The sequence below is a fragment of the Rathayibacter sp. VKM Ac-2857 genome (genome assembly GCF_013205025.1).
Lineage (GTDB): Bacteria > Actinomycetota > Actinomycetes > Actinomycetales > Microbacteriaceae > Rathayibacter.
The window spans coordinates 299,629-522,423 of sequence record NZ_JABMLE010000004.1 but is presented as its reverse complement, the minus strand read 5'-3'; the positions used below and the strand labels follow the sequence as shown (position 1 = coordinate 522,423).

Below are 222,795 nucleotides of genomic sequence, written 5' to 3'. Positions count from 1 at the left end.
CCTTCCACGTCGCCCCCGAGGACGCGCTCGACCACGTCTGGGGCTACACGATCGTCAACGACGTGAGCACCCGCGACCTGATCTTCCGCAAGGACATGCCCGAGATCGGCACCGACTGGTTCCGCGCGAAGAACTCGCCCGGCTTCAACCCGACCGGCCCGTTCGCGGTGCCCGCGTCGGAGTTCGGCGACGGCCTGTTCGAGCTGCGCCTCGACGTCAACGGCGAGACGATGCAGGACGCCGACACCGGCGACCTCCTCTTCGACATCCCCCGCCTGATCTCCGCCGCCTCCCAGACGATCCCGCTGCTGCCCGGCGACCTGCTGCTCACCGGCAGCCCGGCCGGCAACGGCCAGGCCCGCGGGATCTTCCTGAAGGCCGGCGACCGCCTCGAGGGCTCGATCACGGGCCTCGGCACCCAGCGCTTCACCTGCGTGGCGGAGCAGCGATGACGGCGCCGCAGACCGCGCAGACGCCGCCCACCCGCGACCCCGCCGCCCTCGACCGCGGCGACCCCGCCGCCGAGGTCGCCCGCTCCGCCGAGGCGCACCGCAACTGGGGCCGCTGGGGCGAGGACGACCGGATCGGCACCGCCAACCTGATCACCGACGAGCGCCGCCTCGCCGCGGCCCGCCTGGTCACCCGCGGCGCCGCGTTCAGCCTCGCCCAGCGCTTCGACTCCGAGGGCCCGCAGAACGGCTGGCGCCGGCGCACCAACCCGGTGCACACCATGCTCGACACGGGCCTGGACGCCGAGTTCGGCGACCAGGGCTTCCCGCACGGCATCGGCGGTGCGGACGACGTGGTCGCCATGCCGCTGCAGGCGTCCACCCAGTGGGACGGCCTCGGCCACATCTTCGACCGCGGCAAGGCCTGGAACGGCCGCGCGGCCGGGAAGGTCGTCACCAGCGAGGGCGACCGGATGACCGGGATCGAGCACGTCAGCGCGCTCCTCAACGGCCGCGGCGTGCTGCTCGACGTCGGCAGCGCTATCGGCGAGGGCGGCGAGCTGCCCGACGGCTACGGCATCACGATCGAGGACCTCGAGCGCACCATCGCGGCGCAGGGTCCGAGCTCGGCCGTCGGCGAGGGCGACCTGCTGCTCGTCCGCACCGGCCGCCTGGCCCGCGCCCGGCGCGAGGGCTGGAACGGCTACGCGGGCGGCCCGAGCGCCGGCCTCTCCTTCACCACCGCCGGCTGGCTGCGCGAGCGCGACGTCGCCGCGGTCGCCACCGACACCTGGGGCTTCGAGGTCCGGCCGAACGAGTTCGACGAGGCCTTCCAGCCGCTGCACCAGGTCGCCATCCCGAACATGGGCCTCACCATCGGCGAGATGTGGGACCTCGACGCGCTCGCGGCCGACTGCCGCGCGGACGGCGTCTGGGAGTTCCTCCTCGTCGCCGCCCCCATCCCGTTCACGGGCGCCGTCGGGGCACCGGTCAATCCGATCGCCCTGAAGTAACCCCCTCTTCTCCCGGCGCCCGTCGCCGCCACCTCCCCGCATCACCCTCACTGAAGGAGCCGGCCATGCCCGCACTCTCCTCCGTCGGCATCGTCGGGGCCGGCTTCGCCGGTCTCGCCGCCGCGATCCTCCTGCGCGAGGGAGGGGTCGCCGTCGACCTCCTCGACTCGCGCGACGGCCTCTCCGACATCGGCTCGGGCATCACCATCCAGGGCAACGCCTGCCGCACCCTCGCCCGCCTGGGCGTCTGGGACGAGGTGCTCCAGCGCTCCTACCCCGCCGACGTGCTCGGTCTGCGCGCCCCCGACCCGCAGGCGACCGTCGTCGCGATGATCCCGGACGCGAAGACCGGCGGCCCCGACTTCCCCGCGACGATCGGCATGTACCGGCCGGAGCTGGCCCGCATCCTGCTCGCCCGTGCGGAGGAGCTCGGTGCCCGGGTCCGCTGGTCGACCCGGGTGGACGCGCTCGACGACCACGGCGACGCCGTCTCGCTGCACTCCACCGTCGGGGGCGAGCGCGTCACCGACCGCTACGACCTCGTGATCGGCGCCGACGGCCTGCACTCCGCGGTCCGCTCGATGATCGGCATCGAGACCACACCGCAGCGCAACGGCATGGGTATCTGGCGCGCCTTCGTGCCGCGCCCCGCCGAGGTCACCCACACGGACCTCGTCTACGGCGGCCCCTGCTACATCGCCGGCTACTGCCCGACCAGCGAGGACCGGATGTACGCGTACCTCGTCGAGGACGCGCAGGAGCGGCAGCTGCTCTCGCCCGAGGAGCAGGTCGTCACGATGAAGCAGCTCGCGCAGGCCTACCACGGCCCCTGGGACGAGGTGCGGGACAGCATCGACGACGACTCCCGGGTCAACTACACCTGGTTCACCAGCCACCTGATCGACGGCCCGTGGAACCGCGGCCGCGTGATCGTCATCGGCGACGCCGCGCACAGCTGCCCGCCCACCGTCGCCCAGGGCGCCGCGATGGCGCTCGAGGACGCGCTCGTGCTCTCGGAGCTGCTGCTCGGCGCCGACACGATCGACGAGGCGGTCTTCGCCGCGTTCACGGACCGTCGCCTCGACCGCGCCCGCCAGGTCGTCGAGGCCTCGGTGCAGCTCTGCGACTGGCTGTTCGCGCACGACCGCGGAGCCGACGTCCCCGGGCTGATGCGCCGCGTCGCCGCCGTCGTGGGGCAGCCGGCATGAGCGTCGTCGACGTCCACGCCCACGTCCTGCTGCCCGGGCTGCAGGGCGCCGTCTCCGCGCGCGACCCCGAGGGCATCGCCGCCGCGCAGGCCCTCGACGCGCGCCGTCAGGGTCCGGAGTCGCTGGCCGTCTCCGGCGGGATGATCCGCTCGCGGTTCGAGCGCCTCACCGTGCTCGAGCGCCGCCTCGCCGACATGGACGAGGCCGGCGTCGACGTGCAGATCGTCTCGCCGTCGCCCTCGCACTACTACCCCTGGGCCGGCGCGGAGCTGGCCGCCTGGTCGGCGCGCGAGGCGAACCGCCTGGTCGCCGAGCTGGTCGCCCAAGCGCCCACGCGGCTCCGAGGCCTCGGCCTGGTCGCCGCGCAGCACCCCGAGCTCTGCGTCGAGCTGCTGGACGACGCCCTCGCGCAGGGCCTCGCCGGCGTCGAGATCTCGTCGACCGCGAACGGCGTGGAGCTGTCGGACCCGCGGCTCGACCCGTTCTGGGCTCGCGCGGCCGAGACCGGCGCCGTGCTGTTCCTGCACCCCTTCGGCTGCACCCTCGACGAGCGGATCGACCAGCACTACCTCTCCAACATCGTCGGCCAGCCCGCCGAGAACGCGATCGCGCTGTCGCACCTGATCTTCGGCGGAGTCCTCGACCGCTTCCCGGAGCTGCGGATCGTCGCCGCGCACGCCGGCGGCTACCTGCCCACCTCGATCGGCCGCAGCGACCACGGCTGGCGTGTGCGCCCGGAGGCCCGCTCGTGCGAGCACCCGCCGTCGAGCTATCTGCGGCGGCTGTGGTTCGACTCGCTGACCCACTCGGCGTCGCAGCTGCGCGCCCTCGTCGAGGTCGCCGGGGCGGACCGGGTGCTGCTCGGCTCGGACTACCCGTTCGACATGGGGGTCGAGGATCCGGTCGGGGCGGTGCGCGAGGCGCTGGACTCCGCTGCACTGGAGGCCGTGCTGGGCGAGAACGCGGCCGCGCTCTTCGGCGTCGAGGCGGTGGCGCCGTGAGGCTCGCGCGCTGGGTCGTGGCCGACGGAACACCGGCGGAGGGGCTCGTGGTCGAGGACCGCGTCGTCCCGTTCGTCGACGGACTGACCGTGCTGGAGGTGCTGCGCGCCGGACTGCCGGAGGCGCTGCGCCGCGGTGACGCGCTGGTGTCCGGGGCGGGGGAGGAGCTGTCGGCCGTGCGCCTGCGCACCCCGCTCGACCCGCCGAGCATCCGCGACTTCGTGGCCTTCGAGGAGCACGTCGAGGGCGTCGTCCGCAGCGTGGACTCCTCGGAGGGCGTGGTGCCCGAGTGGTACGAGGCGCCGACCTTCTACTTCACCAACCCGCACACCGTCCTCGCGACCGGCGAGGAGCTCGTGCCTCCCGCGTCGGAGCGCCTCGACTTCGAGCTCGAGGTCGCCGCCGTGATCGGCGGGACGGGGCCTTCCCGCTCGCTCGACGCGGCCGCGGCCCACGAGCGGATCTTCGGCTACGCCGTCTTCAACGACTGGTCCGCGCGCGACATCCAGTCGCGCGAGATGAAGGTGCGGCTGGGGCCGTGCAAGGGGAAGGACTTCGGGAGCACGCTCGGCCCGTGGATCACGACCGCGGACGAGGTGGCGGAGCGGCACGACTCCGACGGGTTCCTGGACCTCGTGATGACCGTCTCCGTCAACGGAGTCGAGATCGGCCGGGACACGCTCGCGGACATGGGCTGGCCCTTCGCGGAGCTGGTGGCGTACGCGTCCCGCGACTCGCGGCTGGTAGCGGGGGACGTGCTCGGGTCGGGCACGGCCGGCACCGGTTGCTTGGCGGAGCTGTGGGGGCGGGCCGGAGGCCTGACGCCTCCGCCGCTGACGGCGGGCGACGAGGTCACGATGACGGTCGACGGCCTGGGCACGATCTCGACCGTGGTCGGGACTCCGCGGCCAGTGCCGCCGCTCGTGCGCGCCCGGCCCCGCCCTGGCTCCCCGGCCGCGAGAGCCCGCCAGAGCTGACCCGCGCCTCCGCTCCTCGGCGCCCATCTATTGAACACTCTTCATTACCGACCGGGCGCCATAAGCAGACGGATTCTCAATTATCGAGCATCGATTCTTCGCCGTTCGAGCTTGGGTGGAGCAGTAGGCCGCGCGATGAATGCCGTCTCGGTGTCGAAAGGCCCTCGGACGGCTCGGGCCGGCGAAGCCTTCGGTCGGAGTTCGGCTCGAAAGGAAGTGCGACGGCTATCCTCGGGCTATAGGAGTAGGGGCTGAACGCTTGAAAGTCTCGTTCCGAGAACTCGAAATTTGGCCGCCTCGGACTGATCTTCGAAAAGATACCGAGGCCGACGACGCTGGCTCTCTAGCACACCTAAGTTCGTTCGCCTCGGGTAGTGCCGCCAGCGACAGGTCTTATATTACTTAATCTTCTTCGCTTTCGCCATCGAGATGCGCTTTGAAGTGAACCCCCGACTCCCCGGAATGAGCTGGTGAGTAATTTGAGCTATCGATGACGAATTCTGTGGGCCATTTGTAACCACGGCGTTTTGACCGGCTGGGTTTATCCTCTCGTCGAAAAAGTGACGCGATGACTCTCGCGACGCCCGTTGCCAGAACCATCGTTGACAGTACCGCCCATGGAGCCCAAAATCCAAGCGTCTGGAGGTGAACAAACGCCATTTTCGGTAAGCCAGTAACATTCACATCCGTCGACGCGGATTGGATGAGACTTCCGATCGGCTGAATGGCTAAGACAAACGCCAGAACGGTAGCCGCCAGAGTAACCCACCACGCGCGGGTAGCTGCTCGTTCAGCACTAAGGACGCCGTATGCAGAGGCCGAAAGATCCAGTGCTACTTCGATGGTGCGCCGGATATCAGATGCGCCAAGGTCCTCGAGTACATGCCGAGCAATGTCGCGCGCTTCTCCGAACCGAAGATCCCTTTGTCGAAGTTCAGAAAAGAGTTCGATCGCGTCCCTGTTGCGCAGGCGAAGCTCGCTTGCTCGCAGAGGCCCGTTCGTCACCTTCTGCTCCAGTGAATGGAGACGCATGTAAAGCAGTAAGGCATGCTCGAAAACTAATACGGTGTCCAATTCGGAGATACTTTTTGGAGCTTCACCCTCCCACTTCATATACACGGCAGAACCCATGTTGGCGAAGAGGGAGTGATCGCGGCCGAGGGACAAGTCGACGGGTAGCGGCATCTCAGGGGATATCTGGCGGTCAATCGATCCGCGCATTGAAAGGCGCAAGAGATCGTCCCGGTGCTTGACTTTCCATGCTTCGGGTTTGCAACACGGGCTGGATTGAATGATGGATACTGGATAATTCACAAAATGGACAGCGTTGCCTCGGACGCAAGCGAGAATTGCCGACAGGTGAATCTCAAGCAATTCTGTAACCGATGCTCGGGAGGTGTGAACGATCTCTCCGAGAGGTTCATTCGCATCGAGCTCCCCCGCCGAGAAGTCGGCCCGCTCCATCCATTCCGTATGCCGCAGAAGCGGCTTCGCCATCTTGGATTGCGTGAAAAGCTTCTCGCCCCCCCCACGACATGGCTAAAGCTTGGCGAACGTTCAGTCCGCCTGTTGCGCTGATAGTTAGGTCGATCTGTGCCATCCCGGAACGATGTAATAACAGCCTAGGTTCAAAAACGACGTGATGAATTTCATCTGAATCAGGCAATTGAAAATCATGATAACTTTCACGTAGCATGAGTCGAACATAGGTATCGCCGTCGATGCTGGACCGGCTGAAGAGATCAGAATCGCGCTGACGAATCGCAACGGACACTACCTGCCGATCGAGATAAGCCTCTTCTGCTTCTGCGAGTAAGGCGGAAATTCTTTGATCCGCTTCTACGTCCGCTTCGTCATCGAGATCCTCTGATCTCTTGTCAGCTAACGATTCTAAATTCCCCTCTGAAGATTCACGTCCCGCAGTGTCCTTATAATGATTTTTATCGCCGAACGTGATTTTGATACTCGGAACTATATGGCGAACAAAAAAGACTGGGTGACTAATAGCAAGTCGAGCGAGGCTTAGCCAATTTTGGTTGGCTTTGAAGCGGTTGAATGCTGGAATCAAGCGAGCTTGATACCAGTTCGCCCTTAGCTGCAGGATTCCAAGTTTCGGAGATGAAGTGGAAAGCAAGAGGATCGCGACAATCGAATTGCTGGCAGTGGCTTTTTTCTGCAGGGCTTTCATCCGGCGAACTCGGCGTAATTGCCAAGCATTTTTACGAAGCCGGTCCGATACTCGGATAGCGGACTCTGATGGCCACGCTGCAGAGATGGCAATATCTGCATTTAATAGCGCACGGGACCAACGCGTCAAATCGACACTTCCAGCCATGCTTGCCGTAAGTACGAAGTGCGTGGAAATCGAATTGAATAGTAACTGATGGTCCACTCGCGTAGCGGCTCGAGCAATGGTCCTGAACATGTGCTTCACTTCACGTCACCTATTCGTTCGTATCGAACTTGCACATTCAGAGTTAATTCTCCAGGAGGCACGTCTGCGGAGACTCCGTTGCTTCGATGCGTGCACTTGAAGCTCGGGAGGGGCTACGTCACCTGACAATGAAGGATTTCTCCCCGTCGACGCTCCGCCCGTGCCGCCGGAACTGCTGCCGCATCCACTGGTGCCCCGGGTCGTCGTTGTGCATCGGGTGCCACCACAGCGCTCCCGACAGTCGCAGCGCGTCGAACGGGAGCGGCAGCACCCGCAAATCGCCGGCCGCCAGCATCCGGTCCGCCAGCCGCTTCTGCACGATGCCGATGCGGTCGGTCCCCACGATGAAGTACGGCAGCGCCAGAAATCCCTCGACCACCACGTCCACGCGCGGCTCGATCCCGATCGTCTCCAGCTGCCGGGACGCCGCCGTGAACGCGCTCCGCGTCTTGTAGGTGAACACCCACGGCAGCCGGTGCAGGTCCTCCAGGGTCAGCGCCTCGCCGACGGTGTCGTTGCCCGCCCAGACCACGGCCAGCCAGTCGTCCTCGTAGAGGTCCATCGAGGGCAGGTCGCTCGCGAAGCCGCGGGGGAGGAGCATCCCGTCGACGTTGCGGAGGGTGTTCATCGGGTCCTCGACGATCGCCGGGTTGTGCAGGGCGAAGCGGAAGCGGACGTGCGGGGCGCTCTCGCGGACGGCGAGGGAGACCCGGCTGCCGACGATGGCGAACGCGTAATCGGAGCCGTAGAGGCTGAACTCGCGCGAGGAGGTCGCGGGGTCGAAGAGGGCCGCGGTCGAGAAGACCGAGCGGGTGGCCTCGAGGGCCGAGCTGGTCTGGTCGATCAGGCGGATCGCGAGCGGGGTCAGCCGGTAGGTGTTGCCGACGCGGGTGAGGATCTCATCGTCGAAGTGGATCCGCAGCCGCGCGAGCGAGGCGCTCACCGCCGGCTGGCTGAGGCCCAGGCTCTGAGCGGCGCGGGTGACGCTGCGCTCGGAGAGCAGCGCGTCGAGCACGACCAGCAGGTTCATGTCGGGGCGCGGACTCATCCGGCCGGTGCTCACGCTCGCACGTCCGTCGCCAATGATCGGGTGCTCACGGTTCCTCCTCGGCGGCGCATCGATGCGCCGCCCACCACGGTAGCGCGGCGTCCGTGCGGGGCGTCGCGCCGATCCCGAGGACGCGACGAGGTGAGCGACACGACAGCGGAGGCGGACGTGCGCATCCACCGGGCGGAAGCGCGGCATCACCGATCGCGTCTTCGCAGGCGCCCTCCGCGTGACGAGGATGAGGGGAGCCCAGCTCGACCGGAGGATCGCCGATGATCACCACCCACCCCCGCCGCGCCGTCGTGGTCGGTTACGCCCGCACCCCGTTCGCCCGCTACCTCGGCCGCTTCGCCGCACTGCCGGCGACCGCCCTCGGGGCGCACGCCGTCTCGGCCGCGCTCGAGCGCTCCGGCGTCGCGCCCGAGGACGTCGAGATCGTGCTGATGGGCCAGGTGCTGCAGGCCGGCGCCGGGCAGAACCCGGCGCGGCAGACCGCCCGGGGCGCGGGGATCCCGCTGCACGTGCCGGCGATGACGCTCAACGCCGTCTGCCTCTCCGGGGCGGAGGCGGTGGCCGATGCCGCGCGCCGGATCGTGCTCGGCGAGGTCGACGTCGCGGTCGCCGGCGGGCAGGAGTCGATGTCGCTCGCCCCGCACGTCTGGCCGGGCTCGCGGCAGGGCCGCCGCTTCGGCGAGGTGACGATGCTCGACACGATGGAGCACGACGGCCTGAGCGACGCGTTCGAGCACCGCTCGATGGGCGCCTCGACGGAGGAGGAGAACGGCCGGCTCGGTCTCGGCCGCGCCGAGCAGGACGCGTTCGCCGCCGCCTCGCACGCCAGGGCCGCTGCCGCTGCGGACCTGCTGGCCGAGGAGATCGCGCCGGTCACGACCCGGGGGCGCGACGCCTCCGTGGTCGTGGCCGACGACGGGGTCCGTCCCGAGACCACCGCGGAGCGCCTCGCGGCCCTCCGCCCTGCCTTCGCCGCCGACGGCACGATCACGGCCGGCAACTCCTCGCAGATCACCGACGGCGCCGCCGCGCTCGTGCTGATGGAGGAGGGGGAGGCGCAGCGCCGCGGACTCCGCCCGATCGCCCGGATCGAGGCGGCCGCGATGGTCGCCGGGCCGGGGCTGACCCTGCACTCGCAGCCCTCGGCCGCGATCCTCCGGGCGCTGGAGCGGACGCCGTGGGGCGCCGCGGACCTCGCCGCGGTCGAGATCAACGAGGCGTTCGCGGCGGTCGCCGTGCAGTCGACCGCCGACCTCGGCGTCGACCCGGCGATCGTGAATCCGCACGGGGGAGCGATCGCGCTCGGCCACCCGATCGGGGCGTCCGGGGCACGGATCGTCGGCCACCTCGCCCGGCGGCTCGCAGCACTAGGCCCGGGCTCGGTCGGCGCCGCGGGCATCTGCGGCGGCGGCGGGCAGGGCTCGGCGCTCGTCCTCTCCGCGGTGGGCTGAGCCGTGACCGCGCCGATCTCGGTCGCGGCCCGGCTGCTCTCTATCCTCGACGTCTTCGCGCAGCCCGATGCGCGCGCCTCGCTCGGCCTGTCCGAGATCGCCCAGCGCGCGGAGCTGCCGGTGTCGACCACGCACCGGATGCTCGCCGAGCTGGTCGAGTGGGGCGGGCTGGTCCGCCGCGACGACGGCCGATACACCCTCGGCCTGCGGCTCTGGGAGCTGGGGACGCGGGTGCCGGCGACCCGCTCGCTGCGGGCGATCGCGCTGCCGTTCCTCGAGGACCTCTACGAGGCGACGCACCAGCACGTGCACCTCGCGGTGCTCGACGGGGCGGAGGCGCTCTACATCGAGAAGCTGTCGGCGCACCGGGCCGTGCCGGTGGTGTCGAGCGTCGGGGCACGGCTGCCGCTGTACTGCACCGGCGTCGGGTTGGTGCTGCTCGCGCACGCGCCCGCCGACGATCTGGACGCGTACGTCGCGCGCGATCTGCCGCGCTTCCTGCCGCGGACGGTCACCTCGGCGGAGGTTCTGCGGCGACGGTTGGCGGAGATCCGGCTGAGCGGCATCGCGCACTCGTCGGAGGAGATGACGGCGGGAACGAGCTCGATCGCGGCGCCGGTGCGCGACCGGGCCTCGCGGGTGGTCGCCGCGCTGTCGATCGTCACGGGCTCGGAGCCGCGGCAGGGCGACCTGCTCGAGCGCGAGGTGCGCGCCGCGGCAGCGGGCGTGAGCCGGGCGCTGGGGTACCGCCGCTCGGTGGTCGCGTGAGCGGCCCTCCTCCCCAGGCGGACGATCGCCGGTCCTTTCCACTGGATGGAAGTCGGGCCCCCCGAGGCCGGGTCCGTCCGGAGCATGGTGGTGTCCCTGTCACCGTCGCGAGGAACCCCGTGCCCACTCACTCCACACGTGTCGCCGTCATCGGCGCCGGGCCCGCGGGCCTGCTGCTCAGCTGGGCGCTCCGCCGCGCCGGCATCGACTCGGTCGTCCTCGAGAACCGCTCGCGCGACTACGTGCTGTCGCGGATCCGCGCCGGCGTGCTCGAGCAGAGCTCGGTCGACGTGCTCACCGGCCTCGGCCTGGGGGAGCGGATCGCGAGCGACGGGATGCGCCACCGCGGCATCTACCTGCAGGGCCCTGATGCGCAGGGCGTCAGCCGTCGCCACCACGTCGACTTCGAGGAGCTGATCGGCCGCACGGTCACCGTCTACGGGCAGCAGGAGGTCGTCAAGGACCTGATCGCCGCGCACGAGGCCGAAAGGACCGTCATCCGCTACCGCGTCTCCGACGTCGCGCTGCACGACCTCGACGGCGAGCACCCGGTGGTGACCTACTCCTTCGACGGGGAGGAGCAGCGCCTCGAGGCCGACTACGTCGTCGGCGCCGACGGCTTCCACGGCATCAGTCGGCCGAGCATCCCCGAGCGGGCCGACCTCGCCCGGAGCTACCCCTACGCCTGGCTGGGCGTCCTCGCCGACGTCGCACCGTCGACCGACGAGCTGATCTACGCGCTGCACGCCGACGGCTTCGCCATGCACTCGATGCGCAGCGGCTCGGTCTCGCGGCTCTACCTCCAGGTCGACCCCGACGACGACATCTCCGCCTGGCCCGACGAGCGGATCTGGGCGGCGCTGCAGACGCGCCTGGGCGTCGAGGGCTGGACGCTGCAGGAGGGGCCGATCACCGAGAAGTCGATCACGCCGATGCGCAGCTTCGTCTCGTCACGGCTCGCGCACGGCCGGCTGTTCCTCGTCGGCGACGCGGGGCACATCGTCCCGCCGACCGGCGCCAAGGGCCTCAACTCGGCGATCGCCGACGTGGTGCTGCTGGTCCGAGGGCTGATCGCGGCGGTCGGCGGCGACTCAGCGCTGCTCGACGGCTACGAGGCCGCCGCGCTCGCGCGGCAGTGGCGAGTCCAGCAATTCTCGGTCTGGATGACCGAGCTGCTACACCGCCCGCCCGTCACCGCGAGCGGCGAGTTCGACTTCCACGCGCAGCTGGGCCGGCTCGACTACGTCGTCGACTCCGTGCACGCCCGCCGCTCGCTCGCCGAGCAGTACACGGGGCTCCCGCTGTGACCGCGCCGCTCGGCCAGGCCGAGATCTCCGCCGAGATCGCCGAGGTGCAGGAGGACGCGCGCCGCCGCGTCCGCGAGGGCGGGGCGCCCGAGCTGCACCCGCGCCGCGACTACCCGCCGTACCGCAGCACGACGCTGCGGCACCCGACCCACGAGCTGGTGCGCGCCGACCCCGAGGAGATCGAGCTGACCTCGCCCGCGTTCGGCCACACCGACGTCGACGAGTACGAGAGCGACCTGACGATCCAGCACACCGGCGAGCCGCTGGGGGAGCGGATCACCGTCTCGGGCCGTGTGCTCGACGGCGAGGGCCGCCCGGTGGCCGGCCAACTGGTCGAGCTGTGGCAGGCGAACGCGTCCGGCCGCTACGTGCACAAGCGCGACCAGCACCCGGCTCCGCTCGACCCGAACTTCACCGGGGTCGGCCGGCTGATCACCGGCGCCGACGGCGGTTACCGCTTCACGACGATCAAGCCGGGCGCCTACCCGTGGCGCAACCACCGCAACGCCTGGCGCCCTGCGCACATCCACTTCTCCTTCTTCGGCACCGCGTTCACCCAGCGGCTGATCACGCAGATGTACTTCCCCGGAGACCCGCTGTTCCCCCTCGACCCGATCCTGCAGTCGATCGCCGACCCGGCCGCGCGCGAGCGGCTCGTCGGCGCCTACGACCACGACAGCAGCACGCCGGAGTTCTCGCTCGGCTACCGCTGGGACGTCGTGCTCACCGGCTCGCGGGCGACCCCGCTCGAGGCGGAGGACGACCATGCCTGAGCCGCGCGCGTTCGTGCAGACGCCTTCGCAGACCGTCGGGCCGTTCTTCGGCTACGCCCTGCCCTACGCGGGCGGGCCGGAGCTGGTCGCCGCCTTGCACCCGGACGCGATCCGCTTCAGAGGCACCATCACCGACGGCGCGGGGGAGCCCGTGCCCGACGCGGTCGTCGAGATCTGGCAGCGGGACGCAGACGGGAGCATCCCCCGCGTCCGGGGCAGCCTGCTCCGCGACGGCATCGCCTTCACCGGCTTCGGGCGCACCGCGACCTCGCGCGCCGGCGATTACGCGTTCACCACGGTGCGGCCTGGGGCTCCGGAGGGGACCGTGCCGTTCATCGTCGTCACCGTCTTCGCCCGCGGGGTCACCCACCACCTGAGCACCCGCGCCTACTTCGCGGGCAGTGACGCCGCCGATCCGCTGCTGCGCGCGGTCGACCCGGCCCGGCGGAGCACGCTGCTCGTCGTCGAGGAGGGTGCCGCGACCGGAATCCCGGTCGTGCGCTTCGACATCCGACTGCAGGGCGACGGCGAGACCGTCTTCCTCGACCTGACCGGCGGACTCGATGGCTGAGCGGACCGGAGCCGCGCGGCGGAGCCTCGTCGATCCGCTCGCCTCGCCCGTGATCCGCGCGCTGACCGGCGACGAGGCCCTGCTCGGCGCGATGATCGACGCCGAGCTCGCCCTCGTCGCCGCGCTGGCCGCCGAGGGCGTCGTGAGCACAGACCTCTCCGCCCACTCCGAGGAGATCCGCGCCGCCGTCCTCGACCAGCTCGACGCGATCGCGGACGAAGCCCGCGCGGGCGGCAACCCGGTCATCCCGCTCGTTCCCCGCCTGCGCCGCGCCGCCGAGGACGCCGTGCCCGGTTCCGGCGACGCCGTCCACCTCGGAGCGACCAGCCAGGACGTCGTCGACACGGCGGTCGTGGTCCGCGCCGCCGCCGTCCTCGACCGCCTCGACGCCGAGCTCGTCCGGCTCGGCTCCGCCCTCGCGGCTCTCGCCGACGCGCACCGCGGCACCGCGATGGTCGGCCGCACCCTCGGGCAGCACGCGGCGCCCACGGTCTTCGGGGCTGTCGCCGCCGAGCGACTGGGCGCCGTCACCTCGGCGCTCACCGCGGTCCGGCGCGTCCGGGCGTCCCTGCCCGCCCAGCTCGGCGGCGCGGTCGGCACCCTCGCGACGCTCGTCACCGTCGTCGGCGAGCGGACCGGCACGGACGACGCCGTCGAGCGCACGCTGCGGGTCGTCGCCGGCTACTCCGCCCGGCTCGGGCTCCGCACGCCCGCCGCCGCCTGGCACACCGACCGCACGCCGGTGGTCGAGCTCGCCTCCGCCCTCGGTCTCGCCGCCGGGGCGGCCGGTGCCGTCGCCCTCGACGTCACCGTGCTCGCGCGCACCGAGACCGCCGAGCTGGCCGAGCATCTCAACGACGGCGAGGGCGGCTCGTCGGCGATGCCGCACAAGCGCAACCCGATCGGCGCGGTGCTCGTCGTCGCCGCTGCCCGCCAGGTCCCGGGGCTCGTCGGCACGCTCTTCTCGTCCCTCGCCGCGGAGGACCAGCGCCCGAGCGGCGCCTGGCACGCCGAGTGGCGGCCACTGCAGCAGCTGCAGGAGGTGGCGCTCGGGGCCGTCACGGGCGCCGCGGATCTCGCCGCCTCGCTCGAGGTGCGCGCCGACACGATGCGCGAGCAGCTCGTCTCGGGCGACGGCTCCGTCTTCAGCGAGGACGTCGCGGCGCTGCTCGGCGAGAGCATCGACCGCGCCGAGGCGTTCGCGCTGCTCGGGCGGGCCTCCCGTGAGAGCGCGGCGACCGGCCGCCCCCTCCGCGTGGTCGTCTCCGGCCTGCTCGGCCCGCTCGGCGACGACGCCCTGCAGGAGCGCGTCGCCCGCGCCTTCGAGCCCTCTCCCTCGCCCGGAGTGACGGGGCCGTGGATCGACGCGGCGATCGCCCGCTTCGCCGCGGTCCGCGACTCCGGGCCCACGACCGCTACCGCCACCGCCCGGGAGGACGCCCGATGACCATCCCCGTGCTCGCCGGCCTCACCACCGCGACGACCTCCGCCCGCGCCGACGCGCCGCTGCTCGTGCTCGGTCCCTCACTCGGCACCACGACCCGGCTCTGGGAGGCCTGCCTCCCCGAGCTCGCGCGCGAGTTCCGCGTGCTGCGCTTCGACATGCCCGGCCACGGCCGGAGCCCCGCGACGACCGACCCCTTCTCGATCGCGGAGCTCGCGCAGGCGGTGCTCGTCCTGGTCGATGCAGCCGGCGGCGGCGCCTTCCACTACGCCGGCATCTCGCTCGGCGGGGCGATCGGCCTCCAGCTCGCGGTCGATGCTCCCGAGCGCGTCGCCTCGCTCGCCGTCGTCTGCTCCGCGCCGCGGATCGGCTCGCCCGAGGGCTGGGCCGAGCGGGCCGCCCGCGCGCGGAGCACCGGCACCGCCTCGCTGGTGACGCTGAGCGCCGAGCGCTGGTTCGCCCCCGACTTCCTCCGCCGCGACCCGGACGCCGCCGGTGCCGCGCTCGGCGAGCTGGTCGACGTCGACGACGAGTCCTACGCGCTCTGCTGCGAGGCGCTCGGCGCTCCGGGCGAGCGCGCGGTCGCGAGCGACGTGCTCCTGGTGGCGGGCGAGCTCGACCTGGCGATGCCCGCCGAGAGCGTGCGCGAGCAGGCCGCGGCGATGCCTCGCGCCCGCGTCGTGGTGCTCGAGGGCGTCGGCCACCTGCCGGGCTTCGAGGCACCCGGGCGACTGGCGGCGCTCGTCGCCCGCAACGCCTCGGCCGGCGCGACGACTCGGCGGGCCGTCCTCGGTGACGCGCACGTGGACGCGGCCGCGACGCGCGTCACTCCCGAGACCGCGGACTTCCAGGAGTTCCTCACCCGCTACGCCTGGGGCGAGGTCTGGACCCGCCCCGGACTCGGCCGGCGCGAGCGCAGCATGATCACGCTGGCCGCGCTGGTGAGCCTGCGCGCCGAGGACGAGATCCCGATGCACCTGCGCGGCGCCCTGCGCAACGGCGTCACCCGCGCCGAGATCGCCGAGGTGCTGCTGCACACCGCGCTCTACGCCGGGCTGCCGGCCGCCAACTCCGCGTTCGCACGACTGCGCGAGGTGCTCGCCGACCTCGACACCGCCGATCCCGCTGCCGATGGCGCCGCGGACCAGGCGCCGGACCCGACCCCCACGACCACGCACGACGACGAAGCAGAGGACGGACGATGACGCTGGACAAGAGCCGAGCGAGCGCGGCGGAGGCCGTGGCCGACATCCCGGACGGCGCCTCGATCGCGGTGGGCGGCTTCGGCCTGGTCGGCGTGCCGATCGTGCTGATCCGCGCGCTGCTCGCCCAGGGCACCCGGGGCCTCACGGTGGTCTCGAACAACTGCGGCGTCGACGGCTGGGGGCTCGGCGAGCTCCTCGCCGCGGGCCGGATCGACCGGGTCACCGCCTCCTACATCGGCGAGAACAAGGACTTCGCGCGCCGCTACCTCGGCGGCGAGCTCGAGGTCGAGCTGACCCCGCAAGGCACGCTCGCCGAGAGGCTGCGCGCGGGCGGCAGCGGCATCCCCGCCTTCTACACCGCGAGCGGCGTCGGCACGATGGTCGCCGAGGGCGGGCTGCCCTGGCGCTACGGCGCCGACGGCAGCGTCGTCGTCCGCAGCGCCCCGAAGGAGGTGCGCGTCTTCGAGTCGCTGGGCGAGCAGACCCAGTACGTGCTCGAGGAGGCGATCGTCACCGACTTCGCGCTCGTCCGCGCAGCCCGCGGCGACCGGCACGGCAACCTCGTCTTCGCGCGGTCCGCGCGCAACTTCAACCCGCCGGCCGCCATGGCGGGCCGGCTCACGATCGCGGAGGTCGACGAGCTGGTCGAGCCGGGCGAGCTCGACCCCGACGAGATCCACCTGCCCGGCATCTACGTCGACCGGATCGTCCAGCTCTCCGCCGAGGAGGCCGCCGACCTGCCGATCGAGAAGCGCACCGTACGCCGCCGCATCGCGCAAGAGGAGACCCGCGCATGACCCCGCTCACCCGCGACGAGATGGCCGCCCGTGCGGCACTCGAGCTCACCGACGGCGCCTACGTCAACCTCGGCATCGGTCTGCCGACCCTGATCCCCAACCACATTCCCGACGGAGTGTCGGTGATCCTGCACTCCGAGAACGGCGTGCTCGGGGTCGGCCCCTACCCCTGGGAGGGGGAGGAGGACCCGACCCTGATCAACGCGGGCAAGGAGACGATCACCGTGAACGCCGGCGCGAGCTACTTCGACTCGGCGCAGAGCTTCGCGATGATCCGCAGCGGCCGCGTCGACGTCGCGGTGCTCGGCGCCATGCAGGTCTCGGTCCACGGCGACATCGCCAACTGGGCGGTGCCCGGCCGGATGGTCAAGGGCATGGGCGGCGCGATGGACCTCGTTCACGGCGCCGAGCGCGTCATCGTGCTGATGGAGCACGTGACGAAGACCGGCGAGCACAAGATCGTGCCCGAGTGCCTCCTCCCGCTCACCGGCCGGCGGGTGGTCGACCGCATCATCACCGACCTGGCTGTCATCGACGTCACCGAGGAGGGCCTCGTCCTGCGCGAGACCGCGCCCGGTGTCTCGGTGGCCGAGGTGCAGGCGGCGACCGGCGTCCCCCTGATCGTCGCCGTCGCGGAGCCGGTCCGATGACGCAGCTGCGCGAGGTCGTCGTCTGCGAGCCGCTGCGCACCCCCATCGGGCGCTTCGGCGGTGGACTGCGAAGCGTCGCGCCGGCCGAGCTCGCCGCCACCGTGCTGCGGGCGCTCGTCGAGCGCGCCGGACTCGACGGAGCAGACGTCGACGACGTGATCCTCGGCCAGGGCTACCCCACGGCCGAGGCCCCGCCGATCGGCCGCGTCGCCGCCCTCGACGCGGGCCTCCCGGTCACCGTCGGCGGCGCGCAGGTCGACCGCCGCTGCGGCTCCGGACTCCAGGCCGTCCTCGACGCGGCGATGCAGATCCAGACCGGCGTCAGCGATCTCTGCCTCGCCGGCGGCGTCGACTCGATGAGCCAGGCACCGCTCTACACGGTCGACGGGCGCTGGGGCGTCCCGGGCACCGGCGGCCTCCTGCTGCGCGACGCCCTCGGCCGCGGCCGCGAGACCGCCGGCGGCCGCGCGCACCCCGTCCCCGGCGGGATGCTCGAAACAGCCGAGAACCTGCGCCGCGAGTACGGGATCGCGCGCGAAGAACAGGACGCCCTCGCGCTGCGCTCGCACCGCCGCGCCGTCGCCGCGACCGAGGCCGGACTGTTCCGCGAGGAGATCGTCCCGGTGTCCGTCCCCGGGCGCCGCGGCGCCGTCACCGTGATCGACCAGGACGAGGGGCCGCGCGCCGACACGACGCTCGAGGCCCTCGCCCGGCTCACCCCCGTGCGACGCGACCTCGACGACGCGGCGACCGTCACCGCCGGCAACGCCTCCGGCCAGAACGACGCGGCCGCCGCCTGCATCGTGACGACCCCCGAGCGCGCCGCCGAGCTCGGCCTGCGCCCGCTCGTCCGGCTCGTCTCCTGGGCCCGCGCCGGCGTCCAGCCCGCCCGGATGGGCATCGCCCCCGTCGCCGCGACCGCACGGGCCCTCGAGCGCGCCGGTCTCACCCTCGCCGACATGGACCTGATCGAGCTGAACGAGGCCTTCGCCGCGCAGGTCCTCGCGGTCAGCCGGGAGTGGCGCTTCACCGAGGACGACTGGGAGCGGACCAACCCGCTCGGCTCCGGCATCTCGCTCGGCCACCCGGTCGGCGCCACCGGCGCCCGGATGCTTGCGACCGGCTCCCGCCACCTCGCCCGCACCGGCGGCCGCCACCTCCTCGAGACGATGTGCATCGGCGGCGGCCAGGGCCTCGCCGCGATCTGGGCCGCCTGTGAATAGCCGGCTCGGCGAGCGGCACTTCTCTCCTCCGGCCTATCTGCGACCAGGAGACCCGAGCGCCGTGACTGCCGCTCCGCCCCGCTCGCCCGCAGCCCTCACGACCGGCAGCATCCGCGCGCGCACGGCCGAGGAGATCCGAGTCGCCTTCGAGGCGGACGGGGCCTTCAGCACGCCTATCGGCGAGCTGGAGGTGTCGATCGAGGACTGGCGCTGGATCGCGCGCTCGGTCGCTCGCCGCCTCGGGCGGTCGGTCACGACGACGCGCACCCCCACGCACGTGTCCGCCGGCCTCGAGACGCATCGCGGCGCCTCGAAGTCCCGAGCGAGGGACGGCGATCCGCCCGGTCGCATCTCCTGACGCGGTCGAGCCGTGATCGACGCTACGACTGCGGCCGCGGTATGCGCGGGGGTGGTGTCCAGAAGTCGACCGCGTCCGGGGAGGGGCGCTCGGTGACACGGACGGCGTCGCCGAACTCGAGGACGCTGTCGGGGGCCTCCTGGAACGAGGGCCAGCGCTCCCCGCCAGGGGTGTTCGGCTCCTCGCCGGCGACGAAGGCGAGCCAGCGCCCGGACATCTCGCTCTCGAGCCGGCGGTCGACCTCCGTGTAGTCGGCGTCGCCGTCCGCGCCGAGGTTCCCGTACGCGTACATGACCTCGGCTCCGTGGTACGCGCCGAAGCGCTCCAGGCCGCGGTCGGGCGGAGTCCGGGTGAAGGAGTAGACGTGGACGGGCGCCGTCCCCGAGGCGGCGGCCGCGAGCGCCCACCGGCGCATCGGCGCGGTCATCGACTCGTCGGTGCCGGCGCGCAGGCGCGACTCCGTGACCTGGTCCGCGTCGTCACCCGGGTACAGCTCGAGGAAGCGGTCCGCATCCTGGCCGTAGTCCTCCCGCGCCTCCCGGGCCCAGGCCTCCGGGTCCGAGTCGACGCCGCTGATCAGGTCGAGTGACGTCTCGTCGGAGTTGCTGCCGAGGAGGAGGGGGACGTCGTTCTGCCGCCCAGCCGCGTAGACGGCGCTCGGGGTGTCGGGGAGGACCACGCCGTCGACGGTCGGCCACCAGTGCGTCGAGAGGCTCTTCGCCGCTTCGGCGATGCGCGCGGCCGGCATCGCCCGCATCTCCGCCAGGCTCGCCCCGCCGAGCGCCTCGCTCAAACCGAGCGCCGCCTCGCGCGCGACGGCGGAACTGTCGTAGAGGTCGCCGTCGTCGCGGTCGCCGACCGTCCCCAGGCAGCCGCCGCTCTCGCCGATGATCCCGTGCAGGAGTCCGGTCGCCAGCGGCGAGGCGCCGAGGAGGCAGGCGCTGCCTGAGCCGGCCGACTGACCGGCGACGGTCACCCGGTCCGGGTCTCCGCCGAACGCGGCGATGTCGTCCCGCAGCCACTGCAGCGCGGCGACCTGGTCGAGCAGGCCCTGATTGCCCGGGGTGCTGCCGCCGAGGGCGTCCTCGGCGAGGAAGCCGAAGACCCCGAGCCGGTAGTTGAGGGTGACGACCACGGTGTCGCCGCGAGAGGCCAGCGCCGTGCCGTCGTAGGCGGGCAGGGCGCCGGAGCCGGCGACGAACCCTCCGCCGTGCAGGTAGACGAGCACCGGGAGAGGCTCGGCGGCCGCGCCGGACGGCCGCCAGATGTTCAGGTGCAGGCTGTCCTCATCGGTGTCGTAGCCGCCGAGCAGCGTCTCCTCCAGCGGCAGGTCGAGAACACGGGTGGCGGCCCGGGAGACGAAGGACGGCTCGGGCTGAACGGCGGAGGGTCCGAAGTCGTCGGCGACGAGGACGGTCGACCGCTGCGGGGCGGGGCTCGGCGCTGCCCAGCGCAGTGCCCCGACCGGCGGGGCGGCGTAGGGGATGCCCGCGAACGCGTCGACGCCGGCCGAGGCGTTCCGCACTCCGACGACATCGCCCTGCCGGGTGGCCACCGGGTCGGTGTGCGGACCGTCGAGGGTCCGGGTCGCTGCGGGCGGCCCCGCCGCGAGCGCCGCCGCTCCGACGACCGCCGCGGCCGCGATCCAGGCCGCTCCTCGAACGAACCAGCGCCGGCGACGCCAGGTCCTCGCGGCGAACGCCACCAGTGCCACGGCTCCGCCGACGACGAGCCAGCCCCACCACGGCACCTGGTTCAGCCAGGCGAGCACCGCCCCGACGAGCCCGACCGCCACCAGGGGCAGCCACGGAGTCCTTCGTCGACCCCGACCGGTTTCTTCGGTAGTCGGTCCCGCTTCTGCTTTCAATACGTTTCGCATCGAATACAGAACGTACTGAAGAAGTGCGCGTCGAGCAAGGCCCCGCCTAGGCTGACGCTGTGAACAACGGCGAGCCCACCCCAGTCCGGCGTCGGAGCGAGACGCGACGACGCCTCCTCACGGCGGCCGCCACCCTCTTCGAGAGCAGCGGCACCATCAGCCAGCGCGTCGAGGACATCTGCGCCCAGGCCGGCTTCACCCGCGGCGCCTTCTACTCCAACTTCGGCGGCGTCGACCAGCTCTACCTCGCCCTGCACGAGGAGCAGGCCGCGCGGGTGTGGCGGCGGCTCCACCTCGCCCTCGAGGCCCAGGTTCAGGAGGACGGCCGCGCGGAGACGCTCGACGACGCCGTGCGCGCCCTCCTCGACGCGCTGCCCACCAGCCGCGAGTGGTTTTCCCTGCGATCGGTGCTGCTGGCACGGGCCGCCGCCGACCCGGCCTTCGCCGCGCTGATGCTGATCGACGACGGCCGCGCCTCCCTCGAGCTGGGGGAGCGCTTCGTCGCCCTCGCCGCCGTGCACGGCCGCATCCCGATCGTCGAGCCGTACGTACTGGCCAAGGCCGTCGTCGCGGCGCACGTCGGCACCGTGAGCCAGTGGCCGGTGGACGCCGACGCGGCGCTCACCCAGCGCGTGACGATCGCAGCGGTACTCCGCGGGCTGACCGTCGAGGCCGCGCATCCGGTGGGCTCGATCGGGACAGCCCCTCACGGGGACACGATCGAGAGCGAGGGCGGGAGCCGATGAGCGACGAGACAGCGGACGAGAGAAGGACGGACGACGAGGGGCGGACGCCCGACGAGGCGCTCCTCCAGGGCGACGGCGGACTCGAGCGGCTGTGGACGGGCGCCGTCTGGAGCGAGGGTCCGCTCTGGATCCCGGCCGAAGGGGGCCTGCGCTGGAGCGACATCCCGAACGACCGCATCCTGCAGTGGGACAGCGCCACGGGGGAGACCTCGGTGCACCGCGAGGGCGTCGAGTTCACCAACGGCCGGCTGCTGGACGAGGACGGGAGCGTCGTGCAGTGCTCGCACGGGCTGCGCCGGCTGGAGCGAGAGCGGCCGGACGGCACCGTCGAGGAGCTCGTCTCGAGCTGGAACGGCGGAAGGCTGAACTCGCCCAACGACGTCGCGGTCGCTCCCGACGGCTCCTACTGGTTCACCGATCCGGACTACGGCATCCGGCAGCCGGCCGAGGGGCACCCCGGCGAGCGCGAGTACGGTGCGCGCTGGGTGTTCCGCTGGAGCGAAGAGGACGGCCTCGCGCCGGTCGTCACCGACATCGTGCAGCCGAACGGCATCGCCTTCTCGCCCGACGGCGCGACGGTCTACGTGACCGACACGGCGATGAGCCTCGAGGACGGCCCGGGCCACTGGATCCGCGCCTACGACGTCGTCGACGGCGGCGTCGGCACCCGCAACGGGCGGCTCTTCGCGGAGACCGAGCAGGGCTTCCCCGACGGGATCGCCGTCGACGAGCGCGGCCGGGTGTGGTCCTCCGCCGGCGACGGTGTGCACGTCTTCGCCCCGGACGGCGCCGAGCTGCTCTTCGTGCCCGTGCCGGAGGTCGTGGCGAACGTCTGCTTCGGCGGAACGGACGGCACCGACCTCTTCATCGTCGCCACCACCAGCCTGTACCGGCTGCGGACGCGCACGCGGGCGCCGCAGACCACCACCGCGTAGCGAATCCGTCCGCCATTCGACAGGATCTGCTGTTCTCCGCGGGTCGGAACCGCAGATCCTGGCGAATGGAGGAGCGCGTCGATCGGGGGCCGGCAAGCGGGGCGGGTCGCACGGGGCTTCGTCCTCGAGCGGGATCCCTCAGGATCACGGCACTCGCAGCTCGTGCAGCGGATCCCTGCTCGCCGCCCTCTGAGCGGGGAGAAGCGCGGCGAAGACGGAGACCACGATCGCCAGAGCGCCCGTGGCGACCAGGAAGTCGATGCCGGGAAGCGGGTCGCCGCCGGCCACTAGGAACACGGCGGATCCCACCGTGCCCAGAAGAGCGCCGATCGTCGCGACGAGAAGGACCTGACAGACGACGAGCAGGACGATCAGGCCTCTCGTGGCGCCGAGAGCCCTACGACGTCCGAAGTCCTTCCGCCTCATCTGGACGAGACCGTACTGCGTCGCACCGACCAGGACCGCGCCCGCGCCGGCGATGAGAACCACGAGATCTCGCCCGAAACCCCCGAGAGTGCCCTCGAGAACGGCCCGCAGGTCCGCGTACCGAGCGCTCGTCGTCACGGTGACGACCTGCGGGTTCGCCGGAGCCAGAAGGGAGCCGATCGATCGCGTCAGCGGGCGGATCGTCTCGGATTCCGACGCGATGACGATCAGATAGCCGACACTCCTGGTCGAGGACGGCGGCATCGGGACCAGGACGGACGGGCCGAGGAAGGACAGGTACTCGGACGGGGCGAAGGTCCCGACGACGTCGACCCCGGCTCCACTGCCCGAAGAGACCGAGCCGGTCTGCTCGGCGAAGCCCAGAGTGGCGAGAGCCTCCTCGGACGCCCACGCCGAGCCGCTGGGGAACCGCCCCACCTCGATTCCCAGCTCTGCGAAGTCGGACGACCACACCGATCGAAGCGCCACCTTCCTCCCCTCCGCGATCCGGGAGTTGCCGACGTCACTGGCATCCGAGAACGCTGCGGCCCACTGCACGCCGGAGAGTCGGGAGATCCTCTCCAGTGCGTCCGAGGACAGGCCCGCCTCTGCCTCCCCTCGGACCAGGATGGAACGCGTCCCCACCGAATCCACTGTCGCGATGACGCTCTGCTCCGTACCCACGGTCCGCCCGGTCGTCAGAACGATCCCGGCGCACATCGCCACCACCATCACCAGAGTGAGGAGAGAGGCCACCGGTTGCGCGATCGAGGAGGCGAGGGCTTCCCGGAGCACGGGCAGGACGAATCTCCGCCTCACAGGCTGATCCTCCGGTCGCAGGAGGCGACGACCGTCTCGTCGTGAGTGACCACGATCACGCACGAACCCGATCGGGCGCGCTCTCGCAGTGCGTCGACGACCACCGCCGCGGAGTCGGGATCGAGATTCCCCGTCGGCTCGTCCGCGAGGATGATCGTCGGATCGTTGATGAGCGCCCGGCACAGTGCTATCCGCTGCGCCTGGCCGCCGGAGACCTGGTGGGGTCTCGCCGAGGCGCGCAGGGCGACGCCGAAGCGCTCCATCAGGCCGTGCGCCGTGAGTTCCACCGCCTTGTTCCTGCGCCCTTGATAGAGAGAAGTCTCGACGATGTTGTCGAGGACCGTTCTCGTGGGATCCAGAGCGGCGTCTTGGAAAACGAACCCGATGTTCTCCGCGCGGTACTCCGCCCTCGATCGATCACTCAGGCCACTGACGTCGATGCCATCGATCCGGATCCGTCCCGATTCCGGAGTCGCCATCAGGCCCAGGACGTAGAGCAGGGTCGACTTTCCCCTTCCCGATGGGCCGGTGATCGCGACCATCTCGGAGGGCATCACGACAGCGCTGAAGTCGGACAGGACTCGGGGGCCGCGTCGATAGCTGAAGTCGATGCTCTCAGCGGTGATCATCGGGGTGCAGCGTCGTCGCCGTAGACGCGCACTTCCGTGCCTTCCACGAGGCCGGTCACGACCGAGATGCCCTTGGCTGCAGCGACGACGTCCACACGATGTCTCTCGCCGGCCGAGTCCGTCACTTCGAGATCCCCGTTCACGTCGGTCCGGATGCTCGCGGTCGGGACGGTCAGACCCGACGTCTCGGGTGTCGTCGTGAGGACGACGGGGAGTAGGGTGTCCTGAGTCACGTCGAGATCCGCGCACTCCTCGCCGCAGATGATCTCGCCGTCCACGCCGGCGAGCGCTATCGACACCCCGACCTCGGGCTTCACCTCCTGGACCGTCGTGACCGCCCGCCAGGGTCCGTCCGGTCCGGTGATCTCCGCCGCGACTCCCACGCCGATCTGAGCGGCCTGGGCCGCTGTCGCCGTGACGGAGAACGTCGGCGTCCTCGGCAGCGTCCTCGCGACGACCTCGCCGCCCGAGACCACGGCTCCTCGAGTGATGAGGGTCTCGTCGACGACCAGCCGGGTCGGCACTTCGGGCACGAAGACCAGATCGCCCCGTCGGACGACGCCGTCCACCGGGAATCCTGCAGCCTTCTGCCACTCCTTGATCGCCGCCGCGGTGCGCGGTCCGGGCGCACCGTCCGCAGCACCGCGGTAATACCCGAGGTCGCCCAGCAGCTCCTGCAGCTGCTCCACGTCCTCGCCCTCGCTCGTCCCGTCGATGTCCCGGAACGCGGGAATCACGCCGCGCGCGAGAACCACGGGCCGAAGGTCCACGGAGTAGAGCTCCTCGCCCTGATCGGCGACCTCACCGGGAACGTGACTGACCGTCGTCACCGTGCCGTGTGCCGAATTGGTTCCCGCGGGCGACTGGCTCCAGTGGGCGGTCGCCACCAGGTCCACCGACGCGCTGACAGCACCCGCGCGAGCGACGGCGGTCGTGTAGTCGGTCACCGGCACGACCTCCTCTGCCGGCGTGAAGATCACCGCTCCGGCCCAGAGGCCCGCCGCCCCGGCCATCACCACCAGGCAGCAGGCGAGTGCGGCGACGGGAGAGAGAAGACGTCTCCGAGGCGATCGATCGGCTTTCACCAGCACACTCCTTTTCTTACAGAGATCGGTCGGAGGGCGGCTGTCACCTCCGACCGGTCGCGCCTGATCAGCCGTCGCTGATCGAGGCAGAGATCTCGATCATTGGTAGCAGCTCGCGCCCGAGCTGTTCAGGCTGGCCGTGCCGTTGGTTCCCACACTCCAGCTCGAAACGCCGCGGAACGCCGACTGGGAGAATGTTCTGTGGGAACCCGGCAATTTGGCGGGTGAACTGAAATCCTTGCCGTAGGTCCGACCATTGGTCGACTCGTACCCGTGGAGAATCCCCCCGTCCCCGTCGCTCGACGTCGAGTAGACCGCCGAGATGCCGACTGTGCGAGTGCCACCGCACGAATAGGACGCAGCGTTGGCCGGCGCCGGGACTATCAGCGCCAAAGCAATTCCCCCCACCAGAGCCACTGCTGCTGCTGCTGGACGTGATTTTCTCATCATGTTCTCCATTCTGTTTCTGCCACGAAATCCGTGACGTGGGTGAAGGCGGTCGCAGTAATCAGGCATGTGGAGCAGTGAAGCGCTCGTCACTCGCCGAAGTAGCCCGGAGGCGTCTCCGGGCAGTCCTTGTTCACGGCGAGCCACTGCGTATCCCCGGTGGGTTCGAAACTGAGGTAGGGGTTCCACGCCTCTCGCGAATCGATGGTGTCGCGGAAGGTCTCGTAGGTGGGCGCCTCCGGCACGTCGATGCCGTGACTCTCCAGGCACTCGGAGAGGTCGTGCGCGTAGTAGTGGTAAAGGAACTCGTACTGCGCCTCGCTCGTTGCCGTGTCGAATCTCGGATCCATCGGATACTGCGATTCGCACACGAACAGGCTGATGTCGTGAGTCCGCGTCTGCGCCGTGGGGAAGGAACCGTAGTTGAGGCTGCCGTCGGAATCGGCCTTGGTCTCCGGGAAGCCGGCTGAGACCATGCAGGCGGCGATCGCTGACGTCGACTCCTCGGGGTTCACGGTGCGGATCACGTCGACCTCGGGTCGGACCGCGTCTGGATACTTGACTGCCAGCAGATCCCAGTCTTGATCCTGCTTCTCGGCCAGTGCGCGCTCCACCTCAGCAGCCGGGAGCGGAGCGACAGTGGGCTTCGGCGGCGCGGCGTCTCCCGCTGAGCACCCGGAGAGCGAAGCGGCGATGGTGACGATCGAAACGACGGCAAGAGCCCTCGGCGCCGATGACCTCAGCGAGTTCTCAGTACGGATCCTCATGTGTCTACCTCCACCGAGAGACCATACTGGTCTGGTCGGCTTCGCTGCCTGACTGGCGCGAGACGCAGCCGACCTCGTCGCGGTTCGAACTCGATCGCGTCAGGAGACCGTTAGGTTTCCGGATCCGCCGCCGGGAATGCGGTAGAGATGCCCCTGGGCTCGTGGCGACGCGGAGCGCCGACGGCGACGACGCCGCAGCTCCCTCATCGTCCCGAGACCCCTTCCCATCCGGAAACCCTTGATGATCGGACCATCATGTCGACGACGACGACGAAGATCCCCAGCAGCCTCCGCCGCTCCATCTCCAACACGTTGAAGGGCTCCGCGGGCAATCTCGTCGAGTGGTACGACGTCTACGTCTACTCCGTCTTCGCCTTCTACTTCGAATCGCAGTTCTTCGCTCCGGGCGAGAAGAACTCGACGCTCTACATCTGGGCCATCTTCGCGGTCACCTTCCTCATGCGGCCGATCGGCTCCTGGTTCTTCGGCCGCTTCGCGGACCGGCACGGGCGCCGACTCGCGCTGACGATCTCGGTCTCCCTGATGGCCGCCTGCTCCCTCCTCGTCGCCTTCGCGCCGACGGCCGAGTCGATCGGCGGGGGAGCGGTGGTGATCCTGGTCCTCGCACGACTGCTGCAGGGCTTCGCCACCGGCGGGGAGTACGGGACGAGCGCCACCTACATGTCCGAGGCGGCCCTTCCCGGCCGGCGCGGCTTCCTCTCGTCGTTCCACTACGTCACCCTCGTCGGCGGGCACGTCCTCGCTCAGCTGACGCTGCTCGTGATGGTCGCCACCCTGCCCGACGAGGCGATCTCCGCCTGGGGCTGGCGGGTGGCCTTCGGCATCGGAGGCGTCGCGGCGGTCGTCGTGTTCTGGCTCCGGCGCACCATGGACGAGTCGCTGGAGACCACGCAGATCGACGCGGTCAAAGCGGGGCGGTCCCGTCAGAACGGCTCGATGCGCGAGCTGCTCGTCCACCAGTGGCGGCCGCTGCTCCTGTGCTTCGCGGTGACGATGGGCGGCACGGTCGCCTTCTACACGTACTCGGTGACCGGGCCGAACATCATCAAGAGCGCGTTCGCCGGCGACGACGTGATCACGGGCACCGTCATCAACCTGATCGCCCTGACGACGCTAATGCTCCTGCAGCCGCTCGGCGGCTGGCTCTCGGACATCGTCGGCCGCAAGACCCTCCTGGTGTTCTTCGGAATCGGGGGAGTGGCCTACACCTGGTTCCTCCTCACCGCACTTCCGGAGCAGACCGACCCGTTCGCCGCCTTCGCGATCCTCGTGGTCGGCTTCGTGATCCTCACCGGCTACACGTCCATCAACGCCGTCGTGAAGGCGCAGCTGTTCCCGACGCACATCCGGGCACTCGGGCTCGGATTCGGCTACGCGCTCGCGAACTCGGTCTTCGGCGGCACCGCGCCCCTGCTCTACGCCGGCGCTCTCGGCGCCGACCAGGTGCCGGCCTTCATCGGCTACGTCACCGCCGTGATCCTCGTCTCTCTGGCGGTGTACGTGGTCCTCCTCCGGAACACCGGGCCGAACTGGCTCGACGACGAGGCCGGGATGCGCCTGCGGGAGGACGCCCGCCGAGCCTCCCGCTAGCTCGGGGTCGCACTCCGAGGGATGCGACGCCGCACACGGTGCACCGCTCAGTGGTCGACGACGGAGCCCGTCCCGCGGGCCGGCTCAGCCCAGCTGATGCACGTGGATGTCGCTGCTCGACGTCACGCCGTTGAACTCGAGATACAGCTGCCCCTCGACGACCGACACGGTCAGCGTGTTGCGGCGCTCCAGTACCGCGACCGCGGCGTCCAGGAACCCCTGGTCGAAGCTCTGCACGGTGATCTGCTCGAGCTGATGGACTCGCTTGCCCGACCACGCCGCGATCACCTTCTCCGGGTTGCGATGCGTGTAGACCGTCGTGCGGTCGGCCAGCCTGCTCCCGAAGTGCAGTCGCTCGGCATCCGGCGCGCCCACCTCGATCCACGTGGTCAACCTGCCGGTGAGATCACGGACCAGCACCGCCGGCTCGGTCGCCGTCGACGAGATCCCCTCGCTGAAGGTGATCCCCTCCACGTATTCGAGGCAGTACGCGAGCACGCGCGTCATCATGTACACGTCGGTCTCGGAAGGGTGCCGAGCGGCCCGCAGCGTGATGTCTTCGTAGACGCCGCGGTCCACATCAGCCAGCTGTATCGCGAAGTTGTACATCACTGCGCCGGCTGCCATGTGTGCGAGCTTATGTCCTCTCGCTGATTGAGCAGCGCGAAGCTTCTCCGGCGCCGGTGGGGGCATCAGATTCGCGCACCTCCACGCAAGAACGGCCCGGCAGGAGGCATTCACTCCGTCGAGAGCGTCTCACTCGCTGACTCGTAGCAGGGGAGCCCGTTCGCGCATCTTCCGCACAGCAGACTGACATGATCACGATCATTAGGAGCGGCGATGGGCGCGCCCGGGGGAGCGCGCAAGCCCTGTACCGCCCCCGACGGGCTTGCGTACCGTCGTTGACGACCCGCATCACTCCTCGAGGCACCGGACCGGTGCAGAACAGGTGACAGCACATGACTCGCGAGCAGAACATCGCCGCCCAGCAGGCCTTCGGTGAGGCGGTCAACGCCGGCGACTTCGCCGCGTTCGACGCACTCGTCGCGCCCGACTCGGTCGATCACGACCCGGCGCCCGGCCAGGCACCCGGTCCGGAGGGATACGCCGCGTTCTTCGGCGACCTGCGGACCGCGTTCCCCGACATGGCGCTCGAAGTCGAGAAGCTCGTCGCGGACGACGACAGCGTCGCGTTCGCCTACACGCTGACCGGCACGCAGACCGGTGTGTTCCAGGGCCACGCGCCGACGGGCAAGTCCGTGAAGATCCGCGGCATGCAGATCAGCACCTTCGTCGACGGCAAGCTCGCCGAGCGCTGGGGAAGCAGCGACGAGCTCGGCATCCTCACGCAGCTCGGCCTCGCACCCGGCGCCTAGCAGGCGGGACTCCGGCGGGTTCCGAGGCTCGTGTGCAACCCACACCTCGGAGCCCGTCGTGAGGGGTCCTTGCAAACAAACTGACATAATGTGCATTATCGGATGTTGCGCTGAGCGCTCGGAGGCCCCGCAACTCCGGACCACGTGCGCCCGCGGACCAGAGCACTCCGGCCCTCAAGCGAGATATGCCACGGCCTTGCACCGGCACGACGCGACGACCCACCAGCAATCCTTCGCGGCGCTCTCACCGCGTGGTCTAAAATCGCACACATGGCTGACGACACGAGAGAGATCGGACGCCGGATCGCGCAGGCACGTGAGCGCGCACGGCTGACGCAGAGCGACCTGGGCCTTCGCGCTTCCCTGGAGCGGAGTGCGATCGCGAAGATCGAGGGCGGTCGACGCGGGGTCGGCGCGATGGAGCTGATGCGCATCGCAGAGGCGCTCGGCCAGCGCTTCGAGTGGCTTCTCTCCGACGGGCCGTCGGCTGTCATGGAGCATCGAACCCGCCTCGATCCGAGCCTGGACCTCGCAGGCATCGACACCTCTCTGGAAGCGCTGGCGCGCCACGTGAGTTTCGTCGCCGACATCGTCCCGACGTTGGTGGAGAAGACAGTCGACCAGGCCGAGATGCCGACGAACGGCGCTGAGGCCGAGTCGCTCGCGGCACTGGCTCGGGCCGCCTGCGGCCTCCCCCACGGTTCTGCAGTCCGCAGCATCGGAGACGTCGTCGGGCGCGTCGGTGTGATGGCCTTCAGCACCGCTCTCGGTCCCGAGACGGCGGATGCCGCCTCGACGACTCTCGATCGTGGAGCGGTCGCCCTCGTGAACTCGACCAACGCCGTCGGTCGTCGGCGTCTCGCCCTTGCTCACGAGCTGGGCCACGTCCTCGTCCGTGACGGCTACGCAGTGGACTGGCGCGTCGCCGATCACAGCGATTCAGACCACACGGAAGTCTTGCTCGACAGGTTCGCACGCGCCTTCCTCGCTCCACCGACAGCCTTCGCAGAGTTCTGGCAGGAGTCGCGTCTCATCCACGGCGTCCGCACCAGTGCGGTCCTGATCGGCAATCGATTCCAGATCGATATGGCGACGATCGCACGCCGACTGAACGAGCTGGATCTCGCGTCCGCCGCAGAGATGGCCGAGGTGCGAGGCACTCGCACCAACAGGGCGGACATCGTCGAGCACGGCCTCTTCGCACCGATCGATCTCGAGGGAACCACCGTTCCCTCCGCCTATGCCAGGGCGGTCCTGACCCTGTACAGAGCGGAAGAGCTCTCTGCCGAACGCGCTCTGGGGCTGCTTGCCGGCACGTTCGAGCACGACGACCTCCCGCTTCTTCCCGAGAGGCACGAGAACGAGATCTGGTCCCTCCTGCGATGAGCGGTCGTTCCGATCAGACGTTCGTCTTCGACGAAGGTCCCCTCAGCCACTTCACGCAGGCGGGCTGGCTCGGGCTGCTCGAGCTGTACGTCGGTGAAGGAAGAGCGTGGCTGCCGGACACCGTTCACGCAGAGCTGAGCCGCGGAGTCGATTCGCACCCTCATCTGCGTCAAGTCCTCGATGCGCCGTGGCTGTCTCTCAGGACGGTAGGTGATCCCGAGAACATGACGTTCGGTTTCTACTACGGGCGCCTGGTCGACGTGCCTCCCACCAATGTCGGCGAATGCGGCGTGCTAGCGCTCGCCGAGGCTCACGCGGCGGTCGCCGTCATCGACGACGGTACGGCGCGGAAGCTCGCACAGATCCGCGGTGTAACGGTGAAGACCAGCATCTCGATCCTCTGCGATCTGATCAACGAGGGACATCTGGCCCTCAGCTCCGCGGAACACGTCGCCGACCGACTCCTGCGCACCGAATATCGATTGCCCTTCAAGGAAGGGAACTTCCGGCAGTTCGTCACAGAGAGAGGTCTCGTCGATCCGTACGGATAGCGACGCGAGTGCGATGGTCGCTCCCCTGCTCCGCGGGGCGCCGGTCGAGCCGAGTGACGCCTCGGAGCTGGTGAACTCCTGATCGTTCTGCGCGACGCACTCGCGCCACCCCGTCGCTGAGCCCAGCTGCATGCCCTCGGCCAACGGCTCGACGGCAGCGTCCGTCCAGTGCAGCCGGCCCGGCGCTGCGCTCCCCCGCGGTCCTCCATTGGACGAGATCTGTCGCTATGACGCTCGGAGAACAGCAGATTCTGTCCAACGGCCACGCCTGGCGGCCTGTTCGATCGCGCACGTCGGGTCAGCGCCGTCGACCGCCGCTCGGAGAGCGATCTCGACAGACGTAGGAACATTCGGGGCCGACCTCCGCAGAGCGATCCACTGCCGTTATCGTGAGGCGACTCTCCGCCCTTCCTGGGCCGGGGAGCACTTCGGATTCGGTCCGGGCAGGGCTCGCGATCGACCTGACCATGGAGGTTCAATCATGCCGTTTGTGACCACGGACGACGGAGTGGAGATCTACTACAAGGACTGGGGGAACGCCGACGCGCAGCCCATCGTCTTCCATCACGGCTGGCCGCTCTCCTCGGACGACTGGGACGCGCAGATGCTGTTCTTCCACGCCCACGGCTACCGGGTGATCGCGAGCGACCGCCGCGGCCACGGGCGGTCGACCCAGGTCGGCACCGGGCACGACATGGACCACTACGCGAGTGACGTGAACGCGGTGGTCGAGCACCTCGATCTGCGCAACGCGATCCACATCGGCCACTCCACCGGCGGCGGCCAGGTCGCGCGCTACGTCGCCCGGTACGGCGAGCCTCAGGGTCGCGTCGCGAAGGCGGTCCTCGTCTCGTCCGTGCCTCCGCTGATGGTGCAGACCGAGTCGAACCCCGACGGGACGCCGAAGTCCGTCTTCGACGGCTTCCGGGATGCGCTCGCGGCCAACCGGGCCGAGTTCTTCCAGGCCGTCGCCTCCGGCCCGTTCTACGGCTTCAACCGACCAGGCGCGACCGTCTCGCAGCCCGTGATCGACAACTGGTGGCGTCAGGGCATGACCGGCAGCGCGCTCGCGCACTACGACGGCATCGCGGCGTTCTCCGAGACCGACCAGACCGAGGACCTGAAGGCGATCACCGTCCCGGTCCTCGTCACGCAGGGCGACGACGACCAGGTCGTCCCCTACAAGGACGCCGCGCTGAAGCAGCACGAACTGCTGCAGAACTCCACCCTCAAGATCTACGAGGGCTACCCCCACGGCATGCTGACCGTCCACGCGGACGTCCTCAACCCCGACCTGCTGGCGTTCATCCAGGAGTAGCTCCGACGCGTCAGATCACCCCGTCACCTCGACGGGAAGAGGCACCCCGGGAGGTCCGGGGTGCCTCTGCGCGTTCAGCGCCGGCCGACGTGGCCCGCTCGCCGCCCCGCCGGCGTCAGCGCAGCGGAGTGACCCGCGTCCGCCGCTCCCCCACCCAGGTCATCCGACTCGATCTCGCGGAGCCGTCCTGCTCGGAGAGTCCTCCGACCCGGGCGGAGACGTCCTCGTCCGTGATGGACTGATCCCATGACTGATTCCCTGCACGAGACGCGTTCCGAGTACGCCGCGAAGGTCGGCGTCTGATGGCCGAGGAGCGCGCGATCCTCGCGGGCGGCTGCTTCTGGGGGCTCCAGGAGCTCCTCCGCGACATGCCCGGTGTCTTCAGCACCCGGGCCGGCTACGCCGGCGGCAGCACCCCGAACGCCACCTACCGCCACCACGGCGACCACGCGGAGGCCGTCGAGATCGAGTTCGATCCCGAGCAGACCTCCTACCGCGATCTGCTGGAGTTCTTCTTCCAGGTGCACGACCCCACGACGAAGAACCGCCAGGGCAACGACATCGGCACCGCCTACCGCTCCGTGATCCTCTACCTCTCCCCCGAGCAGGAGAAGGTCGCGCGCGAGACGATCGCCGAGATCGACGCGTCGGGTCGCTGGCCCGGACCGGTCGTCACCGAGGTCGAGCCCGCCGGCGAGTTCTGGGACGCCGAGGAGGAGCACCAGGACTACCTGCGCAAGCACCCCGGCGGCTACACCTGCCACTGGGTCCGTCCGCGGTGGTCGCTCGACGCCTGATCCGCCGATCCGGGCGGGGCGTCACGCTCCGCCCGGTCCACACGCCGACGGAGAACTCCCCCGGCGCGCGCACGGCGCGACTCGGCTCGGCGCCGAGCGGCGCGGCTCAGCGCTCGGTGAGGAGTTCCTGCCAGTCGCGGGGCACACGGTCCGCCGGCCCGGGAGTCGTCTGACCCGCCGGGTGGCTCTGCGGATCCGCGAGGCGCGGACCGTCGGTGTAGTCGTCAGTGCTGAAGTCCCAGAACCAGTCCTCGCCGGGCTCGAAGCTCTGCATCACCGTGTGGCCCGTCGCCCGCCAGTGCTTGGTCCCGTGCCGGTTCAGCGAGTCGTCGCAGCAGCCGACGTGACCGCAGCGCGCGCAGCGGCGCAGATGCAGCCACCACGAGCCCGACTGCTCGCACTCGACGCAGCCGGGGCCGCTCGGAGGGACGGAGGGATCGATCATCGGCGAGGTCATGGGTCCAGAGTGCCGCGAGACGCGGGGCCGGCACCAGGTCCGATGACCCGATCACCGCAGGCTCGTGCGGCCGTGGAGAGCCGCGCGTCATCTCGAGCGGAGGGGCGCCTCCCGGCACAGGGCGCGGAACACACCGACGTCCTCGGGGTAGGTGGGTCTCCTGCGGCAGATCACCTCGTGCGTGGGGAACTCCCCCTGCTGATCGAGGAGCCGCGCAGTGGGCGCATCGAGCCGCTTGACGAGGCCCGCCGGGCTCGGGCCGGCCGTCGGAACGACGTCGTGGAGCGTTCGGGACGCCATGGCGGGGCGGGTGGCGACCAGACGCCGTGTCCCTATCAGGTCGCCGCGGTGATCAGGGCGGCTTGCGGACATGGCCGCTTCTGGGCACTGTCGGGTCGAGGCGCACTGCACGTCACCGAAGGGGACCCATGGACGACGAGACCCTGCTGGGCATCCTGCTGCGCGGACGGCCGGCCACGGTCGACGACGCCGTGCTCGCGACGCACCTCGAGCCCGCGCAGGTCGCCGCCGCCGTGCAGAGGCTCCGCGACCGCGGACTGATCGGCGGCGCGGGCGAGACGCTGGCCTACCCGCCGCCCGCCGACTGGGCGAACGAGGCCGTCTCTGTGCACACCCGCCGGGTGCGCGTCGCGGCCGAGGACGCCATGTCCGGCATCGAGAAGATCCTCGAGAACCTGCCCGCGGTGCTCCGCGCCTGGTCGACGGGAGAGGCGGCCGCGGACCTCGTGCCCACGGTCCTGCGTCACGGTCCGTACGCCGCGGAGGACCTGCTGTGGGAGCTCGCCGGCGGACCCTCGAGCTCGCTCGTCGCCGTGTTCGCCAGCATCGACCGGCTGATGACGGCGCCGCCCGAGCGCGCCCTGCGCTTCGGCGACGCGCTCAAGGCGCGCGACGCCGTGCGCATCATCGTCCCCTCCTCCGCCGCCGCCGACCCGCGCGTGCTCGAGCGCATGGCCCTCTACGGCCCGACCGGGCTGGAGTACCGCTCGCTCGACCGGCCGCCGGGCTGGTTCTGGGTCGACGGCGACCACCTCGCGCTGCCCTTCGTCTGGGGCGAGGCGACTCCGACGAGCGTGCTCGGCGTGCGGCACGCGGGGCTCGCGAACATCGTCCGCGCCTACTTCGACGAACTCTGGCAGCGAGCTGACCCGCTGGGCACCGACGAGCAGTCGTGGCTGCCGATCCTGCGCCTGATGCAGCAGGGCAACACCCTCGACAGCGCCTCGAACCGCCTCGGCATCAACCCCCGCACCGGCCGGCGCCGCATCTCCGCGGCGATGGAGCACTACGGCGTGGACACGCTCTTCGCGCTCGGAGCCGCGTGGGGCGCGGGGCGCGCGGGCAACGCGGGCCGAGACGAGGGCTGAGACGCCCTCGACGCCGCCCCGACCACTCGAGCAGGCTCCGGAACACGGTGACGGCCACCCGGAGTCCTTCCCCGAACGGCCTCACCACGTCCCTTGACATCGTCGCCGGGCGGTCAGCATCATTCACTGACGCTCGGCGGCGGCGGGCCACCGGCACCCTGGAAGAAAAGACGCTCCCATGCCCACCACGATCTTCGTCAATCTGGCCGTCAGCGACATCGCGCGGTCCCGCGCGTTCTACGAGGCGCTCGGGTACTCCATCAACGAGGGCTTCAGCGACGAGAACGCCGTCAGCGTGGTGATCAGCGACACGATCACCGCGATGCTGCTCACGCGCGAGTTCTTCGCCGAGTTCACCAGCAAGTCGATCATCGACGCCACCACCTCGACCGAGGTGCAGCTCGCCCTCAGCGCCGAGAGCAAGGCGGAGGTCGACGCCGTGCACGAGAAGGCCCTCGCCGCGGGAGCGACGGACGCCGGCACCCAGGACCACGGCTTCATGTACTCGAAGAGCTTCGACGACCCGGACGGACACCACTGGGACTTCGTGTGGATGGACCCGGCCGCGGCGGCCGGTGGCGCACCGGAGCTGAGCCTCGAGGACATGCGGGAGAACACGACGCACAGCTGACCCGCACCTCACCCGGGACGGCGGCTCACCTGTCGATCCGCGGCGAGAACGCACCCGGGGCAGCCGGCTTCCCCCGCCCGACCAGGGTTCATGAACGCCATCGGCGCCCTCCTCGCCGCCGTGATTCTCACGGTCGAGAAGCGGTGAGCCGGTCGGCGCGCGTCGCGCTGATGCCGCCTCCGAGGTGATGCTGCCGGGCCGCGCCGTCCGTGGCGCTGCAGGCAGCCGAGGCTCGCTCGGGCGCCCGCCGGGGACGGGTCGTCCCGGGCGCACGGACGCGACCGCCCGTCGGATCTGCGTCGCGAGAGGGAGGCTCGAGCAGTCCGCCGCACCTACCGTGGAGGCATGGCTTCGAACGAGAATCCCCCCGCACCGGTCGCGGTCTGGTACTTCATCGGGGCGACGTTCGTCGCCGCCCTGCCGATGATCATGTTCCCGGACATGCCCTGGCCGGTCCGCCTCGGCAGCATCGTGCTCGCCCTGGCCCTGATCGCGGGCGGTGGACGGCAGCTCCGACGCGAGAAGCGCGCTGCCGACCGCCGAGTCGACCAGCCGCCGCAGCACTAGAACTGACAGCTGTCGGCCTCGCCGTGCGCAGACAAGCGCATCGGCCGGCGCGGTACACCTCGATCTGCACTGCGCGCGCGATCGCCGTCCTCGCGCGTGCTCCTGTCGCGTCTCGCTCGATCTCTCGACGCCGCGTCAGTGCGGGGGGCGCAGCGACTCCGGCGAGCTCAGAGCCGTGTCGGCGGTGCAGCCGAGCTCGCCCGGCTGGAGCAGCACCGGTGCCACCACGACGCGGGAGACGGCGCCCGCCTCGCGCTTGACGAGGACGCAGTCCTCGGCATGCCCCATCGACACTCCGACGTCCGTCCCCCGCAGCACCACCGTCGGCTGCGCGGCCACCTCCCGAGGCCCCGTCGGAGTCGTCAGACGCTCGCTGATCGCGGCGGCGATGTCCTCGATCGCGCCCGGGTCCTCGGGCAGCGCGGTCAACACCTCGACCGCGGCCGCCTCCGCGTTCGAGGCCGGCACGACGACCTCGCGCGTGTCGGGCGGCGCAGCGACGCTCGGGGTCGACGCGTCGCACTCGACGTCCTGCACACCGGCCGTGGTGCCGAAGACCGTGACGCCGTCGACGCTGTGCCGGCCGTAGAAGTCGAACTCGATGCGGAAGCAGTAGGGCTCACCGTCCACGCCGACCGTGCGCGACGTGAGGGCGCCGAACGCATCACCGAGTTCGGGCGCGTCCAAGGACTCGATCCCGACCAGGTCGGCGCCCTCGGCGGCGGCCTCCCTCGCGACCTCGTCGATGTCGTCGGGCCGGTCGGTGCCGATCCGATCCGCCAGCGCGGCGGCACTCTCGCGTGCGGTCGTCCGGGCGATCTCCGCGGTCGCGTCCCCGGGGCCGTAGAGCGTCGGGGCGCAGCCCGCGAGCAGTGCAGCGACCGTGAGGCCCGCGAGGAACGACACGGTGCGAGAGCTGCGCGTCACGGTCGATCCTCCCTGGTGGCGAGCGGTACCGGCGAGCATAGACGGGACCGGAGTGGGGATGCCACGGAGCGATACTACGAGCGGGTCCGAGCCAGAGGCGGCGATGGCGCGTCTCACCTCTCCGGACGGAACGGTGTCCCGCGGGCCCGACCTCACCGGCCCCTAGCCTGGGCGGATGGACGGCACGGTCGATCTCCTCACACGACGATTGAGGCTCCGGCGACTCGTCCGAGAGGACGAGGCGGCGGTGATGGCGTACCGGGGTGACGCCCGCGCGTCCCGGTTCCTCGGTCACGGTCCGCTCGCGGAGGGGCGGTACGCCTCCTGGTTCGAGGAGCGGGACGCCGAGTGGGAGCTGCGCGAGCCGGGTCACCGCCGCTTCTACGGCATCGAGGTCCGGGCGACGGCGGCGCTCGTCGGTGACGTCGTCCTCGTACGATCGGCGGACGGGCAGCAGGGCGAGATCGGCATGTTCCTCCACCCGGACACGGCCGGCCTGGGCTACTCGCTCGAAGCAGGCGACGCTCTCCTCGATGTCGGATTCGGGTCGCTCGGCCTGCACCGCATCATCGGACGCGCCGCAGCCGACAATCGCGGCTCCGTGCACGCGATGGAGCGGTTGGGACTGCGGCGCGAGGCCCTCTTCCTGCAGAGCGAGAGACGCGGCGAGATCTGGATCGACTCAGCGGTCTACGCGATCCTCGCGGACGAGTGGAGACGCAGAAGACACGCAATTGAATCGACCGGTTGATGGTTCTTCCACGGGTGCAGGGCGCGCCCTCTCCTTGCCGCGAGGAGACGGAAGCGCGGACCCTGAGAACGTCCGACTTCGGCGAGCGACAGGCGAGTCGTTCGCCGGCCGGTCCAGCTTCGACTGGGGACAGATGGTCTTCGCCCCGGAGGGGTGACGGCCAGGTGCGCTCGCCATTGACGCGAGCGTCTTTCGAGCCGTCGGCCATCAGAGGCGAGCTCCGAGGCTCCCCATCTCTCGCTGGGAGTGAACCTTCGATGCGGTGGTCAGAGACGTTCTCTTTCGGAGCGACCGCCCTCCCCTTGCGAGATATTCGGAGAGTGCTCAGGAGAATCGTCGGCACGGAATCCGGAAACCGCTCATTCCGCAGCTGCTCCAATGATTCGAGCGTCACCAGGATCCGAGGGAAGATGTTCGATCGTTATGCGCCTCGTCGGCGACAGAGAGAAATGCGGGCGGGACAATCCTTATGGTTGCTCCTATGAGAAGAACCGTGTTCCCCGTTCTGGCAGTGATGGCGCTCGTCCTTTCCGGCTGCACGGCAGCCGAGTCGCCGTCAGCGCAGCCGGCCTCGTCGAGTGCCGGGTCGTCGACTCCGACGCCGACCACCGCCCCCTCGACGCAGTCGCCCTCAGCGGAGCCGACAGCGACGCCGGTCTCGGAGGAGATCGCCACGCCGGCAGCGGAAGAGACGCAGGCCGAGGCGACCTGCCTCACGGTGCTGACGGATGCCGAGTACGCCTCGTTCGAAGAGGACGGACTGACTCTCACTCCCGACGTCTTCGTCCTCGACGACACCATGCAGTCGCTGATCGACGCCGATGGACTCCCGTGCTACTGGACTCGCTCCGGAGGCGACGTCCGCGTCTGGTACGCGCAGGCCGACCGCACCGGCGATGAATGGGAAGTGCAGAAGCAGGGCCTTCTGAACGAGGGATGGACGACTCTCGACGGCCCCGTAGAAGGCACCGTCCAAGCTCCCACGGACAACGACGACGACTACATTCCCGCAATGGCCTATCGCGACGGAACCGCCTATTACGTCAGCTATGCCGATCTGCTCGGATCGGTGAAAGCACTTCAGTAAGGATCTCTGCGGGAGCGAGAAGTCGGAGGCACGCACGCCGCTGCCGTTCCGTGCTGCGTCAGCGAGCTGCGGGCTCCGTCGCCGTCGACAGCGCGCCGGTCTCGGTCTCGTGAAGCGACCCGTCGCGGCGGCTCAGTGCGCTCGAGTCGCGAGCGCGACCGGGAGGGTCAGCTCGCCCCGCTCGACCAGGCTCTCGAGGGCCTCGAGGACGGCGGCCTCCGGCTCGTACCGCGGTGCGTAGCCGAGGAGGGTCGTCGCCTTCTCGATGGAGAAGTACTGGCTGCGGTGCAGGTGGCCCCAGCTCGCGTCGGCGAGGTCGTCGCCCGCGCTCCGGCGGAACTCCTCCCAGCCGATGCTCTCCAGCGTCGCCTCCTGCCCGAACCAGCCCGCGGCGATCTCCGCGAACCCGCGGACCGTCAGCGCCGAGGGGGCGACGATGTGGAAGTCCGCCCCCGCTGCCGCCTCCGGCCGAGCGACCGCCAGCTCGAACGCCTGAGCGACGTCGTCGGCGTGCACATGGTGCAGGGACTCCGCGCCCGAGCCCGGGATGCGCAGCTTCCCGCCGGTGGCCAGGGTCTCCCAGACGGCGGGGTCGAGGTTGCCCAGCGGCCCGATCGGCGCCCAGCCCGGCCCGCTGATGTGACCCGGGTGCAGCGACGTGATGCGGAGGCCGCCCGCGGCGGTCTCGGCCTGGAGGAGGAGGGCGATCGCCTCCTTCTGCCGGCCGTACTCGTCGATCGCGGGTGTCCCCTCGCCCTCCCGGATCGGGAGCTTCAGGGTGGGGCCGTAGCGCCAGACCGATCCGCAGCTGATCAGGTGGCCGACGTGACCGCGGAGGCCCTCCACGAGCGCCCGTGCCGAGTCGAGGGTGAAGCAAACGAGATCGATCACGACGTCCGGAGCCAGGTCGCGGACCCGGGCGGCGAAGACGCCGTCCTCGTCCTCCTGCTGCCGATCGGCGACGACGTTCCGCACCTGCTCCCACTCGGGGCCGGCGGTGTAGGGGGTGCTGGTGCCGCGGGTGATGTTCGTGACCTGGTGACCGGCGCGGACGAGCCTCGGGACGAGGAAGGAGCCGATGTGGCCGCTCCCGCCGATGACGACGACGTGCATGGTGGCTCCTCGGGGTGGGACGGGCAGTGCGCTCCACTCCATCACACTCGCTGCCGGCAGCGGCAGCGGCTAGACAGCGTCGGAGTCCGCTCCCCCGGAGGCGGCCGCGTCGAAGGCGCGCCGATTGCCGAGGATGGTGCGCTGGTGCTCGCTCACCCAGTCCCCGACGGTGAGCGCCACGGTCTTCAGCGACTCGCCGAGAGCGGTGAGCTCGTACTCCACCCGGGGCGGGACCTCGGCGTGGACGGTCCGGGCGACGAGGCCGTCCCGCTCGAGCGCGCGCAGGGTCACGGTGAGCATGCGGCGCGAGATGCCGGGGATGATCTGCGAGAGCTCGGTGAACCTCCGCCGCTCGTCCCCGAGGACCCCGATCACCAGCAGCGTCCACTTGTCGCCGATGCGGGAGAGGAGCGACCGGAAGAGGTCCGGGTCGTCGCTCGTGCAGAGCTCGGCCATCGTCGGCATCGACGCGCTGAGCCGCTCGTGCAGCGCGACATCGGTCTCGTGCCGGGGCATCGGTCCTCCTTCGGTTACCGCCGGGTAACGGGAGCTCGTTTGCGGTAACGGAGACCCGACCAGCAGAGTTACCGATCGTAACCATAGCCCGGCCGCAGCGGTCGGGCCCGATCGAAGGAGCGCCATGACCCTGTTCCGCCTGGATGCCAGCATCCGCACCGAAGGCTCCACGAGCCGCGCCCTGGGCGACCTCGTCGAGGCCGAGTGGAGCGCCGCCCACCCCGACTCCGCCGTCGTCCGACGGCACATCGGCGTCGAGCCGATGCCGGCCACCGCCTGGTCCGACGCAGTGGCGGCGTCGATGACACCCGAGGCCGAGCGCACGCCCGGCCAGCGGTCCGCCGTCGCGCTGGCCGCCGAGCTGACCGACGAGCTCGCCGGTGCCGACGCACTGCTGTTCGCGGTGCCGCTGTACAACTTCGGCGTCTCGCAGCACTTCAAGTCCTACGTCGATCTCGTGGTGACGGACCCGAGGATGGCGCCCGGTGCGGAGCCGGTGACCAGCGGCACCCCCGCCGTGCTGGTGACGGTGCAGGGCGGCAACTACGCCGCCGGCACCCCGCGAGAGGGCTGGGACCACGCGACCGCCTGGATGCGGCGCATCCTCGAGGACGTCTGGCAGCTCGACCTCGAGGTCGTCACCCGCGAGTTCACGCTCGTCGGCGTGAATCCGGCGCTCGACCAGTTCACCGAGATCGCCGACGACCTGCGGCGGCTCGCGGAGAGCCGCGCGACCGAGCGCGGGCGCGCGCTCGCCGGGCTGCGGCGCGCGGCCTGAGCGGGGAGGGGCGGGGGCGCGCTGCTCTTCTGGCTCGGTGCACACCGGCAGCGGCGGTGAGCCCCCGTCGCGACGACTCCCACCGATGCTCTCCCGTGTGCACTGCGGTGCGCCGGCCATCGATACCCCTGGGGATCGATGCGGGTCGCGCGATGAGACGGCTCGGGTCGTACTCTCTCCTCCATGACGGACTACGCCCGACCCGCTGTCGAGGACCGCGTCTTCACCGATGAGGACGGCCGGCCGATCCCGTACGGCAATCGCTGGGGAGGAGGATCACCTCCGGACGAGAGCTATTCCGTCACCAGCAACACCGAGCGCTTCGAGCCCCTCCACAAGGTCGCGGACGCCCTGATCGAGGACCTCGCTCGCACCTACGAGGTCACGATCGAGGACGATCCGGCCCTGGCCTCCAGGGACGAAGCCGAGATCTCCTGGGCCGCCCGCGCCGTGCGCGTCACCCCTCGGTCGGTCGACGCCGCACCGCTGACCATCGTCTACACCGTCTTCCCCGGCGTCCTCCTCCACGCCGGAGCACTGCATCGGTTCAACTATCCGGTCTGCGGATGCGACGCCTGCGACGACGACTGGACCAACCTCGCCGACGACCTCGAGCGCACCGTCCTCGACGTCGTCGCCGGCCGTTACCAGGAGAGCATCACCGCCTACGACCACGGCGTCACCCTCGGCTACCGCATCGGAGGCGGCGGTGAGCTCGGCATGTCGAGCGGCTACACCAACGACGAGGGCGTGCATCAGGTGACCAGCCACGACGGGCTGCAGCTGTCCGCGCCCTGGAGCCGAGCGTGGGAGGCCTGGCCGGAGCGCAGACGCTGACGCCTCCCCCTCGAGCACCACCATGTGGTCCATCCCCTGCCGTCCGGCCTGACGACCAGGCCTCCCTGGGAGGTGAAGTCGTGGCGCTCGATGAGTGAGGGCACGTGAGCCTGATCGCCTGATCCGCTGAGGAGAACGAGCCGCTCCCCACCTCGACCTCCGTCCAGGCGCTCGACACCTCCCGGGGGGGGAGATGATCTCCATTCCGAGCGGGTGACGGTCGGCTGCTCCGTCGTGGATCGGATCACGCTGATCCGTCCTTCCTGCGCTCCGTCCGCAGCGTCAGCTGCTCGGGAGTGCTTCACTCAGCAGAACGGAGCGTGTCGCTCCGACGCCAGGAGTTCTCATGTCCCGTTCTCGCATCATCGCGCTGCTGCTGCTCGCTGCGACGACCGCGTCCACGCTGGTCTCGTGCACCACCGGCCGCCAGGAGCGCGGCCCCAGCCCCCACCCCGACTCCTGCCGCGTCCCTGGTCGTGGAGCTGGAGCCCGGTGACTACCGGAGCACCTCCCTCACCAGCACCACCTTCGACGACTTCACGGCACCGATGGACAGCATCGACCTCGAGATCACCATGGAGGACGGCTACGGGTTCGTCATCGACAACGGCTGCGCTGTGCAGACAGGTTCGTTCCTCCTCGAGAACGGCGTCCTGACCGTCACCCGGCTCCTCACCACACTCATCGGGTGCACCGCTCCCGACGGCGACGCCGGGTCCTTCGTCGACGAGCTCCTCAGCGAGCCCGTCACCGTCACGCACTCGGACAACGACCTGATGTGGACGAACTCCTTCGGCGAGATCGTCTTCAGCGAAGTGCCCTGATCCGACCCGGCGCATCGTGATGCCCGGACGTCGATTCCCGACGGGAAGCAGAGCAGCGATCACGGGCGGGCGGGCATGATGACCTCGTGGGACGCATGCGGTTCACCAGCCTGGGCTGGGACGACGACGAGGCTGCATCGATCGGTCCGGAGCAGGGTCGGTACGCCCGCGACGACGGTGCGCGGTTCACTGCTGTCACTCTGACGTGTCTGTCCGTCATCCCGGCGGCCCTTCTCACCGCGGCGTTCTTCCTCGTGCGGCTCCCGCCTCTGGACCGCGATGATCACCCCGATTGGACGGCGCCCAGCGCTGCGGTTCTGGCGCCGTGGCTGCTGCTCTTCGTGCTCCCTCCGCTGGTCACAGGAATGTTCAGCCGACTCGTCGGCGGGCGCACCTCGTTCTACGGGTTCCGGCACTACGCCACCATCTGCTTCCTCGTGATGGTGCCGTTCATCGCCCTGTCGGCACTCTCCCTCCTCGGATGAGCGCCGTCCGTCGCTCCCGCTTCCTGTTCGACGACAGCGAAGGAGAACGCTCTGTCTGAAGACGCCGGGATCCTCATTCCCGCCTCTTCCGACGTCGCCTGGATCGTCTTGTCAGCGTCTCTGTGCTCGTGGTCTCGATCGTGACTCTGGTCAGAACGAAGACCCTCACGAATGCTGCTCGGGTCGGCTGGACCGTCGTCGTCGTGCTCCTGCCGGTCCTTGGTCCGGCGGCATGGCTGGCCACCCTGTCGGTGAGTCGGCGAACGGGTTCTGCTGAGTAGCGAGTTCCCACCGACGTCCGGTCGGCCATCCCGGGATGCTGTGGCCGAATGAGGAGGACCGAACTGCCGGCGGGTCGGGCCCGCTGGAGCGCTGCCGTTCCCGGGTGTCGACTACCGGCGTCGAAACGCTCGGTACAGCGCGCCGATGACGATCAGGATGCCGATCCCGATGAGGACCCAGGTACGTGGGTCCTCGTCGACGCCGGCGCACACCCCTGGCGAGTTCGCGTACTCCGCGCAGCTCCCCGAACGGTCTCCGGCGAGCAGGACCACGGCCACCAGGGCGACGACAGCGGTCGCGAGCCACCACCATCGAATGCGACGCCGTACCACCGCAGATGCCTGTCCCCTCACCGAACCGGACTGAGTTCCATCGATGTCAGATGCGCAACGACGGTAGGCGCGATCGTCATGGAGTCGGTCGGAGTCGCGGGTGCGACGCTCGGAACGTCGAGAGCGTCTCGACCCCGGTTCCGTCCGGGCTCAGAAGCGTGGTGGCGCGATTCGACCAGTCGACGAAGACGATCTTCTGGCCGTCAGGGGTCCAGCTCGGCTGCACCGACCGTTGGGTGTCGGACCCGTCGAAGAGCAGCGGAGTGAGGCCGGATCCGTCGGCTCGGACCGTGTACAGCTGCACCGGTTCGTCGTTCGTGTCGACGTCGTGGGAGGCGAAGACGATGGTGTCGTCGACCGGGTTCCAGTCCGGGTACGTCGCGACGAGGGAGAAGTCGGTGATCGGGGCGGGAGTGCCTCCGCTCGCGGGGAGGACGGCGATCGCTGCCCCGGTCTCCGTGCCGTCGTCGGTGAACTGCTCGAGCTGCAGCACGATCCGGTCGCCGTCGGGTGCCCATCGAGGTTGATCGACGAGGGTCAGGCGCTCGGTCTCGGTGATGGTCCGGACGTCGCTCGAGTCCACGTCGACGACGTCGATGGCCGATGTGCTGAACGGCCCGCCGTTGAGAGGTCGGCCCGAGTACCGAGTGAAGGCGATCCGATCGCCGTTCGGCGACCACGCGGGGTAGTCGAGCGCGAAGCAGTCGTCTCCGCAGGCGGCTACCGTGCGCTGCTCGGAGCCGTCCACCCTCGACACCCAGATCTCGCCCGCGTAGACGAACGCCAGGCTCTCTCCGTCCGGCGACCAGTCGGGATGCTTCGCCTCACCCTCGTTCTCCGTCGGCAGCGCGTGCCGGCCGCTGCCGTCCGGCCTGACCAGGCAGATGACGGAGGGCTCGCTCGGTGTGAGACCGCAGGGCGTGCCGTACTGATAGACGATCCATTCCTCGCCCGCTCGGACGGCGGTCGCCTCATCGACGGGGGCGGACGGAGCGGGGCTCGACGTGCCAGCAGTCGGAGCGCAGGCAGTGAGGACCAATGCCACCATCAGCACTGCTGACGCTCGTACCGCGCGAGTCCCGGACATCCACGTCCTCTCTCGCGTCAGACAGTAGACCTCGCTCGGGGAAGGTACAACGGGTCCTCCTCGATGCGCCGTTCGAGATCCACGCGTCCGTCACGCATCGATTCGGCGCTTATAGCCTGTGGACATGCGGCCACGGAGGAGACGAATCCCCGGCTGGGCGCTCGTGCTCCTGTCGATCCCCCTCGGTCTCGCGTCGATCGCCCTCGGATGGACCTTCGACGGGCTCGATCCCTTCAGCGTTCAATGCTCGCGAGGACAGTTCCCCGAGGCGGGCGACCTGTCCGACGAGTCCGTCCGCATCACCGGAGATCCGACGCTCCTGCCCGTGGGGGTGGACTGCACGTACGACGCCGACGACGACGGCATCGGCCCGCAGACGATCCATCACGACGACTTGCCTGCGACGGTCGGCCTCCTCGTTAGCGTCCTCGCCTTCGGGGGCGGCGGGGTCCTCGTCCTCATCCGCGACTAGCGACTACCGGCGCCTCCCCGAGAATCCTTCTCGGGACTGCTCGGACGGCGAGACAACTCGGGTCGAGCTCTCTCCCTCTCGCGTCGTCAGCCGACTTCGACGCGGCTGACGAGGAGCCGGCGCAACCGGGACAGGCGGTTCCGGACCGATCCGACCTGCACGTCGAGCTGTGCGGCCGCGTCGGCGTAGGTCATGTCCTCGACCAGGCAGAGGCGGAAGATCTGCTGGTCGATCTCCGGCAGGCGCGAGACGGCGCGAGTGACGTCCTCGAGTACGAGACGGGCTTCGACGAGGCGCTCGGCGGAGAACGCGGTTCCCACATAGGCGTCGGGCTGCTCCCGGGCGACCTGGCGGATCGCGGCCCGCAGCACGTTGTTGCACTCCAGCCGCGTCGCGACGAGAAGCCACGGCAGCGCCGACGTGCCGACGAAGTGCGTGCTCGCCCGCTTCTTCCAGAGCGCGAAGAAGACGCTCTGCAGCACGTCCTCCGCGTCCTCCTCGCTGCGCAGGCGCGCGACGGCGTAGCGGTACACGGCCAGCGCGTGCCGGCGGTACAGCACCCCGAACGCGTCGCGGGAGCCTCCCGCCAGCTCGTCCAGAAGGACGACGTCGTCCTCGGCGGCGCTTCCGTCGCTCATCGGGACTCGAGAGCGTCGAGACCCAGGCGGGCGCACCATTCGACGTCGGGCTCGTCCCGCGCCGTCGGGAACACGGCGGCGAGGCCGTCGGGACGGACGCAGACGGCGCTGACCGACTCGTCCGAGCCGCACATCGAGGTCACAGTGGAGACCCGCTCCGCGATGTCCTCGGGAAGCCCTTCGACGACGCCCACCATGGCGAGGTCCCGCTGGTTCAGGTCGGCCGTCCGGTAGCAGGCCGCACCGTCGCGGACCGCGCCCGGCGTGGCCGCCTCGAAGGTGCTGATCCCCGCTCCCACGCCCGCGGCGACGACTCCGATCCCCGCGAGCACACCCAGGGTGCGCCGGTAGCGGGCGACCTTCGTCGCTCTGGTGATCTGCGCGTCGAGGCGTCCCGCGACGCGCGCGAGCACCTCGTCGTCCTGAGTGGATGCCGTCATCAGTCCCCCTGTCCGAACACTCTCACTCGGTAACGTCCGCAGCGCCGCTTTCGTCTCAACGAATCTCGGACCACTCTCTGAGGACCGGGACTCGCCCCGGCGGAGAACGGATCACCGCTCCTCTGAACCAACACCTTGAGGGGCGGACCAGCTCGCTCGGCGGAGACCGATCCGCGCGGTGAGCCGTCAAGGCGTGTTCTGCGCCCCACGCACAGTCAGGAACCACGCCGTGTCGCGGTCGGCGTCGGATGTGGCCACGCCGAAGAAGTCGATCGGATCGGTGCCGAGGAAGGCAGGGTCGATGTCGAATGGGCCTTCGCCGCAGTTCACGGATCGAACAGTGGTTGTACCCGTCACGACCGTGCCCGTCGTGGAGTCGGAGTCGAGCTGCAGCTCGACCGTGCCGTCCCCGAAGCATTCGAAGGTGATTGCCCCGGGCAGCGCTGGTTGACCGAAGGCGGTCTCCAGCCGGTCGCCTTCCTGGCCCGCGATCGAATCGGATGACAACACAGCAAGGAACGGACCTCCCGCGTCGATCTCAGCCTGACGATCCGAGCGCCATTGAGTGAGCTGCGCGAGATCAACCGGCCCTGGAGCACATGCGGTCATGGTGCCCATGACGGCCAGCAGGAGCGTTATTGCAACAGAGCGACGACCCATCTGCTCACCATAGGTCCGGCCGAGGGTGGCGGAAGGTGTCGCACCGAACGATCTCCGTTCGGAGAATGCAGGTCGCAACTCAGTCGAGTGACGGTGCAATGACTGCTCGGGTCCGGGTCTGCAGATGAGCGACGGGTCTGACCCACTGAACCATCTCCGAGTCGGACGTGTCTGGCGCGATGTCCAATCGCTCTGGGCCGGTACGGTGACCGCATGGACGACGACAATGAACGTCAAAGCCTGGTGACGAGTACCGAGATCGTCAACGCCTACATCAGAGCTGTCGAGAACCCCGAGAAGCTGTTCCGGGTGTGCGCGAACGTCTCGGGAGGTCGCGACGACGAGAGGGCGGCCGTCGCCGCAGCGTTCGAGGTCAGCGACGTGATGGCCGATGCGATCCTCGACATGCAGGTGAGGCGCTTCACGCCGAGGGCGGTCGAGCAGATGCGGAACGAGCTGGCTCGTTACGCCCGCCGACTCGCGGAACTCGACCGACCGTAGGTCGGTCGCCACAGGGCGCCTGGCCCACGGTGCGCGACTGGGCCGAGCACCATCCCCTTGAGGGACGGGCTGCGCCGATGTTCAAGCACCTCGAAGCATCGACCGAACGGCCTCGAGCGTGAGCCCTGTCGCGACGGCGATCTCGTGCTCGTTCGCACCGAGACGGATGGCGGAGCGCGCAGCGATCACGACCCTCCCCCACACACCCGAATCCGAAGACTGAGTGTGGAGAACTGCAGCCTGCTCCGATACACGGGTCACAGCCGCCTTCGTTTCGCTGAGCAGAAGCCTCGACGGCCCGTTCAGATCGATCCGCCACTCATAAGCGGGCAACTCAGTCGACTCATCCATGTCCCGAAGCTACTCAACGCCGAAAGGGAGCACCTGTCACTTCCAACTGTCCATTGCTCCGTCTCCTTGGAAGAGACGCCCGCAGACATGCTGGTCGAGTAGCCCCGTAGGCGCGTATCGAGACCCGCCCACCCCAAGGACGTCGGTCTCTTCCCCGCCCTGCGCTGGCGCCGGAGGCGCCCCCTCCGCTCAATAGGAGATGCCGTGCAGATCCCCTCGTCCTGCGTGGGGTAGGTACCCTCGACCCCGTGGGTGAGCAGCAAGACGGACCAGCGTCGAGGGCTGACACAGCGGTGCGTCGCGGCTCTCTGACGAGTGTCGGGATCTTCGTCGCGGGGCTCCTCCTCTGCTGCGCAGCCAGTGTCTGGTCAGCAATCGAGTACAACGTTCACGAGGCGGCTGGGGCGCTGGACGTCACACCATCCGCGGCGGTGGTGCAGACCTCGAACGTCGCGGTCGCCCTGATCGGAGTGGGCTTGATCGCGGCATTGGCGGGCGTGTCGACTCTCATAGTTCGCAGCCGCCGCGGTTGAACACCGATCGCGGTACCGCCGCCGCCCGGCGGGTGATCCCTCTACGGAACGGTCGGGGGAACAGACTCTAGGACTGGTCGACGCGCTCCAGTCGCGATTCGATGACCACCACGTCGTTGCCGTAGCGGAGGTCAGCCGAGCACCCGACGTACTGCCTCTCGCGCGTTCGTATGGAGTGCGGTGCATGATGTTCCGGTGAGCGTTGACCAGTCTCTTCGGCCGGATCACGCGATCCCGCTCATTTTCGCCGTGCTCTTCTCCGTTTTCGCCGCCGCTCTCGGGCTGATGTCATCGCTTTACATGTGGGATCCAGGAGAGGCGTGCGAGGTCCGCGGAAGCTACTCCAGCTCCAAGAGCTTCCTGTGGAATCCGCTGTGCGCGGACGGTTCGGCTGTCCAACCGCTGTGGATGACGGTGGCTGGCGCTGCCGCATTGATCGGCGCCGGCGTCTGCGTCGTCCTCGCGATCGCTTTTCGAGTGCTCAACCACGAGCGGGAAGTTCCGCCGCCCGTCGTCTCGCACTGGGAGTGAGCAGTCAAAGGTAGATTCGCCGGATGACGACGACTCGGACCTCCCGCTCGACTCTCGCCCTGCTGCTCACCGTTCCGGTGCTCGCACTCCTCAGTTGCGCCGGTTCGACAGCAGGGGCTTCGGCATCGACATCGGCCGCCGCACCTGCGTCCACCGCGACCGCCACTCCGACGTCGACCGCCTCCGCTACGCCGACGGGGACCCCGGATGCGGCGGCTGGTCCGGTGTGGCCGGAGGACCGGTGCCAGGACACGCAGCTCACGGCCGCGGTGGAGGACCGACCCGAGCTCTCCGGGGCGGGCCAGGAAGGGTTCGCGATCGTGCTCACCAACGCGTCCGATCAGGCGTGCTCGTACTTCGGGTGGCCGGGCGTTCTGATGCTCGGCGCCGACGGGACGCAGCTGGCCAGCGCCGGCACGTCAGGAGCGGAAGCGTTCCCGGGGGCTCTCGCTCCGGGTGAGTCGGCTCAGGCGGAGGGCCAGCTCTCAGCAGTCGGAGCGTACGACTGCACGCCGACGACCGCCACGACCGTCCGGGTGCTCGTCACCTCGGACGGCGCCGGACCGGGAATCGACACTCCGTCCGAATTCCAGGTCTGCGGCGGCGACGGTCGGAGCGACTTCACGACCGGCCCACTCACGCCTGCGTCCTGAATCTTCGCTGACCGATCCCCATCCGGTACGGGCTCGCTTCTGCCTGGTTTCGTCAGCCGTCTCGCTACCAGTGCGTACCGGCTACGAAGTGCGCGGCGCCATCACTTCGGCGCCGATACTCGAGTCCTCGTCGACGATGTCCACATCGACGGCTTCCGTGGCGTCCAGCCCTTCCGGAGTGTCGAACACGAACGTCCAGTACTGGAAGTCCTCGACGCATCCCCCGAACGCGACCTTCTCGGTACGGATCAGAAGATGGTCCGAGGCGAGGACCTCCAGCGCCGACGGAACGTGCAGGCAATTCGAACTGCCGCCGATGCTGACCTCGAGGCCGTCACCGTCGTCGAGCCACCGCGCCCGGCTGATCTCGTAACCCTTGACGCCACCGCGGTAGAAGGAGCGATAGACAGCTCCGTCCGGCGCGGGGGCGGTGGCGAAATAGGGCGACGGCGGAGTCAGCGGTTGAGGCGCCTCCGCCTGCGTGCATCCGAGCATCAGCACCGAGATCCAGGACAACACCGCCAAATGGACCATCGCTCGCACCCGCATGCCCACAAGCCTAGGTCGAGCGCTGCGACGAACAACGTGAACCTTCGCGCGAGAAGATGTCTTACTCATTGATCCTCTTACGGGACACGTCGGTGCAGCGGAATGGGCTTCGTCGGAGACGGCGCACTGACCCAAAGGCTGATCGAAGAGCCGGCCCGGACACTGCTCAGAATCCCCATGGTTCACCGTAGAACCACCTGCGCGATCCCGCACGAATTCGTAGAGGTGAAGAAGACCGATCAGCGATCGGCTATCGGAACAGTTCCTGCCTCCGAGACGAGAGAAGGGTCGACGTCTTCGGTGCTGGTCTCACAACAGATCTGCTCAGGAGCGTGAGGTGTCAGTACCATGCGGACGTGCCTGCTGCCTCAGCAGCCCACGCCGTCACTCCAGGGAGCTCCATGCGTTCGCAGCTTGGCCGCCACATCAGCCTCGTCGCGGGCACTATCGCTCTCATGCTCCCTCTGGGCCTGGGCACCGTCTCACCGGTGGCGGCCGGCACTCCACCTGGAGGCGTCGAGATCGCGTCGAACGGCGTCGCTCAGCTGGACTCGGCGATGTTCTCGGAGCCGAGCGCCGCCAGTCCGCTTCCCGAGGGGGCACGGGTCACGGCGGCGAGCACCGCGGCCGATGCGGCGATCAGCGGATCGATCGTCTTCGAGGATGCGAGCGAAGGCGACCTCGGCCCCAACGGTCTGCCGAGCGGCGACTTCTTCGTGGATGTGTGGAATTCGGATCGACGGCGTATCGACGAGGTCCGTCTGACTTCCTCGCGCTTCACTCTCACCGGCCTGGAGCGGGGGGCGGAGTACTTCCTGCACTTCCGCCCCTATGGAGGGCAGGAGTGGGGAGCGGTCTGGTTCGGAGGAAGCGCTGTTGCTGTGGGCGCGCAACCGGTCGCGGCGCCGGCGAGCAACGTGACTCTGACGACGACTCCTCCCGGGGCGATCCGCGGCAGCGTGTCGGGGCTCGCGACGAACTGGTCCGTCCAGGGCGTGTACCGAGACCCGTACACGAAGCGCTTGTTCGGCATCGGCACGGTGGAGGTCGTCCCGAACGCAGAGGGTGAAGGCTCGTACGTCCTGACCGGTCTACCGAGGGGCACTTACACGGTCCTCGCGAGCGCGTGGAGCGGAGGCTACGACGACCGGTTCTGGAAGGACGCTCGCAGGGCGCACGATGCCACCTTCTTCCCCGTCGCGGACCGGTACGTCGAGGGCATCGACCTGGCGATCCCGGCGGACGAGCCGTGGAGCTGGCACACGGATCGGCTGAGCGGTTCCGACCGGTACGCGACCTCCGTCGCGATCAGCAGGTCCGCCTTCTCACCCGGGGTCCCGGTGCTCTACATCGCAAGTGGTGCGAACTGGCCCGACGCCCTCAGCGCCGGGCCTGCGGCCGCCGCCCGAGGGGGAGCCCTTCTCCTCACGGACCCGAACAGTCTCACGCCCGTCGTCGCCGACGAGATCCGCCGCCTCGCGCCACGCCGCATCGTGGTGGTCGGCAGCGACCTCACGATCACTCCGTCGACCTACGAGACCATCGCCCGGCTCGCTCCGGTCACCGAGAGGATCGGCGGACGCGACCGCTACGAGACGTCCCGCATGCTCGTGGCCGGCGTGTTCGACAGGGATCGTCGCGAGCAGGACGCGATGGAGGTCTACATCGCGACCGGCCGGAACTTCCCCGACGCCCTCTCGGCATCGTCCGTCGCCGCCCAGAGCAGTTCCCCCGTGCTCCTCCTCGACGGCGAGTCTTCGACCGTCGACGACGCGACTCGCGGCGCCCTGAGCCGGACGGGATCCGACACCTTCACGCTGGTGGGAGGCCCGACGACCATCAGCCCCGCCATCGAGGCATCGCTTCGATCCGACTTCTTCTCCACCCGGATCGACCGCGTCGCCGGTCGGGACCGCTATGACACGAGCGCGCGCCTCTTCTTCCAGAAGACGGTTCAGGACACCGTCTACCTCGCCTCCGGAACCAACTTCCCCGATGCGCTCGCGGGCGTGGCTGCAGGCGCGATCCGGGGATCGGCCGTCCTCCTCGTCGAGAAAGACTGCGTCCACCAGGAGGCGTTGGACGCCATGAAGCGGACGTCGAAGAACTACGCCACTCTGCTCGGTAGTCCGCTCACGCTGACGGAAGACGTTGCGACTCTGCAGGCCTGCCCCTCCTGAGAGCGAGCGCGAGACAGGTCGGGAGGCGGCTCGGTAGACGATCCCCTACGAGACGGCCGGACAGCGCACCGAGCAGCTCGGCTCAGTCAGGTCCGGGCTTCGGTCCGTCTCGGTTTCAGCCGGGCAGGAGCGTCGGTCGCGGGCGTCCATTCGGCGGTGAAGGTGCCGGAGTAGCCGAAGAGGAAGCCGAAGACGTCGTTGCGCACCTCGAGGTCGACGTGGAACGAGTCGTCCTCGTCGGACCAGTACTCGTGCAGCGTCGCTCGGCCGCTGAACAGCATCGGAAACCGGAACGCGATCGGCCCCTCGTAGAAGCGTTGCTCGTGAGAGGTCAGGATCAGCCCGCCCCGGTCATCGACCTCGAGGTCCAAGTCCACGGCCAGGTGCTGGTGGGACCCGAGGTAGTCGACCACCCGGCGCCCGACGAGCACCATCGTCGCGTCGAAGCGGGCCGTCCGCCGGGGCGTGATCGCGTAGGTGCGGACGAAGGTGACCGTCTCGCGGCCGAGCGCGTCCCGGTACGGGTAGTTCTCGATCGTGAACGCCACATCCTCCCCGGTGTCGGGGATCAGGATGTTCCGGAGCCGTCCGATCTGCAGGAACGGGACCGTCCACCAGGGGCCGCGACGGATGGAGGTCATCACTCCCCTGCCGATGCAGGCCTCCCTCGAATCGAGGCCGACGCCGAAGCGGCGGCGCATCATCGGATGCAGACGCTGGAAGTCGGCGCCCAGTGCCTCCACGGTTCGCTCACCAGCGAAGTCGGGATCGGAACGCATCTGCCGCTCGAGGTCGTCGAGCACCTCCGCTCGGGTGCGCGGTCTTGCCTTCTGATCGCTGTCCCAGTGTCCCGATAGCCGCCCCGTCACCGGGCTTCTCATCGGGCGGGTCTGACGGGACACTGCCACCCGTGCCTATGCGCGGTGCATCTCACTCGCCGAACTGATGCGGTGAACGACCCCCTTACGGCACCGGCGCGTCGCCTCCCTTAAAGTCACTATCGTGACGTTTTGACAGCATGGTGACGTATATTTGTCGTATGCACCCCCCGCAGCTCGCCGAGCACGCTCCTCCCTTCCAGGATCTGGTGCTCAGCGTCCTCCACCTCAGCAACGTCCTCTCCGCATCCGGGGATCGCCTCGTCGCGGATCTCGGGTTGACCTCGGCGCGCTGGCAGATCCTCGGCGCCCTCGCCGCGGGTGCACCACGGCCGGTCGCCTGGCTCGCCCGCGACCTCGACGTCTCCCGGCAGAACGTCCAACGGATCGTGAACGACCTCGAACGCGACGGCTTCGTCGCCTTCCAGCCCAACCCACACCACCGACGCGCGCAGCTCGTCACCCTGACGCCGGAGGGTGACGCCGTGCTCGCCGCTGCCGCCGCCCGCGCCGCGCCCTGGGCGGGGAACGCCGCCGCGGGGCTCGATCTGGCCGACGTCGACACCGCCCGGCGCGTGCTCCACGCGATCGGCACCGCGGTCCAGGCCCACGACACCCACTCCCACCCGAAGGACACAGAGTGAACGACCGACCGGACCTCCCGCCCCTGCTGAAGTACGGCAACGCGGCGGTGAAGCTTTTGAACCGACTCGGCGTGCCGGCCGGGCCGCCGAGGATCCTCACCGTTCGCGGACGCGTCAGTGGACAACCCCGTTCCACTCCCGTCTCGATCGTCACCCTCGAGGGCGCCCGATACGTCGTCGCGGGGCGGCGGATGGAGTGGGTGAAGAACGTCCGCGCGGCGGGCGAGGGCGAGATCCAGCGCGGTCGGCGACGCGAGAGAGTGACTTTCACCGAGCTCCCCGAGGAGCAGCGCGGCCCCGTCCTCCGCGCCTACTGGCACCAGCACAGCCAGGGACGAAAAGTCGCCGCCCGCATCTTCGAAGCCGGCGAGAACGCCGGCCCCGACGACTTTGTAGCGGCCGCCCCGCGCTGCGCCGTGTTCCAGCTCGCGACCATCACCCTCGATCGCTGACCCGAAAACCGCCTCACCACTCTGTACCGGACGATCGGCGACGTCGAGAGCATTCTGATCCTGGGTGTCGGTGATCCTGGCATCCGAAAGCTCGCAGCCGCTCGAGTGTCGCCCTCCAGCACGGAGCAGTGACGCCGCAGCGCCGCGAACGGGAGGCATCGCCAGGCACCGTCGACCGGCTCCCTCAGCCGACGGGACACGAAAATGCGCCGGATGCCTGATCCCTCGCGATCATCCTGGTGCCCTTCGCCATCAGCTGGTTCTTCGTGACCTCCTGACCGATCGTCTCCGTGGTGCTGCGACGCCGCCCTGAAGCCCTGCGAGGGGCCCGACTCCTCGAGGACTTCCCGAAGGCGTTATTGTCGTCTTCCTGTTCATTTCTCTTTGCCTCTCCGGCGAATTGAAACCAATTGAGTCAAAGGCCGCAGTGGCGGGCTTTCTGGACGAAAACAAGGCGATTGAGCCCGCGTCCGGAGAGATCGGTACCGAGGCGACGGAGCGAGAGAGGTTGAAACCGCGGAGAGGTGAGAGAAACGGGTCATCCGGCCGTTCGGCGGCTCCCACTGGCGGTGCTCCGTCACTGTTGCGCGAGTGCAGCTCGCGGCCCGGAGCATGATGCCGGGGACCCTTCTACGGGTTCCAGTCGACTCGGAGCGCTCCGGGCCCCGCTGAGCGGACCAGGGATAGGCGTACGCGACTTGTACCGCAGCGCGTCGGGCGGTGGGGATCGATGACGAAAGAGCGTCGCCCTCTCATCGGCTATCGCGATAGGACAGGATCATCGTCGAGTTCGAACCGCCGTCGGATCGTGTAGAGCATGTTGTTGACGAGCCGGTCGATTTCCGGGTCGTCTCGGCTCCAGATCCTGCCTTGTTCGTAGGTGTGGGCGATGTCCTGGATGCCGGCGCGATCCCACCATCCGCTTTCGAGGGTGTCGAGGAGGGCGCGTTGGGCGTGCTCGCGCTCGGTGCTGAGACGGTGGAGCATCCAGCGGGCTTCGTCGGGGTCGCTCTTCGCCTGCCAGAGGGCGTCGATGTGCATCTGGGTGGTGCGGTCGGCGATGTGCCGGGCGGCGTGGAGGGCGAGGGTGATCGGTGCGAGGTCGTTGTCGCTCACGGAGTGCTCTCTTCTCGAGAAGACGAGGTATCGCAGGGGGTGAGGACTCTGGTGCGGTCCTCTTCGAGGTTCGAGTGACGGGGGGCGTGTTCGCCCCCCGCCACGCAGATCGGTGACTACTGCGCGAGCTCGACGGTGAAGGTGACGTCGTCGGGGAGGCTTCGGAACACGGAGAGGTCCGAGGTGATCTCGCCCATGTAGGTGAGGGTTGGGACCGAGCTGGTCTCCTCGTAGATGATCGTGAAGCTGTCGGCCGGGTTGTAGTAGACGATGTCGCCGGGCTGGACGTCGGTGTAGTAGGGGCCGGTCTCGGTCAGGGGCGCGTCGAGTTCGGTGATGTACTCGATGCCGGCGTTGCGGAACCAGGACAGCTCCTGCGGGAGCATCGCGATGAGGTCCTGCGAGACCTGGCTGTCGTTCAGCGTCGCGGTGACGACCTGGTCACCGGAGGTGAGCGTGATGGCGGTCTCCCCCGCGGGAACAGCCGCGGGGGTCTCGGTCGGCGTCGCCGTCTCGGTGGCGGTCTGCGTCGGAGTCGACGTGGACGTGGCGGTCGGGGAGGCGGACTCGGCCGGATCTTCAGTGGAGCCGCTGGAGCAGGCGGCGAGGGTGGCGGTGAGCAGGGCGGCGCTGATGATGGCTGTGAGTTTTCTCATATGCACAGTCCACCCGGGTCATGGAATCGGAGCCAGACCCGCCCGTGAGGTGCCCTGACGGTACCCGTCAAGCGGTCTCGGCATCGGTCGTGCAGCTCGAGATGTCCTGCGGGCACGCCGAGAGCCCCGATCGCACAGTCGCGGTCGAGGCTCTCGAACGATCGGTGGCTACGCGTCGAAGTCCAGCGAGGAGGACAGCGCGCGGTGAGCGTCCGCCTGCGCGAGCAGGTCGTGGGCTTTCTGCTCGACGCCGGCGACGGCGTCTGCGCCGGCGATCCAGCGCAGGGGCGGTTCGTCGAGGGCGACGATCTCGACAAGGGCGCGGCCGAGCTTGGCGGGGTCGCCGCCCTGCTGCCCGTTCATGCTCTTCCACGCGGCGATCGTCTGCTCGGTGCGCTCGGCGTAGTCCGGGATCGAGAGCTCCGGCCAGAGCGAAGAGCCCTCGGTCAGCAGCTCGGTGCGGAAGAAGCCGGGCTCGACGATGGTCGTCGTGATGCCGAACGGTGCGACGTCGAAGCGCAGCGATTCCATCCAGCCCTCGACCGCGAACTTCGAGGCGGCGTACGCGGCGCAGAACTCCTGGCCGATGATGCCCGCGGCGGAGGAGAAGGTGACGACCTTGCCGGCGCGCTGCTTCCGCATGACCGGGAGGATCGCGCGGGTGACGTTCAGCGGGCCGAAGAAGTTGGTCTCCATCTGCTGGCGCATCTGGGCGTCGCTGATCTCCTCGAAGAACCCGGCGTAGAAGTTGCCGGCGTTGTTGACGAGGACGTCGATCCGGCCGAAGCGCTCGACCGCGGCATCGGCGGCGGTCTGCGCGGCGGCGGGGTCGGTGATGTCCAGGGACAGGGGCAGGAGGTTCTCGTGCTCGCCGAGCGCGGAGGTGACCTTCGCCGCGTCACGGGCGGTCGCGACGACGAAGTGGCCGGCGTCGAGCGCGGCCTTCGCGAGGTCGACGCCCATCCCGCGGGCGGCTCCGGTGATGAACCAGACAGAGGTGCTCATGTGGTCAGTGCCTTTCAACGAGGGTGCGCCTGCCGGTCTCGGCGACGCGTACCTCCAGTCTTCGCTCGTCCCGCGTGGGGTGGGAGGCCCCGTCTCGAGGGTTAATAGGAGGGCCCCTCTGGCGAGACGAGCAGCGCGTAGCGTCGAGCGCATGGACAGCCACGCCGACATCCGCGAGTTCCTCACCACCCGCCGCGCGAAGCTCTCCCCCGAAGCGGCCGGCCTGCCCGATTTCGGCGGCCGTCGACGTGTTCCCGGGCTGCGCCGCGAGGAGGTCGCGCTGCTCGCGGGGATGAGCTCCGAGTACTACAAGCGTCTCGAGCGCGGCAATGCCGCCGGTGTGTCCGAAGCGGTCCTCGAGGGGATCAGCCGGGCGCTGCAGCTCGACGAGGCCGAGCGCGAGCATCTCCTCGACCTGGTGCGATCCGCGAACGCGGAGGCGCACCCCCGGCCCAAGCGCCCGGTGCCGCGGACCACTCGTGTCCGCGCGTCCGTGCAGCAGATGGTCGATGCGATGTCGACCGTGCCTGTGTACGTCCAGAACGGCCGACTCGACTGCGTGATGACGAACCGGCTTGGCCGGGCGCTGTTCTCGGAGATGTTCGTCGATCAGCCGCTGCCGATGAACGCCGCGCGCTTCGCGTTCCTCGACCCGCGCGCTCCCGCCTTCTACCGCGACTGGGCGGCGACCTCCCGCCAGACGGTGGCTTTGCTGCGTCGCGAAGCCGGGCGCAGTCCCTCGGACAAGAATCTGTCCGACCTGATCGGCGAGCTGTCCACTCGCAGCGACCGCTTCCGCACTCTCTGGTCCTCTCACGACGTTCGGGAGCACCGCACCGGCGTGAAGAGCATTCATCATCCGGTCGTCGGCGATCTCGATCTGTCGTTCGAGTCGATGGACCTCGCGTCGGAGCCCGGCCTGCAGATGCTCGTGTTCTCCGCCGCCCCCGGCACCCGCGCCCACGACGGGCTCGGTCTGCTCGCGAGCTGGGCGAGCGACTCCGTCGAGTCGGGCTCCACCGCGACCTCAGCGGCGCTCTGACGCGCCGCATCGACGCTGAGGTCCATGACCTCGCCGGCCGGGACTTGCTCACGCTCGAGGACATTGCCCAGGTGGTGGCCTGCTGGACGCCGTCACCACCCCCGTACTCTCCGGAGCGGCTCGCAGCCGTCGGGGGCTGGGCTCCGTTCCTCGCGTATCTGCGTGAGGGATGGCCGGACCTGTTCGCAGCCGCGCGCGACTGAGGACGCCAGAACGTCCCACTCAGAAGGGCCCGTGCGGGTCGGGTGCTCCTGACGGGAACCTGCCGATCGTCGTCACGACGTGACGGCGGCGCCGGTGGTGATCAGGCGGTCTCGGGGAAGTAGCCGCCGGCGGCGCCACGCTCGGCGCTGGCTAGCAGACCCTCGGCTCGCTCTTTCGGCATCGTGATGACGGGGGCGGCGAGCAGCCAGGCGAGGAGCTCGTCGAACGGGAGCTTCCCGGTGGGCCAGGCGGGCATGTACGGGTCGCAGTAGATCGGGGTGCCGGGTTCGCTGCGCCAGCTGCCGGCGAGTCCGCCGTAGTCGAGTGCGTCGTAGCCGAGGGTGTCGAGCACCGCGGCGGCGCGCGCCTTGGCGGCGGCGTCCTCGCCCGCGATCGGGAGCGTGTTGCGCTCGGGGTCGCCGGCAGGTCGTGCGCCGTTGCCGAGGCTGGCGAAGGTGATGTTGTTGAACGCCTTCACCACGAACGACTCCGACAGGTGGGCCTGGACGAGTTCGCTGGCGGTCGACTCGTTGCTGTCGAGGACGGCGATCTGCCCGTCGCGCTGGGGGTAGTAGTTCGTCGTGTCGAGGACGAGCTTGCCGGCGAGGGCTTCGACGGGGAGGTCGATGTGGGCGATGAGGGGGATCGCGGTGATGACGACGTCGGCCGTCTCCGCGACCTCGGTCACGGTCGCCGCGCGGGCGCGGGGGCCGAGCTGCTCGATGAGCTCGGTCAGCGATTCGGGGCCGCGGGAGTTGGCGAGGAGGACGTCCTGTCCGGCTGCGAGGGCGAGACGCGCGAGCGTGCTGCCGATCGCTCCTGAACCGATGATGCCGAGGGGTGCAGTCATGAGAGGTGCCTTTCAGTAGTGCTGATCAGGAGGGCTGAGGGGTGGGGGTCAGGCGTCGTGCGCGAGCGACTCGGAGAGTGCGCGGTGCGCGTCGATCTGCTGCTGGACGGCGGCCTGCTTCTGCTCGATCGCGGCCGCGGCGTCGCCGCCGGCGATGAAGCGAGCGGGCAGCTCGTCGGAGTCGGAGAGGGTGACGAGCGCGCGGGCGAGCTTGGCCGGGTCGCCGGGCTGCGTCCCGTTCATTCCGGCGAAGACGGCGAGGGTCTGCTCGGTCCACTCGGCGTAGTCGTCGATCGCGATCTCGGGGTGGATGGTCGAGGAGCCTTCGACGAGCAGCTCGGTGCGGAAGAAGCCCGGCTCGACGGCCATCGCGGAGATGCCGAAGTGCGCGACCTCGGGCTGCAGGGACTCCATCCAGCCTTCGAGGGCGAACTTCGACGCGGCGTAGGCCGAGGTGAACTCGCCGCCGACGAAGCCGGCAGTGGAGGTGATCGTGATGATCTGCCCGGAGCGCTGCGCTCGCAGGTGGGGCAGCACCGTCCGGGTGACGGTGAGGGCGCCGAAGAAGTTCGTCTCGAACTGCGCGCGCATCTGCGCGTCGCTGAGGGTCTCGAAGTAGCCGGCGTAGAAGTTGCCCGCGTTGTTCACGAGCACGTCGATGCGGCCGAATCGGCCGAGCGCGGTGGCGACGGCGCTCTCGGCGGCGGCGGGGTCGGTGATGTCGAGGGAGACGGCGAGGAGGTTCTCGTGGTCGCCGATCGCGGAGCGGACGCGGTCGGCGTCACGACCCGTCGCGACGACCTGGTGTCCGGCGGCGAGGGCGGCCCGGGCGATGTCGACGCCCATCCCGCGGCCTGCGCCGGTGATGAACCACACGTTCGTGTCTGCCATGGTCTGATGTCCTTCTGTCAGGGGAGACCGGATCCGGAGGAGATCCGGTTCGTCGTGCAGAGGTCAGTCAACGGCGCGGACGCCCGGGCAGACAGACCCGCTCGAGACGGTTAACAGGAGGACCCCCCTGGGTAGCAGCCGCTGTCGTACCGTCGGAGGATGGAGACGGCAGCCGAGATCCGCGAGTTCCTCACGACGAGGCGGGCGCGGTTGACTCCCGCCGAGGCGGGACTGCCGGACTACGGCGGCCGTCGGCGCGTGCCGGGGCTGCGCCGCGAAGAAGTCGCCCTGCTCGCGGGGATGAGCGTCGAGTACTACGTGCGCTTCGAACGCGGGAACGCGATCGGACTCTCCCCCGACATCCTCACCGGGATCTCTCGCGCGCTCCGGCTCGACGCTGCCGAGCACGCCCACCTGCTCGCCCTCGTGCGCGCCGCGACCGAGGGCGCACACCCGGGACGGCGAACGTCCGTCCCTCGCGCCCGCGAGGTCGGCGTCGGAGTGCGGCGGCTCCTGGACGCCATGACAGGGGTCCCCGCCCTCGTGCAGAACGGGCGGATGGACGTGCTGGCGATCAACTCCCTCGGTCGTGCCTTGTTCTCGGAGATGTACGGACAGGCCGCCGGGCCGGTGAACTTCGCGCACTTCCTGTTCTTGGAGGAGCGCTCGCGCGTCTTCTACCGCGACTGGGACGAGTCGGCCGAGCAGCTCGTCTCCCTGCTCCGCGCGGAGTCGGGACGATCCCCGCGCGACCGGGCACTCGCCGCTCTCCTGGATGAGCTCGCGGCCGGTAGTGACGTGTTCCGCGCTCTGTGGGCGGCACACGATGTGAAGGAGCATCGGACGGGATCGAAGAGGTTCCACCACCCGGCCGTCGGCGATCTCGATCTTTCGTTCGAGGCCCTGCAGCTCTCGGAGGATCCGGGTCTGCTGTTCCTGGGGTGGACCGCGGAGCCGGGGACCTCTTCCGATGACGCGCTTCGCCTGCTCGCCAGTGCCGCGACGTCGACCGCGCCGAGCCTCTCGGCCTGAGCCGTCGCTACGCGTCGCGCTGCTGCAGCTCCTCGTGCTGTGCGCGCTCAATGGTGGGCTTGAGGGTCCAGGCGATCGCGGTCGACGCCGCCACGAAGACGAGGGCGACGATCGGGACGGCGCGGATGCCGATGGTCTCGATGGTGAGTCCGCCGACGCTCGCGCCGACGGCGAAGCCCACCTGCGTCAGCAGCACCCCGATGCTCGTCGCGGTCTCGGGAGCTCGAGCGCCGGTGAGCAGCAGACCCTGCTGGTAAACCACGACCACAGCCGCGACTCCGCTGCCCCAGAGGAGGACGCCGACGAGGACCACGCCGATCACGTCGCCTCCGAGCAGGAGCACCACGAGTCCGAGCGCGACGGTCAGCGGGGCCACGAGCAGCGCTCTCCAGAACGAGCGGCTCGAGATCCGTCCGATGAGCAGTGTTCCGAGGATGCCTCCGACGCCGCTCATGGATAAGGCGATGCTCGTGATGATGCGTGGCGCACCGAGATCCTCGAGGTAGACGTCGATGTAGGTGAGCACGACGAAGTGAGCGAGCATGACGAGCGCCCAACCGACCGCGACGCGCAGCACCCCCGGCAGGCGCGCGGTGCGAACCAGCCCGAGGGTTTCCTCGGTGTGCTCGCGGACTCGGGGGATGACGAACCACATCAGCGCGCCCGCGATCGCGACGAGCGCTGCCGCGCCGAGGAACGCCGGTCGCCACCCCGTCGAGGCGCCGATGAGGGAGGTGAGCGGTGCGCCGAACGCTATGCCGAGGCTTGTCGCGGTGAAGGCGACCGTGATCGCCTTTCCGGCGTTGCCCGGCCCGGCGATGCGGATGACGACCGCCGGGAACAGGGTGCAGATCAGGGCGTAGGACGCGCCTCCGACGAAGCGGCCGGCGTCCGCGAGGACGAGGTTCGGCGCGAGGGCGACCGCCGCCGTGCTGAGAGTCAGCGCGATCATCACGATCATCAGGACGGGGCGTCGCCCGAAGCGCAGAGCGAGAGCGGTGAGGGGGAGAACGAGCAGCGCGTTGCCCAGTGCGTAGAACGTCGTGAGTGTTCCGGCTGCGGCGACACTCACGCCGAGATCATCGGCGATGGCATTGAGCAGGCCCGCCGGCCCGAGCTCGATGGCCACGGCGAGGAACCAGGCGAAACCGAGGACGAGGATCCGGAACCACGGGAAGGGGTGTGGGCTCCTGCTCGTCGAGGTATCGGCCCGCGTGGACTGCTGCTCGCCGGTCACCGGGGTGAGATTCGGACGGTCGCGGCCTTCGTGCCGTCGGCCTGCATGATCGGTACCGCGGAGCTGCCCGGGTACTTCGCCTCGTAGGCGGCATCGATCGCGTCGTCCGGGGCGTCCTCGGCAGCCTCGAAAGCGACCGGGTAGAAGGTGCCGCTCACGCGGATCCGGCCGGCTCCCTGCGTGATCGCGGCCTGGTACCAGCGCGACTCGCGGCCGTTGGCGGCGCGGACGTAGACCTCGCCGTCGACGATCAGCGCCCACGTCTGGGTCGGGGTGCCGTAGGTGGTGCCGTCGGCGCGATACGGCGAGACGTAGAGGTCCTGGTTCGACTGGATCGCGCGAAGGATCTCGGGGGCGAAGGTGGTCATGACGATTCCTTTCATCAGTGGTGCGGGCAGGTGAGAAGCCGCCGCGCAGGCGACAGCGTCGGCTAGCCCTCGACGGTGCCGGGAGTGGGCAGGTCAGCCGGGATCGAGGCGGCGGGTGCCGTCCAGCTCGCCAGCAGTCGCAGGCTCTCCGCGGAGCGGGACCCCGGGGCTGCTGAGTAGGCGACGAGCAGCACGCCGCGGTCGATCGTGAACTCGAGCACTTCGTAGTCGAGATCGAGATCACCGACGACGGGATGATGCAGCGCTTTCGGACCGGTGCTGTGATCACGGACGTCCGGCGCGCCCCAGAGTCTGCGGAAGGACTCGCTCTGCGTGGACAACTCGCCGATCAGGTCGGACAGGTTCCGGTCGTGAGGCGTCCGCGCCGCTTCTGCTCGAAGGAGCGCGGCGCTCTGCTCCGCGACGGCGCACCAGTTGCGGAAGAACGAGGGAGAGCGTTCGTCGACGAAGACGAAGCGCGCGAGATTCACCGGCCGTTGCCGTTGCTCGAACACGGGCGAGAACAGTGCCGCGCCGAGCGCGTTCGCGCCGATGATGTCGAGGCGACCGTTCTGCAGGATCGCGGGGACACCCTCCATCGCATCGAGGAACTGCTGCACAAGGGGCCTGACCTGCTGCGGGCGTCGCACGGCCCGGCGACGTCGAGGGTGGGCGCCGGCGTTGGCGGCGCGGACCAGATCGAACAGGTGTGCGCGCTCGGCGGCGTCGAGGTGCAGGGCGCGGGAGACGCCGTCGAGGATCTCTTCCGAGACCCCCGTGGCCGTGCCCCGTTCGAGGCGGACGTAGTACTCGAGACTGATTCCCGCGAGGAGGGCGACCTCTTCGCGACGAAGTCCGCTGACGCGTCGGCGACCTCCGAAATCGGGCAGGCCGGCTCGCTCCGGTGTGATCCGGTTGCGGCGAGAGGTCAGGAACTCCCTGATCTCCATTCGACTGTCCATGCTGTCGACCGTACGGCCGGCCCCGAGATCCAGAGGGGCCCCGGTATTAACCCTGTTGACAAGGACTCTCACCCCTCGCGGAAGGCGCGGAGAGTGGACGTAGTCGATGTACGCCTCCCCGAGCGCACCCCTCGCTCTCGTCGAAGACACACTGTCGTCGACCACTGAAAGGAAGGACTTCTCATGACCTCCAAGCTCACCGGAACCGTCGCCGTCATCACCGGCGCCTCCAGCGGAATCGGTCACGCCACCGCTCGTGCACTGGCTGTCGAGGGCGCTTCGGTCGCCCTCGTCGCGCGCCGCAAGGACCGCCTCGACGAGCTCGTCGCCGAGATCGAGCAGGCCGGAGGCACAGCACTCGCGGTGCCGACCGACATCACCGACCGCGCACAGGCCGAAGCGGCGATCACGACGGTCATCGAGCGCTTCGGACGCCTCGACATCCTCGTCAACAACGCCGGACTCATGCTCCTCGGCCCCGTCGCGGACACCGACGTCGAGGAGTGGGAGCGGATGATCGCGATCAACCAGAACGGCCTGCTCTACATGACCAAGGCAGCCCTCCCCCACCTCCTCCGGTCGGCCGAGGACGACCTGCGCGGCGTCGCCGACATCGTCAACATCTCCTCCATCGCCGGCCGCCAGGCGTGGGCGAACTTCGCCGCGTACGCGATGACCAAGTTCGGTGTGAACGGGTTCACGGAGGCGCTGAGCCAGGAGGTCACGAAGAAGAACGTCCGCGTCGGCGTCCTCCAGCCCGGCGCGGTCGCCACCGAGCTCGTCTCCCAGAACAACCAGAAGATCCAGGACCAGCTCGCCGCCTCCGACGCCGAGGCGATCCCCGAGCGCCTCCAGCCCGAGGACATCGCCGAGAGCATCCTCTACATGGTGACCCGCCACCGCCGGTCCTCCATCGCCGAGTTGTGGGCCATGCCCACCTCGCAGGCCTGACCCCAACCCCGACAGAGAGACACTGATGAAGAACGCACACCTCGGAGACCTGACCGTCTCCCGCATCGGCCTCGGCGCGATGACCATGGCCGGCACGTACACCGCCGAGGGCACCCTCGACGAGAACGAGTCGATCAACACGATCCACCGCGCCCTCGACCTCGGCGTCACCCACATCGACACCGCCGAGGTGTACGGCCCGTTCCTCAGCGAGGAGATCGTCGGACGTGCGATCCGCGGGCGCCGCGACCAGGTGCAGATCGCCACCAAGTACGGCCTCGTCAAGCACGACGGCGGCAAGACCAGCGCAGGCGTCATGGACAGCAGCCCCGCCACCGTGCGCGCGGCCGTCGAGGGCTCCCTCCGTCGCCTGGGCACCGACTACATCGACCTCTACTACCAGCACCGCGTCGACCCGAACACTCCCATCGAGGACACCATCGGCCTCGTCTCCGAACTCGTCGCCGAGGGCAAGGTCCGCCACCTCGGACTCTCCGAGGCGTCCGCGGCGACCATCCGCCGTGCGCACGCCGTGCACCCGATCGCCGCACTGCAGACCGAGTACTCCCTCTGGACCCGCGACGTCGAGGACGAGATCCTCCCCCTCCTCCGCGAGCTCGGCATCGGCTTCGTGCCGTACTCGCCGCTGGGCCACGGCCTGCTCACCGGGCAGATCCGCTCGGTCGACGACTTCCCGGACGACGACTGGCGCAAGACCAACCCGCGCTTCGTCGGCGAGAACTTCGCCCGCAACCTCGCGATCGTCGACGAGGTCCGCGCGATCGGAGCCGAGATCGGAGCTACCCCCGCCCAGACCGCCCTCGCCTGGATCCTCACCCGCGGCGAAGACATCGCCCCGATTCCCGGCACCCGCCGCGTGTCCCGTGTCGAAGAGAACACCGCGGCCGACGCGATCGAGCTGACCGCCGACCAGATCGAACGCCTCAACACCCTCACGCCCGCCGCCGGTGCCCGCCACGACGACGCGAACATGCAGTCCATCGACCGCTGAACGCCACGGAGGGAAGAACGTCGCGACGCTGAGCACGCCCGCGGCCACTCGACTGCATGGTTCGCCCCGATCGGCCTCGAGCAGGTGGAGCCGAGATCGGGCTTCGTCATCAAAGCGAAGACCGAGCATCGGCTTCCGCTGGCCGAGATGCGAAGACGCTCGCGCGTGGCCAGAGCAGTCGCTTCCGACGCACCGAAACCTCCCGGGCAGCAGAGTACGGCCGCGTCAGCGGTTTCCACGTTGTGCGCTCCGTCGCCGCTGCGCGGGCGGCGCTCGTGCCGCCGGAACGGGGAAGGTCGGGAAGTACCAAGACATTGGTATAAGCCGGTCAAGCTTGGTCATCGTGTATGTGCGACGGAGTGGTGAAATAACGTCACGACCTCGACTCTTCGGCCGTACTGCTCAAGATTCAGCCATGTGCCCCGCGATGGGGATGCATCACCAGGAACGCGGGCCAGGTGTTAAATGAAGTGCTGAAGGGGCCCGCTCCGCTGTAGTGGCTCCGGGCACGACGCGAGGGACAGGTGGGTTAGAATAGTGCTCTAAAAATATCTTGTCCACTTCACCTTCCAAAAAATTTGCATTGAAGGATTGGCGTCACTCTTGCGAAAGTGTGTGGTTTGCGGGTCGTCAGATAAACTAACAAATGAGCATGTTTTTCCGCAATGGCTGCAGGAAACGCCAACAGGGCAGGCATGGGTCGGCGTGCCTATCCCAAACGAACCGCATCAAGTAGGGCGGCTGGACAGCGAATCCGGCCAGCTGGAATATATTAATCGAGGCAAGAGGCAATCTCCTTTCGATATGCAAGTAAAAGCAGTATGCGCCAACTGCAACAACGGCTGGATGAGCCGTCTGGAAACAGAGTTTCAACCTGTTTTAAGACGAATGTTGAAGCCGGTTCCTTCGTTGAACTCGGTGGAGGCGAGTATCGCTGAGGCGTGGGCAATAAAGTCGGCAGGCATGTTCCAAATGAATGACCCCGGATCGAGAACGATGCCCAACGGACTGCTACATCCGCTCAAAAATCGCATGATCCCTCGAGAATTCTTCCGCGTCTTATTCTTTCGGACCGAAGAACCCTCTATGCAGGTGCGAGCAAGGCATGCTGGCATAAGTTTCGATATCACACCATCGGACGGGCGAGCACCTTTTTACCTCGCGGCGGACGTGACAGCGCTCGGCGTTCAAGGAGTAGGATTTCTTGTCTGCTTTTCAACACATGGAGTTGAGGTGCTAGATCAAGGTATCAGGCCTGAGAAATTGGTCAGTTTGAGTACGAACAAAAAGCGCACATCACTTCCGCAAAGGCTACTAGATGACGAGACCATCGTGGCGGAGGAGACGAGGTCGATGATACGACTCTTTGCGGCCCTCAACGAGACGACCGGCAACACGTTGCATCTTCCTGCAACTCGTGGCAACTGGATAGTGGGAGACGGGCGAAAGTGGTGAGCAAAAAAGATCCCGGCATTGTCGCCGCCGCCGTAAAGCTGGCGCCTTAAAGACGCGTCCAGCCCGCGGTAGGAGAGTGAAAGGCATGTCGAAGCTTCGGATGAAGCTCGCGCGTGCTGGGCTGAACTCATGGTGTTCTTCGCGTGCATCACCGGCCATCGATGCGGAAGAGACTCGGTCCGCGCGCTCCGGACGCGATGCTCGCTGTGACGGCTGTCGGCGTGCACCTGGTTCCCGGCTTACTCTTCGTCCGCGCCTTCTACATCGGACTGTTCGGAATCGACCTCGGAGCAGGAGTCGCCTACCCGAGTAGTCACGACGTTCCTTGCGCCGCGTGGAAGCAGACTTCACCGGGGACATCATCGGAGTGCCCGTGGCCGTTCTGGCCGTCCTCCGGCGGCGACACCCGCCGCTCACACGCGCCGTGCCTGCGGTGGAGGCGCTGATCGCTGGCGCCGTGTTCTCGTTCTTCTCCTTCCTCGTCCTTGTCTACTTCGCCCATGTCGCGGGTGAGACCGTGTTCTAGGCTGGCCGAACGATCGTTCGCGAAGCGTGGGGCCTGCTCGTCGACGCACTCCGGAAGGAGGCGCCGATCACTCTTGCCGCGCTGCGGCCAATCGCGCGACCAGAGCAGATTGTGCTCGCGGAGCAGCGGACTGGACTCACCTGGCCGGACTCGTACCGGGAGTGGTTCGCCTGCGTGAACGGCTCGATGGTGACGCCTGAGACATGGGGCGAGGCCGGGTTCTTCCTCGTCGGTCGTTCCGCGCAGGAGCGCGACGACGATCCAGAAGACCCTGCCGGCGCTGTGGTGGACGATCACCTGGACCGCCGGGCGAAGGCGTCGACACTGCCGCTTCGCAGCGCCTCGCGATACTCTGCGAGGCGGAGTATGGTGCGGACATGGATGAGATCCAAGAGCCGCGGTTGTGGATCATGACGGTCCTCGCGCGCGGCAGGACCCACGGCTACGGGATCATCGCCGCGGCGCAGGAGCTGTCCGGCGGCGCGATGGTCCTGAAGATCCCGACCCTCTACTCGGCTCTCGACCGGCTCGAACGGCAGGGACTCATCGCCGTCGACGGCGAGGAGGAGGTCGGCGGCCGCCGACGCCGGTACTTCCGTTTGACCGACGCCGGCGAGGCCCGCCTCGCGGCCGACGCCGAACGGCTGGCGCAGATGGAGCGCGCCGCCTCGAGCGCCGTCCGTCGACTCGGACGGAGCGCCACGGCATGAGCTCCTCCTCCGCGGCCTATCGCCGAGCCCTGCGCTGGTACCCGGCGGCGTGGCGCGAGAGGAACAGCGAGAGTGCGATCAGTGCGTATCTCGACCGCGACGACGCGATCGGGACGTCCGGCCCCACCCGCTCCGATTGGGTGAATCTCGCGCGTGCCGGGATCATCGAGACCTTCGTCGCCACCGTCCGACGTCCGAGGCTCGGCACCACCGTCATCGGGGCCTTCTTCCTGCTCGCCGCCTGGTCGTTGGCGGCCGTCGCCCTCGACGTCGGCAGGCGCGCCCTCCTCGTGCTGATCACCGGGGTCGTGAACTTCCATACATCCATGTACCCCAATCCAGTGCTGGCTACGGTCGGGCTCGGTGCGCTCGCCTGGATGTCTGCGGCCGTCGTCGCCCTTCGCCGTCACCGGGCGCTCGCAGCTGGAGCGATCCTGCTCTGCGGGCTGACCTCGACGGCAGCGTTCTGGCTCCTCTGGTGGTCCGGACCCCTCACACCGCTCCAACTCCAGTCGGCTCCGCGCCACCTGAGCTTGCTCAGCATCGTGGCGCTCGCAGCACCGATCCTCGCCATCGCTGCCGCCGCTCGCGCCGGCCTCGTTCAGCGCAGAGCTCGGTGGTTCGTCGGTGCCGGCGGTGCGGGGCATGTCGTCGGTGTGTGGGGTATCGCCGTCACAGACCCTCCGTCGACCATCGTCAGCGCCGTCATCGCGGTCGCCTTCATGCTGCTGGCGCCTGCGTCCTTCGCCATCACAGGCGCGAGCTTCGTGTTCCTGAGCACGACCGATCGATCCCGACCGTTGAGTCCCGGTCGGGCCGATCAGCTCTCGAGCCCTTCCCAGATCCCGGTGAGCAGCCCGCAGTTCCCGTGGGGAGGGTCGCGATGACGGCCGACAGCTCATCCGGCATGACGGGAGGCTCCGCCGACGCCTACCGGCGATCGCTCCGCTGGTTCCCCTCAGCGTGGCGCGAGAAGAACGGCGAGAGCGTGGTCGGCACCTTCCTCGACCGGGACGACGCGACCGGTGTGCCAGGTCCGACTCCGCGCGATCGGACGGGGCTCGCCTGGGCCGGCATCCGCGAGAGCCTCCTGGCCCCTGGTCGTCCCGGCCGTCGCGCCGGCAGCTCGATCGGCGTCCTGTTCCTCCTCGCCGCCTGGTCCTACGGGTCGGTCGTCCTCGAGGTCGGCGGGCGGACCCTGACGCTCGCGACCGGCGGCAACGTCGACACCATGGGCCGTAGCTACGGATTCCCCGTCCTCGTCGCCGCGGTGCTCATCGCTCTCGCCTGGCTGTGCACGGCGATCACGGCCTCCCGGCGCGGCCGTCCGCTCCTCGCCACCGGCATCGGGCTCGGCGGTCTCGCCGCCGCGTGGACGACCTTCCACCTGGCGTGGTCGAGCCTCGTTCCGCCGCTCGACCTCGGGCCACCCCTCCTCGCGCTGGGCGTGCTCAGCGTCACGGCACTGGCGGCAGCACTCCTCGCCGCCGTCTCGACTGTGCGCGCCGGGCTCCTCGAGAAGCCCGCGTCGTGGATCATCGGCGTCGGTGCGGCGCTCCACGTCGTGGGCGCCTCGCTCCTCACGGCGCTCGAGCAGCCGTTCACCGCTCCCGAGGTCCTTCTCGTCATCGTCAGCGCACTTCTGGCGCCGGCGTACCTCGCCCTCACGGGGTTCGGCTTCGTGTTCCTGAGCACGAGCACCACTCGCCGGCGGCGAGCATCACGTCAGAGCTCCGGGACGACCCCGCTACGGAGCACGATCGGCACAGCCGCGGACTTGAACGATCGGTGACCCGTCCCATTCGGGACGCCGTGCAGAAGCATCATCGTCCTCGGCAGAGCGGGTAGCAGTCGACCCCTGTCGTCGCGATGCGGCCGGCGTCCGGACAGTTGTTTCACGGCGCTAGGGAACGTACTCCTGGGACCAGTAATCGGCCCGCACCTTCAAGACTGGTCCCTCGACCGCCGAACTCACCGTGATGGTGCGTGGATCCCAGAGGGTTCCCGCGATGCGCGCCTGCGGCGTCGTTCCGATCTCGCCCGACAACTGCTCGGGAGTCATCCCGTCGGGCGGGCGCACCGACAGCAGCCGCCAGCATCCGCCGGACGCGCACTCGACGGTCTCGCCGACGAGCTCGCTCCCGTCGGGAAGGTCGATCGTCGAGGCCGCCGGCACATCCCCTTCGGTCGCGAACACGGCCAGGGCCCCGTAGTAGAGGAGGGCACACAGGACTGCCGCACCCGCGATCGTCACTCCTGCGATCAGAGAGGGGCGTCCGTGCTTTCGGGACTCATCCATCGATCGGGACCCTAGCAAGACGCGGTCGCTCTTCCCCGATCTACGACCGACCACGAAGAAAGACGGCACTCGTCATCGCTCGATCCGAGTGCCCGAATGCACGACCAGAAGAACGGCGATGACGTCGCTTACCCTGAGCCCGTGGGGACATCGCCGAAAGGGCTCAGGGCGGTCGCGTTCCGCCTCGCCTCCGACGGCATCCCGCATGCAGAGGACGAGCATGCCACCGTCAGCGGAAAGATCGCCAGGCGGCCGATTACTCGCAGCACGGGAGCGTGATGGTCATCGCCTCGGCCGCGGTACTCATGCCCCTCTACATCGGGGTGGGATGGATCCTGTACCGGCGCAGCGTTGAGCACGACGGTCGCGGACGCCTGGTCTGGGTGGTCGCGAGCATCGTCGGGATCGTCGTCACTGCGGCATTCGCTGTATACCGCTTCGCAGAACCCCTGATCGACCGCGATCCGCTCGGCGGTCCCCCGTCCTTCGCGTTCCTCGACGGCCTGATTCTCGGAGCGAGCGCAGTCCTGTCCATCCTGGTCTTCGTGGTCCTGCTCTTCTTCTCGGGACGGTCACCCACCCCGGAGGCCACCGACCGCCTCCACGAGGAAGGACCGGCGACCGACCCTCTGCGCGGATTGGGTGACGACTGGTGACCTCGAAGAGCCGACCGATGCGAATGCCGGATCGACGCCTCGCCGACCAGGAGCACCCGTGTTCCTAGCGTGCCTCGCCGGCGCTCCCGTTCTGATCGGAATCGTCTGGCTCGTCAGTCGCTCAGAAGGCGGATCCAGAGACACCGTTCGGCGAGACACGTGCGCCGGCGCCCTCGTCGTCAGCGCGCTGTTCATCGTCGGCGCCGTCGTCCTCTGGTTCGTGCCGGTGGAGACGGGCAATGATGCTCAGGCATCGTTCGGCGCTTCCGCCTTCACCCTCGTCGCACTGCTCCTCAGTGGAATCCTCGGCCTCTTCCTCACCCTCGTCCTCTGGCTCGCGATGCCGGGAGAAGTAGGCCCAGATCGCAAGTGACCCCCTCTTGGCGGCGGCTTGCAGCGTTCTTGACGCCTCTATGCTCCCTGCATGCCGGATCAAGCGAAGAAAGGCCACTCGTCGAGGTCGCGACAGCGACCCCCCTCGGATCTCTTCTCCGTTCCGATCCTTCTCCACACGATCGGACTCTCCGGGCTCTTCGTCCTCCCCCTCCTCTTCCTCCTCCTCGCTGCGGCGTCGAGCTTTCGACTTCAGGGAGGCGGCCCGCCGGACACCGCGATGGACTACGGCTTCTACCAGGTGGCCTTCTCCCTGCAGTTGGTCAGCGCAGGGCTGATCCTGGTTCTCGGTGCCGTGCGGCTCTCGAGGGGGACCTCGGCAACAGTCGACGCGATCTGGGCAGGAGTGGCGCTGCTCATCGGCCTCCTCGCGGCCTGCGGATGGGCGCTGCTGGTGTCCTAGGAGGAGCAGCCCTAACCGAGATCGTCGAGCCGGTGACGACGATCAGTAGCGCCGGTAGTGCGAACTCAGGGGTCCGCCAAAGGAAGACATCCGGTCCACCGAACGCCGGAATCGACGCTTGACCAGCCCCTCTCGCAGATCTGTCGACCGAGAACCCCGGGACCGGCGGCTGACAGCGCGCGACCGCCCTCCTCGAGGACGCCGGTGGCCTAGCTGCTGCCGTCCGCCACGAGCTGCTTCTCCGCCAGCAGTGCCCGAAGCGACGCCCGTGCGCGCTGATACCGACCCCGAGCTGTGCTGGCGCTGAACCCGAGGATCTTGCCGGCCTCGATGACGGTGAAGCCGTCCCAGAGCACGAGCTTGACGAGTTCCGATTGGTCCGGTGCGAGAGCGTCGAGCGCCAGTCGCACGTCGAGGTTCTCGGCGGTCGGGTCTTCTGATGGCATCGCGTGCAGCGTGGAGGCGAGTTTGCCGGCCAGCTCGGAGCGGCGTGCGTTGCCGCGCTGCACGTTGGCGAGGGTGCGGCGGGCGACCCCGAACAGCCACATGCGCGCCTGCTCCGGGTCGGTCGGGAGGGAGTCCACCTTCCGCCAGGCGACGAGATAGGTGTCACTGAGGAGATCCGCGGCGTCCGCGACGGGCGAGACCCGACGCTCGAAGTAGCTGAGAAGGTCGGCGGCGTTGGCGAGGTACACGGCCTCGAAGACGGCGCTTCTTCGGGCCCTCACGGCGCCTGCTCCTCTCCGATGTCGCAACCACCGGCTGATTCGATGGAGACACCTGTGCCGTAGCCGGCGTCTCTGAACTGCTCGATGATGCGATCCGCGATCAGCCGGGTCACCGCGATCCCCGGGTCCGCGGTGAAGCCGCCGGCATCGGCGTCGGCCTGCTCCTGCTCGATCGCGACTCGTCTGGCTTCGGCGTCGACGCTCGCGATCGTCGGATCCCAGTCGTGACTGCTGAGGAAGACGCGCGCCTCGCGGGCTTCGCGCTCGACGTCGGCGGCCGGGCCGGCCGAGTAGTCGGGCTCCACCTGGATCGCGACCTGGCACAGCACGTTCCCCTGCCCGTCGCCGAGGTCGAAGGACCGCTGCACGGCGGCATCGGGAACGAAGCCGGCCCAGTCCAGGATCACCGGTCCCGCTACCGCGCCCGCGACCCCCAGACCGAGGCCCGCGAGGCTCAGCGTGCCCACCAGCCACAGATGACGACGGCGGCGAGGCGGGCGCCGGCCGCCCTGATGCGCCTCCTCGATGATGACGCGAGCGAGGCGCTCGGCGTCGCCTCGCGTCGCAGGGAACGACTGACGAGTAGGTGGCGCTGCGTGACGGATCAGGTCATCGAGAGGGTCGGTCACGGGTGCTCCGTTTCGGGTGCTCATACCAATACATGTCCGGCACGAGCCCGAACGTCATGCGAGCCGCGAGCAACATCAGCAGTCGTCCGCAGCCGCGTCCCCTTGCGGAGCGGATCGTCGTGCGACAGTGAGGTGCGCTGAGGGAAGAATGATCCCGTCTAAGCCAATGACCACCGCGACGCGCGAAGCCGGAATGCAGCTCATGGTGGCGTCGACGAAAGCCGCGACCGATGACCGCTCTGCCCAGCGTTGTGTCGACATCGACGTTCGCAGGCTCCGCCGGAGTCCTCCGTCGTATGCAGGATCGACGCCTGAGGACTGAAGGCAGAGCCGGTCCCGGAGTCGTCTCCCCCGCGGACCTTTCCCCCGCCGGAACGCTGACATCCGCGCTACGACGCTTCTCCGCCGTGATGGCCGGCGCCGATGTCGGGGACCGTCAGCGGAGCGGAAGCGAGCTCGATGGCTTGCTCGCGGGTGAGGTGCTGCGGGAAGTTCACGTGAGCGAACCGGCCGGTGGGATCGTCCGACGAGGACGGCATCGCGACGCTGCTTCCTCGGAGGAAGGTCACGACGGCGTCGCGGGTCGGGTCGGTCGTGATGCGGCCGAGCCTGTCGCGCAGCTCGAGAAGGACCTTCTGCCCGGGCGCCGACACCTCGAGAACGACCCGCTTCGACCCGCCACCGGTGTCCACCCTCCTCGCCGCAGTGAACGACGCGAAGGGCGTGACGCGAGAGCCCACGCGAACAGTTCTCGCCGAGAGATCGGCGAACGGTGCCGGCCGGAGGATCGCGTGCACCACCAGCGGCAGCACGCCCAGCAGCACGAACGATCCGGCGAGGATCGCCACGCGAGCGGCGAGGGGAAGGGCGTCCGGGTCCAGTGCCTCCGAGACGACGCCGACGCCGATCAGCACGGGGACAGCGATTCCGAGAAGCACCCGCTCCGTCGGCGCTCCTGCGCGACTGAACCAGGTCCATTGGGTGAGTCGCACCTCGGACGTCGAGCGCCCGCCTCTCGCCCCTGCCGCCATCGGTCGCCCCTTCCTTCTCGTTCAGCCTGCCGTACGGCCCGTGAGCCCGGCCACCAGAAGGTGGATGTCCTGCCTCGGCCGCCCCGCGAGCTGCGTGCTGATGCTCCGGCCGATGATCACATCGGCTGTGGACGGGGACCGCGGCCCGAGAGCAGGCGCTCCGGACCGCCGACGCCAGGACATCGCGCCTCTCCGGTCGCCAGTCACACCGGTGCACTGTCGATGTAGCTGGAGTGCCGTTATAGTGAGAAACGAAGCAAGCGGGCAGCCGAATCGGTCCCGATCCATGCCACGCCCCACCACCTCCCGCCTCCGTCCAAGGGACCCCTCCGTGACCACAGCCACTGCCCCTCGCACCGTCACCTGGCAGCCGTTCTGGAGCAGAGCGGCGGGCGCCGGCATCACGCTCGGCGGCGCCCTCCTCCTGCTCGCGATCCTCTCGGTCGTGATCGGCGCGTCGACACGCGGCAGCAGCGACCTCGACGCCGTCACCGCGCTCCTCCTCCTGTCGACCGTCGGGCAGATCGCGACCGGGATCGTCTATCTGCGCCACCGCGGCCGGTCGAGGAGATGAGGCCGTGCGGCCCACGGACCGAGCATCGGTCCGATCCGCTCGAGACGGGTCCACCTCCCCGCCGACCGCTCGACCGCCGGGCTCCGTAAGCTCATCGCGATGAGTGGCGGCGACGAGCAGAAGGCGACCCCCCGGTCCTACGACGCCCGCCGGCGCCGCGAGCGCGGAGACACCGATCGCGCGCAGACCCGGGCGCGGATCCTCGACGCCGCCGCGGGTCTGTTCCTCACGCAGGGCTACGCGGGGACGACGATCTCGCAGCTGGCCCGCGACGCGGGAACGTCGGTCCAGACCATCTACCTCGCTATCGGAGGCAAGGCCGACGTCCTCCGGGCGCTCACGGCGGCGATGACCACCGGGCAGGACTCCGAGGCGGGCGTCACCGAGCAGGCGTGGGTCGCGGCGGTCGCGACCGAGACCGACCCCGAGGTGCAGCTGCGGCAGCTCGCGCACCACTCCGTCGCCCTCGCGCAGCGCGCCGCACCGCTGTGGAACGTGATGGCCGCCGCCGCGCAGGACGATCCCGCCCTCGGTGAGGACCTCGCCCGGCAGAGCGCCGGCCGCCTCGCCGACCAGCAGGCGTTCGCGCGCCTCGTGCGCGGTCCGCTGCGGGACGGCATGAGCGCGGAGGAGGCGGGCGACATCCTCTACGCCCTCGCCAGCCCGCAGCTGTGGAACCTGCTCGCCCTCGAGCGCGGCTGGAGCTCGGAGCGGCTCGAGCAGTTCCTCGGCAACGCCCTGACCCGCCTGCTCCTCCCGCCGGACCACCCCGGACCCCCCGAGCAGCAGCAGTCCCCCGAGCAGCACCAGCAGTCCCCCGAGCAGCACCAGCACTCCCCCGAGCACCACCCCGAACCGACCTGATCGAGGACCCGACGTGGCCACCATCCTGCTCTGCAGCACCCCCCTCTACGGCCACGTCGCACCGCTGATCGCCCTGGGCAGACGTCTCGCCGACGAGGGCCACCACGTGATCGTGCTGACCGGCTCCTCCTTCGAGGAGCGCGTGCACGACGCCGGCCTGCACCACGAGCCGCTGACGGGGCGCGCCGACTTCGACGAGCGCGACGAGGCGAGCTTCCTGCCCGATCTGCACCGGCACCGGGGCCTCGCGCTCTCGCGGTACCAGGTCGAGCAGACGTTCGTCGTCACGATCCCGGAGCAGCACCGCGCCGTCCGCGCGATCCTCGACCGCGAGTGGGTCGACCTCGTCCTCACCGACTCCTTCTTCGCCGGCATCCTGCCCCTGCTCGAGACGGACCCGGCGTCGCGACCCCCGATCCTCGGCGTCGGCATCGGCCCCCTCGTGCAGGTCAGCCGCGACGTCGCTCCGTTCAACACGGCGCTTCCCCCGTCCTCCACCGCGGTCGGGCGACTGCGGAACCGCGCCCTGAATTTCCTCGTGGCCCGCCTGCTCTTCGCGAAGACCCAGCGGCTCGGGACGCGGCTGGTCGAGGAGGCGGCGGGCGTGCCGCTGCGCACCTTCGTGCTCGACTTCACCGCGGCGTTCGACCGCTTCGTGCAGCTCGGGCCCGCGGAGTTCGAGTACCCGCGGACGGACCTCAGCCCGAACGTGGTCTTCGCCGGACCGATCCCGCAGGCTCCGGGGGCGACCGCTTTGCCCGAGTGGTGGGCGGACCTAGACGGCAGCCGCCCGGTCGTGCACGTCACCCAGGGGACCCTCGACAACCACGACCTCGCGAAGGTCGTCCGCCCCACCCTCGAGGCGCTCGCGCACGAGGACGTGCTCGTCGTGGTGAGCACCGGCCGCGCTCCGCTCTCCTCCCTCGGCCCGCTGCCGACGAACGCCCGCGCCGCCGAGTTCCTGCCGTACGAGCAGCTGCTGCCCCTGACCTCGGTGATGGTCACCAACGGCGGCTTCGGCGGCACCCTCCTGGCGCTCAGCCACGGCGTGCCCCTCGTGGTCGCCGGCGCCGCGGAGGACAAGCCCGAGGTCGCCGCGCGCGTCGCGCACTTCGGCGTCGGCGTCGACCTGAAGTCCGGGCGGCCCACCGCCGCGGCCCTGCACACCGCGATCACGACCGTCCTGCGCGAGCCCTTGTACCGCGAGCGGGCGGTCGGGATGGCGGCGTCGATCTCCCGGTACTCCGCGCTGGACACGATCGTCGGCGAGGTGCGGCGCCTCCTGCCGCAGCGCCGGAGCGACTGAGGCCGGGCTCACCGCGGCCGCCCGGCGCCGCGGGCGTGCTGTCCGCAACCGGACATGTCCGCAAGAGGCTCTTGCCCAGCGCGGGCCCGGCCGGAACAGTGAGGTCTCGTGACCACGTCTGCCCTCCGCGATCCGCACTCCTCCGGCCTCGCTCGGCGCACCCTGGTCGGGGCCGCCTGGTCGACGCCCGTCGTCGCGGTCGCGCTGGGCGCGCCGATGGCCGCGGCGAGTACCGCGGGGACCACCGCGACGCTGGCCTGGGACGGCCCGAGAGGCGTGCAGAACGAGTCGTCCCTGCTGGTGCTCACCCTGCCGCCCGCGCCCCGGGGCACGCCGGTCGTCCGCGGGACGGGCACCCTCACCCTCACCGTCCTCGAGCCGTACGCGTTCGCACCCGCGCGGTCGGTCATCGCGCCCACCGGCTGGACGGTGATCGAGAACGGTCGGACGATCAGCATCATCGCCCCCGAGGGAGTGACGGCGGGCACCAAGGGCTTCAACGTCGAGTTCGGCGAGCTGTCCGGCAACTGGACGACCACGGCCACCTGGACCGAGAGCGACGCCACCGGCTCCGTCTCGTCGACCATCGAGGTCGGACCGCGCGGGTTCCCGGCGATGGAGTGGACCACGAACCCGGCGGTCTACGGCGGGACGTCGACGCTCCGGCTGCTGGTGCCCGCCGACTGCTACGCGATCGACTACCAGGGGATCCTGCTCATCCAGGCGCCGCTCTTCGACGCGTCGACGATCGCCCTGCCCGGGGGCTGGACCGTCCTCGACGAGAGCGACCCCGCGAACGCCTACCTCGGTGGTCCGACCGTCGCCGGCGCGACCGACTTCGGCTTCACCTTCGGCCCGGGCTCGACCACGACCACCCCGATCGTGCAGTGGATCTCGCCGACGGCACCGCGGACGACGCCGATCCAGCCCCGACCGCCGCTCCGGCTCACGACCGCCTGACCCGCGGCGGCCGGCGTGCGGCTGCCGGCGGGTCTCGATACGCGCCTGCGGGGCTACTCGACCAGCATGCACGGGGCGCAGCCGCATGCCGCACGCAGCTCAGTCATGCTGATCGAGTAGCCCGCGCAGCGGGCGTATCGAGATCCACCACCGTCAGGACGCTGAGTCTGCACACCCGTCCTGCTGGTCACGGTGGGTCTCGATACGCCCCTGCGGGGCTACTCGACCAGCATGTCTGCGGACGTTTCTTCCCAGTAGATCCACCATCACCGACACGTCAGACGACGGTGGGTCTCGATGCGCCCCTGCGGGGCTACTCGACCGGCATGACGCGGCGCCGCCGCGTCCTTTTCCTGACCACCGAGACGCGAAACGGCTTCGCCGCTCGATACGCGCCTGCGGCGCTCTGCGACCAGAATGCAGGGGGGCGCCGGCTAGGCCGGGTTCGCCTTCAGCAGCCGGGTGACCGCGATCATCGCGCCGCCCACCACCGCGGGGATCCCGCCGCCGGGGTGCACCGACGCTCCCACCCGCCACAGCCAGGGCCGCAGGCGGTCGTGGTAGGCGGGCTGATGGAAGGGACCGCTCTGCCAGGAGGGCCGCGCCGCCCCGTAGAGCGCGCCGTGCGGTTCGCCGCCCTCGCCGTAGTACTGCGGATCGAGTACCGTCTGCTCCTCGAGCAGGTCGGTCAGGAGTCCGTCGAGCCCCATCGCCCGCGAGACGCGCTCGACCTCGCGCCGCACGAAGGGGTGCTCGGCGGTGTACCGGCCGCCGTCGGCGGGCGCGGTGAGCAGGACGCCGAGGGTGCTGTGCGGATTCGGGTACACCTCGCCCGCGCGGTACTGGTTGACGAACACCATGGTGTCCGCCGGCTCGTCGCCCGCCTCGAGGCTGCGGTGCAGCGCGGCGGGCCGGGTCGGCAGCACCACGCTGTGGGTCGCGACGCTCGCCGGCAGCTCCTCCCGCAGCACGCCGTACAGCGCGATCGCCGAGCAGGAGAGGGTCCGGGGGTGCAGGCGGGGCAGCGCCGGGATCCGCGACGGACCCGTCAGCGCCTCCAGCCGGTCGGCGTCCAGGGCGCTGACGACGAGGTCGGCCGGGTACCGCCCGGCGTCCGTGGTGACCGATCCGCGCTCGATGCGGACGGCCGCCTCCCCGGTGCGCACCTCGACGCCGGCCGCCTCGGCCAGCCGACCCAGCGCGAGCACGATCTCGTACACGCCGCCGCGGGGCACCCAGGCCCCGGTCTCGGCCATGATCGCGGGCATGCTCGCGTAGAGGGCGGGGGTGCGCGCGGGCGAGACCCCCGCGTTCAGGGTGTGGATCGCGATGATCTCGCGCAGCCCCTCCGGCAGCCACGTCAGACCGTCGAGGTAGGCGCGCGTAGTGAGCCGCGAGCCGTAGACGGCCAGCAGCCGGCGCAGCGCCGGGAGCGCGGCCCGGTCGAGCGGGTCGGCGAGCAGCAGCTCGGTGACGTCGTCGGCGAGGGGCGCGTGCAGCTCGGAGAAGCGGCGCCAGGCGGGGTACCAGGGGTGCTCCGGCGCGACCGGCAGCGAGGTCTCCTCCCCGTCGAAGTAGTAGCGGCCCACCTCGGGCATGCGGACCAGGTCGAGCCGGCCGGCGTCGCTCGGGCGGCCGGGGGCGCGCTCGCCGTCGCCGAGTCGCCGCAGCAGCTCGTCCCACACCGCGGGGAACGTCACCAGGGACGGCCCGGTGTCGATGCGGTCCTCGCCCAGCTGCAGACGGCGGCTCTTGCCACCGAGCTCGGCGGAGGCCTCGAGCAGGGTGACCCGGTGGCCGGCGCGCGCGAGCAGCGCGGCGGCGGTGAGCCCGCCGATCCCGCCGCCGACGACGACGATGCGGCTCATGCTCTGCCTCCCAGCACGATCGAGACCAGCAGCAGGACCCCGGTGAAGGAGCCCGCGATGTACGGGAAGGCGACCGACAGCCGGTAGAGCCGGTGGCCGGTCTCCGGCGTCGGGTCGCGCAGGAGGCGCACGACGAGGACACCGGCGATCAGGAGGTTGACGGCGGCGACCGGCACGCTCACCACCGCGAACAGCACCGTGGACACGAGCCACCAGGCTCCGCTCCACAGGGCCGTCCCGCGCGCGCCGAGCCGCACCGCGGTGGTGGTGATGCCCGCGTCGCGGTCCTCCACGATGTCCTGCACCGCGTCGAAGGCGTGCTTGGCCACGCTCCAGGCCATCAGCCCGAGGGCGGCCGGCCAGACCGGCGTCACCTCGACGGCGGCGGGCACGATGACCAGCGGCAGCGCGTAGGCCGCGTTGCTCAGCGAGTCGAGGAACGGCCGCGCCTTGAAGCGCAGCGGCGGCGCGGAGTAGAAGACGAAGACGCCCGCGTAGAGCAGGATCGCGGCGTTCGCGAGCGGCGGCAGCGCGAGGAGGAAGTAGACGAGGAACGGCAGGTTGGTCGCAGCGACGGCCCAGGCGATCAGCCGCACCTCGGACTGCCGGATCCGGGCGCCCTCGATCGAGCCCTTGCGGGGATTGGCCGCGTCCGTGTCCTGGTCGTAGACGTCGTTGACGCCGTAGATCAGCAGATTGAACGGCAGCGTGAGCCACAGGATGATCGGCAGCGCCCGCAGGTCGAACAGCGCGCCGGTGAGCCACACGGCGACGAGCCCGGAGCCGATGGTGTTGATCCAGAGCACCGGTCGCGAGATGTGCACGAGGCGGCGCACGACCGCGCCCATCGCGAACGGCACGGTGCTCGCCGTCCGCTCACTGCCATCGGTCACCTGCCCGAGGCTATCCGGCCGCTCGATTCACGGTGATGACTTGCGGTCCACACTGGGGGGATGCGTATCATCCTCGTCACCGCCGGCTCCCGCGGCGATGTGGAGCCGTTCGCCGCCCTCGCGCGGCACGCCGTCGACCGGGGTCACGAGGTCCGGCTGGCCCTGCCGGACGACGCGGACGCCCCCGAGGGCGTGGACGTCGTGACCCTCGGTCTGGACGCTCGGCGGGTGCTCTCCCCCGCCGGTCGCACCCCGTGGGCTCTCGCGCGGCACCTGCGCGCGGAGGTGCGGCCCGCGATGCGGCGGATGCTCGCCGCCGCGGTGCGGGAGACGGTCGACTTCGAGCCCGACGTGCTGGTCCACCACCCGCTGATCCTCAGTGCGCCGATGGCGGCGGACGCGCTCGGCGTGCCCCGCGTGCTGGTCGAGTTCGCGCCGGTGGCCACCCCGAGCGCGCGCTTCCCCGCCGCCGGCGGTCCGACGGCCACCCGCGACCTCGGCGCGTACAACCGGCACACCTACGCCGTGCCGCGCAGCGCCGCACGGCTCTTCGACGCCGACGTGGCCCGGGCCGCCACCGAGCTGCCGGGCGGCCGTCGTCCGGCCCGGCGATCGCCGTCGCGCGCGACGCTGATGGCCGTCAGCCCCGCGCTGCTGCCGCGCCCCGATGACTGGCCGGAGCGGGTGCATCAGACGGGGGCGTGGTTCTCGGAGCAGGCGGCCTCCTCCGACCCCGCCGTCGCCGAGTTCCTGGCCGGCGGACCCTTCCTCGTCGCGTCGTTCGGCTCGATGGCGACCGGAGACGCCTCGGCTCGCGGCGACGCGATCGTCACGGCCGCCCGCTCCCTCGGCCTGCGGGTGCTGCTCGTCACCGGGTGGGGCGGTCTCGCGCTGCCGACCGAGTGCCGCGGCCCCGACGTGCTGGCGGTGCGGTCGGCGCCGTTCGACGCGGTCCTGCCGGGCGCCGCGCTCGCGGTGCACCACGGCGGGGCCGGCACCTCGCACGCCGTCGCCCGAGCCGGCGTGCCCGCCGTCGTCGTGCCCGTCACCGCCGACCAGCCGTTCTGGGCCGCCCAGCTGCACCGGCAGGGGCTGGCCGCGGCCCCGGTCCCGCTGCGCCGCCTCTCGGCGGGCACCCTCCTGCCCGCGATGAGCGACGCCCTGTCCCGTTGGGAGCGGGCGGCCGAGGTGGGCCGTCTCCTGCGGCGGGAGCACGGCGTGCAGCGGGCGGTCGAGGTGCTCGAAGCCCTCTGAGACGAGGCGGCCCGGTCGAGGACCTTCCGGAGGATCGGCTCGTGGACGGCGACAAGACCGAGGGCGATTCTCGGTGACCTGAGTGAAGACGACGGCGCGGGTCCGCCCGGAAGACTGGACGCGTGGATCAGGACAGCGTCAGCATCTCCTCCGAGCTCGCCCAGGTGTCGTCGCACTGGACACCCCGGGTCGTCGGGCGGGTCAACGATCAGTACGTGAAGGTGGCCAGGCTCCTCGGCGAGCTCGTCTGGCACTCTCACGACGAGGAGGACGAGATGTTCCTCGTCGTCTCGGGCCGGCTGCGCATCCGACTCGAGGACCGGCCCGACGTGCATCTCGCTCCCGGGGAGTTCTTCGTCGTCCCGCGGGGCGTGCGGCATAATCCCGTGGCCGAGGAGGAGGTCGAGATCGTGCTGATCGAGACCGTCACCACCGCTCACACCGGCGATGTCGTCGTCGCCGGCACCGTGCCGATCGCTGCGCAGCTCGACCGATCCTCCGAGCCCGGGGCCTGACCGCCCACTCGACGCGCGACGAGGTCGTGCGGTGGAGAGTCCGCCCGGTCGCGCGGGCACCGCTTCGAGCCGCGACCCGGAGGGCGCGCCCGTCCTCCGAGGGATGTGCGACCTGAGGGGGAGGCTCGCGCCGAGCCCCGCGGCTACCGTGGAGGGATGGCTTCGAACGAGAATCCCGCCGCGCCGGTCGCGGTCTGGTACTTCGTGGGGGCGACGTTCGTCGCCGCCCTGCCGATGATCCTGCTCCCGGACCTGCCCTGGCCGCTGCGCCTCGGCAGCATCGCGCTCGCCCTCGCCCTGATCGCGGGCGGCGGCGCACAGCTCCGCCGGGAGAAGCGCAGCCCCGGCCGCCGCCCCGACCAGCCGCCCGAGGCGTAGCGACGCGTGCGCGATCCGGCTCCCTCGGAGCGCTCGCCGGCTCCGGGGTCGCGGGACGTGGTCACCACGGGTCCTCCGAAGCGGTGAGGGGGCTGTCGGGGAAGGCGTGCCGATGCTTCACGATGTCGTCGGAGACGTCCATGACGGAGCGGTCGTGGGCGAACGCGTGAGCGCGAAGAAGCATCAGCGCGTTCTCCGGAGTGGTGCGGTAGCGGGCGAGGAGCATGCCCGTCGCCTGCTGCACGATCCGCCGGGAGCGGGGGTCACCGCTCTCCTCCTCCCTGGCGTCGTGGAGAACAGCGGCGAGCACGCGCAGCGAGGTCATGGCGGAGGCGGCCGTGATGTCCCTCACGAGCGTGTCGGCAAGAGGCCCGGAGGTGCGGGAGTAGACGTCGACGGCGCCGACGGGAAGGCCCGCGAAGACGAGCGGGAACGCGAACACCGCGCGGATGTCGATGCCGCGGACCGCGTCCGCGAACGACGGCCATCTGGTCTCGATGGTGGTGTCGGGGACGAAGACGGAGGCGTCGGAGGTGATGGCGTCCCAGCAGGGTCCTTCTCCGAGATCCAGCTGGATCTCGTCCAGTCGCATCGCCGTGGAGTCGCTCGCCGCGACGGTCTCGGCGTCGAAGGCGCTCCCGAGGGTGGAGATCGCGACACCGTCGATGGGGAAGCCGCGCAGGTACGGCTCGCAGAGGGCGACTCGGTCCCTGTCGCCCACCCTCACCAGGGGCCGCGGGCGAAGCTCTCGCAACCGCTCCGCGACGTGGCGGGCGAAACCCGGGTGCACGGCGCCCGGCGGATCGAGAGCGGCGAGCAGAGCATCGATGACCGGTTCTGCGGGGTCGCGCACGTTCGGGACCTTTCAGCCAGCGACCCGCGATCGCTTCCCTGCCCGCTGACGTCCTGAACGGCCCGGGGTTCACCGCGCGGGGTCCGGGCGCGACGAACGACTGGTCCCTGACGGTAGGGGACCAGCCTCTCGGGGTCGAGAGCGTTGACTTCCTCGTCCCGGACCCTCTCGACTCCCCTGCCGGACGAGCCCTTAGCACCGTGCTGTCCGCCCGCGAAAGGCGGAGCGTACGGGCCGGCGCGCGTTCGAGGAACCAGCCGAGGCCCCTTCGTCGCGGACAGGTCCGGGCGCCCTAGGGTCGTGGCATGGCTGATTCTGAGCGCGAGGTGCTTCTCGCTGAGGTGTTCGTCGCTCTCGCCGAGTCGCTCGAGCCCGACCACGACGTCATCGACACCATGGACGTCCTCGTGCAGGCCGCGACGCAGTTCACGTCCACGCTCGACGCCGGCATCGTCCTCGCCGACGCCGACGGCACGCTGCACGTGCTCGCGTCCACCAGCGAACGAGCGGCCGACGTCGAGGAGGAGCAGCTCGGCGTCCGCGAAGGGCCGTGCCTGGAGTCCTTCCGCACCGGCGAGACCGTCGACCTCCCGGACCTCGCGGACACCGATCGGTGGCCGGCGTTCACCCGCATCGCCCTCAGCCGCGGCTTCCGCTCCGCGCACGCCACACCGCTGCGCCTCGGCACCCGGACACTCGGAGCGCTCAACGTGTTCTCCGAGGAGCCCGGACCCCTCGGCTCCCGCGACATCGCTCTCCTCCAGGCGTTCACCGACGTCGCGGCCCTCGCTCTCGTGCACAGTGAGAACCTCCAGCAGCAGAACGATCTCGCCGCTCAGCTTCAGCACGCCCTCGACTCGCGCGTGCTCATCGAGCAGGCCAAGGGCGTCATCGCCGAGCGGCACAGCATCAGCATCGACCGCGCCTTCGCCCTCATCCGCACTCACGCCCGCGCGAACAGCGCCCGGCTGCACGACGTCGCCCACCGCATCCTCACCACCACGGCCGACCTCTGACGTCGGGCGTCGGCTCGGGCCGGCGCTCTTCGAAGTGCGCGCCCGAGCGACGCATTGCAGGACCGCGATGTCCGTGCCCCCGACCCGGCAGCCAGGAAACGACCGGGGCGGGGCGGATGATGGTCGGGTGAACCGCACCGATCGTCTCTACGGGCTCGTCGAGGAGCTGCGAGCGGTCTCGCCCCGGCCGCGGAGCGCACGCCGCCTCGCCGAGCGGTTCGAGGTGTCCGTGCGGACCATCGAGCGGGACCTGTCCGCGCTGCAGCAGTCCGGACTGCCGATCTGGGCGGAGCCGGGCCGGACGGGCGGCTACGTCATCGACGCGTCCGCGACCCTCGGCCCGGCGGGATTCACACTCGACGAGGCCCTCGCCGTGCTGATCGGCCTCAGCGCGCTGGAGCGCAGTCCCTTCCGGCACGCAGCCCGGACCGCCGCCCGGAAGACGCTCGCGGTCCTGCCGGACGGGGAGGCCGCCCGCGTCGGCGCGGTCGCCTCGCGGGTGCACTTCCTGGAGAGCGAGGAGGAAGCGGTCGTTCCGGCGGAGTTCGCGACGGCCCTGCGAGCGGATCGGGTCGTCCGGCTCCGCTACCGGGACAGCAGCGGTGCGGAGTCCGTGCGCGACGTCGAACCGCTGGGCTCGATCGGGAAGGAGGAGCACTGGTACCTGATCGCCTGGTGCCGGCTGCGCGAGGGGGTCCGCGCGTTCCGCGGCGACCGCATGCTGTCGGTCGAGGTGACCGACGAGCGGACCCCGCAGCGCACCCTCCGAGCCGAGGACCTCGCGCTCCAGTACGGACGGCTGCGGTCCGTCATCGACGGCTGATCCGGCGCGCGGATCTCCCGGAGACGCCGACGATCTCCGGAAACACCGACAGGACGGTGTCGCGAAGACCGACGAGCCTGGTGGGACGACCTCACCCTCACCGGCCTCACCCTCACCCCTGAAGGAGCTCCATGTCGTTCACCTCCCTCCGCATCGTCACCGACGACCTCGAAGGCCTCGTCGCCTTCTACGAGAAGGTCATCGGCCGACCAGCCGAGCGCCCGGCGCCGGTCTTCGCGCAGTTCACCGGAGCGGGCGCGACCCTCGCCATCGCCCACACCGCGACGGTCGGGATGCTCCACGGCGTCGTCACCCCTGCGTCGAACCACTCCGTCCTGCTCGAGTTCGAGGTGGCCGACGTCGATCGCGCCTTCGCCGAGCTCGAACCCGGGAGCGAGGACGTGGTGCTCGCACCGACCACCATGCCGTGGGGCAACCGCTCCGCCCTCGTCCGCGACCCGGACGGCAACGTCGTCAATCTGTTCAGCAGGCCCGCCCTCCCCGGACCTCCTCCGCCGCCCTCTTCCGGACATGACCGCTAGAGGACGTTGCGGACCGGATCGGGCAGCTGTCACGGTTCGGGAGCGACCGATGACGGTCGGCCCCACCCGAACCGAAAGCCGCCCATGCGCATCGGGGAAGAGGCCATACGGTGGTGGGTCTCGATACGCCCCTGCGGGGCTACTCGACCAGCATGACGCGGCGCAGCCGCGCCCTTTCCCTCAGCACCGAGACGTGAAGCGGCTTCGACGCTCCTACGAAAGATCAGCTAGTCCGTAGGGGGAAGAGCATGCTGATCGAGTAGCCCGCGCAGCGGGCGTATCGAGATCCACCACCGTCAGAACGCGAGTCTGAAGACCCGCCCTGCTGATGATGGCGGGTCTCGATACGCCCCTGCGGGGCTACTCGACCAGCAGGGGCGGGGCACCTCCGCGGCGGCGGCGACCAGCAGGGGCGGGCATCGCCGCGGCCGGGCCGAACGTCGCGGCCCCCGGGCGGGGCCGCCGGCTCCGAGCCGCTCACCCCAGCAGGTCGAGGCCGCCCTCGGTCACGACGGCCCGGACCTCGGTCAGGTAGCGCCGGGCCTGCTCGGTGAGGGGGATGGCGGAGTGCCCGATCCAGCCGATCTCGATGCGCTCGTCGACGTCGAGCGGGACGGCGACGATGGCCGGGTCGAGGTCGTCGCTGATGATCCCGGTCGAGATGGTGTAGCCGTCGAGGCCGATCATGAGGTTGAAGATCGTCGCCCGGTCGGACACCCGGATCTCCCGGTCGCTCGACAGCGTGGAGAGGATCTCCTCGGCGAAGTAGAAGGAGTTGTCCGCCCCCTGGTCGAAGGTGAGGCGCGGCAGATCGGCGAGATCGGCGAGGGTCACCCGCTCGCGCGCGGCCAGCGGATTCCTCCGCGAGACGAAGATGTGCGGCAGGGCGAGGAAGAGGGGATGGAAGGCGAGCCCCGCGTCCCGGAGGATCTTGTCGATGACGTCCCGGTTGAAGTCGTTCCGGTACAGGATCCCCAGCTCGCTGCGGAGCGTGCGGACGTCCTCGATGATGTCCCGGGTGCGGGTCTCGCGCAGCGAGAACTCGTACTTCTCCCCCTCCGTGCCCCTGACCATCCGCACGAAGGCGTCCACGGCGAACGAGTAGTGCTGCGTGGACACCCCGAGCAGGCGGCGCGACGGCGGACGCCCCAGGTAGCGCTGCTCGAGGAGCGCCACCTGCTCGATGACCTGCCTCGCGTAGCCGAGGAACTCGGTCCCTTCGGTGGTGAGGGTGACCCCGCGCGCGACGCGGACGAGGAGGGCGCGTCCCACCCGGGTCTCGAGGTCCTTCATCGCCGCGGACATGGTCGGCTGGGCGACGTAGAGCAGGTCGGCGGCCGCGGAGATCGACCCCTCGGAGGCGACCTCGACGAAGTAGTGCAGCTGCTGGAGCGAGATCCCGCCCGTTCGTCGTGCCATAGGTCGGGACTATACCTCGGCATAGTCGCGCCGGATTCCTCGATGCCTCCCGGTGACGGGCACTCTGGTCCCGCACGCTTCCACCGGGCCGATACGGTCTGCTGATCATCGGATTGAGCGCTCATGGCGAACGACGTCACCTTCAGGATCACCACGACCTGCTTCGACGAGCACTACACGCCGTCGTCCAGCTCGCGGGCCACCACGAACTTCGCCAACCTCGCCCGCGGTGAGCACCGCCGGCAGAACCTCCGCAACGCCCTGACGATGATCGACCGCCGGTTCAACGACATCGCCCACTGGGACAATCCCGGCCGGGACCGCTACGCCGTCGAGCTCGAGATCGTCTCCGTCGAGGTGCGGTTCCCCGCCGAGGAGGCGGTCCGCGACTTCCCGCTTCTCGAGGTCCTCGACGTCCGGATCGCCGACAGGCTGACCGGCGTGCGCCACCACGGGATCGTCGGCAACAACTTCTCGTCCTACGTCCGCGACTTCGACTTCAGCGTGCGGCTGCCGGCCGCGAACAAGGGGGCGACGGAGTTCACCGTTCCCGAGGACTTCGGCGATCTGCACGGCGCCCTGTTCCAGAGCTTCCTCGACTCCGACGCATACCGGGAGCGCTTCTCGGCGCCGCCCGTCATCTGCATCAGCGTGTCGACGAGCAGGACCTACCACCGGACCTCGAACCACCACCCGATCCTCGGCGTCGAGTACCGGCAGGACGAGCGGTCGTTGACCGACGAGTACTTCGGCCGGATGGGGCTGCAGGTCCGGTACTTCCTGGCACCCGGCTCCGTCGCGCCGCTCGCGTACTACTTCCGCGGCGACCTCCTCAACGACCACTCGAACCTCCAGCTGGCCGGCACGATCAGCACGATGGAGACGTTCCAGAAGATCTACCGCCCGGAGATCTACAACACGAACTCCGCGGCGGCGGACGTCTTCCGGCCGAGCCTCCAGCAGCAGGACTACTCGCGGACGCAGATCGACTACGACCGCGCCGAGCGCGATCGACTCGCCGTCGAGCAGGGCGCGTACACGGCGGAGCACTTCATCGAGCCGCACCGGGAGCTGCTGGACGCCTGGGCGTCGAAGCACCGGACCCCCGCCCGCTGATCAGAGAAGGATCGCCACCCGTGAACACTCTCCTAGCCACCTCCATCGCCGGCAGCCTGCCCAAGCCCTCCTGGCTCGCCGAGCCGGAGACCCTGTGGTCGCCCTGGAAGCTCGCGGGCGACGAGCTGGTCGAGGGCAAGCAGGACGCCCTGCGCATCGCCGCCCACGAGCAGCACCGCCGCGGCATCGACATCATCAGCGACGGCGAGCAGACCCGGCAGCACTTCGTCACGACCTTCATCGAGCACCTCGCCGGAGTGGACCACGTGAACCGCGAGACGGTGCGGATCCGGGACCGCTACGACGCGAGCGTGCCGACCGTCGTCGGCGCCGTGAGCCGCGAGCGACCCGTGTTCGTCGACGACGCGACGTTCCTCCGCCGGCACACGTCGCAGCCGATCAAGTGGGCCCTCCCCGGTCCGATGACCATGATCGACACCCTCGCCGACCGCTACTACGGCAGCCGGGAGGAGCTGGCCTGGGAGTTCGCGGCGATCCTCAATCAGGAGGCGCGGGAGCTCGAGGCCGCCGGGGTGGACATCATCCAGTTCGACGAGCCGGCCTTCAACGTCTTCCACGACGACGTCCGGGACTGGGGGGTCGCGGTCCTGGAGCGGGCGGCGGAGGGGCTGCGCGCCCAGACGGCCGTGCACATCTGCTACGGCTACGGGATCAAGGCCAACACCGACTGGAAGCAGACCCTCGGGCCGGAGTGGCGCCAGTACGAGACGTCGTTCCCGCTCCTCCAGCGCTCCACGATCGACATCGTGTCCCTGGAGTGCCACCACTCCCGCGTCCCGATGGAGCTCATCGAGCTCCTCCGCGGCAAGAAGGTCATGCTCGGCGCGATCGACGTCGCGAGCGAGACCGTCGAGACCCCGGAGGAGGTCGCCGACACCCTCCGCAAGGCACTGCAGTTCGTCGACGCGGCGGACCTCCTGCCGAGCTCGAACTGCGGCCTGGCTCCCCTCCCTCGCGGGGTCGCGCTCGGGAAGCTGAGCGCGCTGACCGCCGGTGCGGCGATCGTCCGCGCGGAGCTCGCCGGCTCGGCACTGTGACCTGACGGCCGTCGCCTCGAAGGCGGGCAGCGACCCGGGCGGTGACTCAGCGGGCGATCTTCTCCTCGAGGACGGCGCACTCCGCCGCGTTGGTGCACAGCGAGAGCGCCCGAGTCCACTCGGCGCGCGCGTCGGCGGCGCGGCCGAGCCGGGCGAGCAGCTCTCCGCGGACCGCGGGGAGGAGGTGACTGCCGGCGAGCCCGCCGCCCGCCTCGAGGTCGTCGACGAGGGCGAGCGCGTCCTGGGGTCCGGTCGACATCGCGACGGCGACCGCCCGGTTGAGCTCGATGATCGGCGAGGGCGTCAGCCGACCGAGCGCCTCGTAGAGCAGCACGATCCTCCGCCAGTCGGTCTCCGCGACCGACGGGGCGACCGCGTGGCACTCCGCGATCGACGCCTGGAGACCGAAGGCACCGAGGCCGCGCGGCGAGACGGCCTGCGCGAGAGCGGCGCGCCCGCGCCGGATCGCGCTGCGGTCCCAGAGCCGACGGTCCTGGTCCTCGAGCAGGATCGCGCGCCCGTCCGCCCCGAGCCGGGCGGGGAACCGGGCGGCGGTGAGCTCGAGCAGGGCGAGGAGCGCGAGCACCTCGGGCTCGGGTGCGAGGGCGACCAGTCCCCGCGCGAGGCGCCTGGCCTCGTCGGCGAGGTCGGTGCGCATCCAGTCGTCCCCGGCGGTGGCGGACGAGCCCTCCGTGAAGATCAGGTAGACCACCTGCAGCACCGAGCCCAGGCGGGCGGGGCGCTCCTCCGCGTCGGGGACGGCGAACGGGATCCGGGCGGCGGAGAGGGTCTTCTTCGCCCTCGTGATCCGGGCCTGGATCGTCGCCACCGGAACGAGGAACGCCTGCGCGATCTCGGTCGTCGTGAGCCCGCCGACCAGCCGCAGCGTCAGCGCGATCCGGGCCTCCTTCGCCAGCAGCGGATGGCAGGCCGTGAACATCAGCGCGAGCACGTCGTCCTCGATGGCGTCGGGGTCGAAGAGCGCATCCGGACCCGGTCCCGCCTCGTCGAGGTCGCGGGCGAGCAGCGCGTACCGCGCGTCGCGCGCCCCGCGCCGGCGGAACGCGTCGATCGCGCGGCGCCGGCCCGTGGTCAGCAGCCAGCCCACCGGCTCCGCCGGCACGCCGCCGACCGCCCAGGAGACGAGCGCTTCCGCGACCGCCTCCTGGGCGAGATCCTCGGCGAGATCGACGTCGCCGGTGTAGCGGGCGAGGGCGCCGACGATACGGGCGGACTCCATCCGCCAGACCGTCTCGACGGCCGCCCTCGCGTCAGAGCTGGCCGGTCTGCTCACGCCAGGCGCGCTCCCGCTGCACGTACTCGTTGTCCTGCGGGAACTCGTCGATCGAGGGGATCCGGCGGATCTCCGCCTTGCCGCCGCCGGTCATCGGCGCGCGCTTGGCCCACTCGACCGCCTCCTGGATCGAGGCGACGTCGAGGACGTAGTAGCCGTTGAACAGCTCCTTCGTCTCCCCGTAGGGCCCGTCCGTGACGACCGGGGTCTCGCCGCTGAAGTCGACGACGACCCCCTGGCTCGGGTCGTCCAGCCCCTCCGCCGCCAGCAGCACGCCGGTCCGGATCAGCTCGTCGTTGAAGCGGCCCATCGACTCCAGCATCTGGCTGAAATCGGTGTTCATCATCGCGGCCAGCGACTCGTCGGTCGCGCGCCAGATCAGCATGTACTTCGGCATCAGGGGATTCCCGTCTCTCAGTGATGGAAGGAGCGTCGTGCGACCTTCTCACCCCGAGGTCGAACGGCGCGATCCCGGATCGACACCCGCCGCGAAGAAAGTTCGACCGGATCGGAGTGGACCGCCGCCCGGACGGCGCTCGCCCGGTCCTGACGGAGCCGTTTCCGGCTGGCCGGCGACACCACGACGACCGAGCACTACCAGGAGCTCACCACCTCCCTCACCCTCACCCCGTCGGCCGGCGCCGCCTCCGCACTCACCCGGGTCGTCGGGTGCGCGCTGATCGCCGCGCGGAGCCGGTCGGAGACCAGGAGGTCTCCCCCGGTGCCGCAGGCGAGGACGTCGACGTCCCAGCGGGCGAGGACGCGGTCGAGGGTCGGCTCGCCGCCGGCGAGGACCGCGGTGGCGAGGACGTCCGCGGTGAGGATGTCGGCCGCGAGGACGGTGACCTGGCGGAAGCGGACTCCGTCCGGGTCGTGCGGGCGCCGCCAGACGTGCTCCCCGCGCTCGGCGGTCCCCGACGTCGCGACGGCGCGCCGATCGCCGGTCAGCGGGACGGCGCACAGCAGTGACCGGCGGTCATCGGGATCGACGATCCCGATCCGGACGGGGTCGGCGTGGGCGGCGGAGGCGGCGTCAACGGCGGCGGCGCGGGATCCGAGGACGTCGCCCCCGACGGTCAGGAGCCACGGCGAGCCGTCGCCGCGCTCCAGCAGCCTCCCGGCCGCCGCGATCGCACGGGCCTTGACCGTGCCGGCGAGGTCGAGCACGCCGTCCGGGCGGTGCGGGGTGAAGGCGCCGTCGGTGGCGGTGCGCCACTCGAGAGCCTCGGCGTAGGCGTCGCGCATCTCCGCGCTCGCATCGGCGAGGCGGAGCCGGCCGTCGGCGATCCTGCTCGCCTCCGACTCCGGCCGGTACAGGCTGAACCGCTCGTCCGCGGACCGGAAGACCGCTTGTATCGCCGCCAGCGGCGCATCGGCCTCGGCCCGGAGGCTCGCGACCGTGCCCATCGTGGGGAAGGTCGAGATCACAGGCCGGCCTGATCGATCGCGGACTGCAGCGAGTCGAGGTAGGCGTCGCTGGTGTAGGTCGCGCCGCTGACCGAGGCGACGTCGGCGCTCTGAGCGGCGAGGACCTCACTGCGCAGGATCGGCGCGGCCCGGTTCGAGATCGAGACCGAGCGGTTCTCCTTGTCCGTCAGCTGCAGCGCGGTGACGTCGGCGATCGCGCCGCCGGCGACGGTGATCGCGACCTGCACGTCGCCGTAGCGGGTCGAGACAGCGGTTCCTGTGTAGGTGCCGTCCGTTCCGCCGGCGCTGTCGGTTCCGCCGGTGCTGTCGGTTCCGCCGATGTCGGCGGGCGCCGGGGTCGCCGACGGGGCGAAGCTCGGCGTCGGGACCTCGAACGTGCCCGAGGCGCTCGAGCCGGACGAGGAGGTCGGAATCGGAGTCGGAGTCGCGACAGCGGGCGCTGCGGCCTCCGGCGCCGGCCCGGCGGGAGTGCTCCCCGCGGCGCCGAGGTCCCAGCCCACGAGGAGGACGGCCGTGGACGCGACGATGCTCGCGAGAGCGGCGCGTGTCCTCACCAGCTGAACCTCTCGACGTGGATCCGGTGCTCGGGGAGGCCCGCGCTGCGGGCGTCGCGGAGGACGAGCTCGCTCCAGGCGTCCGGTCCGCAGACGTAGAGGTCGGAGTCGAGCAGCCGCGGGAACACCGAGGTCAGCGTGACGCCACGCGAAAGCGCCTCGGCGGACAGCCAGGTGTCGATGCCGGACGGGCGATGCCCCCGCATCCAGTAGAGCGTTCCGCCCCCGCGGCGCACGAGCTCGCCCGTCTCGTCCCAGAGGTGGTCCTGGCTGTCGTCGGCCCCGCGCAGGAGGACGGTCGCCTCGCCCGGCTGCAGGGCACTGTGCTCGAGGAGTGCGCGCGCGGGGGTGATGCCGATGCCCGCGGCGACGACGGCGAGGAGTGGAGCGGTGCGCGCAGTGTCGGCGAAGATCCCGTACGGCCCCTCGATCGACACGGCCGTGCCCGGTCGCAGTCGAGCGAGACGGGCGGTGCCCGCGCCCAGCACGCGGACGGTGATCCGGGCGGTGAGGTCGGTCGGGACCGCGGAGAAGGACACGGGGTGGGCGTGCCACCAGGTGCCGGCGCTCCAGAACCGCCAGATCGCGTACTGGCCGCCGACCGCGCCGAGGGCGCGCATCCGTCGCCCGGTCAGGTGCAGCGAGAACACCCCGGGTGCGATCGTCTCGACCGCCTCGACCCGGATGCGGTGGCGGAGGGTGCGCACGACGGGCACCGCGAACCGGAACCAGGCGACGGAGCCGAACGCCGCGACGTAGAGGGCGATCCAGTAGGTGCGCTGCGCGGACCCCTCGGCGAGGACCTGACCGGCGGAGAGCTGATGCGGCACCGCGACGAGCACGGCCGCGTAGCTGAGGAGGTGGATCGCGTGCCACGCCTCGTAGGCGAACCGGCGGCGCACCGCGACGAGCGAGGTGACCACGACGAGCAGCAGCAGCGCGGTCGCGAGCAGGGCGAGCAGCATGTCGCTGCCGGAGTAGAGGGCGAGGCTCTCCTGCACGAGGTCGAGGCCGTCCGTCATCGCGTAGCCGACCGTGAGCAGCACGCCGTGACCGAGGATCAGCAGCAGCGCGGGCTTGCCGAGCCGCCGGTGCAGTGCCATCGCGACGTCCTGACCGAAGGTGCGATCGATCCACGGGATGCGCGCGGCGAGCACCAGCATCAGCAGGAGCAGATCGGTCCCGACCAGCCCGGCGACGATCCCCGCCGCCGACACCGCGGTCGCGAGGTCGATCACGGCCTCGAGACCACCGGAGGCGAGGAACAGCGCGATCGCGACGGCGACCGAGACGACGCACGCGGTCACCAGCGCATCGGCCGAGCGCATACGCCGTCGGAGGGCCCCGCGGCGGCGCTCACCCGAAGAGACGTCCGCCCCCGAGCCCTCCGCCGTGGCGGGAACCGGCCGGACTGTTCGCTGCACCGTGCTCATCGCATCGACCTTCCCTGAGCGTCACCCACCGCGGGGGTCTCCCGCCGGGAGATCAGGATCCGCGACGACGCTATGCACTCCCGATGAACCCGCCATGCCCCGCATCGGAGTGAGCGTCAGGCGGGGCCGTGGCTTCGCACGAGTACGCCAATGGGCCTCGACACGGCGCAGGCCGAGGGGGTGATGCGGAGGGTGGTCTCGGTGGCGAGGTCGCTGGTGATGGCCTGCACCGGGCCGCCGTTGCCGTACTTCGCGCGGTAGGCGCGGTCGATCTCGGCGTCGTGGTCGTGGTCGTGGTCGATCGTGAAGTCGACGTCCTTCGCGACGCCGCCCGCCTCGACCCGGCCCGTCCACGTCGACTGGACGCCGCGGAACCAGCCGCCGTCGGCTCCGTAGACGGAACGGACATAGATCGCGTCGCCGACACGGACCGCCCAGATGATCACGAGGCGGCGCAGGGTGCCGTCCTTCCGACGTCCGGCGATGCGCAGCTCGCTCGCGAGGCCGATGCGCTCGAGCTCGTCGTGAGTCCAGGTCATGGTGAGCTCCTCTTCTTCGGCAGTCTCGTCGGCGGTAGTGGGGACGGTGGCGCCGAGCTGTTGCCGGCGCCACCGTCCGGTGCGCTCAGCCCAGGCGGCCGGCGCGCATCGCGGCGATGACGCCGCCGTCGATCAGCAGGTCGGAGCCGGTGATGAAGGCTCCCTGCGGTCCCATGATGAGCGCGGCCACGTCGGCGACGTCGGTGGGCGTGCCCATCCGGCCCGCCGCGGACGTGCTGATCATCGCGGCGTAGCCTGCGGCGTTGGGGCCGGACATCTCGTCCTGGGCGAGCGGGGTGGAGATGATGCCGGGGCTCATGCAGTTCACGCGGGCGCCGCGGTCACCCCAGGTGACGGCCGAGCCCTGCACGCGCAACGCGTTCGCGCGCTTGGCGAGCGTGTACGCCGCGCCGGAGTTCCCGACCTTCTCGGGGGCGAGGAAGTCGAGCTCGAGCAGCTCCGCGGTGGGGGTGTAGGCGAGGGCGTGCTCGATCTCCTTCGAGTAGCCGTCGCCCATGTGCCCGGCCATGCTCGCGATGACCAGGCCCGAGCCGCCCGGCGCGATGACGCGGCCGAACTCCTCGAGGACGTACGCGGTGCCGAGCAGGTCGACGTGCAGCACGCGCTCGGTGCTGGCCTGCACCGGCGAGACGCCGGCGGCGACGACGACCCGCGTCGCGTCTCCCAGGGCGGCGGCGTCGTCGGCGAGCTGCGCGACCGAGTCCTTGTCCGAGATGTCGATGCGGTGCGTGGAGAGGTCGTAGCCCTCGCCGCGCAGGGTCTCCGCGACGCCGGCCATGGTCTGCTCGTTGAAGTCGGCGAGGATCACGTGACGGCCGACGCCGACGCGACGCCCGATGGCGACGCCGATGCTGCCGGAGCCGATGATGACGGCGATCTCCTGAGTCATGGTGCTTCTTCTTCCTGTCGTGGGTGGACTCCTGTCGTCCGCACCTCGAGTGAAGCGCCGGCGCGCGGAGCCAGGCAGTGACGGCTCTTACCGGTAACGCCCGTACCTGTCACGACGGCGCGGTCGCGCCTACCGTCGAAGTCGTGACGAACGACGATGTGCACGACTTCCTCCGCTCCCGCCGCGCGAGCATCACTCCCGAGATGGTCGGCCTCTCCCCCGGCGGCGGCACCCGCCGCGTGCCGGGACTGCGCCGCGAGGAGGTCGCACTGCTCGCCGGGATCAGCGTCGACTACTACAACCGCTTCGAGCGCGGCAATCTCGCCGGCGCCTCCGAGAGCGTCCTCGACTCCCTCGCCCGCGCCCTGCGCCTGGACGACGCCGAACGCGCCCACCTCTTCGACCTCGCCCGAGCCGCGACGGTCGGCCCGCGCCTGGGCCGGCGCCGCAGCGCGCCGAAGCTGCGCGCGAGCGTCCAGCAGCTGCTCGACGGCATGACGACGATCCCCGCCTTCGTGCAGAACGGCCGGCTGGACGTCCTCGGGATGAACGACCTGGCCCGCGCGCTCTATCACCGCGACGAGGACCCGGATGTGAAGCCGCAGAACTTCGCCCGCTACCTCTTCCTCGACCCCGCCTCGATCGACGAGCTCGCCGACTGGCGCGGCATGGCCGAGGACGTCGTCGCGATCCTGCGCCAGGAGGCCGGCCGCGACCCGCACAGCACCGAACTGTCGAACCTCATCGGCGAGCTCTCCACCCGCAGCAGCGACTTCCGCACGATGTGGGCCTCGCACCGCGTCCACTTCCACCGCACCGGCACCAAGCAGTTCCACCACCGCGACGTCGGCGACCTCGAGCTCTCCTTCGAGGCGATGCAGCTCCCGGGCGACGACGGCCTCACCCTCATCGCCTACTCCGCCGAGCCCGGCACCCGCTCGCACGACGCGCTCGCACTGCTCGCGTCGCTGCGCGCCACGGCCCGTCGGCAGAAGAGCACTGCCGCGGCCCAGGAGCAGGACGGCGGCTGACGACTCGATGCCCCACTGGGCATTCGAGTGGGCCCCTTCAGTACCGGAAGAGAGGGTCGCAGAAGTGGTCCGGCGGCGCGGTCGGGGCTGCGGGCGCTCAGCGAGCGGTCGGCTCCCAGCGGACGACGTCGAGTTCCTGGAAGTCGACGACCTCGGTCGCCCAGCGGTCCCGGACGAACGCGACGTGGTCGGGGTGCTCGTTGTACGCGGCGTAGGCCGCGCGGTCGGCGAAGACCATCGAGAAGTGCCAGGTCAGGTCGCTCTTCGGGCTGACCTGCCTGGCGACGGTGAAGTCCTGCACGCCGGGGATCGCGGCGAGGATCCGGCGGGCGTCGACGAGGAAGAGCTCCTCCTCGGGCGAGCCCGCGACGTGGACGAGCGAGAACGCGACGGTGTGCTGCAGCGCGGCGCCGATCCCGCCCTCCCCCGACGCCTGCGGGCGGGCCGTCTCGGCTGGATCCGCGATCGGCGCGTCGTGCTGACTCACGAGGGAGCTCCGCTCGTCTCGAGGGGGTAGTCGACGAAGGCGAACGCGGAGCCGTCGGGGGTCCAGCTGGGCACGTTGATGGTGCCCTGTCCGCCGAAGAGCTCCACGATGGTGGTGGGCTCGGTCCAGGCGCCGACTGTCACGAGGCGCAGCTGCACGGGCAGGTTCCCGGGGTGGCCGGTCGTGCCGGGCGGGAAGCTGAGGTATGCGACGACCTCGCCGGTCGGGTCGATGTGCGGGAACCAGTTCACCCGCTCGTCGAAGGTGAGCTGCTCGAGGCCGGTGCCGTCCTCGCGGATGCGGGCGAGCTGAGCGTGGCCGGGCTCGGTGCTGAACTGCTCCGTGTTGAAGAGGATCCACTCCCCGTCCGGCGTCCACTCGCTGCCGTCGGCGGGGCCGGGGTGGTCGGTCACCGCCCGGTCGTCGCCGCCGGTGCTCGCCATCGTGTGGATCTTCGCGGACGCCCACCAGTTCTCGCCCTCGGGCTCGAGGCGCACGTAGGCGAGCCGCTCACCGTCGGGGCGGACTCCGTGCAGGAAGTGCAGCGCGCCGTCCTCCTCGGTGAGCCGCGTGGGCCGGCCGCCCGCGAGCGGCACCGACCAGACGTGCCAGTCGTTCGCGGAGGCGAAGACGACGTCGCCGGCGGGAGCGAGAACGTGGTCGTTGTTGACCGGCGGCAGCCCCGGGGCGTCGATCGCCACCGGCGCCGCGGAGCCGTCGGCCGGCAGGAGCCAGAGCCGGCCCTGCGCGTTGACGAGGAGGCGGTCGTCGCGGGTCCAGTTCGGCGCCTCGAACTGCAGCTCGGTCGACTCGGCGACCGTGCGGGTCGTGCCGGTGGCGCGGTCCCAGATCCGGATGCGGGAACGCTGGCCGGGCAGCAGCTGCGGCAGCGGGGGGCTCTCGATCACGATTGCTCCTCGGCGTTCTGCTTCAAGGCGACCTGCTCCTCGGCGATCTGCGCGCGCAGGCCCTCGACGATCAGGTCGTGGTCCTCCTCCGAGGAGAGCCCCGAGGCGGTGGCGACGGCGACGACACCGACGCCGCGCACCCGGATCGGGACCGCGCCGGCGGTGACGGCGTAGCGGTGGTCGAGCCAGCCGATGCTCGCCGGGTCGAAGCCGGCGAAGCGCGCCTCGACGAGCGCGCCCGAGGCCTCCATCCGCAGGACGAGGGCGGCCTTGCGCTGGATCCAGACCTCCTGGTCCGGGGTGGTGCCGGGCAGCATCGCCCGGAAGAGCGTCAGGCCGGGGCGCTGGATGTCGATGCCGACCCGCAGCCCGCGCTCGATGGCGAGAGCGGCGAGGCGCGTGCCCAGCCGGTAGGCGGTGGCGCTGTCGAAGCGGTCGAAGACCAGCTCCCGGTCCTGCTCCTCCAGCTCGGCGAGGCGCGCGGCGGCGCCGTCCGCGCTCACGCGGCGACCTCGTCACGGACGGCGCCGACCGCTCCGAGCTGCACCGGGTGAGCGTGCAGGGCGTGCGCGAACGTCCCGGCGTTCCGGCCGGGGCCGACGATCCCCCGGCGCAGCGCGGGCTCGCCCGGCGCGGGCAGGTACAGGTCGGGAGTGGGGAGAGGGGTGGGCAGCACTGCGCCTCCTGGATCGTCGACGGTCCGCTCCGGATCCGTCGCATCGAAGCACCCAGTCTTCCACGGGTCGAATCCGAGCCGACGACGGCAGCGGCCCGCGCAGTGCCGTCAGCCGGCGTTCATCGTCTGAGCACTCGGGTCATCCTCGCCACGGACGAGACGACGATCGAGGACCAACGGCCCTACTCCCGTGCCCAGTGCGCGCGCAGTGTGGAGACAACGGCTTGCGCCGCCCCCCTCGGAGAGTCACCCCGTGCGCGCTCGTCGTCCGAGAATGCCCGTTCGCCGACACTCACTGCGTCGCCGACCATGAAGGAGACCGCTGTGACCACCCTCGTCGCCTGGGCCGGCACGACCGCCGCCCTCACCGCCCTCGACTGGGCCGTCGCCCGCGAGTACCTTCTCGACCGCCACGTCGTCCTCTGCCACGTCGCGGCCCCCGACGACGAGCGGCCGATCTCGAGAGCCGCACTCGACGACCTCGCCGCAACGCTGCAGCAGGACCGCACGGGCATCCGCTTCACCGCGGAGCTGCTGCACGGCGACCTCGTCGAACAGCTCGAACGCCGATGCCTCCTCGACGGGACCCTCCTCGTCCTCGGAACCGACACCCGCAACGAGCACCCCCGGCGATTCGAGCATTCCCTCGGGATGAGGCTCACGCAGCGCGGCGCGATCGCAGCCGTCATCGTTCCCATCGACGCGAAACACGGCGCCGCCCACGTCGCGGTCGGCGTCAACGGATCCTCGGCGTCACTCGCCGCGCTCGACTTCGCCGCCGCAGAGGCCGATCGCTGCTCGGAGACCCTTCTGGTGGTCCGCAGCTGGCAGCTCCCGCGCATCGACGAGGACTCGGCCGACAACCCCGCGACCCGGACCGACTTCATCCCCGAGAACCGGCGCCTCAGGACCCTCGACGCTCTCGCTCCGGCCCGCGAACGGTTCCCCCACCTCCGAGTGGAGCTGCGCTTCACGCACGGAGGCACCGTGCAGAGCCTCCTCGCGTCAGCGAGCGACGCCGGCCTCCTCGTCCTCGGCACGGACGCCCCCGCTCTCCGCCGAGCCGGAGAGCGCATCAGCCACGCGCTGGTCCTGTCGACTCACACAGCTCTCGCGGTGATCCCCCCGCACCCCATCCGGCCGCTGCTCCCGACCGCCACCGCGAGCTGGAGTGTCACCGCGTGACACTCTCCTCCGCCACCGTGTCCACCGCAGACCTCGGCGACGCCGGGACGGACGGCGACCACCTGCCCTGAACCGTTCTCTCGGACGGCGAGCACGGCCCGTGAGGACGGTCGAGCGGCTGGTCACCGGGCGTGCGCCGTCGCCAGTTCCCCCCAGTGCGTCGTCGCGCGCAGCGAGAGCGCGCCGCGCTTCATCGTCCACACCGGCCCCTTGCGGATCCCCGCGAGCCCGAGGCCGACCGCGGAGCGGCCGTGGCGCTTCGTGACGGCGTCGATGGTCGGCCTCACGTAGCAAGCGTGACAACGCCCTCCTGTACAGCGCCGGACGATCATCCAGGGGCGCGGCGTCGACCACGTGTTCGAATCCGCTGAGCGTGAGCCGATCCCACCGACACTCCCCTTTCGGCCCGGTCGCCGTCGACGGACCGGCGCAATCGGAGATCGACCGGATGCGCAGACCGCGTTCGCTGAGGAACCGCGTTCGGGAAGTCGATCGACGACTCGCCCAAAGGGTCGGACGAGCTCGAGGACGGCGCGGAGGCGACGACGATCGTTCTGACTCATCCCTTCGTAGTCGAGCTCCGAGGCGTCGGAGATGCAGGCGAGGAGGACCGCTGCGCGCGAGGGCAGGTGGTCCGCGACCATGAGCCCTCCGACGAGTGCGAGGTTCTCAGCGATGCCGGAGCCGGCGACCTCGACGACGGTCTGCCAGGCGGGGAGGAGGTCGTCGTCCGACGCTGGTGCACACGCGCGGCGAGTTCACCCACTCCGCGCAGCTACCCGAACGATCCCCAGCGAGAAGGACCACCGCTACCAAGGCACCGAATGCGACCGCGAGCCACCACCATCGAACGCGACGCCGTACCGATGAACCCATGACGAGACGGTACGACGACGGTGCCTCGTCGCGGGGTGATCAGGCCTCGACGGCCCATCTGCGTGGACACGTGCCGACCCCTCAACGGACGTCCGCTCGACCATGCTCACACGGACGCTGCTTCGGCAGCATGGGAGGCGGCCTTCCCGGCGCTCGTACTGTGGTCTACTGGGCACGCTTTCTAGGGGGATGGAACGATGGACGACGCTTCTGCTCGATCACGCTGGGTGCGCTTCTGGGATCAGGGCCGCTGGTGGAAGGCACTGCTGCTCACCGTCGGATACCTCGCGCTCTACCAGGCGGCCTCCCTGCTCCTGCTGCCCCTGGTCCCCCTCATCGGCGACGAGAACTCGGGCAGCTACGTCGTCGTGCTCATCGTCGCCCCGATCCTGATCGGCGGCCTCCTCCTGGTCGGCTTCGGCGCGAGCACGCGATGGCTGCGGAGTACCTTCTCCCGGCAGGAGATCCGCGGGCGCGGCTGGATGTGGATCGCGGTCGTCGTCGTGCTGCTGTTCAACGTGCTGCGCTTCGCGAGCATCGACTACGGCGCCGCGGGATTCGACTGGGTGGCCGCGTGGCTCCTCGCCGGGCTGGTCATCGGCTTCGCCGAGGAGGTGCTGACCCGCGGCTACGTCGTTCGCATCATGCGCTCCTCCGGCCGATCCGAGATCGCCGTCGGCCTCGTGTCGGCCGCGCTGTTCGCCGTCCTGCACGCGTCCAACTTCTTCCTCGGCCAGGCGCTCGTAGCGACGGCGCTGCAGATCCTCTACACCTTCTTCTTCGGCTTCTGCATGTACCTCGCGCTCCGCGTGACCCGCACGATCCTCGCGCCGATCCTGCTGCACGCGAGCACCGACCCCAGCATCTTCATGCAGGCCACCCACCCGGCGGCCGGGCCCCTCGGATCCGTCGCCCAGCTCGGCAACATCGTCGTCATCCTGGCCGGCGCCGTCCTGCTCGTGGTCTTCGTCCTCACCGAGCGACGGGAAGGCGTGTCGCTCCCCGGGGGTCCTCGGCCCGGTCCGCCAGCCAGGCGATGAGGCGGCGGAGGATCTCGCGATGCTCGGGCGACTCGAAGGAGCGGACGTCGTGACCCAGGGCGTCGTAGGCCGCGCGTCCGCGATCCTCGGAGGCCGCGCGCAGCCAGATCAGGGGGTGCGCGAGGCCGTCGTGCTCGTGGACGGCCACGACCTCGATGTCCTCCGCTGTGCGGAGGCGGGCGTACCTCTCGTCGTGCAGCACGAAGTCCCCCATCCCCGTCGTGAGGGGATGCCCGAGCAGACGGACACGGCTCTCGCCCTGATCGGGGTGGAACGATACGCCCCGCTCCCACCGTCCGCCGAGGGCCAGCTCCCACTCCGGCGCGTCGACGAGGCTCGTCGAGGAGGCGTGCACAGCGAGCACGGGGGCACCTGACGTGAGCAGGCGCCGGAAGCCGGCCCGCGCCGTCGCGGCGGGCGACGGGGACCCGTCCCGGGGCAGCCCGATGTTCACCACGACGAGGTCCGGAGCGTCCTCGAACCGCTCCAGCGCGTCGTCGACGTCCGGCGCGACGGTGACCGTGAAGCCCGACTCGCGCAGGATCCCGCCGATGCACTCGGTCGTCTCGGCGAAGGGATGCCAAGGATCCGCGTAGCGGCCGGCACCGGAGAGGACGAGGGCGGAGAGGAATCGCGACACGCTCGGGAGCCTAGACGGGGGTGCGGGACGGCGTGCGTCTGTGTTTGCATGTGTGCGTTCGTCCGATACCGCACACAGGAGGTCGCCCATGGTCGCCGCCGCACGCCGAGACGCCGTCCTCCGCGAGCTGGAGCTCCGGGGATCGGTCTCCAGCGCCGCGCTCGCCCTCCGGTTCCGGACGTCGCAGATGACGGTGCGGCGCGACCTCGGAGCGCTCGAGGCCGACGGGCTGCTCGTGCGGGTGCACGGCGGAGCAGTGTCGCCGGCGGTGGCGGCGCAACAGCAGAACCGGACCGATCCGACGGCCGTCCGCGCGGCGGAGCGACCGGTCGCGACGATCGGGATGATCGTGCCGACGAGCACCTACTACTTCCCCGAGGTGATCCGGGGCGCCGGCCAGGCGGCGCGGGAGCTCAACTGCCGCCTCGTCGTCGGGGCGACCAGCTACTCCGAGGCGGAGGAGCTGCGCCAGGCACGGCGGCTCATCGATCGCGGCGTCGACGCTCTCCTGATCACTCCACGGGACGCGCTGCGCGAAGGATCGGAGCTCCTCGATCTGCTCGAGAGCGCGGGCCTCCCGGTCGTGATCATCGAGCGCTCCATCGAGGAGTCGATCGCCGCGCGCCTGGAGTGCGTCCGCTCCGATCACAGCTACGGCACCGAGATCGCGGTCCGGCACCTCCTCGAGCAGGGGCACCACCGCATCGCTCTCGCGGCGCGGCCCGTCGCGACCGCCGCGGGGCTGACCGTCGGCTACGAGCGCGCGATGCGCTCCACGGGCGGCGGCAGGAAGGGCGACCGCCTCCTGCGCGAGCTCTCGCATCCGCCGGTCGGCCAGAGCGTCTCGATCCCCGAGCTCACCGCGTTCCTCGACGACTGCCTCGACGCCGGCGTCACCGCGGCGATCGTGCTCGGCGACGCCGACTCGATGGCCTTCACGGACCTCGTCCTGGAGCGCGGACTGCGGGTGCCGCAGGACTTCGGCGTCATCGCCTACGACGACGAGATCTCCGCGCTGGCCGCGGTCCCCCTGACCGCGGTCGCTCCTCCGAAGCACGAGCTCGGCCACACCGCGCTGCGCCTCTGCGTCGACCGCCTGCGCCTCGGCGACCAGCGCGCGCGCACGGTGGTGCGGATGATCCTGCTGCCGGCCCTCGTCGTCCGGGAGTCGACGGTCCGCGACGCGGCTTCTGTGCGTTGATGTGCGTTTGACGCTGCGCTCCTTGTCGCGTCGCGGCCGGGGATCGATGATCGATCCACACCGACCGCTGTTGTCCGAAGGAGCACACCATGCGCACCCGCCGCCTCCCCCTCGCCGCCGCCGCCCTGGCGACGACGATCGCCCTCGCCGGTTGCTCGTCCGGGGGCTCGAGCGCCGCCGACACCCCGCAGGGGCCGCCCGCCGGCGACATCACCTTCTGGTCGTCCCTCAGCGGGATGGCCGACGTCGTCGACGCCTTCAACGCGACCCAGGACGACATCACGGTCGCGTTCGAGGAGATCCCGAACGGCGCGAACGGCGGCTACACCAAGCTCGCCGCCGCGATCACCTCCGGCACCGGCCCGGACGTCGTCGGCATCGAGTACGACCGCCTGCCGAGCTTCGTCGCGGCCGGCCAGGTCCTGCCCCTGGACGACGTGATCGGCGAGGACGTCCGCACCGCCTACGACGACCAGGTCGAGAACCTCGTGACGTTCGGCGACGACTCCTACGCCCTCCCCTACGACGCACCGCCGCTGACCATGTGGTATCGGCAGGACGTCCTGGACGCGGCCGGAGTAGGAGTCCCGGCGACCTGGGCGGAGTTCGAGGACGCGGCCCGCGCGGTGAAGGCCTGGAACCCCGACGCCTACCTCGCCAGCTACTTCACCAACGAGCCTCCGCTCGCTCCGCTCGCCTGGCAGGCGGGCGCGGAGTGGTTCACCGCCGAGGACGACCACTGGAACGTCGCGATCGACGACGCGGTCTCCGAGAAGGTCGCCGGCTTCTGGCAGCGCCTCATCGACGAGGACCTCGTGAAGAAGCAGCTCGGGTTCAGCGACGAGTGGACGGCCGATCTCGGTGACGGGACGGTGAACGGCTGGATCGGCGGCTCGTGGAGCGCGTCCGGCCTGAAGACCCGCACCGAGGGCGCCGGCCAGGCGGGGAAGTGGATCGCCGCCGCACCGCCCTCGTGGGGGGACGAGCCCAGCGGAGCACTGAGCGGCGGGACGGGGTTCGCGATCGCCGAGGGCACCGACGACTCTCCCGCCGCCGCGGTGTTCCTCGAGTGGCTGACCACGACCACCGCAGCGGTGGAGGCGCGCGGCGCCGTGGGCACCGCCTATCTCGCCTATCCCGGGCTGAACGACGCCGCGGCGTCCGTCGCGCCGGTCGACTACTACGCGAACGACATCTACGCGGTGTTCGACGAGGCCTCGGCGGATCTCGCTCCGTGGGCGTGGGGGCCGAGCTACGACCTCACCAGCACCGCGCTGAAGGACTCGGTGACCGCCGAGCCCTCGCTCTCCGAGGCGCTGCAGAGCACGCAGACGGCCACGGTCGACGGACTCGAGCGCCTCGGCCTCGAGGTCTCCCAGTGATCTCCGCTCGGGCGAGCGCCTCCTCGAGGGGGTTCCGGTCGTGACGCTCCTGCGCCGGCCGTCGGCCCTCCGCCCGCGCCGGAGCGGCGTCTCGGGCACCGGGGGCCGGACGGCCTCGATCTTCCTCCTGCCCTTCTTCGCCCTCTTCGTCGTCACGATGATCGCCCCGGTCGTCTACGCGATCGGGATGAGCCTGTTCGCGCAGTCCCGCTCCGGCCTCGGCTTCGGCGGCTCGACCACCGAGTTCGTCGGGATCGGCAACTACGTCGCCGTCCTCTCGGACCAGAGCTTCCTCGAGGGCTTCGGCCGCCTCGCGCTGTACTGCGTGCTGTACGTCCCGGCGCTCCTCGTGGTCGCCCTCTCCCTCGCGCTGCTGCTCGACGCCGGGGTCACCCTCGCCCGACGCACCTTCCAGCTCCTGCTGTTCCTCCCGCACGCCGTCCCGGGGGTCATCGCCGCCCTGATCTGGGCCTACCTCTACACCCCGGGAGTGAGCCCGATCGTGAAGGCGCTCGCCTCCGGCGGGATCGGGATCGACTTCCTCTCCGTGCACCTCGTGCTGCCCTCGATGGTCAACATCGCGATCTGGGAGTGGGCGGGCTACAACGTGATCATCCTGTTCACAGCCCTGCAGGCGGTTCCCGGCGAGGTCCTCGAGGCCGCGAAGGTCGACGGGGCGGGCGGGATCCGCACCGCGCTCTCGATCAAGGCCCCCCTGATCGCCCCCGCGCTCGGCGTCGCCCTGCTCTTCACGGTGATCGGCTCTCTGCAGCTGTTCACCGAGCCGCGGATCCTCTCCTCGGCCACCACCGCGGTCACCAGCACCTGGGTGCCGAACATGTGGGCCTACGACGCCGCGTTCACCCGCAACAACCTGCCCGAGGCGGCCGCCGCCTCGATCGTCCTCGCCGCACTCGCCGGCGTCCTCTCGTGGGCCGTGACCCGCTTCACCTCGAAGGAGCGCAGCCAGTGACCGCCGTCATCGACACCGTGCACGACCGCCCGGCCCCCGCCTCCCCGACTCCTCCCGCCCCGCGCCGCCGCGGCCGTCGCGGGCCCTCCCGCGCCGCGTCGCTCACCGTCAACGGGCTGCTCGTCGTCGGAGCCGCCTACATGATCGTCCCGCTGCTCTGGCTGGTGTTCGCCGTCACCAAGGACGCCTCCGGCCTGTACTCCGGCGACGCTCTCTCGGTCGGCGGCGAGTTCCTCGCCAACATGACCCGGGTCCTCACTCAGGACGGCGGGATCTTCGTCCGCTGGCTCGGCAACAGCATCCTCTACGCCGGCGTGGGCGCCGTGGTGGGCGGCTTCGTCGCCCTGATGGCCGGCTACGCGTTCGACAAGTTCCGCTTCCGCGGCTCCCGCCCGCTCTACGCGGCCGTGCTCGTCGGCGTCCTCATCCCCAACACGGCGACCGTGATCCCGCTCTACCTCCTCGCCGCGTCGATCGGCGCGACGGACACGATCTGGGCCGTGCTGATCCCCGCCTTCTGCAACCCCTTCAGCGTCTACCTCGCCCGGGTCTTCAGCGCCGGCTACCTGCCGGGCGAGGTCCTCGAGGCCGGTCGCGTCGACGGCGCCGGACCGGTCAGGAGCTTCCTGCAGATCGGCCTCCCGATGCTGCTGCCGGGCTTCGTCACCATCGCGCTCTTCCAGTTCGTCGGCATCTGGAACAACTTCATGCTGCCGCTGATCATGCTGCAGGACCGCAGCCTGTTCCCCTCCAGCGTCGGCATCGCCCTGTGGCAGAGCCAGGTGCAGCAGAACCCCGAGTTCTCGACTCTCGTGATCGCCGGCTCCTTCCTCTCGATCGTGCCGCTGGTGCTCGCGTTCGTCCTCCTGCAGCGCTTCTGGCGGGCGGGCCTGAGCGCCGGGAGCGTCAAGTGAGCGGCCGCAAGCGCGTCGCGTTCGCGATGTCGGACTCGGCCCTGGGCCGGATCTTCCCGGCCGAGCGCTTCGCCGCCGTGGCCGCAGTCGCCGACGTCGCCGGGCACGTCAGCGAGTTCGCGTCCGCGTCGTCGCGCCGGATCCTCGGCGACGTCGACGTCCTGATCACCGGCTGGGGCTCCCCCCGGCTCGACACCGACGTCCTCGACGCGATCCCGAATCTGGAGGCGGTCCTGCACTCGGCCGGAACCGTGAAGCCCTACCTCGCCGAGGAGGTCCTGCTCCGCGGGGTGCAGGTGAGCACCGCGGCCGCGGCGAACGCGGTGCCCGTCGCGGAGTACACCGTGGCGATGATCGTCCTCGCCGCCAAGCGGGTCCTGCCGCTGGCCACCCGCTACCGGGAGCAGCGGCGCGAGATCGAGGTCGAGCGGGACTTCCCCGGCCTCGGCGCCTTCGACAAGCGGGTCGGCATCATCGGCGCCTCCACCATCGGCCGGCTCGTCATCCGGCTGCTGCGCTCGTACCGCTTCGAGGTCGTCGTCCACGACCCCTACCTCGACGGCGAGGGCGCCGCGGCGCTCGGCGTCGAGCTCGTCGACCTGGACGATCTGCTCGCCTCGAGCGACGTCGTCTCGGTCCATGCGCCGTCCCTCCCCTCCACCTGGAACCTCGTCGACGCCCGCGGCATCGACCGGATGCGCACCGACGCGACCCTGATCAACACCGCGCGTGGCGAGATCGTCGACCAGGCCGCGCTCACCCGCCGCGTCCTCGCCGGGGAGCTCTACGCGATCCTCGACGTCACCTCGCCCTGGATCCTCGACCCCGCCCACCCGCTCTACACCTCGGAGCGAGCCCTGCTCACGCCGCACATCGCCGGGTCCTACGGCACCGAGCTCGGCCGCCTCGCCGAGTCGGTGCTGGAGGAGCTCGTCCGCCTCACCGACGGTCGCGCGCTCGCGCACCGCCTCTCCCCCGCCCGGTTCGCCGTCACGGCCTGAACCGGCGATCCTCCGCGGGCCTCCGGGCCCGGCCTCCAGCGACCCTTCCGACCTCAGGAGTCACCGCCATGACCGACCACTTCCTCTCTCGTCGCACCGTCCTCGGCGCCGTCGGCGGGGCTGTCGCCCTGACCGCCCTCGCCGGCCCCGCCGACGCCGACACCCGCGACTCCGGCCGAGCGCCGCGGATCGTCCCGCTCGGCCCGGGCATCGAGCAGTACGCGCTGATGAGCAGCGTGCTCCTCGACGGCGTCGCCTACATCGGCTCCCGCAACCTCGCGACCACCGGGGTCATCGCCGTCGACGTCGCCGCCGGAGTCGTCACCGCCTCCACCACCGTCGGCAACGGCTACAGCATCCAGGCGCTCGCCCTCGATCCGGTCCGGCGACTGCTCTACATCGGGATCCTGCAGAAGTCGGCCGGGACTGCGCCGAACCTCTTCCGCTGGGACCTGGCGACCCCCGCCGTCGCGGCGACCCCGATCGGGAGGATCGGCGACCGCGACGTGCGCGACCTGGCCGTCTCGCCCGACGGCGTCCTCTTCGCGGTCGGCGGCGGAGGGACGACGGCGCCCGCGCTCTGGCAGTACGACCCCGCGACCGCCACCGTCACGAGCCTCGGCGTCCCCGACCCGGCGGTCACCCTCGCCCGGGCCGTGGCCGCCACCGACGCCGCCGTCTACTTCGGCGCCGGCAGCACGCTCGGCGGCGGGGCGGGCACCAGCCGCGCTGCGCTCTACGCCTTCGACCGCGCGACCGCGGCCTTCGCGAACATCACCCCGGCCGAGATGACCGCCGATCCGAGCATCCGCGAGCTCGCCGTCGACGGCGACCGGCTCCTCGTCTCCACCGCCGGCGCCGCCCGGCCGAGCACCCTCGCCTCGCTGTCGCTCGCGGACCCCGGCTCGTACACGTCCGCGCTGTCGATCGGCAAGACCGCGAAGAGCTTCGCGCGGATCGACGACACCGTCTACGCCGCCAACGAGACCGGCATCGTCGCTTGGGACACCGCGGGAAGCACCGTCGAGCAGCTCGACCTGGCCGGCCTGGACCTGGGCGAGATCTGGGGCCTCGACCCGCTCGACGGCGACCTCGTCGCCACCTCCGGCTACGCCTTCCTCGCGCGGATCTCGCTGCCCGGCACCGACCACCGGCTGATCGACCTCGGCGAGGCCGGCGCCCCGGTCGGACCGCAGACCTGCATGGGCATCGCGGTCGGAGCCGGCTTCGCCTACGTCGGCGGCAACGGCGGCATCGCCCGCCACGACCTCGCCACCGGGGCCGTCCTGAACCTGCGGGCTCCCGGGGAGGCGAAGGACGCGGAGGTCATCGACGGAGTCCTGCACACCGGCCAGTACAGCGGCCAGGGGATCTGGGCCTACGACCCCGCCTCCCCGGACCCGATCCGCCAGGTCGCGCGCTTCCCCGAGGCGCAGAACCGTCCCCTCGACACCGAGTACGACGAGGCCAGCGGGCTCCTGCTCGTCGCGGCGCAGGCCGACACCGAGGGCGGCGGCTCGATCTGGACCTACGACCCGGTGACCGGTGCCTCGACGATCGCCGTGAACCCGATCGACTCCGCGCAGCTGATCCGCGCCGTCACCGCCGTCGACGGAGTCGCCTACCTCGGCGGGGACAACGCGCAGAAGACCGGGCCCCGCGGGACCGTCGTCGCGTGGGACCCCGTGAACCGCATCGAGCTGTGGCGCCTCGAGACCGGACAGGCGACCGGCATCGCCGCGCTCAGCCACCACGGCCGGTACCTGTTCGCGATCACCATCAAGGGGATCGTCCTCGTCATCGACCGCGTCAGCCGCAGCATCGTGCACACCTCGGACCAGCGCGCCATCTGCCCCGGCTTCGCCGCGATGACCACCGCCCGAGGCCGCGTCTACGTCGTCAGCGACACCACCCTGTTCCGCATCGACCCGCGCACCTTCGCCGTCACGGTCGTCGTCCCGGCGATCAACGGCGGCTGGTACAGCGGTCCGCACCTCGCCGCCGATGCCGACGGCGCGCTCTACACGCTCCGCGGCCGGGACCTCGTCCGCGTCGACGACTGCGTCCGCGGCCGATGACGGACCGCGAGGCCGCGCTCGTCGGCATCGATGTCGGCGGCACCAAGACCCACCTCGCCGTCGAGTCGGGCGCCGGGCGGCGCGAGGACCTGGTCGTGCCCTCCGCGCAGTGGCGCTCGGGACCGGTGTTCTCCGATCCCGCGAACCTCCTCCGGCTCGCCGACCTGGTCCAGGGGCTCGCCCCGGTGGGACCGCGGACTCAGGTCGTGGCCGGTCTGAACGGAGTCGACACCCCGGCTCAGGTGCGCCGCGCGCAGGAGGCGCTCGTCGGCCGGCTCGGCACCTCCCACGTCGAGGTCGTCAACGACGCCGAGCTGCTCGGGCCCGCGCTCGGCCGGCAGCCGTCGCTGCAGCTGATCGTCGGGACCGGCGCCGTCGTGCTCGGCCGCGACAGATCCGGGCAGCCTCTCCGCGCGTTCGGCTTCGGCTGGATGCTCAACGACTTCGGCAGCGCACCCGCCCTGGTCCGCGAGGCGGTCCGCGAGCTGCTGCTGCACGAGGACCTCGGGCGGGGCGGCGACGTGCTGGGTCCGCTGCTTCTCGCGAGCTACGGCGTCGAGGACCTCGAGCACCTGGCGCTCGAGGTCTCCGCCCGGGCCGGCCTCACCGAGTGGGGACGGCTCGCCCCGCTCGTCTTCCAGGCGGCGGAGCAGGGATCCGTCGTCGCCCCGGAGGTGATCGACCACGCCGCGCAGCGGCTCGCCGAGGGTGTCCGCGCCCTCCGACGCCGAGGCGCCGTCGGCGCCGTCGTGGTGGCCGCGGGCGGCGTCATCGTCCACCAGCCCCGCCTGCAGGAGGCCATCAGGTCCCGCCTCGACCCGGATCTCCGCCTGATCGTCCTCGACCGCCCGCCCGTCGAGGGCGCCCTCGCCCTCGCCCGCCTCCGCGCGGCGTCGTTCCAGCCCGCCTCCCACTGATCGGAACCCGCATGGAGATCGTCGTCCTTCCCTCCGCCGACGAGGTCGCCCGCGTCGCGGCATCCACGATCGCCGCGCTCGTCCGCGCCGATCCCGAGACCGTGCTCGGCCTCGCCACCGGCTCGAGCCCGACGGGGGTGTACGCCGAGCTGCGCCGCCTCGCCGAGGCGGGAGAGGTCTCCTTCTCCCGGGTCCACGGCTTCGCGCTCGACGAGTACGTCGGCCTCCCGCTCGCGCACCCGGAGTCCTACGCGAGCGTCCTCGCCCGCGACGTCGTCGAGCCGCTCGGCCTCGATCCTCGGCGGGTGCACGTGCCCGACGGCCGCGCCGACGACCTCGACGCGGCCGCCGACCGGTACGAGCGGCGGATCCTCGACGCCGGCGGGATCGACCTGCAGATCCTCGGCATCGGCGCGAACGGGCACATCGGCTTCAACGAGCCGACCTCGTCGCTCGCCTCGCGCACGCGTCTGAAGACGCTCGCACCCCGCACGCGCGACGACAACGCCCGCTTCTTCGACGCCCCGGAGCTCGTGCCGACGCAGTGCCTGACCCAGGGCATCGGGACGATCCTCGACGCCGGACAACTGCTCCTCGTCGCCCAGGGCGTCTCGAAGGCCGACGCGATCGCCGCCGCGGTGGAGGGGCCGCTGAGCTCCTTCGTCCCCGCGTCCGCGCTGCAGCTCCATCCGCACGCCACCGTGATCCTCGACGAGGCGGCGGCCTCCGGGCTGCAGCTCCTGGACTACTACCGCTCCACCACCGCCGACCCGCCGACGCGGCAGCGGGACCGGTGACGCGGCAGCAGGACCGGTGAGCGGTGCACAGGGGTCGAGCGGCTGGTCACCGCGCATGCGCCGTCGCCAGCTCCCCCCAGTGCGTCGTCGCGCGCAGCGACAGCGCGCCGCGCTTCATCGTCCAGACCGGCCCCTTGCGGATCCCCGCGAGCCCGAGACCGACCGCGGCTCGCCCGTGGCGCTTCGTCACGGCGTCGATGGTCGCGCCGAGGCCCTTGGTGTCGAAGGCGGTGTCGAACAGATCGAGGAGGACGTGGGAGTCCCGCGCGGACAGGTTCGTGAGGATCACGCCGGCCCGCACGTACCGCGCCCCCTCGCGCAGCCGCGGCCGCAGCGTGCCGATCGCGGCCTTCACGATCGCCACCGGGTCGTCGGTGGGCACCGGGAAGCCCGCGAGCCCGCCCGCGGACTCGTACGGCGCGTCCGCGAACGGCGACGTCGACGCGAAGACGCTCATCGTCTTCGTCACCGACCCCTGCGCGCGCAGGCGGTGCGCGGCACGCTGCGCGTAGACGGAGAGCACCTGCTCCATGTCCGCGATCGTCGTCACCGGAGTGGCGAACGAGCGCGAGAAGATCAGCTGGTCGCGCACCGTCCGGGCCGCCTCGAGCGGGATGCAGTCGACACCGCGCAGCTCGTAGACGGAGCGCTGCAGCACGACGGAGAACTTCTTCCGGATCAGCGCCGGGTCGGCGTCGCGCAGATCGCGGATCGTGTGGATGGACAGCTCCGCGAGGCGCTTCCCGGTGCGGCCGGCGACGCCCCACAGCTCGGTGACGTGCTGGGACGCCATCAGCGCGTCGAGCTGCGCGGGCGTGTACCAGTCGGTGTCGCAGACGCCGCCGAGGCGCGGGTGCTTCTTCGCGCCGCCCTTGTTGACGAACTTCGCGAGCGTCTTGCTCGGCCCGAAGCCGACGCACACGGGCAGGCCGACGTTCTTCGCGACGGCGGCGCGCATCGCCCGGCCGATCCTCGCCCGCTCCGCCACGTCGCCGTCGACGCCGAGGAAGCTCTCGTCGATCGAGTACACCTCCTGCCACGCCGAGTAGCGGCCCAGCAGCTCCATCACCCGCGCGGACAGCTCGCCGTACAGCTCGTAGTTGCTGGATCGGGCGATCACCTCCGGCAGCCGGCCCGAGCGGATGAGCGGCTCGACCTTGAACCACGGCGTCCCGTTCTCGATGCCGAGCTTCTTGACCTCGTCCGAGCGGGCGACCACGCAGCCGTCGTTGTTCGAGAGGACGACGACCGGCCGCCCCTGCAGCTTCGGGTCGAACAGCCGCTCGCAGGAGACGTAGAAGCTATTCACGTCGACCAGGCCGATCCGCCGCTCAGAGCGCACGGTGCAGCCGGTGCAGGCAGACGGTGACGACGCCCCAGATCTGGAGGTCGCTCAGCTCGGCGACGAGGATCGGCGGGTAATCCGGGTTCTCCGCGCGCAGCACCACTCCCCCGGGATTCAGCTCGAGCCGCTTGACGGTCAGCTCGCCGTCGAGGATCGCGATGACGACGCTCCCATGCGTCGGCGTGAGCGACCGGTCGACAACGAGCTCGTCGCCGTCGCTGATGCCGGCGCCGCTCATGCTCTCCCCGGAGACGCGGACGATGAACGTCGACGTCCGGTCCCGGATCAGGTGGTCGTTGAGGTCGAGGGAGCCGTCGAAGTAGTCCTGCGCCGGCGAGGGGAAGCCCGCGGCGACCGCGTCGCCCGCGACGAGGAAGGTGACGGAGACGGCCTCCTCGACCGGAGTCGCGATGCGATCCACGACGGTCACGCTCATGGTCTTCCCCTCACCGAATCGAACACACGTTCGAATCGGATCGAGTGTAAGCCGATGCCACCGACACTCCGCCCTCGCGATGTCCATCGGAGACCGGTGGGTTTCCTCACCCGCGAGGCGAGGAGACGGCGGAGAAGAGCGCCGTCCTCCCGCCTCGCCCCGCGGCGAGCGCCGTCAGCCCGCCGTCGTGACCGGCGGCACCTCCGACGAGATCCGCAGCCCCGTCCCGCCGTGCGACTCGGCGATGAGGCGGCGCACCCACTCCGCATTGATCGGCGGCGTCGCGCCGGTCAGGAACGTGAAGCGCAGCGGGATGGTCGGATGCATCCACAGGGTGGTGCGGCCGTTGCCGACCACGAGGGTGTCCTTCCAGGAGAAGAAGAAGCCCTCGTTGCGGCCGAGCTCGGCGCCGATCACGATCTTCAGGTGGGCGAGGCGGCGATCGTCGAAGTCGACCTCGAAGGACGAGTTGTACACGAGCCTGCCCATGCGGGTCTTGCCGTCGGGTGCACCTGACGCGGTGCCGAGACCCACCGGGAAGACGTCGGGGCGGTCGGGGCGAAGGCTACGCGCGTTCGGGCCGCAGGAGGGCGATCCCGTGGGGGCCGATCACGGTCCGCTCTGCGCCCGCGATCGCCGGACCGCCGGGACGATGCCTCTGGTGCCGGCGGCTGCGGGGGCCTACGCTCACCCCGACCACGATCCGACCTGCGCCTGGACCCGCGCATCTCGTCACCGGCACTGCGCCGGCCGGCTCCGATCGTTCCCCTCGGTTCCCTTCTCGAAGAAGCGATCATGGACCGGACAGGCACCACCCTCGCTCTGGCAGCGCTGATCAGCGCGATCGCCGTCCCCGGCGCCATCCATCCCGGCCTCGCCCGGCTAGTCCGCGAGCAGGCGACGCGTGCGCTCCGCCCGGCCCTGCACCGCCGCATCCCCTCCGCAGGCTCCCCGCTCGCGGCGTTCACGGGGATCGGCGCGGAGCCCGACGCGGTCCCCGAGGCGCACCTGTGACGACGCGCACCGCCCCCTCGAGAACGCGCGCCTCCGGTCGCCGATCCGCCGCGGCCGGCCGTGACCGCCTGGGCCGACGCCGCCCTGTCGACGTGGCGGCGCCCCGCCCCCGCACCCCGGACGCCCGTCCGCGAGGGCCTCGACCAGTGGAACGAGGAGGGCGGGTACGACCCCGCCTGAGCACGCCCGACCTCGCTGCCGCGTGCATCCGGCACCCGCGTGCCGCGCCCCGTCAATGCCTCGACGCCGATGACGGGGGCGTCTACCGTTCTCAGTGCTGCCGCGCCCGTCCCTGCGCGGTCGAGCCGGCACGACTCCTCTCGTGGATCCCGGCGCGGAGACGCGGTCGTGGGGCGCCGCCTGGAAGGTCACGTCCGTGAGCAGTCCCACCGAACCGGTCGTCGCCGAGGTCCTCGCCGCGATCGACCCACCGGGCGCCATCCATCCGAGCCTGGCGCACTCCGTCGCCGAGCAGCTGCGGCGCTTCCGCGGGTCGTCCGCGGCTGGGGTGAGCGCAGTGGACGGCCCTGCACTCTGCGAACCGTACCTGCGCGGCTCCCCCATCGACGGCGTCGCGATCTCGACCATCGGCAGCCCCTTCGGCGGCGAGACCGTCGCGGCCAGCGACGAGACCGCCGCCCGGCTCGACGAGATCCAGCTCGACCTCGGCGAGGGCCCGTGCTGGGCGGCGATGACCGCCGACGCTCCGGTCTCCGTCCCGGACACGGGAGCCGAATCGCGCTGGCCGCTGTTCGCCGATGCGGTCAGGAGCACCGGCGTCCGCGCGGTGTTCGCCTTCCCCCTCGTCTTCGCCGGCCTCTCCCTCGGCGCGGTCGACGTCTACTCCCGCACGCCCGGACCCCTCAGCGCCGGCCTGATGGCCGACCTCGCCGCCGCCTCCGTCGCGACGTCGCTGCGCCTGCTCGCCGCCGTCCTGCGCGACAACGACGACGACGACAGCGCGAACCCCGGCTCCCGTCGGATCGTCCACCAGGCCACCGGGATGGTCGTCGCCCGCTACAGCATCACTCCTGAGGACGCGCTCCTGCTCCTGCGTGCCCACGCCTTCGCCCACGACCGGTCGGTGATGGCGGTCGCCGCCGACATCGTGCAGCAGCGGACGGCCTTCCCCGACATCCTGAACCGCCGCGACGTCCTCGCCCGCAGCCCCCGCACTCCCCGGGAGGACCCGCGATGACCGCCTCCCGCGAGCGCAGCATCATCACGACGTTCGTCACCCTGTCGAACACGCTCGTCGAGGACTACGACGTCATCGACTTCACGCAGACCCTCGTCGACGCGAGCGCCACCGTCTTCGACGCCGTGTCCGCCGGCCTCGTCCTCGCCGACGCGAGCGGCACCCTCGACGTCCTGGCCTCCACCGAGGAGGACGCGCACCTCCTCGATCTGCTGCAGCTGAGCGCCGCCGGGCCCTGCGTCGACAGCTGCACCAGCGGCGAACCCGTGATCGTGCCCGACATCGCCGAGGTCGGCGACCACTGGTCCGAGTTCCGGAGCAGAGCGGCGGAGCTCGACCTCCGAGCCGCGCACTGCGTGCCGATGCGCGCGCAGGGGGTCACCCTCGGCTCCCTCAACCTGTTCCGCGCCCGGGCGGGGACCCTCGACCCCGACGACATCGCCGTCGTCCAGGGCTTCGCCGACATCGCCACCGTCGGGCTCCTGCACCAGCGCGCTCGCGAGCAGGACGCCCCCACGCAGTCGCAGCTGCAGCGCGCCCTGAGCAGTCGCGTCGTCGTCGAGCAGGCCAAGGGCGTCCTCGCCTACACCCACGACATCTCGATCCCGCAGGCGTTCGAGCTGCTCCGGAGCCGCTCGCGCTCGACCTCGACGACGATCACGGCCCTGGCGCGGCAGATCCTCGACGAGCATCACTAGGGACCCCGGCATGGACGAGGACGCGCGGCAGAGGGTGGGCGCGCCGCCGACCCTCGCGGAGGTCGCCGCGACCCTCCCCGGTCCCGTCTACACGTTCGCCTCGCCGCACCATCTCGAGCCGTTCACCGCCTCGTCCAGCCTCGCCAGCGGGCGGGCGGTCGCCGTCAGCGTCTCCTACACGTTCTACCGGTACCCGGCCCGCCGTGAGGACCCGCGGAACTTCGTCGCCCTCACCCCGGCGCAGCGGGCCGCGATCGCCCGCGCCGAGACGTCGACCCTCCCCGAGTGGCTGCGCGATCAGATCCGCCGGATGCGCTACCCGACGCTGTTCGAGGCCGTCCGGACGTCGATGCCGATCCCCGCCGAGCGCGCGCACCCGCTCGAGGCGCGCCTCGAGGCCCACCTCGTCGACGCGCTGCGCACGCTCTTCCCCGGGCAGCTGGTCTCCGAGCGCCTGCGGGTCGTCCGCGGCGAGCCCCTGGCCGGCTACGAGATCCGCCGCGGAGTGCCCCTGCTGGTGGACGGCGAGACGCACCGCAGCCACCGGGTCGAGATCGCCCCGCACTTCCTCGCGATCGGTGCCCGCCTCGACGACCGCTACGTCACCGCGGTGATCCCCTGGGAGCTGCGGACCATGATCACCCCGTCCCTCGAGACGCTCTGACCCCGGGCGACGGCACCCGCATCCGTATCGAGCGGGGAAGCCGCTTCGCGTCTCAGTGGTGAGCGAAAGGACGCGGCTGCGCCGCGACATGCTGGTCGAGTAGCCCCGCAGGGGTGCATCGAGACCCACCGTCCCCAGCATGGCGGTCGTGCAGACCCTTGTCCTGACACTGGTGGATCCACTTGGAGGAGTCGCCCGCACACATGCTGATCGAGTAGCCCCGCAGGGGCGTATCGAGCGCGGAAGCCGCTTCGCGTCTCGGTGGCGAGGAAATGGACGTCGCTGCGCCGCAACATGTTGGTCGAGTAGCCCTGCAGGGGCGTATCGAGACCCACCACCCCCAGCACGGCAGGTCTGCAGACTCGACTTCTGACGCCGACGGATCTCGATACGCCCGCTCCGCGGGCTACTCGACCAGCATGACTCGTCCACAAGTGGCAGCGAACATGCTGGTCGAGTAGCCCCGCAGGGGCGTATCGAGACCCACCACCCCCAGCACGGCGGGCCTGCAGACTCCCGTTCCGACGCAGGCGGATCTCGATCCGCCCCGGACCCCCACCGCTACTCCAGGACGAACGTGAAGAACGCGCCCTCGTCGTCGTGGTCGATGCGAGCCGTCCCCGCCCACTCCGCGAAGTCGCCGGTCCCCGAGCCCGGGACGAGGTAGCCGAAGCTCGAGCCGCCGCCCGGATGCTGCAGCCCGCCGTGGTGGACGGTGAACGCGCCGGAGCGCCCGTCCTCGAGGCGTCCCGTGATGCGCTCGGCTGCCAGGTAGCCGCGCCCGGTCTCCTCCCCGCCCGAGGAGAGGAACTCGGCCACGCTCTCGCCGAGGATCCCCGCCGTGTAGGTCTTCCGCATCACGACCGCACCGACCCAGTCCCCGTCGCCGTCGAGGCCGGCCAGCGGTGCCGGGTCCCAGCCGCTCATCGAGAAGCGGGCCGTCAGCGTCGTCGGTCGCGACGCGAAGTCGTCGGTGTCATCGGTCATGCTGACGAGTTTAGGAACCTCGCCGTCCCGACGCACCGGACGACTGGTCAGCGGTCACTGTAAGGTCATCGCATGCTGACCAATGCTTCGCGCCTCGACGTCATGAACCGGCTGGGCCGGGCGATGGCCGACCCCACCCGCTCGCGCATCCTGCTCTCCCTGATCGAGGAGCCCGGCTATCCGGGCGAGCTGGCCCAGTCGCTCGGCCTGACGCGCTCGAACGTGTCCAACCACCTGAGCTGCCTGCGCGGCTGCGGCATCGTCGCGGGCGTTCCGGAGGGGCGCAGCACCCGGTACGAGCTCGCCGACCCGCACCTCGCGAAAGCACTGACCGCGATGGTCGACGTGGTGCTCGCGGTGGATGACGGCGCGGAGTGCACGGACGAGGACTGCGACGTGCCGCTGTGCTGCGGGGTGTCCGCGTGAGCGCGGAGTGCTGCGGCCCCGACGAGCCGACGACCCCTCGCCGGACTCTGGCGCTGCGACCGCGGGGCACCGGGGACGCCTGCTGCGCGGCCGAGGACGCACCGGTCCCGGTGAGCCTCGGCACGCGCCCCGCGCCGACCGAGCACGAGCCGCACACCCACGACGGTCCCTCCGGCTCGAACCACGACGCTCACGACGACGACGAGCACGACCACGAGTCCGGCGAGGAGTCGATCGCGTGGTGGCGGGACCTCGGCGTCCTGATCCCCCTCGCCGCCGGTGTGCTGCTGCTCGCCGGCTCCGTCCTGGAGTGGACGGGCCTGGAGCTCGCCGGAACGATCGTGCTCGGCGCGAGCCTCGTCGCCGGTGCATCGACGTTCATGCCCGGCGCGGTGCGGCGGCTGTTGCGCGGCAAGCTCGGTGTCGGCCTGCTGATGACGATCGCCGCCGTCGGTGCCGTCCTGCTCGGGCACGTCGGCGAGGCGGCGGCGCTGGCGTTCCTCTTCTCCATCGCGGAGGCGCTCGAGGACCGCGCGATGGACCGGGCCCGCGGCGGCCTGCGCGCCCTGCTCGACCTGATCCCGGACACCGCGATCGTCTCCCGCCTGCACGGCGACGTGACCGTCCCGGCCCGCGAGCTGCGCGAGCTCGACGTGCTCGTGGTGCGCCCCGGCGACCGGATCGCGACGGACGGCGTCGTCGTCTCCGGCCGCAGCAGCCTCGACACCTCCGCGATCACGGGCGAGTCGATCCCCGTCGAGGTCGGCCCGGGCGACGCCGTCTCCGCCGGAGCGATCAACGGCGGCGGAGCCCTGCAGGTCGAGGCGACCGCCGCGGGCACCGACAACTCCCTGACGACGATCGTGCGCCTGGTCGAGCAGGCCCACGCCCGCAAGGGCGAGCGGGCCCGCCTCGCCGACCGCCTCGCGAAGCCCCTCGTCCCGATCGTGCTGCTGCTCGCCGCGGGCATCGCCCTGTTCGGCGTCCTCCTCGGCGACACCACCACCTGGACGGAGCGCGCCCTCGTCGTCCTCGTCGCCGCATCTCCCTGCGCGTTGGCGATCGCCGTGCCGGTGACCGTCGTCTCCGCGATCGGAGCCGGCAGCCGGTTCGGCCTGATCATCACCTCCGGCGAGGCGTTCGAGCGCCTCGGCACCGTGCAGGTCGTCGCGTTCGACAAGACCGGCACCCTCACCACGGGCCGCCCGAGCGTCACGGAGGTCGCGACCGCCTCCGACGTGTCCCGCGAGGAGGTCCTGGCCGTCGCCGCCGCCCTCGAAGCACGCAGCACGCACCCGCTCGCCGCCGCGATCCTCGCCACCGGCTCGACGTCGGCCCCGGTGGAGGACGTCACCGAGCATCCCGGTGACGGCATCACCGGCACCCTCGCCGGAGTCGCGGTGCGCATCGGCAGCCCGCGCTGGGTGACCGCCGGAGCGCTGACGGCGCAGCTGGAGGCGATGGAGAGCGCCGGGATGACGGCCGTCGTCGTGGAGCGCGGCGGCGCGGTCCTCGGCGTGATCGGCCTCCGCGACGAGCTCAAGCCCGAGGCGGCCGCGACGATCGCGGAGCTCGAGCGCCACCGCATCGGCACCCTCATGCTCACCGGCGACAACGCCCGGACAGCGCGCGCCCTCGCGGCTCAGGCCGAGATCTCCGACGTGCGCGCCGAGCAGCGGCCCGCCGACAAGGCCGCCGCGATCGAGCAGCTCCGCCGGCACCGCCGGGTCGCGATGATCGGCGACGGCATCAACGACGCCCCCGCGCTCGCGAGCGCGGACGTCGGCATCGCGATGGGAGCGACCGGCTCGGCCGCCGCGATCGAGTCCGCGGACGTCGCCTTCACCGGCACCGACCTGCGCCTGATCCCCGCCGCGCTCCTGCACGCCCGGCGCGGCCGCCGCATCATGACCGCGAACCTGGTCCTCGCGCTCGCCGTGATCGTCGTCCTCTTCCCCCTCGCACTCCTCGGCGTCCTCGGCCTCGCCTGCGTCGTCCTCGTCCACGAGCTCGCCGAGGTCGTGATCATCGCCAACGGCCTCCGCGCCGCCCGCCGCGCGGCCCCCGCCCTCCCACCCGCCTGACCCCCTCCCGCCGAGGTCCTGCGGCGCCCGAGCGGTCCATGCCGATCGAGCAGCCCGCGCAGCAGGCGCAGCGCTGCATGCTGATCGAGTAGCCCGCGCAGCGGGCGTATCGAGATCCACCAGCGTCAGAAGCCGAGTCTGCAATCCCACTCTGCGGATGACGGCGGGTCTCGATACGCCCCTGCGGGGCTACTCGACCAGCATGCAAGCGCCCTCAGACGAGGTCCTCCCGCGCCCGAGCAGTCCATGCCGATCGAGCAGCCCACGCAGCAGGCGCAGCGATTCACGTCGATCGAGCAGCCCGCGCAGCAGGCGCAGCGATTCATGCTGATCGAATAGCCCGCGCAGCGGGCGTATCGAGATCCACCACCGAATGGACGCGGCACGCACGCCCCCCCACGAACGGACCCGAACCGGCCCCCAGCACCTCACCACACCCCGTCCCGCGTCCACTCGCGGGCCCCCCGCCCACGAGTGGACGCTAACCGAGCGCAGCTCCCCGGACAGAGCCCGCGCAGGGTCCGATCGCTCCACCGACGAACGGCCCCTCGGTGCGCCGGGTGCAGCACGAGCCTCGTCCAGCCGTCCACGCGCTCGTCGAACTGGTCGAAGCCGCGCACCGCGTCGTCCCGCGGCAGCTCGTGCGAGACGATGGCGCCCGGAGTGGCGCGGCCGTGGATGATCAGGTCGCGCCGTACTTCTCGGCTCCACTCGAGGTCCGCTCTCCCGGAGGGGGCAAGGGCCGTCGGCTTCCTCAGCGTCTCCCTGCGCCTGCCGCCGACGCGGCGTTCGGCGCCCTGCGCGGAGGCGCGCGCGACCGGCCAGGACATCCGGGTCGTCGCGCAGGAGGTCGTCACCTTCCGCCGGACGATCACGGCACCGCGGGAGTAGCGCACGGGTGCTCCTCGTCCGGACCGCGAGCGGTCGCCTCCACGACGTCTGGTCCCGCGCTCACCCGCGAGCCTCGCCGCCCGCGGCGTCCTACTCGCCCCTCCCGCCCAGCGCAGCATCCCCGAGAGCCGTCCCCGCCGGCTCCGCCTCCGCGTCGTCGTCGAGGACCACCGGGACGGGAGCACCGAGCAGCCGCCGCGTCCAGTCGGCCAGGGCGGCCGTCGCCGACCGGGAGAGGGCCGCGCCGGGCGCCATGCTCGTGAAGCCGTGGAAGGCACCCGGCCAGACGTGCAGCTCCGCATCGACCCCCGCCGCCCAGAGAGCGCTCGCGTAAGCGACGGTCTCGTCGCGGAAGACCTCGGCGCTGCCGCAGTCGAGGTAGGTGCGAGGCAGTCCCGACACGTCCGACGCGCGTGCCGGAGCGGCATACGCGGAGACGTCCTCGGTCGCCCGGCGAGCTCCGAGGTAGGCGTCCCAGGCGAAGCGGACCAGGGTCCGGTCCATCACGCCGGCACCGTCGATCTGCCGTGTCGAAACGGTGTCGTCGCGATCGTCGAGCATCGGCGACACCAGGATCTGCGCCAGCAGCGCCGGACCACCCCGGTCACGGGCGAGCAGCGCCGTGCCCGCCGCGAGCCCGCCTCCCGCGCTCTGTCCCGCGATGACGAGGCGCTCCGGATCGATGCCGAGCTCGTCGGCGTGCGCGGCGACCCAGACCAGGCCGGCGTAGCAGTCCTCGACCGGGTAGGGATCGGGGTGCTCGGGCGCGAGGCGGTAGTCGACGCTGACGAGGACGACGTCGTGGTCGAGGAGCCAGTCGTCGTAGGAATCGAGGTTCCCGAGGTGGTGGCCGAACATCATCCCGCCGCCGTGCACCGCGTAGACCCCCGCGGTCCTGCCGGTCCTGCCGGTCCGGCCGATCCGCTGAACGACGGCGAGCCGGATCGGATCGCCGCGGTGCCCGGGCACGGTGAGACTGCGCCGCTCGTAGCCGCGGGTGCGCAGCCGCTCGTCGAGGGCCTCCTCTGTCGTGTCGAGCTGCCGCATCCTCGGGAGCGCCTCGCGCGTGAGAGTGAAGGCGCCGCGCGCCTCGAGCGCGGCCAGGACACCGGCGAGCTCGGGGTCGAACGGCGGTCGGGCGGCGGGAACGGGCTCGGGGCGGGCGATGGCGTCAGACATGAGTGGACTCCTGGGCAGTGAGGTGTTGAGCAGCAGCGGAGGGGAGGACGGTCGCGCGGGAGCGCACGAGGCCGACGACGACGAGGAGCGCCGCCGCGCCGGTGACGACCAGTCCGGCGAGCGAGAGCGCGCCGCCGATCGACTCGGCCTGCGCCGCGGTCGTGGCGGTCACCGTGATGCTGCCCGCGACGAGGGCCGCGAGGACGGTCCCCGTGGCGGCGAGGCCGACCGCGGTGGCGAGCTCGCTCGCCGTGTCCACGAGGGCAGCGCCGATCGAGGTGCTGGAGGAGGGCAGTCCCGAGAGCACGCTGGTGCCGGCGACGGCGCCCACCACCCGCAGTCCCGCGGCGACGAGCACGAGGGCGAGGAGGACGAAGGGATAGCCGAAGCGGCCGAGGGCGCTGAAGACGGCGAGTCCGCCGACGACCGCGGCGGCACTGGCCCCCGCGGCGCGGCCGACGCCGACGCGCCGGACGAACGGGCCGACGAAGCGCCCTCCGGCCAGCAGCACCAGCACCTGCGGCAGGGTCCCGACCGCGGCGAGGGCCGGCGGCCAGCCCCACGCGGACTGCAGCTGCAGCGTGACCAGGTACGAGAGCGCTGCCGTCGCGAGTCCGGCGGCCGCCTTGTAGGCCAGCCCGCTCGCCACCAGCGGCCGGGCGAGCACCGCGAGATCGAGCAGTGGATGGCGGGCCGCGCGCTCCCGCCACACGAACCCTGCCGCGGCGAGAACGGTCAGAACCGCGGCGCTCCACGCCGTCCCGCCGGCGGCCGCGACGACGAAGAGCGTCGGCGTGACGAGCACCCCGACCACCGCCGCGGTGCCCAGGACGGCCCCGAGCACGTCCACCGGATTCCGGTGCAGGTCCTCGGGCCGATCCACGGCGATCCCGGCGCGGATGCCGACGAACGCGACGACCGCGATCGGAGCGTTCGCGACGAGGAGCACCTGCCACGGCGCCACCGCCAGGACGAAGCCGCCGATCGTCGGTCCGACGGCGAGACCGACGAGCCCCGCGGTCGAGACGACCGTCAGCGCCCGCACCCGCAGCTCGTCGGAGGAGAAGAGCCGGAACGCCAGCGCCATCGACCCCGGCGTGGTCATCGCGGCGGCGACGCCCATCAGCGCCCGGACGGCGATGAGCTGCTCCACCGAGCCGACGAGGAGAGTGAGCGCGCTCGCGCACGCCAGCAGCGTCAGGCCGACGAGCATCGTGCGGCGGCGGCCGTACCGGTCGGCGACCGCGCCGAAGAGCAGCATCAGGCCGCCGAACGCGGCCGAGTACGCACCGGACACCCACTGCAGCGCCGCCGTGGACGACGCGAGCTCGCGCCCGATGGTGGGCAGAGCGACGTTCAGGACCGAGTTGTCGAGCATCTCGAACAGGAACACCGCGGACAGTCCGGCGAGCGGGAGCCAGGCCTCACGCAGACTGCGCGGTGAGCCGGGGGCTCCGACGGGGGCGAGGGATCGTAGGGACACGGGGACACTCCTTCGAAGAAGAAGTGACGACTCCCGATGAGACGTGTACGCGGTTCGCCCAGCCGGAGCCGAGCGGTTTTTGCCCTCTGCGAGCGACAGTAGCGCAGTCGCAGCCTGCGCCGCCAGCGCGGACCTCGACCGGCACGAGCGGAGGATCGGCGGGCTGCGCGCGTGCACCGCACCCGGGGGGCCGGCGGACGGGGTCGCCTCTATGCTCGCAGGAGGAGGTGTCGATGATGATGCACCCGGTAGGAACACGAGTCTCCCCCGGCCCGGACGAGGCGCAGCTCCTCCCTCGCGGCGCCGCCGCCCGAGGCGCGCCCGACAGCGGTCGTCCGCTCACGACGTTCGCCGTCCGTCACCGCCGAGGACTCGACGTCGCCTTCCTCCTCGACAGCACGGACGGCGACTTCCAGATCGGCCTGGGCGCCGCCTCGGAGGACTTCCGGAGCGTCCTCACCCTCGGCGTGGACCAGGAGCACGGCCGTGCGCACGCGGTGTCGGAGTGGATCATCGACGGGAGGACCGTCCCCGTCCCGATCAGGATCCTGCACCGGTCCTCGACCGTGATCCTCGTCGAGGCCGCGCACCTCCCCCTCGAGCGTCGCCCCGCCTCGCTGAAGTGCTGGTCGTTCCTCCGCCGACAGGGCGTCGACCATCACGCGGAGGTCATCGACCGCGTCTCCCCGGCGCTGTCCGGACTGCCCCCGGTCGGCTTCGTGACCGACCCGAGGTCGTCCCCGGCCCGCTGACCGCGGCGCAGCGAACCCCGACACGCACGCGAGCTCCGGCACCGCCCGGCTCGGAGAGCAGCGGACGGACGGCACGAGGCCGTGTCCGACTCCTACCCCTCCTCAGGGGCTGTCGCTGCGATCGGGGCGCGGCCTCCGCGCCCGCCGTCAGGCGAAGTCGGCCGTGTCGCCGACGAGGCGCGTGTTCTCCGCGGGGATCGGCTCGACCGCGGCCAGGGCGACCTCGGCCGCGAACTCGCCCACGTTGTAGAGCTTGCCCGCCGACTCGCGACGCGAGCTGATCGCGCCCGGGTTCGAGCGCTCGAGCAGCGTCGCGGTGATGGTGCCCTCGATCATGTCGCCCGAGACGACGACGAACTCGACACCGCGCTCGGTCAGTGCCGGGATGCGCTCGCGCAGCGCGTCCTCGCCCGCACGCTTGGACAGCGCGACCGGCTCGTACTCCGGCATCGTCGGCGTGGTGCGGATGAAGTGCGCCTGGTGGCTGGTGACGAAGACGATGCGCGAGCCCTCGCCCAGCAGCGGCAGCGCCGCCTCCAGCGTGGCGACCTGCGAGTCGCGGTTGAGGACCATCGCGTAGTCCTCGCCCATGTTGCTCTCCATGCCGCCGGAGGCGTTCAGCACGAGCACGTCGAGCCCGCCGAGCTTCTCCTCGATCTCGGCGAAGAGGGCGGCACGCGAGGACGCGTCGGTGAGGTCGGCGCCCACGGCGAAGGCGGAGCCGCCCGCGGCGGTGATCTGGTCGACGAGCTTCGTCGCGCGCGGCGCCTTCGAGCGGTAGTTCACGACGACGCTCGCGCCGGCCTCGGCGAAGTAGCGGACGGTGTCGGCGCCGATGCCGCGGGAGGAGCCGGTGACGAGGACGCGCTTGCCGTCGAGCGAGCCGGGGGCGAGGGGGTTGGACACGGGGAGATCCTCCAGGACGCCGGCGGTGGAGCCGGATCGGGCACGAATGACGGGCCCACGGCCCGACGCAGGAGCCTACCAAGCCGCCGCCGCCGGCGTCGCTCACTCGCTGCGCGCCGGTCCCGCGCCTCCTCCCAGCCCCCTCGCGGGGGCCCTTGCTACCCTGAGGTCTCGTGCTCGTAAGGGGAAGGAGCACCGCATGGACGCAGTGACTCAGTACGCCTGGATCCTCTGGATCGCCCTCATCCTGATCTTCGTGATCGTCGAGATGATCACTCTCGAGTTCACCTTCCTGATGCTCGCGGTCGGCAGCATCGGCGGCCTCGCGACCGGCCTGGCCGGCGCCCCGTTCTGGGTGCAAGTCCCGGTCGCCGCGGTCCTCGCCGTGCTGCTGCTCTTCCTGGTCAGGCCCCCGCTGCTGCGGCTGCTCAAGCGCGGCGGCGACCCGACGCCGACCGGAGCCGACGCGCTGCTCGGCCTCGCCGGCAGCGTCGTGATCACGGGACCCGGCCCCGGCCAGGTGAAGCTCGTCAACGGCGAGACGTGGACGGCCAAGCTGTCCCCGCTCGTCGAAACCCGCCCGCTCGGTCTCGGCGAACGCGTCGTCGTCACCGCCATCGAGGGCGCGACGGCCGTCGTCGTCCCCGCCGAAAGGAGTTCGTCGTGAACACCGCAGCAATCGTGACGACGGTGATCATCGTGGTCATCGTCCTCTTCGCCCTGGTGGTGCTGTTCAAGGCCATCCGCATCGTCCCGCAGGCCACGGCCGGCGTGGTGGAGCGGCTGGGCAAGTACCACCGCACCCTCCTCCCGGGCCTCAACCTGGTGATCCCCTTCATCGACCGGGTCCGTCCGTCCGTCGACCTGCGCGAGCAGGTCGTCTCCTTCCCGCCGCAGCCCGTGATCACCGAGGACAACCTGGTCGTCTCGATCGACACGGTCGTCTACTTCCAGGTGACCGACGCGCGCGCCGCCACCTACGAGATCGCCAACTACCTCGGCGCGGTCGAGCAGCTCACCACCACCACGCTCCGCAACGTGGTCGGCGGGCTGAACCTCGAGGAGGCGCTGACCTCCCGCGACAACATCAACGGCCAGCTGCGCATCGTCCTCGACGAGGCCACCGGCAAGTGGGGCATCCGCGTCGGACGCGTCGAGCTCAAGGCGATCGACCCGCCGATCTCCATCCAGGACTCGATGGAGAAGCAGATGCGCGCCGAGCGAGACCGCCGCGCCGTCATCCTCACCGCCGAGGGCACGAAGCAGTCGCAGATCCTGAACGCGGAGGGTCACCGCCAGGCGGCGATCCTGGCCGCCGAGGGTGACGCGAAGGCCGCGGTCCTCCGGGCCGAGGGTGAGGCGAAGGCGATCACCACCGTCTTCTCCGCCATCCACGAGGGCCGCCCCGACAACGAGCTGCTCGCCTACGAGTACCTGCAGATGCTGCCGAAAATCGCCGAGGGCAGCGCGAACAAGCTCTGGATCGTGCCGAGCGAGCTCACCGAGGCGCTCAAGGGCATGGGCCAGGCGTTCGGCAAGAACTCGCCGACCCGCCCGGAGCGCGAGCAGGACGGCTCGGGCATGACTCCCCCGGCCCCGTCCTTCTGACGCTCCTCGGCCGGGGCTCCTCCGCCATGACGACTCCGCGGCCGCCGTTCCTCTCGGGACGGCGGCCGTTCGTCATCGCCCACCGCGGCTTCGCACCGGGCGCCGAGGGCAACACCCTCGAGTCGTTCGAGCGCGCCCTCGCCGCCGGAGCCGACCTCCTCGAGACGGACGTCCGGGCCTCGCTCGACGGTGTCGCGGTCCTCGTGCACGACGAGGAAGTCGTCGACGTCGCGGGCGTCCGCAACCGCATCGACCGGACGCGCTGGGAGGAGCTCGCCGAGTGCGTGCTGCCGTCCGGCGAGCGGCTCCTCTCCCTCGTCGAGGCCCTGCGGCGGCTGCCGGACGCGCGCTTCAACATCGACATCAAGGCGAAGGCAGCCGTCGTCCCCACGGTCGACGCGGTCCGTGCCGCCGGAGCGCGGGACCGCGTGCTGATCACCTCCTTCTCGGAGTCGCGCCGTCGCGCCGCCGTGCGCCACCTCCCCGGCGTGGCGACGTCGGCCTCGGCACCCCGGTTCGTGGCGGCCCTCGTCGGCGCCCATCTGAAGCAGCCGGCACTCGTCCGCCGAGCCCTCCGCGGCATCGACGCGCTGCAGGTCCCCGAGCGCGCAGCCGGTCTGCCGGTCACCGCGCCGCGGATCCTCGCCCGACTGCGGGTCACCGGAGTCGAGATCCACCTCTGGACGATCAATGATCCCGAGCGGATGCGGGCCCTGCTCGACCTCGGCGTCGACGGCCTCGTCACCGACCGGACCGACCTCGCCCGCCTCGCCGTGGACGACCCGGCAGGCCGCGCCGACGGCCCCTCGGAACGCGCCGGAAAAGGCCCGTTCACCTGACGATCCTCTGGCAAACGGGAGCCTCTCCGGACCACCCCCAGGTCCGCGGTCGACACTGGTCGGAGCACAGCGAGAGGAGACCACACAATGGCAGATCGAAGCTTGCGCGGGATGAGGCTCGGCTCACAGAGCCTGCAGAGCGAAGAAGGCGTCGTCTTCTCACCGCGATCGACGTTCACGTATCACTGCTCGGATTGCGGCCACGACACCGACATGGTGTTCTCGGCCGACGCCGAAGCGCCCGAGACCTGGGAGTGCCGCAACTGCGGCCACGAGGCCGTGCTGCTGGTGGATTCGAAGCCCGTCGTCGTCGACCGGGGCGAGCAGAAGGCACCGCGCACCCACTGGGACATGCTGCTGGAGCGCCGCACGCGTGCGGAGCTCGAGGAGCTGCTCGAGGAGCGCCTCGCCTACCTCCGCGCCCGTCGCGGAGAGCACAAGATCGGCGCGTAGCGCCCCAGGGTCCTGCTCGGCCGGCGTCCTCGCCGGCCGGCGGACCCTTCTTCGTACCCGGACGGAGTTCGCGCGTTAGCGCCGGCGACGCGGCTCGCGCGTCCGGAGCACGAACGAGACCAGCCCGATAAGGCTCGCGGCGAGGAAGTACCAGCCGAGGTTCCGCGCCCACACCAGCGCCGGAGTCGTCGTCGAGGCGAGCGGGACGTCGTCCACCATCGCCCCAGGCTCGAACCACTCCAGCGAGTCGATCGTCGAGCCGTCGGGCGCGATGATCGCGCTCGTGCCGACCGTCGAGATGTTGACCACGCTGCGGCCCGTCTCGATCGCCCGCAGCCGCGCGATCGCCAGTTGCTGGACGCTCTCGTCGGTCCGCCCGAAGTCGGCGTTGTTGGTCTGCGCGAGCACCAGCTGCGCCCCGCCGTCGACCATCGCGTTCGTCAGCGAGTCGTCCGAGATGTCGAAGCAGATCGCGATGCCCGCGAGGATCCCGTTGATGTCGAAGACGTTCGAGCGCGTCCCGATCGAGTAGTCGCGGCTGACCAGGTCCACCAGGTCGGGCGCGAACATCCGCCAGAACGCGCGGTCCGGCATGTACTCGGCGAACGGCACCGGGTGCACCTTGTCGTAGACCTGGGTCGCTCCCTCCCCCGCCTTCCAGAGCAGCGAGCTGTTGTAGAAGACGTCGTCGGAGGGGTTCGTGATCGTCCCGACGATGAAGGGCGCGTCCATCGTGCTGCTGAGGTAGTCGAGCACGGCCGCCGATTGCGCGTTGCGAGTTGGATCGATGTCGACGCCGTTCTCCGGCCAGACCACCATGTCGACGTCCTCGTCGATGATCGGCAGGGTCGCGGAGGTGTGGTCCTCGAGGATCTGCCCGCGGTAGCTCTGCGAGAACAGGCCTGCGTCGGAGTCGCCCTGCACCGCCGCGATGCGCGTCGTCCCCTCGGTCGGCGCGGGCCAGGCCGGGAAGACGAGTGCGACGATCGAGAAGCCGGCGACGACGGCCGCGCGGCCCGAGGCGGGCACCGACGTCGTCCGCACCGCCTGCGCCAGCGTCGCCGCGAGGAACGCGACCACGAAGCTCAGGCCCGAGAAGCCCACCCAGGCGGCGAGGTCGGCGAGCGACCCCGTCGACTGCGACAGCGCGAGCCGCCCCCAGGCGAACCCGCCGTAGGGCCATTGGATGGTGATCGTCTCGCGGCCCACCCAGAGTGCGGCGACCAGCGCGGGCAGCCCGATCATCCGGCCGAGCGGCCCCGTCCAGACCCGCTGACCCCGGGTCAGCAGCATCGCCGTCAGCCCGGAGGAGAGCGCGAAGAAGATCGCCTGCAGCCCGGCCAGCGCTGCCCACGGCACGAGGCCGAGGTAGAGCGTCAGCCACTCGATGTGCACGCCCCAGAAGACCGCACCGCCGACCAGGCCGACGAGCGCGCCGCTCCAGAAGCCGCGGCCGGCCAGCGCGAACAGGATCGCGGCGGTGCCGAGGATCGCGAGCGGCCAGACGTCGGAGTCGGGGAAGCCGCGGTCGAGGACCGCCCCGCCGAGGGCCGCGAGCGGGATCGCCAGCCACAGCGGTGCCGTGCGCCCGGTGGGCGCCGAGATCACTGACCTCATGCGACCGTCGAGTAGGCGACGATGCCGTGCCGGACGAGCTCGAGGGCCGCGCGGGCGGCGCGCCCGACCTTGCCCTCCGCCACCAGCGAGAGCTGGTCGAGCAGGTCGATGGTCTGCTTCGCCCAGCGGACGAAGTCGCCGGCGGCCATGTCGGACTCGCGGAGGACCGCGTCGAGCGGCATCCCGCGCGCCCACATGTTCATCGGCAGCGCGAGGCTGGTCGAGATCGGGTTGCTGCCCGGGAGCCGGTGGTCGCGCTCGACGTCGTCGAGCTTCGCCCAGAGCAGCTGCGTCTTCTCGAGGGCCTCGGGGAAGTGGCCGCGCGGCAGGAACTTCTCACCGAGCGTTCCCTCCTCGCGCCGGGGCTCGTAGATCAGGCAGCAGGCCATCGCGGCGAGACCGGCCGGGTCGAGCTCGGTCCAGGCCTGCTTGCGCAGGCACTCGGCCACCAGCAGGTCGCGTTCCCCGTAGATGCGCTTGAGGGTGCGGCCGTTCGGAGTGAGGGACAGCTCGCCGGCCTCGTCGCGCCGGAAGTAGCCGAGCTCCATCAGCACGTCGGTGATGCGGTCGAAGATGCGAGCGACCGCGCCGGTCCGCGAGCGGATCTGGCGCTCGATCTCGTCGGTCTCCTTGCGGAGCTTCCACCACCGCTCGGCCCAGCGGGCGTGCGTCTCGCGGTCGGAGCAGGCGTGGCAGGGGTGCGCCTTCATCCGCCGGCGCAGGTCGCTCAGCTGGCCCTGGCGCTTCTCCCGCTCGCTGTGGGAGGCCGACTCGCCGCGGACGGCGCCGCGGCGCTCCAGCTCGCCGATCTCGCGGCGGATCGCGGCGTACTGCCCGAAGTCGCCGAGGTGGCACTGCATCGCGGTGACGTAGCCCTCGAGCGAGGTCTCCTGCTGCCGGACCCGGCGGGCCAGGTCGACGACGGAGCGGTCGGCCTGGAACTGCGCGAAGGACGACTCGAGGATCTCGCGGGTGCGGGCCCGGCCGAACTGGTCGATCAGGTTCGCCGCCATGTTGTAGCTGGGGCGGAAGCTCGAGTTGAGAGGGTAGGTGCGGCGCGAGGCGAGCGAGGCGACGGCCTGCGGGTTCATCCCGCCGCGCCACTGGATCACCGAGTGGCCCTCGACGTCGATGCCGCGGCGGCCGGCGCGACCGGTCAGCTGGGTGTACTCGCCCGGGGTGATCGGCACGCGGGCCTCGCCGTTGAACTTCTCGAGCTTCTCGAGCACGACGGTGCGCGCGGGCATGTTGATGCCGAGCGCGAGCGTCTCGGTGGCGAAGACCACGCGCACCAGGCGGCGGAGGAAGAGCTCCTCGACGACCTCCTTGAACGCGGGCAGCATCCCGGCGTGGTGGGCGGCGACGCCGCGCTGCAGCCCGTCGAGCCACTCCCAGTATCCGAGGACGGCGAGGTCCTCATCGCGGATGGTCCGGCAGCGCTCCTCGACGATCGCGCGGATCTCGTCGCGCTCGTGCCGCTCGGTGAGCCGGACGCCGGAGCGGAGCACCTGGCGGACGGCCTGGTCGCAGCCGTTGCGGCTGAAGACGAAGAAGATGGCGGGCAGCAGGTTCTTGCCCCGCAGGATCTCGACCACCTCGGAGCGCGGGACGAGGTCCTCGGTCCGCGTCTCGTGGAAGCGACCGCCGCCGCCCCCGCGTCCGCGCCCGGAGCCACGACCGCCGCGCTCGACTCGGGTGCCGCCCTGCGCGAGGCGGGCGAGCTCGGGGTTGACCCGGTTGGTCGCGGCGCGTCCGGACGAGTCGAAGAGGTCGAGCAGCTTGCCGCCGACGAGGACGTGCTGGTCCAGCGGCACCGGCCGCTCCTCCGACACGATGACCTCGGTCTCGCCGCGGACGGTCTGCAGCCAGTCGCCGAACTCCTCGGCGTTGGAGACCGTCGCGCTGAGCGACACCAGCCGGACCGACTGCGGGAGGTGGATGATGACCTCCTCCCAGACCGCACCGCGGAAGCGGTCGGCGAGGTAGTGCACCTCGTCCATCACGACGTAGGCGAGGTCGCGGAGCAGATCGGAGTCCGCGTAGAGCATGTTCCGCAGCACCTCGGTCGTCATCACGACGATCCGGGCGCGGGCGTTGACGTTCGAGTCGCCGGTGAGCAGGCCGACCTCGGACGCTCCGTAGTCCTCGACGAACTCCTGGAACTTCTGGTTGCTGAGCGCCTTCATCGGCGTCGTGTAGAAGACCTTGGCGTTCGGGTCCTGCATCGCCAGGTGGATCGCGAACTCGGCGACGGCGGTCTTGCCGGCACCGGTCGGCGCGGCGACGAGGACGCTGCGGCCGTCGTCGAGCGCGCTGCACGCCTCGTACTGGAACGGATCGAGGTCGAACGCGAGGGTCGAGCGGAACGCCTCGACCCTCGCGTGGCCCTGTCGTGTGCGGAACGCCGCGAAGCGCTCGGCCGGTGTGGCCCCGGTCACGCCGGCAGGTCGGAGGGACTGCCGTCGAAGACGACCTGACGCTTGGCGGCGCGGCGGTCGTGCAGGAGCGCGATCCCGCACGCGGCGAAGAACAGGATCGTGATCGGGATCGCGAGCATGAACATCGAGATCGGGTCGGCGGCGGGCGTCGCGATCGCGGTGAAGAGGACGATGACCATGATCGCGATGCGCCACGACTTGATCATCAGCGAGCCCGGGAGGATGCCGACGAAGTTCAGCAGCACCAGGAACACCGGCAGCACGAACGCGACGCCGACGACCAGGACGAGCTTGAGCACGAAGTCGTAGTAGACCTTCGCGTCGAGGAAGCTCGCCGCGTCACCGCCGGTGAAGCTCGTGAGCAGCTCCACGATGTGCGGGAAGACGAACCAGCCGGAGAGGCAGCCCGCGAGGAACAGCGGGATGGCCGTCAGGATGAAGCCGACGCCGTAGCGGACCTCCTTGCCCGTCAGCCCGGGCACGAGGAACGCCCAGATCTGATAGAGCCAGATCGGGCTCGCGATCACGATGCCGATGGTCATCGCGATCTGCAGGCGGAGGTCGAAGGCTCCCGTGATGGTCGGGAAGTTGAGGACGGCCTCTTTGTTCTGGCTCGTCGCGACGACGCTGATCGGCGCCTTGAGGGCCTCGAAGACCCAGTCCGAGAGGAACCAGCCGGCGACGCAGGCGACGGCGATCGCGATCGCCGCGATGAAGAGCCGGTTGCGAAGCTCGATCAGGTGAGACCCGAGGGACATGCGTCCCTCGGGGTTCTTCCCCGATCGCTTCGTCCGTGGCTTCTTCGCTGCCACGGACGTCATTACTTGAGCGGGGACTCGGGCGGCAGCGTGGTGCCGGTGCCGGTGGTCGTGCCCGTCGAGCTCGCCGTGCCGGTCGAGTTCGTCGTGCCGGTGGCCGTGGTCGAGCCCGTCGCGTCGTTGCGCTCGGTCCCGTCCTCGTCCTTCATGGTCTTGACCTCGCTCTTGAAGATGCGCATCGACTGCCCGACGCTGCGCGCGAGCTGGGGAAGCTTGGGCGCACCGAAGAGGAGGAGGATGACGGCGAGGATGATGACGAGGTGCCACCCCTGGAGTCCAGCGAACATTGCAGTCTCACTTCACTTGTCGGTTGCGGTGTACCAGGAGCTTACCCCGTTCGATCCGGAGAGACCGGCGATCCTCGGTCCTCTCCCGGCGGGCGTCCCGACGGGACTCGTGGCCGCGGCGGACCTCGTCGCGATCGGCGAAGAGCGAGGACGGCGGCCGGGTGGACGCCTCGGCAGCCTCGGGCACCTGCAGCGCGTCGAGCTTCGTCGTGATCTCCTCCAGCTGGCCGAGCAGCAGCCGGCCCTTCCGCCAGTAGGAGAGCCCGAACAGCACGAGCACCGCGAGGGCGGCGATCGCGAGGGCGAGCCAGATCAGGATCCAGGACCACCAGGTCACGGGGTCTCCTCTCCGTTGGCCGTCAGAGCGGCTCGGGTCCACTCGGCGACGGCGGTGCGCGCCGCCTCCGGAGCGACGACGGTCACGAGTCCGGGCAGTGAGGCGACCAGGCGGGTGAGCCCGGCCAGGTGCGCCACGCGGATCCGGACGAGGACTCCCGCGCCCTCGTCTCCGGCGGGAACCGACGGGAACTCGGCGTCCGCGGCGTAGTCGCCCAGCAGCGGCACCGAGCCCGGCGCGACCCGCAGGTCGATCAGGAGGTCCGTGGCGGACGCCTCGAAGAGCCGGTCGGGCAGCGTGACCTCGTTCCGCCGGCGGACGATCGGCGTGCCGGTGTCGATGAGGGCGCGCATCCGGTCGACCCGGAAGGTGCGGACGCCCTCGCGCAGGTGGTCCCAGCCGCGCAGGTACCAGTCGCGGTCGACCGACTCCAGCAGGAACGGGTCGACGAGCCGCGACTCCGTCTCGCCGCGCGCGCTGCGGTAGTCGAAGGCGAGCTGCGTGCCGCTCGCGAGCGAGGTGCGGATCGTGGCGAGCGAGGCGTCGGCGCCGATGCCCCGGGCGACCGCGACGGCGGTCGGGGCCGAGGAGGCGCCGCGGGCGAGCTTGCCCATCAGCGAGGCGATGCGGTCGTTGCCCTGGTTCTCGGGCAGGGCGGCGAGGTACTGCATCCCGGCGATCAGTGCGGCGGCCTCGCGCGCCGAGAAGCGCGGCGAGTCGTCGATGGCGACCTGCTGGGTGAGGACGATCTGGTCGTTCTCCTCGAAGTCGTCCCAGCTGATGTCGAAGAGGTCGTTCGACTGGTACTGCGCGGTCTCGCCGGGGATGCCGGAGACCGCGATCAGGCGGACGGCCCGGCGGACCTCGTCCTCGGCGATCTCGAAGTGCGCGGCGACCTCGGCGACGCTCACGCGGCCTCGGTCCAGGAGGTACGGGACGAGCGAGAGCAGGACGGCCAGGCGGTCGCGGGCCTGGAGGGAGCGGGGCCTAGCCACGGGCGGCTCCCCCGTGCTCGCCGGCGGAGTGGTCGCCGGCGGAGTGGTCGCCGGCGGAGTGGTCGCCGGCGGAGTGGTCGCTGAGGGAGTGGTCGCTGAGGGAGCGGCGGAGGCGGTCGACGACCTTGCGGCGCAGCGTCTCCGGCTCGAGGACGACGACCTCGGGACCGTAGCCGGCGAGCTCGTCCGCGAGGACGTCGGCGTCGGTGAAGTGCAGGCGCAGCAGGTCCGCGCCCTCCCCTGCCGCCTCGGCCCGGACGCCGAGGCGGAGGGCGGCGTCGGAGTCGGGAGCGACCTGCAGCAGGGCGGTGCTGCGGGCGAGGATCTCGTCGAGCTGCGCCAGGGCCGTGGCGGCGTGATCGCCGGGCTCGGCGGGGGCGGTGCGGCCGGTGGTCGCGACGGGGCCGACGATGCGGGAGAGCAGGAAGGTGCGGGTGCCCTCGGCGGTCTCGTCCCAGCCGTGCAGGTGCCAGCGGCCCTGGTGGTTGACGAGCGCGCGCGGGCGCACGGTGCGCGTCCGCGGCTCGTCGCCGCCGGGCTTGAGGTAGGGGAAGCGGACGACCTGGCCGCGGTCGAGCGCGGCGTTGAGCGGCTCGAAGGAGGCCTCTCGCACCCGGATCGAGGGGCTGATGCCGATCACCGGGTCGACAGAGTCGACGCCGAGCGAGCGCAGCTTCATCAGGGCCCGCCGCGACTCGGCCGAGAGGGTGCCCTCTCGCCAGACCGCGCCGGCGAGCCGGAGCAGGGCCATCTCCTCCTGGTCGAAGGAGAGGTCGGCGGGGAGGTCGTAGCTGCGCTTCGCGATCCGGTAGCGGACCGTCTGGGTGTTGCCCGGGTCGCCGGGAGAGTCGACCGTCTCGATCGGGATGCCCAGCTCGCGCAGATCGTCCTTGTCGCGCTCGAACTGGCGCTCGAGCGAGGCGCGGTCGCCACGGTCGGACCGCTGCCGGTAGCCCTGCACCGTCGAGAGCACGTCGGCCTTCGTCAGCCCGTTCTCGGCGGCCACGAGGGCCAGCACCAGGTTGAACAGACGCTCCTCGGCCGGGATGCGGCTCGAGGTCGAAGCGTCGGCGGGCACGCCCTCCAGTCTAGGGCCGGGCCCCGCCGCCCCCGACGTGCCCCGAGTCGCCCCACGGACCGGCGCGGCGGCCACGGCACGATCATGCTGGTCGAGTAGCCCCGCAGGGGCGTATCGAGACCCCACAGCCCTCAGCCCTGACAGCGCCGGATCTCGATACGCCCGCTCCGCGGCCTACTCGATCAGCAAAGGAGAGGCACACCCCGACCATGCTGGTCGAGTAGCCCCGCAGGGGCGTATCGAGACCCCGCCCCGTCAGAAGGCCGCGCCTGCAGACCCGGCTCGGGGCAGAAGGTGATCTCGAGGCGCGCCCACAACGGGCTGCTCGATCAGCGAGGACGGAGCAGCGGACTCAGTCGATCGCGAGGACGTCGGCCACGAAGACGAGCGTGGAGTCGGCGGCGATCTGGCCACCCTGCGGCGGGGTGTCGCCGTAGCCGTCCTCGGGCGGGATGATCGCGATGACCTGGGAGCCGACCGGCTGGCCGATCAGGGCCTTGGCGAAGCCGGGGATGACGCCGCCCTGGCCCTCCGTCGCGACGAAGGTCGCCGGGGCGCCCTTCTGCCAGCTGGAGTCGAAGATCTTGCCGTCGGCCCAGAGCCAGCCGGTGTACTGGACGACGACGGTGTCGCCGTCCTCCACGACCGCGCCGTCGCCCTTCTTGAGCTGGGCGATCTCGAGCTTGGTGGGCGCGTCGCCCGAGGGCTTAGCGAGGCCGGGCACGCCGTCCGGGTCCAGCGTCACGGCCGGGAAGCCGTTCGGGACGGGCTGCGCCTCGCCGTTCGCGCGGGCGAGCGAGGCCTTCTCGATGTCGGCGACGAGCACTAGGGTGTCGTCGGGCGAGATGCCGAGCTGGGCGGAGGAGTCGCCGAAGCCGTCCTCCGGAGCGATCGCGATCGCGACGCGCGAGCCGACCTGGCTGCAGAGCAGACCCTGGTTGAGGCCGACGAGTCCTGCGCCGCCCACGGTGAAGGTGGCGGTGCTCGCTCCGTCGTAGGGCGAGGCCTCGAGGACCGAGCCGTCGGCGCCGTTCACCAGCGTGTAGTCGATCGTGACGAGCTGGCCCTTCTCGAGCGGGTCGCCCGAGCCCTCGATCAGCGTGCTGACCTGGGTGCCGTCCGCGTTCAGCGGCGAGGGCACCGTGACGTCGGGCTGCTCGCCGAAGTCGCCGGTCGCCTGGACGGCCGACGACGACGCGCCGGACGAGTAGGGGGCGTCGCAGTCGGCCGTCGACGAGGACGCGGTGCATCCCGTCAGAGCGGCGACGATGCCGATGCCGGCGATGAGCGCGGTGGTCCTGCGCACGGGTCCTCGTTTCACGAAGTGGGAGTGGTGGGGCCCGAGTGCGAGACGGTCGGGACGGCGGCTCGGCCCGGGGACCGGAAAGCCGGGATCAGCTTAGACGATGCCCTCGTCGTCGCCCGAGCCCTGCGCAGGAGCGACGTCGCCGTCACCGTCGGCCTCGCCGAAGCCCCGCGCCCGCGAGAGCTCGGCGCTGGTGGCCGACTCCCGTACCCGCTTGCGCAGGCTCTTCGGGCTGACGGCCCGCTCTCCCAGCGCACCGGGCGTCCAGGCCTCGACGTCCTCGTCGCTGAAGTCGGTCTTCGACGGGCGGCGCTTGAGCTCGGGCAGGACGGCACCCGGCGCGAGGCGGCGGGCGGTGATCAGGAAGCCGGTGTGGCCGATCATCCGGTGGTCCGGGCGCACGGCCAGACCCTCGACGTGCCAGCCGCGCACCATGGTCTCGTTCGAGGCCGGGTTGGTGAAGAGGCCCGAGGCGCGGATCGCCTCCGCGACGCGCGACAGCTGGGTGACGGTGGCGACGTAGCAGAGCAGCACCCCGCCGGGGGTGAGCGCGTCGGCGGCGACGTCGAGGCACTCCCACGGCGCGAGCATGTCGAGGACGACGCGGTCGGCCTCGCCCGGGGCGACGGCGCCGGGCAGCTCCTCGACGAGGTCGCCGACGGTGACGCTCCAGTTGTCGGGGGTGTAGCCGAGGAAGGTCTCGATGTTGGCGCGGGCCACGTCCGCGAACTCCTCGCGGCGCTCGAAGGAGGAGAGCCGGCCGCCCGGGCCGATCGCGCGCAGCAGCCAGAGCGAGAGCGCTCCGGAGCCGACGCCCGCCTCGACGACGCGGGCGCCGGGGAAGACGTCCGCGAGCGCGAGGATCTGCGCCGCGTCCTTCGGGTAGACGATCGCGGCTCCGCGCGGCATCGACATCACGAAGTCGGCGAGCAGCGGGCGGAGGGCGAGGTGCTCGACGCCGACGGTGTTGACGACGACGGAGCCGTCGGGCAGTCCGATGATCGTGTCGTGCTCGATCCCGCCGCGGTGGGTGTGGAAGACCTTGCCCGGGATCAGCGTGATGGTGTTCATCCGCCCCTTCGGCCCGGTCAGCTGCACGCGGTCGCCCGCGCGGAAGGGTCCGGAATGCTGCAGTGCCTCACCGGTCATCGGCGGGCCTCCGTCTCGGTCGTGAGCGCGCGGCTGCGGTGCTCGGAGGACACCAGCGCGAGGTCCGCGACGGTACGGCCCGCGAGGGTGGGCCAGAGGGAATAGGGGGCGTCGGGGTCGAGCTCGAGCTGATGCGGCACCCCGATCGCGGCGGCGCCCGAGGCGACCGCGGAGGCGAGGCCGGCGTGGGAGTCCTCGATGGCGACGCAGGCGAGCACCTCGACGCCGAGGGTGCGCGCGGCGAGGAGGTACGCCTCCGGGTGCGGCTTGCTCTGCTCGACCATGTCGCCGCTGACGACGGTCTCGAAGGCGGGGAACGGGAGGCGCTCGACGACGGCGTGCGCCATCCGGCCGATCGACATGGTGACGAGGGCCTGCGGCACACCGGCGTCGCGGACGGCGGAGAGCAGCTCGAGCGCGCCGGGGCGCCACGGGATGCTCTCGGCGAGCTGCGCGACGACCTCGTCGGTCATCCGGTCGATGATCGCCTCGACGGGCAGATCGACGCCCTTGCCCTGCAGGATGCGCGCGGAGGCGGGGAGGCCGGAGCCGACCAGGCTCATGGCGTCCTCGTGGGTCCAGACGCCGCCGAAGGAGGCGACCAGCGCGTGCTCCGACGCCATCCAGTAGGGCTCCGTGTCGACGAGCGTGCCGTCCATGTCCCAGAGGACCGCGGCGGGAGCGCCCTCCGGGAGCGGGGGCTGCGGCCGGGACACGGGGAGGGAGGTGTCGGAAGTCACGAGCGACCATCGTACCGGCAGCCCCGATCGGGCCGACCGTACGCGGACAGCGGAAAGACGCGGGCCGGACGGAGGGGTCCGGAGGCGGGTCCTATCCTGGACGAACGGGTTCAGCGCAGGCAGCGCTCCCCGGTCATCGAGCCGAACACGGAGACCTCGCCTATGAACGTGATCAAGGGGAACGTCCTGGTCGTGGCCTTCGAGGGCTGGAACGACGCGGGCGACGCGGCCAGCGGCGCGGTGCGCCTGGTGAAGGACGCCGGCGAGTTCGTGCCCCTCTTCTCGGTCGACGCCGAGCAGTACTACGACTTCCAGTACACCCGCCCGATGCTCTCGATCGGCGAGGACGGGCGCCGCAGCCTCTCCTGGCCCGGCACCCAGATCTTCGGCCCGGCGGACACCTCCGTGGACGCGGAGAGCGCCCTCTACGTGATGATCGGCACCGAGCCCTCGCGCAGCTGGAAGAGCTTCGCCTCGGAGGTCGTCGACGCCATGCTCGCGATCGACATCTCGGCGGTCGTCTTCCTCGGCGCGATGCTCGCCGACGTGCCGCACACCCGGCCGATCTCGCTCTTCGCCTCGAGCGAGAACGCGGAGATGCGCGCCGAGTTCGAGCTGGAGCGCTCCACCTACGAGGGTCCCGTCGGCATCCTCAGCGTCATCGGCGAAGCGGCGCAGAAGGTCGGGATCCCCGCGGTCTCGCTCTGGGCCTCCGTGCCGCACTACGTCCACAACGCGCCGTCGCCCAAGGCGATGCTCGCGCTGCTCGAGAAGCTCGAGGAGGTCGTCGGACTGGCGATCCCCCGCGGCGACCTGGTCGAGGAGGCCGGCGAGTGGGAGCGCGGCATCGACGCCCTCGCCCTCGACGACGAGGAGATGGCGGCCTACATCGCCCAGCTCGAGCAGGCGCGCGACACCGTCGACTCCCCCGAGGCCAGCGGCGAGGCCATCGCCCAGGAGTTCGAGCGCTACCTCCGCCGCCGCGGCGACGGCCGCTCCGGCGAGGAGCCCTGGCGCCCGTAGCGATGCGGCCCGGGTCTCGATGCGCCGCGTACCGCGGCCATGCTGATCGAGTAGCCCGCGCAGCGGGCGTATCGAGATCCACCGTCCGCCGGAGGCCGGGTCTCGATACGCCGCCTGCGGCGGCTACTCGACCAGCATGGACGGCAGTCCGGCCCGCGAAGCGGTCCTCCGCATGCTGACCGAGCGGTCCGCACAGCGGTCCTTTGCATGCTGACCGAGTAGCCCAGGCAGCGTGCCCGCTTCATGCTGATCGAGTAGCCCGCGCAGCGTGGCCGCTTCATGCTGATCGAGTAGCCCGCGCAGCGGGCGTATCGAGATCCGCCGTCGTCCACAGGCGGAGTGCAGGCTTCAGCCCAGGCGGATGCCGAGCAGCGCGTCGATCGCGTCGCGGAGGAGCGCGGGGTCGTCGACGCCGGCGGCCGTCGCGGAGTCCAGCACACCGAGGGCGCCCGGAGTGTCCAGGTCGACCGCGAGCACGGCGCGCACACGCTCGAGCACGTCGGCCGCCGACGCCGGCCCGCTCGCGGCGAGCGAGGCCTCCCACCGCGCGAGGCGGGCCTCGGCGGCCGGCAGGTCCTCGGGCAGCCACTCCCAGTCGGAGCGGTAGTGGTGCGCCAGCAGCGCCAGGCGGATCGCGCGCGGGTCCGTCCCCTGCGCCCGCAGCCGCGAGACGAGGACGAGGTTGCCGAGCGACTTGCTCATCTTCTCGCCCTGGTAGGCGACCATGCCGGCGTGCGCGTAGGCGCGCGCGAGCGCGCGGCCCGACAGCGAGGCGGCGTGCGCGGCGCTGAACTCGTGGTGCGGGAAGACGAGGTCGCTCCCCCCGCCCTGCAAGGTGAACTCCGGCCCGAGGCGGTCGAGCGCGATCACCGAGCACTCGATGTGCCAGCCCGGGCGGCCCCGGCCAACGGCCGCGTCCCAGGCGGGCTCGCCGGCGCGCTCGGCGCGCCAGAGCAGCGGATCGAGCGGGTCGCGCTTGCCGGCGCGGTCGGGGTCTCCCCCGCGCTGCGCGAAGAGGTCGGCCATCGTCGCGGCGTCGAGGTTGCTCTCGCTGCCGAGGCGCCAGACGTCGCTCTCGCCGCCCGCGATGTCGTAGTAGAGGTCCGCAGCACCCTCAGCCGCAGCCTCGGGGGCGTCGACGCGGTACGCGATGCCGGCGCTCTCGAGGCGGGCGACCGCCTCCGCGATCGGCTCGATCGTCTCGGTGACGCCGTCGTAGTGGTCGGGCGGCAGGATCCGCAGCGCCGCCATGTCGCCGCGGAACAGCTCGACCTGCTCCTCGGCGAGGTCGCGCCAGTCGACCCCGTCGCGAGCGGCGCGCTCGAGGAGCGGGTCGTCGACGTCGGTCACGTTCTGCGCGTAGAGCACCGCGTACCCCGCGTCGCGCCAGAGCCGCTGCACGGTGTCGAAGGCGAGATACGTCGACGCGTGGCCGAGGTGCGTCGCGTCGTAGGGCGTGATGCCGCAGACGTAGAGGCGGGCGGTGCCGTCCTCCGCGACGAGTTCGACGGGCGCTCCCGTCGCGGTGTCGTGCACGGCGGGCACGGGTCCGCGGCCGGGCAGGGCCGGGACGACCGGGGCGATCCAGGTGCGCATCTAGGCGGCGAGGAGGCCCGTGCTCAGCGCGACCATGAGGACGACGCCGAGGACGATGCGGTAGATCACGAACGGCAGGAAGCTGCGGCGCGAGATGTAGCTCATGAAGAAGGCGATCACGACGAAGCCGACCACGAAGGCCACGATCGTCGCGATCAGCGTCTCCAGCCCGCCGACCTGGATCTGGTTGGGCAGGATCTCCGGGTCGCTGATGCTCTTGTACAGCTGGTACAGCCCGCTGCCGAAGACGGCAGGGATCGCCAGGAGGAACGAGTACCGCGCGGCCGCCTTGCGCTCGTAGCCCATGAAGAGACCGGCCGTGATGGTGCCGCCGGAGCGCGAGACACCGGGGACGAGGGCGAGCGCCTGCGCGCCACCGAAGATGAGGCCGTCGCGGACGTTCAGGTCGCGCAGGCGGCGCTTCTTCGCGCCCACGGCGTCGGCGATGCCGAGCAGGATGCCGAAGACGATCAGCGTGGTGGCGACGACCCAGAGCGAGCGGAGAGTGGTCTCGATCTGATCCTGGAAGAGCAGGCCGAGCACGATGATCGGGAGGCTGCCGACGATGATCAGCCAGCCCATCCGGGCGTTCGCGTCGGTGCGCGGGACCTTGCCGACCAGCGACCGGCACCAGTTCGACACGATCTTCACGATGTCGCGCCAGAAGTAGATGATGACCGCGGTCTCGGTGCCCAGCTGCGTGATGGCGGTGAACGCCGCGCCGGTGTCCTTGCCGTCCAGTCCGGGGAGCAGCTCGCTCACGATCCGGAGGTGGGCGCTGGAGGAGATGGGGAGGAATTCCGTCAGACCCTGGACGAGTCCGAGGATCAGCGCTTCGAGCAGGCCCATGCGTCACTTTCGAGGAGGGCTGGGGCGTCGTCGGCCAGCAGGCGGTCGGTGGTGGTCGTCGATCTGACCATCAGGATCGCAGGAGGAGATCGGTCAGGACCTTCCTGCCAAACACTAGTGCGTCGAGCGGAACCCGCTCATCGACCCCGTGGAACAGCGCCGGGAAGTCGAGCGAGCCCGGCAGCTGCAACGGCGCGAAGCCGTAGCCGGTGATGCCGATCGTCGAGAGAGCCTTGTTGTCGGTGCCCCCGGACAGGAGGTACGGCAGCACCTCCGCCTCGGGGTCGAAGCGGCGGAGGGAGGCCGCCATGCTCTCCACGAGCGGTCCGGCGAAGGGCACCTCGAGTCCGATGTCGCGGTGCTGCACGAGGATCTCGACGTGCTCGCCCGCGAGGACCTTCAGGCGCTCGAGGACCGCGTCCTCCTCGCCGGGGAGCACGCGGACGTCGATGGTCGCCTCCGCGGTGTCCGGGATGACGTTGGCCTTGTAGCCGGCGGAGAGCATCGACGGGTTCGCGGTGGTGCGAAGCGTCGCCGCGATGAAGCGCGAGGCGGTGCCGGTCGCGAGCGCGAGCTCCTCCGGGGTGCTGCGCTGCGGGTCGTGGCCGAGGATGCGGGCGACCTCGCCGAGCAGCTCGCGGGTGGTGTCGGTGAGGCGGGTGGGCCACTCCTCGCTGCCGATGCGGGCGATGGCCTGGGCGAGGCGGGTGACGGCGTTCTCGCCGTTGATCTGCGAGCCGTGCCCGGCCGTACCGCGCGCGCGCAGCGTCAGCCAGAGCAGGGCCTTCTCGCCGGTCTGCACGAGGTAGGCGCGCTTGCCGCCGAGCTCGATCGAGTAGCCGCCGACCTCGCTGATCGCCTCGGTCGCGCCGGCGAACAGCTCGGGCCGGGTCTTGACGAGGTGGCCGGAGCCGCGGACGCCGCCCGCCTCCTCGTCGGCGAAGAAGGCGATGACGAGGTCGCGCGAGGGCTTCCTATTGCTGCCGAGGATGTCGCCGAGGGAGGCGAGGATCATCGCGTCCATGTTCTTCATGTCGACCGCGCCGCGGCCCCAGAGCATGCCGTCCTTGATGACGCCGCCGAAGGGATCGACGCTCCAGTTGTCCGCGATCGCCGGGACCACGTCGAGGTGCCCGTGCACGACGAGGGCGCCGCGCTCGCGATCCTCCCCCGCCACCCGGGCGACGACGCTGGTGCGGCCGGGATCGGAGTCGATCAGCTCGGGCTCGAGGCCGAGGTCGCGCAGGCGGGCGGCGACGTACTCGGCGGCCTCGCGCTCGGGCTCGGCCTTGCCGTCGCCGTAGTTGCTGGTGTCGAACCGGATGAGGTCCCGCGCGATGATCGCGGTCTCGTCGAGATCCGACTCGGAGGGGGCGGCGGCGCTGTCGGAGGACGTCATGCCCCCACGCTAGCGGGCGGGCCCACGGCACCCCGCTCCGACGGTGTCATCCGAGGCGCTCGAACCGTGCTAATGTCTTCTTCGGCCGCGGAAACGCAGGCCGGAAACAATACTCGTCCGGGTGGCGGAAATGGCAGACGCGCTAGCTTGAGGTGCTAGTGCCCGTATAGGGCGTGGGGGTTCAAGTCCCCCCTCGGACACAGGCAGAACCCCTCGATCTCACGGAGATCGGGGGGTTCTTCTCGTTGGTGCCGGCGGTTCGTGCAGCCGTGACCGCGAGCGATGCGGTCAGAGGTCGAGAAGACCTTGAGCCGTGCTCCAGACGGTGTCGCTCGTCGCATCGTCCAGGTCGGTGTCGACGAGCCTCTCCAGCAGGAGTTCCGGGTCGATGAGACCGTGCCGGACCAGGGCGGAGACGAAGGACCGGTCCTTGTCCCGGTTCGCGACAAGCTTCGCCACGCACAGGTCGTGCGGGTCGAGGCACCAGCCGATCCGCCCGCGGGTGTTGTCGTTCTGCACTCGAAGGAGACGGCCCTCCCAGCCGCGAGGCAGGACCGCCGTCCTCCGGCCGACGCCGTCCAAGTGGAACCCGTGCGTGGCGTCGAACGAGGACAGCTCGCCGGCGACTCCGCTGAGTCTCGTCGCCAGCGTTTCACTGTCGGTGTCGTTCAGCGGGAGGACGTCGAGCTCGTTCGATGCCGTCGCCTCGACGGGCAGCTCCGACTCGCTCCAGGTGCCCAGCACCGACTGGGAGCCGATGATGATCACCTCGTCGGCCTGGATGATCTCCGTCGCTGCACGGATCCCGTGCTCCAGCTCGGCCCGGTTCACGCGCTCGCCTCGAGCAGCGCCGGTCGCTCCTCGTCGGGGATCAGCCCGGCGAGCGGTGACACGGAGCGCAGGTCGTGAGCGTGCTCCGTCTCCACGAGCAGGGCCTCGATCTGCGTGGAGAGAGGACTGCGGAGCAGCTCTGCCCACTCGTCCAGCCACTGGTGCGCCTCCCCGCGGACCTTGCCTCGCAATTGCTCGAGCCGCGCTTCCGCCCGAGGACGGAAGTCCGGAGAGCGGTCGAGGAGTTCCAGCGCGGCGCGGTGGAGCTGGACGGAGCGAATGGCCTCGCGACGCAGTGACCGATCACGGTCCCGACGATCCGCCTCGACCCCGGCCATGACCGCCGCGTGGGAGGGGAGGGCGCGCCTCAGGAGACGACGCGCGGCGAGCGCCGTCGTCCGGTCGGTCCGTCGCGCGAGCGCGGCGATGCTCAGCCCGATCGGCACCGGTCCCTCGCTGACGAACGGCCACCGCTCATCGGGGACGTGATGCAGGATCACGGAAGTCGATGACGGGCCCGCTGCGGCGACCTCTTCTCGGAGCTGAGCCTTCAGCCGGGTGGAGACGAGCAGCTCGAGGCGGCTGACGTCGCGCGGGCCCGCTCGGGGGTCCGATGCTCCGACGGGGAGCAGCTCCCGCTGCTCCCCCCGCAGCTGGTCGACGAGTTCCGTGGGAAGCTCCAGGGACTCCGGCGGCAGAAGCTCGGCGGTCCACGAGCGCGTCACCGCCACAGGATCCTCCGCGCTCTCGAGCCGCTGGATCATCCGGGTGATGCGACTCCGCTCGGACCTCGTCAGGGCCGGGTCCACAGCACCCGAGAGCGCGGCGACGAATCCCCACGCCATCCGGTCGCCGAGCGGGCGAGAGACGCGCGGCGAGGGGACGTCCTGATCACCCCTGATGACATGCACGCCTCCGACCTTCTCCGCCCGAATGCGCCCCTCAGCGATGAGCTGACGGATGCGCGCCGCACTGACGCCGCGCTCTCGCGCGACATCGGTGACGGACTTCAACTCCTGCTCGGTCATGAAAGGAAGTCTATCGAAGACGCAAGGGAAGTGCACCGATAAATTTGAGCGAACAGACCAGCGCTGAGATGAGCACCGAGAGTCCGCTCCCTTGACGGTCGACCGCGTCGCTCCTAGGCTCTCGCCGGGTGAGAAACCGAATGAAACAGTTTCCTGAATCGGAAGCACGGGTCTTACTTCTCGTCCGGCGTCGTGTCGGATGACCTCGATCGAACGGACGCGCCATGACGACCACCTCCTTCACCGCCGGCTGGATCGTCCGGGCGCCGCGCGGGCCGTTCGCCGCCGTGCAGGGCGGGGTCGACGACTCCGTCGCGGTGACGCTGCCGCACGACGCGCTGCGCGACGCCGAGCGCTCGCCGGACGCGGTGTCGAAGGGTGGCGCGGCCTACTACCCGGGCGGTGCCTACAGCTACGTCACGACGTTCGAGGTGCCGGCGGAGTGGGCGGGCAAGGTCGTACGGCTGGAAGTGCAGGGCGCGTACCGGCACGCGATGGTGTTCCTCAACGACGAGTTCGCCGGGAACCGCGCCGACGGCTTCGCGCGCTTCTTCGTGGAGCTGACCCCGTTCCTCCGCTTCGGTGAGACGAACACGCTGCGGATCGAGGTCCGCTCGGGCCAGGACTCGCGCTGGTACGCCGGCGCCGGCCTGCACCGGCCGGTGCTGCTGCACGTCGACGAGCCCGTGCACATCGAGCCGGACGGCGTGCGGATCACGACCGTGCGCATCGAGGGCGACCAGGCGGTCGTCGAGGTCGCGACGAGCATCGTCAACCGCGGGCTCGTGACGTCGTCGCTCACGGTGTCCACCGAGCTGACCGGGGCGACCGGCGATGTGGTCGAGAGCGCGACGGCGCCCGTGACCGTCGCCCCCGGCCGGACCGCCCTCGTGCGCCAGCGCCTCTACGTGCAGGACCCGGCCCTCTGGAGCGTCGACTCCCCCGCCCTGCACACCGCCCGCACGAGCATCGGCGTCGGCGACGACGTCGTCACCGTGCACGGCATCCGCACCGTCACCGTCGACCCGCGCAAGGGACTGCGGATCAACGGCGAGACCGTGCTGCTGCGCGGCGCCTGCATCCACAGCGACAACGGCGTCCTCGGTGCCGCCTCGATCGCCCGGGCGGAGGAGCGCCGGATCCAGCTGCTCAAGGAGGCCGGCTTCAACGCGATCCGCATGGCGCACAACCCCGCCTCGCCGTCGATGCTCGACGCCTGCGACCGCCTCGGCATGCTCGTGATGGACGAGGCCTTCGACATGTGGGTCCGCGGCAAGACGCACCACGACTACTCCCTCGACTTCGCGCAGTGGTGGCGGGCCGACCTGGAGTCGCTGGTCGCGAAGGACTACAACCACCCCAGCGTGATCCTCTACTCGATCGGCAACGAGATCGTCGAGGTCGGCACCCCGCACGGGGCGGTGCTGGCTCGCGATCTCGCCGAGTACGTGCGCTCGCTCGACCCGACCCGCCCTGTCACCAACGGCGTGAACCCGACGCTGGCGGTGCTCGACGAGCTCGACAGCATCCTCGCCTCGGAGCAGGGGCTGAACGAGCTGATGGGCGAGGCCGGCGCCGGGATGATGGCGGCGATCGGCTCCTCCGACGCCGTCACCCGCCGCACAGCGGAGTCGAGCGCCGCGGTCGACGTGCTCGGACTGAACTACGCCGACGGGCGCTACGCGAGCGACGCGGAGCTTTTCCCGCAGCGCGTGATCGTCGGGTCGGAGACGTTCCCGACGCAGATCGGCGAGCTGTGGCCGAAGGTGCTCGCGAACCCGAACGTGATCGGCGACTTCACCTGGACCGGCTGGGACTACCTCGGCGAGGTCGGCATCGGCGCCACCTCCTACGCGGAGGACCCGGCGGCGAACGGCGCGCTGGAGCGCGAGTACCCGTACCTGACGGCGTGGTGCGGCGATCTGGACATCACCGGGTGGCGGCGGCCCGCGTCGTACTACCGTGAGATCGTCTTCGGGCTGCGCTCGGAGCCGGCGATCGCGGTCGTGCGGCCGGAGCGGCACGGGCAGACGGTGACGATGCAGTCGCCCTGGGCGTGGAGCGACTCGGTCGGCTCCTGGACCTGGCCCGGCTTCGAGGGCTCCCCCGTCACCGTCGAGGTGGCGGCGGACGCGGACGAGGTGGCGCTGCTGCTCGACGGCGTCGAGGTGGGGCGCGCGGCCGTCGGTGCGGTGCGGCCGATGCTGGCGTCGATCGAGACGGTGTACCGGCCGGGCACGCTGACCGCGGTGGCCTACCGGTCCGGGAGGGAGACGGGGCGCAGTTCGCTCGTGTCGGCGTCGGGACCGGCGGTGCTGACCGCGACGGCGGACCGGGTGGAGCTGCGGGCGGATGACACCGACCTCGCGTACATCGCGATCGAGCTGCGCGACGCTGCGGGCGTCCTGGTCACGGGTGCGGACCGCGTCGTCTCGGTCGCCGTCGAGGGCGCGGGCGTGCTCGCGGGCTTCGGAAGCGGAGCACCCGCCACCACCGAGCGCTTCGACGCCGCATCGCGGACGACGTTCGACGGCCGCGCGCTCGCCGTGGTCCGTCCGACCGGCGCGGGGCCCATCACGGTGCTCGTCTCCTCTGACGGACTGGACGACGTCCGGATCGAGCTCTCGGCGAGCTGACGATCGACAGCGCAGCCTCTCCCCTTCCGCGGGCGGCGCATCTCTTGCTGATCGAGTAGCCCGCGCAGCGGGCGTATCGAGATCCACCGTCTGCAAAGCGCGGGTCTCGATACGCCCCTGCGGGGCTACTCGACCAGCATGTCTGCGGGCACGTCTTGGACGTTGATCCATCAGCGGCCGACGAGGAGCCTGCACACCGACCTGCTGACGACGTCGGGTCTCGATACGCCCCTGCGGGGCTACTGGACCAGCATCTCTGCGGGCATGTCTTGGAAGTTGATCCGCGAGCGGCGAACGAGGAGCCTGCAGACCGACCTGCTGACGACGTCGGGTCTCGATACGCCCCTCCGGGGTTACTCGACCAGCATGCCGGGCGGTTGTCGAGCAATGCGTAAGCTTCCCTCACGCTGCGGCGAATCCATGCTGATCGAGTAGCCCGCACAGCGGGCATATCGAGATCCACCACCTACGGAGGGCGGGTCTGCAGACTTGCCTTCTGGACGACCGCGGGTCTCGATACGCCGCCTCCAGCGGCTACTCGACCAGCATGGGTGAGCAGCCGAACTGGGAGCGCGTCAGTCGCACCGGCCGCGGCGGCGAGCCCATGCTGATCGAGTAGCCCGCGCAGCGGGCGTATCGAGATCCACCCTCACCGGAAGCGGAGTCTGCAGACCCACCGGGCTGACGACGGTGGGTCTCGATACGCCCCTTCGGGGCTACTCGACCAGCATGTCTGCGGGCGTCTCTTCCAAGTAGATCCACCCGCACCAGAAGCGAAGTCTGCAGACCCGCCGTGCTGACGACGTCGGGTCTCGATACGCCTCTCCCGGGCTACTCGACCAGCATGGGTGAGCAGCCCGACGGGGACGGTGTCAGGCGGCGACGACTCCGGCCGGCGACCAGCCGAGCGCCGGGGCGATCGACTCGGCGACGGTCTGCAGGAGGCGCGCGTTGTAGTCGACGCCCAGCTGGTTGGGGACGGTGAGCAGGAGGGTGTCCGCCTCCTGGACGGCGACGTCGGCGGCGAGCTCCTCGGCGAGGCGGTCGGGCTCGCCGGTGTAGCTGCGGCCGAAGCGGGCGCGGACGCCCTCGAGGGAGGCGACCTGATCGCGCTCGCCGCGGCCGCCGAAGTAGAGGCGGTCGAGGTCGGTCGTGATCGGGAGGACGCTGCGCGACACGGAGACGCGCGGGGTCCGCTCCCAGCCGGCCTCCGCCCAGGCGGCGCGGTACTCGCGGATCTGCCGCGCCTGCAGCTCGTCGAAGGGGATGCCCTCCTCCTCGAGCAGGAGCGTGGAGGACTGCAGGTTCATGCCCTGCTCGGCCGCCCAGCGGGCCGTGGCGAAGCTGCCCGCACCCCACCAGATGCGGTCCTCGAGGCCCGGCGAGCGCGGCTCGATCGCCAGCGGACTCGACATCCCGGTGCGCGCGGGGTCTGTCTCGGCGACGGCGGCGCCCGAGAGCGCCTCGCGGAAGAGCTGCACCTTGCGCCGGGCGAGGTCGGCGTCGGTCGTGCCCTCGGAGGGCACGTAGCCGAACGCCTCGGAGCCCCGCAGCGCGGTCTCCGGCGATCCCCGGCTCACGCCGAGCTCCAGCCGGCCACCGGAGATGAGGTCGGTCGCGGCCGCCTCCTCCGCCATGTAGAGCGGGTTCTCGTAGCGCATGTCGATGACGCCGGTGCCGATCTCGATCCGGCGGGTGCGTGCGGCGATCGCCGCCAGGAGCGGGAACGGTGAGGCCAGCTGCGGCGCGAAGTGGTGCACGCGAACGTACGCGCCGTCGATGCCGATCTCCTCGGCCACCTCCGCGAGCTCGATGGTCTGCAGGAGCACGTCGCGCGCAGTGTGCGTCAGGGACCCCTCGACGGACTGGTAGTGGCCGAAGGAGAGGAAGCCGATGCGCGAGACCATGCCTGCTCCAGCGTCGGACGCGCCCCGGCTATTCCCGGCGTCGGCGGACCCGGGGTGCGTCCTTCCGGCTCAGCTCGCCTCGAAGTCGGCGGAGACCGAGGCCGAGACCTCGATGTCCTCGGGCTTGAGCGCGAGCTCCTCCTGACCCTTGAACGCCATCGCCCGGCTCATCACGGCCGAGCCTCCCTCGATCCGGGTGTGCGGGCGCAGTCCGGGCTCGAAGAGGGTGAGCACGCGGGGCTCGCCCAGGCCGAGGGCGGAGGCGTAGGCGGCGGCGCGCTCGCGGGCGTCTCGGACGGCGGACACCCGCACCTCGCGCTCGGCGCTCGCGCGCCGGGCGGCGGTGACGTCCCAGTCGACCCCGGCGACGGTGATGCCGGGGGCCTCCGAGACGGAGGAGACCCAGCGCCCGAGGGCGTCGAAGTCGCGGTACTTCACCCGGACGCTCGCGGCGGCGACGTGGAAGGGCTCGGTGACGTCGGAGTCCTTGAGGTACCGCTGGATCGTCGAGACCGAGACCTGGTCGGCCGACCACCAGGTCGCCGCGCCCGAGGCCTGCTCGGCGCGGGCCTCCTCGCGCACGCGAGCGTGCAGGGCCGTCACCTCGGCGAGCGCCTGGGAGCGCGAGCGCGACTCGCGGCGGATCTCGAGGCGGACGGTGCCGCGTTCTGCGGGGTGGAAGTGCTGGGCGATCCCGGCGACGGTGATGGTGACCATGGCCTCATGGTGCCCCATCGGGCTGCGTCGGAGGTGCGGGACCAGGGGCCGGAGGTGCAGGCCCAGGGGTCAGAGGTGCAGACCCAGAGCGCCGCGGAGGCGGTCGGCGAGCGCGAGCTCGATCGCGAGGTTGCTGAGGAGCTGGTCGCGGTGGGCGCCTCGGGCGGGCAGGACGGCGACGCCGGTGCGCGGGTCGGTGGAGCCGCGCAGGGCGCGCTCGCAGTCGGCGATCGTCTTCTCGATCAGCTCGAGCCGGCGGGCCAGGCGGTCCGACTGGTAGTGCTCGCTCGAGATGGGTCCGTCGAAGGGGTGGCGGGTGGTGGGGGTCGTGAGGGTCGCGGTGGCGATTGCTGCTGCACTCATGCTGATCCGATCCGTCGGGGCGCGTGGTGGGCGCCGTTCGTGTGGGACACAGAACAGCACGGGAGGGCGCCGCCGGCGAGATCGGTGACGCGATGCGCACAGTGCTGGCACGAATCGTGCAGATACCTGGCACGATTCGTTTTTCGTGGCGCGATTCGTCCTACGGACCGACCACCGCCTCGAGCATCGTCAGTCGCGGAAGACGACCAGCTGCTCGTTGCCGACGATCGCGAGGGTCCGGACCAGCCGGGTGTAGCGCTCGACGAGCTCCTCGACCGCGGCACCCTGGCCGACCAGCGCGGCGATGCTCTCGGCGGGGAAGAGCGAGACGATCTCCATCGCGACCGCCCTGCCGTGCTCGAAGGAGAGGGCGCGCGCGTACTCCAGGGCGCGGGTCAGCTGCGGGCGGTCGCCCTCGGAGGCGACGGCCGGGTCGGCGTCCGCGGCGTGTGCGAGGACGGCGACGAACACCCGCGCGATCTCGTCGACCCGCAGTGCGCGGACCAGCGTGAGGAGGCGCGAGGACACCCGCGACACCCCGCGCGCCAGCAGCTCGCCGCTGAGGGCGCGGACCTCGATCACGTCGCCGCCGACGAAGTCTCCGGAGACCCGCTTGATGCCGGACGCGAACAGGCTCGAGCCGGAGGCGATGCTGCGCTCGGCCTCGAGGTTGATCTCGACCCGGCCGCGGGAGGTCGCGACGCCGGAGATCCAGCGCTGCTCGACCGCGGGGTGCGTGTGCACGGCGCGGACGAGCGTGCCGGGGCCGGGGCCGTCGATGGCGCCGAGGATGACCTCGGGCGTGCGGGCGCCGGCGATGCGCGTCGAGACCCCGTTGTGCGCGGCGAGCTCGGCCGCCTTGAGCTTGGAGCGGATGCCGCCGCGGCCCGTCCCGCCCTTCTGCACGCTGATGCCGCGCAGCTCGGTGATCCCGAGCTCGTCGAGGTGCACGCCCTCCGCGATGCTGCCGGCGAAGACGCCCGAGACGTCGGTGAGCAGCAGCAGCAGATCCGCGCCGAGAAGCATCGCGAGGCCGCCGGCGACGCCGTCGTTGTCGGAGCCGGCGGAGTCGATGGTGTCGTTGCCGTTGACGATCGGCACGACGCCCGCGTCGAGCGCGTGCCGGATCGCCTCCGCGACGTGCGCCATCTGCCGCGGCGAGGCGAGATCGGACTCGCCGATCAGGATCTGGGCGACGAGCGAGCCGGAGAGCTCGGCCACCGAGCGGTAGAAGCCCATCAGCACGGTCTGGCCGACGGCGGCAGCGAGGCGCGGGCTGATCGGCGCGTCCTGCGAGCGGGCGAAGAGCGCCCGGCCGGAGGAGACGGCGCCGGAGGAGACCAGGACGACGTCCCAGCCGAGGGCGCGGGCGCCGAACGCGCTCTCGAGGGCGCTGGCGAGGAGCACCGGGTCCGGTCCGGACTGCTTGGTCACCGAGCTCGAGCCCATCTTGACCACGAGCGTCCGCCGCCGCACCGGGAGGGAGGAGGGGTTCTCGGCGGCGGCTTCGGGCAGGGCGTCGGACATGGCTCCCATGGTAGAGGCGCGCTCGCGGCACCCCCGCCGGATTTCCCTAGTGCTGGTCGGTTTTTGGCGTATCCTTCTCGCGGAGCCGACGAGGGCTCCCCTTCGGAAGGACGCCCCCATGACATCGACGTCATCCCCCGCCGGCGAACCGCTCGACGAGCAGGTCGACCGCCGCTACCTCGACCCCCTGCGCCCCGTGGCCGAGCGGGTCGAGATCCTCCTCGGCCAGATGACGCTCGAGGAGAAGGCCGGGCTGTTCTTCCAGACCATGGTCGTGATGGGCGAGGGCGGAGCGCTCGCCGAGGACGGCGCGTTCGGGCTGCCCTCGACCGCGACGATAGTGCTCGAGAAGCGGATGTCGCACTTCAACCTGCTCGGCGGCGGGACGGCCACGGCGCGCGAGCTCGCCGAGTGGCACAACCGCGTCCAGGAGCTGGCCTCCTCGAGCCGGCTCGGGATCCCCGTGACCCTTTCCACCGATCCGCGCCACTCCTTCACCGACAACCCCGGCACCGGGACGCAGGCGGAGGCGTTCTCGCAGTGGCCGGAGCCGCTGGGCCTCGCCGCGATCGGCGACGAGGACCTGGTCGAGCGCTTCGGCGACATCGCGCGCCAGGAGTACCTCGCGGTCGGCCTGCGCGTCGCGCTGCACCCGCAGATCGACCTGGCGACCGAGTCGCGCTGGGCACGTCAGGTCGGCACCTTCGGCGAGGACGCCGAGCTCACCGGGCGGCTCGGCGCCGCCTACATCCGCGGCTTCCAGGGCGACGTGCTCGGGGCGCAGTCGGTCGCGACGATGACCAAGCACTTCCCCGGCGGCGGACCGCAGAAGGACGGCGAGGACCCGCACTTCCCCTACGGCCGCGAGCAGGTCTACCCCGGCGGCAACGCCGAGTACCACCTGCAGCCCTTCGTGAAGGCCTTCGAGGCGGGCACCAGCCAGATCATGCCGTACTACGGGATGCCGGTCGGGACCGAGCACGAGGAGGTCGGCTTCGGCTTCAACCGCTCGGTGATCACGGGGCTGCTGCGCGAGCGGTTCGGCTTCGACGGCATCGTCTGCACCGACTGGGGGCTGCTCTCGGACTCCGACATCATGGGCGACCACCACGTGGCGCGCGCCTGGGGTGTGGAGCACCTGTCGGTGCCGGAGCGGATGGCGAAGGCCCTCGACGCCGGCGTCGACCAGTTCGGCGGCGAGTCGATCCCGGAGACGCTGGTCGCCCTGGTCGAGGAGGGGACGGTCGCCGAGGAGCGGCTCGACGTGTCCGTGCGGCGGCTGCTGCGGGAGAAGTTCGTGCTCGGGCTGTTCGACGCGCGCGCGGTCGATCCGGGTGCCGCCGAGGCGGTCGTCGGCTCGGCGGAGTTCCGCGCGGCGGGCGATGCCGCCCAGCGCGCGGCGATCACGGTCCTCGCGCAGGACGGCGTCCTGCCGGCGCGGCAGGGGCTGCGGCTGTACGTCGAGGGGATCGATCCGGCGGTCGCCGCGGAGTACGGCGACGTCGTCGACGCTCCGGAGGAAGCGGAGCTCGCGGTGATCCGGCTGCAGGCGCCCTTCGAGCGGCGGGCGACGGCGTTCGAGAACCACTTCCACGCCGGCTCGCTCGACTTCCCGGACGAGGTCGTGGAGCACGTCCTGGCCATGGCGGCACAGGTGCCGACGATCGTCGACGTGTTCCTCGATCGGCCGGCGATCCTCACTCCGCTTGTCGAGTCCGCGGCGGCGCTGCTGGGCGACTTCGGGGCGTCGGGGGCCGCGGTGCTCGACGTGGTGTTCGGAGTGTCGGAGGCTCGTGGAACACTGCCGATGGACCTTCCGCGCTCGATGGCCGCCGCGGCGGCCCGCCGGCCGGACGTGCCGTTCGACACCGCGGATCCGCTGTTCCGCTTCGGTCACGGGCTGCGCGTGACGGGGTCCGCGGAGGGGTAGCGCAGCGGGCCCCGGACTCCTCCACAGGGGCCGATCCGGGGCCTTCTCCACCGGTCCGGCACCCGGCGCGGCGGATGTCGGTGGCGATTGACATACTCGAACACATGTTCGAACATGGGTTGATGAGCCCCCCTTCACAGCACCCCTCCCCGGGGGTCGCCGACACCGCGGAACCGCTGCTGCGGCAGCTCGCGTCGGTGAAGGAGCTGCAGTCGCGGATCCGCGACATGCAGGCGACGACGCTGGAGTCGAAGAGCCTGGCGACGCTGCCGGCCTTCGCCTCCGTGCTGCCGGGCGGGGCGCTCAAGCAGGGCGCCGCCTACTCGGTCGAGGGCTCGATGAGCCTGGCCATGGGGCTGCTGGCGGGCCCGTCGTCCGAGGGCTCCTGGTGCGGGGTCGTCGGCGTCCCCGAGTTCGGTGCCGAGGCGGCGGCCGGGCTGGGGATCGACCTGGAGCGGCTCGTGCTCGTGCCCTCCCCCGCCGAGCACTGGCTCACGGTCACCGCGGCCCTGGTCGACGTCCTCACCGTCGTGCTGACCCGCCCGCCGGCCTCCGTCTCCGCGGCCGACGTCTCCCGGCTGGGGGCACGGCTGCGTCAGCGCGGCGCGGCGCTCGTCGTCCTCGGCGAGTGGCCGCAGGCGGAGGCGCGGCTCAGCATCCGCAGCAGCCGCTGGGAGGGGCTCGGCGCCGGTCACGGCTACCTGCGCACGCGTGAGGCGCTCGTCGACGTCGTCGGCCGCGCCGGGACGCGGGTGCGCACCGTGCGGATGAGCATGCCCGGTACCGGACGCCCCTTCGGCGTGCTCGGCGGGCCCTCGCGCCTGCAGGAGCGGACCCTGCACGAGCGGGCGGTGTGAGATGAGCCGTTCCGCAAGCGCACTCGAGCTGCGCCGGACGATCCTCGTCTGGTGCCCCGACTGGCCCCTGCTGGCCGCCGCCGCGGACGCCGGGCTCGACGCGGAGACCCCGCTCGCGCTCACCGAGAAGAGCCGTGTCTTCGCCTGCTCCCCCGGGGCACGGGCCGAGGGCGTCCGCCGCGGCATGCGGATCCGCGAGGCGCAGTCGCGCTGCACCGGGCTCGCCGTGCTGCCCTACGACCCCGTGCTCGACCACCGGGCCTTCGAGCCGCTCGTCCAGGCGCTGGAGGAGATCACGCCGGGCGTGCAGCTGATCCGGCCGGGGCTGTGCGCGATCCGCGCCCGCGGGCCACGCCGCTACTACGGCAGCGAGCAGTCGGCGGCCGAGGCGGTGCTGCGCCGGCTCACCGAGCTGGGCGTGCCCCTCGCGCGCGCAGGGATCGCCGACGGCCTCTTCGCCTCCGAGCTCGCCGCCAAGCACTCCGGCCTCGCGGTGGCGATCGTGCCCGCCGGTGAGAGCGCCGCCTTCCTCGCACCGCTGCCGCTCGACGCGCTCGAGACCGAGGCCGTCGGGGCGGCGCGCACCCGTACCGCCGGCAAGAGCGAGGACCTCGTCGCGCTGCTGCGCCGGCTGGGCGTGCGGACGCTCGGGGCCTTCGCGCAGCTGCCGCGCGACGACGTCTCCGCGCGCTTCGGCCCCGACGGGGCGCGCGCGCACGTGCTGGCCTCGGGCGCCGAGACCGAGACGGTCGTCCCGCGGCTCCCGCCCGAGCGGCTCGACCGCGTGCTCGAGTTCGAGCCGCCGCTGGATCGGATCGACCAGGCGGCCTTCGCTTTCCGCGTCCCGGCGGAGGAGTTCGTCGCCGGGCTCACCCGGGCGCAGCTGGTGGCGACCGCGATCAGGATCGAGGTCGTCAGCGACCGCGGCGAGGTGTCCTCCCGCAGCTGGCTGCATCCGCGCTGGTTCACCCCCGGCGACGTCGTCGACCGCGTGCGCTGGCAGCTCCAGGGCAACGGCGCGATCGACGCGGGGCTCGGCTCGCCGATCGCGCGGCTGTCGGTCGAGCCGGAGGCGGTCGACGCGATCGGGAACCACGAGCAGGGACTCTGGGGCACGGCTCCGGAGGAGCGGGTGCACCACGGTCTCAGCCGCGTGCAGAGCATGCTCGGCCACGAGGCCGTCGTGACGGCGTCAGTGGGCGGGGGGCGGTCGCTGCGCGACCGGCAGCACCTGATCCCCTGGGGGGACAGGGAGCCCGGCGACGCCCGGCCGCGCGGACTGCCGTGGCCCGGGGCGCTCCCGCCGCCCCTGCCGCCCACGGTCTTCGCCGAGCCGGCGGCGGTCCTGGTGCGCGGGCCCCGCGGCGAGCCGGTCTCGGTCGACGACCGCGGCTCGCTCACCTCCGTCCCCGCCTACTTCGCGCCCGGCTCCTCGCAGGCCCGCCTGCAGCCGGTGACGGGCTGGGCCGGCCCCTGGCCGATCGACGAGCGCTGGTGGGACGCGCGAACAGCAGTCCGCTACGACCGCTTCCAGGTCGTCGACTCCGACGGCGTCGCCTGGCTGCTGCTCTGCCTCGACGGCGAGTGGGCGGCCGAGGCCCGCTACGACTGACTCCCCCGGCCGCTGAAGGCCGCGATCCGATCCTCCCGAGCACGAGACCGAAGGAGCCCCCGATGGGCTGGAACAACCCCCCGATCCCCTGGTCGGAGTTCGAGCGCCGTCTCTCCAGCACGACGCGAAGCGACGGAACGACCGTCCGCGGCGACGGCGGCGACAGCCCCGCCTGGTCGCACAAGCGCCCCGCCTACACGCCCGGCGCCGACGTCCGTCCGCCGGACGAGAAGGTGCCCTACGCCGAGCTGCACGCGCACTCGCACTTCAGCTTCCTCGACGGCGCCAGCAAGCCGGAGGACCTGATCGAGGAGGCCGTCCGCCTCGGCATCGACACGCTCGCCCTCACCGATCACGACGGGCTCTACGGGATCGTCCGGATGGCCGAGGCCGCGCAGGACCACGGCGTGCGCACCGCCTTCGGCGCCGAGCTCTCGCTCGGGCTCCGCACCCCGCAGAACGGCGTCGCCGACCCCGAGGGGACGCACCTGCTCGTCCTCGCCCGACGGGAGGAGGGCTACCACCGGCTCGCCCGCGCGATCACCACCGCCCAGCTCGCCGGTGCCGAGAAGGGCAAGCCGAGCTACGACCTCGAGGAGCTCGCCCGGGCGGCCGACGGCCACTGGATCGTGCTGACCGGCTGCCGCAAGGGCGCGGTCCGGCAGGCACTGGTCGCGAGCGGCGAGGCGGCGGCCGAGGAGGAGGTGCGTGAGCTCGTGGCCCTCTTCGGCGCCCGCAACATCCTCGTCGAGCTCTTCGACCACGGCGACCCGCTCGCCTCGCTGCACAACGACCAGCTCGCCGGCATCGCCGAGCGGCTGCGGCTGCGCCTCGTCGCCACCGGCAACGTGCACTACGCCCGACCCGAGGACCGCCCGCTGCAGACGGCGCTGGCCGCGGTCCGCGCCCGGCGGAGCCTCGACGAGATGGACGGCTGGCTGCCCGCCGCCGGCGGTGCGCACCTGCGCTCGGGCGCAGAGATGGCCGAGCGCTTCTCCCGCTACCCCGGCTCGGTCGAGAACACCGTGCTGATCGCGGACGAGATCGCCTTCGAGCTCGGCCGGGTGCGCCCGCGGCTCCCCCGGCAGGACGTGCCGGAGGGCCACACCCCGATGAGCTGGCTGCGCCACCTCGTGCAGCTCGCGGTGCCGGCGAAGTACCCGGGCGCCGACTCGGACGTGCACGAGCGCCTCGAGAAGGAGCTCGGGGTGATCGAGGCCAAGGACTTCCCCGGCTACTTCCTCATCGTCCACGACATCGTGCACTTCGCGAAGGGCCGCGGGATCCTCTGCCAGGGCCGCGGCTCGGCCGCCAACTCGGCGGTCTGCTACGTCCTCGGCATCACCGCGGTCGACTCGATCTTCTACGGGCTGCCCTTCGAGCGGTTCCTCTCCAGCATCCGCGACGAGGAGCCCGACATCGACGTCGACTTCGATTCCGAGCGGCGCGAGGAGGTCATCCAGCACGTCTACGAGAAGTACGGGCGGCTGAACGCGGCGCAGGTGGCGAACGTCATCACCTACCGGCCGAAGTTCGCCGTCCGCGACATGGCGAAGGCGCTGGGCTACAGCGCCGGGCAGCAGGACGGCTGGTCGAAGCAGATCGAGCACTGGGGCTCGATCACCGAGAGCCCCGAGCACGACATCCCGGACGACGTCGTCGCGCTGACCAAGAAGGTGCTCGGCACGCCCCGGCACCTGGGCATCCACTCCGGCGGCATGGTGCTCACCGATCGGCCGGTCGGCGAGGTCTGCCCGATCGAGCCCGCACGGATGGAGAAGCGCACCGTCCTGCAGTGGGACAAGGACGACTGCGCCTGGATGGGCCTGGTCAAGTTCGACCTGCTCGGGCTGGGGATGCTCGCCGCCCTGCAGTACACCTTCGACCTCGTCGCCGAGCACGTCGGCGAGAAGTGGGACCTCTCGACGATTCCGCGCGAGGAGAAGGGCGTCTACGACCAGCTCTGCCGGGCCGACTCCATCGGGGTGTTCCAGGTCGAGAGCCGCGCGCAGATGGGCACCCTTCCCCGGCTCCAGCCGCGGCGCTTCTACGACCTGGTGATCGAGGTGGCGCTGATCCGCCCCGGTCCGATCCAGGGCGGCGCGGTGCACCCCTACATCCGCCGGAAGCTCGGCGAGGAGCCGGTCACCTACCAGCACCCCCTGCTCGTCACGCCGCTCAAGCGCACCCTCGGCGTGCCGCTGTTCCAGGAGCAGCTGATGCAGGTCGCGGTGGCGGTCGGCGACTGCAACGCGGAGGACGCGGACCTGCTGCGCCGCGCGATGGGCTCCAAGCGCGGCACCGAGAAGATCGAGTCGCTCCGGGAGCGGCTCTACGCCGGCATGGCCCGCAACGGGATCACCGACGAGGTCGCCGACGACATCTACCGCCGGATCCAGGCCTTCGCCAACTTCGGCTTCGCCGAGAGCCATGCGATCAGCTTCGCGCTGCTGGTCTACGCCAGCGCCTGGCTGCGCCTGCACTACCCCGCCGCCTTCACCGCGGCGCTGCTCCGGGCCCAGCCGATGGGCTTCTACGCCCCGCACACCCTGGTCGCCGACGCCCGCCGGCACGGTGTCCGCGTCGAGTCGCCCGACGTCAACCGCTCGCTCCCGCATCCCGGGCTCGAGGCGCTCGACGGCCCGCCTGCGCGGCGGCGGGGCGGGGCACCGCACGGGCAGGACTCCTGCGTCCGGGCCGAGCAGGCGCCGACGGGCCTCTTCGACCGGTCGCAGCACTTCGACACCGACGACCACCGCCGCGACGCCGGCTTCGTCATCCGACTCGGCCTCGCCGGGGTCAAGGGCATCGGTACCGCGCTGGCCGAGCACATCGTCGCCGAGCGGGAGCGCGGCGGCCCCTACGCGAGCATGGCCGACCTCTCGCGCCGCGCCGGCCTGAACGCGACCCAGCTCGAGGCGCTCGGCGCCGCCGGATCGTTCGACTCCCTCGGACTCCAGCGCCGCCAGGCGCTCTGGGAGGCGGGCTCCGCGGCCGCGGACCGCCAGGAGTTCCTCCCCGACTCGATCGTCGCCGTCCAGCCGCCGTTGCTGCCGATGCTCTCGGCGCAGGAGCGGGTCGTCTTCGACTTCTGGGCCACCGGGATCTCGCCCGACGACCACCCTCTCCGGCACCTGCGCGAGAGCCTCATCCGGCGGGGAGCGCGGTCCACCGCCGACCTCCCCGGCACCCCCTCGGGTACCCGGATCGAGGTCGGCGGGGTCGTGATCCACCGCCAACGCCCCTCCACAGCCGCCGGAGTGACCTTCATGAACCTCGAGGACGAGCACGGGATTCTCAACGTCATCTGCTCCGTCGGAGTATGGAACCGCTACCGGCGCACCGCGCGCGAGGCTCCTGCACTGCTCATCCGCGGGATCCTCGAGCGCTCCGAAGAAGGGGTGACCAACCTCCTCGCCGACCGGTTCGAGGCGCTGTCGGTCACCGCCCGGACCACCGCCCGCAACTTCCGATGACCGCCCGTCGGACCACGACCGCCCCAGCACCGCGAGCGCTTCCGCGCCCGCATCACCCGCGAGAAAGCGACACCATGACGAACACGGACCACGCCCTCCACCCCTCGGCGCTCGACGTGCCGCTGCGCGACGACCGGGACCTGCGCGAGCGCGTCTCCTCGCTCATCGGGCCCGCCTACCGGCGCGCGCTCTGGCCGATCCTGCTCGACCGGGCCGGGTACCAGCTGCCGATCCTCTACCCGGTGGACGGCCTGCCCGTGCACCCCGACGAGGAGAAGACCGAGCGCATCGTCGCGACGCTCGCCAAGGCCCTGGCCCACCACGACGTCGGCTCGATCGCCTTCGCGCTCGAACGGCCGGGGCGCGCGTTCCTCGGCGAGACCGACCGGGTGCTCGCCCGGCAGCTCAGCGCCGCCTGCCACCGGCGTGCGATGCCGCTGCGTGCCCTGCTGCTCGTGCACGACGACGGCGTGCGGATCATCGCCGACGCGGAGCACTCCGTGCCGGCTCGCTGAAGGACCTGAGGTGAGCGGCGGAGTGCGCGGGCAGAGGGCGCGGGCAGAGGAGCGCGCCGGCCCGATTCCACTCGGACCGGCGCGCGACCGGCGGCTACTCGGCGTCGCTGAGGGTGATCAGCAGCGAGGACGCGCCGAGGTCGACCTCGGTGTCGCCTGGCTGGACCGCGTACTCGCCCACGGCCAGGAGCGACTCCGCCACCTCGGGCAGCGGGACCCGGGCCGACGCCTCGCCGACGTTGATCGCGATGGTCACCCGGCCGCGACCGAGGGTGAGCCAGCGCTCGTCCTCGTCGAGCTCGACCCGGACCGAGCCGAAGCGCGGGTCGGTCAGCTCGGGGAACCGGCGGCGCAGCGCCGCCAGCTCGCGGTAGACGGCGAGGATCCGCGCGCCGCGGCCCTCCTCCGCCTCGGACCAGTCGAGCTTGGAGCGCTCGAAGGTCTCGGGGTCCTGCGGGTCGGGCACGACCTCCGGGTCCCAGCCCATCTTCGCGAACTCCTCGATGCGCCCCTTCGCGGTCGCCTCGCCCAGATCCTTCTCCGGGTGCGAGGTGAAGAACTGCCACGGGGTCGACGCCGCCCACTCCTCGCCCATGAAGAGCATCGGGGTGAACGGGCCGAGCAGCATCAGGGCCGCGGCGATCGCGAGGCGTCCCTCGTCGAGCGTCGCGGTCAGCCGGTCGCCGATCGCCCGGTTGCCGATCTGGTCGTGGTTCTGGCTGCAGACCACGAGGCGCCAGGTCGGCATCCGCTCGGTGTCGATCGGACGGCCGTGGTGCCGGCCGCGGAACGTCGAGAGGGTGCCGTCGTGGAAGAAGCCGCGGGTGAGGACCTTGCCGAGCGCGCCGAGCGGAGCGAAGTCCTCGTAGTAGCCGGTCGTCTCGCCGGTGAGGGCGACGTGCACGGCGTGGTGGAAGTCGTCGCTCCACTGCGCGTCGAGCCCGTAGCCGCCCGCCTCGCGCGGGGTGATCAGCTTCGGGTCGTTGAGGTCGGACTCCGCGATCAAGGTCAGCGGGCGCCCGACGTCGGCCGAGAGCACGGCCACCTCGGCGGCCATCTCCTCGAGCACGTGCACGGCGCGCTCGTCCGAGAGGGCGTGCACCGCGTCGAGCCGCAGGGCGTCGACGTGGTAGTCGCGCAGCCACATCAGCGCGTTGTCGAGGATGTAGCCGCGGACGACGTCCGAGCCCTCCCCGTCGAGATTGATCGAGCTGCCCCAGGTGTTGGCCTTCTCGTTCTTCAGGTACGGGCCGAACTCGGGCAGGTAGTTCCCGCTCGGGCCGAGGTGGTTGTAGACCACGTCCTGAACGATGCCCAGGCCCGCGCGGTGCGCCGCGTCGACGAAGCGCTGGTACGCCTCCGGTCCGCCGTAGGCCTCCGAGACGGCGTACCAGAGGACGCCGTCGTAGCCCCAGTTGTGCGTGCCGTTCACCGCGTTGACCGGGAGGATCTCGATGAAGTCGACGCCGATCGAGCGCAGGTGCTCGAGCCGGCCCGCGGCCGAGTCGAGCGTGCCCTCGGGCGTGAAGGTGCCGATGTGCAGCTCGTAGATCACGGCACCGGCCAGCTGGCGGCCGGTCCAGGCCTGGTCGGCCCACTCGAACGCGCTCGGGTCGTAGCTGCGGGACAGCTCGTGCACTCCCCCGGGCTGGCGGCGCGAGCGCGGGTCCGGGAACGGCCCCTTGCCGTCCACCAGGTAGCCGTAGTCGACCTCGCCGGTCGCGGCGACCGACCCGGAGACCCGCCACCAGCCCTCGTCGCCGAAGCGGGCCATCGCGACCGTCTCGCCCGCGCCCAGGGCGAGCTCGACGGAGGCCGCCTCGGGCGCCCACACGTCGAAGCGCTCGGGTCCGGAGACGGGCAGGGCGTAGCGGTAGGGCGTGGTGCTGATCACGGGGTTCTCCAGGGTCGTTCGAGCGGGTCGGGAGGGAGGACGGACGGCGGGTCAGACGACCGGCGCGAGCAGGGCGACCGGGTAGCCGCCGCCGAGGATCTCCGAGACGGCGGTCGGTCCGCCGGCGAAGGTGCGCCCGGTGAGGACGTCCTCGACCGGGTGCCCGGGCAGGACGATCAGGGTCTCGCCCCAGCCGCCCTCGGCCGCGAGGCGCGCGGGCAGGCGGGTGGCGACCGTCAGCGCACCGCCGCGGTCGAAGGCGATCGCGTGCTCGGCGGCCGGCCCGATGGCGGGGACGGCGGCGTAGCGCGTGAACAGCTCCGGCCGGTCGCGGCGCAGGCGCAGGGCCCGCGAGGTCACGAGCAGCTTGGCCGCGCCCTCCGCGTCGATCTCGGGCAGCCAGCCGCCGTCGATCCGCTCGAGCAGCGCCCGGCGCTCAGCGAAGTCGACCGGGCGGCGGTTGTCGGGGTCGACGAGCGAGGTCTCCCACAGCTCGCTGCCCTGGTAGACGTCCGGGATGCCCGGCGCGGTGAGCTGCACGACCTTGGCCGAGAGGCTGTTCGACCAGCCGTCGGCCGAGACGCGTGCCACGGTGTCCTCGATCAGGCGGCGCACGGCCGCGTCGTCGAAGGCGGCGTCGACGGCCGCGTGCATCCGCTTCTCGAACGCCTCGTCCGGCTCGGTCCACTTCGTCGAGCTGCCGGCCTCGCGCGACGCCTTCTCGGCGTAGGCGTGCAGGCGCTCGCGCGACGCGGGCCACGATCCGACGATCGCCTCCCAGAGCAGGTGCTCGACCGGCCCGTCGCCGAAGCCGACCAGTCCGTGCAGCTCGCGGAGCGTCTCGGCCCAGGCCTCGGCGTCCTCCGCGAGGGCGGTGATGCGGGCGCGGGTGTCCTCGCCGCGCTTGGTGTCGTGCGTCGACAGCGTGGTGAGCGAGGCCGGGAAGGACGCCTGGCGGACGCCCTGGCGGCGGTGGAACTCCTCCAGGTCGATCGCGAACTCGTCCGGGTCGGCGCCGACCTCGTTGAGCGAGGTGAGGCGGCTGTAGCGGTAGAACGCCGTATCCTCGACGCCCTTGGCCATCACCATGCCGGAGGTCTGCTGGAAGCGGACGGACACCGGCGTGCCGGTCTCCTCGAGCAGCGCGGCGACCTCGTCGATCGTCGCGGCGATCTCGGGGCGGCGGTGCCGCGCGTCGAGCCGCGCGTGCTCGAGGTGCTCGGCGCCGTAGGGCAGATAGCTGCGGTAGACCGGGAAGGTCGCGAGCAGCTCGGCGATCGCGTCGTCCGCGCCGTCGACCTGCGGGATCAGGCGGGCCAGGCGCAGCACCTCGGAGCGGAGGATGCCGTCGGCGATGCCGCGCTTGGTGTCGTGGATCAGATCGGCCCAGTCCACCGGCTCTCCGCCGTCGCCCAGCTCCGCGTCCAGGCCCTCGAGCACCGGACGGGCGTCGGGGTCGACGAGGATGCGGTCGATGTCGGCGAGCGCGTCGTAGCCGGTGGTGCCCACGGTCGCCCAGTGCGCGGGCAGCTGCTCGTCGCCCTCGAGGATCTTCTCGACCCAGACCGGCGCGCCGTCGATGGCGCGGGCGAGGTCGTCCAGGTAGCCGCCCGGGTCGGCCAGGCCGTCCGGGTGGTCGACGCGCAGGCCGTCGGCCAGACCCTCGGTGAACCAGCGGACGATCTCGCGGTGCGAGGCCTCGAAGACCTCGGGCCGCTCGACCGTGATCGCGGCGAGGGTGTTGACCGCGAAGAAGCGGCGGTAGTTCAGCTCGGCGTCGGCGCGGCGCCAGTTGACCAGCTCGTAGCTCTGCCGGGCGTGCACGGTGCGGCCGGAGTCGCCGGGCTCGGCGGTGCCGGGCGCGATCGGCAGGCGGTTCTCGTAGTAGTGCAGCTCGTCGCCGACCACCTCGAGCGCGTCCAGCTCGCTCTCGCTGTCGCCTTCGGAGGCCCCGTCGCCCAGGATCGGCACGCGCAGCTTGCCCGCGCCCGCCGCCCAGTCGATGTCGAACGCCTCGGCGTAGCGGGAGTCCCGCCCGTGCTTGAGCAGGTCCCACCACCAGGCGTTCTCCACCGGCGTGGCGACGCCCATGTGGTTCGGCACGATGTCGATGAGGACGCCGAGGCCCTCCTTCTTCGCGGCCGCGGAGGCGTGGGCGAGGCCCTCGCCGCCGCCGCGGGCCGGGTCGACCTGCGAGTGGTCGACGACGTCGTAGCCGTGGTCCGAGCCGGGCTCGGCCGTCAGCAGCGGGGAGAAGTACAGCCAGTCGGCGCCGAGGGAGCGCACGTAGTCGGCCACCGTCGCGGCCTCGTCGAGATCGAAGCCGGAGCGGATCTGGAGTCGGTAGGTGGAAGCGGGCAGTCGCAACGTCAGGCTCCTGTCGAGGGGGCGGTCGCGGAGTCGGTCGACTCCTCGTGGGGGCTGGTGTGGCCCGTGGTGGTGATGATCGGGATCGCCGAGGTGGCGGCGAGCGAGGCCAGCGAGGCGGCGACCGAGTGGTCGACCTCGGGCTCGGGGGCGCTGTGCTCCTGGAGGATCACGAGCGACTTCGCCTGCACGGTGAGGAGCGCGCCGGCGGGACGCGGGACCGAGTCGGCCTCCGCTCCGGCGGTGTCGACCAGGACGGCCCACTCGAGGGCGTACTCGTCGCTCGGGATCGTGAACTCCACGTCCACGTCGTCGGCGTTGAAGTAGAGCAGGAAGCTGTCGTCGACGACCGGCTGGCCGCGCTCGTCGCGCTCGCGGATCCCGTTGCCGTTGAGGTAGATGCCGACCGAGCGGTCCAGGCCCGAGTCCCAGTCCGACGGCGTCATCTCGGTGCCGTCGGCCTTGAACCAGACGATGTCGGGCAGCGGCTCGCCGGTGCCGCGGAGGACGGGGCGACCGTCGAAGAAGCGACCGCGGCGGAAGGTCGGGTGCTCGGCGCGGAGGCGGATCAGCGCCGCCGTGAACTCGACCAGGGGCTTGTCCGCCTTCTCCCAGTCGATCCAGGTCAGCTCGCTGTCCTGGGCGTAGGTGTTGTTGTTGCCGTTCTGCGTGCGGCCGAGCTCGTCGCCGTGCAGGATCATCGGCACGCCCTGCGAGATCAGCATCGTCGCGAGGAAGTTGCGCTGCTGGCGGGCGCGCAGACCGAGCACCTTCGGGTCGTCGGTGGGGCCCTCGGCGCCGTGGTTCCAGGAGCGGTTGTGCGACTCGCCGTCGTTGCCGTCCTCGCCGTTGGCGTCGTTGTGCTTCTCGTTGTAGGAGACGAGGTCGCGCAGGGTGAAGCCGTCGTGGGCGGTGACGAAGTTGATCGACGCGACCGGGTAGCGGCCGGAGCGCGCGTAGAGGTCGGCCGAGCCGGTGAGCCGCGAGGCGAACTCACCCAGCGTCGAGGGCTCGCCCCGCCAGAAGTCGCGGACGGTGTCGCGGTACTTGCCGTTCCACTCCGTCCACTGCGGCGGGAAGTTGCCGACCTGGTAGCCGCCGGGGCCGACGTCCCAGGGCTCGGCGATCAGCTTGACCTGCGAGACCACCGGGTCCTGCTGGACGAGCTCGAAGAAGGTGGAGAGCCGGTCGACGTCGTAGAACTCGCGGGCCAGCGCCGAGGCGAGGTCGAAGCGGAAGCCGTCGACGCGCATCTCGGTCACCCAGTAGCGCAGCGAGTCCATGATCAGCTGCAGCGAGTGCGGGTGGCGCACGTTCAGGGTGTTGCCGGTGCCGGTGTAGTCCATGTAGTAGCGCTTGTCGTCGTCGACCAGGCGGTAGTAGGCCTCGTTGTCGATGCCGCGGAACGACAGCGTCGGGCCGAGGTGGTTGCCCTCCGCGGTGTGGTTGTAGACCACGTCGAGGATGACCTCGATGCCGGCGGCGTGCAGCGCCTTCACCATGCTCTTGAACTCCTGGACCTGCTGGCCCAGGTCGCCGGTGGCGCCGTAGGTGTTCTGCGGGGCGAAGAAGCCGATCGTGTTGTAGCCCCAGTAGTTCGAGAGGCCCTTCTCGATCAGCGTCGAGTCGTTGACGAACTGGTGCACCGGCATCAGTTCGAGCGCGGTGATGCCGAGGTGCTTGAGGTGCGCGATCACGGCGGGGTGCGCGACGCCGGCGTAGGTGCCGCGCAGCTCCTCGGGCACGTCGGGGTGGCTCTTGGTGAGCCCCTTCACGTGCGCCTCGTAGATCACGGTGCTGTCGTACGAGGTGCGCGGACGGCGGTCGCCGGCCCAGTCGAAGAACGGGTTGATGACGACGCCCATCATCATGTGCGGCGCCGAGTCCTCGTCGTTGGTCGAGTCCGGGTCGCCGAAGGTGTACGAGAAGAGCGACTGGTCCCAGTCGATCTCGCCCGAGACGGCCTTCGCGTAGGGGTCGAGCAGCAGCTTGTTCGGGTTGCAGCGGTGTCCGCCGGCCGGGTCGTACGCGCCGTGGACGCGGTAGCCGTAGCGCTGGCCGGGCTGGACCTGCGGGAGGTAGCAGTGCCAGACGTAGGCGTCCGACTCGAGCACCTCGACACGCGTCTCGGTGCCGTCCTCCTCGAAGAGGCACAGCTCGACGCGCTCGGCGGCCTCGCTGAAGAGGGCGAAGTTCGTGCCGCTTCCATCGAAGGTGGCGCCCAAGGGGTAGGCGGTTCCGGGCCAGGTCTCCACGAGACTCCTCTGAGTTCTGGTCTCGGGCGATCCGGGGGAGGCCGACGGGCGGTCTGCGGATGCCCGACGTCGGGGGGTGATGGTCCGTCACCTTCGCGACGGACCGACTGCCCAGCTTAGCGAGAGGCTCCTCCCGCGCTGCCGGGGAGGCCACGCTCAGACAGTACGGACCCCGCGCCTCCGCGGCGAGGGCTGGACCCGGTGCCGCGCATCCAGTAGTGACGGAGGCCCGTCGGGCTCAGTGCGAGCCGATCCGCTTCCGCAGCAGATCGATCCGCGCCTGCAGCTGCGTCACGCTCGCCTGCGCCACCGCCGGCCCGCCGCAGAGCCGGCGCAGCTCGGTGTGCACCTGGCCGTGGGTCTCCCCCGTGTTGCGGGCCCACAGCCCGACGAGCGAGTTGAGCAGGCTGCGCTGCTCCTTGAGCGTGCGGTAGAGCGGCGCGGGGATCTCGCTCTCCTTCGCCTCCACCGGAGCCTGCGCGCCGTGAGCGCCGGCGCGCCCGCCCGCGCGCTTGGCCTGCCGCTGCTGGCGGTGCTGCAGCAGCTCGCGCACCTGGTCCGGCTCGAGCAGACCGGGGAGGCCGATGAAGTCGAGCTCCTCCTCGCTCTCGACCTCCACCTCCATGCCGAACTCCGCGCCCTCGTACATGACGCGGTCGAAGGTGGCGGCCGAGCCGAGCGACTCGAAGCGGCCCTCCTCGAGCAGGTCGGAGGACGCCTTGGCCTCGCGCTCCGCGTCGGCCATCAGGTCGGCCTCGGGGTACTCCTCGTCGTCCGAGACGCGGCGGTCGAGGGCGTGGTCGCGCTGCTGCTCCATCGAGCCGGCGAGCGCGAGCAGCCCCGGCACGTTCGGCAGGAAGATCGACGCGGTCTCGCCGCGGCGCCGGGCCCGTACGAAGCGCCCGATCGCCTGCGCGAAGAACAGCGGTGTCGAGGCGGAGGTGGCGTAGACGCCCACGGCCAGGCGAGGCACGTCGACGCCCTCGGACACCATCCGCACGGCGACCATCCACCGACTGTCGCCCTTCGAGAACTCCTCGATCCGGTCGCTCGCCTCCTTCTCGTCGGAGAGGACGACGGTGACGGGCTGGCCGCTGATCTCGCGGAGCATCGCCGCGTAGGCGCGCGCCGCGTAGTGGTCGGTCGCGATGACGAGACCGCCCGCGTCCGGGATCCCGCGGCGCACCTCGGTCAGCCGCGTGTTCGCGGCGCGGAGGACGGAGGGGATCCACTCCCCCTTGGGGTCGAGCGCCGTGCGCCAGGCCTGCGAGGTGATGTCCTTGGTGTTGCCCTCGCCGAGCCGCGCCTCCATTTCGTCGCCGGCCTTCGACTTCCAGCGCATCTGGCCCGCGTAGACCATGAAGAGCACCGGCCGGACGACGCCGTCGGCGAGCGCGCGGCCGTAGCCGTAGGCGTAGTCGGTCAGCGAGGTGCGGATGCCCTCCTGATCGGGCAGGTAGCTGACGAACGGGATCGGCGCGGTGTCGGAGCGGAACGGCGTCCCGGTGAGCGAGAGCCGCCGGGCGGCCGGCTCGAAGGCCTCGCGGATCGCGTCGCCCCAGCTCAGCGCGTCGCCGCCGTGGTGCACCTCGTCGAGGATGACCAGCGAGCGGCCGGAGAGGGTCAGCTCGCGGTGCAGCTCGGGCCGCACGGCGACCTGCGCGTAGGTGACCGCGACGCCGTGGTAGTGCTTGGCGTGCCGGCCCATCCGGTTGGTGAAGGTGGGGTCGAGCCGGATGCCGACGCGGTGCGCCGCCTCGGCCCACTGGCGCTTGAGGTGCTCGGTCGGCGCGACCACGGTGATGCGGTCGACGGTTCGGTTGTGCAGCAGCTCGGCGGCCAGGCGGAGGGCGAACGTCGTCTTGCCGGCGCCGGGCGTCGCGGCCGCGAGGAAGTCCCGCGGCTCGTGCTGGAAGTAGGCCTCGAGGGCCTCCGCCTGCCAGGCCCGCAGCTTGTTCGCGGTGCCCCACGGCGCCCTGCCGGGGAACGACGGGGACAGGTGCTCCGCGGCGGAGGTGCCGACCTGATGACCGAAGTTCGAGGGACTGTTCACGTGGACCGAGGCTAGCCGACACCTCCGACGCCGAGCGCCGGTCCGCGCACCCGCGGGCGAGGCCCCGGCGTGTCGGGATCGTCCGGGCGACGGACTCCGTCCGTGCGCTCGGAGCGCAGAATGGAGGGATGGTCGAGCAGCGTCATCCGTGGTCCCGCTACGTCGCCCTGGGCGACTCCTTCACCGAGGGGATCGGCGATCCCGAGCCCTCCAGCCCCGGCGGTCACCGCGGCTGGGCCGACCGCGTCGCGGAGGTGCTCGGCAGCCAGAACGACGACTTCGCCTACGCGAACCTCGCCGTGCGGGGTCGGCTGCTGCAGCAGATCGTCGACGAGCAGATCGAGCCGGCTCTCGCGCTTCGCCCGGACCTGATCACGATCTCCGCCGGCGGCAACGATGTCATCCGCCCCGGCACCGACCCGGACGACATCGCCCGCCGCTTCGAGGAGGGCCTGGCGCGACTGCGCTCCGACGGCGCGACGGTGGTGCTCTTCACCGGCGTCGACGTCAGCTTCTCCCCCGTGTTCGGGCGGATCCGCGGCAAGGTGGCCATCTTCAACGAGAACCTCCGCGCGCTCGCCGAGCGCTACGACTGCATCGTCGCCGACCAGTGGTCGCTGCAGGAGATCCAGGACGTGCGGATGTGGGCGCCGGACCGGCTGCACCTCAACCCGCACGGCCACCACGAGGTGGCGCGGATGGTGCTGAAGGCGCTCAACGTCGAGAACTCGCTCCGCCCGTTCGCTCCGGAGCCGGCGCCGACGCCGACCTGGCGCGCCGCCCGCCGTGAGGACGCGAAGTGGGCCCGCGAGTACCTCGTCCCGTGGGTGCTGCGCCGGGTGCGCCACCAGTCCTCCGGCGACTTCATCACCGCCAAGCGACCGGACGCCGGCCCCTACCTGCAGCGCCCACCCGAGTCGATCCCCGGCACCCCCGTCCCCGGCAACGCGACCCCGGAGGAGGTCGCCGCTGACATCGCAACGGCCGGCGTCCGCATCGTCGTCGACGACGCCGACTCGTAGGCGGCCCCTGCTGGTCGCGGAGCCGCGCCGCTGCATGCTGGTCGAGTAGCCGCGCAGCGGCGTATCGAGCGGCGAAGCCGCTTCGCGTCTCGGTGGTGAGGGAAGGACGCGGCTGCGCCGTTACATGCTGGTCGAGTAGCCCCGCAGGGGCGTATCGAGACCCGACGTCACCAGCAGGGCGGGTCCGCAGACTCGCGTTCTGACGGTGGTGGATCTACTTGGAAGAGACGCCCGCAGACATGCTGGTCGAGTAGCCCCGCAGGGGCGTATCGAGACCCACCACCGCATGAACGGCGGCCTCTTCCCCGCGCTGCGCTGGCGCCGAAGGCGCCCCCTCCGCTCGATACGCCCGCTGCGCGGGCTACTCGATCAGCAAAAATGCTGCACGCGTCGCAGACGCGTCCCTCGCCTTCATGCTGGTCCAGTAGCCGCGCAGCGGCGTATCGAGACCCACCCTGCTGAGAACGGCGGATCTCGATACGCCCTCTCCGAGGGCTACTCGATCAGCAAAGAAGCTGCACGCGTCGCAGACGCGCTCCTCATCTCTCCTGGTCGAGCGCAGCGGCGTCTCGAGACCCGTCTACCCGAACAGCTCGCCCGGATTCGTGACGCGCCAGCCGAAGCCCGGGTCCTCGATCGTCCCGTCCGCGACGAGCGGCACCGGATACGCCTGCCCGTTGACGTCAACGTTCACGGTCCCGACCTCCTGCCCGTCCGCGACGACCTCGACCGGGTCGAGCGACACGCTGGTGGTGACGGTGGTCGCTCCCCAGACGAGCAGCGACTGCGCCTCGCCGCTCTCGGCGACCGCCGACTCCCCCCACGCGCTGGTGTAGCTGCCGAAGTCCTGCCCCTCCTCCGTCAGCGTCACCGTCCGGAAGCCCGCCTCGACGGTCGGGATCAGCGTCAGGACGTCCGCCGCGAGCTGCGGGTGCGTCCGCGCCCCCACCACGACGCCGACCATCGTGACCGGCCGTCCCTCGACCGTCGCGTCGAGCGAGAACAGCAGGCACGCGCCGGCCTCGTCGGTCGTCCCCGTCTTGATCCCGTCCACCCCGGCCTGCCCCAGCAGCGTGTTCGTGTTCTCGACCGTCCCCACTCCCGGGATCACCGCGGACGGCATCGCCACGATCGGCGCCAGCACCGGGTCGCCGATCAGCAGCTCGCCGAGCACCACCATCTCGAGCGTCGTGCTGACCGTCGCCGGCGACAGCCCGCTGGTGTCCGCCACCACGGTGCCGGTGAGCCCGCGCTCGTCCAGCCAGGTGCGGGCGGCGGCCAGATAGCCCTCCTCCGAGCCGAAGGCCCAGACGGCGAGCGACTTCGCGTAGTTGTTGGCGGAGGGCAGCATCAGCACGGTCAGCGCCTCGCGCTCCGTCAGCTCCAGTCCGGCGGAGACCGGCGCGACCGAGCCGTTCTCGGCGACGGAGTCGTTGTAGTAGCCGACGTCGGTACTCGTGAACGCGATCGTCTCGCCGTCGGTCCCCTCCGCGATCGGCTTCGCCGACAGCACCACCAGCGCCGTGACGACCTTCGCGATGCTGCCGATCGGCAGCTGCCCGGTCGAGCCGTAGCTGGCGAGCATCCCGCCCGCCGCCGGCCCCTGCACGCCCACCGCCGAGATCGCCCCGGCCCCGTAGGACGGCCACGCGACCGCGGGTGCGTCGATCACCGTGGGCGGCGTCTCCTGCACGACCGCTGTCGCGACGGGCAGCTCGGCACCGGCCGCGTTCGCCGCATACGCACCGCTCGCACTGACGAGCACCGCCGCGAGGACGACGCCGATGACCGCGAGCGGACGGGGCCGGCGCCGCCGGGGCGCGGCTGCCGCCTCAGGAGCGGTGACGCTGCCCACGACGTCGATCGGCGAGCGGTCGGGGCGCGTCGGAGAAGTCACCCGGTCATCGTAGGCGGCGCGCCGCCGGGCACCCCGGAGGCGGCGCGGGGCAGCCGCCCGCCGTTCCGCGCCGTCGGTTCAGAGCAGACGGCTCAGAGCAGACGGCTCAGCGCCCTCAGCTCAGCGCCCGCGCGTCAGCGCCCAGAGCGCGACGGCGCTCGCCGAAGCCACGTTCAGCGAGTCGACCCCGTGCAGCATCGGGATGGTCACCACCGTGTCGGCCGCGTCCAGCGCCGCCCGGCTCAGCCCGTCCCCCTCCGCGCCCAGCACGATCGCGACGCGCTCGGGCCGCGAAGCCGCGTACTCGTCCAGCGGCACCGCGTCCGGCGCGAGCGCGAGCGCCGCGACCGAGAAGCCGGCCGCCAGCAGCTCGGCCCGCGCCGGCCCCCACTCCGGCGTCCGCGTCCACGGCACCTGCAGCACCGTCCCCATGCTCACCCGCACGCTCCGCCGGTAGAGCGGATCCGCGCAGCGCGGCGTGACCAGCACCGCGTCGGCGCCCATCCCCGCCGCCGCGCGGAAGACGGCGCCGACGTTCGTGTGGTCGACCAGGTCCTCGAGGATGACGACGAGCCGCGCGTCCCGCAGCAGCGACGCCATCGACGGCAGCTCCGGTCGCCGCATCGACGCGAGGGCCCCGCGGTGCAGGTGGAACCCGGTCAGCTCCTCGATCACCGCGTCCGGCCCGACGAACACCGGTACGTCCGGGAAGCGCTCGAGCACCTCCGCCGCGTCCGGGAGCCGCTTCTCCTGCACCAGCACCGACTTCGGCACGTGCCCGGCGTCGAGCGCGCGGACGATCACCTTCGACGACTCCGCGATGTAGAGCCCGCCCTCGGGCTCGAGCACCCGGCGCAGCGCGACGTCGGTCAGGCGGTGGTAGTCGGCCAGGAGCGGGTGGTCGAGGTCCTCGATGTGCACGATCGGCATCCCGGCACCCTAGGGCACGGCGCGGTCTAAACTGGCGGATGGAGTGCCCGCGTGCGCGGGTGTCCGAGGGAGGCGTGGATGGAGTCGGGTCCGACACCGATCGCCGACGGCCGCAGGGCCGAGGACGAGCAGGCCGCCGAGCCGAACGCCGAGCAGGCCGCCGAGGCCGATCTGCAGCGGGCCGACGACCAGCGCTCCGCCGCCCTCGACCGCACCGTCGAGCTCCTCGCCGGCCGCCGCATCGCCGCCGTCACCGGCGCGGGCGTCAGCACCGACTCCGGCATCCCCGACTACCGCGGCGCGGGAGCCCCCGTCCGCAGCCCGATGACCTACTCCCAGTTCGTCGCCGACCCCGATTACCGCCGCCGCTACTGGGCCGGCAGCCAGCTCGGCTGGCGCCGCTTCACCGCCACGCTGCCCAACGACGGCCACCGCGCCCTCGCCCGGCTCGAGGAGCGCGGCCTGCTCACCGGCGTCGTCACCCAGAACGTCGACGGCCTGCACGTGCGCGCCGGCTCCCAGCGCGTGGTCGACCTGCACGGCTCCGCCGACCGCGTCCGCTGCATGACCTGCGGCCAGTACTTCGCCCGCGACGCGATCGCCGAGCGCATCGAGGCGCTCAACCCCTGGCTCGACGATCCCGACATCTCCTCGCTCAACCCCGACGGCGACGCCGAGGTGCACGACGTCTCCGCGATGACCGTCCCCGAGTGCACGGTCTGCGGCGGCATCCTCAAGCCCGACATCGTCTTCTTCGGCGAGTTCATCCCGACCGAGCGGTTCGAGGAGGCGCGCGCCATCGTCGCGGGCGCCGACGCGCTGCTCGTGGCCGGCTCCTCCCTCGTCGTCAACTCCGGCATCCGCTTCCTCGAGATCGCCCGGCGCGCGAAGATGCCGATCGTCATCGTCAACCGCGGCACCACCAAGGGCGACTCCCGGGCCGGCATCAAGATCGACGGCGGCACGAGCGAGGTCCTCCGCGCCCTCGCCGAGCGCCTCCCGTCGCGCTGACCCACCGCTCCCCCACCACCCGAGAGGCCCTCGTGACCCAGCTCACCCTCGTCCGGCACGGCCAGACCGACTGGAACGCCGCCCGCCGCATCCAGGGCGCGAGCGACATCCCGCTCAACGACACCGGCCGCTCGCAGGCCCGCGCCGCCGCCCGGCTGCTGCGCGAGCGCGACTGGGACGTCGTCGTCGCCAGCCCGCTCCAGCGCGCGCACGAGACCGGGGCGATCATCGCCCGCGGTCTCGGCCTGCCCGAGCCCGAGGTCGTCGAGGGCGTCGCCGAGCGCGCCTACGGCGAGGCCGAGGGCATGACCGGCGACGAGCTCCGCGAGCTCTTCCCCGGCGGCATCGAGGGCGCCCGCATCCCCGGCTGCGAGACCCGCGCCCAGGTCGTCGAGCGCGCCACGGCCGCGCTGCTCGAGATCGCCGAGCGCTTCCCGGAGCAGCGCGTGATCGTCGCGACGCACGGCGCCGTCATCGGCAGCCTGCTCCGCGCCCTCAGCGAGGACGAGCTGCCCGCCCAGGGCACCACCGTCGGCAACGGCTCGCGGCACGACTTCGCGATCGTCGACGGCGCCCTGCAGATCGTCGCGGTCGACGACTCCGGCGACGTGGTCGTCGTCGACGCCGACCTGCAGTCCGACCTGGACGACGTGCTCAGCCCGAGCGCACCCGCCTGACGCCCGGCCCGGGCGCCGCTCAGCGCCCGACGCTCGTCAGCAGCTCCAGCAGCACCCGCGCGGAGTCGCGCCACGAGTACGCCGCCGCCCGCTTCCGCGCCTTCGCCGACAGCTCCCGCCAGCGCTCCGGGTCCTCGAGCGAGCGCACGCCCTCGGCGATGCCCTTCGCGCTCGAGGGATCCACGTAGACGGCCGCGTCACCGCCGATCTCGCGGAAGATCGGGATGTCGCTGACGACGACCGGGGTGCCGAGCGCCATCGCCTCGACCAGCGGGATGCCGAAGCCCTCGTCCCGGCTCGCGGTCACCAGCGCCGTCGCGCGCGCGAGCGCCTCGCGGTAGGAGGCGTCGTCCGCCCCCTGGTGGAAGACCAGCTTCGCCGTCGGCGCGAGCGAGCGGAGGGTCTCCACCGTCTCGTCGCTCGCCCGGCTCATCAGGTGCAGCTCGTAGTCGGGCAGCAGCCGCATCGCCCGCGCCAGCGACTCCACGTTCTTGTAGGGCATGAACGAGCCCATGTAGACGAGCGAGCGCGCGTCCGAGCGGTCCGGCAGCGCCGCCGCGAGGGCTGCGCTCGCCTCGTCCGGCGCCGTCGCCGCGTTCGGCACCACGACGACCGGCCGGGTCGTCAGCCGGTGCGTGCGGAGCAGCCCGCGGGTCGTCTCGGACACCGTCACGATCGCGTCGGCGCGCTGCAGCAGGCGCCGCTGCGGCCACCAGGCCAGGTGGTAGAGCCGCCAGAGCCCGCGCACCGGCAGCGGCAGATCGCGCGGCGGCGTGCGGTGGCGGTAGTAGATCAGGTCGTGCACGGTCAGCACGAGCTCGTAGCGCCGGCCGAGCGAGCCCATCGTCTGCATCGGCGAGAAGACGACGTCGGGCCGCAGCCGGTTCACCAGCAGCGCCACGAACGGCTCGAACGGCCCGGTCGGCGACGTGACCTTCTCCCACGGCAGATCCGGCAGCATCGATCGCTGGCGGCGGTCGCTGATCAGCATCGTCACGTCGTGCAGCTTCGCCAGCTCGGCCACGATCTCCGCGGTGTAGCGGCTGATGCCGTCGTGGCGCTCGAGCCGGGTGTACCGGCAGTCGACGACGATCCTCATCGGTCGATCCCCTCGTCCAGGGCCGCGCGGAGGACGGCGGCCGCCTCGTCCGGCGTCTCGTAGTGGATGAGGTGCCCGACCCCGTCGATCACGTGCAGGCGTGCGTGCGGCAGCGCCTCGAGCAGGCGGTACTGCGCGGCGAGCGGGGTGATGTCGTCCTGCGCCGCGGCGATCAGCAGCGTCGGCGCCGCGATCCGCGCGGCGTACTCGCTGACGTCGTGCGACACCGAGGCACGGAACGCCTCCAGCACCGTGTCGCGCGAGGCGAAGGCGCTGAAGTAGCGGTCGTGCTGGTCGTGCACGAAGCGGCGCAGCGGCCCGTCCTTGGTCTTCACCATCGCGAGGCTCATCACCCGCACGATCAGCGGATCCCCGAGCAGGCGCAGCCCCAGCGGGCGGGGCAGCACCGCGCCGAGGCGGTAGTAGAGCACCGCGAGCCGGGTCAGCACGCCACGGGGCCCCGCGAGGGCGGGCGCGGCGATCGGATTGACGAGCACGAGCAGCGGAGTCTCCAGCCCGCCCGCGACGGCCGCCGCGGAGACGATCGAGCCGAAGGAGTGCCCGAGCACGACCGCACTCCCCCGCAGCCCGAGCGCGTCCAGGAACTCGCCGAGCCAGGCCGCGTAGCCCTCGACGTCGTGCGAGTGCGCCGTCATCGGCGGCGACGCGCCGAAGCCGGGCAGGTCGGGCGCGATCACGCGGGCGTCCGCGCCGCCCGCGAGCAGCCGCGCGATCACCGGCTCCAGCCCGTGGTGCTCGCCGCGGAATCCGTGCACCAGGACCAGCACGGTCCCGGCGTCGGGGTCGCCGTAGCTCCAGTAGGCGGTGGCGGCCCCGGCGACGTCGACGGCGCTCTCGCTGATGGCGAGTCGCCCGAGGTCGGCGGCGTAGGGGGAGGCTATGGTCATGACGGTCCCCATCGTAGGGAAAGCCCGTCGAACTTCCCGCCGCAACGCCTTGCGGGCCCTCGATCCGAGCCGCAAGCATGAAGGCGCGTTCGCACGCGACGCACCGCCCGTCCCCCGTCCTCCGCTCCGATCCCGGCGCGGCGCCGGTCATCCGCTCAGGCAGCAGCAGAAGGAGCACCGTGAGCTTCACGTCCCCGATCCAACTCCCCGGGCTCGCCCTCGATCCGCAGTGGTACCGCAGGGCCGTGTTCTACGAGGTCATGATCCGGTCGTACTACGACTCGAACGGAGACGGCGCCGGCGACATCAACGGCCTGGCGTCCAAGCTCGACTATCTGCAGTGGCTCGGCATCGACGCGCTCTGGCTGCCGCCCTTCTACATGTCGCCGCTGCGCGACGGCGGCTACGACGTCTCCGACTTCAAGGCGATCCTCCCCGAGTTCGGCACCATGGAGGACTTCCGCGAACTCGTCCGGAAGGCCCACGAGCGCAACATGCGCATCGTGATGGACTTCCCGCTCAACCACACCAGCGACCAGCACGAGTGGTTCCAGCAGTCGCGCTCCGACCCCGAGGGCCCCTACGGCGACTTCTACGTCTGGAACGACACCGACGACAAGTACCCGGACATCCGGATCATCTTCGTCGACACCGAGGACTCGAACTGGGCCTTCGACGCGGAGCGCCGCCAGTTCTACTTCCACCGCTTCTTCTCGCACCAGCCCGACCTCAACTTCGAGAACCCGGCCGTGCACGAGGCGATCCACGACGTCGTCAAGTTCTGGCTCGACCTCGGCGTCGACGGCATCCGCCTGGACGCGATCCCCTACCTCTACGAGTCCGACGAGGGCAACGGCGAGGGCGAGCCGCCCACCCACGACTTCATCAAGAACCTGCGCACCATGGTCGACCGCGACTACCCCGGCCGCATCCTGATCGCCGAGGCGAACCAGTGGCCGCGCGAAGTCGCCGCGTTCTTCGGCACCGAGGAGGAGCCGGAGTGCCACATGGCCTTCGACTTCCCGGTCATGCCGCGCATCTTCTACTCCCTCCGCGCCCAGACCGCGAACGAGCTCAAGAAGGTGCTCTCCGAGACCTTCGACATCCCCTCGGGCGCCGCCTGGGGCGTCTTCCTCCGCAACCATGACGAGCTGACCCTCGAGATGGTCTCGGAGGAGTACCGGCAGGCGATGTACGGCTGGTACGCCTACGACCCGCGGATGCGCTCCAACATCGGCATCCGCCGCCGGCTGGCGCCGCTGCTCGACAATTCGCGCGCCGAGCTCGAGCTGATCAACGCCCTGCTCTTCTCGCTCGCCGGCAGCCCGTTCCTCTACTACGGGGACGAGATCGGCATGGGCGACAACATCTGGCTGAACGACCGCGACGCCTCGCGCACGCCGATGCAGTGGACGCCGGACCGCAACGCCGGCTTCTCGGCGGCCGACCCAGGCAAGCTCGTGCAGCCGATCGTCCAGTCGCTCGTCTACCACTACAACCAGGTCAACGTGGAGGCGCAGCTCGCCCAGTCGCGCTCGCTGCTGCACTGGATGCGGAACGTGCTGCACGTGCGCCGCGGCCACCCCGCCTTCGGCCTCGGCTCGATGCGCGTGCTCGAGACCGACCACGAGTCGGTGCTCGCCTTCGTCCGCGACTACGCCGGCTCCGGCACGGCGATGGGCGACCAGCCGGAGGAGGTGCTCTGCGTCTTCAGCTTCAACCACAACCCGGTCTCGGTGACGATCACCGACCCCGAGAACCCCGGCTCGACGCTCACCGACCTCTTCGGCGGCGGCCGCTTCCCCGGCTTCTCCGAGGACGGCGCGCTGACGATGACGCTCGGCACCCAGGGCTTCTTCTGGCTGCACGTCGCGAAGGCGGGCCAGACCCGCGACGGCCTCACCCGCTGATCCGGCCTTCGCCCGCTCGACCGCGCAGCACGCCGCGGGGCCTCCCGACGATGTCGGAGGCCCCGCCTAGGCTGTCGGCGTGAGCACCACCGAGACGAACCAGGCACCGACGCTCTTCGACGAGAGCCTCCTCGACGAAGCCGGGTGCACCGGCGGGTCCGCAGGTTCGTCGGAGAGGTCGGAAGGCTCCGACGGTGCCCGCTGGTACGACCGTCTCGCCGTCTTCGATCTCGAGACCACCGGCATCGACGTCCGCACCAGCCGCATCGTCACCGCGCACGTCGGCGTGATCGACGCCGACGGCACCCCGGTCGAGGGCACGACCTGGCTCGCGGACCCGGGCGTCGAGATCCCGGCCGGCGCCAGCGCCGTGCACGGCATCAGCACCGAGCACGCCCGCGAGCACGGCCGCCCCGCCGGCGAGGTCGTCGCCGAGGTCTCGGAGGCGCTGCGCTCGCTCCTCGCCGACGGCATCCCCGTCGTCATCTACAACGCCCCCTACGACCTCTCGCTGCTCGCCTTCGAGGCGCGCCGCTGGGGCGTCCCGGTGCTGATCGACCCGAGTCCCGTCATCGACCCGCTCGTGATCGACAAGGCGGTCGACCGCTACCGCAAGGGCAAGCGCACCCTCGTCCAGGCCGCGCTGCACTACGGCGTCCCGCTGACCGAGGCGCACGACGCCGGTGCCGACGCGATCGCCGCGGGCCGCGTCGCCCAGGCCCTCGGCCGCGCCTTCGCCGAGGAGCTCGGCGGCGGTGCCGAGGCGCTGCACGCCCTGCAGATCGACTGGTGCCGCACCCAGGCCGAGTCGTTCCAGGAGTACATGCGCCGCGTCCGCGACGAGAGCTTCGTCGCCGACGGCGCCTGGCCCGTCCGGCACTGAGCGGCGGGCACTGACCGGCGGGCACTGATCGCCCGGCACCGACTCCGCGGCTCAGGTGAGCGTGCGCCCCTCCGCGAGCAGCGCCACGTACTCCGCGATCCGCCGCTCCCGCGTCTCCGGCCGCTTCAGCTGCGACAGCCGGAACAGGAACGCGAAGCGCTTCTGCCCGCCGACGGTCGCGAAGAAGGCCGCGGCGGCGGGATCCGCGGCCAGTGCCGCCGTGAAGTCGTCCGGCACCTCCGCGTCGCGCTGACGGTAGGCGGCGTCCCAGCGCCCGTCCGCCCGCGCCCGCTCCACCTCGGCGAGCCCGGCCGGCAGCATCCGGCCCTCCTCGAGCAGCCGCGCCACGTGATCGCGGTTCACCTTCGACCAGGGGCTCGCCCGGCGGCGCGGAGTGAACGCCTGCAGCTTGAACTGCTCGTCGAACGCCCCCGCCTGCCCGTCGATCCAGCCGTGGCAGAGCGCGACGTCGAGCGCCTCCGCGTAGGTGATGCCCGGATCGACGGCCGCCTTCTTCCGCAGCTTCAACCGCACGCCACCCGGGTCGGGTGCATCGCGGAGATACGCGTCCCACTCCTCGGGTGTCGTGAGCGGCAGGATCGGCTTGTCGGCGAAGGACACCATGCCCGGACGCTACCGCCTTCCGGCCCGTCGCGTCACGGGCACCGGACCCGCGTCTCCGTCAGGAGGACATGCGGCGGCCCCCGCGCGCAACCGCTCGACCGCCGCCCCGCGCTGCGCTGGGATCGGAGGACAGCGGGACCACCCGAGTCCCCGGCGAGGAGCAGTCATGCCCACCATCCGCACGATCACCGTCCTCGGCAGCGGAGTCCTCGGCTCCCAGATCGCGTTCCAGGCCGCCTTCCACGGCTTCGCCGTCACCGGCTACGACGTCACCGACGAGGTGCTCGACGGGGCGCGTGAGCGCTTCCGCGGCCTCGCCGGCGTCTACGAGTCGGCACAGGTCTCCGGAGGGATCCCCGGCGGCGGCGCCGCGGCCCTCGAGTCGCTGCGCCTCACCTCCGATCTCGCCGAGGCCGTCGCCGACGCCGACCTCGTGATCGAGGCCGTCCCCGAGGACCTCGCGCTCAAGCAGGAGCTCTACGGCCGCCTCGGCGCGCTCGCCCCCGAGCGGACGATCTTCGCCACCAACTCCTCGACGCTGCTCCCCAGCGACCTGAAGGAGTCGACCGGCCGCCCCGACCGCTTCCTCGCCCTGCACTACGCCAACCACGTCTGGGTGCAGAACACCGCCGAGATCATGGGCACCGCCGACACCGACCCGGCTGTGATCGACGCGGTCGTCGCCTTCGCCGTCGGGAGCGGACTGGAGCCGATCCGGCTGCAGAAGGAGAAGGCCGGCTACCTGCTCAACTCGCTGCTGGTGCCGCTCCTGAACGCCGCGAGCGGCCTGCTGATGGGCGGCTACGCCGACCCCGAGACCATCGACAAGACCTGGCGGATCGGCACCGGAGCCCCGCTCGGCCCCTTCCAGATCTTCGACGTCATCGGCCTCAACACCGCTTACCACGTCGCCGTCGCCGCTCCCGACGAGGCCTCCCAGGCCTTCGCCGCCCACCTCAAGACCGACTACCTCGACCAGGGCAGGCTCGGCACCGCCACCGGCGAAGGCTTCTACCGCTACTGATCCGCACCGCGCCTCGAGCGATGAGGCTGCTTCGCGTCTCGGTGGTGAGGAAGAGGACGCGCCTTCACCCCGTCATGCTGGTCGAGTAGCCCCGCAGGGGCGTATCGAGACCCGCCGTCGTCAGCAGAGCGGGTCTGCGAACCCGTCTTCTGACGGTGGTGGATCTCGATAGGCCCCCTCCGCGGCCCACTCGATCACCACGGAGCGGCCAGCCGCCCGATCAGCAGAGGGAGAGGACTCGCTCCGCGAGCTGCATCGCCACCCCTGCTGGCGAGTAGCCCCGGAGCGGCGTATCGAGACCCGGCGACCAGCGTGCAGGCGGTGGTGGATCTCCTTGAAGAAGACGCCCGCAAACATGATGGTCGAGTAGCCCCGCAGGGGCGTATCGAGACCCACCGTCACCAGCAGGGCGGGTCTGCAGACTCAGCGTCCTGACCGTGGTGGATCTCGATACGCCCGCTGCGCGGGCTACTCGATCGACATGACTTTCCCCATACGGATCAGGTGCACTTACCTGAGAGACCCGGCGACCAGCGCGCCGGCGGCGGTGGATCTCGAGACGCCCGCTCCGCGGCCTACTCGATCAGCATGATGGGGCCGGGCCGCGCAAGCGAGACAAGCTCGCTGCACATGCTGGTCGAGTAGCCGCACAGCGGCGTATCGAGACCCGGCGACCGATGTGCAGGCGGTGGTGGATCTCGATACGCCCGCTCCGCGGACTACTCGATCAGCATGAAGGGGCCGGCCCCGCAAGCGAGACGAGCGCGCTGCACATGCTGGTCGAGTAGCCCCGAAGGGGCGTATCGAGACCCACCACCCCAAGGACGTCGGTCTCTTCCCCGCCCCGCGCTGGCGCCGAAGGCGCCCCCTCCGCTCGATACGCACGCTCCGCGGCCTACTCGATCAGCACGGGGGCCTACGACGAAGGGCCCCCGACCGCGAGGTCGAGGGCCCTTCGGAGGCGGGAGGCCGGAGCCTACTTGCCGAAGTTCTTGTAGCGCGAGTTGAACTTCTCGACGCGGCCGGCCGAGTCCATGATGCGCTGCTTGCCCGTGTAGAACGGGTGCGAGGCGGACGAGATCTCGACGTCGATGACGGGGTACGTGACGCCGTCGAGCTCGATCGTCTTGCTGCTGGTCGCCGTCGAGCGGGTGAGGAAGGTCTCACCGGAGGCGAGGTCGCGGAACACGATGGCCTCGTACTTGGGGTGGATGTCGGTCTGCATGATCGTGTCCTGTCGCTTGTGGTCCTGAACCGCGCCTGTCGTCGACGGGTGCGGGTGGATGAGTGGCGGGCGCACCGCGAACGGGCCCGAACCAGCTACCGAGAATAGCAGACCGCCGCCGCCACGGGGAGGTGCGGCACGCGGACGAGCGGGCCCGCGCTCAGCGGGCGCGGGCCGAGTAGCGCCCGTTCTCGTGGGTCAGCGCGATGTCGAGCCCGAAGGCGTCCGCGAGGGTCGCCTCCGTCAGCGCCTCGGCCAGCGGACCGGCGGCGACGACCGCGCCGTCGCGCAGCAGCAGTGCGTGGGTGAAGCCGGCGGGGATCTCCTCGACGTGGTGGGTCACCATCACGATCGCGGGCGAGGCCGGGTCCTGCGCGAAGCCGCCGAGCAGCTGCACGAGCTCCTCGCGGGCGCCGAGGTCGAGGCTGCCGGCCGGCTCGTCGAGCAGCAGCAGCTCCGGATCGGTCATGATCGCGCGGGCGATCTGGACACGCTTCTGCTCCCCGTCGGAGAGCGTGCCGAAGGTGCGGTCGGCGAGGTGGTCGAGCTTCCACTCCACCAGGACGCGGCGCGCGCGGCGCTCGTCGATCTCGTCGTAGCCCTCGTTCCAGCGGCCGGTCACCGCGTAGGCGGCGGTCATGACGACGTCGAGCACCGTCTCGCCCGCGGGCAGGCGGCGCGCCATCGCGGTCGACGCGTAGCCGATCCGGGGGCGCAACTCGAAGACGTCGACCCGGCCGAGCGTCTCCTCGAGCAGGTGCGCGGAGCCGGTCGACGGGTAGTTCTGCGCGGCGGCGATCTGCAGGATCGAGGTCTTCCCGGCGCCGTTGGAGCCGAGGATCACCCAGCGCTCCTCCTCGGACACGGTCCAGTCGACGTGGTCGAGGATCCGCTTGCCGTTCCGGACGAAGGACACATCGACGAACGAGACAACGCTGGGCATGCGGACCAGTCTAAAGGGAGCGGGCAGCGGGCTCAGACGAGCGAGTCGTAGATGGCACGGGTGTCCCGCGCGATCTGCGTCCAGCTGAAGTCGCTCTGCGCGCGCAGGCGGCCCGCCTCGCCCATCCGCTTGGCGGCGGCCGGGTCGGCGACGACCTCCGCCATCGCGGCCGCGAGGTCGGCGACGTAGCGGTCCGGATCCACGGGAGTGCCCGTGCCGTCCGTCACCTGCTCGATCGGCACCAGGCGCCCGGTGACGCCGTCGACGACGACCTCGGGGATGCCGCCGGTCGCGGTCCCGACCACGGCGGCGCCGCAGGCCATCGCCTCGAGGTTCACGATGCCGAGCGGCTCGTAGATCGAGGGGCAGACGAACGTGGTCGCCGCGGTCAGCACCGCGGACAGCTCGTGCCGCGGCAGGTGGCGGTCGATCCAGACGACGCCGGTCCGCTCCTGCTGGAGCCCCCGGACGAGCGCGGTGACCTCGGCCATGATCTCGGGGGTGTCCGGAGCGCCGGCGCAGAGCACGAGCTGCACCTCCGGCGGCAGCAGCGCGGCCGCGCGCAGCAGGTAGGGCAACCCCTTCTGCCGGGTGATCCGGCCGACGAAGACGACGGAGGGGCGCGACGGGTCGATGCCCAGCTCGGCGAGGACGGCCTCGTCCTCCACCGGGTGCCAGGCGTCGAGGTCGATGCCGTTGTAGACGACGTGCACCTTCGCCGGGTCCAGAGCCGGGTAGGAGCGGAGGATGTCGTTGCGCATCCCGCCGGAGACGGCGATCACGGCGTCGGCGCTCTCGTACGCCTCGCGCTCGATCCAGCTCGAGACGCGGTACCCGCCGCCGAGCTGCTCGGCCTTCCACGGGCGCAGCGGCTCGAGGCTGTGCGCCGAGACGACGTGCGGGATGCCGTGCAGCAGCTGCGCGAGGCGCCCCGCCGCGTTGGCGTACCAGGTGTGCGAGTGCACGAGATCGGCACCCGCCGCGTCCTGGGCGATCTGGAGGTCGACACCGAGGGTCTGCAGCGCACCGTTGGCCTGCGCCAGCTCGGCGGGCACGGGGTACGCGAACGCCCCCTCCTCGTCCCTCGGCGCGCCGAAGCAGCGCACCACGACCTCGATGTCGTGGCGGAGGGCCTTGGTGAGCTCGGCCACGTGCACACCGGCTCCCCCGTACACCTCGGGCGGATATTCCTTGGTCAGCAGATCGACTCGCACACCCCGAACCGTAGTACAGCGCGATCCCCCGGCGACAGCCGCATCCGCGCGGGTTCGCGGACCTCCGCCAACCCCTACTGTGGAGCCATGCAGTCAAAGAAGATTTTCGGCATCGTCCTCGCGGGTGGCGAAGGCAAGCGGCTCATGCCCCTCACGGCGGACCGGGCCAAGCCCGCGGTGCCGTTCGGCGGGCAGTACCGTCTGATCGACTTCGCGCTGTCCAACCTGATCAACTCGGGCCTGACCCAGATCGTGGTGCTGACCCAGTACAAGTCGCACTCGCTCGACCGCCACGTCTCGCAGACCTGGACGCTGTCGGGGCTGCTCAACTCCTACGTCGCGTCCGTGCCGGCGCAGCAGCGGCTCGGCAAGCGCTGGTTCAGCGGCTCGGCCGACGCGATCCTGCAGAGCCTCAACCTGATCCGCGATGAGAAGCCCGACATCGTCGTCGTGGTCGGCGCGGACCACGTGTACCGCATGGACTTCTCGCAGATGATCGAGGCGCACATCAAGTCGGGCGCCAAGGCGACCGTCGCGGCGATCCGCCAGCCGATCGAGCTGGCCGACCAGTTCGGCGTCATCCAGCTCGCGGGCGACGAAGCCGGCGACGGCATCGTCCCGACCAAGATCGCCGAGTTCCTCGAGAAGCCCAAGGACGCGGTCGGCCTCGCCGATTCCCCGCACGAGGTCCTCGCCTCCATGGGCAACTACGTCTTCGACGCCGATGCCCTGATCGACGCGGTCATCCGCGACGGCGAGCTCTCGACCTCCGACCACGACATGGGCGGCGACATCATCCCCGACTTCGTCGCGCGCGGCGAGGCCGGCGTCTATGACCTCAAGCTCAATGAGGTCCCCGGCTCCACCGATCGCGACCGCTACTACTGGCGCGACGTGGGGACGATCGACTCGTTCTTCGAGGCGCACCAGGACCTCATCTCGGCGCTCCCCGTCTTCAACCTCTACAACCAGCAGTGGCCGATCTTCTCGTCGCAGCTCAACTCGCCGCCGGCGAAGATCGTGCGCGACGGCAAGGGCAACCTCGGCACCACGGTCGACTCGGTCGTCTCGCTGGGCACGGTCATCTCCGGTGCGCACATCGAGCGCAGCGTCGTCGGCCCCTGGGCGGTCATCGAGTCGAACGCCACGGTCTCCGACTCGGTCGTCTTCGACAAGGTGCGGATCGGCCCGGACGCCGTGGTCGCCCGCGCTATCCTCGACAAGGACGTCGTCGTCGAGCCCGGCGCACGTGTCGGCGTGGACCACGACCACGACCGCGAGCGCGGGTTCACCGTCACCGAGTCGGGCATCACCGTCGTCGGCAAGGGCGTCGTCGTCCGCCCGTAGCACCCCCGCGGGTCGAGAGCACTGCGCTTCCGCGCCGCCGGCGATGCCGGCGCGCGGACCCGACCGATTGGCCCGTCCTTGAGTGAGCCTCTGCGCACACCCGCCCGCTTCCTGGTCGTCGTCGACGCCGACTCCACGCTGCTGCAGGACGAGGTGATCGAGCTGCTCGCCGCGCACGCGGGCTCCGAGGAGCGGGTCGCCGCGATCACCGAGCGCGCGATGCACGGCGAGATCGACTTCGGCGAGAGCCTGCGCGAGCGCGTCGCCACCCTCGCCGGCGTCCTCGACGACGTCTGCGCCGGAGTGAGCGGCCGGGTCCGGGTCACCCCGGGGGTCGAGCCCCTCATCGCCGGCATCCACGCGGCGGGCGGGCGGATCGGCGTCGTCTCGGGCGGCTTCCACGAGGTGCTCGACCCGGTCGCCGGGGCTCTCGGCCTCGACTTCGTCCGTGCCAACCGGCTCGGCAGCCGCGACGGCCGCCTGACCGGCTCCGTCGAGGGCCCGGTCATCGACGCCGCCGCGAAGGCCGCCGCCCTCTGCGAGTGGGCGGCCGTCTCCGGTGTCCCGCTCGAGCGGGCGATCGCGGTCGGCGACGGCGCGAACGACCTCGAGATGATGCGGGTCGCCGGTCTCTCCGTCGCCTTCAACGCGAAGCCCGTGGTCCGCGAGCGCGCCGACCTCGTCATCGACGGCCTCGACCTCAGCCAGCTGCTGCCGGTCCTCGGCCTCCGCGGCTGAGTCCCGCGGGCCGGCCCCTCAGCCGCCCGCGAGCGCGACCAGGGCCGCCGCGCCCAGGGCCAGCGCCCAGCTGACCAGCGAGCCGACCAGGAAGTACTCCGCCTTCGAGCCGCCCTCGCCGTCGCGGGAGATCTCCGGGAAGCGCACGATGCCCTTCGCCGCGAAGACGGCGCCGGCCAGGCCGATCGCGCCCGCGAGGGTGAGCCCGGCCACGAGGAGGCGCTCGAGCGGCCCGATGGCGCGGCCGCCGCGGAGATCCGGGAGCCGCACCTCCTGGGGCACCGGACGGGCGAACCGGGCACGGAGCGAGAAGCGGGCTCGAGCAGCGACCGGTTGCGGCAGCTCGCGGTAGAGCGCGGCCCGGACGACGACGTTGCCGCTCTCGAGCAGGAAGAGCCCGGCGCCCACGGCGAGCAGCGCCTGCGCGATCGGCGGGACGGGACCGGAGCGCGCGAGCCCCGAGTACGCGTCGACCAGGGGCCCTGCGGCCGGGCCCGCCGCGCGATCCACCACGGAGAGCACGAGCACCGCGACGACCAGGCCGACGGCGGGCCTGAGCCCTCCGGGTGGCCGGGTGTCCGCCGCGGTGGTGGTGAGCAGCAGCCAGGCGCAGGCCAGCGCGACCACGACCACGGTGCCGAACGGTGCGGCCCCGAGGCCGAGCACCACCGAGAGGCCGGCCGCCGCCCAGAGCACGACGATCGCCCCGGCGGCGACGGGACGGCGGAGGTGCGTCCGCGTGAGGTCGGCCAGCCCGACGAGCGCGAGCAGCAGCGCGGTCAGCACGCGTCCGCCAGCAGCCGCGCGCCGGTGAGCAGGGCCCCCGCGCCCGCGCGTCGCAGCGCCTGCGACACCGCCGACTGCGTGATCGACTCCTGCTCCGCCAGGACCTTCTGCGGCAGACCGCGTGCCGTGCCCAGCACGAGCCGCCGGTCGCGATCGCTCATCGGGCCGACCAGGGCGTCACGGGCGAGGAGGTAGGCGTTGACCGCCGCTTCCTCGGCCCCGGGCGCGTCGGAGCCGATGTACCAGCCGCGGGCCGTGGGCACGGCGCCGTCCTCGAGCGCGTGCGCACGGTCGATGGCGGCCCGCGCCCGCCACCAGCCGGGTCCGTCCTGCAGGTCGCCGGCGACACCGGCGCCGACCACCCGGACGTCGCCGCGCCCGATGCCGACCCGGCAGTCCACTCCGGGCGGCAGCGCCAGGCGCGCCTGGAGCGTCGCACCGAGGGCGGCCGGGACGGATGCGTAGACCGCCTGGAACTCGTCGCCCACGGTCGGGTGCAGCGGCTCGAGGGCGGGGACCGCCGCGTCGACCGCCGCGAAGCCGCGCTCGATCTCGATCTGCGCGGAGGACCGAGCGGCGATCTCGCGGGAGTCGACGAGGTCGAGCAGTACTGCGACGACGGAGGAGTCGGTCATCGCATAAGCCTACAGCTGATATCCGTCGGATATAAGCTCTCAGCTGATACGGTCAGTGCCCCATCCCGAGGCCGCCGTCGACCGGGACGACCGCACCCGAGATGTAGTCCGCCTCGTCGCTCGCGAGCCAGCGGGTGACCTTCGCGACCTCGGCGGCCGTGCCGTAGCGCGCCAGCGGGATGCTCTTGCGGTACTCCGCCTGCTGCTCCGCCGAGAGCTCCGCGGTCATGTCCGTCTCGATGAAGCCGGGCGCGACCACGTTGGCCGTGATGTTGCGGGCGCCGAGCTCGCGCGTCAGCGATCGGGCGAAGCCGACCAGCGCGGCCTTCGACGAGGAGTAGTTGATCTGGCCGGGGCCGCCGTAGAGGCCGACGACGCTCGAGATCAGGACGATGCGGCCGAATCTCTGCTTCAGCATCGCCTTCGACGCCCGCTTGACGACGCGGAAGGCGCCGGTGAGATTGGTGTCGATGACGGAGGTGAAGTCGTCCTCCGACATGCGCAGCAGCAGCATGTCGCGGGTGATGCCGGCGTTCGCGACGACGACCTCGACCGGGCCGAGCTCGGCCTCGATCTGCGAGAAGGCCGCGTCGATGGAGGCGGAGTCGGTCACGTCCGCGACGACGGTGAAGGAGCCCTCGGGACCCGAGCCGGAGCGGGCGGTGACCGCGACCCGGTGACCGGCCGCCACGAACTCCTCGGCGATGGCGTAGCCGATCCCCCGGTTGCCCCCCGTGACGAGGACGGTGCGCGGCGTGGTCATGGTGTCCCTCTCCGCCGGCGCGCGGGCGGCTCCGGACGACCCGTACATCCTAGAGGCGCTCGGCGCAACACATCCGCGGATAGGGCCGTCCGAGCCTTCGGTCAGCGCGCACGACGTAGTCTGGTGGGGCTGTGAAATCACGCGAATCGCTCACCTCCCTCCCGCCGTCGCCCAGTGCCGCGCGTCGCTCCCGCGCGATCAAGTACTCCATCGCCATGGGCATCAGGATGGTCTGCGTGATCTGCCTGATCTTCGCCCAGGGCTGGTGGCTGCTCTTCTTCGCCCTCGGCGCGATCGTGCTCCCCTACTTCGCCGTCGTGCTCGCGAACGTCGGCAGCGCCGGCGAGAGCGGCACGGTCGAGCGCCCCGGCGCGATCGTGCTGTCCCGCCCGGTGCCGCCGTACGTCCCGCCCGCGGCGGACGACTCGGCGCCCTCCGCCGACGCGCCCGAGGGCGGCGACCCGACCGAGGGACGACGGTGATCCCGCTGGGCGGCGCGCCCGATCAGCACGCCTGCTCGCGCGCCGGCTGCCCGCTCACCGCCACCTGGGCGATCGAGTGGCGGAACCCCCGCATCCACGCCGAGGACCGCCGGAAGACCTGGCTGGCCTGCGGGGAGCACCTGGACTACCTGCGCGAGTTCCTCGCGGCCCGGGAGTTCCCGCTCAAGGTCAAGCCGCTGCTCACGGTGGACCGCGGAGCGGCACAGTGAGCGCCACGGCGACGCGGCCGTCCTGGCGCTTCGCCTTCTCGCGGCGCTGGTTCGGCTACCTGGCGCTGACGATCGTCTTCGCCGTCGCCTGCGTGCTGCTCTCGCGCTGGCAGGTCGCCCGCCTGGACGAGGCCGCGAGCACCAACCGGCTCGTCACCGCCAACTGGAACGCGGACCCCGTCGCGCTCGACGGACTGCTTCCCGCTGGAGCCGGCTGGGACGACGCGCTCGAGTACCGGCCGGTCGAGGTCACCGGCGTCTACGAGACCGACGGCGAGACCCTCGTCCGCAACCGGCCCTACAACGGCAACCCGGGCTTCGAGATCCTCACGCCGCTGCGCCTTGCGGACGGCACCGTCTTCGTCGTCGACCGCGGCTGGGTCCCGGTCGGCTCCGAGCAGGACTCCCCCGACGTCGTCCCTGCCCCGCCCGAGGGCGAGGTCACGGTCACGGCCCGCCTGAAGCCGGGTGAGGGCCGCATCGACGGCCGCGGTGCTCCGGCCGGCCAGATCGCCACGATCCAGCTCGACGACCTCTCGGCCCAGCTCGACGAGCCGCTGCGCACCGCCGGCTACGGGCTGCTGGTCCAGGAGGACCCGGCCCCGATCGACGAGCGGCCGCTCGCCGCGATCAAGCCGGTCGCCGACGAGGGCCTGCACATCAGCTACGCCATCCAGTGGGTGCTCTTCGCGATCATGGGCTTCGGCGGTCTCGCCTGGGCGATCCGGCACGAGTACCGCATCCGCAACGCCGACGACCCCGAGGTCATCGCCGCCGAGGAGCGCCGGGAGCAGCGCCGCCTCCGCCGCGGTCGCAGCGACGCCGAGATCGAGGACGAGCTGCTCGACGCCCGCTGACGGGGCGGAATCTCGATACGCCCGCTGCGCGGGCTACTCGATCAGCATGGACGGCGACTGCCGAGACATGCTGGCCGAGCAGCCGCGCAAGGGCGTATCGCTTCATGCTGGTCGAGTAGCCGCGGCACGCGGCGTATCGAGACCCACCATCGTCAACAGGGCGGGTCTGCCGACTCGACTTCTGATGGCGGTGGATCTCGATACGCCCGCTCCGCGGGCTACTCGATCAGCATGAGCCGCACGCCGGTCGAGCAGCCGCGGCACGCGGCACATCGAGACCCGCGACACCGTCGACGCCGAGGGTCAGGCCAGCATGATCAGGTCGAGGTAGTCCGCGGTCCAGTGGTCCTCGGTGCCCTCCGGCATGATCAGCACGCGCTCGGGGTTGAGCGCCTCGACGGCGCCCTCGTCGTGGCTCACCAGGACGACCGCGCCCTCGTAGTGCGCGAGCGCGTCGAGGATCTCCTCGCGGCTGGCCGGGTCGAGGTTGTTGGTGGGCTCGTCGAGCAGCAGCACGTTGGCGCCCGAGACGACGATCATCGCCAGCGCGAGACGGGTCTTCTCGCCACCGGAGAGGACGCCGGCCGGCTTGTGCGAGTCGTCCCCCGTGAAGAGGAACGAGCCCAGCACGCGGCGAGCCTCGGTCTCGGTGAGGTTCGGGCTCGACGAGACCATGTTCTCCAGCACCGAGCGCTTGACGTCGATCGTCTCGTGCTCCTGGGCGTAGTACCCGATGCGGAGTCCGTGGCCGGCCTCGATCACTCCGGTGTCCGGCGCGTCGACCCCGCCCAGGATGCGCAGGAGCGTCGTCTTGCCCGCACCGTTCAGCCCGAGGATGACCACCTTCGAGCCGCGGTCGATCGCGAGGTCGACGGAGGTGAAGATCTCGAGCGAGCCGTAGCTCTTCGAGAGGTTCTGCGCCTGCAGCGGGGTGCGGCCGCAGGCGGACGGGGTCGGGAAGCGGAGCTTCGCGACGCGGTCGACCGCGCGGACCTCTTCGAGGCCGCTGAGCATCCGCTCGGCGCGCGCGACCATCTGGTGCGCGGCCGCCGCCTTCGACGCCTTCGCGCCGAAGCGCGCGGCCTGCAGCTGAAGCGCCCCGGCCTTCTTCTCGACGTTGACGCGCTCCTTCTTGCGGCGCTCCTCGTCCGCCGCGCGCTGGCGGAGGTAGTTCTTCCAGTTCATGTTGTAGACGTCGATGACCTGGCGGTTGGCGTCGAGGTAGAAGACGCGGTTGACCGTCTCGCCGACCAGCTCGATGTCGTGGCTGATCACGATGAAGCCGCCGCGGTAGTTCTTCAGGAACTCGCGGAGCCAGACGACCGAGTCGGCGTCGAGGTGGTTGGTCGGCTCGTCGAGGATGAGCGTCTGCGCGTCGGAGAAGAGGATGCGCGCGAGCTCGATGCGGCGGCGCTGACCACCCGAGAGCGTCTTCAGCGGCTGGTCCAGGATCCGGTCCGGCAGGTTGAGGTTGCTCGCGATCGACGCCGCCTCGGCCTCGGCCGCGTAGCCGCCGAGCGAGAGGAAGCGGTCGGTCAGGTTGCCGTACTTCTTCATCCCGGCCTCGCTGACGGCCGTGTCGCTGCTCGACATCGCGACCGTGGCCTCCTGCATGCCCAGCACCAGCTGGCCGAGGCCGCGGGCGTCGAGGATGCGCGTGCGCGCCAGCTCCTCGGGGTCGCCGGAGCGCGGGTCCTGCGGCAGGTAGCCGATCTCGCCGCCGCGGTCGACCGAGCCCTTCGCCGCGATGAGGTCGCCGGCGAGGACCTTGGTCAGCGTCGTCTTGCCCGCGCCGTTGCGGCCGACGAGGCCGACCTTGTCGCCGTCGCCGACTCTGAAGGACACGTTCTCCATCAGGAGTCGGGCGCCGACTCGGAGTTCGAGGTCGTGCACGCTGAGCACTGTGCTGTCCGTTCCCGCCAAGAAATGGCGTTCGGTTCGGGAGGTGTGGGGCAAGAGGCCGCGGAGCGGCAGCCCCCTAGTATATTTCCTGAGCCGCGGGGCGGATCCACGTCCGCTCACCGCGGACGCGCTCGCTCCTCGCTCTCGGGCGACACGGCCTTTGGAGAACAGACATGTCCAGCTACTCTCTCGCCCCGTCGCGACCGGTCCTGGCGGACCGGCTGCTCACCCGCTCGCTGGTCACCGATCTGGTGCTCGTCCTCGCCGCCGCCGCGTTCACCGCCGGCATGGCGCAGCTGTACATCCCGATGTGGCCGGTCCCGATCACGGGCCAGACCTTCGCGGTCCTGCTCGTCGGCACCACGCTCGGCGCCCTCCGCGGTGCGCTCTCGATGGGCGCCTACGCGCTCGTCGGCGCCCTCGGCGCTCCGATCTTCACCGAGGGCTCGAGCGGCTGGGCCGTCCTGGCCGGTCCGACCGGCGGCTACATCGTCGGCTTCGTCCTCGCCTCGATCGTCACCGGCTGGCTCGCCCAGCGCGAGTGGGACCGTCGCGTCGTCGGCACGCTGGTGACCTTCCTCGCCGGCACCGCCACGATCTACCTGGTCGGACTCCCCTGGCTGGCCACCGCGCTCGGCTCGATGGGCTACCCGGCCGATCTCGGCTCGGTGCTCACCGCCGGTCTCGTGCCCTTCCTCGTGGGCGACACCCTGAAGATCGTGCTCGCCGCCGCGCTGCTGCCCACCACCTGGGCGCTGCTCGGCCGCCGCAAGGGCTGACCCGCACCGCACGCACGACGAAGGGCCCGGAGGATGAACCTCCGGGCCCTTCGCTGTACCTGCTCCCGTTCAAGCAGTGCGTCTCTAGATCGAGAAGCCGAGGGCGCGCATCATGTCGCGGCCGTCCTCGGTGATCCGGTCCGGACCCCACGGCGGCATCCAGACCCAGTTGATCCGGAACGCCTCCACGACGCCGTCCAGCGACTCCGCGGTCTGCTCCTCGAGCACGTCCGTCAGCGGGCAGCCCGCCGAGGTCAGCGTCATGTGGATGACCAGGGCGTCGTTCTCGTCGTCCCAGCCCAGGTCGTAGATGAGGCCGAGGTCGACGACGTTGACGCCGAGCTCGGGGTCCATGACGTCCTTGAGCGCCTCCTCGACCTGGTCGAAGAGCTTCGGGTCGAGCGTGGTGACCGCCACGATCAGACCGTCGCCGGGGCGAGGAAGCGGTCGTAGCCCTCGTCCTCGAGTCGGGTGGCGAGCTCCTTGCCGCCCTGCTCGGCGATGCGGCCGGCGACGAAGACGTGCACGAAGTCGGGCTGGATGTAGCGCAGGATCCGCGTGTAGTGCGTGATCAGCAGCACGCCGAGACCGGTCGAGGCGTGGGCGCGGTTGACGCCCTCGGAGACGATCTTGAGCGCGTCGACGTCGAGGCCGGAGTCGGTCTCGTCGAGGACGGCGAACTGCGGGGCGAGCAGCTCGAGCTGGAGGATCTCGTTGCGCTTCTTCTCGCCGCCGGAGAAGCCCTCGTTGACGTTGCGCGCCGCGAAGGACGGGTCCATCCGCAGGTCGGCCATCGCCTTCTTGACGTCCTTGGTCCAGGTGCGGATCGCCGGCGCCTCGCCCGCGATCGCGGTCTTGGCCGTGCGGAGGAAGTTGGTGTTGGTCACACCGGGGATCTCGACCGGGTACTGCATGGCGAGGAAGAGACCGGCGCGAGCGCGCTCGTCGACGGTCATGTCGAGGACCTCGACGCCGTCGAGGGTGATCGAGCCGCCGTCGACGTGGTACTTGGGGTGCCCCGCGATCGTGTACGCGAGGGTGGACTTGCCGGAGCCGTTGGGGCCCATCACGGCGTGGATCTCACCCTGGTTGATGGTGAGGTCGACACCGCGGAGGATCTGCTTGGTCCCCTGCTCGGTCTCGACACTGACGTGGAGATCGCTGATCTGGAGAACGGACATTCAGACTTCCTTCGTGACGGTCGGGTCGATGTAGACGTCGCCGTCGATGACCTCGACGACGAAGACGGGAACCGGCTCGAAGGCCGGCAGGTTCAGGGGGGCACCGGTGCGCAGCGAGAACGCCGAGCCGTGGGCCCAGCACTCGAGGGTGTCGTCCTCGACGAAGCCCTCGGCGAGGGAGACCTCGCCGTGCGTGCAGGTGTCGCCGATGGCGTGGATCTCGCCGGCCGTGTCCTGCACGATCGCGATGGCGATGCCGTCGACGACGTAGCGGACGGCCTGGTTGGGGATCAGCTCCGAGGCGGCGCAGATCTTCGCGGCGTCGCTCATGCGGACACCTCCGGCGTGTACGCGCCGGTCTGCCCGGCGCTGCCGGCCAGCTCGGCCTCGATCGCGAGCTGGAGGCGGTCCTCGAGCTCGGTCACGCCGATCTGCTGGACGATCTCGCTGAGGAAGCCGCGGACGACCAGGCGGCGCGCCTCGTCCTCGCGGATGCCCCGTGACTGCAGGTAGAAGAGCTGCTCGTCGTCGAAGCGGCCGGTCGCCGAGGCGTGGCCCGCTCCGGCGATGTCGCCGGTCTCGATCTCGAGGTTCGGGATCGAGTCGGCGCGCGTGCCGTCCGAGAGGACCAGGTTGCGGTTCTGCTCGTAGCTGTCGGTGCCGTTCGCGCTCTGACGGATCAGCACGTCGCCGATCCACACCGTCCGCGCGCCCTGACCCTGCAGGGCGCCCTTGTAGGTGACGCGGCTGCGGGTGTCGGGGGCGTCGTGGTCGACGTAGACCTGCTGCTCGAGGTGCTGGCCGCCGTCGGCGAAGTACAGGCCGAGGAGCTCGCCGTCGGCGCCGCGCTCGACCAGGTGCGCCGAGGGGTTCACCCGGACGATCGAGCCGCCGAGCGTGACGACGATGTGCTTGACCTTCGCGTCGCGGCCGACGCGGAGGAAGTGGTTGGCGAGGTGGCGGGCGTCGTCGGCCCACTCCTGCAGCGTGACGATCGTCAGCTGCGCGCCCTCGCCGACGAGGACCTCGACGTTCTCGGCGAGCGTCGCCTCGCCCTCGTTCTGCAGCACGACGACGCCGCGCGCGTACGGAGCGGCCTCGATGATCGTGTGCGCGGCCCGGGGGGCGGAGCCGAGAGCGGTGCGCACCATCGTGGCGACCTTCTCGTCCTCGCCGGTCACCCGGATCGACAGGGCCTGCTCGAACTGCGACCAGGCGTTCGCGGCGGCGCGGTCCTCGGGGAGGCCGGCAGTGCCGATCCGCGCGTCGTCGCGACCGACCCAGGAGACGTCGACACCGTCGACGGCCGTCGACTCCAGCGGAGTCGGCGAGCCGTCGAGCGGTCCGTCGATGAGGTCGCCGAGGCGGGCGACCGGGGTGAGCTTCCAGGCGATCTCGCGCCCCGTGACCGTCTCGAACGCGTCGACGTCGGTGGACGCGAAGCGCTCGGAGCGGGTCTGCACGGGCGTGAACGCCCCGTCGGAGTGCGCGGCGATGCCCAGTCGCGCGGCGGCGTCCGAGCCGTCGATCGCAGGGGACGTCGGGGCGCTCGTGGGGACCGTCATCAGGCGGTGGTTCCTTTCAAGGGTGCTGGCCGCCCGTCTCGGGCGGCCTGGGTGGGTGAGGGGCGAGCGTCAGCCGACGCTGCCCTCCATCCCCATCTCGATGAGCTTGTTGAGCTCGAGGGCGTACTCCATGGGCAGCTCGCGCGCGATCGGCTCGATGAACCCGCGGACGATCATGGCCATGGCCTCGTCCTCGGGCATGCCGCGCGACATCAAGTAGAAGAGCTGCTCCTCGCTGACCTTCGAGACCGTGGCCTCGTGGCCGAGCTGGACGTCGTCCACGCGGATGTCGATCGCCGGGTAGGTGTCCGAGCGCGAGATCGTGTCGACCAGGAGCGCATCGCAGCGCACCGTGTTCGCGGAGTGGTGCGCGTTGGCGTCCACCCTGACCTCGCCGCGGTAGCCGGCCCGGCCGCCGCCGCGGGCGATCGACTTGGAGACGATCGACGACTGCGTGTACGGCGCCATGTGGATCATCTTCGCGCCGGCGTCCTGGTGCTGGCCGGGGCCCGCGAACGCGACGGAGAGGGTCTCGCCCTTGGCGTGCTCGCCGACCAGGAAGATCGACGGGTACTTCATGGTGACCTTGGAGCCGATGTTGCCGTCGATCCACTCCATCGTCGCGCCCTCGTGCGCGATCGCGCGCTTGGTGACGAGGTTGTAGACGTTGTTCGACCAGTTCTGGATCGTCGTGTAGCGCACGCGGGCGTTCTTCTTCACGATGATCTCGACGACCGCCGAGTGCAGCGAGTCCGACTTGTAGATCGGCGCCGTGCAGCCCTCGATGTAGTGGACGTAGCTGCCCTCGTCGGCGATGATCAGCGTCCGCTCGAACTGGCCCATGTTCTCGGTGTTGATCCGGAAGTAGGCCTGGAGCGGGATGTCGACGCGCACGCCCTTGGGGACGTAGACGAACGAGCCGCCCGACCAGACGGCCGTGTTCAGCGCGGCGAACTTGTTGTCGCCGGCCGGGATCACGGAGCCGAAGTACTCCTCGAAGATCTCGGGGTGCTCTCGGAGGGCGGTGTCGGTGTCCATGAAGATGACGCCCTGCTCCTCCAGGTCCTCGCGGATCTGGTGGTAGACGACCTCGGACTCGTACTGCGCGGCCACGCCGCCGACGAGGCGCTGGCGCTCCGCCTCGGGGATGCCGAGCTTCTCGTACGTGTTCTTGATGTCGTCCGGGAGGTCCTCCCAGGTCTGCGCCTGCTTCTCGGTGGAACGGACGAAGTACTTGATGTTGTCGAAGTCGATGTCCGACAGGTCGGCGCCCCAGGTGGGCATCGGCTTGCGCTCGAAGAGGGCGAGCGCCTTCATGCGCCGCTCGCGCATCCAGGCCGGCTCGTTCTTCAGCGCGGAGATGTCGGAGACGACCTCGGGCGAGATGCCGCGGCGCGCGGACGCGCCGGCGGAGTCCGAGTCGGACCAGCCGAACTCGTAGACGCCCAGGCTCGCGAGCTCGGGGCGGTCGATCAGGATGTCTGACATAAGTACCTCGTTTCCTACCCACTGGTAACCGGTCGGGTTCCGGAGTCATTCCCCGAGGGGGATCCGGGGAGCACATCCGGGCCGATCGCGTCATCGAGTCGATGGGCGGAGCGGAGCGGTGCGTCCCGGGAAGTCCTGAGGCTTGCGGTGGCGCTCCATCGGGCCGTCGGTCCGGGTCTCGCCGTCTCGGGCGAACGACGCGTCCGCGCCGAACCTGAACCAACTACTCATCCTACGGAAGCCGTGCTCCCAGTGGAACCTCTGCACCTGGGTGTCGCCCGGGCGGTCCCGATCCCGTGCCGTCAGACCGGCATGGCCACACTCGTGTCGGTGGTCCGTGGTGGAGTGTCCGCATGACCGACGACGACAGGATCCCCGTCCGCCCCCGACTCCTCCTCGCGCTCGCGCGCACCGGGCTGGAGCCCCGTGCCGCAGCCGATTTCGACATGCTGGCCGAGGCCCTCGCCCGGGGCCTCCCCCTGCGGCGCCTCCCGGTCGCGCTGCTGCGGCTGCGACGCCACCTCCGCTCGGGTCAGAGCGCGGGGGCCAGCTCCTCGACCGGCTGCCGGCGCTGAGCGCGAACCGTGAAGAGCCGCGGATTCACGTCGAGTAGCACCCTCAACGCGCCGACCCAGACGAACGCGGAGCCGAGGAGGTGCACCGCGACGAGCGCCTCGGGCAGGGCGAGGAGCGACTGGGCGACGCCTACGAGGGCCTGCAGTCCGACCACGACGAGGAAGGTGACCACGCGACGCCGTGCCAGCTCGGAGCCCGGCACGCGCGCGAGCAGCACCAGCAGGGCGACGCCGAGGACGAGCGTCGCCGTCCCGAGAACCCCGTGCACGACCGTGACGCTCTCCCAGTGGAACCGCATCCGCGGGACCTCGGCGGAGTCGCCGGCGTGCGGGCCGGTGCCGGTCACGAGCGTGCCGACGGCGATCACGAGCAGCGTCACCGCGACGAGGGCGATGCTCACGCCGCGGGTCAGCGCGTCCGGCTCGAACGCGACGGACTGCGAGCGGTGCGCGCGGTGCCAGGTCAGGGCGGTCGTGGTGAGCAGGGCGATCGCGAGCATGAAGTGCCCGGCGACGATGTACGGGTTCAGCCCCGAGTGGACGGTCGCGCCGCCGGCGAGGGCGTTCGCCACCACGAGCCAGAACTGCGACCAGGCGAGGCGGGTCATCGTGCGGTCGCGCGGCTTCTGCAGCCGCGCCGCGGTGATGGCCCAGCCGACCGCGACGATCAGCACGCCCGTGAAGGCGCGGTTCGTGAACTCGATGAACCCGTGGATCCCGAGCTCGGGCGTGGAGGTGAGCGAGCCGGCGTCGCAGGCCGGCCAGGTCGGGCAGCCCAGGCCCGAGCCGGTGAGCCGCACGACCCCGCCGAAGAAGATGATCAGGATGCTCGCGATGAGCGCCGCCGTGGTCCCCCAGCGCAGGGCTCGAGGGCTCAGCGTCACCCGCTCGGCGAGGAACGAGAACGGCGTCACCATCAGAACGGCAGCAGCGGGTCGATGCCGACGGCGAGGAAGAGCAGCGTGAGGTACCCGATCGAGCCGTGGAAGACGCGCATCGGCGAGACGTGCTCGTGACGGATGGCGAGGCTGTAGAGGCGGTGCGTCTCGGCGATGAACCAGACACCGCTCGCGAGGGCGACGACCGTGTAGACGACGCCCATGCCCGCGACGGGGATGAGCAGCAGCGAGCAGGCGACGGTGGCCCACGCGTAGAGGATGACCTGGAGGCCGACGATGGTGCGCCCGCGCACCACGGCCAGCATCGGAACGCCCGCGGCGCGGTAGTCCTCGCGGTACTTCATCGAGAGCGGCCAGTAGTGCGGCGGCGTCCAGAGGAAGATCACCGAGAACAGGATGATCGGAGCCCAGTCGAGCGAGTTCGTGACCGCGGCCCAGCCGATCAGCACCGGCATGCAGCCGGCGATCCCGCCCCAGACGATGTTCTGCGGGGTGCGGCGTTTGAGGAACAGCGTGTAGAAGAGCACGTAGATGAGGATCGCGGCGAGCGACAGCGAGGCGGCGAGCCAGTTCGCCGTGAGGCCGAGCCAGACGATCGATAGCACGCCGATCGTGGTCGCGAAGACCAGCGCCTCGCGGTCGGAGACCTCGCCGGTGACCAGCGGGCGGTTCCGGGTCCGCTTCATCACGCGGTCGATGTCGCGGTCGATGTAGCAGTTGAACGCGCCGGCCGACCCGGCGCTGAGCGCCCCGCCGATGAGCACGTTGAGGACGAGCAGCAGGTTAGGGATCCCGCCCTGCGCCAGGATCATCGTGGGCGCGGTGACCACGAGCAGCAGCTCGATCACCCTCGGCTTCGTCAGCGCGACGTACGCCCTCACCTTGCGCGACAGGGGCGACCGGACGGGCCCTCCCCGCTCGATCGCGGTGGTCTCTGCGACTACGTCCATTGCTCCTCTAACGATCGATGATCCCGAACGAGTGTAATGCGCGCCGGATGGGGGCGAGCCCGGAGTGCACGCTTGTCCAATCGGACGCCGACATATGCGAGGCGCAACCCCCGATCCGCGATGCACCCCCCTCCGTATACTCGGAACTGCTCGCCAGAGCGCCCGGCCCGCACCCGAGTTCCGCCCGACTGATCAGTCGCGCGAGGCAGAACGGGGCGTCGTCGGAAGCATCGTGTCGAAGTCGTCATGCGGCGCGCTCCACCATGCGAGAGGGTGGACGGTCCCCGTCTGCCCCACGTCTCGAGAAGGGTCAGTACCTAGTGTCAGAACTGCAATGGGATTCCATTGACGAGAAGGCAGTCGACACGGCGAGGGTTCTCGCCGCGGACGCGGTCGAGAAGGTCGGCAACGGCCACCCCGGCACCGCCATGAGCCTCGCGCCGGCCGCGTACCTCCTGTTCCAGAAGGTCATGCGCCGCGATCCGTCCGACGCGACGTGGATCGGGCGCGACCGCTTCATCCTCTCCGTCGGCCACTCCTCGCTGACGCAGTACGTCCAGTTCTACCTGGGCGGCTACGGCCTCGAACTCGACGACCTCAAGGCGCTGCGCACCTGGGGCTCGAAGACCCCCGGCCACCCCGAGTACGGCCACACCGACGGCGTCGAGATCACCACCGGCCCGCTCGGCCAGGGTCTCGCCTCGGCCGTCGGCTTCGCCTACGCCGCGCGCTTCGAGCGCGACCTGTTCGACCCCGAGGCCGCCGCGGGCACCTCGCCGTTCGACCACTTCGTCTACGTCATCGCCGGCGACGGCGACCTGCAGGAGGGCATCACCAGCGAGGCCTCCTCGCTGGCCGGCCACCAGCAGCTCGGCAACCTGGTCGTCATCTACGACTCCAACCAGATCTCGATCGAGGACGACACCAACATCGCCTTCACCGAGGACGTCAAGGCCCGATACGAGGCCTACGACTGGCAGGTCCAGGTCGTCGACTGGAAGAAGACCGGCGAGTACCACGAGGACGTCGCCGAGCTGCACGCCGCGATCGAGGCCGCCAAGGGCGAGACCGACAAGCCGTCGCTCATCATCCTGCGCACGATCATCGGCTGGCCCTCGCCGAAGAAGCAGAACACCGGCAAGATCCACGGCTCCGCCCTCGGCGCCGACGAGCTCCGCGGCCTCAAGGAGGTGCTCGGCTTCGACCCCGAGAAGACCTTCGACGTCGCCGACGAGGTCATCGAGCACACCCGCAAGGCCGTCGAGCGCGGCCAGGCGCAGCACGCCGAGTGGAACGAGACCCTCGAGGCGTGGGCGACCGCGAACCCCGAGAAGAAGGTCCTGCTCGACCGCGTCCTGAGCGGCGACCTGCCCGAGGGCGTCCAGGAGGCCCTCCCGGTCTTCGAGCCCGGCAAGGAGGTCTCGACCCGCGCCGCGTCCGGCAAGGTCATCAACGCCCTCGCCGGTGTCGTGCCCGAGCTCTGGGGCGGCTCCGCCGACCTCGCCGAGTCGAACAACACGACCATCGAGGGGGCCGGCTCGTTCGTGCCGAGCGAGTTCTCGACCCACGAGTGGACCGGCAAGAAGGGCGGCCGCGTGCTGCACTTCGGCATCCGCGAGCACGCGATGGGCGCGATCCTCAACGGCATCGTGCTGCACGGCAACACCCGCCCCTTCGGCGGCACCTTCCTGATCTTCTCCGACTACATGCGCCCGGCGGTCCGTCTCGCCGCGCTCATGAAGGCGCCGGCCATCTACGTCTGGACCCACGACTCCGTGGCGCTCGGCGAGGACGGCCCGACGCACCAGCCGGTCGAGCAGCTGGCGGCCCTCCGCGCGATCCCGGGACTGGACATCGTCCGCCCCGGCGACGCCAACGAGGTCGCCTACGCCTGGAAGACCATCCTGGAGCGCCGCGAGGGCCCGGCCGGCCTCGCGCTGACCCGCCAGAACATCCCCGTCTTCGAGCGCGGAGAGGGCGACGCCACCGGCGAGACCTTCGCCCACGCGTCGAACGTCGCCCGTGGCGCGTACATCCTCGCCGAGGCGCCGAACGGCACCCCCGACGTGATCCTCATCGCCACCGGCTCCGAGGTGCAGATCGCCGTCGAGGCGCGCGAGCTGCTGAAGGGCGAGGGCGTCAACGCCCGCGTCGTCTCGGCCCCGTCGCTCGAGTGGTTCGAGGAGCAGGACGCCGAGTACCGCGAGAAGGTGCTGCCCTCCTCCGTGAAGGCGCGCGTTTCGATCGAGGCCGGCCTCGGCCTCGGCTGGCAGAAGTACGTCGGCGACGCCGGCCGCTCCGTCTCCATCGAGCACTTCGGCGCCTCCGCCGACTACAAGACCCTGTTCCGCGAGTTCGGGATCACCACCGAGGCGGCCATCACCGCCGCCAAGGAGTCGCTCGCGGCGTCCTGACCACGAAGGCCGCGTCCACCAGGGCGCGGCCTTCGCCGTCGGGCCCACGACTCCCCACCGACCCGCACCATCTAGCGAGAAGAAGAGACATGACCGAGAACACCCCCACCGCAGACCTCTCCGCCGCCGGCGTCAGCATCTGGCTCGACGACCTGTCGCGCTCGCGCATCTCGAGCGGCGGGCTGCAGAAGCTCATCGACGAGAAGAACGTCGTCGGCGTGACCACCAACCCCACGATCTTCGCCGCCGCCCTCGCCAAGGGCGAGTCCTACGACGAGCAGGTCGAGGAGCTCGCCGCGGCCGACACCTCGGTGACCGACGCGGTCTTCGCGATCACCACCGACGACGTGGCCGCCGCCTCCGACGTCTTCCGCCCGATCTACGACGCGACCAACGGCTACGACGGCCGCGTCTCGATCGAGGTCGAGCCGGGCCTCGCGCACGACGCGCAGGGCACCATCGAGCAGGCCAAGGCCCTCTGGGCCAAGGTCGACCGCCCGAACGCGATGATCAAGATCCCCGCTACTGTCGAGGGCCTCGAGGCCATCACCGAGGCCATCGGCTCCGGCATCTCGGTCAACGTCACGCTGATCTTCTCGCTCGCCCGCTACCGCGCCGTCATCAACGCGTACCTGGCCGGCCTCGAGAAGGCCAAGGACGCCGGCATCGACCTGTCGACGATCCACTCCGTCGCCTCCTTCTTCGTGTCGCGCGTCGACACCGAGATCGACAAGCGCCTCGAGGCCGTCGGCACCGACGAGGCCCTCGCCCTGAAGAGCAAGGCCGGCGTCGCCAACGCGCAGCTCGCCTACGAGGTCTTCGTCGAGGCGTTCGCCACCGAGCGCGCGCTGCTCCTGCAGGAGTCCGGCGCCAACCGCCAGCGTCCGCTCTGGGCCTCGACCGGCGTCAAGTCGACCGACCTCCCCGACACCCTCTACGTGACCGAGCTGGTCGCGGCGGGCGTCGTCAACACCATGCCCGAGAAGACCCTCGAGGCGACCTTCGACCACGGCGTCATCGCCGGCGACACGGTGACCGGCTCCTACGCCGACGCCAACGCCGTCCTCGACGCCGTCGCCGCGCAGGGCGTCTCCTACGCCGAGGTCACCGAGCTGCTCGAGAAGGAGGGCGTCGAGAAGTTCGTCGTCTCCTGGAACGAGCTGCTCGACACCGTCACCGCCGCGCTCGAGGGCGCGAAGGCGAAGGCCTGATCATGACGATCCAGATCCACCTCAGCGGCGACGCCGAGAAGGCCGCCGACCGCGTCGTGCCGGAGCTCGTCGCCGACGAGGTCGCCTCGGGCATCACCGCCCAGGTCCCCACCCTCTGGGGTGCGGCGGCCGAGGAGGAGTCCGCGAAGCGCCTCGGCTGGACCGAGTCGACCACCGTCTCCCGCCCGCTGATCCCGGAGATCCTGGCGCTCCGCGAGGAGTTCCAGGCCAAGGGCATCGACCACATCGTGCTCGGCGGCATGGGCGGCTCCTCGCTCGCGCCCGAGGTCATCACCCGGACCGCCGGCGTCGAGCTCACCGTGCTCGACTCCACCGCGCCCGGGCAGGTCCTCGCGGCCCTGAACGACCGTCTCGCGACGACCGCGGTCGTCATCTCGTCCAAGTCCGGCTCGACGGTCGAGACCGCCAGCCAGAAGAAGGCCTACGAGAAGGCGTTCACCGAGGCCGGCATCGACCCGCTCGACCGCATCGTCATCGTGACCGACCCCGGCTCGCCGCTGGACACCTCGTCCCGCGAGGCGGGCTACCGGGTCTTCAACGCCGACCCGAACATCGGCGGCCGCTTCTCGGCGCTCTCCGCGTTCGGCCTCGTGCCGTCCGGTCTCGCCGGCGCCGACATCGAGGCCCTCCTCGACGAGGCGGCGGAGGCGTCCCTCGGCCTGGCCGTGGACACCCCGGAGAACCCGGGTCTGCTCCTCGGCGCGGCCATCGCCGCCACCAGCCCCCGTCGCGACAAGCTCGCGATCGTGGCCGACGGCACGCACATCGTGGGCTTCGCCGACTGGGCCGAGCAGCTCATCGCCGAGTCCACCGGCAAGGACGGCACCGGCATCCTCCCCGTCGTCCTCGGCACGCTCGCCCCCGAGCTGTCGGAGGACCTCGCCGACGTGCAGGTCGTCCGCCTGGTCGAGGACGCGAGCGCGCTGCACCTGTTCCCGCGCGACCGGCACGAGGGCGAGATCCTCCTGTCCGGCTCGCTCGGCGCGCAGATGCTGACCTGGGAGTACGCGGTCGCGGTCGCCGGGCGCCTGCTCGGGATCAACCCGTTCGACCAGCCCGACGTCGAGTCGGCGAAGGTCGCCACCAGGGCCCTGCTCGAGAAGCGCCCGGAGCCGGCGACGCCGGCCTTCACGGACGCGGGCATCGAGGTGACCGGCACGTCGGACGTCACCGAGGGCGTCTCGACCATCGCCGCCGCCGTCGACCGCCTCCTCGCCCAGCTGGGCGAGGGCGGCTACGTGTCGATCCAGGCCTACGTCGACCGCCTCGCGCTGCCGCAGCTGGAGGGCGTCCGCGACCTCCTCGCCGCGCAGGCGCAGCGTCCCGTCACCTTCGGCTGGGGCCCGCGCTTCCTGCACTCGACCGGTCAGTACCACAAGGGCGGAGCGCCGACCGGCGTCTTCCTCCAGATCGCCGAGCGCGCGAGCACGGACCTCGAGATCCCCGAGAGCCCGTTCACCTTCGGTCAGCTGATCCAGGCCCAGGCCGCGGGCGACGCGAGCGTGCTCGCCGAGCACGGCCGCCCGGTCCTGACGCTGACGCTGACGGACCCCGAGGCCGACCTCGAGGCGCTCTTCGAGGCGCTCAACACCTGATCCGCCGGGCGCGGCGCCCCGTCCTCCTCGCGGAGGCGGGGCGCCGCGCCCGCGGTCGTCCGCGCGGTCCGCCACGACCGCGCTCGCAAGCCCTCAGCGGAGCGGGCCGGCGTCACCACTCCCCCTTCGTCACCCAGAGCAGTGCGCTGAGGACCCGGCCCGGCCGGCTCCCTCGGCACACAGAAGGACACTGCACATGTCTGTGGACATCACTCCCGAGTTCAACCCGCTGCGGTTGAGCTTCGACCGCCGGCTGAACCGGATCGCGGGGCCGAGCGGCCTCGTCATCTTCGGCGTCACCGGCGATCTCTCCCGCAAGAAGCTCATGCCGGCGGTCTACGACCTCGCCAACCGCGGTCTGCTGCCGCCCGGCTTCGCGCTCGTCGGCTTCGCCCGGCGCGACTGGGACGACCAGGACTTCGAGAAGGTCGTGCACGACTCCGTCAAGAAGTACGCGCGCACCGAGTTCCACGAGGAGGTCTGGACCCAGCTGGCGCAGGGCATCCGCTTCGTGCAGGGCGAGTTCGACGACCCCGAGGCGTTCAGCCGCCTGAAGACGACGGTCGACGAGCTCGACCGCGAGCGCGGCACGAACGGCAACTTCGCCTTCTACCTCTCGATCCCGCCGAAGTCCTTCCCCCAGGTCACCGAGCAGCTGCGCAACTCGGGCCTCGCGGAGCAGAAGGACGGCCAGTGGCGCCGCGTCGTCATCGAGAAGCCCTTCGGCAGCGACCTGAAGACCGCGCGCGAGCTCAACGCCGTCGTCGAGTCGGTGTTCCCGCCCGACTCCGTCTTCCGGATCGACCACTACCTCGGCAAGGAGACGGTCCAGAACATCCTGGCGCTGCGCTTCGCCAACATGATGTACGAGCCGCTCTGGAACTCGAACTACGTCGACCATGTGCAGATCACCATGGCCGAGGACATCGGAGTGGGCGGCCGCGCCGGCTACTACGACGGCATCGGCGCCGCGCGCGACGTCATCCAGAACCACCTGCTGCAGCTGCTCGCGCTCACCGCGATGGAGGAGCCGATCTCGTTCGACGCCGCGGACCTCCGCGCCGAGAAGGAGAAGGTCCTCGCTGCGGTCCGCCTGCCGAAGGACCTCTCGACCGTCACCGCCCGCGGGCAGTACTCCGGCGGCTGGCAGGGCGGCGAGAAGGTGCTCGGCTTCCTCGAGGAGGACGGCATGAGCCCCACCTCGACCACTGAAACCTTCGCCGCGATGCGCCTGGACATCGGCACCCGCCGCTGGGCCGGCGTGCCGTTCTACCTCCGCGCCGGCAAGCGCCTCGGCCGCCGCGTCACCGAGATCGCCGTGGTCTTCAAGCGCGCGCCGCAGCAGCTCTTCGCTGAGAGCCAGACCACCTCGCTCGGTCAGAACGCCCTGGTCATCCGCGTCCAGCCGGACGAGGGCGTCACCATGCGCTTCGGCTCGAAGGTGCCCGGCGCGGGCATGCAGGTCCGCGACGTCACGATGGACTTCGGCTACGGCCACGCCTTCACCGAGGCGAGCCCCGAGGCCTACGAGCGCCTGATCCTCGACGTCCTCCTCGGCGAGCCGCCGCTCTTCCCGCGGCACGAGGAGGTCGAGCTGTCCTGGAAGATCCTCGACCCGATCGAGGAGTACTGGACCACGCAGGGCCAGCCCGAGCAGTACCGCCCCGGAACATGGGGCCCCGATTCCGCCGACGAGCTCCTCGCTCGCGACGGCCGCACCTGGAGGCGCCCGTGATCGTCGATCTGCCCGACACCACGACGAGCGAGGTCTCGAAGACCCTCGTCAAGATCCGCGAGGAGGGCGGCGCCGTCGCCCTCGGCCGCGTGCTCACCCTCATCATCGCGACCTCCCGGGGCCAGGAGGAGGAGGCGATCGACGCCGCCAACGACGCCTCCCGCGAGCACCCGATGCGCGTCATCGTCGTCTCGAAGGACGACGGACTGACCACGGTGCCGGTCGACGCCACCCCGCGGGTCGACGCGCAGATCCGCGTGGGCGGCGACGCCGGCGCGAGCGAGGTCGTCGTGCTCCGCCCGTTCGGCGACGCGGCGACCGACGAGGAGAGCCTGGTCACCGGGCTCCTGCTCCCGGACGCCCCCGTCGTCGCCTGGTGGCCGAACAGCGCGCCGGACAGCGCCTCGAAGTCGCCGATCGGCCGCATCGCGACGCGGCGAATCACCGACGCCTCGGCTCAGTCGAACCCGGCCGAGGCGCTGCACCACCTCGCCTCGACCTACGCCCCCGGCGACACCGACTTCGCCTGGACGCGCCTCACCCTCTGGCGCGCTCAGCTCGCCGCGGTGCTCGACCAGCCGCCGTACGAGACGATCACGGCCGTCGAGGTCTCCGGTGCGCCGGACTCCCCGTCGACGATCCTGCTCGCGGCCTGGCTGCAGCTCGAGCTCGACATCCCCGTCGACCACGAGCTCACCATCAGCGCGACGGGGTCCAGCGGGATCCACGGGGTGCGCCTCTTCCGCGAGTCCGGCGTGATCGAGCTCGAGCGCTCGATCCCGAACGTCGCGACGCTGACGCAGCCGGACCAGCCCGTCCACGACATCTCCCTGCCGCGCCGGAGCCTCCGCGACTGCCTGGCGGAGGAGCTGCGCAGGCTCGACCCGGATGACCTGTACGGTGAAGTCATCTCGCGCGGTGTGGACATGCTCACCGAGAAGAACGACGCTCGAAGCGCGTCCTGACACCGCCGCACTCCCCGGCCGCCGCACCCCTCTCCCCGGGCGCGGCGGCCGAGGAGACGGCCATCCGCCGATGGCGACCGACCCGAAGGAGACCCCGATGACCACTGACCGCCGTGTGCTCGTCCACCGAGACAAGCAGACCCTCGCAGGCTCGGTCGCCGCGCGCTTCCTGACGAAGACGATCGACATCCTCGACGACCTGGGCACGGCGAACGTGGTCCTCACCGGCGGGACGATGGGGGCGGCGACCCTCAAGGAGATCGGCGGCTCCTCCGCCGCGGGCAACGTCGACTGGACGCGCGTGCACTTCTGGTGGGGCGACGAGCGCTGGGTGCCCCGGGGCCACGAGGACCGCAACGACGTGCAGGCGGGCGACCTCTTCGAGCGCCTCGAGGTGCCGGCCGAGAACGTGCACTCCTACCCCGCGTCCGACGAGGGCCTCGACCTCGACGGCGCCGCCGCGGCGTACGACGCCGAGCTCCGTGCGCACGCCACCGAGGGCCGCGACTACCCGCGCTTCGACATCACCTTCCTCGGGGTCGGCCCCGACGGCCACATCGCCTCGCTCTTCCCGGAGCGCTCGGCCATCCGCCACCCGCAGCCGGGCGTGCTGGCGGTCCGCAACTCCCCCAAGCCGCCGCCGGAGCGCCTCACGCTCACGCTGCCGCTGATCAACCAGTCGGACCGGATCTGGATGGTCCTCGCCGGCGCCGACAAGGCGTCCGCTCTCGGGCTGGCCCTCGCCGGCGCGAGCACGAACGAGGTGCCCGCGGCGGGCGCGTTCGGCCGCAAGCGCACGGTGTTCTTCGTCGACCAGGAGGCTGCGGCCGAGGTGCCGGAGTCGCTGATCGCTCCGAGCTACTGAGCTCCTCCCCCGGACGGCTCGTCCGGGAACGACGAAGGGCCCGCCTCCTGGGAGGACGGGCCCTTCGTCGTTGCTCCGGCCGTGCGGCCGGTGATGTTCAGGAGGGGGTCGCGGTGCCCCGGCGGGCGCGCAGCTGCTGCAGCGCCTCCTCGAGGAGCTGAGCGGCCTCGGCCTCGGTGCGGCGCTCCTTCACGTACGCGAGGTGCGTCTTGTAGGGCTCCGACTTCGCGACCTGGGGAGGGTTCGCCCGGTCGCGACCCGCGGGGAGACCGGACTGCGGGGAGTCGATCACCTCGGGGATCTCGTCCTCGGGGAGCGCCGCCGAGAAGTGGCGCACCGTCTCGTTGCCGAGGGCGTCCCAGTAGGAGACCGCGACGCGCTCGGCGTGGTAGCCCCGGTCCTGCTCGCCCATGGGTCCCGCGCCGACGCGCGAACCGCGGATTGCACTGCCGCCTGATGCCATTCCGTTTACCCCTATGCTCCGGTGTCGAACTTGGTGATGAGACCGAGCACCACGATGCAGGCCAGCCAGACGAGGCCGAGGATCACGGTGATGCGGTTCAGGTTGCGCTCTGCGACGCCCGAGGCACCGAGGTTCGAGGTGACTCCACCGCCGAACATGTCGGACAGTCCGCCGCCGCGCCCCTTGTGGAGCAGGATCAGCATGGTGAGCAGGAGGCTCGTGATGCCCAGGACGACCTGGAGCACGACCTGGAGGATGTCCACGCGGTACCTTTCGAAGTTCTGGCGCGTTGCACGCCTCGACGAGTATAACGGCGCCTGCGAACCCCCGGGGAATCGCGACGCCCTGTGTTCTGTCCGCTGTATACGCGGGACTGCTGGTGAGGGGCGGAGGGAGTGGTCTCGTCGCGGCGCCTTCCCGCGCTCCTGCGGAGCGCCCGCCAGACCCGAGCCTGTCGCCGCGACGAGACCACTCCCTCCGCCCGCGCCAGCGCGAGGCCCCCCACCAGCAGGCGGCTGAGCAACGCTGCGCCAGTGCACGGTGAGCGGGATGGCGAGACGCGGAAACACTGAAGGGGTGGGCCCGCGTGGACCCACCCCTTCAGAGACTCAGAGCGTCAGACGCCCACGTGGTTCCGGAAACGCGCGATGGCCGCGAACTCCTCGACCTGGAGGCTGGCGCCTCCGACGAGGGCGCCGTCGACGTCGGGCTCGCGCATGAAGCCGGCGATGTTGCCGGACTTGACGGAGCCGCCGTAGAGGATGCGCGTCTTCGCCGCGGTGTCGGCGCCGAGGATGTCGGCGACGACGTCGCGGAGGGCCTTGCAGACCTGCTGGGCCTGCTCGGGGGTGGCGGCCTGGCCGGAGCCGATGGCCCAGACGGGCTCGTAGGCGATGACGAGGTCGGCGTCCGAGGGCAGGCCGGTGAGGGCCTCCTTCAGCTGCGCGACGGGCACCGCGGACGGGCCGTGCTTCTCGAGGTCCTCGGCGGTCTCGCCGACGCAGACGATCGGCGGGACGCCGTGCTTGACGGCCGCGGCCGTCTTCGCAGCGATGTCCGCGTCGGTCTCGCCGTGCAGCGTGCGCCGCTCGGAGTGGCCGACGATGACGTAGTCGCAGTCGAGCTGCTTGAGGAACTGGCCGGAGATCTCACCGGTGTAGGCCCCGCTGTCGAACTTCGACAGGTCCTGCGCGCCGTACTTGAGCGGCAGCTTGTCGGAGTCGACGAGGATCTGCACGGGGCGCAGATCGGTGAACGGCGGGAACACCGCGACCTCGACGCCGTCGAAGTCGTGGTCGGCGTCCTTGAGGCTCCACGCGAGCTTCTGGACGAAGGCGATGGCCTGGAGGTGGTCCAGGTTCATCTTCCAGTTGCCGGCGATGAGCGGGGTGCGGGATGTCACTGCCATCCGAGGACCTCCAGTCCGGGGAGGCGCTTCCCCTCGAGGAATTCGAGGCTGGCTCCGCCTCCCGTCGAGATGTGGCCGAACTGCCCGTCCTCGAAGCCGAGGGCGCGCACCGCGGCGGCCGAGTCGCCGCCGCCGACGACGCTGAGTCCGTCGACCTCGGTGAGGGCCTGGGCGACGGCCTTCGTGCCGGCCGCGAACGGCTCGAGCTCGAAGACGCCCATCGGGCCGTTCCAGAACACGGTCTTCGAGGCTGAGACGACCTCGGCGAACCGCTTCGCGGTGTCCGGTCCGATGTCGAGACCGAGGCCGTCCGCGCCGAACGCGGTGTCCTCGATCGCGTCGGCGGGTGCCGTCACGTACTCGGCGTCCGCTCCGAACTTCGAGGCGACGACGACGTCCGTGGGGACGACGATCTCGACCCCGAGCTCGTTCGCCTTCGCGAGGTAGCCGAGGACGGTATCGATCTGATCGGCCTCGAGCAGGCTCTTGCCGACCTCGTGGCCCTGGGCCTTGAGGAAGGTGAAGAGCATGCCGCCGCCGATGAGGATCGAGTCGACCCGCGGCAGCAGGTGCTCGATCACGCCGAGCTTGTCCGAGACCTTCGAGCCACCGAGGACGACCGTGTACGGGCGCTCCGGCTTCTCGGTCAGGCGGTCCAGGACCTCGAGCTCGGCGGCGATCAGCGTTCCGGCGGCACTGGGCAGCAGCTGGGCGAGCTCGTAGACGCTCGCCTGCTTGCGGTGCACGACGCCGAAGCCGTCCGAGACGAAGGCGTCGCCGAAGGCGGCGAGCTTCTCGGCGAAGGCGCGGCGCTCGTCCGCGTCCTTGCTGGTCTCCCCCGGGTTGAAGCGGAGGTTCTCGAGCACGACGACCTGGCCGTCCTCGAGGGCGTCGACCGCGGCGGAGGCGGAGTCGCCGACCGTGTCCTCGGCGAACGAGACGGGGGCGTCCAGGAGCTCGCCGAGGCGCTTCGCGACGGGCGCGAGGCTGTACTTCGAGTCGGGGGCGCCGTCGGGGCGCCCGAGGTGGCTCACGACCACGACTCGGGCACCCTCGGCGACGAGCCGCTGGAGCGTGGGCACCGACGCGCGCACGCGGCCGTCGTCCGTGATCGTTCCGTCCTTCAGGGGGACGTTCAGATCGCAGCGGACGACGACGCGCGTGCCGGCGAGGGAGCCCAGTGAGTCCAGAGTGCGGAGCGTCACGGTGTCACTCGTCACGGAGTCGTGACTCAGAGCTTGCCGGCGACGAGCTCGGCGACGTCGACGAGGCGGTTGGAGTAGCCCCACTCGTTGTCGTACCAGGAGGCGACCTTGACCTGGTTGCCGATGACCTTGGTCAGGCCGGCGTCGAAGATCGAGGAGTGCGGGTCGGTGACGATGTCGCTGGAGACGATCGGGTCCTCGGTGTACTTGAGGATGCCCTTGAGGTCGCCCTCGGCGGCGGCCTTGTAGGCCGCGTTGATCTCCTCGACCGTGGCGGACTTCGACAGCTCGACCGTGAGGTCGGTGATCGAGCCGGTCGGGACCGGGACGCGCAGCGCGTAGCCGTCGAGCTTGCCGACGAGCTCGGGGATGACGAGACCGAGGGCCTTGGCGGCACCGGTCGACGTCGGGATGATGTTGACCGCGGCGGCGCGCGCGCGACGGAGGTCGCTGTGCGGGCCGTCCTGCAGGTTCTGGTCGGCGGTGTAGGCGTGGACCGTGGTCATCAGACCGCGCTCGATGCCGAAGTTGTCGAGCAGGACCTTGGCGAGCGGCGCGAGGCAGTTCGTGGTGCACGACGCGTTCGAGACGATGTCGTGGACCTGGGGGTCGTAGGTGCCCTCGTTGACGCCGAGGACGATGGTCGCGACGTCGTCGCCGGTGGCGGGAGCCGAGACGATGACCTTCTTGGCGCCGGCGGTGATGTGCTTGCGCGCATCCTCGGACTTGGTGAAGCGGCCGGTCGACTCGATGACGACGTCGACGCCCAGCTCGCCCCAGGGGAGGTTCGCGGGGTCGCGCTCCTCGAGCACGATGATCGGCTTGCCGTTGACGACGATCTTGTCGCCGTCCAGCTCCACGGTCGCGTCGAGGCGGCCGGTGATGGAGTCGTACTTCAGGAGGTGCGCGAGCGCCTTGTTGTCGGTGAGGTCGTTGACCGCGACGATCTCGAGGTCGCTGCCCTTGGCGAGGGCCGCACGGAGGAAGTTACGGCCGATACGGCCGAAGCCGTTGATGCCGATCTTGACGGACACAGATATCTCCTGGAGAGGAAGGGCACCTCGACGGTGCAGTGGAGGGTGTGGATCGCTGCGAGAGCGGCGTCCCGGACCGGGACCCGGGACGCCGGAATCGCTACGACAGTAGCAGCAGGCCGGAAGTGTTCCGGCGGGCCTTCTCGAAGCGCGCGGAGACGTCCGCCCAGTTCACGATGTTCCAGAACGCCTTGACGTAGTCGGCCTTGACGTTGACGTAGTCGAGGTAGAAGGCGTGCTCCCACATGTCGAGCAGCAGGACCGGGACGGTGGCCGCGGCGTGGTTGCTCTGGTGGTCGTAGAGCTGCTCGATCAGGAGCTTCTCGCCGAGCGAGTCCCAGGCGAGGATCGACCAGCCGGAGCCCTGGATGCCGAGGGCCGAGGCGGTGAAGTGCGCCTTGAACTTGTCGAACGAGCCGAAGTTGTCGTCGATCGCCGCGGCGAGCTCGCCGGTCGGCTTGTCGCCGCCGTCGGGCGAGAGGTTGTTCCAGAACACGGTGTGGTTCACGTGTCCGGCGAGGTTGAACGCCAGGTCCTTCTGGAGCTTGTTGACGTTCGCGAGGTTCTCGCTGTCGCGAGCCTCCTGCAGCGCGGCGAGGGCGGTGTTCGCCCCGGTCACGTACGTCGCGTGGTGCTTGTCGTGGTGGAGCTCCATGATCCGTCCACTGATGTGCGGCTCGAGAGCCGAGTAGTCGTAGGGCAGTTCGGCGAGCGTGTAGTCAGCCATGTGCGATCTCCTGTTCGTGGTCGTCGACCTCAGTGATCCGCCGGGTCTCACGGCCCCTCACCGCGGGGCGGGAGGGTGTGCCGGGGTGTCCTGAGCGACCTTTCCAGTCTAGTGAGAGCCGCCCTCCGCACTCGGAGCGTTTCCTCCGTTCAACCAGGAGACACTCAGCGTTCGCGCGCCCGACGGCCCGTCGGCTCGCCGGGGCTCAGAGGTCCTGGAGCTCGGCGGGAAGGTTCGCGTCGGTGCCGGGGATGTCGAGGTCGGTGGCGCGCTTGTCGGCCATCGCGAGGAGGCGGCGGATGCGGCCGGCGACCGCGTCCTTCGTCATCGGCGGGTCCGCGTGGTGGCCGAGCTCGTCGAGGCTGGCGTCGCGGTGCGCGAGCCGGAGCCGGCCGGCGTAGCGGAGGTGCTCGGGGATGTCCTCGCCGAGGATCTCCATCGCGCGCTCGACCCGCGAGCAGGCGGCGACGGCGGCCTGCGCGGAGCGGCGGAGGTTGGCGTCGTCGAAGTTGACCAGGCGGTTGGCGGTGGCCCGCACCTCACGGCGCTGGCGCAGCTCCTCCCAGCTCGCGACGGTGGAGGTCGCGCCCATCAGGGTGAGCATCGCGCTGATGCTCTCGCCGTCGCGGACGACCACGCGGTGCACGCCGCGCACCTCGCGCGACTTGGCCTGGACGCCGAGGCGCCCGGCCGCTCCGACGATCGCCATCGCCGCCTCGTTGCCGGGGCAGATCACCTCGAGCGCGGCCGAGCGGCCGGGGTCGGTGAGCGAGCCCTGCGCGAGGAAGGCGCCGCGCCAGACGGCGGCGAGCTCCTCGCGGGTGCCCGTGGTCAGCCGGTTCGGCAGGCCGCGGACGGGACGACCGCGCTGGTCGAGCAGGCCGGTCTGGCGGGCGAGCGTGTCGCCGCCCTCCACCACGCGCACGAGCCAGCTGGTCGTGCGGCGCGAGCCGCCGGCCGAGACGATGCTGCCCTCGCTGCGGACGCCGTAGAGCTCGGCGAGGTCGCGGCGGACGCGGGTGGCCAGCGGTGCCGAGTCGAGCTCGACCTCGACCGCGAGGCGGTTCGAGATGATGTGCAGTCCCCCGGAGAAGCGGAGGATGGTCGCCAGTTCAGCGGCACGGACGGTGTTCTTGCGCGAGACGATCGCGACCAGTTCGCCCTTGACATCTGCAGTGAGGGCCACGGAGTCTTCTTTCCTTACGTCGGGTGCGCGGCGGAGCGCGCGGGGATCATTCTCGGCCGAGGTCGCGGTGCGCCACGTTGACGGCGACACCCGGCAGCTCGGCCAGTCGGGCCGCGATGCGGCCGGCGACGGCGACCGAGCGGTGCTTGCCGCCGGTGCAGCCGATGGCGATGGTCGCGTGGCGCTTGTTCTCGCGCTGGTAGCCGTCGAGCACCGGCCGGAGGGCACGCGAGTAGGAGTCGATGAACTCCTCCGCGCCCTGCTGGGCCAGCACGTAGTCTCTCACTTCTTCGTCGAGACCGGTGTGCGGCCGCAGCTCCGGGATCCAGTACGGGTTGGGCAGGAAGCGCGCGTCGGCGACCATGTCGGCGTCCGTCGGCAGGCCGTACTTGAAGCCGAAGCTCATCACGGTGATCTGCAGTCCGGCACGGCCGGCCTCGGCGAAGCGCTCGGTGATCGTGGTCGCGAGCTGGTGCGGATTGAGGTCCGAGGTGTCGATCACGATGTCGGCCGACTCGCGCAGCTGCGCCAGTCGCGTCCGCTCGGCGGAGATGCCGTCGAGGAGGGTGCCGCGCCCCTGCAGCGGGTGCGGGCGGCGGACCTGCTCGAAGCGGCGGACGAGGGCGGCGTCGGTGGCCTCGAGGAAGACCACGCGCAGGTCGACGCCGACGCGCAGCTCGCGCACGATCTCGCCGAGGTCGGCGAAGAAGTCGCGCCCGCGGACGTCGACCACCGCCGCGACCTTGGGCACGGTGTCGCCTGCGCGCTGGGCGAGATCGACCAGCGGGCGCAGCATCTGCGGCGGAAGGTTGTCGACCACGTACCAGCCGAGGTCCTCCAGCGCGTTGGCGGCGGTGGATCGTCCGGCTCCGGACATCCCGGTGACGATCAGCACGTTCTGCTGCTCGCTCTCGGTGCTCATGGGGTCTCCGTGCTCGTGTGGGTCGCGGACCCTCCTTCGGGGAGGGCGGGCCTCCAGCCTAGGGTGTGCCCCTGGGCGGAGCACCCGGCGGAAGGTGGATCTCGATGCGCCCGCTGCGCGGGCTACTCGATGGGCATGAACGCGACGTCTGCCGGACGTGGGATCTCGATACGCCCGCTGCACGGGCTACTCGATCAGCATGAAGCGACCATACGGTCGTGGAGTAGCCGCTTCATGCTGGTCGAGTAGCCCCGGAGGGGCGTATCGAGACCCGCCCACCGCAGGACCGCCGCGCCTCAGGGGTGCAGGTGCCCGTGGATCGCGGCAGCGAGCGTCGGCCCGATGCCCTTGACCTCGGCGATCTCGGCGTCGCTCGCCTCGCGCAGCCGGGTGACCGAGCCGAAGTGCTTGAGCAGGTCGCGCACCCGCGTCCCGCCGAGCCCCGGGATCTCGGCCAGCTGCGACGAGATGTCGCGCTTGCGGCGCTGGCGCTGATGGGTGATCGCGAAGCGGTGCGCCTCGTCCCGGATCCGCTGGAACAGGAAGAGCGCGTCGCTGTTGCGCGGCAGGATCACCGGGAAGTCGGAGTCCGGCAGCCAGATCTCCTCCAGCCGCTTCGCGATCCCGCAGAGCGTGATCCCGGTGACCCCCGACTCGTCCAGCGCGCGCTGGGCGGCCGCGACCTGGGGCTGCCCGCCGTCGACGATCAGGAGGTTCGGCGGGTAGGAGAACTTGCGCCGCTTGGCCTCCCCCGTCTCGGGATCCACCTCCGCGGGCTCGGCCGGCTCCTTCAGGTAGGCGAGCCGGCGGGTCAGCACCTGGTGCAGCGACTCGGTGTCGTCGGTCGATTCGGCGATGCTGAAGCGGCGGTACTGGTCCTTGCGCACCAGGCCGTCCTCGAAGACGACCATCGAGGCGACGATGTTGGTGCCGCTGAGGTGCGAGACGTCGTAGCACTCCATCCGCAGCGGCGCCTCGGCCATGCCGAGCGCGTCGCGGATGTCCTCCAGGGCCTGCGTGCGCGCGGTGAAGTCCGCGGAGCGCCGGGTCTTGTAGAGCATCAGCGAGTGCTTGGCGTTCTGCGTCGCGGTCTCGAGCAGGGCCGCCTTGTCTCCGCGCTGCGCCGCGCGCAGCCGCACGTTGGCCCCGCGGAGGGAGCCCAGCCACTCCTCGAGCGCCTCGGAGTCCTCCGGCAGCTCGGGCACGACGACCTCGCGCGGCGGGATGTCGCCGCCCTCGTAGGCCGCCTGCAGTGCGGTGTCGACGAGCTCGGCGGTGCTCATGTCGAGCTCCTTGTCGACGACCCAGCCGCGCTCGCCGCGGATCCGGCCGCCGCGCACCCGGAACTGCTGCACGGAGGCGGCGAGCTCGTCGTGCACGATCGCGTAGAGGTCGACGTCGACGTTGTCCTTCAGCACGACGGCGCTCTTCGCGAGGACCGCGTCGAGCGCGGCGGCCTGGTCGCGCAGCTTGCCGGCGCGCTCGTACTGCATCGCCTCGGCGGCCTCGCGCATCTCGCGCTCGAGCTCGCCGATCATCTTGCGGTCGTGACTGCCCATGAAGGCGACGAAGCGGTCGACGATCGCGCGGTGCTCCGCGAAGGTGACCCGGTGCGAGCACGGCCCGCCGCAGCGGCCGATCTGCGAGGCGAAGCACGGCTTCCCGCTCTGCATCGCCCGCTTGTAATTCGAGTCGTTGCAGGTCCTGATCGGGAACGCCTTGATCATCAGGTCGATCGTCTCGTGGATCGCCCAGATCTTCGGGTACGGGCCGAAGTAGCGCGCCCCGCGGATCTTGGAGTTGCGGGTCACCATCACCCGCGGCGCCTCGTCGCCGAGGGTCACCGCCATGTACGGGTAGGACTTGTCGTCGCGGAACTTGACGTTGAAGGGCGGATCGAACTCGTTGATCCAGGTGAACTCGAGCTGCAGCGCCTCGACGTCGGTGCCGACGACGGTCCACTCGACGCCGGACGCCGAGGTGACCATCCGCCGGGTGCGCTCGTGCAGGCTCGGCAGCGGGGCGAAGTAGTTGCTGAGCCGGGCACGGAGATTCTTGGCCTTGCCCACGTAGAGCACCCGGCCCCGGGCGTCCTTGAAGCGGTAGACGCCCGGAAGGGTCGGGATCTCGCCCGGCTTCGGTCGGAAGTCGACGGTCTGCGTCATGCCCGCGCCCCCGCTCCCCCGGCCCTCCGGGGACGACCGGCGAGGCGGAGCCGCGTCACGGCAGGATCTCGGCGAGGAAGGTGCCGGTGTGGCTCTCCTTGACCTTCGCGACGTGCTCGGGAGTGCCGATCGCGACGACCTGGCCGCCGCCGGCGCCGCCCTCGGGACCCATGTCGATCAGCCAGTCGGCCGACTTGATCACGTCGAGGTTGTGCTCGATCGTGATGACGGTGTTGCCCTTGTCGACGAGGCCGTTGAGCACCAGCAGGAGCTTGCGGACGTCCTCGAAGTGCAGACCCGTGGTCGGCTCGTCGAGCACGTAGACGCTGCGCCCGTTCGAGCGGCGCTGCAGCTCGGTGGCGAGCTTGACGCGCTGCGCCTCGCCGCCGGAGAGCGTGGTGGCGCTCTGCCCGAGCCGGACGTAGCCGAGGCCGACCTCGACCAGGGTCTTGAGGAACCGGTGGATCGATGTGATCGGCTCGAAGAACTCCGCCGCCTCGGCGATCGGCATGTCGAGCACCTCGGCGATGTTCTTGCCCTTGTAGTGCACGGTCAGGGTGTCGCGGTTGTAGCGCGCTCCCCCGCAGACCTCGCAGGCGACGTAGACGTCGGGCAGGAAGTTCATCTCGATCTTGATCGTGCCGTCGCCCGAGCAGGCCTCGCAGCGGCCGCCCTTGACGTTGAAGCTGAACCGGCCGGGCAGGTAGCCGCGGGCCTTCGCCTCGGTGGTCTCGGCGAAGAGGTTGCGGATGCGGTCGAAGACGCCGGTGTAGGTCGCCGGGTTCGAGCGCGGGGTGCGCCCGATCGGGTTCTGGTCGACGTGCACGACCTTGTCGAGGTTCTCGAGCCCGGTGACGCGGGTGTGCTTGCCCGGCACCTTGCGGGCGCCGTTGAGCTGGTTGGCGAGCACCCGGTAGAGGATGTCGTTCACCAGCGTCGACTTGCCCGAGCCCGAGACGCCCGTCACCGCGACGAAGGTGCCGAGCGGGAACTCGACGTCGACCTTCTGCAGGTTGTTCGCGTTCGCGCCGACGACCTTGATCACGCGCTTGCGGTCGATCTTGCGGCGCTTCTTCGGCAGCTCGATCGAGCGGCGGCCGGCGATGTAGTCACCGGTGAGCGAGTGGGTGTTCTCGAGCAGCGACTCGTAGGAGCCGGAGTGCACGACCTGGCCGCCGTTGACGCCGGCGCCGGGGCCGATGTCGACGATCCAGTCGGCGGTCCGGATGGTGTCCTCGTCGTGCTCGACGACGATCAGGGTGTTGCCGAGGTCGCGCAGCTTGATCAGGGTGTCGATCAGCCTGCGGTTGTCGCGCTGGTGCAGGCCGATGCTCGGCTCGTCGAGGACGTAGAGCACGCCGGTCAGGCCGGAGCCGATCTGCGTCGCGAGCCGGATGCGCTGCGCCTCGCCGCCGGACAGCGAGCCGGCCGCGCGGGAGAGGTTGAGGTAGTTGAGCCCGACCTCGATCAGGAAGTCGAGGCGCGCGCGGATCTCGCGGAGCACCTGCGCGGCGATGGTCGCCTCGCGGGGGGTGAGCTGGAGCTCGCTCATGAACGACTGGGCGTCGCCGAGGCTGAGGTCGGCGACGTCGGCGATGCTCGCGCCGTGCACGAGCACGGCGAGCACCTCGGGCTTGAGGCGCGAGCCCTTGCAGACGGGGCAGGCGACCTCGCGGAGGAACTCGGCCCAGCGCGAGCGCTGCACATCGGTCTCGGCCTGCACGTACTGCCGCTCGATGTAGGGCACGACGCCCTCGAAGCCGGAGGTGTAGCTCATCTCCCGGCCGTAGCGGTTCTTCCACTTGACCTTGACCTCGAAGTTGTCGCCGTGCAGCACGGCCTGCTGCACCTCGGAGCTGAGGCGCTTCCACGGGGTGGTCAGCTTGAAGCCGAGGTCGCGGGAGAGGCCGTCGAGCAGCTTCTCGTAGTACTGGAAGAGACCCTTGCCCTGGGTGGTCCAGGGGATGATGACGCCCTCGGCGATGCTGAGGTCGGGGTCGCCGAGCAGCAGCTCGTCGTCGACCGACATCCGCGTGCCCAGGCCGGAGCACTCGGGGCAGGCGCCGAAGGGCGCGTTGAAGGAGAAGGTCCGCGGCTCGATCTCGGTGAGCGAGATCGGGTGGTTGTTGGGGCAGGACAGCTTCTCGGAGTAGGTCGTCCACGCGCCGTCGCCCTCGCCGTCGACGAAGTTGATCTGCACGATGCCGTCGGTGAGGCGCAGGGCCGTCTCGAGCGAGTCGGTCAGGCGGCCGAGGATGTCCGGGCCGGCGACGAGGCGGTCGACGACGACGGAGATGTCGTGCTTGTACTGCTTCTTGAGCACCGGCGGCTCGCTGAGCTGGATGAGCTTCCCGTCGACCATGGCGCGGGAGTAGCCGCCCGCGGTCAGCTCCTTGAAGAGGTCGACGAACTCGCCCTTCTTCTGCGAGACGACCGGGCTGAGGATCTGGTACCGGGTGCCCGCCTCGAGCTCCATCAGCTGATCGGCGATCTGCTGCACGGTCTGCGCCGAGATCGGCTCGCTGCAGACGGGGCAGTGCGGGATCCCGATGCGGGCCCAGAGCAGGCGCATGTAGTCGAAGATCTCGGTGATCGTGCCGACGGTCGAGCGCGGGTTGCGGTTGGTCGACTTCTGGTCGATCGACACCGCGGGGCTGAGCCCCTCGATGAAGTCGACGTCCGGCCGGTCGACCTGGCCGAGGAACTGCCGCGCATAGGCGGAGAGCGACTCGACGTAGCGGCGCTGGCCCTCGGCGAAGATCGTGTCGAAGGCGAGCGAGGACTTGCCCGACCCGGACAGGCCGGTGAAGACGACCATCGAGTCACGGGGAATCTCGAGGTCGACATCGCGCAGGTTGTGCACTCTGGCCCCGCTCACCACCAGCTTCGAGACCGATTCGTCCAGCGA

Annotated in this window: 222 protein-coding genes and 1 tRNA gene (1 of these 223 only partly in view); 115 read left to right on the top strand and 108 right to left on the bottom strand. The window is 71.0% G+C overall.

All coding sequences use genetic code 11. The features are described from left to right. The 5 genes from HQQ86_RS19375 to HQQ86_RS19355 form a co-directional block, all read left to right on the top strand. Positions 1-452: the end of a fumarylacetoacetate hydrolase family protein gene (locus HQQ86_RS19375; RefSeq protein ID WP_173290126.1), read on the top strand. Its footprint begins 532 nt before the window's first position; only the last 452 of its 984 coding nucleotides appear in the window; its start codon lies beyond the left edge, outside the window; its stop codon occupies positions 450-452. After that, the gene (locus tag HQQ86_RS19370) at positions 449-1,462 is read left to right on the top strand and encodes a cyclase family protein (protein ID WP_173290124.1); all 1,014 of its coding nucleotides are present in this window, start codon (positions 449-451) and stop codon (positions 1,460-1,462) included. Before HQQ86_RS19375 ends, HQQ86_RS19370 begins: the two co-directional genes overlap by 4 nt. A 65-nt stretch (positions 1,463-1,527) precedes the next feature. Continuing rightward, positions 1,528-2,670 (top strand): FAD-dependent monooxygenase, encoded by a 1,143-nt coding sequence (locus HQQ86_RS19365; protein WP_173290122.1) that lies wholly within the window; start codon positions 1,528-1,530, stop codon positions 2,668-2,670. After that, on the top strand, positions 2,667-3,671 hold the full coding sequence (locus tag HQQ86_RS19360; protein WP_173290120.1) for an amidohydrolase family protein: 1,005 nt from the start codon (positions 2,667-2,669) through the stop codon (positions 3,669-3,671). Before HQQ86_RS19365 ends, HQQ86_RS19360 begins: the two co-directional genes overlap by 4 nt. Further along, positions 3,668-4,648, top strand: a complete 981-nt coding sequence (locus HQQ86_RS19355; protein WP_173290119.1) for a fumarylacetoacetate hydrolase family protein — start codon at positions 3,668-3,670, stop codon at positions 4,646-4,648. The genes HQQ86_RS19360 and HQQ86_RS19355 overlap by 4 nt, the downstream gene beginning before the upstream one ends. A gap of 402 nt (positions 4,649-5,050) precedes the next feature. Here the strand turns inward: HQQ86_RS19355 and HQQ86_RS19350 are convergent, their stop codons facing one another. The 3 genes from HQQ86_RS19350 to HQQ86_RS19340 form a co-directional block, all read right to left on the bottom strand. Continuing rightward, on the bottom strand, positions 5,051-6,145 hold the full coding sequence (locus HQQ86_RS19350; protein ID WP_173290118.1) for a hypothetical protein: 1,095 nt from the start codon (positions 6,143-6,145) through the stop codon (positions 5,051-5,053). Beyond that, a complete protein-coding gene (locus HQQ86_RS19345; protein WP_173290116.1) occupies positions 6,069-7,082 on the bottom strand; it encodes a hypothetical protein in 1,014 nt (337 codons plus the stop codon). Before HQQ86_RS19345 ends, HQQ86_RS19350 begins: the two co-directional genes overlap by 77 nt. A gap of 118 nt (positions 7,083-7,200) precedes the next feature. Further along, positions 7,201-8,130 (bottom strand): LysR family transcriptional regulator, encoded by a 930-nt coding sequence (locus HQQ86_RS19340; RefSeq protein WP_173290114.1) that lies wholly within the window; start codon positions 8,128-8,130, stop codon positions 7,201-7,203. A gap of 272 nt (positions 8,131-8,402) precedes the next feature. Between HQQ86_RS19340 and HQQ86_RS19335 the strand changes: the two genes are divergently transcribed. From HQQ86_RS19335 to HQQ86_RS19285, 11 genes are all read left to right on the top strand, one after another. Next, positions 8,403-9,593 (top strand): acetyl-CoA C-acyltransferase, encoded by a 1,191-nt coding sequence (locus HQQ86_RS19335; RefSeq protein ID WP_173290112.1) that lies wholly within the window; start codon positions 8,403-8,405, stop codon positions 9,591-9,593. A gap of 3 nt (positions 9,594-9,596) precedes the next feature. After that, positions 9,597-10,361, top strand: a complete 765-nt coding sequence (locus tag HQQ86_RS19330) for an IclR family transcriptional regulator (protein ID WP_173290110.1) — start codon at positions 9,597-9,599, stop codon at positions 10,359-10,361. Positions 10,362-10,480: 119 nt separating this feature from the next. Beyond that, positions 10,481-11,668 (top strand): 4-hydroxybenzoate 3-monooxygenase, encoded by a 1,188-nt coding sequence (locus HQQ86_RS19325; RefSeq protein ID WP_173290108.1) that lies wholly within the window; start codon positions 10,481-10,483, stop codon positions 11,666-11,668. Continuing rightward, positions 11,665-12,441 carry a protocatechuate 3,4-dioxygenase subunit beta gene (gene pcaH / locus HQQ86_RS19320; RefSeq protein ID WP_173290106.1) on the top strand — a complete coding sequence of 259 codons (777 nt, stop codon included), beginning with the start codon at positions 11,665-11,667 and terminating at the stop codon, positions 12,439-12,441. The genes HQQ86_RS19325 and pcaH overlap by 4 nt, the downstream gene beginning before the upstream one ends. Next, the gene (gene pcaG / locus HQQ86_RS19315) at positions 12,434-13,012 is read left to right on the top strand and encodes a protocatechuate 3,4-dioxygenase subunit alpha (RefSeq protein ID WP_173290104.1); all 579 of its coding nucleotides are present in this window, start codon (positions 12,434-12,436) and stop codon (positions 13,010-13,012) included. Before pcaH ends, pcaG begins: the two co-directional genes overlap by 8 nt. After that, positions 13,005-14,459, top strand: a complete 1,455-nt coding sequence (locus HQQ86_RS19310) for a lyase family protein (protein ID WP_173290102.1) — start codon at positions 13,005-13,007, stop codon at positions 14,457-14,459. The genes pcaG and HQQ86_RS19310 overlap by 8 nt, the downstream gene beginning before the upstream one ends. Next, complete coding sequence (locus tag HQQ86_RS21530) at positions 14,456-15,661, top strand: alpha/beta fold hydrolase (RefSeq protein ID WP_173290100.1); 1,206 nt, start codon at positions 14,456-14,458, stop codon at positions 15,659-15,661. The genes HQQ86_RS19310 and HQQ86_RS21530 overlap by 4 nt, the downstream gene beginning before the upstream one ends. Continuing rightward, a complete protein-coding gene (locus HQQ86_RS21525; RefSeq protein ID WP_254072214.1) occupies positions 15,658-16,458 on the top strand; it encodes a CoA transferase subunit A in 801 nt (266 codons plus the stop codon). Before HQQ86_RS21530 ends, HQQ86_RS21525 begins: the two co-directional genes overlap by 4 nt. Further along, complete coding sequence (locus HQQ86_RS21520; protein WP_173290098.1) at positions 16,455-17,108, top strand: CoA transferase subunit B; 654 nt, start codon at positions 16,455-16,457, stop codon at positions 17,106-17,108. The genes HQQ86_RS21525 and HQQ86_RS21520 overlap by 4 nt, the downstream gene beginning before the upstream one ends. Further along, positions 17,105-18,331 (top strand): acetyl-CoA C-acetyltransferase, encoded by a 1,227-nt coding sequence (locus HQQ86_RS19290; RefSeq protein WP_173290096.1) that lies wholly within the window; start codon positions 17,105-17,107, stop codon positions 18,329-18,331. Before HQQ86_RS21520 ends, HQQ86_RS19290 begins: the two co-directional genes overlap by 4 nt. A 61-nt stretch (positions 18,332-18,392) precedes the next feature. Next, positions 18,393-18,689: a hypothetical protein gene (locus HQQ86_RS19285; RefSeq protein ID WP_173290094.1), complete on the top strand. Its 297-nt coding sequence runs from the start codon at positions 18,393-18,395 to the stop codon at positions 18,687-18,689. A 22-nt stretch (positions 18,690-18,711) separates the two neighbouring features. On the opposite strand, the gene HQQ86_RS19280 is transcribed toward HQQ86_RS19285, so the two are convergent. Continuing rightward, positions 18,712-20,484, bottom strand: a complete 1,773-nt coding sequence (locus HQQ86_RS19280; protein WP_367948743.1) for a carboxylesterase/lipase family protein — start codon at positions 20,482-20,484, stop codon at positions 18,712-18,714. Between the two features lie 143 nt (positions 20,485-20,627). Here HQQ86_RS19280 and HQQ86_RS19275 point away from each other — a divergent pair, with 143 nt between their 5' ends. Next, complete coding sequence (locus HQQ86_RS19275) at positions 20,628-21,314, top strand: TetR/AcrR family transcriptional regulator (protein WP_173290090.1); 687 nt, start codon at positions 20,628-20,630, stop codon at positions 21,312-21,314. After that, a complete protein-coding gene (locus HQQ86_RS19270) occupies positions 21,311-22,249 on the top strand; it encodes an SMP-30/gluconolactonase/LRE family protein (RefSeq protein ID WP_173290088.1) in 939 nt (312 codons plus the stop codon). Before HQQ86_RS19275 ends, HQQ86_RS19270 begins: the two co-directional genes overlap by 4 nt. A gap of 144 nt (positions 22,250-22,393) precedes the next feature. Here the strand turns inward: HQQ86_RS19270 and HQQ86_RS19265 are convergent, their stop codons facing one another. The 4 genes from HQQ86_RS19265 to HQQ86_RS19250 form a co-directional block, all read right to left on the bottom strand. After that, entirely contained in the window at positions 22,394-23,164 is a 771-nt protein-coding gene (locus HQQ86_RS19265) for an FtsX-like permease family protein (RefSeq protein WP_173290086.1), read from the bottom strand. Positions 23,165-23,490: 326 nt separating this feature from the next. Continuing rightward, the gene (locus tag HQQ86_RS19260; RefSeq protein WP_173290084.1) at positions 23,491-24,123 is read right to left on the bottom strand and encodes an ABC transporter ATP-binding protein; all 633 of its coding nucleotides are present in this window, start codon (positions 24,121-24,123) and stop codon (positions 23,491-23,493) included. After that, positions 24,120-25,208 carry a peptidoglycan-binding domain-containing protein gene (locus tag HQQ86_RS19255; RefSeq protein ID WP_173290082.1) on the bottom strand — a complete coding sequence of 363 codons (1,089 nt, stop codon included), beginning with the start codon at positions 25,206-25,208 and terminating at the stop codon, positions 24,120-24,122. The genes HQQ86_RS19260 and HQQ86_RS19255 overlap by 4 nt, the downstream gene beginning before the upstream one ends. Before the next feature lie 536 nt (positions 25,209-25,744). After that, complete coding sequence (locus HQQ86_RS19250) at positions 25,745-26,422, bottom strand: hypothetical protein (RefSeq protein ID WP_173290080.1); 678 nt, start codon at positions 26,420-26,422, stop codon at positions 25,745-25,747. Between the two features lie 255 nt (positions 26,423-26,677). On the opposite strand from HQQ86_RS19250, the gene HQQ86_RS19245 reads away from it, so the two are divergent. Continuing rightward, positions 26,678-28,033, top strand: a complete 1,356-nt coding sequence (locus tag HQQ86_RS19245) for an MFS transporter (RefSeq protein ID WP_173290077.1) — start codon at positions 26,678-26,680, stop codon at positions 28,031-28,033. Positions 28,034-28,117: 84 nt separating this feature from the next. Here the strand turns inward: HQQ86_RS19245 and HQQ86_RS19240 are convergent, their stop codons facing one another. Continuing rightward, positions 28,118-28,660 carry a YaeQ family protein gene (locus HQQ86_RS19240; RefSeq protein ID WP_173290075.1) on the bottom strand — a complete coding sequence of 181 codons (543 nt, stop codon included), beginning with the start codon at positions 28,658-28,660 and terminating at the stop codon, positions 28,118-28,120. A gap of 332 nt (positions 28,661-28,992) precedes the next feature. Here HQQ86_RS19240 and HQQ86_RS19235 point away from each other — a divergent pair, with 332 nt between their 5' ends. The 5 genes from HQQ86_RS19235 to msrA all read left to right on the top strand — a co-directional run bounded on the left by HQQ86_RS19235 (position 28,993) and on the right by msrA (position 33,461). Next, positions 28,993-29,409 (top strand): ester cyclase, encoded by a 417-nt coding sequence (locus HQQ86_RS19235; protein ID WP_123734191.1) that lies wholly within the window; start codon positions 28,993-28,995, stop codon positions 29,407-29,409. Positions 29,410-29,679: 270 nt separating this feature from the next. Further along, positions 29,680-30,795, top strand: coding sequence for a helix-turn-helix domain-containing protein (locus HQQ86_RS19230; protein WP_173290073.1), 1,116 nt, complete (start codon positions 29,680-29,682; stop codon positions 30,793-30,795). Beyond that, the gene (locus HQQ86_RS19225) at positions 30,792-31,346 is read left to right on the top strand and encodes a hypothetical protein (protein WP_173290071.1); all 555 of its coding nucleotides are present in this window, start codon (positions 30,792-30,794) and stop codon (positions 31,344-31,346) included. Before HQQ86_RS19230 ends, HQQ86_RS19225 begins: the two co-directional genes overlap by 4 nt. A 481-nt stretch (positions 31,347-31,827) precedes the next feature. Continuing rightward, positions 31,828-32,664: an alpha/beta fold hydrolase gene (locus HQQ86_RS19220; RefSeq protein WP_173290069.1), complete on the top strand. Its 837-nt coding sequence runs from the start codon at positions 31,828-31,830 to the stop codon at positions 32,662-32,664. 302 nt (positions 32,665-32,966) lie between these two features. Then, complete coding sequence (msrA, locus tag HQQ86_RS19215) at positions 32,967-33,461, top strand: peptide-methionine (S)-S-oxide reductase MsrA (RefSeq protein ID WP_173290067.1); 495 nt, start codon at positions 32,967-32,969, stop codon at positions 33,459-33,461. 106 nt (positions 33,462-33,567) lie between these two features. Here msrA and HQQ86_RS19210 read toward each other — a convergent pair whose 3' ends face one another. Then, on the bottom strand, positions 33,568-33,918 hold the full coding sequence (locus HQQ86_RS19210; RefSeq protein ID WP_173290065.1) for a UBP-type zinc finger domain-containing protein: 351 nt from the start codon (positions 33,916-33,918) through the stop codon (positions 33,568-33,570). Positions 33,919-34,346: 428 nt separating this feature from the next. On the opposite strand from HQQ86_RS19210, the gene HQQ86_RS19205 reads away from it, so the two are divergent. The 3 genes from HQQ86_RS19205 to HQQ86_RS19195 all read left to right on the top strand — a co-directional run bounded on the left by HQQ86_RS19205 (position 34,347) and on the right by HQQ86_RS19195 (position 36,504). After that, positions 34,347-35,306, top strand: coding sequence for a helix-turn-helix domain containing protein (locus HQQ86_RS19205; RefSeq protein WP_173290064.1), 960 nt, complete (start codon positions 34,347-34,349; stop codon positions 35,304-35,306). 178 nt (positions 35,307-35,484) lie between these two features. Further along, positions 35,485-35,937 (top strand): VOC family protein, encoded by a 453-nt coding sequence (locus HQQ86_RS19200; protein ID WP_173290062.1) that lies wholly within the window; start codon positions 35,485-35,487, stop codon positions 35,935-35,937. A gap of 345 nt (positions 35,938-36,282) precedes the next feature. After that, positions 36,283-36,504: a hypothetical protein gene (locus tag HQQ86_RS19195; protein WP_173290060.1), complete on the top strand. Its 222-nt coding sequence runs from the start codon at positions 36,283-36,285 to the stop codon at positions 36,502-36,504. 135 nt (positions 36,505-36,639) lie between these two features. On the opposite strand, the gene HQQ86_RS19190 is transcribed toward HQQ86_RS19195, so the two are convergent. Next, complete coding sequence (locus HQQ86_RS19190) at positions 36,640-37,431, bottom strand: hypothetical protein (protein ID WP_173290058.1); 792 nt, start codon at positions 37,429-37,431, stop codon at positions 36,640-36,642. 175 nt (positions 37,432-37,606) lie between these two features. On the opposite strand from HQQ86_RS19190, the gene HQQ86_RS19185 reads away from it, so the two are divergent. After that, a complete protein-coding gene (locus HQQ86_RS19185) occupies positions 37,607-38,182 on the top strand; it encodes a GNAT family N-acetyltransferase (protein WP_173290056.1) in 576 nt (191 codons plus the stop codon). Between the two features lie 493 nt (positions 38,183-38,675). Further along, positions 38,676-39,269, top strand: a complete 594-nt coding sequence (locus tag HQQ86_RS19180; protein WP_173290054.1) for a hypothetical protein — start codon at positions 38,676-38,678, stop codon at positions 39,267-39,269. Positions 39,270-39,401: 132 nt separating this feature from the next. Here the strand turns inward: HQQ86_RS19180 and HQQ86_RS19175 are convergent, their stop codons facing one another. Continuing rightward, positions 39,402-40,382: an NAD-dependent epimerase/dehydratase family protein gene (locus HQQ86_RS19175; protein ID WP_173290052.1), complete on the bottom strand. Its 981-nt coding sequence runs from the start codon at positions 40,380-40,382 to the stop codon at positions 39,402-39,404. A 69-nt stretch (positions 40,383-40,451) separates the two neighbouring features. Beyond that, the gene (locus HQQ86_RS19170) at positions 40,452-40,898 is read right to left on the bottom strand and encodes a winged helix-turn-helix transcriptional regulator (RefSeq protein WP_367948742.1); all 447 of its coding nucleotides are present in this window, start codon (positions 40,896-40,898) and stop codon (positions 40,452-40,454) included. Between the two features lie 124 nt (positions 40,899-41,022). Here HQQ86_RS19170 and HQQ86_RS19165 point away from each other — a divergent pair, with 124 nt between their 5' ends. From HQQ86_RS19165 to HQQ86_RS22205, 6 genes are all read left to right on the top strand, one after another. Beyond that, on the top strand, positions 41,023-41,676 hold the full coding sequence (locus HQQ86_RS19165) for an FMN-dependent NADH-azoreductase (RefSeq protein WP_173290050.1): 654 nt from the start codon (positions 41,023-41,025) through the stop codon (positions 41,674-41,676). A 183-nt stretch (positions 41,677-41,859) separates the two neighbouring features. Next, complete coding sequence (locus tag HQQ86_RS19160; protein ID WP_173290048.1) at positions 41,860-42,513, top strand: DUF6226 family protein; 654 nt, start codon at positions 41,860-41,862, stop codon at positions 42,511-42,513. Between the two features lie 346 nt (positions 42,514-42,859). Further along, positions 42,860-43,009, top strand: coding sequence for a hypothetical protein (locus HQQ86_RS19155; RefSeq protein ID WP_173290046.1), 150 nt, complete (start codon positions 42,860-42,862; stop codon positions 43,007-43,009). Beyond that, positions 42,990-43,337: an META domain-containing protein gene (locus HQQ86_RS19150; RefSeq protein ID WP_173290044.1), complete on the top strand. Its 348-nt coding sequence runs from the start codon at positions 42,990-42,992 to the stop codon at positions 43,335-43,337. The genes HQQ86_RS19155 and HQQ86_RS19150 overlap by 20 nt, the downstream gene beginning before the upstream one ends. 86 nt (positions 43,338-43,423) lie before the next feature. Then, positions 43,424-43,822 (top strand): hypothetical protein, encoded by a 399-nt coding sequence (locus tag HQQ86_RS19145; protein WP_173290042.1) that lies wholly within the window; start codon positions 43,424-43,426, stop codon positions 43,820-43,822. A gap of 122 nt (positions 43,823-43,944) precedes the next feature. Continuing rightward, positions 43,945-44,103 carry a PLDc N-terminal domain-containing protein gene (locus tag HQQ86_RS22205; protein WP_367948741.1) on the top strand — a complete coding sequence of 53 codons (159 nt, stop codon included), beginning with the start codon at positions 43,945-43,947 and terminating at the stop codon, positions 44,101-44,103. A gap of 409 nt (positions 44,104-44,512) precedes the next feature. Here HQQ86_RS22205 and HQQ86_RS19135 read toward each other — a convergent pair whose 3' ends face one another. Then, positions 44,513-45,484 (bottom strand): DPP IV N-terminal domain-containing protein, encoded by a 972-nt coding sequence (locus HQQ86_RS19135; protein WP_173290037.1) that lies wholly within the window; start codon positions 45,482-45,484, stop codon positions 44,513-44,515. Positions 45,485-45,647: 163 nt separating this feature from the next. Between HQQ86_RS19135 and HQQ86_RS19130 the strand changes: the two genes are divergently transcribed. Next, complete coding sequence (locus HQQ86_RS19130) at positions 45,648-45,995, top strand: hypothetical protein (RefSeq protein WP_173290035.1); 348 nt, start codon at positions 45,648-45,650, stop codon at positions 45,993-45,995. An 86-nt stretch (positions 45,996-46,081) separates the two neighbouring features. Here HQQ86_RS19130 and HQQ86_RS19125 read toward each other — a convergent pair whose 3' ends face one another. The 3 genes from HQQ86_RS19125 to HQQ86_RS19115 all read right to left on the bottom strand — a co-directional run bounded on the left by HQQ86_RS19125 (position 46,082) and on the right by HQQ86_RS19115 (position 47,691). After that, the gene (locus HQQ86_RS19125; RefSeq protein WP_173290033.1) at positions 46,082-46,633 is read right to left on the bottom strand and encodes an RNA polymerase sigma factor; all 552 of its coding nucleotides are present in this window, start codon (positions 46,631-46,633) and stop codon (positions 46,082-46,084) included. Beyond that, a complete protein-coding gene (locus HQQ86_RS19120) occupies positions 46,630-47,073 on the bottom strand; it encodes a hypothetical protein (RefSeq protein WP_173290031.1) in 444 nt (147 codons plus the stop codon). Before HQQ86_RS19120 ends, HQQ86_RS19125 begins: the two co-directional genes overlap by 4 nt. 186 nt (positions 47,074-47,259) lie before the next feature. Continuing rightward, positions 47,260-47,691 carry a hypothetical protein gene (locus tag HQQ86_RS19115; protein ID WP_173290029.1) on the bottom strand — a complete coding sequence of 144 codons (432 nt, stop codon included), beginning with the start codon at positions 47,689-47,691 and terminating at the stop codon, positions 47,260-47,262. 255 nt (positions 47,692-47,946) lie between these two features. On the opposite strand from HQQ86_RS19115, the gene HQQ86_RS19110 reads away from it, so the two are divergent. Continuing rightward, a complete protein-coding gene (locus HQQ86_RS19110) occupies positions 47,947-48,234 on the top strand; it encodes a hypothetical protein (RefSeq protein ID WP_173290027.1) in 288 nt (95 codons plus the stop codon). An 81-nt stretch (positions 48,235-48,315) separates the two neighbouring features. Here the strand turns inward: HQQ86_RS19110 and HQQ86_RS19105 are convergent, their stop codons facing one another. After that, the gene (locus tag HQQ86_RS19105) at positions 48,316-48,585 is read right to left on the bottom strand and encodes a hypothetical protein (protein WP_173290025.1); all 270 of its coding nucleotides are present in this window, start codon (positions 48,583-48,585) and stop codon (positions 48,316-48,318) included. 728 nt (positions 48,586-49,313) lie between these two features. Between HQQ86_RS19105 and HQQ86_RS19100 the strand changes: the two genes are divergently transcribed. Both HQQ86_RS19100 and HQQ86_RS22200 read left to right on the top strand, forming a co-directional pair. Then, on the top strand, positions 49,314-49,649 hold the full coding sequence (locus HQQ86_RS19100; RefSeq protein WP_173290023.1) for a hypothetical protein: 336 nt from the start codon (positions 49,314-49,316) through the stop codon (positions 49,647-49,649). 23 nt (positions 49,650-49,672) lie between these two features. Beyond that, complete coding sequence (locus tag HQQ86_RS22200; protein WP_367948740.1) at positions 49,673-50,302, top strand: DUF4232 domain-containing protein; 630 nt, start codon at positions 49,673-49,675, stop codon at positions 50,300-50,302. A gap of 81 nt (positions 50,303-50,383) precedes the next feature. Here HQQ86_RS22200 and HQQ86_RS19090 read toward each other — a convergent pair whose 3' ends face one another. Next, positions 50,384-50,851 carry a hypothetical protein gene (locus HQQ86_RS19090; protein ID WP_173290019.1) on the bottom strand — a complete coding sequence of 156 codons (468 nt, stop codon included), beginning with the start codon at positions 50,849-50,851 and terminating at the stop codon, positions 50,384-50,386. A gap of 332 nt (positions 50,852-51,183) precedes the next feature. On the opposite strand from HQQ86_RS19090, the gene HQQ86_RS19085 reads away from it, so the two are divergent. Beyond that, positions 51,184-53,031, top strand: coding sequence for a cell wall-binding repeat-containing protein (locus tag HQQ86_RS19085; RefSeq protein WP_173290017.1), 1,848 nt, complete (start codon positions 51,184-51,186; stop codon positions 53,029-53,031). Positions 53,032-53,117: 86 nt separating this feature from the next. Here HQQ86_RS19085 and HQQ86_RS19080 read toward each other — a convergent pair whose 3' ends face one another. Beyond that, positions 53,118-53,732, bottom strand: a complete 615-nt coding sequence (locus HQQ86_RS19080; RefSeq protein WP_254072281.1) for a DUF4166 domain-containing protein — start codon at positions 53,730-53,732, stop codon at positions 53,118-53,120. Positions 53,733-54,070: 338 nt separating this feature from the next. Between HQQ86_RS19080 and HQQ86_RS19075 the strand changes: the two genes are divergently transcribed. Both HQQ86_RS19075 and HQQ86_RS19070 read left to right on the top strand, forming a co-directional pair. Continuing rightward, positions 54,071-54,553, top strand: coding sequence for a MarR family winged helix-turn-helix transcriptional regulator (locus tag HQQ86_RS19075; RefSeq protein ID WP_173290013.1), 483 nt, complete (start codon positions 54,071-54,073; stop codon positions 54,551-54,553). Further along, positions 54,550-55,005, top strand: coding sequence for a nitroreductase family deazaflavin-dependent oxidoreductase (locus HQQ86_RS19070; protein WP_173290011.1), 456 nt, complete (start codon positions 54,550-54,552; stop codon positions 55,003-55,005). The genes HQQ86_RS19075 and HQQ86_RS19070 overlap by 4 nt, the downstream gene beginning before the upstream one ends. A gap of 759 nt (positions 55,006-55,764) precedes the next feature. On the opposite strand, the gene HQQ86_RS19065 is transcribed toward HQQ86_RS19070, so the two are convergent. The 3 genes from HQQ86_RS19065 to HQQ86_RS19055 form a co-directional block, all read right to left on the bottom strand. Beyond that, on the bottom strand, positions 55,765-56,121 hold the full coding sequence (locus HQQ86_RS19065) for a hypothetical protein (RefSeq protein WP_173290009.1): 357 nt from the start codon (positions 56,119-56,121) through the stop codon (positions 55,765-55,767). 116 nt (positions 56,122-56,237) lie between these two features. Further along, positions 56,238-56,777 carry a cyclophilin-like fold protein gene (locus HQQ86_RS19060; protein ID WP_173290007.1) on the bottom strand — a complete coding sequence of 180 codons (540 nt, stop codon included), beginning with the start codon at positions 56,775-56,777 and terminating at the stop codon, positions 56,238-56,240. A 168-nt stretch (positions 56,778-56,945) separates the two neighbouring features. After that, complete coding sequence (locus HQQ86_RS19055; protein WP_173290005.1) at positions 56,946-57,782, bottom strand: SDR family oxidoreductase; 837 nt, start codon at positions 57,780-57,782, stop codon at positions 56,946-56,948. A gap of 151 nt (positions 57,783-57,933) precedes the next feature. Here HQQ86_RS19055 and HQQ86_RS19050 point away from each other — a divergent pair, with 151 nt between their 5' ends. Next, complete coding sequence (locus HQQ86_RS19050; RefSeq protein WP_173290003.1) at positions 57,934-58,824, top strand: helix-turn-helix transcriptional regulator; 891 nt, start codon at positions 57,934-57,936, stop codon at positions 58,822-58,824. A gap of 304 nt (positions 58,825-59,128) precedes the next feature. Here HQQ86_RS19050 and HQQ86_RS19045 read toward each other — a convergent pair whose 3' ends face one another. Both HQQ86_RS19045 and HQQ86_RS19040 read right to left on the bottom strand, forming a co-directional pair. After that, positions 59,129-59,878 carry an NADPH-dependent F420 reductase gene (locus HQQ86_RS19045; RefSeq protein WP_173290000.1) on the bottom strand — a complete coding sequence of 250 codons (750 nt, stop codon included), beginning with the start codon at positions 59,876-59,878 and terminating at the stop codon, positions 59,129-59,131. A gap of 48 nt (positions 59,879-59,926) precedes the next feature. Next, entirely contained in the window at positions 59,927-60,769 is an 843-nt protein-coding gene (locus HQQ86_RS19040; protein WP_173289998.1) for an SDR family NAD(P)-dependent oxidoreductase, read from the bottom strand. 159 nt (positions 60,770-60,928) lie between these two features. Here HQQ86_RS19040 and HQQ86_RS19035 point away from each other — a divergent pair, with 159 nt between their 5' ends. Further along, positions 60,929-61,801, top strand: coding sequence for a helix-turn-helix domain-containing protein (locus HQQ86_RS19035; protein ID WP_173289996.1), 873 nt, complete (start codon positions 60,929-60,931; stop codon positions 61,799-61,801). A gap of 7 nt (positions 61,802-61,808) precedes the next feature. Here the strand turns inward: HQQ86_RS19035 and HQQ86_RS19030 are convergent, their stop codons facing one another. From HQQ86_RS19030 to HQQ86_RS19020, 3 genes are all read right to left on the bottom strand, one after another. Further along, entirely contained in the window at positions 61,809-63,038 is a 1,230-nt protein-coding gene (locus tag HQQ86_RS19030) for an MFS transporter (RefSeq protein WP_173289994.1), read from the bottom strand. Beyond that, positions 63,035-63,406, bottom strand: a complete 372-nt coding sequence (locus HQQ86_RS19025; protein ID WP_173289992.1) for a DUF2255 family protein — start codon at positions 63,404-63,406, stop codon at positions 63,035-63,037. The genes HQQ86_RS19030 and HQQ86_RS19025 overlap by 4 nt, the downstream gene beginning before the upstream one ends. A gap of 62 nt (positions 63,407-63,468) precedes the next feature. Then, entirely contained in the window at positions 63,469-64,533 is a 1,065-nt protein-coding gene (locus HQQ86_RS19020; RefSeq protein ID WP_367948739.1) for a helix-turn-helix domain-containing protein, read from the bottom strand. 18 nt (positions 64,534-64,551) lie between these two features. Between HQQ86_RS19020 and HQQ86_RS19015 the strand changes: the two genes are divergently transcribed. From HQQ86_RS19015 to HQQ86_RS18985, 7 genes are all read left to right on the top strand, one after another. Further along, positions 64,552-65,319 carry an SDR family oxidoreductase gene (locus HQQ86_RS19015; protein ID WP_173289990.1) on the top strand — a complete coding sequence of 256 codons (768 nt, stop codon included), beginning with the start codon at positions 64,552-64,554 and terminating at the stop codon, positions 65,317-65,319. Between the two features lie 25 nt (positions 65,320-65,344). Next, on the top strand, positions 65,345-66,331 hold the full coding sequence (locus HQQ86_RS19010; protein ID WP_173289988.1) for an aldo/keto reductase: 987 nt from the start codon (positions 65,345-65,347) through the stop codon (positions 66,329-66,331). Between the two features lie 603 nt (positions 66,332-66,934). Then, entirely contained in the window at positions 66,935-67,786 is an 852-nt protein-coding gene (locus tag HQQ86_RS19005) for a hypothetical protein (RefSeq protein WP_173289986.1), read from the top strand. 334 nt (positions 67,787-68,120) lie between these two features. Then, positions 68,121-68,312 (top strand): hypothetical protein, encoded by a 192-nt coding sequence (locus tag HQQ86_RS19000; RefSeq protein ID WP_173289984.1) that lies wholly within the window; start codon positions 68,121-68,123, stop codon positions 68,310-68,312. Positions 68,313-68,689: 377 nt separating this feature from the next. Beyond that, on the top strand, positions 68,690-69,022 hold the full coding sequence (locus HQQ86_RS18995) for a PadR family transcriptional regulator (RefSeq protein ID WP_173289983.1): 333 nt from the start codon (positions 68,690-68,692) through the stop codon (positions 69,020-69,022). After that, positions 69,019-69,909 carry a hypothetical protein gene (locus HQQ86_RS18990; RefSeq protein ID WP_173289981.1) on the top strand — a complete coding sequence of 297 codons (891 nt, stop codon included), beginning with the start codon at positions 69,019-69,021 and terminating at the stop codon, positions 69,907-69,909. The genes HQQ86_RS18995 and HQQ86_RS18990 overlap by 4 nt, the downstream gene beginning before the upstream one ends. Next, positions 69,906-70,814, top strand: a complete 909-nt coding sequence (locus HQQ86_RS18985; RefSeq protein ID WP_173289979.1) for a hypothetical protein — start codon at positions 69,906-69,908, stop codon at positions 70,812-70,814. Before HQQ86_RS18990 ends, HQQ86_RS18985 begins: the two co-directional genes overlap by 4 nt. A gap of 111 nt (positions 70,815-70,925) precedes the next feature. Here the strand turns inward: HQQ86_RS18985 and HQQ86_RS18980 are convergent, their stop codons facing one another. After that, complete coding sequence (locus HQQ86_RS18980) at positions 70,926-71,321, bottom strand: hypothetical protein (protein ID WP_173289977.1); 396 nt, start codon at positions 71,319-71,321, stop codon at positions 70,926-70,928. Positions 71,322-71,626: 305 nt separating this feature from the next. Between HQQ86_RS18980 and HQQ86_RS18975 the strand changes: the two genes are divergently transcribed. From HQQ86_RS18975 to HQQ86_RS18965, 3 genes are read left to right on the top strand one after another with little or no spacing between them, the layout of a single operon-like run. Next, entirely contained in the window at positions 71,627-71,977 is a 351-nt protein-coding gene (locus HQQ86_RS18975) for a hypothetical protein (protein ID WP_173289975.1), read from the top strand. Beyond that, on the top strand, positions 71,964-72,350 hold the full coding sequence (locus tag HQQ86_RS18970) for a hypothetical protein (protein ID WP_173289973.1): 387 nt from the start codon (positions 71,964-71,966) through the stop codon (positions 72,348-72,350). Before HQQ86_RS18975 ends, HQQ86_RS18970 begins: the two co-directional genes overlap by 14 nt. A 51-nt stretch (positions 72,351-72,401) precedes the next feature. Beyond that, positions 72,402-72,773 (top strand): hypothetical protein, encoded by a 372-nt coding sequence (locus tag HQQ86_RS18965; RefSeq protein WP_173289971.1) that lies wholly within the window; start codon positions 72,402-72,404, stop codon positions 72,771-72,773. A gap of 209 nt (positions 72,774-72,982) precedes the next feature. Here the strand turns inward: HQQ86_RS18965 and HQQ86_RS18960 are convergent, their stop codons facing one another. From HQQ86_RS18960 to HQQ86_RS18950, 3 genes are all read right to left on the bottom strand, one after another. Beyond that, positions 72,983-73,501, bottom strand: a complete 519-nt coding sequence (locus tag HQQ86_RS18960) for a sigma-70 family RNA polymerase sigma factor (RefSeq protein ID WP_173289969.1) — start codon at positions 73,499-73,501, stop codon at positions 72,983-72,985. Further along, entirely contained in the window at positions 73,498-74,130 is a 633-nt protein-coding gene (locus HQQ86_RS18955; protein WP_173289968.1) for a hypothetical protein, read from the bottom strand. Before HQQ86_RS18955 ends, HQQ86_RS18960 begins: the two co-directional genes overlap by 4 nt. A 389-nt stretch (positions 74,131-74,519) precedes the next feature. Continuing rightward, a complete protein-coding gene (locus HQQ86_RS18950) occupies positions 74,520-75,068 on the bottom strand; it encodes a hypothetical protein (protein WP_173289966.1) in 549 nt (182 codons plus the stop codon). Between the two features lie 424 nt (positions 75,069-75,492). On the opposite strand from HQQ86_RS18950, the gene HQQ86_RS18945 reads away from it, so the two are divergent. The 4 genes from HQQ86_RS18945 to HQQ86_RS18930 all read left to right on the top strand — a co-directional run bounded on the left by HQQ86_RS18945 (position 75,493) and on the right by HQQ86_RS18930 (position 78,865). Beyond that, a complete protein-coding gene (locus tag HQQ86_RS18945) occupies positions 75,493-75,735 on the top strand; it encodes a hypothetical protein (RefSeq protein WP_173289964.1) in 243 nt (80 codons plus the stop codon). 99 nt (positions 75,736-75,834) lie between these two features. Further along, entirely contained in the window at positions 75,835-76,599 is a 765-nt protein-coding gene (locus HQQ86_RS18940; protein ID WP_173289962.1) for a TetR/AcrR family transcriptional regulator, read from the top strand. A 13-nt stretch (positions 76,600-76,612) separates the two neighbouring features. Continuing rightward, positions 76,613-77,905 (top strand): glycosyltransferase, encoded by a 1,293-nt coding sequence (locus HQQ86_RS18935; RefSeq protein ID WP_173289961.1) that lies wholly within the window; start codon positions 76,613-76,615, stop codon positions 77,903-77,905. Between the two features lie 108 nt (positions 77,906-78,013). After that, a complete protein-coding gene (locus tag HQQ86_RS18930; RefSeq protein ID WP_173289959.1) occupies positions 78,014-78,865 on the top strand; it encodes a hypothetical protein in 852 nt (283 codons plus the stop codon). A 434-nt stretch (positions 78,866-79,299) separates the two neighbouring features. On the opposite strand, the gene HQQ86_RS18925 is transcribed toward HQQ86_RS18930, so the two are convergent. Further along, positions 79,300-80,733, bottom strand: a complete 1,434-nt coding sequence (locus HQQ86_RS18925) for an NAD(P)/FAD-dependent oxidoreductase (protein ID WP_173289957.1) — start codon at positions 80,731-80,733, stop codon at positions 79,300-79,302. Beyond that, entirely contained in the window at positions 80,730-81,626 is an 897-nt protein-coding gene (locus HQQ86_RS18920) for a UbiA family prenyltransferase (RefSeq protein ID WP_367948738.1), read from the bottom strand. The genes HQQ86_RS18925 and HQQ86_RS18920 overlap by 4 nt, the downstream gene beginning before the upstream one ends. Positions 81,627-81,686: 60 nt before the next feature. Between HQQ86_RS18920 and HQQ86_RS18915 the strand changes: the two genes are divergently transcribed. The 3 genes from HQQ86_RS18915 (at position 81,687) to HQQ86_RS18905 (ending at position 83,773) form a co-directional block, all read left to right on the top strand. Continuing rightward, the gene (locus HQQ86_RS18915; protein WP_173289955.1) at positions 81,687-82,880 is read left to right on the top strand and encodes a glycosyltransferase; all 1,194 of its coding nucleotides are present in this window, start codon (positions 81,687-81,689) and stop codon (positions 82,878-82,880) included. Positions 82,881-83,002: 122 nt separating this feature from the next. Continuing rightward, positions 83,003-83,395, top strand: coding sequence for a cupin domain-containing protein (locus HQQ86_RS22195; protein WP_367948737.1), 393 nt, complete (start codon positions 83,003-83,005; stop codon positions 83,393-83,395). Positions 83,396-83,551: 156 nt separating this feature from the next. Further along, positions 83,552-83,773, top strand: coding sequence for a hypothetical protein (locus tag HQQ86_RS18905; protein ID WP_173289953.1), 222 nt, complete (start codon positions 83,552-83,554; stop codon positions 83,771-83,773). Between the two features lie 61 nt (positions 83,774-83,834). Here the strand turns inward: HQQ86_RS18905 and HQQ86_RS22190 are convergent, their stop codons facing one another. Then, positions 83,835-84,494, bottom strand: a complete 660-nt coding sequence (locus tag HQQ86_RS22190) for a GAF and ANTAR domain-containing protein (RefSeq protein ID WP_173289951.1) — start codon at positions 84,492-84,494, stop codon at positions 83,835-83,837. Between the two features lie 437 nt (positions 84,495-84,931). Between HQQ86_RS22190 and HQQ86_RS18895 the strand changes: the two genes are divergently transcribed. The 3 genes from HQQ86_RS18895 to HQQ86_RS18885 all read left to right on the top strand — a co-directional run bounded on the left by HQQ86_RS18895 (position 84,932) and on the right by HQQ86_RS18885 (position 87,007). Further along, positions 84,932-85,642 carry a GAF and ANTAR domain-containing protein gene (locus HQQ86_RS18895; protein WP_173289949.1) on the top strand — a complete coding sequence of 237 codons (711 nt, stop codon included), beginning with the start codon at positions 84,932-84,934 and terminating at the stop codon, positions 85,640-85,642. Between the two features lie 127 nt (positions 85,643-85,769). Further along, complete coding sequence (locus HQQ86_RS18890) at positions 85,770-86,465, top strand: YafY family protein (protein ID WP_173289947.1); 696 nt, start codon at positions 85,770-85,772, stop codon at positions 86,463-86,465. 131 nt (positions 86,466-86,596) lie between these two features. Further along, positions 86,597-87,007: a VOC family protein gene (locus HQQ86_RS18885; RefSeq protein ID WP_173289945.1), complete on the top strand. Its 411-nt coding sequence runs from the start codon at positions 86,597-86,599 to the stop codon at positions 87,005-87,007. 477 nt (positions 87,008-87,484) lie between these two features. Here the strand turns inward: HQQ86_RS18885 and HQQ86_RS18880 are convergent, their stop codons facing one another. Further along, positions 87,485-88,426 (bottom strand): LysR family transcriptional regulator, encoded by a 942-nt coding sequence (locus HQQ86_RS18880; protein WP_173289943.1) that lies wholly within the window; start codon positions 88,424-88,426, stop codon positions 87,485-87,487. Positions 88,427-88,549: 123 nt separating this feature from the next. Here HQQ86_RS18880 and HQQ86_RS18875 point away from each other — a divergent pair, with 123 nt between their 5' ends. Both HQQ86_RS18875 and HQQ86_RS18870 read left to right on the top strand, forming a co-directional pair. Then, positions 88,550-89,542 (top strand): putative oxygenase MesX, encoded by a 993-nt coding sequence (locus HQQ86_RS18875; RefSeq protein WP_173289941.1) that lies wholly within the window; start codon positions 88,550-88,552, stop codon positions 89,540-89,542. A 20-nt stretch (positions 89,543-89,562) separates the two neighbouring features. After that, entirely contained in the window at positions 89,563-90,600 is a 1,038-nt protein-coding gene (locus HQQ86_RS18870) for a methionine synthase (protein WP_173289939.1), read from the top strand. 46 nt (positions 90,601-90,646) lie between these two features. Here the strand turns inward: HQQ86_RS18870 and HQQ86_RS18865 are convergent, their stop codons facing one another. From HQQ86_RS18865 to HQQ86_RS18835, 7 genes are all read right to left on the bottom strand, one after another. Then, positions 90,647-91,840, bottom strand: a complete 1,194-nt coding sequence (locus tag HQQ86_RS18865; protein ID WP_173289937.1) for an RNA polymerase sigma factor — start codon at positions 91,838-91,840, stop codon at positions 90,647-90,649. 31 nt (positions 91,841-91,871) lie between these two features. After that, positions 91,872-92,291: a YciI family protein gene (locus tag HQQ86_RS18860; protein WP_173289935.1), complete on the bottom strand. Its 420-nt coding sequence runs from the start codon at positions 92,289-92,291 to the stop codon at positions 91,872-91,874. A gap of 197 nt (positions 92,292-92,488) precedes the next feature. Then, complete coding sequence (locus HQQ86_RS18855) at positions 92,489-93,322, bottom strand: FAD:protein FMN transferase (RefSeq protein WP_367948736.1); 834 nt, start codon at positions 93,320-93,322, stop codon at positions 92,489-92,491. After that, complete coding sequence (locus tag HQQ86_RS18850; RefSeq protein ID WP_173289934.1) at positions 93,319-93,876, bottom strand: FMN-binding protein; 558 nt, start codon at positions 93,874-93,876, stop codon at positions 93,319-93,321. Before HQQ86_RS18850 ends, HQQ86_RS18855 begins: the two co-directional genes overlap by 4 nt. Then, positions 93,873-95,183 (bottom strand): ferric reductase-like transmembrane domain-containing protein, encoded by a 1,311-nt coding sequence (locus HQQ86_RS18845; protein ID WP_367948735.1) that lies wholly within the window; start codon positions 95,181-95,183, stop codon positions 93,873-93,875. Before HQQ86_RS18845 ends, HQQ86_RS18850 begins: the two co-directional genes overlap by 4 nt. Positions 95,184-95,425: 242 nt before the next feature. Next, positions 95,426-95,848 carry a DUF2255 family protein gene (locus tag HQQ86_RS18840; RefSeq protein ID WP_173289930.1) on the bottom strand — a complete coding sequence of 141 codons (423 nt, stop codon included), beginning with the start codon at positions 95,846-95,848 and terminating at the stop codon, positions 95,426-95,428. A gap of 85 nt (positions 95,849-95,933) precedes the next feature. Then, on the bottom strand, positions 95,934-96,758 hold the full coding sequence (locus HQQ86_RS18835) for an SDR family oxidoreductase (protein ID WP_173289928.1): 825 nt from the start codon (positions 96,756-96,758) through the stop codon (positions 95,934-95,936). Positions 96,759-96,901: 143 nt separating this feature from the next. On the opposite strand from HQQ86_RS18835, the gene HQQ86_RS18830 reads away from it, so the two are divergent. After that, complete coding sequence (locus HQQ86_RS18830) at positions 96,902-97,789, top strand: helix-turn-helix transcriptional regulator (protein ID WP_367948734.1); 888 nt, start codon at positions 96,902-96,904, stop codon at positions 97,787-97,789. A gap of 97 nt (positions 97,790-97,886) precedes the next feature. Here HQQ86_RS18830 and HQQ86_RS18825 read toward each other — a convergent pair whose 3' ends face one another. The 4 genes from HQQ86_RS18825 to HQQ86_RS18810 are packed head-to-tail and all read right to left on the bottom strand — an operon-like array spanning position 97,887 to position 99,860. Further along, the gene (locus tag HQQ86_RS18825; protein ID WP_367948733.1) at positions 97,887-98,276 is read right to left on the bottom strand and encodes a Dabb family protein; all 390 of its coding nucleotides are present in this window, start codon (positions 98,274-98,276) and stop codon (positions 97,887-97,889) included. Then, positions 98,273-99,184, bottom strand: coding sequence for a hypothetical protein (locus HQQ86_RS18820; RefSeq protein ID WP_367948732.1), 912 nt, complete (start codon positions 99,182-99,184; stop codon positions 98,273-98,275). Before HQQ86_RS18820 ends, HQQ86_RS18825 begins: the two co-directional genes overlap by 4 nt. After that, entirely contained in the window at positions 99,181-99,687 is a 507-nt protein-coding gene (locus tag HQQ86_RS18815) for a heme-binding protein (RefSeq protein ID WP_173289926.1), read from the bottom strand. The genes HQQ86_RS18820 and HQQ86_RS18815 overlap by 4 nt, the downstream gene beginning before the upstream one ends. Then, positions 99,684-99,860, bottom strand: coding sequence for a hypothetical protein (locus tag HQQ86_RS18810; protein WP_173289924.1), 177 nt, complete (start codon positions 99,858-99,860; stop codon positions 99,684-99,686). The genes HQQ86_RS18815 and HQQ86_RS18810 overlap by 4 nt, the downstream gene beginning before the upstream one ends. Before the next feature lie 324 nt (positions 99,861-100,184). On the opposite strand from HQQ86_RS18810, the gene HQQ86_RS22185 reads away from it, so the two are divergent. Then, positions 100,185-101,045, top strand: coding sequence for a universal stress protein (locus HQQ86_RS22185; protein ID WP_173289922.1), 861 nt, complete (start codon positions 100,185-100,187; stop codon positions 101,043-101,045). Between the two features lie 122 nt (positions 101,046-101,167). Here HQQ86_RS22185 and HQQ86_RS18800 read toward each other — a convergent pair whose 3' ends face one another. Continuing rightward, the gene (locus HQQ86_RS18800; protein ID WP_367948731.1) at positions 101,168-101,332 is read right to left on the bottom strand and encodes a DUF4113 domain-containing protein; all 165 of its coding nucleotides are present in this window, start codon (positions 101,330-101,332) and stop codon (positions 101,168-101,170) included. 786 nt (positions 101,333-102,118) lie between these two features. Here HQQ86_RS18800 and HQQ86_RS18795 point away from each other — a divergent pair. After that, complete coding sequence (locus HQQ86_RS18795) at positions 102,119-102,961, top strand: CPBP family intramembrane glutamic endopeptidase (protein WP_173289920.1); 843 nt, start codon at positions 102,119-102,121, stop codon at positions 102,959-102,961. On the opposite strand, the gene HQQ86_RS18790 is transcribed toward HQQ86_RS18795, so the two are convergent. Then, positions 102,894-103,601, bottom strand: coding sequence for a ThuA domain-containing protein (locus tag HQQ86_RS18790; protein WP_367948730.1), 708 nt, complete (start codon positions 103,599-103,601; stop codon positions 102,894-102,896). The two genes, HQQ86_RS18795 and HQQ86_RS18790, sit on opposite strands and share 68 nt — an antisense overlap. 88 nt (positions 103,602-103,689) lie before the next feature. On the opposite strand from HQQ86_RS18790, the gene HQQ86_RS18785 reads away from it, so the two are divergent. From HQQ86_RS18785 to nagB, 8 genes are all read left to right on the top strand, one after another. Further along, positions 103,690-104,802 (top strand): substrate-binding domain-containing protein, encoded by a 1,113-nt coding sequence (locus HQQ86_RS18785; RefSeq protein WP_173289916.1) that lies wholly within the window; start codon positions 103,690-103,692, stop codon positions 104,800-104,802. Positions 104,803-104,891: 89 nt separating this feature from the next. Further along, positions 104,892-106,184, top strand: a complete 1,293-nt coding sequence (locus tag HQQ86_RS18780; protein WP_173289914.1) for an ABC transporter substrate-binding protein — start codon at positions 104,892-104,894, stop codon at positions 106,182-106,184. 40 nt (positions 106,185-106,224) lie between these two features. Next, positions 106,225-107,157 (top strand): carbohydrate ABC transporter permease, encoded by a 933-nt coding sequence (locus HQQ86_RS18775; RefSeq protein ID WP_367948729.1) that lies wholly within the window; start codon positions 106,225-106,227, stop codon positions 107,155-107,157. Beyond that, entirely contained in the window at positions 107,154-108,071 is a 918-nt protein-coding gene (locus tag HQQ86_RS18770) for a carbohydrate ABC transporter permease (protein WP_367948728.1), read from the top strand. The genes HQQ86_RS18775 and HQQ86_RS18770 overlap by 4 nt, the downstream gene beginning before the upstream one ends. Then, positions 108,068-109,072 (top strand): hydroxyacid dehydrogenase, encoded by a 1,005-nt coding sequence (locus HQQ86_RS18765; RefSeq protein WP_367948727.1) that lies wholly within the window; start codon positions 108,068-108,070, stop codon positions 109,070-109,072. The genes HQQ86_RS18770 and HQQ86_RS18765 overlap by 4 nt, the downstream gene beginning before the upstream one ends. A gap of 68 nt (positions 109,073-109,140) precedes the next feature. Beyond that, a complete protein-coding gene (locus HQQ86_RS18760; protein WP_173289912.1) occupies positions 109,141-111,150 on the top strand; it encodes a hypothetical protein in 2,010 nt (669 codons plus the stop codon). Continuing rightward, the gene (locus HQQ86_RS18755) at positions 111,147-112,067 is read left to right on the top strand and encodes an N-acetylglucosamine kinase (RefSeq protein ID WP_173289910.1); all 921 of its coding nucleotides are present in this window, start codon (positions 111,147-111,149) and stop codon (positions 112,065-112,067) included. Before HQQ86_RS18760 ends, HQQ86_RS18755 begins: the two co-directional genes overlap by 4 nt. An 11-nt stretch (positions 112,068-112,078) precedes the next feature. Further along, positions 112,079-112,864: a glucosamine-6-phosphate deaminase gene (nagB, locus tag HQQ86_RS18750; protein ID WP_173289908.1), complete on the top strand. Its 786-nt coding sequence runs from the start codon at positions 112,079-112,081 to the stop codon at positions 112,862-112,864. Between the two features lie 46 nt (positions 112,865-112,910). Here the strand turns inward: nagB and HQQ86_RS18745 are convergent, their stop codons facing one another. The 3 genes from HQQ86_RS18745 to HQQ86_RS18735 all read right to left on the bottom strand — a co-directional run bounded on the left by HQQ86_RS18745 (position 112,911) and on the right by HQQ86_RS18735 (position 115,134). Next, a complete protein-coding gene (locus HQQ86_RS18745) occupies positions 112,911-114,206 on the bottom strand; it encodes a Y-family DNA polymerase (protein WP_173289906.1) in 1,296 nt (431 codons plus the stop codon). Further along, a complete protein-coding gene (locus HQQ86_RS18740) occupies positions 114,196-114,645 on the bottom strand; it encodes a LexA family transcriptional regulator (RefSeq protein WP_173289905.1) in 450 nt (149 codons plus the stop codon). The genes HQQ86_RS18745 and HQQ86_RS18740 overlap by 11 nt, the downstream gene beginning before the upstream one ends. Before the next feature lie 174 nt (positions 114,646-114,819). After that, positions 114,820-115,134 (bottom strand): ATP-dependent DNA ligase, encoded by a 315-nt coding sequence (locus tag HQQ86_RS18735; protein ID WP_173289903.1) that lies wholly within the window; start codon positions 115,132-115,134, stop codon positions 114,820-114,822. Between the two features lie 306 nt (positions 115,135-115,440). Between HQQ86_RS18735 and HQQ86_RS18730 the strand changes: the two genes are divergently transcribed. The 4 genes from HQQ86_RS18730 (at position 115,441) to HQQ86_RS18715 (ending at position 118,219) form a co-directional block, all read left to right on the top strand. Further along, positions 115,441-115,659: a hypothetical protein gene (locus tag HQQ86_RS18730; protein WP_173289901.1), complete on the top strand. Its 219-nt coding sequence runs from the start codon at positions 115,441-115,443 to the stop codon at positions 115,657-115,659. A gap of 376 nt (positions 115,660-116,035) precedes the next feature. Further along, complete coding sequence (locus HQQ86_RS22180; protein WP_173289899.1) at positions 116,036-116,857, top strand: GAF and ANTAR domain-containing protein; 822 nt, start codon at positions 116,036-116,038, stop codon at positions 116,855-116,857. Further along, on the top strand, positions 116,854-117,555 hold the full coding sequence (locus HQQ86_RS18720; RefSeq protein ID WP_173289897.1) for a GAF and ANTAR domain-containing protein: 702 nt from the start codon (positions 116,854-116,856) through the stop codon (positions 117,553-117,555). Before HQQ86_RS22180 ends, HQQ86_RS18720 begins: the two co-directional genes overlap by 4 nt. A gap of 10 nt (positions 117,556-117,565) precedes the next feature. Continuing rightward, complete coding sequence (locus HQQ86_RS18715; RefSeq protein WP_173289895.1) at positions 117,566-118,219, top strand: hypothetical protein; 654 nt, start codon at positions 117,566-117,568, stop codon at positions 118,217-118,219. Positions 118,220-118,780: 561 nt separating this feature from the next. Here HQQ86_RS18715 and HQQ86_RS18710 read toward each other — a convergent pair. After that, complete coding sequence (locus tag HQQ86_RS18710; protein WP_173289893.1) at positions 118,781-119,206, bottom strand: DUF3224 domain-containing protein; 426 nt, start codon at positions 119,204-119,206, stop codon at positions 118,781-118,783. A 72-nt stretch (positions 119,207-119,278) separates the two neighbouring features. Here HQQ86_RS18710 and HQQ86_RS18705 point away from each other — a divergent pair, with 72 nt between their 5' ends. Both HQQ86_RS18705 and HQQ86_RS18700 read left to right on the top strand, forming a co-directional pair. Beyond that, positions 119,279-119,632 (top strand): helix-turn-helix transcriptional regulator, encoded by a 354-nt coding sequence (locus tag HQQ86_RS18705; RefSeq protein ID WP_173289891.1) that lies wholly within the window; start codon positions 119,279-119,281, stop codon positions 119,630-119,632. A gap of 233 nt (positions 119,633-119,865) precedes the next feature. Then, positions 119,866-121,716, top strand: a complete 1,851-nt coding sequence (locus HQQ86_RS18700) for a heavy metal translocating P-type ATPase (protein ID WP_367948750.1) — start codon at positions 119,866-119,868, stop codon at positions 121,714-121,716. Between the two features lie 981 nt (positions 121,717-122,697). Here HQQ86_RS18700 and HQQ86_RS18695 read toward each other — a convergent pair. Next, positions 122,698-123,786: an alpha/beta hydrolase gene (locus HQQ86_RS18695; RefSeq protein ID WP_173289887.1), complete on the bottom strand. Its 1,089-nt coding sequence runs from the start codon at positions 123,784-123,786 to the stop codon at positions 122,698-122,700. Further along, on the bottom strand, positions 123,779-125,269 hold the full coding sequence (locus HQQ86_RS18690) for an MFS transporter (protein WP_367948726.1): 1,491 nt from the start codon (positions 125,267-125,269) through the stop codon (positions 123,779-123,781). Before HQQ86_RS18690 ends, HQQ86_RS18695 begins: the two co-directional genes overlap by 8 nt. Positions 125,270-125,502: 233 nt before the next feature. Here HQQ86_RS18690 and HQQ86_RS18685 point away from each other — a divergent pair, with 233 nt between their 5' ends. Then, complete coding sequence (locus HQQ86_RS18685) at positions 125,503-126,021, top strand: hypothetical protein (protein WP_173289885.1); 519 nt, start codon at positions 125,503-125,505, stop codon at positions 126,019-126,021. Between the two features lie 147 nt (positions 126,022-126,168). On the opposite strand, the gene HQQ86_RS18680 is transcribed toward HQQ86_RS18685, so the two are convergent. Next, a complete protein-coding gene (locus tag HQQ86_RS18680) occupies positions 126,169-126,927 on the bottom strand; it encodes an SDR family oxidoreductase (RefSeq protein WP_173289884.1) in 759 nt (252 codons plus the stop codon). 199 nt (positions 126,928-127,126) lie between these two features. On the opposite strand from HQQ86_RS18680, the gene HQQ86_RS18675 reads away from it, so the two are divergent. The 4 genes from HQQ86_RS18675 to HQQ86_RS18660 all read left to right on the top strand — a co-directional run bounded on the left by HQQ86_RS18675 (position 127,127) and on the right by HQQ86_RS18660 (position 129,827). Beyond that, entirely contained in the window at positions 127,127-127,594 is a 468-nt protein-coding gene (locus tag HQQ86_RS18675) for an NfeD family protein (RefSeq protein WP_173289882.1), read from the top strand. Beyond that, complete coding sequence (locus tag HQQ86_RS18670; protein ID WP_173289880.1) at positions 127,591-128,535, top strand: SPFH domain-containing protein; 945 nt, start codon at positions 127,591-127,593, stop codon at positions 128,533-128,535. Before HQQ86_RS18675 ends, HQQ86_RS18670 begins: the two co-directional genes overlap by 4 nt. 26 nt (positions 128,536-128,561) lie before the next feature. Beyond that, complete coding sequence (locus HQQ86_RS18665; protein ID WP_173289879.1) at positions 128,562-129,374, top strand: glycerophosphodiester phosphodiesterase family protein; 813 nt, start codon at positions 128,562-128,564, stop codon at positions 129,372-129,374. 87 nt (positions 129,375-129,461) lie between these two features. Next, positions 129,462-129,827: an RNA polymerase-binding protein RbpA gene (locus HQQ86_RS18660; RefSeq protein ID WP_123446336.1), complete on the top strand. Its 366-nt coding sequence runs from the start codon at positions 129,462-129,464 to the stop codon at positions 129,825-129,827. Positions 129,828-129,902: 75 nt separating this feature from the next. Here the strand turns inward: HQQ86_RS18660 and lnt are convergent, their stop codons facing one another. The 10 genes from lnt to HQQ86_RS18610 form a co-directional block, all read right to left on the bottom strand. Next, complete coding sequence (gene lnt / locus HQQ86_RS18655) at positions 129,903-131,444, bottom strand: apolipoprotein N-acyltransferase (RefSeq protein ID WP_173289877.1); 1,542 nt, start codon at positions 131,442-131,444, stop codon at positions 129,903-129,905. Further along, entirely contained in the window at positions 131,441-133,882 is a 2,442-nt protein-coding gene (locus HQQ86_RS18650; protein ID WP_173289875.1) for a DEAD/DEAH box helicase, read from the bottom strand. The genes lnt and HQQ86_RS18650 overlap by 4 nt, the downstream gene beginning before the upstream one ends. After that, complete coding sequence (tatC, locus tag HQQ86_RS18645; protein WP_173289873.1) at positions 133,879-134,640, bottom strand: twin-arginine translocase subunit TatC; 762 nt, start codon at positions 134,638-134,640, stop codon at positions 133,879-133,881. Before tatC ends, HQQ86_RS18650 begins: the two co-directional genes overlap by 4 nt. A 62-nt stretch (positions 134,641-134,702) precedes the next feature. Beyond that, positions 134,703-134,987 carry a Sec-independent protein translocase subunit TatA gene (gene tatA, locus HQQ86_RS18640; RefSeq protein ID WP_173289871.1) on the bottom strand — a complete coding sequence of 95 codons (285 nt, stop codon included), beginning with the start codon at positions 134,985-134,987 and terminating at the stop codon, positions 134,703-134,705. A gap of 7 nt (positions 134,988-134,994) precedes the next feature. Then, positions 134,995-135,324: a hypothetical protein gene (locus tag HQQ86_RS18635; protein WP_173289869.1), complete on the bottom strand. Its 330-nt coding sequence runs from the start codon at positions 135,322-135,324 to the stop codon at positions 134,995-134,997. Continuing rightward, entirely contained in the window at positions 135,321-136,319 is a 999-nt protein-coding gene (locus HQQ86_RS18630) for a WYL domain-containing protein (RefSeq protein WP_173289867.1), read from the bottom strand. The genes HQQ86_RS18635 and HQQ86_RS18630 overlap by 4 nt, the downstream gene beginning before the upstream one ends. Next, on the bottom strand, positions 136,312-137,397 hold the full coding sequence (locus tag HQQ86_RS18625) for a WYL domain-containing protein (protein ID WP_173289864.1): 1,086 nt from the start codon (positions 137,395-137,397) through the stop codon (positions 136,312-136,314). The genes HQQ86_RS18630 and HQQ86_RS18625 overlap by 8 nt, the downstream gene beginning before the upstream one ends. Before the next feature lie 352 nt (positions 137,398-137,749). Then, positions 137,750-138,703 (bottom strand): FKBP-type peptidyl-prolyl cis-trans isomerase, encoded by a 954-nt coding sequence (locus HQQ86_RS18620; protein WP_173289862.1) that lies wholly within the window; start codon positions 138,701-138,703, stop codon positions 137,750-137,752. Positions 138,704-138,796: 93 nt separating this feature from the next. Next, on the bottom strand, positions 138,797-139,852 hold the full coding sequence (locus HQQ86_RS18615) for a tRNA (adenine-N1)-methyltransferase (RefSeq protein ID WP_173289860.1): 1,056 nt from the start codon (positions 139,850-139,852) through the stop codon (positions 138,797-138,799). After that, positions 139,849-140,592, bottom strand: coding sequence for an HAD family hydrolase (locus HQQ86_RS18610; protein WP_367948725.1), 744 nt, complete (start codon positions 140,590-140,592; stop codon positions 139,849-139,851). Before HQQ86_RS18610 ends, HQQ86_RS18615 begins: the two co-directional genes overlap by 4 nt. Before the next feature lie 162 nt (positions 140,593-140,754). On the opposite strand from HQQ86_RS18610, the gene HQQ86_RS18605 reads away from it, so the two are divergent. Continuing rightward, positions 140,755-141,615 (top strand): proteasome assembly chaperone family protein, encoded by an 861-nt coding sequence (locus HQQ86_RS18605; RefSeq protein ID WP_173289858.1) that lies wholly within the window; start codon positions 140,755-140,757, stop codon positions 141,613-141,615. A gap of 348 nt (positions 141,616-141,963) precedes the next feature. Here HQQ86_RS18605 and mshC read toward each other — a convergent pair whose 3' ends face one another. The 3 genes from mshC to HQQ86_RS18590 all read right to left on the bottom strand — a co-directional run bounded on the left by mshC (position 141,964) and on the right by HQQ86_RS18590 (position 145,459). After that, positions 141,964-143,211, bottom strand: coding sequence for a cysteine--1-D-myo-inosityl 2-amino-2-deoxy-alpha-D-glucopyranoside ligase (mshC, locus tag HQQ86_RS18600; protein ID WP_173289856.1), 1,248 nt, complete (start codon positions 143,209-143,211; stop codon positions 141,964-141,966). Then, a complete protein-coding gene (locus tag HQQ86_RS18595; protein ID WP_173289854.1) occupies positions 143,212-144,060 on the bottom strand; it encodes an undecaprenyl-diphosphate phosphatase in 849 nt (282 codons plus the stop codon). It lies immediately after the preceding gene. 70 nt (positions 144,061-144,130) lie between these two features. Continuing rightward, entirely contained in the window at positions 144,131-145,459 is a 1,329-nt protein-coding gene (locus HQQ86_RS18590) for a M20/M25/M40 family metallo-hydrolase (RefSeq protein ID WP_173289852.1), read from the bottom strand. Positions 145,460-145,574: 115 nt separating this feature from the next. Here HQQ86_RS18590 and HQQ86_RS18585 point away from each other — a divergent pair. Beyond that, positions 145,575-145,659, top strand: a tRNA-Leu gene (locus HQQ86_RS18585). Between the two features lie 88 nt (positions 145,660-145,747). On the opposite strand, the gene HQQ86_RS18580 is transcribed toward HQQ86_RS18585, so the two are convergent. Further along, complete coding sequence (locus tag HQQ86_RS18580; protein WP_123735754.1) at positions 145,748-146,290, bottom strand: DUF6036 family nucleotidyltransferase; 543 nt, start codon at positions 146,288-146,290, stop codon at positions 145,748-145,750. Next, positions 146,287-147,318 carry a hypothetical protein gene (locus tag HQQ86_RS18575; protein WP_173289850.1) on the bottom strand — a complete coding sequence of 344 codons (1,032 nt, stop codon included), beginning with the start codon at positions 147,316-147,318 and terminating at the stop codon, positions 146,287-146,289. Before HQQ86_RS18575 ends, HQQ86_RS18580 begins: the two co-directional genes overlap by 4 nt. Before the next feature lie 224 nt (positions 147,319-147,542). Between HQQ86_RS18575 and HQQ86_RS18570 the strand changes: the two genes are divergently transcribed. Beyond that, positions 147,543-149,954, top strand: coding sequence for a glycoside hydrolase family 2 TIM barrel-domain containing protein (locus HQQ86_RS18570; protein WP_173289848.1), 2,412 nt, complete (start codon positions 147,543-147,545; stop codon positions 149,952-149,954). An 872-nt stretch (positions 149,955-150,826) separates the two neighbouring features. On the opposite strand, the gene HQQ86_RS18565 is transcribed toward HQQ86_RS18570, so the two are convergent. From HQQ86_RS18565 to proB, 4 genes are all read right to left on the bottom strand, one after another. After that, on the bottom strand, positions 150,827-151,861 hold the full coding sequence (locus HQQ86_RS18565) for an LLM class flavin-dependent oxidoreductase (protein WP_173289846.1): 1,035 nt from the start codon (positions 151,859-151,861) through the stop codon (positions 150,827-150,829). A gap of 69 nt (positions 151,862-151,930) precedes the next feature. Continuing rightward, on the bottom strand, positions 151,931-152,578 hold the full coding sequence (locus HQQ86_RS18560; protein ID WP_173289844.1) for an SIMPL domain-containing protein: 648 nt from the start codon (positions 152,576-152,578) through the stop codon (positions 151,931-151,933). 69 nt (positions 152,579-152,647) lie between these two features. After that, a complete protein-coding gene (locus tag HQQ86_RS18555) occupies positions 152,648-152,941 on the bottom strand; it encodes a hypothetical protein (protein WP_173289842.1) in 294 nt (97 codons plus the stop codon). A 189-nt stretch (positions 152,942-153,130) separates the two neighbouring features. Then, a complete protein-coding gene (proB, locus tag HQQ86_RS18550) occupies positions 153,131-154,468 on the bottom strand; it encodes a glutamate 5-kinase (protein ID WP_173289840.1) in 1,338 nt (445 codons plus the stop codon). A 118-nt stretch (positions 154,469-154,586) separates the two neighbouring features. On the opposite strand from proB, the gene HQQ86_RS18545 reads away from it, so the two are divergent. The 5 genes from HQQ86_RS18545 to HQQ86_RS18525 all read left to right on the top strand — a co-directional run bounded on the left by HQQ86_RS18545 (position 154,587) and on the right by HQQ86_RS18525 (position 162,858). Further along, positions 154,587-156,398 carry a glycoside hydrolase family 3 protein gene (locus tag HQQ86_RS18545; RefSeq protein ID WP_173289838.1) on the top strand — a complete coding sequence of 604 codons (1,812 nt, stop codon included), beginning with the start codon at positions 154,587-154,589 and terminating at the stop codon, positions 156,396-156,398. Positions 156,399-156,520: 122 nt separating this feature from the next. Then, positions 156,521-157,255: a hypothetical protein gene (locus tag HQQ86_RS18540; protein ID WP_173289836.1), complete on the top strand. Its 735-nt coding sequence runs from the start codon at positions 156,521-156,523 to the stop codon at positions 157,253-157,255. Between the two features lies 1 nt (position 157,256). Continuing rightward, a complete protein-coding gene (locus HQQ86_RS18535) occupies positions 157,257-158,867 on the top strand; it encodes a DNA polymerase Y family protein (protein ID WP_173289834.1) in 1,611 nt (536 codons plus the stop codon). Between the two features lie 62 nt (positions 158,868-158,929). After that, positions 158,930-162,343: an error-prone DNA polymerase gene (locus tag HQQ86_RS18530; RefSeq protein WP_173289832.1), complete on the top strand. Its 3,414-nt coding sequence runs from the start codon at positions 158,930-158,932 to the stop codon at positions 162,341-162,343. A 74-nt stretch (positions 162,344-162,417) separates the two neighbouring features. Beyond that, on the top strand, positions 162,418-162,858 hold the full coding sequence (locus HQQ86_RS18525; RefSeq protein ID WP_173289830.1) for a hypothetical protein: 441 nt from the start codon (positions 162,418-162,420) through the stop codon (positions 162,856-162,858). A 94-nt stretch (positions 162,859-162,952) separates the two neighbouring features. Here the strand turns inward: HQQ86_RS18525 and treZ are convergent, their stop codons facing one another. From treZ to HQQ86_RS18505, 4 genes are all read right to left on the bottom strand, one after another. Then, positions 162,953-164,752: a malto-oligosyltrehalose trehalohydrolase gene (gene treZ / locus HQQ86_RS18520; protein WP_367948724.1), complete on the bottom strand. Its 1,800-nt coding sequence runs from the start codon at positions 164,750-164,752 to the stop codon at positions 162,953-162,955. A gap of 51 nt (positions 164,753-164,803) precedes the next feature. Then, positions 164,804-167,119, bottom strand: coding sequence for a malto-oligosyltrehalose synthase (gene treY, locus HQQ86_RS18515; protein WP_173289828.1), 2,316 nt, complete (start codon positions 167,117-167,119; stop codon positions 164,804-164,806). Between the two features lie 2 nt (positions 167,120-167,121). After that, the gene (gene glgX, locus HQQ86_RS18510; RefSeq protein ID WP_173289826.1) at positions 167,122-169,374 is read right to left on the bottom strand and encodes a glycogen debranching protein GlgX; all 2,253 of its coding nucleotides are present in this window, start codon (positions 169,372-169,374) and stop codon (positions 167,122-167,124) included. A 238-nt stretch (positions 169,375-169,612) separates the two neighbouring features. Further along, complete coding sequence (locus tag HQQ86_RS18505) at positions 169,613-171,427, bottom strand: DEAD/DEAH box helicase (protein ID WP_173289824.1); 1,815 nt, start codon at positions 171,425-171,427, stop codon at positions 169,613-169,615. A gap of 128 nt (positions 171,428-171,555) precedes the next feature. Here HQQ86_RS18505 and HQQ86_RS18500 point away from each other — a divergent pair, with 128 nt between their 5' ends. Then, positions 171,556-172,449: an SGNH/GDSL hydrolase family protein gene (locus HQQ86_RS18500; protein ID WP_173289822.1), complete on the top strand. Its 894-nt coding sequence runs from the start codon at positions 171,556-171,558 to the stop codon at positions 172,447-172,449. A gap of 580 nt (positions 172,450-173,029) precedes the next feature. Here HQQ86_RS18500 and HQQ86_RS18495 read toward each other — a convergent pair. Both HQQ86_RS18495 and HQQ86_RS18490 read right to left on the bottom strand, forming a co-directional pair. After that, positions 173,030-174,346, bottom strand: coding sequence for a D-alanyl-D-alanine carboxypeptidase (locus HQQ86_RS18495; RefSeq protein ID WP_173289820.1), 1,317 nt, complete (start codon positions 174,344-174,346; stop codon positions 173,030-173,032). Positions 174,347-174,466: 120 nt separating this feature from the next. Continuing rightward, on the bottom strand, positions 174,467-175,276 hold the full coding sequence (locus HQQ86_RS18490) for an RNA methyltransferase (RefSeq protein ID WP_173289819.1): 810 nt from the start codon (positions 175,274-175,276) through the stop codon (positions 174,467-174,469). 78 nt (positions 175,277-175,354) lie between these two features. On the opposite strand from HQQ86_RS18490, the gene HQQ86_RS18485 reads away from it, so the two are divergent. After that, positions 175,355-176,287 carry a Sir2 family NAD-dependent protein deacetylase gene (locus HQQ86_RS18485; RefSeq protein WP_173289817.1) on the top strand — a complete coding sequence of 311 codons (933 nt, stop codon included), beginning with the start codon at positions 175,355-175,357 and terminating at the stop codon, positions 176,285-176,287. A gap of 32 nt (positions 176,288-176,319) precedes the next feature. Further along, the gene (locus HQQ86_RS18480; protein ID WP_164874486.1) at positions 176,320-176,964 is read left to right on the top strand and encodes a histidine phosphatase family protein; all 645 of its coding nucleotides are present in this window, start codon (positions 176,320-176,322) and stop codon (positions 176,962-176,964) included. Positions 176,965-176,983: 19 nt separating this feature from the next. Here the strand turns inward: HQQ86_RS18480 and HQQ86_RS18475 are convergent, their stop codons facing one another. Beyond that, positions 176,984-178,063 carry a glycosyltransferase family 1 protein gene (locus HQQ86_RS18475; RefSeq protein WP_173289815.1) on the bottom strand — a complete coding sequence of 360 codons (1,080 nt, stop codon included), beginning with the start codon at positions 178,061-178,063 and terminating at the stop codon, positions 176,984-176,986. Further along, positions 178,060-178,971: an alpha/beta fold hydrolase gene (locus HQQ86_RS18470; RefSeq protein ID WP_173289813.1), complete on the bottom strand. Its 912-nt coding sequence runs from the start codon at positions 178,969-178,971 to the stop codon at positions 178,060-178,062. Before HQQ86_RS18470 ends, HQQ86_RS18475 begins: the two co-directional genes overlap by 4 nt. Before the next feature lie 179 nt (positions 178,972-179,150). Here HQQ86_RS18470 and treS point away from each other — a divergent pair, with 179 nt between their 5' ends. Further along, complete coding sequence (gene treS / locus HQQ86_RS18465; RefSeq protein ID WP_173289811.1) at positions 179,151-180,881, top strand: maltose alpha-D-glucosyltransferase; 1,731 nt, start codon at positions 179,151-179,153, stop codon at positions 180,879-180,881. A 79-nt stretch (positions 180,882-180,960) separates the two neighbouring features. Beyond that, complete coding sequence (locus tag HQQ86_RS18460; protein WP_173289810.1) at positions 180,961-181,764, top strand: 3'-5' exonuclease; 804 nt, start codon at positions 180,961-180,963, stop codon at positions 181,762-181,764. A 51-nt stretch (positions 181,765-181,815) separates the two neighbouring features. On the opposite strand, the gene HQQ86_RS18455 is transcribed toward HQQ86_RS18460, so the two are convergent. Then, positions 181,816-182,388: a YdeI family protein gene (locus HQQ86_RS18455; RefSeq protein WP_173289808.1), complete on the bottom strand. Its 573-nt coding sequence runs from the start codon at positions 182,386-182,388 to the stop codon at positions 181,816-181,818. A 166-nt stretch (positions 182,389-182,554) separates the two neighbouring features. Here HQQ86_RS18455 and HQQ86_RS18450 point away from each other — a divergent pair, with 166 nt between their 5' ends. Next, positions 182,555-183,412, top strand: coding sequence for a 3-hydroxyacyl-CoA dehydrogenase (locus HQQ86_RS18450; RefSeq protein WP_173289806.1), 858 nt, complete (start codon positions 182,555-182,557; stop codon positions 183,410-183,412). Between the two features lie 976 nt (positions 183,413-184,388). Here HQQ86_RS18450 and HQQ86_RS18445 read toward each other — a convergent pair. The 3 genes from HQQ86_RS18445 to glgA form a co-directional block, all read right to left on the bottom strand. Continuing rightward, positions 184,389-184,637, bottom strand: a complete 249-nt coding sequence (locus HQQ86_RS18445; RefSeq protein WP_123446296.1) for a type B 50S ribosomal protein L31 — start codon at positions 184,635-184,637, stop codon at positions 184,389-184,391. Positions 184,638-184,797: 160 nt separating this feature from the next. Further along, positions 184,798-185,580 (bottom strand): ABC transporter ATP-binding protein, encoded by a 783-nt coding sequence (locus HQQ86_RS18440; protein WP_123446295.1) that lies wholly within the window; start codon positions 185,578-185,580, stop codon positions 184,798-184,800. A gap of 32 nt (positions 185,581-185,612) precedes the next feature. Then, positions 185,613-186,794, bottom strand: coding sequence for a glycogen synthase (glgA, locus tag HQQ86_RS18435; RefSeq protein ID WP_173289804.1), 1,182 nt, complete (start codon positions 186,792-186,794; stop codon positions 185,613-185,615). An 87-nt stretch (positions 186,795-186,881) separates the two neighbouring features. On the opposite strand from glgA, the gene HQQ86_RS18430 reads away from it, so the two are divergent. Continuing rightward, the gene (locus HQQ86_RS18430) at positions 186,882-188,141 is read left to right on the top strand and encodes a glucose-1-phosphate adenylyltransferase (protein ID WP_123446293.1); all 1,260 of its coding nucleotides are present in this window, start codon (positions 186,882-186,884) and stop codon (positions 188,139-188,141) included. A 78-nt stretch (positions 188,142-188,219) separates the two neighbouring features. After that, positions 188,220-188,879 carry a phosphoserine phosphatase SerB gene (gene serB / locus HQQ86_RS18425; protein WP_173289803.1) on the top strand — a complete coding sequence of 220 codons (660 nt, stop codon included), beginning with the start codon at positions 188,220-188,222 and terminating at the stop codon, positions 188,877-188,879. An 18-nt stretch (positions 188,880-188,897) separates the two neighbouring features. Here serB and HQQ86_RS18420 read toward each other — a convergent pair whose 3' ends face one another. The 3 genes from HQQ86_RS18420 to fabG are packed head-to-tail and all read right to left on the bottom strand — an operon-like array spanning position 188,898 to position 191,063. Next, complete coding sequence (locus HQQ86_RS18420) at positions 188,898-189,665, bottom strand: hypothetical protein (protein WP_173289801.1); 768 nt, start codon at positions 189,663-189,665, stop codon at positions 188,898-188,900. Then, positions 189,659-190,300: a SatD family protein gene (locus HQQ86_RS18415; protein WP_173289799.1), complete on the bottom strand. Its 642-nt coding sequence runs from the start codon at positions 190,298-190,300 to the stop codon at positions 189,659-189,661. The genes HQQ86_RS18420 and HQQ86_RS18415 overlap by 7 nt, the downstream gene beginning before the upstream one ends. Positions 190,301-190,352: 52 nt before the next feature. Further along, positions 190,353-191,063, bottom strand: coding sequence for a 3-oxoacyl-ACP reductase FabG (gene fabG / locus HQQ86_RS18410; RefSeq protein ID WP_173289797.1), 711 nt, complete (start codon positions 191,061-191,063; stop codon positions 190,353-190,355). 131 nt (positions 191,064-191,194) lie between these two features. Here fabG and HQQ86_RS18405 point away from each other — a divergent pair, with 131 nt between their 5' ends. The 3 genes from HQQ86_RS18405 to HQQ86_RS18395 are packed head-to-tail and all read left to right on the top strand — an operon-like array spanning position 191,195 to position 192,632. After that, a complete protein-coding gene (locus HQQ86_RS18405; RefSeq protein WP_173289795.1) occupies positions 191,195-191,545 on the top strand; it encodes a DUF3099 domain-containing protein in 351 nt (116 codons plus the stop codon). Continuing rightward, the gene (locus HQQ86_RS18400; protein ID WP_367948723.1) at positions 191,542-191,775 is read left to right on the top strand and encodes a hypothetical protein; all 234 of its coding nucleotides are present in this window, start codon (positions 191,542-191,544) and stop codon (positions 191,773-191,775) included. The genes HQQ86_RS18405 and HQQ86_RS18400 overlap by 4 nt, the downstream gene beginning before the upstream one ends. Next, positions 191,772-192,632, top strand: coding sequence for an SURF1 family protein (locus HQQ86_RS18395; RefSeq protein ID WP_173289793.1), 861 nt, complete (start codon positions 191,772-191,774; stop codon positions 192,630-192,632). The genes HQQ86_RS18400 and HQQ86_RS18395 overlap by 4 nt, the downstream gene beginning before the upstream one ends. A 303-nt stretch (positions 192,633-192,935) precedes the next feature. Here the strand turns inward: HQQ86_RS18395 and HQQ86_RS18390 are convergent, their stop codons facing one another. Continuing rightward, positions 192,936-194,534 carry an ABC-F family ATP-binding cassette domain-containing protein gene (locus tag HQQ86_RS18390; protein WP_123733093.1) on the bottom strand — a complete coding sequence of 533 codons (1,599 nt, stop codon included), beginning with the start codon at positions 194,532-194,534 and terminating at the stop codon, positions 192,936-192,938. Between the two features lie 173 nt (positions 194,535-194,707). On the opposite strand from HQQ86_RS18390, the gene HQQ86_RS18385 reads away from it, so the two are divergent. Next, positions 194,708-195,313 carry a biotin transporter BioY gene (locus tag HQQ86_RS18385; protein ID WP_173289791.1) on the top strand — a complete coding sequence of 202 codons (606 nt, stop codon included), beginning with the start codon at positions 194,708-194,710 and terminating at the stop codon, positions 195,311-195,313. Between the two features lie 84 nt (positions 195,314-195,397). Here HQQ86_RS18385 and HQQ86_RS18380 read toward each other — a convergent pair whose 3' ends face one another. The 5 genes from HQQ86_RS18380 to sufB all read right to left on the bottom strand — a co-directional run bounded on the left by HQQ86_RS18380 (position 195,398) and on the right by sufB (position 199,547). Then, positions 195,398-195,733, bottom strand: coding sequence for a metal-sulfur cluster assembly factor (locus HQQ86_RS18380; protein ID WP_173290428.1), 336 nt, complete (start codon positions 195,731-195,733; stop codon positions 195,398-195,400). Beyond that, on the bottom strand, positions 195,733-196,494 hold the full coding sequence (sufC, locus tag HQQ86_RS18375; protein ID WP_160089717.1) for a Fe-S cluster assembly ATPase SufC: 762 nt from the start codon (positions 196,492-196,494) through the stop codon (positions 195,733-195,735). Before sufC ends, HQQ86_RS18380 begins: the two co-directional genes overlap by 1 nt. Beyond that, entirely contained in the window at positions 196,495-196,824 is a 330-nt protein-coding gene (locus HQQ86_RS18370) for a non-heme iron oxygenase ferredoxin subunit (protein ID WP_123735785.1), read from the bottom strand. After that, complete coding sequence (gene sufD, locus HQQ86_RS18365; RefSeq protein ID WP_173289789.1) at positions 196,821-198,059, bottom strand: Fe-S cluster assembly protein SufD; 1,239 nt, start codon at positions 198,057-198,059, stop codon at positions 196,821-196,823. Before sufD ends, HQQ86_RS18370 begins: the two co-directional genes overlap by 4 nt. 69 nt (positions 198,060-198,128) lie before the next feature. Continuing rightward, a complete protein-coding gene (sufB, locus tag HQQ86_RS18360; protein ID WP_173289787.1) occupies positions 198,129-199,547 on the bottom strand; it encodes a Fe-S cluster assembly protein SufB in 1,419 nt (472 codons plus the stop codon). Between the two features lie 353 nt (positions 199,548-199,900). Between sufB and HQQ86_RS18355 the strand changes: the two genes are divergently transcribed. Continuing rightward, on the top strand, positions 199,901-200,122 hold the full coding sequence (locus tag HQQ86_RS18355; protein ID WP_173289785.1) for a hypothetical protein: 222 nt from the start codon (positions 199,901-199,903) through the stop codon (positions 200,120-200,122). On the opposite strand, the gene HQQ86_RS18350 is transcribed toward HQQ86_RS18355, so the two are convergent. Both HQQ86_RS18350 and HQQ86_RS18345 read right to left on the bottom strand, forming a co-directional pair. Further along, positions 200,080-201,039 (bottom strand): heme A synthase, encoded by a 960-nt coding sequence (locus tag HQQ86_RS18350; RefSeq protein ID WP_173289783.1) that lies wholly within the window; start codon positions 201,037-201,039, stop codon positions 200,080-200,082. The genes HQQ86_RS18355 and HQQ86_RS18350 overlap by 43 nt on opposite strands. Then, entirely contained in the window at positions 201,039-201,971 is a 933-nt protein-coding gene (locus HQQ86_RS18345; RefSeq protein WP_173289781.1) for a heme o synthase, read from the bottom strand. The genes HQQ86_RS18350 and HQQ86_RS18345 overlap by 1 nt, the downstream gene beginning before the upstream one ends. A 320-nt stretch (positions 201,972-202,291) precedes the next feature. Here HQQ86_RS18345 and tkt point away from each other — a divergent pair, with 320 nt between their 5' ends. The 6 genes from tkt (at position 202,292) to pgl (ending at position 210,777) form a co-directional block, all read left to right on the top strand. Beyond that, positions 202,292-204,385 carry a transketolase gene (gene tkt / locus HQQ86_RS18340; protein WP_367948722.1) on the top strand — a complete coding sequence of 698 codons (2,094 nt, stop codon included), beginning with the start codon at positions 202,292-202,294 and terminating at the stop codon, positions 204,383-204,385. An 89-nt stretch (positions 204,386-204,474) separates the two neighbouring features. Beyond that, entirely contained in the window at positions 204,475-205,596 is a 1,122-nt protein-coding gene (tal, locus tag HQQ86_RS18335; protein ID WP_123446275.1) for a transaldolase, read from the top strand. A gap of 2 nt (positions 205,597-205,598) precedes the next feature. Further along, positions 205,599-207,212, top strand: coding sequence for a glucose-6-phosphate isomerase (locus HQQ86_RS18330; protein ID WP_173289777.1), 1,614 nt, complete (start codon positions 205,599-205,601; stop codon positions 207,210-207,212). A 196-nt stretch (positions 207,213-207,408) separates the two neighbouring features. Beyond that, positions 207,409-208,947, top strand: coding sequence for a glucose-6-phosphate dehydrogenase (gene zwf, locus HQQ86_RS18325; RefSeq protein WP_173289775.1), 1,539 nt, complete (start codon positions 207,409-207,411; stop codon positions 208,945-208,947). Then, positions 208,944-209,912 (top strand): glucose-6-phosphate dehydrogenase assembly protein OpcA, encoded by a 969-nt coding sequence (locus HQQ86_RS18320; RefSeq protein ID WP_173289773.1) that lies wholly within the window; start codon positions 208,944-208,946, stop codon positions 209,910-209,912. Before zwf ends, HQQ86_RS18320 begins: the two co-directional genes overlap by 4 nt. A 97-nt stretch (positions 209,913-210,009) precedes the next feature. Next, a complete protein-coding gene (gene pgl / locus HQQ86_RS18315) occupies positions 210,010-210,777 on the top strand; it encodes a 6-phosphogluconolactonase (protein ID WP_123735998.1) in 768 nt (255 codons plus the stop codon). Between the two features lie 97 nt (positions 210,778-210,874). Here the strand turns inward: pgl and HQQ86_RS18310 are convergent, their stop codons facing one another. The 10 genes from HQQ86_RS18310 to uvrA form a co-directional block, all read right to left on the bottom strand. Then, positions 210,875-211,240: an RNA polymerase-binding protein RbpA gene (locus HQQ86_RS18310; RefSeq protein ID WP_123446271.1), complete on the bottom strand. Its 366-nt coding sequence runs from the start codon at positions 211,238-211,240 to the stop codon at positions 210,875-210,877. Positions 211,241-211,251: 11 nt separating this feature from the next. After that, a complete protein-coding gene (gene secG, locus HQQ86_RS18305) occupies positions 211,252-211,503 on the bottom strand; it encodes a preprotein translocase subunit SecG (protein WP_123733087.1) in 252 nt (83 codons plus the stop codon). Between the two features lie 353 nt (positions 211,504-211,856). Continuing rightward, the gene (gene tpiA / locus HQQ86_RS18300) at positions 211,857-212,648 is read right to left on the bottom strand and encodes a triose-phosphate isomerase (protein WP_173289771.1); all 792 of its coding nucleotides are present in this window, start codon (positions 212,646-212,648) and stop codon (positions 211,857-211,859) included. Beyond that, a complete protein-coding gene (pgk, locus tag HQQ86_RS18295; protein ID WP_173289769.1) occupies positions 212,639-213,853 on the bottom strand; it encodes a phosphoglycerate kinase in 1,215 nt (404 codons plus the stop codon). The genes tpiA and pgk overlap by 10 nt, the downstream gene beginning before the upstream one ends. 26 nt (positions 213,854-213,879) lie before the next feature. Continuing rightward, complete coding sequence (gene gap, locus HQQ86_RS18290; RefSeq protein ID WP_123446267.1) at positions 213,880-214,887, bottom strand: type I glyceraldehyde-3-phosphate dehydrogenase; 1,008 nt, start codon at positions 214,885-214,887, stop codon at positions 213,880-213,882. Positions 214,888-214,987: 100 nt separating this feature from the next. After that, complete coding sequence (locus tag HQQ86_RS18285; protein WP_173289767.1) at positions 214,988-215,614, bottom strand: superoxide dismutase; 627 nt, start codon at positions 215,612-215,614, stop codon at positions 214,988-214,990. Positions 215,615-215,819: 205 nt separating this feature from the next. Beyond that, positions 215,820-216,800: a DNA-binding protein WhiA gene (gene whiA, locus HQQ86_RS18280; protein WP_123446265.1), complete on the bottom strand. Its 981-nt coding sequence runs from the start codon at positions 216,798-216,800 to the stop codon at positions 215,820-215,822. A 46-nt stretch (positions 216,801-216,846) separates the two neighbouring features. Next, positions 216,847-217,722, bottom strand: a complete 876-nt coding sequence (gene rapZ, locus HQQ86_RS18275) for an RNase adapter RapZ (protein ID WP_173289765.1) — start codon at positions 217,720-217,722, stop codon at positions 216,847-216,849. A gap of 296 nt (positions 217,723-218,018) precedes the next feature. Further along, the gene (uvrC, locus tag HQQ86_RS18270) at positions 218,019-219,887 is read right to left on the bottom strand and encodes an excinuclease ABC subunit UvrC (RefSeq protein WP_173289763.1); all 1,869 of its coding nucleotides are present in this window, start codon (positions 219,885-219,887) and stop codon (positions 218,019-218,021) included. Positions 219,888-219,942: 55 nt separating this feature from the next. Further along, complete coding sequence (uvrA, locus tag HQQ86_RS18265) at positions 219,943-222,792, bottom strand: excinuclease ABC subunit UvrA (protein ID WP_173290426.1); 2,850 nt, start codon at positions 222,790-222,792, stop codon at positions 219,943-219,945. Between the last annotated feature and the right edge of the window lie 3 nt (positions 222,793-222,795).

What these genes read in the sequence shown, in the direction of transcription:
- HQQ86_RS18540 (WP_173289836.1), top strand. Translation starts at nt 156,521, where the DNA reads ATGAGCCCCCCTTCACAGCACCCCTCCCCGGGGGTCGCCGACACCGCG.
- HQQ86_RS18710 (WP_173289893.1), bottom strand. Translation starts at nt 119,206, where the DNA reads ATGACCGATGACACCGACGACTTCGCGTCGCGACCGACGACGCTGACG.
- HQQ86_RS19025 (WP_173289992.1), bottom strand. Translation starts at nt 63,406, where the DNA reads ATGACCACCTTCGCCCCCGAGATCCTTCGCGCGATCCAGTCGAACCAG.
- HQQ86_RS18445 (WP_123446296.1), bottom strand. Translation starts at nt 184,637, where the DNA reads ATGCAGACCGACATCCACCCCAAGTACGAGGCCATCGTGTTCCGCGAC.
- zwf (WP_173289775.1), top strand. Translation starts at nt 207,409, where the DNA reads ATGTCTGTGGACATCACTCCCGAGTTCAACCCGCTGCGGTTGAGCTTC.
- HQQ86_RS19240 (WP_173290075.1), bottom strand. Translation starts at nt 28,660, where the DNA reads ATGGCAGCCGGCGCAGTGATGTACAACTTCGCGATACAGCTGGCTGAT.
- HQQ86_RS18880 (WP_173289943.1), bottom strand. Translation starts at nt 88,426, where the DNA reads ATGGCACGACGAACGGGCGGGATCTCGCTCCAGCAGCTGCACTACTTC.
- HQQ86_RS19250 (WP_173290080.1), bottom strand. Translation starts at nt 26,422, where the DNA reads ATGAGGATCCGTACTGAGAACTCGCTGAGGTCATCGGCGCCGAGGGCT.
- HQQ86_RS18590 (WP_173289852.1), bottom strand. Translation starts at nt 145,459, where the DNA reads ATGACGTCCTCCGACAGCGCCGCCGCCCCCTCCGAGTCGGATCTCGAC.
- HQQ86_RS18545 (WP_173289838.1), top strand. Translation starts at nt 154,587, where the DNA reads ATGACATCGACGTCATCCCCCGCCGGCGAACCGCTCGACGAGCAGGTC.
- HQQ86_RS19200 (WP_173290062.1), top strand. Translation starts at nt 35,485, where the DNA reads ATGCCCACCACGATCTTCGTCAATCTGGCCGTCAGCGACATCGCGCGG.
- HQQ86_RS18885 (WP_173289945.1), top strand. Translation starts at nt 86,597, where the DNA reads ATGTCGTTCACCTCCCTCCGCATCGTCACCGACGACCTCGAAGGCCTC.
- HQQ86_RS19270 (WP_173290088.1), top strand. Translation starts at nt 21,311, where the DNA reads ATGAGCGACGAGACAGCGGACGAGAGAAGGACGGACGACGAGGGGCGG.
- HQQ86_RS18560 (WP_173289844.1), bottom strand. Translation starts at nt 152,578, where the DNA reads ATGGTCACCATCACCGTCGCCGGGATCGCCCAGCACTTCCACCCCGCA.
- HQQ86_RS18350 (WP_173289783.1), bottom strand. Translation starts at nt 201,039, where the DNA reads ATGGTGACGCCGTTCTCGTTCCTCGCCGAGCGGGTGACGCTGAGCCCT.
- HQQ86_RS18925 (WP_173289957.1), bottom strand. Translation starts at nt 80,733, where the DNA reads ATGAGCCGCATCGTCGTCGTCGGCGGCGGGATCGGCGGGCTCACCGCC.
- HQQ86_RS18715 (WP_173289895.1), top strand. Translation starts at nt 117,566, where the DNA reads ATGGACGAGGACGCGCGGCAGAGGGTGGGCGCGCCGCCGACCCTCGCG.
- HQQ86_RS18490 (WP_173289819.1), bottom strand. Translation starts at nt 175,276, where the DNA reads ATGCCGATCGTGCACATCGAGGACCTCGACCACCCGCTCCTGGCCGAC.
- HQQ86_RS18675 (WP_173289882.1), top strand. Translation starts at nt 127,127, where the DNA reads ATGGACGCAGTGACTCAGTACGCCTGGATCCTCTGGATCGCCCTCATC.
- HQQ86_RS19120 (WP_173290031.1), bottom strand. Translation starts at nt 47,073, where the DNA reads ATGACGGCATCCACTCAGGACGACGAGGTGCTCGCGCGCGTCGCGGGA.
- HQQ86_RS18705 (WP_173289891.1), top strand. Translation starts at nt 119,279, where the DNA reads ATGCTGACCAATGCTTCGCGCCTCGACGTCATGAACCGGCTGGGCCGG.
- HQQ86_RS18595 (WP_173289854.1), bottom strand. Translation starts at nt 144,060, where the DNA reads ATGGGCCTGCTCGAAGCGCTGATCCTCGGACTCGTCCAGGGTCTGACG.
- HQQ86_RS18415 (WP_173289799.1), bottom strand. Translation starts at nt 190,300, where the DNA reads ATGACCGACTCCTCCGTCGTCGCAGTACTGCTCGACCTCGTCGACTCC.
- HQQ86_RS18440 (WP_123446295.1), bottom strand. Translation starts at nt 185,580, where the DNA reads ATGCCCAGCGTTGTCTCGTTCGTCGATGTGTCCTTCGTCCGGAACGGC.
- HQQ86_RS18615 (WP_173289860.1), bottom strand. Translation starts at nt 139,852, where the DNA reads ATGACCGGTGAGGCACTGCAGCATTCCGGACCCTTCCGCGCGGGCGAC.
- HQQ86_RS19370 (WP_173290124.1), top strand. Translation starts at nt 449, where the DNA reads ATGACGGCGCCGCAGACCGCGCAGACGCCGCCCACCCGCGACCCCGCC.
- HQQ86_RS19015 (WP_173289990.1), top strand. Translation starts at nt 64,552, where the DNA reads ATGACCTCCAAGCTCACCGGAACCGTCGCCGTCATCACCGGCGCCTCC.
- HQQ86_RS19225 (WP_173290071.1), top strand. Translation starts at nt 30,792, where the DNA reads ATGAGCGGTCGTTCCGATCAGACGTTCGTCTTCGACGAAGGTCCCCTC.
- HQQ86_RS18555 (WP_173289842.1), bottom strand. Translation starts at nt 152,941, where the DNA reads ATGAGTGCAGCAGCAATCGCCACCGCGACCCTCACGACCCCCACCACC.
- HQQ86_RS18430 (WP_123446293.1), top strand. Translation starts at nt 186,882, where the DNA reads ATGCAGTCAAAGAAGATTTTCGGCATCGTCCTCGCGGGTGGCGAAGGC.
- HQQ86_RS19115 (WP_173290029.1), bottom strand. Translation starts at nt 47,691, where the DNA reads ATGGGCACCATGACCGCATGTGCTCCAGGGCCGGTTGATCTCGCGCAG.
- HQQ86_RS18985 (WP_173289979.1), top strand. Translation starts at nt 69,906, where the DNA reads ATGACGGCCGACAGCTCATCCGGCATGACGGGAGGCTCCGCCGACGCC.
- HQQ86_RS18755 (WP_173289910.1), top strand. Translation starts at nt 111,147, where the DNA reads ATGACGGACCGCGAGGCCGCGCTCGTCGGCATCGATGTCGGCGGCACC.
- HQQ86_RS19310 (WP_173290102.1), top strand. Translation starts at nt 13,005, where the DNA reads ATGGCTGAGCGGACCGGAGCCGCGCGGCGGAGCCTCGTCGATCCGCTC.
- HQQ86_RS19135 (WP_173290037.1), bottom strand. Translation starts at nt 45,484, where the DNA reads ATGGTGGCATTGGTCCTCACTGCCTGCGCTCCGACTGCTGGCACGTCG.
- tatC (WP_173289873.1), bottom strand. Translation starts at nt 134,640, where the DNA reads ATGTCCCTCGGGTCTCACCTGATCGAGCTTCGCAACCGGCTCTTCATC.
- pgl (WP_123735998.1), top strand. Translation starts at nt 210,010, where the DNA reads ATGACCACTGACCGCCGTGTGCTCGTCCACCGAGACAAGCAGACCCTC.
- HQQ86_RS18980 (WP_173289977.1), bottom strand. Translation starts at nt 71,321, where the DNA reads ATGGATGAGTCCCGAAAGCACGGACGCCCCTCTCTGATCGCAGGAGTG.
- HQQ86_RS18720 (WP_173289897.1), top strand. Translation starts at nt 116,854, where the DNA reads ATGACCGCCTCCCGCGAGCGCAGCATCATCACGACGTTCGTCACCCTG.
- HQQ86_RS18940 (WP_173289962.1), top strand. Translation starts at nt 75,835, where the DNA reads ATGAGTGGCGGCGACGAGCAGAAGGCGACCCCCCGGTCCTACGACGCC.
- HQQ86_RS19175 (WP_173290052.1), bottom strand. Translation starts at nt 40,382, where the DNA reads ATGCACGTCGTCGTCATCGGCGGGAGCGGCCACATCGGCTCCTTCCTC.
- HQQ86_RS19170 (WP_367948742.1), bottom strand. Translation starts at nt 40,898, where the DNA reads ATGCCCCGGCACGAGACCGATGTCGCGCTGCACGAGCGGCTCAGCGCG.
- HQQ86_RS18840 (WP_173289930.1), bottom strand. Translation starts at nt 95,848, where the DNA reads ATGACCTGGACTCACGACGAGCTCGAGCGCATCGGCCTCGCGAGCGAG.
- HQQ86_RS18685 (WP_173289885.1), top strand. Translation starts at nt 125,503, where the DNA reads ATGATGATGCACCCGGTAGGAACACGAGTCTCCCCCGGCCCGGACGAG.
- HQQ86_RS18485 (WP_173289817.1), top strand. Translation starts at nt 175,355, where the DNA reads ATGGAGTCGGGTCCGACACCGATCGCCGACGGCCGCAGGGCCGAGGAC.
- HQQ86_RS19205 (WP_173290064.1), top strand. Translation starts at nt 34,347, where the DNA reads ATGGACGACGAGACCCTGCTGGGCATCCTGCTGCGCGGACGGCCGGCC.
- HQQ86_RS18570 (WP_173289848.1), top strand. Translation starts at nt 147,543, where the DNA reads ATGACGACCACCTCCTTCACCGCCGGCTGGATCGTCCGGGCGCCGCGC.
- HQQ86_RS19075 (WP_173290013.1), top strand. Translation starts at nt 54,071, where the DNA reads ATGCACCCCCCGCAGCTCGCCGAGCACGCTCCTCCCTTCCAGGATCTG.
- HQQ86_RS18975 (WP_173289975.1), top strand. Translation starts at nt 71,627, where the DNA reads ATGCCCCTCTACATCGGGGTGGGATGGATCCTGTACCGGCGCAGCGTT.
- HQQ86_RS19045 (WP_173290000.1), bottom strand. Translation starts at nt 59,878, where the DNA reads ATGACTGCACCCCTCGGCATCATCGGTTCAGGAGCGATCGGCAGCACG.
- HQQ86_RS19235 (WP_123734191.1), top strand. Translation starts at nt 28,993, where the DNA reads ATGACTCGCGAGCAGAACATCGCCGCCCAGCAGGCCTTCGGTGAGGCG.
- HQQ86_RS18665 (WP_173289879.1), top strand. Translation starts at nt 128,562, where the DNA reads ATGACGACTCCGCGGCCGCCGTTCCTCTCGGGACGGCGGCCGTTCGTC.
- HQQ86_RS18455 (WP_173289808.1), bottom strand. Translation starts at nt 182,388, where the DNA reads ATGGTGTCCTTCGCCGACAAGCCGATCCTGCCGCTCACGACACCCGAG.
- HQQ86_RS18330 (WP_173289777.1), top strand. Translation starts at nt 205,599, where the DNA reads ATGACGATCCAGATCCACCTCAGCGGCGACGCCGAGAAGGCCGCCGAC.
- proB (WP_173289840.1), bottom strand. Translation starts at nt 154,468, where the DNA reads ATGTCCGACGCCCTGCCCGAAGCCGCCGCCGAGAACCCCTCCTCCCTC.
- HQQ86_RS18780 (WP_173289914.1), top strand. Translation starts at nt 104,892, where the DNA reads ATGCGCACCCGCCGCCTCCCCCTCGCCGCCGCCGCCCTGGCGACGACG.
- HQQ86_RS18760 (WP_173289912.1), top strand. Translation starts at nt 109,141, where the DNA reads ATGACCGACCACTTCCTCTCTCGTCGCACCGTCCTCGGCGCCGTCGGC.
- HQQ86_RS18450 (WP_173289806.1), top strand. Translation starts at nt 182,555, where the DNA reads ATGCCCACCATCCGCACGATCACCGTCCTCGGCAGCGGAGTCCTCGGC.
- HQQ86_RS18735 (WP_173289903.1), bottom strand. Translation starts at nt 115,134, where the DNA reads ATGGGCAGGCTCGTGTACAACTCGTCCTTCGAGGTCGACTTCGACGAT.
- mshC (WP_173289856.1), bottom strand. Translation starts at nt 143,211, where the DNA reads ATGCGCACCTGGATCGCCCCGGTCGTCCCGGCCCTGCCCGGCCGCGGA.
- sufB (WP_173289787.1), bottom strand. Translation starts at nt 199,547, where the DNA reads ATGTCAGACATCCTGATCGACCGCCCCGAGCTCGCGAGCCTGGGCGTC.
- HQQ86_RS19245 (WP_173290077.1), top strand. Translation starts at nt 26,678, where the DNA reads ATGTCGACGACGACGACGAAGATCCCCAGCAGCCTCCGCCGCTCCATC.
- HQQ86_RS18990 (WP_173289981.1), top strand. Translation starts at nt 69,019, where the DNA reads ATGAGCTCCTCCTCCGCGGCCTATCGCCGAGCCCTGCGCTGGTACCCG.
- HQQ86_RS18535 (WP_173289834.1), top strand. Translation starts at nt 157,257, where the DNA reads ATGAGCCGTTCCGCAAGCGCACTCGAGCTGCGCCGGACGATCCTCGTC.
- fabG (WP_173289797.1), bottom strand. Translation starts at nt 191,063, where the DNA reads ATGACCACGCCGCGCACCGTCCTCGTCACGGGGGGCAACCGGGGGATC.
- HQQ86_RS18525 (WP_173289830.1), top strand. Translation starts at nt 162,418, where the DNA reads ATGACGAACACGGACCACGCCCTCCACCCCTCGGCGCTCGACGTGCCG.
- HQQ86_RS18860 (WP_173289935.1), bottom strand. Translation starts at nt 92,291, where the DNA reads ATGCCGAAGTACATGCTGATCTGGCGCGCGACCGACGAGTCGCTGGCC.
- HQQ86_RS18565 (WP_173289846.1), bottom strand. Translation starts at nt 151,861, where the DNA reads ATGGTCTCGCGCATCGGCTTCCTCTCCTTCGGCCACTACCAGTCCGTC.
- HQQ86_RS19125 (WP_173290033.1), bottom strand. Translation starts at nt 46,633, where the DNA reads ATGAGCGACGGAAGCGCCGCCGAGGACGACGTCGTCCTTCTGGACGAG.
- HQQ86_RS18740 (WP_173289905.1), bottom strand. Translation starts at nt 114,645, where the DNA reads ATGAGCGTGACCGTCGTGGATCGCATCGCGACTCCGGTCGAGGAGGCC.
- HQQ86_RS19050 (WP_173290003.1), top strand. Translation starts at nt 57,934, where the DNA reads ATGGACAGCCACGCCGACATCCGCGAGTTCCTCACCACCCGCCGCGCG.
- HQQ86_RS19335 (WP_173290112.1), top strand. Translation starts at nt 8,403, where the DNA reads ATGATCACCACCCACCCCCGCCGCGCCGTCGTGGTCGGTTACGCCCGC.
- HQQ86_RS19360 (WP_173290120.1), top strand. Translation starts at nt 2,667, where the DNA reads ATGAGCGTCGTCGACGTCCACGCCCACGTCCTGCTGCCCGGGCTGCAG.
- HQQ86_RS19080 (WP_254072281.1), bottom strand. Translation starts at nt 53,732, where the DNA reads ATGCGCCGCCGCTTCGGCGTCGGCCTCGATTCGAGGGAGGCCTGCATC.
- HQQ86_RS19340 (WP_173290114.1), bottom strand. Translation starts at nt 8,130, where the DNA reads ATGAGTCCGCGCCCCGACATGAACCTGCTGGTCGTGCTCGACGCGCTG.
- HQQ86_RS18995 (WP_173289983.1), top strand. Translation starts at nt 68,690, where the DNA reads ATGGATGAGATCCAAGAGCCGCGGTTGTGGATCATGACGGTCCTCGCG.
- rapZ (WP_173289765.1), bottom strand. Translation starts at nt 217,722, where the DNA reads ATGAGCACCGAGAGCGAGCAGCAGAACGTGCTGATCGTCACCGGGATG.
- HQQ86_RS19220 (WP_173290069.1), top strand. Translation starts at nt 31,828, where the DNA reads ATGCCGTTTGTGACCACGGACGACGGAGTGGAGATCTACTACAAGGAC.
- sufD (WP_173289789.1), bottom strand. Translation starts at nt 198,059, where the DNA reads ATGACGGTCCCCACGAGCGCCCCGACGTCCCCTGCGATCGACGGCTCG.
- HQQ86_RS22200 (WP_367948740.1), top strand. Translation starts at nt 49,673, where the DNA reads ATGACGACGACTCGGACCTCCCGCTCGACTCTCGCCCTGCTGCTCACC.
- HQQ86_RS19010 (WP_173289988.1), top strand. Translation starts at nt 65,345, where the DNA reads ATGAAGAACGCACACCTCGGAGACCTGACCGTCTCCCGCATCGGCCTC.
- tpiA (WP_173289771.1), bottom strand. Translation starts at nt 212,648, where the DNA reads ATGGCAGTGACATCCCGCACCCCGCTCATCGCCGGCAACTGGAAGATG.
- msrA (WP_173290067.1), top strand. Translation starts at nt 32,967, where the DNA reads ATGGCCGAGGAGCGCGCGATCCTCGCGGGCGGCTGCTTCTGGGGGCTC.
- HQQ86_RS19290 (WP_173290096.1), top strand. Translation starts at nt 17,105, where the DNA reads ATGACGCAGCTGCGCGAGGTCGTCGTCTGCGAGCCGCTGCGCACCCCC.
- HQQ86_RS18785 (WP_173289916.1), top strand. Translation starts at nt 103,690, where the DNA reads ATGGTCGCCGCCGCACGCCGAGACGCCGTCCTCCGCGAGCTGGAGCTC.
- HQQ86_RS18605 (WP_173289858.1), top strand. Translation starts at nt 140,755, where the DNA reads ATGAACGTGATCAAGGGGAACGTCCTGGTCGTGGCCTTCGAGGGCTGG.
- nagB (WP_173289908.1), top strand. Translation starts at nt 112,079, where the DNA reads ATGGAGATCGTCGTCCTTCCCTCCGCCGACGAGGTCGCCCGCGTCGCG.
- HQQ86_RS18470 (WP_173289813.1), bottom strand. Translation starts at nt 178,971, where the DNA reads ATGACCATAGCCTCCCCCTACGCCGCCGACCTCGGGCGACTCGCCATC.
- HQQ86_RS18370 (WP_123735785.1), bottom strand. Translation starts at nt 196,824, where the DNA reads ATGAGCGACGCCGCGAAGATCTGCGCCGCCTCGGAGCTGATCCCCAAC.
- HQQ86_RS19195 (WP_173290060.1), top strand. Translation starts at nt 36,283, where the DNA reads ATGGCTTCGAACGAGAATCCCCCCGCACCGGTCGCGGTCTGGTACTTC.
- HQQ86_RS19160 (WP_173290048.1), top strand. Translation starts at nt 41,860, where the DNA reads ATGACGGACTACGCCCGACCCGCTGTCGAGGACCGCGTCTTCACCGAT.
- HQQ86_RS18355 (WP_173289785.1), top strand. Translation starts at nt 199,901, where the DNA reads ATGACCGACGACGACAGGATCCCCGTCCGCCCCCGACTCCTCCTCGCG.
- tal (WP_123446275.1), top strand. Translation starts at nt 204,475, where the DNA reads ATGACCGAGAACACCCCCACCGCAGACCTCTCCGCCGCCGGCGTCAGC.
- HQQ86_RS19165 (WP_173290050.1), top strand. Translation starts at nt 41,023, where the DNA reads ATGACCCTGTTCCGCCTGGATGCCAGCATCCGCACCGAAGGCTCCACG.
- HQQ86_RS18835 (WP_173289928.1), bottom strand. Translation starts at nt 96,758, where the DNA reads ATGACTCAGGAGATCGCCGTCATCATCGGCTCCGGCAGCATCGGCGTC.
- HQQ86_RS18875 (WP_173289941.1), top strand. Translation starts at nt 88,550, where the DNA reads ATGGCGAACGACGTCACCTTCAGGATCACCACGACCTGCTTCGACGAG.
- sufC (WP_160089717.1), bottom strand. Translation starts at nt 196,494, where the DNA reads ATGTCCGTTCTCCAGATCAGCGATCTCCACGTCAGTGTCGAGACCGAG.
- HQQ86_RS18500 (WP_173289822.1), top strand. Translation starts at nt 171,556, where the DNA reads ATGGTCGAGCAGCGTCATCCGTGGTCCCGCTACGTCGCCCTGGGCGAC.
- HQQ86_RS18965 (WP_173289971.1), top strand. Translation starts at nt 72,402, where the DNA reads ATGCCGGATCAAGCGAAGAAAGGCCACTCGTCGAGGTCGCGACAGCGA.
- HQQ86_RS18895 (WP_173289949.1), top strand. Translation starts at nt 84,932, where the DNA reads ATGGCTGATTCTGAGCGCGAGGTGCTTCTCGCTGAGGTGTTCGTCGCT.
- HQQ86_RS18695 (WP_173289887.1), bottom strand. Translation starts at nt 123,786, where the DNA reads ATGTCTGACGCCATCGCCCGCCCCGAGCCCGTTCCCGCCGCCCGACCG.
- HQQ86_RS18285 (WP_173289767.1), bottom strand. Translation starts at nt 215,614, where the DNA reads ATGGCTGACTACACGCTCGCCGAACTGCCCTACGACTACTCGGCTCTC.
- HQQ86_RS19350 (WP_173290118.1), bottom strand. Translation starts at nt 6,145, where the DNA reads ATGGCGAAGCCGCTTCTGCGGCATACGGAATGGATGGAGCGGGCCGAC.
- HQQ86_RS18865 (WP_173289937.1), bottom strand. Translation starts at nt 91,840, where the DNA reads ATGGAGTCCGCCCGTATCGTCGGCGCCCTCGCCCGCTACACCGGCGAC.
- HQQ86_RS21520 (WP_173290098.1), top strand. Translation starts at nt 16,455, where the DNA reads ATGACCCCGCTCACCCGCGACGAGATGGCCGCCCGTGCGGCACTCGAG.
- HQQ86_RS18385 (WP_173289791.1), top strand. Translation starts at nt 194,708, where the DNA reads ATGTCCAGCTACTCTCTCGCCCCGTCGCGACCGGTCCTGGCGGACCGG.
- HQQ86_RS19035 (WP_173289996.1), top strand. Translation starts at nt 60,929, where the DNA reads ATGGAGACGGCAGCCGAGATCCGCGAGTTCCTCACGACGAGGCGGGCG.
- HQQ86_RS19105 (WP_173290025.1), bottom strand. Translation starts at nt 48,585, where the DNA reads ATGGATGAGTCGACTGAGTTGCCCGCTTATGAGTGGCGGATCGATCTG.
- HQQ86_RS19230 (WP_173290073.1), top strand. Translation starts at nt 29,680, where the DNA reads ATGGCTGACGACACGAGAGAGATCGGACGCCGGATCGCGCAGGCACGT.
- HQQ86_RS19155 (WP_173290046.1), top strand. Translation starts at nt 42,860, where the DNA reads ATGTCCCGTTCTCGCATCATCGCGCTGCTGCTGCTCGCTGCGACGACC.
- HQQ86_RS19365 (WP_173290122.1), top strand. Translation starts at nt 1,528, where the DNA reads ATGCCCGCACTCTCCTCCGTCGGCATCGTCGGGGCCGGCTTCGCCGGT.
- HQQ86_RS19040 (WP_173289998.1), bottom strand. Translation starts at nt 60,769, where the DNA reads ATGGCAGACACGAACGTGTGGTTCATCACCGGCGCAGGCCGCGGGATG.
- HQQ86_RS19185 (WP_173290056.1), top strand. Translation starts at nt 37,607, where the DNA reads ATGGACGGCACGGTCGATCTCCTCACACGACGATTGAGGCTCCGGCGA.
- HQQ86_RS18310 (WP_123446271.1), bottom strand. Translation starts at nt 211,240, where the DNA reads ATGGCATCAGGCGGCAGTGCAATCCGCGGTTCGCGCGTCGGCGCGGGA.
- tatA (WP_173289871.1), bottom strand. Translation starts at nt 134,987, where the DNA reads ATGTTCGCTGGACTCCAGGGGTGGCACCTCGTCATCATCCTCGCCGTC.
- HQQ86_RS19055 (WP_173290005.1), bottom strand. Translation starts at nt 57,782, where the DNA reads ATGAGCACCTCTGTCTGGTTCATCACCGGAGCCGCCCGCGGGATGGGC.
- HQQ86_RS21530 (WP_173290100.1), top strand. Translation starts at nt 14,456, where the DNA reads ATGACCATCCCCGTGCTCGCCGGCCTCACCACCGCGACGACCTCCGCC.
- HQQ86_RS18575 (WP_173289850.1), bottom strand. Translation starts at nt 147,318, where the DNA reads ATGACCGAGCAGGAGTTGAAGTCCGTCACCGATGTCGCGCGAGAGCGC.
- HQQ86_RS19260 (WP_173290084.1), bottom strand. Translation starts at nt 24,123, where the DNA reads ATGATCACCGCTGAGAGCATCGACTTCAGCTATCGACGCGGCCCCCGA.
- HQQ86_RS18345 (WP_173289781.1), bottom strand. Translation starts at nt 201,971, where the DNA reads ATGGACGTAGTCGCAGAGACCACCGCGATCGAGCGGGGAGGGCCCGTC.
- HQQ86_RS18730 (WP_173289901.1), top strand. Translation starts at nt 115,441, where the DNA reads ATGGACCGGACAGGCACCACCCTCGCTCTGGCAGCGCTGATCAGCGCG.
- HQQ86_RS18915 (WP_173289955.1), top strand. Translation starts at nt 81,687, where the DNA reads ATGCGTATCATCCTCGTCACCGCCGGCTCCCGCGGCGATGTGGAGCCG.
- pcaG (WP_173290104.1), top strand. Translation starts at nt 12,434, where the DNA reads ATGCCTGAGCCGCGCGCGTTCGTGCAGACGCCTTCGCAGACCGTCGGG.
- HQQ86_RS18475 (WP_173289815.1), bottom strand. Translation starts at nt 178,063, where the DNA reads ATGAGGATCGTCGTCGACTGCCGGTACACCCGGCTCGAGCGCCACGAC.
- HQQ86_RS18795 (WP_173289920.1), top strand. Translation starts at nt 102,119, where the DNA reads ATGGACGACGCTTCTGCTCGATCACGCTGGGTGCGCTTCTGGGATCAG.
- HQQ86_RS19110 (WP_173290027.1), top strand. Translation starts at nt 47,947, where the DNA reads ATGGACGACGACAATGAACGTCAAAGCCTGGTGACGAGTACCGAGATC.
- HQQ86_RS19130 (WP_173290035.1), top strand. Translation starts at nt 45,648, where the DNA reads ATGCGGCCACGGAGGAGACGAATCCCCGGCTGGGCGCTCGTGCTCCTG.
- uvrC (WP_173289763.1), bottom strand. Translation starts at nt 219,887, where the DNA reads ATGACGCAGACCGTCGACTTCCGACCGAAGCCGGGCGAGATCCCGACC.
- HQQ86_RS19060 (WP_173290007.1), bottom strand. Translation starts at nt 56,777, where the DNA reads ATGAGAAAACTCACAGCCATCATCAGCGCCGCCCTGCTCACCGCCACC.
- HQQ86_RS18660 (WP_123446336.1), top strand. Translation starts at nt 129,462, where the DNA reads ATGGCAGATCGAAGCTTGCGCGGGATGAGGCTCGGCTCACAGAGCCTG.
- HQQ86_RS18905 (WP_173289953.1), top strand. Translation starts at nt 83,552, where the DNA reads ATGGCTTCGAACGAGAATCCCGCCGCGCCGGTCGCGGTCTGGTACTTC.
- HQQ86_RS21525 (WP_254072214.1), top strand. Translation starts at nt 15,658, where the DNA reads ATGACGCTGGACAAGAGCCGAGCGAGCGCGGCGGAGGCCGTGGCCGAC.
- lnt (WP_173289877.1), bottom strand. Translation starts at nt 131,444, where the DNA reads ATGAGGTCAGTGATCTCGGCGCCCACCGGGCGCACGGCACCGCTGTGG.
- HQQ86_RS18530 (WP_173289832.1), top strand. Translation starts at nt 158,930, where the DNA reads ATGGGCTGGAACAACCCCCCGATCCCCTGGTCGGAGTTCGAGCGCCGT.
- HQQ86_RS19090 (WP_173290019.1), bottom strand. Translation starts at nt 50,851, where the DNA reads ATGCGGGTGCGAGCGATGGTCCATTTGGCGGTGTTGTCCTGGATCTCG.
- HQQ86_RS19210 (WP_173290065.1), bottom strand. Translation starts at nt 33,918, where the DNA reads ATGACCTCGCCGATGATCGATCCCTCCGTCCCTCCGAGCGGCCCCGGC.